Consider the following 230686-nt stretch of genomic DNA (forward strand, 5'->3'; position numbering starts at 1 on the left):
GGATTTCGCCGAGCCGGGTGTTTCGCTGCTGATTTACATGAATAATATACCTCTGCCGGAACTGGTCGCTCAACTCCGGAAGGGCTATGGTACAGATACCCCGATAGCTCTGGCTCACCGGGTCGGTCTACCTGATGAAGAAGTCGTTGTTGCCACTCTGGATACAATCGTTGCAACTGTTGGCAGCAGGGATTACTTTAACCTGGACAGTCCCAACCCACGCCCGGCCCTGACCTTGATTCTGGTTGGGGAAAGTTTGACGGCTGAAGCTGATCCCGCCTGGTGGGATTATCGCCGTGATAATATCTGGAAGTATCAGGACAACAGTTAATATGCGTATTATCTCGCCTGTCGACAATCTGCAAGAAGCTGCCATGCTTCTGGAAGCCGGGGCCGACGAGCTTTACGGCGGTTATCTTCCTGCTGAATGGGAAGATTACAGTCTTGCTGCATCGCTTAACCAGAGAACCTTTTCCGCCGCGCAGATCGATACGGAAGAGGAGTTGAAGGCGATTGTCGATCTCACCCATGCTCACGGTGGAACTTTTGCCTTAACCCTGAACGCGCCTTTTTATACAGATGCACAATTGCCCATGCTGATTGATTACATCGATCGCATGGTAAGGCTGGGTATAGATAGCCTGATTCTGGCTGATGTCGGTGTATTGCGTCTTCTGAAACAACGCCACCCTGTTATTGAATATCATGCCAGCACCCTGGCGCACCTGACCAACGCCGGTTCTGTCAGGCTTATGGCCGAGCAGGGTATGCAGCGTGTGGTCCTGCCCAGGCATTTGACCGTGGCTGATATGGCAGCTGTTATTCAACAGGCCCCGGATGTTCTTTTTGATGCTTTCCTGCTGGTCGGTAAATGCCCGAATACCGAAGGTCTCTGTACTTTTCATCATTCCAGTCCGGAAAAGATCTGGCCGTGTGAAATACCCTACGAGATTGCACCCCTTGGCAACGGAGCTTCTGAAGGCTTGCAGCAGGCAATGAAGAGACAGGAGAGTTGGTCTGAAACGAATCGTCGCCACGGCTGTGGCCTTTGCGCTATTCCGCATTTGCAGAAGGCCGGTGTCCATGGTTTGAAGCTGGTTGGTCGGGGTGCTCCGGCTGTACAGAAAGTCAGAAATGTCACTTTGGCCAAGGAGTTCCTGATGCTGGCGTCAGAGGCTGTTAACCCTGAAGAGTACCGCCGTCAGGCGATGGCTGCACATAAGGAAAGATTCGGTGCTGCTTGTCACCAGAATGTTTGTTACTATCCAGAGTTATTTTATGGGGGAGAGGTATGACACGTCTACTGGGTAGCGCGCATATAGAAGTACTGGCTCGCGAAGAGAGTGTTCGAGGCGTTCTCGTTCGCACGGTGATCCAACAGTCTGAGTTTGCTGATGAGCAAGAGCTTGAGCTTCTGGAAAATGCCTTGCAGCTCCTGTTGAAGAGATTTCAAGCCATGGATGGTGAGGCCTCATGATACTGCGTAGCATTGAATTGGAGAGCTTCGGCAGATTTCGTGGCCAGACGGTTGAATTCCGTCGTGGACTGAACCTTGTCATAGGCCCCAACGAGGCGGGTAAGTCGACGATCGCCGAGGCTGTCCCCGCGGTTCTTTTTGGTACCGATCGTCTGGAGAGGTTCAAGCCCTGGGGTCGCAATGTTTGTTCTGCATCACTCTTTTTTGAGGGCCGGGGACACACCGTTGAAGTTAAACGCAACCTGCTGACTGATGAGGTTGAGCTGGTCGAAAAAGATGACCTTTATCATGTCAGGTCACAGTTTTCCGGAAAAGCTCCGTTCCGGGGGCGCAGTGCCTCCTGTCGCGAGTACCGGCAACTGCTTGAAAAGTTGATTGGCGTTGCTGATGAGAGGCTCTTTCGCGCGACTTACTTCTTTGGGCATCACCCGCAAAGTTGGAGCGGCGACGAGCTTGCTCTTAAGCTGAGAACTCTGGTCAGTGGTACCGCTGAGGCCGATTATGCTGAAATTCTTGACACTTTGCTGGATGAGCATTTTCAACTGACCCGTAGCAATCCCTGGGGGAGGGACAAGCAACGTGACCGTGAGTATGAAACCGTTTGTCAGCAGCTGTCCGAGCAGGGTGATGAAGGGGCTGTGCCGATCTTTGTGGAGATCGATAACCCTACCCGCGACGATAGTCAGGTTGCTCTTGAAGAAGAGATCAGTGCCTTGACAGGCGAACTTGAATTTGAACGCCAGGAGTATGAGAAGGGCCAGCGATACATCGCGCGTTTTCGTCAGCAGGCTGACTTCAACGAAGAAAAAGCCGCGCCGCCCGCAAAGGTTGAACCGGTAAAGGAAGAGAGCTCAGGCACAAAAAAGACGCTTTCTGAAAAATTGACCGCTGCCGGGCTACCGCCCTCTTTGCCGCCGCAATTGCCAGAAGTGTTAAGTGCCGCCGCTGAAATCAGGCAGGAGCTAGCCGCTTTGCAACAACCATTCTCGATCCTTCATGGTCGAGAGAAAAAGATTCCACAAATTCCCTGGGTGGTGATTGGCTGCCTCCTGGTGCTTTTCGTCGCACTTGCGGCCGTAGCCTTTTGGCAACCCTTTTTCAAAACGCCCCTCTTGACGGCTGTTGGCGTTTGCTCTGTGGCTCTGCTTGCCTGGGCCTCCTGGCGGCAGATTAATCGTAATAAAATTCTGGAACAGTGCCGTAAGGAGCGTGGCTTGCTTGAGCAGAAGAAGGGCGTCGCGCAGCAACGACAGGCGGAATTAAGTGAGCGTTGTGAGGCTCTTGGCTTGCCGTCTTCTGCGGTCGACCTGGTTCGTTTGCAAAAACTTGTTATGACTCATCGTGCATTACTTGACCAATACTGGTCTGCAACGGAATCTGATGATCCCGGGGTCGTTAAAGGTTCTGAGCTTGTTGATCGTGAACCCTCATCCCCGGATCCCACGGTGTCAGTCGTTGAAAAAGACTTCTTGAAAGACGATGAGGCCGCTGAGGAGTTGCGCCAGTTGGAAGCACGGTTGGCCGATTTTGCTGTCAATATGCAGGCAAAAGAGACTCGCCTGGAGGAGCTGCAGGCGCAGTTGAAGTCTGCCAGGCATACACCAGGGGCTGCTGCTGAAGCAGCTTCACAGCAAGGCCCCCTGGTGCAGGAAATCTCTGTCAAGAGCGCCATGTCACCACTCCAAAGGCGTAAAAATGATCTTGAGGATCGTATTGTTGTTCTACGCAAATCAATTAACCTGCTTGCAGACGCTGTTGACGAGTTCAGCCGTTCTCACCTGGTGACGTTGAATGCTGAAGCAGGCAAAATGTTTGGCAAGATTACCGGGGGCCGCTACACGGAGATCAAACTTGATGAGAATATGGCTCCATCTATCCAGGTTGACGGGCGTCGTTGGACTCCCGTGGATCATTTCAGCCGTGGTACCGTTGATGCCATTTATCTGGCTCTGCGGATGGCTTTGGCAAAGGTCCGCGATGATGGTCGGTCTTTACCTCTGATGCTCGATGATCCCTTTGTTCACCTGGACCAGAAACGCCTTGCGAAAACGCTCAACCTGGTTGACCTGGCTTCTGCCGATGGACAATTGATACTCTTCAGTCATAATCTTGATTTAGGCAAACGCGCTGCCCGTGAAAGGTGGCATGTCGTTCCTCTTGATGGGGACGCCGTTAACACGACCACTGATGAAGGAGGAGAGCATGCCGGACAGCTGCATCTTCTGTAAAATTATCTCCGGTGAAATTCCGGGCAAGTTTGTTTATCAAGACGAACAGGTCGTTGTCCTGGAGGATATCAACCCTCAGGCTCCAGATCATCTCCTGATCGTGCCGCGTAAACATGTTCGCACAACACTGGACTTGACTACGGCAGACAATGAGCTGATTGGACATGTCTTCCAAATTGCCGGCAAGATCGCACATGACCGGGGCTTCTCCGAAGACGGCTTCCGCGTGGTGAACAATTGCAACGAAGCGGGCGGACAGACGGTCTGGCATATCCACTTCCACTTGCTCGGTGGCAGAGACCTGACCTGGCCTCCAGGCTGATTGTCAAATTTGTTTGGCTTCGACCCTGAACAGGGTTGCTAGGCGTTTGATTCTGCATTAATATCAGCCGAAGAGTTGAGCCCGATTATGTTCTGTCGTGTTCTCTGTCTCATGAATATTTGCCTATTTTACAGCTCTTGAACGGGTCTATGTTTCATGGAAAAAATTCATCAACCGATAGCTCAGCCGGAAGCGGCGGAGAATTATGATGAAAAACGGCAGCTGCGCCTGATCAACGAGATCATGGAATTGCTGGTGACTCATCATGGCGGCAGCCTGAGCGAACAGGTTCTCGATGACTCGATTGATGCTTTACAAAAAGCTATTCAATTGGCACAGGACGCGCATTGTAAACAGGTCCGTAAATCGGGAGAACCGTATTTCTTCCATCCCTTGCGGGTTGCGCACCTGGCCGCCAGGCACTGGATGGATTTTGCCTCGGTCATTGCTGCTCTTTTGCATGATGTTGTGGAAGATACGCCCACAACGCTTGAAAATGTCAGTGAAATGTTTGGCATGGAGATAGGGCTACTGGTCGATGGCCTGACCAAGGTAGACGACGATCTTCTCAGTCGCAGTGCTTTAAAAGCTCAGACTTACCGCAAGCAGGTCCTGCTTGCCGTCAGGGATGTTCGGGTCCTCTGTCTGAAGTTCTGGGACCGCATTGACAACCTGCAGACCATTCAGGCCTTAAATCCGGAAAAGCAACGCTTGATCGCAGAAGAGAGCCGGATGATCTACGTTCCTTTGGCCAGGCACCTTGGTATGGGACGTGTTGCTACAGAGCTTGATGCCCTGTCGCTGAGAATTCTCTATCCAACCCGAGCCGAACGTTATGATTCCCACGTTCACGAAATGCGTAAACTTCATGAGCCCAATTTTGGCCGTATTCGTTCCGAAATTCACAATGTCCTGGAGCATCACAAAATCGATGCCCTGCTTAAGGATCGTTGGAGACATTTCTCCATCGCCGCAGCCAGAACGACCGGACGAGGCTTGCCGGCTCTCTATACTCTGGATATCCTTGTGGATCGATTCCTGGATGCCTACCACACTCTCGGTTTGCTGCACCGTCTCTATCCCCCGATTCCCGGCAAACTGCGTGATCACCTGAATATGCCGTCACAGTATGGATACCAGGCCTTAAAGACCAGTGTCCAGGCTGGTGAACTCCGTCTTCGGGTGGAAATCACCACGCGCAAACTTGCGCGTTTTAATGATTCGGGTGTTTTAGCTCCCGGCTTTGAATTCCGTAGCTCAAGCTTTGAAGACCTGATGCAATCTCTGATCGAGGGCGAGTCCGCTTTTGATATGGATAGCCTGCGTCTGGCATCTGCGTCAATACAGGTTTATACTCCTTTGGGTGAGGTCCGTTCGCTCCCTGAGGGTAGCAGTGCTCTGGACTTTGCCTTCGATATTCATGAGCAACTTGGTTTGCACGCTGTACGCGTGCGAATTAATGGTAAGACCCGCCAGCTCAAGGCCCGTTTGATGGATGGAGACCAGATAGATGTCGAAACCTCTGATCGACCGACTGTGTTGCCGAAGTGGTTGGAGTGGGCAGTTACGCCGCGTGCTCGCAACAGTATTCGTCGTTATCTGCGTTCAAAGGTTAAGCAGCCGCTTAGTGGCAAGGATAAGTCGTAAGCCCTTTCTCAACGGCCTCTCTTTTGTGCTTGTTGCGCTGCTTCTGATGCCAGCCGAGGTGGTGTTTGCCAGCGAAGCAAATGTTTTTGTCTATCATCGTTTCAACGATTCCCGCTATCCCTCTACCAATATCACGACAGAAGCTTTTAAAGACCATCTTGAGACTCTCAAGGTCGAACACTTTACTGTTCTGACCCTTGGTGAGGTTGTCGATCGCATGAGGGCAGGTGAGAGCCTGCCACAGCGGTGTGCTGTGATTTCAGTGGATGATGGCTATCTTTCCTTTCTGACGGATGGTTGGCCTCTGCTGAAGCAATATGGTTATCCTGCAACTCTATTTGTCAGTACCGATACTGTCGGTGGCTCTGATTTCATGGATTGGCAGGACCTTCTTATGCTACAGAAAGAAGGTGTTGAAATGGGTAATCACTCCGCCAGTCATGCTTACCTGCTGGACCGTATCCCTTCAGAAAAAGAAAGTGAATGGCGAAACAGGGTCGCTGAGGACCTGAGGCGCTCCCAGGGATTGTTTAAAAAGCATCTCAGTACATCTCCACGACTCTTTGCTTATCCCTATGGTGAATTCTCTCTAGAGCTGACAAACTTGATCCGTGAGGCTGGTTTCGTCGCGGCCTTTGGCCAGCAATCCGGTGTCATTACTGACGGACAAGATTTGCATACTTTGCCAAGATTCCCGGTTGGTGGTGCCTATTCTGCTGTAAGTGAGTTTCGTAGTCGTCTTTTTATGAAGAGCTTGCCTGTTCAGTTGGAAGCCCATCAAGACACTGTAATCAATAAAGAAAATCCGCCCACTTTAAAGTTTTACCTGAACAATAAAATTGTCGATGAAAGAACATTGAAGTGCTTTGTTCAAGGGGGGGCAGGGTGTTTGTTGGAGAAGGAGATGGGAGAGGACAGAGCTTACTCAGTAAAGGCGCTGCAACCCTTGGTTGGGCGCCGTAGCAAGTACACGGTTACGGCTTCTGATACATCTGGTCAGGTGTGGTACTGGTACAGTCAATTATGGGTTTTACCGAGAAGCCGGGGCGTGACCGATCAACCTGTTCCTCGTTGAAAAAAGTCCGCTGCCGGTTGTGCCGATATTCGTACTAAGCTCTTTTCCCGGTTGACGCAATTTGGCCAGGTTGACCTGCTCCAGGTTGTTCTGACGGATCATGGCCGTAATCTCTTCAATGTACTCTTCCCCACGCTGAGAATAATTGATCAGCCCTTTGGATAGCGCTGCGCCAGTTACCGGCTTCTTCTTCTGCCGTAATTCAGCTCTGATCCTACGGAGCTTTCGGTAGGCGCCGTTACGATTGAGATTGTTCATGTAGCTGCGAATCGATTGGTAAATGCTGGCAAATACTCGTACTTCGTAAGTTTCACCCTCAGGGCGTCCGGCGGGAACGAGCCCTGTGCCTGGTTTGAAAGTCCATTCTCCAAAGAGGTTGTTTCCCATCTGTGCAAATCTGGACGTTCCCCAGGCCGATTCGTTGGCGGCCTGAGCCAGAACCAGGGCAGGGGGGATCGTGTCCACCCTCTCTAGGAGTTGCCTGCGGGCACGATGGTCAGTCAGAGGCCGCCCACGAAGCCCGTAACGTTTGGCTATAGTTTGAATACGTTCACGGTCGCCGACCTCTTTGGCCCTGGCTTTGTGCCTGTCAAGTATTTGCTGAATTTCCTGGCGTTCATGCCTGATCTCCTGGTTTGCAAGAAGAACCATCGGCAAGAGGGCCATGAAAAAGGTTTTTTTCTTGGCCCTTGTATTGACCGAGCTGTTGATGTCGTCCGGGATTTGCTCGAGGATAAGGGGTGGGATGTCATTGTCAAGGGACATCCATGCGTAGTCCAGAGTCTGAAAAAACGCACGTAACCCTGCGGTTGTCTCTGGCTTTATGACTGGGGCTGTCTTGGCGGTAATCCGTTGTGCCGCAAGGGCCTCTCCGTGAGGGCTGCCGGTGAGTGAGAGCAGCAGACATGTGGCGAGCAGCCAGGAGAAGCGTGGTATGATTGTCGGTACGGTAGGCATCTGCTATCCAGGGTTACAGTTTCTGTTGCCAGCCTTAAGCCAAGCTGGCGCGGATTATATCACGCTTTTTTTCAGACCGACAAGTTCTCTTCAGGAGGTGGCACAATGAAATCATATCGGAAAGAGCTCTGGTTTGAGGTTGAGACCCGCAGAGGATTTGTCAATATCACCCCACAGGTCAACGCTTGCCTCCTTGAGAGTGGTATACAGGAGGGTCTTGTCCTTTGCAACGCCATGCACATTACGGCTTCGGTTTTTATTAATGACGATGAAAGAGGACTTCATCATGATTTTGAGCGCTGGCTTGAACAGCTTGCGCCTCACGAACCGCTGAGTCTTTATGAACATAACAGAACGGGTGAGGATAACGGCGATGGACATTTAAAGCGTACAATCATGGGTCGTGAGGTGGTTGTTGCTGTTACGGCAGGTCAGTTAGACTTCGGACCCTGGGAGCAAATCTTTTACGGGGAGTTTGATGGTCTCAGGCGAAAGCGTGTCCTGGTGAAAATTATTGGTGAATAGAGCATGACTCATGAATATTTTACAAACTCTCCAGAACGCCGTTTTATCTGCTTGTATTTATTCTGGCCTTGCCTATAATTAAAGGTACTTAGTACCTACTGAACAATGGAGGGCAGGGCCATGAATGCATCCATAGTTTTCGGATTATTCGCGCTTTATGTCGCATCCATCTCTCTTTACCTGGTTCTCGCTGGCCGGCAAGATTCTTTGCTGGAAATGCTCCGGCGTTTCTGGGGCCGCACGCTTGGACATGCCTTTTATTTTATTGCCAATGTCGGCCTGCCCCTCGTTCTTTGCGTTGTTTGCCTTGGGTGGGGTGTGCGGCAGTACGATCCTACTCTTGTCTCTTATGATGTTCACAGCTCCCTGCAGTTGAACGTTGAGTCATACCGCGATTTGAGGTCGCTTCAGCAGTCTGAACAAATTCCAGAAGCGATTGATATCGTCTACGGCGCCTGATCTTTCTTCTCCTTAGTCTTAACAATCTCCAGTAGTGTTACTATCTTCCTTCCGGACTTTAAAATTGTCATGGAGGTTATTTTATGACAGAGCAGGGCACCTAAAAGGGTTCCTGTTTTATTTTTGGATGATTATGTTGGTGAAGGCTTGACTAAGAGCGATGGATGGTAACGGATCCCCGCTTGATTTGACTCTGTAGCCAGAGGCTCAATCCCTTTCTCCAAAGATCACGTGTTGATGGAACCAGAAAGCTGAAGCCAAGTGCATCGGTGAAAAAGCCGGGCGTCAGCAAGAGCAATCCGCCTACCAGTATTAAGGCTCCGTCAATAAGGGTTGTCGCTGGCATCTGTCCACGCGAGGTCTCTTCCTGTATTTTCCTCAGGATTTCGACACCCTGGCTTCGTGCCAACCAGGCCCCGGCTACACCTGTCATCATGATGAGCCCTATCGTGGGTGCCAGCCCCATAACCCGTCCGGCTTCAATCAGGATGTAGAGTTCCATAACTGGTACAAAAACAAAGAATATCAATAGCTTTATAAACACGCTTCCTCGCTTAATAGGTATTTTTTAATGAGAGCGGTTCCGATAATCACCATATCTCTCTCTTTAAATAAACATTTGGTAAGTTGCTGTTTTTAAAGGACAAATAAACTGCTCAAAAATTAGGCAGAAGGTATAAGTTGTTATTATGTCGTTTGGGGGTTTGCTTATTCACATGGTTATCAACGACTTGTCCACATGATTTGTGGACAAGATTGATAGGTGCCCGAAACACAGTGATTTTTTCATTTTTTACCATTTTTTTTAAGAAAGTTCTTGACAGTCGTTATGGTTTTGAATGCTGTTTTGTGCGATCAGTTGTTGTCGACCTTGTCGATGATTTTTTTGGTTGTTTTGCGAAGCGCGGACTCGGCGTCAAGTCCCGCACTTTGCGCCAGTCTGACAAGCTCGAATAAAGTTTGCCCCAAGGTCTCTTCACTTAATAGTAAATCCTCTTGTGCGCTTTCTGCGTAATCTGGCTGGACCAGGCTTTTCAGCATTTTGGGTATCTCTTCTGCTCTCTTGTTACGCTTCATTCTGCTTACAAGTTTTTGAGCTTTTTGCAGTGCGGGCAGCTTGCTTGGCAGGTGATCGGCCAGGCAGCTCTTGTTGTTGGTTTTCTCAGAGTTTTTTATCTTGTCCCATTGCTGGTCAAGTTCGTTCTCTGGGGTAGAGGTGCCTTCGCGGTCAAAAACATGCGGGTGGCGTCGAACCAGCTTGTCTCCGATGCCGGCTGCAACGTCATAGAAGTTAAACAGCTCCTGTTCTTCATAGATCTGAGTCAGAAATACGACCTGCAGGAGCAAATCGCCCAACTCATCAAGAATAATCTCCGGGTTCCCTCCTTCGATTGCGTCGATGAGCTCGCAGGCCTCTTCAAGAATGTAAGGTGTGAGGCTGTCAGAGGTCTGTTCGATATCCCAGGGGCAGCCATTTGGGGCTCTTAGTGCCCTCATGATCTGCAATAAAGATTCGAGCTTTTGTGGTGTGTTTTTATGTGTCATCTTTGATCTTTTCCCATACAGTGGTGACCCGTTCTACCGCAGCCTTGTCAGGATTGCAAGAGCCCCTTAATGTCGGGTACTAAAGTCTTGCAAATTTATCTTTAATACGTTAATAGAAGGGACTTAATTTCGGCTACAGGTGAAAACTTCTTGACTGTTTCATGGAGGTTCCTATACTGGCGACTTGCTCAAAATCCCATGAGGTAGATTGTCGTGCTGATACAGATCGACAAACTTAAAAGAAGACCGCGCCAGATAGCGCTTGAGAAACAGGCTTCAAGCTTTCCGGTCCTCGCTGAAATGGTCGTTGCGCAAAGCGTGACTTTCGATGAGCCAATATCAGGTTCTCTTGAGGCGTTATGGGTCGATGACTTTATTAAAGTCAGTGGGCGTTTGGCGACTCTGGTGAGTACTCCCTGTTGCCGTTGCCTGGCACCAGTCAGCACACGACTTGATGTGCCGATCTTGCTTACATACGTGTGTGAAGAAGAAGGTGAGACGACGCATGATGAAGAGCTGGAACTACATGCCGATGAGATGGGCTTGATTCATTTTTCTGGCCCTGAGCTTGATTTATTGCCGGATGTAGAGCAGGAGATCGTAATGTCTTTGCCACAGCATCCGTTATGTAAGGCCTCTTGCCTTGGACTTTGTCACTCCTGTGGATGCAACCTGAACCAAGGCAGTTGTAACTGTGAAGCGCCGATACTTCATCCAGGCCTTGCGGCCCTGAAGAACTTTAAAATTTAAATCTAGTCAGCAACACAGGGTGAAACCCTGAAATACATATAAAGGCCGGCTTTGCCGGTACTCTTAAGGAGACACACAGACAATGGCAGTACCAAAGAAAAAAACCTCGAAATCCAAGCGCGATATGCGCCGCTCCCATGATGCTTTGAAAACCCCCGGTATTTCCCTTTGCCCACAATGTCAGGAGCCAAAGCAGTCTCATCGTGCTTGCCCTTCATGCGGCAGTTATAAGGGTAAGGATGTCCTTGGCGTAGAAGAATAAGGGGCCTTTCTTTTGAATAATCGCCCCGTAGTCGCTGTCGACGCCATGGGAGGGGATAATTCTCCCTGTCATGAGGTTGAGGGTGCCGTCAAGGCTGCCAGGAGATGGCAGATTCCTGTTGTTCTTGTTGGTCAATCCGAGATTGTTGCAGAGGAGCTGGCCAAGCACGACACTCAGGGTCTGGACATCCGTATTGAACATGCGAGCGAAGTTGTTGGCATGCAAGATTCGGCATCTGATGCTGTCCGCAAAAAAAAGGACTCGTCGATTCGGGTCTCTTTCAACATGGTTAAAGAAGGTCGTGCCAACGCTGTTGTCAGTACCGGCAATTCCGGTGCGACCATGGCCGCCGGCATGTTTGTTCTCAAGCGTATTCCCGGTATTGATCGACCTGCGATTGCAACGCTTGTCCCTAATCTTGAGGACCAGACACTGGTTCTGGATGTTGGCGGCAATGTTGACTGTAAACCGCCGCATCTCGTACAGTTTGCCTTGATGGGTAGTGTTTACGTTGCTCAGATGCTGGACAAGGCCACGCCTCGTATCGGTCTTTTGTCGAATGGTTCAGAAGAGTCAAAAGGCAACGAGTTGACACGTGAGGCCAACCAGATCCTCAAGAGAACTTCGCTTAACTATGTTGGCTACAGCGAAGGCCGTGACATTTACAATGCTAATGTTGATGTTGTCGTTTGTGACGGTTTTGTAGGCAATGTTGTTTTGAAGGTTTCGGAAGGTCTTGCGGAGGCGATTGGTGCCATTCTGAGAGAAGAATTCAGCTCCAGGTTTTTGTCCAAACTGGGCTATCTTCTCGCGCGTCCGGCACTCAAGGCTTTTAAGAAAAAAGTCGATTATGCTGAATATGGTGGAGCTCCGTTACTGGGAGTACAGGGAACGGCAATGATTTGTCACGGCAGTTCCAATCCCCAGGCCATCATGAATGCCATTAAAATGGCCCATGACAGCGAGACACATCAGGTGATCAGCAAGATGAGTGAGCGTCTCGAAGAACTCCAGATCGAGAATTGATACTCTCATTGTTTGTGATTTACAGCTGATTCATTACTTTAAGGAGTAAAATTGTGATCAGAGCACGCATTACCGGTACCGGATCTTATGTCCCTGAAAAAGTTCTGACCAACCAGGACATCGAGAAATTCCTCGACACGAACGATGAATGGATCAGGGCGCGTACGGGGATTAGCGAGCGTCACATTGCTGCCGATGGAGAACAAACTTCAGATTTAGCGACACGTGCCGCAGAGCGTGCCATGGAGATGGCCGGGGTCTCAGCAGAAGATCTCGACCTGATTGTTGTCGGTACTATTACCGGTGATTACCCATGGCCTGCAACGGCATGTATTGTTCAGGGCAATCTAGGGGCCAAGAATGCCGGAGCTTTTGATGTCTCTGCTGCTTGTAGCGGTTTTCTCTATGCTTTGTCCTGTGCCATAGATCGTGTCGAAGCGGGACGCAGTAAGAAGGCGTTGGTTATTGGTGCCGAAGTACTGAGCCGCATTGTTAACTGGGAAGACCGGAACACCTGTATTCTTTTCGGTGATGCTGCAGGAGCAGTGATTGTTGAAGCTGGTGAAGGTGATCGCGGGATTCTTTCAACTCATCTGCACGCCGATGGAACCCAGCTTGAGCTTCTTTATCAACCCGGCTTCGGCACCAAGTTTTTGCCGAGCGTGGAAGCTCTCAAGGAGAAAAACTACTTTTTACAAATGCAGGGCAACGAAGTTTTCAAGGTTGCCGTGCGTTCGATGTCAGAAGTTGCCAATATTGCTTTGCAAGCTAATGGCATGACAGCAGAGGATGTTGATCTTTTTATTCCCCACCAGGCGAATATCCGTATCCTTAATGCGACAGCAAAGAAAATCGGCTTGAAGGATGAGCAGGTTTATATCAACGTGGACCGTTTCGGCAACACTTCCGGGGCAACGATCCCCCTGGCTTTGGATGAAGCGAACCGGGCCGGTCGTCTCAAAGAGGGCGATGTTGTTTTGCTTGATGCTTTTGGCGGCGGTTTTACCTGGGCGGCAACCTTGTTGCGCTGGTAAATGAACATTACGAGAACTTAAGGTTTTTGACGACATGATTGCATATCTTTTCCCCGGACAGGGTTCGCAACACGCAGGTATGGGCAAGGAGCTTGCCGATAACTTTACTGTTGCTCGCCAAGTCTTCGAAGAAGCAAACGATGCCCTTGGCTTCGATCTCGGCGCCCTTTGTTTTAATGGCCCTGAGGACGATCTGAAGCTGACCGCCAATACCCAGCCGGCAATCCTCACAACAAGCGTCGCTGCTTTGAGGGTGCTCTCGGCTGAAACCGACCTGGTCCCATCTTTTGCTGCAGGACATTCACTCGGTGAATACAGTGCTCTTGTCTGTGCTGGTGGTCTGGCCTTTGCTGATGCTGTTCGTGTTGTGCGTCAGCGCGGCATCTTTATGCAGGAAGCTGTTCCTGTGGGTACCGGTTCAATGGCAGCTATTCTCGGCCTGGGGCTCGATGATCTGGCTGTTGTCTGTCGTGATGCAGCTCAAGGACAGGTCGTTGCTCCTGCCAACTTCAACAGTGACGGACAGGTTGTTATTGCCGGCCATACTGAAGCTGTCGACAGAGCTATAGTGCTTGCCAAAGAAAAGGGTGCAAAAAGAGCCATGCCCTTGCCGGTTAGTGCTCCTTTCCATTGCAGCTTGATGATTCCAGCCGGTGAGCGTCTTGCCACCGTGTTGAACGGTATTGACGTCGGAGAAATGAGCCTGCCGGTCATTGCCAATGTTGAAGCCGCCCCTAATCAGGATTCTGCACGGGTTCGTGAATTGCTGGTTAAGCAGGTCAGTGCACCGGTTCGTTGGCAGGAAACGATCGCCAGTATGGTTGAACTCGGTGTGGACCGTTATGTCGAAATCGGTCCGGGCAAAGTTCTCTCCGGGTTGGCCAAGCGAATGGCCAAAGGTAGCACGATCCAGAATGTACAGAACGTTGCAGATCTTAGTGCTCTTGCTGGATAATTCAGGAGATATTGACTATGTTGTCTGACAAAGTTGCTATTGTTACCGGCGCCTCACGAGGCATTGGTCGTGCGATTGCTCTTGCACTTGCGTCGCAAGGCGCTAAAGTTGTTGCCTCTGCGCGCAATGCCGAAGCTCTCGCCAAATTGGCCGAGGAGATCAAAAATCAGGGCGGAGACGCCTTGGCCGTCGTTGGTGATGTTGCCCTGGAAGATGATGCAAACAACCTGGTGAAGCAAGCGGTTGAAGCCTACGGTCAGGTTGATGTTTTTATTAATAATGCCGGGATTACCCGTGATGGCCTTTTGTTGCGCATGAAGAATGACGACTGGGATGCGGTTCTCGACACGAACCTCAAAGGTGCTTTTCTCTGTACCCGTGCCGTGGCAAAGGTTATGAGTAAGCAGAGATCAGGTCGCATCATTAATATCTCTTCGGTCGTTGGTGAGATGGGCAATGCAGGGCAGGCGAATTATTGTGCCAGTAAAGCGGGTCTGCTTGGGTTGACCAAGTCTGTTGCACGAGAATTGGCACGTCGCAACGTAACGGTCAATGCGATTACCCCTGGATTTATAACGACTGAAATGACTGAAGATATGACTGAAAAAGCTCAGGAAGCAATGACGGAACAGATTCCGTTGGGTCGCCCTGGGTCAGCTGAAGATGTTGCTAACGCAGTAATTTTTCTCGCCTCCGACCAGTCAGCATATATTACTGGCCAGGTCCTCGGCGTTAATGGCGGCATGTATATGTAACCCACAAAGGGTTTTCGTATAATAATAATGAGACGATCTCGGATCGGATCTAAACCAAGAAGGAGGAACATAAAATGGCAAGTAATGCAGAGCGTATTAAGCAAATTGTTGCAGAGCAGTTGGGTGTAGATGAGGATCAGGTGACCAAGGAAGCTTCTTTCATGGACGACTTGGGTGCTGACTCTCTGGATACTGTTGAGCTGGTTATGGCTCTCGAAGAAGAGTTCGACATCGAAATCTCCGACGAAGATGCTGAGAAAATCCAAACTGTTCAGAACGCCATCGACTACGTCGAAGCAAATTCCTAAACCTTTGATTATCGCAGCTTAAGCTGCGGTTGTCGCTTATAACAAAGCTGGCCCGGTAGCGCTTTGCTGCCGGGGCAGAATTTGTTTTAGGAGGACAATAGTCTCATGCGCAGAGTTGTTGTTACTGGCCTGGGAATCACTTCCCCTCTGGGTACAGGCATAGAAAAGAACTGGGACGCGTTGATGCATGGGCGTTCCGGTATCGGCCCGATTACCCGTTTTGACTCAACTGATCTGCCTGTAAAAATCGCCGGTGAGATCACCGATTTTCCTGCAGAGGAGTTTTTTGACAGGAAAGAGGCCCGTAAGATGGACCTCTTCATTCATTATGCTCTTGGTGCGGCAGCTATGGCCCTTGCAGATTCCGGCCTGGAAATCAATGATGATAATGCCGAGCGTGTTGGCGTTGTTGTGGGTTCCGGTATGGGCGGATTGCCTGCTATCGAAAAATACCAGGAAGCAATGTCAAAAGGTGGCTACCGTAAAGTCAGCCCCTTTTTCATCCCGATGACAATTATTAATCTGGCCGGTGGCCAGATTTCAATAAAATGCGGAGCCAAGGGGCCTAACATAGCTCCGGTTTCTGCCTGTGCAACCGGCACACATTCAATCGGTGATGCCTATCGAATGATCCAGCGTGGTGATGCTGATGCTGTTATAGCGGGTGGTACCGAAGCAACAATTTGCCCCCTTGCTATGGGTGGCTTTGCAGTTATGAAAGCCCTCTCAACCCGAAACGATGATCCGCAAGCAGCGAGTCGCCCCTTCGAGAAGAACCGTGACGGTTTTGTTATGGGTGAGGGTGCTGGTATTGTGATCTTGGAAGAATATGAGTCTGCCAAAAAACGTGGCGCCAAGATCTATGGAGAAGTTGCAGGTTACGGTTTGACTGGCGACGCTTATCATCTCACCGCTCCGGCTCCTGGTGGTGAGGGGGCCGCACGCTGTATGAAGATGGCTCTGGACGGTGCAGGCGTGAACCCGGAAGAGGTTGATTACATCAATGCCCACGGTACCTCAACGCCCTTCAACGATCTCTATGAAACACTGGCGATCAAGTCGGTTTTTGGAGCTTCTGCCAAGGACCTTATGGTCAGCTCAACCAAAGGCATGACAGGCCATCTCCTTGGTGCCGCCGGAGGAGTAGAAGCTATCTACTCGCTGTTGGCCATTACTAATGGTGTCGTCCCACCAACCATTAATTATACCGAGCCCGACCCCGAATGTGATCTTGATTATGTTCCGAACGAGGCCCGCAAGGCTGACGTAAATATTGTTCTTTCCAACTCGCTCGGGTTTGGTGGAACCAACGCTACTTTGCTTTTCCGGAAAGTGTGATCAATATGATTTTTATCGGTAGTGATCATGGCGGCCTGGAAATGAAGGAAGCGCTTGTAAAGGTTCTCGCTTCTCGCAATCAGCCTGTCAAGGATTGCGGGACAACCAACGGCGAATCGGTTGATTACCCTGATTTCGCGGAAAAGGTCGCCGGTGCTGTGTCTCGTGGAGAGGCAGAGCTCGGTATCCTGGTTTGCGGCACGGGAATTGGAATGTCGATTGTGGCCAACAAGTTCCCTGGTGTTCGTGCAGCTTTGGCAACTGATGAGTTTATGGCTCAGATGGCCAAGGAACATAATAATGCCAATATCCTGGTTCTTGGAGGGCGTGTCCTTTCTGTGGAGTTAGCAACCAAGATGGTGAATGTCTGGCTGGATACAGCCTATGAAGGCGGTCGCCATCAGCTCCGTCTGGATAAAATCTCCCAGGTGGAAGCAGCAGTTCGTTCCGGTGAGTTATAGACCAACTTAGTTCGGGCAGGCCAATCGCCTGCCCGTTTTATTTTTTTCAACAGTTATCCTTTTGGAGGTTCCCATCGCCATGTTTGACAAGCTTGCCCAATTTGACCCTGAAATTACCGCTGCTATTCTTCAGGAAACTGAGCGTCAGGAGTACAGCCTGGAGTTTATTGCCTCGGAAAACTTTGTCAGTGAGGAAGTTCTTGCGGCTCAAGGTTCTGTTCTTACCAATAAGTACGCCGAGGGTTATCCTTCAAAGAGATATTATGGTGGCTGTGAGTTTGTCGATGTCGCCGAAGAGTTAGCCATTCATCGCGCTAAAGAACTTTTCGGTGCTGAACACGCAAATGTGCAGGCGCACTCCGGATCCCAGGCCAATATGGCTGTTTATTTCGCCACTTGTCAGCCTGGCGACACTGTCCTGGGTATGAACCTCGCCCACGGTGGTCACCTCACTCACGGATCTCCGGTTAATTTTTCCGGAAAGCTCTTCAATATCGTACCTTACGGGCTGGACAAGGAAACGGGGCGAATTGATTACGACGAAGTGGAGAAGCTGGCCAAGGAGCACAAGCCAAAGCTGATTGTCGTGGGTGCCAGTGCTTATCCGCGCACCCTCGATTTTGAAGCTTTCAGACGCATTGCCGATCAGGTGGGCGCTCCGATCATGGTTGATATGGCTCACATCGCCGGTCTGGTTGCTGCCGGTGTTCACCCGACACCGGTTCCTCATGCTGAGTACGTGACCACCACAACGCATAAAACCTTGCGTGGACCACGCGGTGGCATGATCCTCTGTCGCGAAGAGTTCGCCAAAAAACTGAACAGCAACATCTTTCCCGGTATTCAGGGCGGCCCGCTGATGCATGTGATCGCAGCTAAAGCCGTTGCTTTCAAAGAGGCTTTGGCCCCCGAATTCAAAACTTACGCTCAGCAGGTTGTTAAAAATGCCCAGGTCTTAGCTGAAGAACTGGTCTCCCGTGGTTACAACCTGGTTTCCGGTGGCACAGACAATCATCTCATGCTGATGGATTTCACCGGCTCTGAATTGACCGGCAAGGTTGCCGAGGCAACTCTTGAGCAGGCCGGCATCACGGTTAACAAGAACGCGGTGCCTTTTGATACCCGTTCACCGTTTGTCACCAGCGGTATCCGCATCGGCACTCCGGCCAGCACGACTCGCGGTTTGAAGGAGAACGAGATGCGCCAGATCGGTGCCTGGATTGACGAGGCCTTGCAGAACATTGAGAATGAGGCCGCCCTGGCCAGGATTCGTGGTGAGATTCGTGAACTCTGCCAGCAGTTCCCTCTTTACGCCCACCGGCTTGTTTAAGTGGAAAGGCCTTCCTGGGACGAATACTTCATGGACATCACCCGCCTGGTGGCGCGACGCTCAACGTGCATGCGTCGCCAGGTCGGTGCCGTGATGGTCAAAGATAAGAATATCCTCGCGACCGGATACAATGGTACCCCCTCAGGAATCACGCATTGCGATGTAACGGGCTGTCTGCGGGAACAACTCAAGGTCCCTTCCGGTGAACGACATGAACTTTGTCGTGGCCTGCATGCTGAGCAGAATGCAATTATTCAGGCTGCGCGTCACGGTGTAAATATCGAGAACTCGGTTTTGTACTGTACTGATTCACCCTGTATCATTTGTACTAAAATGTTGATCAATGCAGGCATCCGGAAAGTCGTTTATCTGCAAGGTTATGCAGATAACCTCTCCATGGAAATGTTGGTTGAAGCAGGCGTAAAAACCTATCTCTTTAATGACCTCATTGATAAAGACTCCGGAGGCAGTTGATGAAATGTCCATTCTGTACCCACGATGATACGCGGGTCGTTGACTCACGTCTTGGCAAAGAGGGGAACAATATTCGCAGGAGAAGAGAGTGCATCGAATGTGAGAGACGCTTTACCACCTACGAGCGTGTCGAAGAGAGTTTGCCCCTTGTGATTAAGAAAGACGGACGTCGGGAAGTTTTTGATCGTCAAAAGATAATTTCCGGTATCCAGCGTGCTTGTGAAAAACGCCCTGTCTCGATTGCAACGATTGAAAAGGTTGTTGATCAGATGGAAGTCAAATTACAGGAAAGTGGAGAGAAGGAAATTGCAGCCAGTCGTATTGGCGAAGCAATTATGGAGGCTCTGCAGTCTCTTGATGAAGTGGCTTACGTACGTTTTGCCTCGGTCTACCGCCAATTCCGTGATATCAATGAGTTTATGTCCGAACTGACGGATATCCTGGCCAAAGGGCCGGCTAAGTAACTTTTATAGCGAATATCAATATGACGCTCTTTCCTGTTGGGAAGGAGGTGTCTCAGCCTCCCGTCTACCGGTGACGCGTTGCGAGCCGACATGACAATCCAAACTGAAAAAATGATGCAGAAAGCGATCGAACTGGCTCAACAGGGGCTCGGTCGTACGGCACCCAACCCTCCCGTAGGTGCAGTCCTGGTCCGTGACGGCAATATTGTCGGTGAAGGATTTCACCCCGCTGCAGGTCAACCCCACGCCGAAATCTTTGCGCTGCGTGCTGCCGGCGATCTGGCCCGGGGTGCGGATCTCTATGTCACTCTGGAGCCGTGCTGTCACCAGGGGCGTACAGGTCCCTGTACGGAAGCGATTGTTGAGGCTGGCGTCTCGCGGGTTTTTGTCGGAGCTCAGGATCCGAACCCCATGGTTGCGGGCAAGGGTATTGAGCGATTGCGTGGTGCCGCAATAGAGGTTGTGACTGATATCCTCAACAATGAATGTCGCCGGTTGATTGCTCCTTTTGCCAAACATGTAACCAGCGGATTGCCCTATGTTGTCCTCAAATCTGCAATGACTCTGGATGGCCAGACGGCAACCCTTACCGGTGATTCAAAGTGGATTTCGTGTGAAGCCAGCCGTAATCTGGTTCATCAACTGAGAGATCAGGTTGATGCTATTATGGTTGGTTCCGGAACTGTTGTCGCAGATAACCCGAAATTGACGGTACGACTTGCAGAGGGAGGTCGGGATCCGCTGCGGATTGTTATGGACGGCAGCCTTAGAACCTCACCAGACGCTCTGGTTTATACGCAGTCGTCAAAAGCTCAAACACTTCTTGTGACTTCAGAAACCCACACAGAAGCTGATTTACGTCCTTATCGTGATGCTGGTGCCAATATTATGCTCGTCAGCCTGGCTGCAGGAAGCCTCGATTTACTCACTACTCTCAAGGAACTTGCCAGTCGCAATCTGCATTATGTTCTTCTTGAAGGGGGCAGCCTTCTGGGAGGAGCCATGCTGCGTGCAGGGTTGATCGATCGCCTCATGCTCTTTGTTGCCCCGAAACTGCTTGGTGGTCAAGGTCGAGGGTTGCTGGCCGGTGCAGGTGTCGACGCTATGGCCGACGCTTACGCGCTCAAACATTTGAATGCCCGCAAAGTTGATACGGATATCTTGTTGGAAGGGGAGGTGCTCAATGTTCACCGGCCTGATTGAAGACATTGGAACACTCCGTGAGCTTCGCATCGGTGGCGCCCAGGCGCAATTAACCGTTAACACAGGTTTACCGATGACCGAGTTGACTCTCGGCGAAAGCATCGCTGTCAATGGCGTTTGCCTGACAGTTACTTCTTTCGGCGATGGTTCATTCACTGCAGATGTTTCTCCGGAAACCCTTGACTGTACGTCTTTGGGCCGATTATCGCGAGGTGCGCGCGTCAATCTTGAACGTGCACTTCGATTTTCGGATCGTCTTGGTGGGCATCTTGTCAGCGGTCACGTTGACGGCATGGCCAAGATTACCGGACGCCATCTGGATGGCAATTCCTGGCGTTTTACTTTTCAGGCTGAAGCTGCTGTGATGGATTTTCTCGTAACAAAAGGAAGTGTCGCTATCGATGGTATCAGCCTGACTGTTAATGATGTCGCCGAGCAGACCTTCTCCCTGGCAATTATCCCTCATACGTTGACTCTGACGACATTGCAGGATCGCAAGGTTGGTGATGAAGTCAATGTTGAAACCGACCTGATCGGTAAGTATGTCGCTCGCTTCCTGCGTAATGGTACCTCTGAAAAACCTCAGGGTGTTACGATGGATGTCCTTGCCAAGCATGGTTTTTTGTGAGATATTTTCAAGTCTTGCTGAACTATTAGACTCTTAGGAAATTATATGCCTTTAGCTCGTGTTGCAGAAGCGCTTGAAGATATTCGCCAGGGGAAAATGGTCATTCTGGTCGATGATGAAGATCGTGAAAATGAAGGTGATCTTTGCATGGCCGCTGAAATGGTCACCCCTGAAGCCGTCAATTTTATGGCCAAAGAAGGCCGTGGCCTGATCTGCCTGACTCTGACCGAGGAACGCGCTGATCATCTGGAATTGCCGTTGATGGTGCATGACAACTCCTCCTCTTTTGGCACGGCGTTCACCATTTCCATCGAGGCCAGGCGAGGTGTCACAACCGGGATCTCGGCTGCCGATCGTTCTCATACGATTCAGGTTGCGCTTGCTGATGATACCACTGCCCATGATCTGGCAAGGCCGGGTCATGTCTTTCCCTTAAGGGCAAAGAAGGGTGGTGTTATGGTTCGTGCCGGGCAAACAGAGGGTTCTGTCGATCTGGCGCGTATGGCCGGTCTGAAACCATCAGGTGTGATCTGCGAGATCATGAATGACGATGGCACCATGGCTCGTATGCCTGAGTTGCGCAAGTTCGCTGAAAAGCATGGTCTGCGCATTGTGACGATTGCCGACATGGTCGCGTACAGGATGCGTAAAGAGCTCCTGATTACAAGAGCTGCTGAAACCATGATCCCCACGCGCTTCGGCGGAGACTTTAAGGCGATTGTCTATGACAATGAAGTTGACGATTGTCAGCATCTGGCTCTTTACAAAGGTGATATCAGCCCGGACGAGCCGGTTCTAGTCAGGGTTCACTCCGAATGTTTGACCGGTGATGTCTTCAGCTCCGAGCGTTGTGATTGCGGTGATCAATTGCATGCATCTATGGGTATGATTGATGAAATCGGCACAGGTGTCGTTCTCTATATGCGTCAGGAAGGTCGTGGTATCGGTTTAGTCAACAAACTCAAAGCTTATAACCTTCAGGATCAGGGACACGATACTGTTGAGGCGAATGAAGCTCTTGGTTTTCAGGCCGACCTCCGTGATTATGGCCTTGGCGCGCAAATATTGAGCGAACTCGGTGTTCGCAAGATTCGTTTGTTGACTAACAACCCACGCAAGATCATCGGCCTCGAAGGTTATGGTCTGGAGATCGTTGAGAGGGTTCCGATTGAAATGCCGGCTAACAAATCTAATCTGAAATATCTCAAGACCAAGCAGGAAAAACTTGGCCACTTGCTTGAGAATCTATAACTCCGGCGTGATAAACTCCGGACCAGGTCTTACGGGAGATCAGTGATGCCCAAAATTATTGAAGGAAAACTTGATGCCAAAGGGTTGCGCGTGGGCCTTCTGGTAAGCCGCTTTAACAGCTTTATCAGCGACCGTCTCGTAGAGGGTGCTATAGATGGTCTGCTTCGTCACAACGCTGAAAAAGAGGATATCAACATCGTACGTGTCCCCGGAGCCTACGAAATTCCACCGGCGGCCAAACAGATGGCTGAATCCGGTCGTTATGATGCCATTGTTTGTCTTGGTGCCGTAATTCGTGGTGCAACACCCCATTTTGACTATGTCAGTGCTGAAGTCTCCAAAGGTGTTGCCAGCGTCTCGCTTGATTCAGGCATTCCTGTCGCCTTTGGTGTCCTCACCACCGACACCATTGAACAAGCTATTGAAAGGGCTGGCAGCAAGGCTGGTAACAAGGGCTTTGATGCTGCAATGGCTGCTGTTGAGATGGCCAACCTCTATAAGGCTTTGTAACCAAATATGTCGCGTGGGATCAGACGTCAGGGCCGCGAAATGGCCGTTAAAGTGCTTTTCAGCCTTGCAGATCATGAAGGCGGATCTCTCGAGTATGTTCTGGGAGAATTCTGGAAGAATTTTCAGTTCCGAAATGACGTGCTTGGTGATGCCGTTGAGGATGATTCATCCCGGCAACGACCGGAGGTCCGTCATTTTGCCGAACTTCTAGTCAGCGGTGTCGCTGAAAACCTGGAGAGCCTGGATCGAGAGATTAAATCTTATTCAACCAACTGGGCGCTGGATCGTATGCCTCGGGTTGATCTCGCTATCCTCAGGCTTGCTGCTTATGAGTTGATTTATTGTCTCGATGTTCCTCATAACGTCGTGATTAACGAGGCGATTGAGCTGAGCAAACGTTTCGGAACCGAAGAATCTCCGTCTTTCATTAATGGCGTTCTGGATCATCTCGCGAAACAGCACCGTACCGCATCATCATGACCACATTTGAACGTGTTGAATTCCCTGCGGATCGCCTGGAGGCAGAATCCGTTGTGGCCTTCTACTTCTCCGATAAAAAGCTCCTTGAGGGGCCGGCAGCGCTTCTTGATTGGCGCCTTGATGGGCAGTTGACCCGAATGTTGCTGAGTGGCGATGTTCTCGGCAAGGCCGGTGAACACGTGATGTTGCAGAACAATGGCAAACTTAAATCTGACTGGGTGCTTTTTGTTGGTGGAGGTCAGTGGGCCGGCCTCAGTGAAGAGACACATGCATCACTGATTCGTCATATGCTTAATGTTGCCAGTCAGGCCGGTTTTACAAAGATTTCCTTGGCATTCATGCCTCATGAAGACGTCTCTGATGATTCTCTACATCAGCAGATTATTGATGCAATGGCTGTTGAGGGGCACAATATTTCGGAATGTCGCTATTCTTGTCTGGCGACCGTTACGGTATAGATGAGGCTTTGTTAAGGCCTCATTCGCTCGAGAATATAAGGACTTAATCTTATGAAGAACGTCAAGGTTGGACTCCTCGGATTCGGTACCATTGGCACAGGTGTTGTAAAGGTGATTCAGCAGAATTGTGAAGTTCTGGCCAGTCGTCTCGGTGCGACAATTGAACTGACTCGTATTGCCGACCTTGATACCACCACCGATCGAGGCGTGGATCTTCCTCCGGGTGTATTGACTGATGATGCCCAGGGCCTCCTGAATGATCCGGAGATCCAGGTCGTTGTTGAACTGATTGGCGGCTATGAACCAGCCCGCACTTTTGTTTTACAGGCCATTCGTAACGGCAAGCATGTTGTTACAGCGAACAAGGCTCTTTTGGCCAAACACGGTGATGAAATCTTTGCTGCAGCAGAAGAGGCCGGTGTTGACGTCATGTTTGAAGCTGCCGTCGGTGGTGGCATCCCGATTATCTCAGCGATTAAGGAAAGCCTTGGCGCAAACAATTTTTACGCTTTTTACGGCATTCTGAACGGCACCTGCAACTATATCCTGACCGCGATGGACGAGGAAGGCAAAGACTTCTCTGATGTCCTTGAAGTTGCACAGAAGAAGGGTTACGCAGAGGCCGACCCGACCTTTGACGTTGAAGGTGTAGACACTGCGCATAAATTGGCATTGTTGCTAAGCCTTTGTTTTGGTACCAAGGTTAATTACGATCAGATTTACACTGAGGGAATCAGTAATATTAGCGCGCTCGATATCGAGTATGCCCGCGACTTCGGCTACAAACTCAAACTGCTTGCCATCGGTAAGCGTGACGGTGACAAGATCGAGGCTCGCGTACACCCAACCATGATCCCTGAGGATTATCCTCTGGCTGCAATCAACGGTGTCTTTAACACTGTTCGTCTGGTTGGTGATTTCTCCGGTCCGGTTATGCTCTCCGGTTATGGCGCTGGCATGAACGCTACTGCCAGCGCTGTCATGGGAGATGTCCTGGCCGTTGCACGAGACCTACAGACAGATTGCGGCTCTCGCATGCCTGCTTTGGGGTGCCCCCAGTCGGAACTGACATCGCTCTCTATAAAGCCTATGGAGCAGATCGTTACGCACTATTACTTAAGGTTTAACGTTAAGGATCAACCCGGGGTTCTTGCTAAGATTGCCGGCGTTCTTGGCGATCACGAGATCAGCATTGAATCGATGGTGCAACCTCATCGACATGAAGCTGAAGCCGTACCGATCGTCTTTATGACCCATGCTGCAGAAGAACGGAATGTAAATGCGGCTCTAGCCGAAATCAATAAGATGGATGTCATTCATGATGAAACACTTTTGATTCGTGTCGAAGATCATCTCGAATAGGGGCCCAGTTCCCGTAAGGGTGTAGACATATTTGCAATCAAAAAGGGGCCGTCTTCAGCAGACGGCCCCTTTTTGTATTGATTCAAGCGTTAATGCAAATGTCAATTTACATCGGACGATGTTAGTCCAAATGACCCACTTGCCTTAAAGCTTCATAAAGAACGATTCCGGCAGACGTGGAAAGGTTTAAACTGCGGACGACGGGATTGTGAATCGAAATGCGAATTGAGTGTTCGGTATTGTTTTGTAGCAGTTCTTCTGAAAGCCCCAGTGTCTCCTTGCCGAAAACCAGGAAATCTCCCGGCTGAAAATTTGCCTGGACATGGCTCTTGGCGGCCTTCTTTGAGGTATACCAGAATCGTCCATCCGGAAAATTCTCCTGCAATTCCTGCAGAGACTCCCATCTTCGCACATCGACAGCTTCCCAGTAATCCAGCCCAGCGCGCTTGAGGTGCTTGTCGTCGATAGAAAAACCGAGTTTGCCGACGAGATGCAATATAGTCCCCGTTGCACCGCAAAGTCTGGCAATGTTGCCGGTGTTCGGCGGGATTTCTGGTTCTACCAGTACGATATGGAAGGGAGGGGCGTTATTTTTCATCTTGTTTCATATGCTTCCAGCGACGATGGACCCAGAACCACTGGCTGATATCGTGTCTGATGCCATCTTCGATCTTTTTTGTTAAGAGTGCTGTGTTGGTGACAATGTTCTCTTCAGAAATCTCAGGGTCAAGGAAGAAGTAGGGAGACATCTTAACCTGGTATGTGTTGTCTTCATTGCGATAGGAGAACGCCGCTATGATCGGCACCTGATATTTCATGGCAAGCTGTGAAATGATCGGCGTGGTGTAAGCCGGTCGACCAAAAAAAGGGACACGTACCGCCGATTGACTACGAGGCATATGTTGATCCATCAGGATTCCGACCAGGTGGTTCTGCTGTAAGGCTTTGAAAATTCGACGAGCTCCTTTGAAGCTATCGATGACATAGCCACCATAGTGTTCGCGCATACGTCTGAAGTATCTATCGACGAGAGGGTTTCTCATCGGCTTGGCAACAATTCCTATTGGATATCCGAGTGTAGGGTAAACGAAGTTCCCCGCTTCCCAGAAACCGATATGCCCGGCGAGGAGGATGCAGCCTTTGCCAAGCTTCAGGGCCTCTTTGATATGCTCCTCTCCTTCAATTGTAAAGAGCTTTTCCAGGTCTTGTTTGCCGTCAAACATGTCGAGGCGCACCATCTCGATAAGGCCAACACCCATGTCACCAAAGACTTTCTTGACAAGAACCTCTCGTTCGTCGCTGGTTTTGTCAGGGAAGGCATGACGTAGGTTCTTATCTGCGATCATAACGCGGTTAGGTTGCAGGAGCATGCCAAGTTTGCCAAGCTTGCGACCAAGAGCAAGTGCTGTACTGCGCGGTAACAGGCGGACAATTGTTGCTGTCATTATGAAGGGGATGTATTCGAGCCAGTAGCGTATCATTCTTGATCTTTCTTGGGCGTTTTGCGCGCAACAATAGCATGGCACTGTTGAACTGGCAAAAAAATATCGCCTGATTTTATGTGCGATAATTTACGTTAAAGAACTGAAGTGAAAATACTTCTTTATTCTTAATGACAGACTGAGCAAATAGCAAAGGGACCGCTATTGTGAGCCGTCCCTTTGTTCCGAACCTTTTCACCGAGCCCTTTCCTTTGCGGGGATCGGCACTATAACGGTGCGCTTATTCCTGACTTGCTTTAAGTGCCTGGTTAAGATCTTCGATGATGTCTTCAACGTCTTCTATGCCTACAGAGACCCGGATGTAATCGGGGCTGACTCCCGAGGCCATCTGCTCTTGGTCCGAAAGCTGCTGGTGTGTTGTACTGGCCGGATGTATGACCAGGGTTTTGGCATCGCCGATATTGGCCAGATGGCTACAGAGCTTGACGGAGTCAATAAACTTGGCGCCAGCGTCTCTACCACCTTTGATACCGAAGCCGAGGATTGCGCCTTGGCCTTTCGGCATATAACGTTTCGCTCTCTCGTAATCGAGGTGACTCTCGAGTCCGGGATAATTTACCCATTCAACCGAAGGATGGCTTTCGAGGAACTGGGCGACTTTTATTGCATTTTCACAGTGTCTCGGCATGCGAACGTGCAAGGTTTCCAGCCCCTGCAAGATCTGGAATGAATTGAAAGGAGAGATGCAGGGGCCCATGTCGCGGAGTAGAGTGAGGCGCATTTTGAGGATATAGGCCAGCGGTCCGAGTGCTTCATGATAGACGAGGCCATGGTAGCTGGGATCGGGAGTCGTGTATTCATCGAAACGTCCGCTCGACCAGTCGAAGTTGCCGCTGTCGACAACCGCTCCGCCGATGCTGGTCCCATGCCCACCGATAAACTTGGTTAATGAATAACAGGTGATATCCGCGCCATGTTCAAAAGGCTTGAACAAGATAGGCGTTGCTACGGTATTGTCGACAATAAAAGGAAGGCCGTTGTCATGCGCAATCCGCGCAATTGTTTCAAAATCGTCAACATTGTTCTTTGGGTTACCGATTGATTCAGTGAAAACGGCCTTGGTTTTTTCATCGATTGCTTTGGCAACATTCTCCGGATCGCTGCTGTCGACAAACTTGACGGTAATTCCCATTCGTTTCAGGGTGTAGTTGAACATGTTATACGACCCACCATAGAGATACTGGGTCGAGACGATATTGTCGCCAGCTTTGGCCAGATTGAGGATTGCCAGGTTGATCGCTGCTGTTCCCGATGCCATGGCCAGTGCGCCTACGCCCCCATCAAGCTCGGCCAGTCGCTTCTCCAGCACGTCGGTCGTCGGGTTCATGATGCGAGTATAAATATTACCCATCTCGGCGAGAGAGAAGAGCTTGGCAGCGTGCTCGCTTGAGTCGAACAAGTAGGAGCTTGTCTGGTAGATAGGAACGGCTCTTGAGTTGGTTGTTGGGTCCGCTTCCTGGCCTGCATGAAGGGCCTTGGTTCCGAGGCCGTATTGTGTTTCCTCTGACATTTGATTGTCTCCTTATTCCGCAATGATTTCGGCATTTAATCATGACAAATCTATCTGTTAAGTCAAGAAGAAAATGTCTGTTTTTTACGGTGTTTTACCGTTGAATATAGGCCTTGTATCTTGCCTTGTCCTTCATATTAACATCAATATGCACATGCCAATGTGTGCGAAAGAATCAAAGCGCAACTATTCTTTCTGGGACACAAAAAAGAGATCGCTTGCAGATGCATAGCGATATGCCCTAATCTCAGCAGATGGACAGTGTTCTCTTTCAGGCAATGGCTATTGAACTCAATCGCAAGCTCTCCAGGAGCAGGCTCGACAAGGTCGTCCAGACCGGTGCCGGCACCCTGGTTCTCAAGTTCTGGACCGGTCAGGAGAAGCTTCAGCTGCTCTTCAAGGTTGAGGGACAAAGCTGCTTTTATTTGACTCGAGAAAGCTATTCTGCGCCGGCCAAACCGCCACGCATCTGTCAGCTGTTAAGGGCCAGGTTGCGCAATCTGCTTGAGGTTCGAGCCGAGCCGTTTGATCGTATTGCCCACTTCGGTTTCCTGGGACCTGAAGGCGCTCGCTATGACCTGATCTTTGAAGCCTTCGGGCCACAGGGCAACCTGATCCTGGTCGATGAAGACGGTCGTATCGTTGATCTTCTTTATCGGCAGGAGAACAAGCGCAAATTGATGCCCGGGGAGATCTATGAACTGCCACCACAAAAGTCGCGCATCTCTCTTTTTCATAACCTTGAGGAAGCCGCCGGCGCTTTACTGAAAGCAGAGCAGGGTGGAGACCTTCGCCTTGCCGAAGTCTCACCTCTGTCGCCCGCCCTGGCTCAGGCTATTTCTCAGGCACGTCAGACGGGCCAATCATTCGAGGCCATCCTGACGCGCATCAGAGATGTCTTTCATTCCGGCTCATTCTCACCACAGCGGTTTTCATGGGATGACCAGATCGGTCTGCTGCCCCTGTATCTTGGTAAACAAGATTGTGCAGAAGATGAGTTTGCCGACCTCTCAATCCTGTTTGAAACAGACCTTGCACAAGCAGCCGGTGAATCAGTCAAAGACCTCAGGTCACGTCTGAGTACGGTCATCAGCAAACAACGCAAGCGCCTCAAAAAGAGGCTGGAACATATAGAAGTAGAAAGCCAACGCCAGGCCGATCCGGAACGTTTTCGCATTATGGGTGATCTGCTGCTGGCGAACCTGCATCTGTTCAAGAGGGGCGCAAATTCTGTCGAAGTGGAAGACTATTACCAAGCTCCTCCTGTAAAGGTGAACATAGAACTGGATAACAAGGCAACGCCACAGGAGAATGCTGAGCGCTACTTCAAGCTCTTTCGCAAGGCCAAACGTTCCGGAGATCATCACGCCCGCAGGCTGCTGGATACCCAAGAAGAGCAGGAGTGGCTGGACCAGGTTGAACTCTCACTTGATGAAGCTGTCAGCGGCGTCGACCTTTATCAGGTGCAGCTGGAACTGGAGGCGGCTGGCATGTTGAAGCAAACCAAGGGTCAACTTGGCCGGCGCCAGTCCACTCGTCCCGAAGATCAACTCTACAAGACCGTGTCCCCCGGCGGCTGGCAGTTGTTCTGGGGAAAGAACAGCCGCACCAATGATCATGTCAGTCGTCACATGACCGGCCCTCAGGATATGTGGTTTCACGCCAAGGGAATGCCCGGCGCTCACCTGGTTCTGAAGTGTGGTGACAGTGCCGACAAGGTGAGTGAAGAGGACCTGCATTACGCCGCGTCTTTTGCCGCCGGTTACTCCAAGGGTAAGGATGACGGCAAGGTAGAGGTGATCGTTGCACAGGGCAGGAATGTCAAGAAGCCGAAAGGGGCCAGGCCAGGCTTGGTTACGGTCGATTCCTACCATACGGTGATGGTTGCTCCTGCAAGACTTCCTGAATAAAGCCTTCCCTGATTTTGTCTGGTTTTACCAGTCCCCGGCCACCACCAACCAGACCCCGATTTTTTTATTGCATTGGCTTACCCCTTTTGCTATAAATTGCCCTCGCTTCACGCCGAAGTGGTGGAATTGGTAGACACGCTAGGTTCAGGGTCTAGTGCTCGTTTGGGCGTGGGAGTTCGAGTCTCCCCTTCGGCACCATATAAAGATAGAGAGCAGCTGACAAAACATCAGCTGCTCTTTTTTATTCTATCAACATCAATTCATGGGCACTAGAGCATATCCTTTAGTCTGATACCCCACCACCGAGTTCAGGCTGTTGCCAACAGCGTGGATCCCTGCATAAAGATCCTCCGGTTCTACACCAAACAGGTTGAGCGCATAACCACACGCTTCCAGGCGAATGTCTCGCTCGGCAAGCTCGTTGATCAGTCCTACCGTCTCTTGCTGCAAATCTTTATCTCCCTGACGTCCCCGAACAAGCAATCTCACAGTTGGTCCACGCATACTGACAACAGTCCTTTGTTTGACTCCTTGCTGAGTGGCCCCGTCGTAAGTATCTCGAATCACCTTGAAGATGAACTGCAGCTTCTTCTCATCATTACTCCTGACATCGTAAATTGATCGAGTTGATGTAAGGCCAGAAAAAGCAAGCTTGTCATCCAGGGCGAATGAAGAGATCGGCTGGCTCAAAAGTGTAAACAATGCAAAGGCTGTCATTAAGGTGAAGCTCATATTTTCCTCCTGGATAATTTTGCTGTTCCTTCATATGATATCATTTTTGTCATATTTTACCTGCTGCACTCTTTAACTGTTGGCTGAATTGATTAATGCAGTTAAAATGACTGGTGAAAAACTAATTCTTCCACTTAACAGGGGCCTTCGATGAACTACTCCCAAATACTTAAAACCTGTCCTTTCTTTGCTGGCCTTTCCGACGAGGATATAGAAGCCTTGATGGGGATTGCCCGCATCCGTGAATCTTCTCGAGGTGAATTGCTTTTCTCCGATGGTGAAAAGGCCATTGGGTTTTTTGTGGTTCTGGACGGTAAAGTCAAAGTTTACAAACTTTCTCCGGATGGCAAGGAGCGTATCCTTCATATTATCCACCCTGGCGGCACCTTTGCCGAGGCCGCTATCTTCGCTGATGGCTTGTATCCGGCCTACGCTGAGCCACTTCAATCTTCAAAATTACTGTTCCTCCCTAAAGAAGGCTTTCTTAACCTGTTGATGGATAATGGCAGAATCTCCATCAACATGATCGCTGGCCTTTCAAAGTTTCTCAGGCAGTTCGCCAACCAGATAGAAGACCTGACCTTCAAGGACGTCCCGTCACGTCTTGCACGTTACCTTATGGCTCTCTCAGAAGGTGTGAAAGCTTCAGTAGAACTACCCATCTCGAAGAGCCAACTGGCTTCCAACCTTGGAACGGTTAGTGAAACGCTTTCACGGACCTTGCGAAAGCTCTCTGAAGATGACCTGATCAGTGTCTCCGGCAAGAGGGTTGAAATTCTTGATTTTGAGCGCCTGGAAGAACTTGCTGAAAAATGTAAGGAAGGTTAGGGGCGGTTGACGGGTTTTTGGGGCGGTTGATGGGGGGCAGGGGCTGGGGACTGGTAAAATCTTTGCCCCCCCCAGTCCCAGGTTTTTGACCTTAGTCAACGCTTCCTCTTTCATATCTGTTATCCTGTTCGCATGAAACGACTTCTCTTCAGTTCTATATTCTTTCTCGTCTTTGCGGCGGCTTGTTCCACGGGCACACCACCAGGATCAATCCCTGATTATCCCTTGCGTCCTCTGACAGATATTTCTGTTTCGGGTCTCTTCTCCGCAAATCAAAGCGGCACAAAGGTAGCCTACACCGACAACGGTTTATTCCTGCTTGATCCAGGCTCAGGCGACAAGAAAAAGCTTTCGTCTGAGAAACCGATTGCTTTGGCCTGGAGTCCTGATGGACTGTCGCTGGCGGCGGCTTTTGAGCGTGCCGACTTCGAGACCGAACTGCTTGTGTATTCCGCAGGCGGTATGGTTATGAATGAAGCTGTAATCCCTGTTTCTTTGAGCCAGCTATACTGGAGCAGTCGTGGTGACCTGCTTGGGGTCGGTTTTGTGCTGAAGGTTTTTTCTTTCGGTGGCAACCTGCGTCAGCTTCTCTACCGGGTAGATGATGATACCTTGGAGGAAACACTTCTCACCGACAGTACTTTTAGACCATCCTTGGCCAAACAGCTTAAGCCTCTTCTAAAGAGCATGCTGCCAGTCTCTTTCTCGCCTCAGGGTGATGAGCTTGTCTTTCTTTACCTTCTCGACCCGCCTTTGTTTTCGCCCTACTTTCAGCTCTTATACCAGAACTGGCAAGTCGACAAGCCGCGTGAAATTCACAAAGTTCCTTTGCAGGCCATGTCTCTTAGTTGGGATCTGTCTGGTCAGACAGTGAATGTCCTGTCAGAAGAGGGGGTGCAGACTTTCGTCCTCTGGCCTTCTGAAGGGGAAGCTGTGGCGCCGTCGAAAGCTGAGACCTATCGATTCATCGATGGCCGTCTTTATTATGGACCGGAGTTCCTTTACGATTGGGGCGAAAATTCGCAAATACAGATACTTGAAGATGGAAAGTTCCTGCTTTCAGTAAACCGTTTTCTTTATCTCGGTGACGGGCTGAAGAGCCCCTCTGCCTCAACTTATAATGAAAGAGAATGGAATTTACGCCGTTGGCGTTATGAAGAATTGGTGACCCCGTCTGAATACCAGAAGCTTCTGGAGGAGATAGATCAATGAGTCGTTTTTTTCGTTTGCTCTGCCTGACTGGCCTGGCCCTCAGCATAGCCTGTACGGTTTTTGCTGAAGATTGCATTGAGTGCCACAAAAGGGAGACACCTGCTGCGGTAACGCAATGGCAGGGCAGCGTTCATGCAGCAGCTGTTGGCTGTAGCGCTTGCCATGGTGAGGATCATGAGGCGATCATCAATGGCAAGGCATTCGTTGATGCCAAGGTTTGCGGTCGTTGTCACGAAAAGGCCTTTCACGAACACGTCGATAGTAAACATGGTATGGGACTGCACGCTGGGTGGGGGTGCACACGTAATCTTGAAAGTCGGGATCCGCGTGAATGTTCTTTCTGTCATGAGGAGGGCAGCACAAAACCAAAAACGACTGTGCAGTGTGCCCGCTTTTTAACTCAGTCTTCAGAGATGGGAGCGCTCGGGTGCAATCGTTGCCACCAGGTTGAGAACTCCTGTGCGTCTTGCCATACCAATCATATAACGGACCTTGCTTCCGTGCGCGCTCCGGAATCGTGTGCCACCTGCCATATGGGCCCTGATCATCCCCAGTGGGAGATGTGGCAGACCTCACGACATGGTGTGCTCTTTGAGGCCCTTGGTGAAGAGTTTGGGCCAACCTGCCAACGTTGCCATATGCCAGAAGGGTCCCACAACGTCTCCTTCGGAATCACAATGTCACCGGCCATGATACAGCCGCCACCAGAAGAACGGGCTGTGCAACGCCAGGAAATGCTAAGTGTCTGCATCCAATGTCATTCCCGTTCATTCTCTGAGCGTGAACTGACAAGCGGCGATGCCATTCTTGAACAGAGCAAGGCTTTGATCAAGGAAGCCGCTGATATCATCAGAGATCTTGCTGATCACAACCTCCTTGTCCCATCGCTGCAAGAACGGCCGGAACATCCTTTGCGTGGTCGGGAACTGGTTCTCGATGCCCAGATGCTCTATGAGGATATCTCGCACGTTGAGAGGCTCTTCTTTAAAATGAAGAAATATGATCTCGCCAAAACGGTTAAAGGGGCCTTTCATCAAAACCCGGCTTATACCCATTGGTATGGTAATGCTGAGCTGAAGATGACTTTGGTGGATATCAAGGCTGAGGCGGCACGGTTGCACGCGAGTGTTTCAACCCGTGAGGTGAAGGCTCAGAAACATGTAGAGCAAGACCTTTATCTGTCTCTGGAGGAGGAGCTGCAGATTCTTAAACGTAAGCATGAACGTGGTGCAATCACTGCTGATCAATATCGCGAAAGCAAGCAAGAGTTGTTTGAAAAGCTGCCAGAAGTGGAATCTGAGTAACTTGAAAGAGAATAAAGCTAAATCAGTTCTGCCACTCACACGAAAAGAGCTCAAAGATCTCAAGGTTCTGTTGCAGTTTACAGCGGTGTATTGCTCGCAGAAGCATGATGCTGATCGTGCTGACGTTACGACTGATGAGCCTGAGTTGCAATCTCTTCCACTCCACAAGTATCCTGTATGTGGAGAGTGTCGTGATTTCGTTCTCTATGCGTTTGAACGGCGTCTTCGTTGCCCTCTGGAAGAGAAACCGATTTGTAAACACTGCACTGTGCACTGCTACAAACCGGGCCACCGGGAGAAAGTTCGTGAAATTATGCGCTTTTCAGGTCAGTACCTGATCAAGCGCGGCAGGCTCGATCTCCTCTGGCATTATTTTTTCTAGCCTCTTGACCTCGGTCAAAGCCAGCTTGCCAGCAAACCGGTACTCTCATATCCAACACTAATCAAACCCACGACTAACCATACTTGAGCAGGAGATAAACCGATGATTCGTAAAATGGTCAAGATTGACGAAGAAAAATGCAACGGTTGCGGTGATTGCGTACCCGCTTGTGCCGAAGGTGCTATCCAGATTATTGACGGCAAGGCCAAGCTGCTTGCTGATAACCTCTGTGATGGACTCGGTGCCTGCCTCGGTGACTGTCCGATGGATGCCATTACCATCGAAGAGCGTGAAGCCGATGAGTATGATGAAGTCGCAGTCAATGATCATTTGAAGGATATTGGCCGTGAACCGCTTTCTCATAATGAAGAGCCGGCAGCGCCTGCGAGTGGCTGCCCTTCAGCGACCGTCAAAAGCTTTTCACCACCCGCTGGCGGTGGTTGCCCCTCGGCGCGCGCGATGAACTTTGATAAAGCTCCCGCGGAAGAGAGTGCCGATGTCGGATCGCGACCTTCACGTCTGGCGCAATGGCCTGTTCAACTGCATCTGGTGCCCCCGACGGCTCCTTTTTTTTAGGGTGCTGATGTTGTTCTTGCTGCCGACTGTGCACCTTTTGCCTACGCTGACTTCCAGGAAGACCTTCTCAAGGGTAAGGCCCTGGCGATTGCCTGCCCGAAGCTCGATGACACGTCTCCTTATGTTGACAAGCTCACAGCGATGATTACAGAGAGCAACATCAAGAGTCTGACTGTGGTTCATATGGAAGTTCCATGTTGTAACGGTTTGGTCATGATGGCCAAGCAGGCTCTTGCGAACAGTGGTCGCGATATTCCTTTCGAAACGGTTTGCATCAGTATCCGTGGTGATAAAAAATAATTCAGTGACTGTCCCCCACAGGAGTGTGTTTGCTTTCGCAGTGAAGATTCGTTCCCGTGCCACTGCAGACTGAAATTATGAGCTTTTTGAAAGAACCGCCGATGTCAACCGGCGGTTCTTTTCGTCTGGACATTCTCATGTCCGGTCGATACTCTTTTGGCGATTCCATTGCTCCGATGAAAGGGGGCCTGAGTGTTTAACCTTATTGTTAAAGTCAGCACGGAAGAGGACACCTTCCTGGAGAGCGTTCGTGCTGCTATGGAAGAGTACTTCGGTGATGACCAACGACGCATTGATCATGCCTTGCAGGTCTCTCTCTATGCGCGAGAACTCTTGTCTTATATCGATGCGGATCCGGTGCAAACGCTGGCCGCCGCCTACTTGCATGATATCGGTATCCCTGAAGCTGAACGTGTCCACGGCTCCAGTGCCGGCAATTTTCAAGAGATAGAAGGCCCACCAATCGCAGCAGAAATCCTTGCGAAGTTAAACACTGAAGATGTTCTTGCAAGCTCAATTGTAAAGATCGTTGGAAATCATCATACCTCTGGTGCGATCGACTCCACGGAGTTCCGTATTATCTGGGATGCCGATGCCCTGGTTAACTTCGCCTCTGTTCTGCCAGGCAAAAGTGAAGCTCAGATAGAATCCGTATTGCAAGGACACATGGTCACCGAGGCCGGATACCGCATGGCCCGTAATATCTTTTTGAAAGACACGGAGAGTCATAAACAATGCCTGACCGGACACCGACCCACGATTTTACCCTGACCGTACGTTATGCCGAAACGGATGCACAGGGCGTTGTTCACCACGCCAATTATCTGACCTGGTTCGAAGAAGGTCGCTCGGAATTTCTGCGTCAGCAAGGTTGTTTTTATAGCGACATGGAGCGGGACGGCTTTTTCGTTGTCGTTGCCAAGGCGACAGTCGAATACCGTTCACCATCTTTCTATGAAGACCGCATCACTATTGCCACGACATTGCAGAGAGGGAGAGGGAGGCTGCTCGAATTCTCATATAAGGCGACGAATCAGGACGGTGTCCTTGTCGCCGAAGGGCAAACCCGGCATCTGGTCCTCGATGCTGAGCGTCGCATGGTGTCCATTCCTGACAAATATCAGAAACTCATAAACAGGATTGAGAAATAGTGCCGTTCGGGTGGTGAGGGCAGAATCGTAAAGTGAGCTGTAAGCTTTTTCGCGGCTTGTGTTCTCCATTGACTCTCTGTGCTGATCCTGCTATAAAAATTCTCCGTTTCAGGCGGTGTTAATAGACAAATAATGCAGGTATAGCTCAGTGGGAGAGCATCCGCCTCACACGCGGAGGGCCGTTGGTTCAATCCCAACTACCTGCACCATTTAAATGGCTTGCGCATTTTTTAGCGCAAGCCATTTTTTTGAAGTTTCTGCCCTGCGCATGACCGGCCATAAACGGAGAATTATATAATATTGTCCAGGCAGGATTGCGGACCTCTGTTATATTTAACAAACACTGGAAATTACGCTGAAAAGTGCTTGACAGGGCGTGTCTCCTTTGTTAAATGTATGCAGCATTTTGAGTGAAGACGCGTAGCTCAGTGGGAGAGCACTACACTGACACTGTAGGGGTCCGCGGTTCAATCCCGCGCGCGTCTACCAAAATCGCTCAAGGCAGGCAGAGGCATCCATGGATGCCTCTTTTCGTTAGTGCAAAGCGACCAGAAGGAAATCAAGATGTCGATGCTGAACGTAACATTGCCAGACGGAGCTGTTAAGGAAGTCGCTGCCGGAACAACGCCGCTTGACGTCGCCCGTTCCATTGGTGAGGGCCTTGCGCGCCAGACCGTTGCTGCTTTTCTTGGTGACACTCTGGTCGACGTGACAACTTCTATCGATACCGACGTTGATTTACGTCTGGTGACCCTAAATACCCCCGAGGGTCTTGAGATCTATCGTCATTCGACTGCCCACTTGATGGCCCATGCGGTTAAGGAGCTTTACGGTCATGATGTTCAGGTGACCATCGGTCCCGCGATTGAGTCGGGCTTCTATTACGATTTCTTCAGTGATAAGCATACCTTCAGTCCCGAAGAATTTGATGCGATCGAGCAGAAGATGAAGGATTTGGCCAAAGCCAACCTGCCTATCGAACGCCAGGTCGTTAAAAGCTCCGAGGCGATCTCACTGTTCCGTGAGATGGGCGAGGACTACAAGGTTGAGCTGATTGAAGACCTCGACGTGGAGGAAGTCACCCTTTATCGTCAAGGCACCTTTGTTGACCTGTGTCGTGGCCCCCATATCCCTACAACGGGCATGCTTAAGGTCTTTAAGCTAACCAGCGTTGCTGGTGCTTACTGGCGTGGCGATGAAAAGAACGCTATGCTACAGCGCATTTACGCGACAGCGTTTACCGATAAAAAAGAACTCAAGCAGTACCTGCATCGTATCGAAGAGGCCAAGAAACGTGATCATCGCAAACTTGGTCGTGATCTCGATCTCTTCTCTTTCAGCGAAGAAGCTGGCGCGGGTCTGGTGATCTGGCACCCCAAGGGTGCTATGTTGAGAACCTTGATTGAAGACTTTGAAAAGCGTGAGCATGTAAAACGTGGCTACGATATCGTCATGGGTCCGCAGATCCTGCGTACCGAGCTCTGGCAAACCTCGGGGCATTTCGATAACTACCGCGAGAATATGTATTTCACAGAGATTGATGAGCAGAGTTATGGCATCAAGCCGATGAACTGTCTCGCTCATATGTTGATCTACAAGTCCAAGAGACGCTCTTATCGTGATCTTCCCTTGCGTTACTTCGAGTTGGGAACAGTTCATCGCCACGAGAAGAGTGGTGTCCTGCACGGTCTGCTGCGTGTCCGCGGATTCACCCAGGACGATGCTCATATCCTCTGCATGCCCGAGCAGCTCGATGCTGAGATAAAAGACGTCTTGAGCTTTGTCCAGTATGTCATGGGAATCTTCGGTTTCGAATATGAGTTGGAAATCTCAACGCGCCCTGAAAAAGCCATCGGCTCCGACGAAGATTGGGAGCGCGCAACCAAGGCTTTGCAGAGTGCTCTTGATGACACCGGCCTGCCTTATGAGATCAACGAAGGCGACGGCGCTTTCTATGGTCCGAAGATCGATATCAAGCTGAAGGACGCTCTTGACAGGAAGTGGCAGTGTGCTACAATCCAGTGCGATTTCACCCTCCCTGAGAGGTTTGACCTCAACTATGTCGGGAGTGACGGCGAGAAACATCGGCCGGTCATGGTCCACCGGGTTATCCTGGGGGCCATTGAACGTTTTATTGGCGTGTTGATTGAGCACTACGCGGGCAACTTCCCTCTCTGGATTTCTCCGGTTCAGGTAAAAGTTCTCAACGTGACCGATAGTCAGGCCGATTATGTCAATAAGGTCTGTGAAGAACTGCGTGAGCAGGGTGTTCGCGTACAGGCTGATTTACGTAATGAAAAGCTGGGATTCAAGATTCGCGAAGCCCAGATGGAAAAAGTTCCATATATGTTGGTCATCGGCGATCAGGAAGTAGCCGCCGGTACCGTTACCGCTCGTCACCGTTCCGGCGAAAACCTGGAACCTATGACGCCAGCGGACTTTGTGCAATTCATTCAAGAAGAATGTCGACAGTTTCACTAGGAGGTGCGTCATAAGTAAGGACACAACAAATATCAACCAGGCAATTCGTGCCAGCGAAGTTCGCGTTATTGATGACGAGAACAACCAGCTGGGGGTTATGGACCTAAACTCTGCTTTACAAGCTGCAGAAGAACAAGGCCTTGACCTGGTTGAAGTCTCGCCGACCGCAAAGCCCCCTGTTTGCCGGATTATGGATTATGGCAAATATAAGTATCAGCAGAGCAAACGTGCTGCTGAGGCAAAGAAAAAGCAGGTCAGGGTTGAGCTCAAGGAAGTCAAGCTGCGTCCCAAAACTGATGATCATGATTACCAGTTTAAGGTGAGAAACGCTATGCGCTTCCTTGGCGAAGGTAATAAAGTCAAGGTTACGATCATGTTCCGTGGCCGGGAAGTGACACATCCTGAGTTCGGTCGTCGCATCCTCGAAAGAGTCGCTATAGATTGTAAGGAGCTTGGGCAGGTTGAAAGCAGACCGAATATGTCCGGACGCTTCATGAGCATGGTGATCAGCCCGATTAAGAAATAAAGATAACGGCTTAAGGTCGTTACAGAATCAAAATATATAAGGAGAAACGTAATGCCTAAGATTAAGACCAATCGCGGAGCAGCCAAACGCTTCCGTAAGACTGGAACCGGCAAGATCCGGCGCAACAAGGCGTTTACCAGTCACATTCTGACCAAGAAATCGACTAAGCGTAAGCGTGATCTGCGTCAGTCGACCCTGGTTGACAAGTGCGACGCCAAGAACATCCGCTGCCTGATCCCTTACCTGTAAGGGACTTGCAGTATCCACACAACTCGTGAACTGTGGGGCTTAATATCTCCCCCTGCAGATCCGGGTGGCGGCAATGACCGCTTTACTGACTTACAAGGAGAAAAGCAATGGCAAGAGTAAAAAGAGGCTTTAAAGCCAGACGTAGACGTAACAAGGTATTAAAGCTTGCAAAAGGCTATCGTGGCGCCCGCAGCAAATTGTTCCGGAGTGCAACCGAAGCCGTCGATCGCGCACTTAATTATGCATATCGTGACCGCCGTGTTCGCAAGCGTGATTTCAGGGCCCTCTGGATTGCCCGGATCAACGCTGCATCACGTGACAATGGCCTTTCTTACAGCCGCTTGATTCACGGCTTGAAGCAGGCGCAGATCGATATCGATCGCAAAATCCTTGCCCAGCTCGCCGTCACTGACCCAACCGGTTTTGGCTCTATCGTAGAGAAAGCCAAGGCCCAGCTTCAGTAACTGCCGAACGCTAAAGAGATGGGGCTTACCCCATCTCTTTTTTTTTAGTTACGACCTGGCTTTCAGTCAGGTCGTAGTATTCTCTGGTCTGGAATATTATGAAAGATAAACTGAATAAGATCGAAGAGGCCGCTTTGCTGGCAGCGAATGAAGCTGTTGGTGAAGTTGAATTGCAGCAGGTTCGCGCTCGTTACCTGGGTAAGAAAGGTGAGATCACTGCTGTCATGAAGGGTATGGGGCAACTTTCTCCTGAGGAGCGTCCGCTGATTGGTGGTCTTGCCAACGAAGTGAAGAGCCGTCTTGAGGAAGCTTTTGCTCTGAGACAAGAGTCTCTGCGTCAGGAATTGATGCAACAGAAACTTGCCAACGAACGTCTCGATGTGACACTCCCTGGTCGCGTTCAGAGAACTGGCTTCAAGCATCCGATCACTCAAGTGACAGAAGAAGTTGTTGGAATTTTTACAGCCCTGGGTTTCGGTGTTGCCGAGGGCCCGGAAATCGAAAAAGACTTCTATAACTTCGAAGCTCTGAATATTCCAAAGGATCACCCGGCTCGTGATATGCAAGACACCTTCTACATCTCGGAAGATGTTGTTTTGCGTACGCATACATCTCCTGTTCAGATTCGCACTATGCTGGATCACGAGCCGCCTGTACGCGTGGTTGCTCCGGGCACTGTCTATCGACGTGACTCAGATATCACTCATAGTCCGATGTTCCACCAGATTGAAGGGTTCCTGGTTGATCGCAAAGTGACCTTTGGTGACCTGAAGGGGGTTCTGACGACCTTTATCACTGAGTTTTTTGGTGAGAATGTTGCCGTTCGTTTTCGTCCCTCTTTTTTTCCTTTCACAGAACCTAGCGCCGAAGTCGATATCCAGTGTGTGATCTGCGGCGGCAGTGGTTGTCGTGTCTGTAGCAACTCCGGCTGGCTTGAAATTCTGGGCAGCGGGATGATTGATCCTGAGGTCTTCAAATCAGTTAACTATGATCCTGAGTTGTATAGTGGCTTTGCCTTCGGTATGGGCATAGAGCGTCTCGCCATGCTTAAGTACGGCGTCAATGATTTGCGTCTCTTCTTTGAAAACGATATGAGGTTTTTGAGGCAATTCTAAGGATGGGCACTGGTTGTCGGGGACTAGTTCTTGGCAGCTTAACCATAACTTTTTTAGTTTACGTTTAGCTTGTTACCGATTTTGTTTAATAAAGGACTTTAGGTATGAAGGTCACCTTGAACTGGCTCAAGGAATACGTTGATTTCGATTTTAGTGCTGACGATCTTTCCCATCGGTTGACCATGACTGGTCTCGAGGTTGACGCCATGGAGCGTTTGGGAGAAGGGTTGGACACAGTCATTGTCGCCCGCCTTGCAGATGTGCAGCAACACCCTGACGCTGATCGACTGACCGTCTGCAAAGTTGATACAGGCAGCGCTACACAACAGGTAGTTTGTGGAGCCAAAAATCACAAAACCGGTGATCTGATTGCCCTGGCGCAGGTCGGTACGGTCCTGCCGGGAAACTTCAAGATCAAAAAGTCAAAGATCCGCGGCCAAGAGTCCTTCGGCATGCTCTGCTCAATGAGCGAACTGGGTCTGTCGGAAGAATCCGATGGCATCATGATCTTGCCTTCAGACCTTGATTTGGGTCGTCCGGTATTCGAACAGTTGGGTCTCAAGGATGTCATGTATGAGATCGGTTTGACTCCGAATCGATCAGACTGTTTGAGCGTTGTTGGTGTCGCACGTGAGGTTGCCGCTATGGCGGACGCTTCGTTGCGTCTTCCTGAGCCTGTCATTCTCGAGAATGACACCTTGGCTGCCGAGAAAACTTCAGTCTCTCTTGAAGACCCCAACCTGTGCCCACGTTACGCCGCGCGCCTGATCGAAAATGTAAAGATCGGCCCGTCACCGGAGTGGCTCGTAGGTCGTCTCGAGGCTGTTGGCTTGAGATCAATTAACAACGTCGTTGATGTGACCAACTTTGTCATGATGGAATTGGGCCAGCCATTGCACGCATTCGATTTCAACCTCCTGCGTGAACAGCGGATCGTGGTGCGTCGAGCAGAGCAGGGGGCTGAATTCACAACCCTCGATGGTCAGGTTCGCACTCTGTTGGCATCAGACCTGGTGATCTGTGACGGTGAAGGCCCTATTGCCCTTGCAGGCGTTATGGGTGGTGGCAATTCTGAAGTTAGTTCCGAGACAACAGACATTCTGCTGGAAAGCGCATACTTCAATCCGGTGACCATCCGTCGTACCAGTAAGCGGCTGGGCCTGCATACTGATGCTTCTCATCGTTTTGAACGTGGTACTGATGTCGACATGGTGCCTCTGGCTCTAGATCGTGCTACTGCATTGATTGCAGAGCTGGCGTCAGGGCAGGTCGCCAAAGGTGTTGTTGATGAGTACCCTTCCGCTTTGCCACGCCGTACCGTGACGGTCAGTGCATCAAAAGCCAGCCAGATCCTCGGTCTCGAGGTCGATGCTGACGATATGTGTCATAAGCTTACTTCAATAGGCCTCAATTGTGATCTTCATGACGGAGCCGTTAAGGTAGAAATTCCTAACTTCCGTCCCGACCTCGAGCGGGAGATTGACCTTGTTGAAGAGGTCGCACGCCTGATTGGTTATGACCAGATTCCTGTAACCATGCCAGTCAGCACCCTGACTTGCCAGCAACTCCCCGAACATCTGAGCAGTGAAAGACAAGTTAGAGAATTACTGATTGAATTAGGATACTCAGAGATTATCAACTATTCATTCTATAACGCTAGCTGTCTTGACAAGCTGAGAATTGACGAAAACGATTCGCGCCGACAGAACGTTAATATCCTCAATCCTCTCACGGAAGAGCAGGGGGTGATGAGAACCAGTCTGGTGCCGAGCCTTCTGGAAACTGCATCACGTAACCTGGCCTATCGTAGCGAAGATCTGGCACTTTTTGAGTTGCGGCCGGTATTTCAACCGGTTAAAGACTCCGAGATGGCTCGTGAAAGCCTTCGCCTCTCAGCTTTCCTCTGTGGCCGCCGTGAACCCCAGGGGTGGGCGCAGTCTTCAGATGAAGCCGATTTCTTCGATATGAAGGGCGTTGTCGAGCAGCTGTTAAGCAATCTCGGCGTCAGGGACGTATGCTGGCAGGTTGAACATGATGAAGCTTTTTACCATCCTGGCAAGTCCTGTGCGATTTATCAGGGTGAGCGTTTGCTCGGAACTCTGGGTGAGTTGCACCCTGAAGTGATTCGTAATTTTGATCTTGCTCCGTCATCAATCCTCTGTGATATCGATATCGAAGCGCTCTTTAAAATTGGTGACAAGACGATTAAGTTCCAGCCTCTCTCACGCTTCCCGGATGTCCAGCGAGACTCGGCTTTCCTGGTAGATATTGATGTGGCTGCACAGCAGGTTTTCTCGATTCTTAACCGTGTCAAAATCAAGGATCTGGAGAGTATTGAACTTTTTGATGTCTACTGTGGCGAGGGGCTTCCTGAAGGCAAGAAGAGTCTGGCGATCCGCGCCTGCTATCGCGCAATGGACCGAACTCTTACCGATGAATTAATACAGAATCTTCATGGAAAGCTGATTAAGGCCATGGAAAAGGAGCTCGGAGCCGAGCTTCGTTAAAAAATCAGTTGCTTAGAGTTCTCTTGCTGTGATATAAAAACCTGAAAATTCGGGTAGATATCAAATTGGGAGGTTGATATATATGACTAAGGCGGATCTTGTCGAAAATGTGTATCTCAAGACCGGTTTCTCTAAAAAAGAATCCGCAGAGATCGTCGAAATGGTTTTTGATATTATGAAAACCACTCTCGAAGACGGTGATAAAATCAAAATTGCCGGTTTCGGGAATTTCGTTGTAAAAGACAAAGCGACACGCCGTGGTCGTAACCCCCAGACTGGCGACGAGATTGAAATTTCCTCGCGTCGGATTCTGACCTTTAAGCCGAGCCAGGTTCTTAAAGCAGCTATCAACGACTCGGAGTAGTAAAGCTGGCCCGCTCCGCCATCTCCAGGAGTTCGGCGCATGGATTTTCAGATTCCTGAAAAGCTCTATTATAAAATCGGTGAAGTTGCCAAGTTCACCGGTATTAAAACTCATGTCCTGCGCTATTGGGAGACAGAGTTTAAAGCCATCCGTCCTAACAAGAGCCGCAGTAACCAGCGACTCTATCGCAAGCAGGATGTTGAACTGATCCTGCGCCTTAAAGACCTTCTCTACAATCAGGGCTTCACTATTGCTGGCGCTCGCAAGAAATTACGCGAGAAGCCAGCGGCAAAAGTTGCCGAAACTGCAGTTGAGGCTCCTGCTGCGCCTGTTCAAGTTGAAACCAAACAGCAAGTCCCTGCTGAAGCCTCTGATCAGCTTGCATTGCCTTTGTCAGGGTCTTACGATCCAATGCTTCTTAAGGAGATCCGCCAGGATCTTCTGCGCCTCAAGAAAAGCCTGGAAGCAAATCCTTGAGTCGTTACAGCCCTTTATTAACTCTCTTCTTGTCATAACTCGTGCTGATTTTACTAACAAATGATGATGGCATCCATTCAGCCGGTTTGCAGGCTCTCGCCGATGAAATGCAATCTCTGGGCAGGGTTGTCGTTGTTGCCCCTGACCGGGAGAGAAGCGCCGTTGGTCACGCCTTAACACTTCATTCTCCCTTGCGCGCCGAAGAAATTCAAACTGATCGCTGGGCCGTCAGTGGCACACCAACAGATGCCGTCAATCTTGGCATTCATGGTTTGCTCAAGGAAAAGCCTGCGCTGGTGGTTTCGGGCATTAATAAAGGGGCCAACATGGGTGACGATCTGACCTATTCAGGAACAGTTGCGGCCGCAATGGAGGCTACCCTGATGGGGGTTCCTGCGATTGCTATCTCATTGGCTTCGAAAGAGTTTTCCTACGACAATTTCAGATCTGCAGCCGCTGTCGCCAGACAGATGGCGGAGACTGTCCTGGAGCATGGCCTGCCTGCAGACACCTTCATTAATGTCAATGTTCCCGATTCGGCTCCTCAGGGAATTCGCTTAACGCGTCAAGGTAAGCGGGTTTATGGAGATGCCGTTGTACAGAATCGCGACCCGAGAGGGCGGACCTACTACTGGATCGGTGCTGGAGAACTTAGTTTTCAGGATCTGGAGGGGACTGATTTTCATGCTGTTCAGAACGGCTATGTTTCTGTGACACCTCTGCACCTCGATTTGACCAACTATGCTGCTATGGAAAGGCTCCGTCAGTGGCGTTTGGAAGAGACTCTGTCGACGGCCGATAAGCCGGGAGATAATTCGTGAAGGATTATACGATCTCTCGCCGCAGAATGGTTGAGGAGCAGGTTATCGCCCGCGGCGTCACAGACCCGCGCGTTATTGATGCCATGCTCAAGGTCCCCCGCCATAAATTTGTCGAAGAAGCTCTTGCCGGCAAGGCATACCAGGACGCACCCCTGCCAATCGGAGAGAAGCAAACGATCTCACAGCCTTACATGGTTGCGGTCATGAGTGAAGCTTTGATGCTTGATGGTTCTGAAAGGGTCCTGGAGGTTGGCACCGGGTCTGGTTATCAGGCAGCGGTTCTGGCCCTGCTCGCTGACCGTGTCTTCTCCCTCGAACGCATCCCCTTACTGGCTCGACGCGCCCGTAAGGTATTGGATGAAAACGGCTTCAGTAAGGTGAATATCCGCCTTGCCGATGGCACCGTTGGATGGCAGGGTATGGGCCCATTTGATGGCATTATCGTCACGGCGGGCGCCCCAAAAGTCCCACAGGAGTACCTGGACCAGTTGTCGCTTGGCGGTCGCTTGATCATACCGGTCGGTGATCGTGAAAGTCAGATTTTAATGCGAATTACCCGCGTCGGGGAAGCTGAGTACAAAGAAGAAAAGATGCTTGGCTGCCGGTTTGTCCCCCTGATCGGAAATCAGGGCTGGAAGCAGGAGAAGTAATTAGAATGCGCATGATACGTAAGCTCTACGATTGGGTGTTGCATTGGGCCGATACCCCCTATGGCGGTCCGGCTCTTTTTTTGCTGGCGCTGATCGAGTCCTCAGTGTTTCCGGTCCCTCCAGATGTCTTGCTGATCGCCCTTTGTATTGCCTTGCCTTCCCGTGCCTGGCGTTTTGCGCTTCTGGCTTCGGCTGGGTCAGTGCTCGGTGGCCTGATAGGTTATGGCATAGGGTGGGGCGCCTGGCCACTGGTTAACAGCTTCTTTTTTGACTACATCCCCGGCTTCACGCCTCACGTCTTTGCCAAGGTGCAGTCCCTGTTTGAGGCCTATGGTTTCTGGGTTGTCTTTACCGCCGGTTTCACACCGATCCCCTATAAGGTGATTACGATTGGTTCCGGTGTCTTCCAGATCAACCTGGTCATCTTCCTGATCGCTTCGCTGATCAGTCGCAGCTTACGCTTTTTCCTGGTCGCATGGTTGCTGCATCGCTACGGCCCGGGAATGCGTGATTTTATCGATCGCTACTTCAACCTGCTCAGCATCATTTTCCTGATTCTGCTGTTTGGCGGATTCCTGCTATTGAAATATGTTCTCTGATGTAAGAAACTGACTCTTGTGAACTGCTTTATATAAAGCATGCTGTTGGCAAGAACCCTGGGGACCAATGCTCTGATGTCACGAACGGCCCTAAATAGTCTGATCCTGATACTTTGCTGCGCAGTGCTTTTTGCCTGTGCTCCGACTGGTATCTATCACACTGTTCAACCAGGGCAGACGCTTTACCGGATTGCTCGAACTTACAAGGTTGAAGAGAGTAAACTGGCCAGTATTAATAACATCAAGGACCCCAAGCAACTTAAAGCCAGCCAGAGAATCTTTATTCCCGGAGCCACCCGGAAGTTACATGTTCCGAGCACATCGGTCACGAGCAAAAAATCAACGTCGGGTCCGTCCCGCGAGTCGACTACAACAGCCAAGGCTCAGGCGAAACCTTCTACGGTTAAAACAGCGCCGCGCAAAACGACAACCACCGCAAAAAAATCTGTTACCACAAGCAAACCTGCCAAGGGGATCTTTGTCTGGCCAGCTAAAGGCAAGGTCCTGAACAAGTTCGGCAAGCAGGGCCAGAAAGTTTACAAAGGTATAGAAATAAATCTGAAGAAAGGCTCTACTGTCACAGCCGCAGCCTCGGGCAAGGTCATCTATAGCGGCAATGCGATTCCTGGTTATGGCAACCTTGTCATCCTTGAGCATTCTGACAGTTTTTTCAGTATTTATGGTTACAACCATAAGAATTTGGTTGAGATGGATGATTTTGTCGGCCAGGGCGAAAAGATCGCCCTGAGTGGTTTGCCTCCAAGCGGGCAAAGTGCCCGTCTTCATTTCGAAATCCGCAAGGGGAAGTCGGCTGTAAATCCAATTTTATACTTGCCTTAGGCGGAGTGCTCACTTAGACTCATTAACCGAAAGTAACTTCAGTGACCGCTGTTACCATGCCCAAATCAAGAGCCACATAACCCCTGTGCAGAAAGAGTTCGTGTTATGAATGATGCCATGCAGGACAGTGAAAAAGTAGAGATCGAGGACGAAGCCCAGAAAACGTCTCTTCTGGTAGAAGTTGAGCCCGATTCTGCCGCTCTTGCCGCTGTAGAGCGCGAAGAGAAAGAGAAAGAGACAACGGAAGACTACGAAGACTTTGCGATGGATGCGATCAAGCTCTATCTCAAAGATATTCAGAAAACCAACTTGTTGACCGCTGAAGAGGAGAGGGCACTGGCACGTCGAATTGACGATGGAGACATGGCTGCTCGTGATCGTATGATCGAGTCGAACCTCCGTCTGGTCGTCAAGATTGCCAAACGCTACATGAATCGTGGCTTGCCTTTCCTTGATTTGATCGAAGAGGGCAACCTTGGCCTGATCAAAGCCGTTGAGCGGTTCAAGCTCAGTAAAGAGTGCCGTTTCTCGACTTATGCAACCTGGTGGATTCGTCAATCAATCGAGCGTGCTCTGGTTAATCAGAGTCGAACGATTCGCTTGCCTGTGCATGTATCGGACGATATCAACAAGCTGATCAAGATTACCCGCGAGTTAGTTCGTGTCTATAATCGCGAGCCGCAAATTAAAGAAGTTGCCGAAGCTATGGGTGTTGAGCCTGCCTATGTCCGCCGGCTCATGGTGCTGCTCAAGAAGACCTTTTCTATAGAACACCCTATGGGTGAAAACAGCGACTACAGCCTGATCGATACGATCGAGGATACCACCGTCGTCAATCCGCTCGAACTAGCAGAGTGGCTCAACAAGTACAAGATCATCGCCGACCTCCTGGCGACCCTCAATGATAATGAAAAAGAGATCATTGCTCTGCGTTTCGGTCTGGATGACCGTGATCCGCAAACGCTGGATACCATTGGTCGCCAGTTTGGTGTGACCCGGGAACGTATCCGACAGATTGAAGCAAAGAGCCTTGAAAAGCTAAGGACTCTCCTGGCAGAGCGCGACCCATCTGCAAACGAGGATAAATAATGGAAGAACTGAAAAGTATTATTCGCGACATCCCCGACTTCCCCAAGAAAGGGATTATCTTTAAAGACATCACGACCCTGCTTTCTGATGCGCGCAGTTTTCATCGCATGATCGATCTCATTGCTCATCGGTATGTCGGTAAGAAAGTCGATCAAATCGTCGGTGTCGAGGCCCGTGGTTTTGTTTTGGGCTCCGCTCTGGCTTACAAGCTTGGGGTCGGTGTTACACTGGTTAGAAAGCCTGGAAAGTTGCCTTCCAAGGTACGACAAATCACCTATGACCTTGAGTATGGAACCGATACTCTCGAGATCCATGAAGATGCATTTAACAAAGGGGATAAGGTTATTATTGCCGACGATCTGTTGGCGACTGGTGGTACGGTTTCAGCCGTTGTGAAGCTCGTAGAAGAGCTCGGTGCCGAAGTTGTCGAGTGTGCCTTTATGGCAGAGTTGGACTTCCTTGAAGGGCGCAAGCGTCTACCGGAAGGGAAGGTTTACAGCCTCCTCAATTTCTGAAAACAGGTATGTGGCCCCGTAGCTCAGCTGGATAGAGCAACCGCCTCCTAAGCGGTAGGCCAGGCGTTCGAATCGCCTCGGGGCCGCCAATAATAACAGCCACTTAGTGTTTATTCGCTGGGTGGCTGTTTTTTTTATTGTTTAAGCTACCTTTGTGCTGCTCGCTACTCTATAACTCTTGTCGCCTATAATGACATAACAAGCGTGACAAGAAACGCCTGACAGCGCGACAACAGGGCAAGGGCCTGTCATATGATTGGAACCTACCGTAAAAACTTAACACACAAGAATTCGTAAGCTGTCAGAAAAGACCCACCCCGGCTTCCGTTTTGAAACGAAGACAAGTGTATGAGTACTTACCCACTCACATACAGTTTTGTGCTTTTTCACTATGGCGGAGCAAAGCAGAAGCTCTCTGGGATGTCTGATAAATCTTAAGGTCATGTAGGAATCAGTTTTAAAAGAAAGCCCTGCCCCAGAGAAGCGGAGAAAGACTAAATTTTACTGGGAATAGTGATTTACAAGAAAGATTACTACTATGATTCCAGCTCGTTGTCTGTTAACCACTTGTTGACAGTCTCCTCAAGAGCGGCGCCCCGAAAAGGCTTGGAAAGACAATCATTCATACCCACCTCTAAGCAATCGTTTAAAATCCGACTGTCTACATGTGCCGTTAATGCAACGATGGGCACTGTGTTACCCCTTTCCCTTAATTGGCGAGTAGCCTCAATTCCATCCATTTCCGGCATGTTGCAATCCATCAAAACAAGACCATAGCTTTTGCTCATGGCCATTTCAAGAGCCTCTTGACCTGATGTTGCTTCGTCAATTTCAAAACCCAGGGGGGTAAGGTTACAGCGAACCAATTCGCGGGTGACAGCATAGTCATCTGCAATCAAGATTCGTCCACGCTGAATAGTCGTGTGTTCTGGTGAAGCGATCGGAGCTTTCCACTGTGAACGGTCTATCTGCCCATCTGAGTCTGGCCGGTCTTTCTGATCATCTGCCAGCAGAAATGAAAACAGCACACGAAAAACGCTTCCCTTCCCAAGATGACTCTCAACTTCAATTCTGCCATCCATAAGTTCTAAAAGTTGCCGAACAATTGCCAACCCCAAACCGGCTCCGCCGGATTTGCGGTCTATCGAACTGTCTACTTGAGTAAAAGGTTCAAATATCTCTTCTAGATCCTCGGTATTGATACCAATGCCAGTATCTTTTACCTCCAAGGTGCAAAGCCTCGCAAAATCGCCAATCGGTGACATTTCAAGGACAACATTGACTTCTCCCTGTGAGGTGAACTTGATAGCGTTATTGATCAAGTTCAATAAAATCTGTCGCATCCTCAGCGGGTCGGCCATGACAGTACAATGCGCTGCTGGAGAAATCTGACATGTCAAAGACAGCCCTTTTTGCTTAGCTGATTCGGTAAGCAAAGTTGTGATTTCTTGGGTAATTTTAGAGAGGTTTACGGGGGCTTGCCGCAAAGTCAGATTGTTCGACTCTATTTTTGAAAAATCAAGAATATCGCTGATAAGATTCAGTAAAATTTCACCTGAATTTTGCACCGTGTCCGCCAGGTGTCTTTGTTCCTCGGTCAGAGGCGTGTTTAGCAGAAGCTCATTCATTCCGAGCACCCCGACCAGCGGGGTTCTCAATTCATGAGTCATATTGGCAAGAAAAACTGATTTAGCCTGATTTGCGGCTTCAGCCTTCTTTTTGGCTAACTCAAGTAAAATTATGGATTCATTTAATTCTGCCGTCCTTTCGGAAACTGTATGTTCGAGATATTTCTTATGGTCTCCAAGTTTATGCTCACGCACTTCAATTTGCGTAAGCATGTTATTAAAGCCATCAACCAGCTGACCAATTTCATCGTTGGAGGTCAGTTGACTGCGCAAGGAATAGTTGCCTGTCGTGGAAACATCACGCATTGTTGCAGCCAGTTGCAATACCGGGTTTGAAATTTTACGGATAAAAAAGAAGGTCGCTGCGAACCCGATCAAAAAAATCACGACCACCAGTATGCCCAACCTCCACTGTAAGAGAGTAACGGGTTCAGTGAGAGCGGCTTTTGGGATTGCGACAACAGTATAAAAGTCAAAAAGTTTTGAATAAGAGGCATATACGAGTAACGTATTAGGACCAGGAGATTTTTCTTCAATCAGGACAAATGAGGTGTCTCCGTCAACGGTTGGAGCCCGCGTGGCTTGCTCTACAATCCGCTGCTCCAGGTCTTCCAGTTGCGGCAGATAGGTGTCTAAAAAGCTTTGTTTGGGGAGAACCAGGCTCTGGAGTTGACGGTTAAATATAAAGGCGCTGCCATTTCCTGGCAGACGAATTTGGTTAAAACTGTTCTGAAGTCCCATCAGGACCTGTCTCTTCTTTTGTTCGGTGGCAATTGCTACAGCACCTAAATCGACCACCTGAACAAGGACCCAGTCCCAGGCAGAAAAATAATAAAACAAACCGAGTTGCTTGCTTTGTCCCTTTAAAGAGTCATTGAAAACAGTAAATTCTGCGTTTTTCCCGAAACGATCGGAGGAAACTTTTTCAACCACAGGACGTCCGAAGAGGTCCTTAATGTTCAATGCTGAAGTTCCTATGTGTTCTGGCTCGGAATGGCTGATGTACTGGCCTGAACGTTGAATAACCCACCAATCAACCTGCGAATCTTTCCGCGCTCGAGAGACCCAGTCAAGCGCAAGTTTTTTAGCGGCATCGTGATCCGATAAAGATTTTTTGAGTTGGTCAAAAGAGGCAATGGCCAATTTTGAGTTGCTGAGCAATATCTGCTTGCGCTGATCAACAGCCGCAATCTTGTCATTCAGTAACTGATTGTGTGTCTCGGCAACATTCAGGTCGACAAGTTGAAAAATATTACTAACAGACTTTTCTTCTGCATGGGTCAAAGCCGTACTGATCTCACGGCCGCCAAAATAAACAACCATAGTTGCACTCAGGCAGAAGATCACAAGTAAGCCTAGATAGGCTTTTGTTGTTAGACTTTTAATCCTAGACAAGCGGATTCTCCAAACACTCAAAGTTGCTATTTTATTATTGTTCATCAACCCAAGTAAAGGGTCTAAAACCGTCTCGATACAAACAAGCATTTTACGATCACGAATTCACTAATGTCTCCATCAACAAGGCTTGAACATAAAAAGTACACATAGTACTCTTTAATTCAGGATTTCTGCTCTAACTAGCCAGGGGATTATATTCAAAATTCATCCTCGCGCCATTTGCATCATGATTTTGCGATTGGTTTATTCAGGAGTGATACATGCAGTTTCACATCATTAAATCCGGGATAAAGACATTATTGATTTGCGCCATCATCCTGCTCGGCGTTTTTGATGCTGGTGCGAGAGAGTTCTCTGAGTTTCCCCAGCTTGAAGAGGGGAAGAAAATCCGTATCGGCTATCTCGAGGGAGGTCCTTTTCTTAACTATCACCAAAGCCTTGTCGCCTTCGTCAATGGTTTGGTTAAGTTCGGGTGGCTTAATGATCCTCATTTTCCTGAGTTCTCGAAGACACCAAACACAAGAGAGGTCTGGGAATGGCTTGTGACTCACACCAAAAGTGATTATCTGGTCTTCGTTAAAGATGGGTTCTACTCGAACAACTGGGACAAAAAGTTGCGCTCAGAAACAAGGCGAAAGGTCTTGAATCGACTTGATAAAAACCCGGACTTTGATTTTATGATCGCTATGGGGACCTGGGCCGGTCAAGATCTTGCGAACGAGAAGAACCAGGTACAAACCATGGTTTTTTCCTCAAGTGAGCCGGTCAAAGCGAAAATCGTTAAAGGTCCACAATATTCAGGCATCGATAATCTCCATGCGCGAACGGATCCCGCTCGATATGAACGTCAAATTCGCCTGTTCCAAGATCTCATTGGATTTCAAAAGCTCGGTGTTGCCTACGAAGACAGCCCCGACGGGAGAATCATTGCGGCAATCGACGACATCAGGAAAGTGAGTCAGGAGAGAGGCTTTGAGGTGTTCGAATGCTTTACCCTCAACACGACTCCTGACATTAAGAAAGCAAACGCCAGTGTCAGCAGATGTTACCGGGAACTGGCAGAAAAAGTAGACGCGCTTTATATCACCAACCAAACAGGGGTTAATGAAAAGAATATGCCAGAGTTGATAGCACCTTTGCTGGCCAAGGCAATACCAACATTTTCCCAGCCCGGGCCCAATATGGTCAAACGCGGCGCACTTATCGGTATTTCGCAACCCAATTTCAAACATGTTGGAGAGTTCCATGCTCAGACGGCCGGGAAGATCTTCAACGGCGCAAAGGCTGGCGATCTGCCGATGATTTTTGAAGATCCATCTAAGCTTTCAATTAATCTCGAGACTGCTAAAAGGGTGGGATATACTCCCTCAGTGGAAGTTCTGGTTGCCGCCGCCGAAGTCTTCAAAACCATCGCGCCAGCAAAGGGCTCAGAAGATTTCCCCCTTTCTCCAAGAACCAATAACGGCAAGAAATGGCGCATAGGCTATCTCCAGGGAGGGAGCTATAATTCCTACCAGAGGTCTCTTATCGCCCTCGTCGAAGGTTTAATGGATATGGGGTGGATAGAAAGGCAATCCATCCCGACGCAAGAAAACGACAAAGATACCGACAAGCTCTGGGCATGGATGGCTTCGGAGATAAAAAGCCATTACCTGGAATTCAGCGCCGACGCTTATTACGATTCCAAATGGGACAAGGAACAACGACCTCGAACAAAAGCCGAACTGATTGACCGCCTCAATACGAAAAAAGACCTTGACCTGATTCTTGCCCTGGGAACCTGGGCCGGGCAGGACCTGGCCAACAACCAGCACCACACGGCAACGTTAGTTGCTTCCACAACAGACCCCCTTGAGGGCAAGATCATCAAGAGCGTTGAGGATTCAGGTTATGACCACATCCACGCCAAGATAGATCCGACCCGGCACGAACGCCAGGTCAGGCTTTTTTATGATTTCTTTAAATTCAAGAAGCTCGGGGTCGCATTTGAAAACTCAGAAGCCGGTAGAGCAATCGGCGCCATTGGCAACATCGAGAAGATGAGCACTGAACTGGATTTTGACTTTGTCCCATGTTATGCAAACTTCAGTGATCTCTCTCAAGAGCAGGCAGAAGCAAATATTGCACAATGTTATACGGAGCTCGCTCCCAAAGTTGATGCCGTCTTTATCGCTCGTCATCCTGGGGTGTCACTGAAAAACCTGCCGAATATTATTGCCCCGCTGAACAAATATAAAACTCCTTCTTTTTCGCAAGGGTTATCTAATGAAGTTCAGCATGGCACACTATTAAGTATCTCTGTCGCCAATTTCTCCGGTATCGGGCACTTTTATGCAACAACCATAGCCAAGATATTCAATGGTGCCAAGCCAAGACAGTTAAATCAGATCTTTAAAAATCCACCCAAATTTGCCATCAACATGAAGACAGCAAAGACAATTGGTTACAATCCATCGGTTGAAATATTAAGTGCTGCCGATGAAATCTATCATGAAATTTCTGTAGCAGAGTAATACAGTGACATGAGTCAGTTTAAAGTGTCGACTGACTCTAAAGAAGCATTGACAACCTGAGCATCGAGCAGTTCAGTGGCGCCTCCACCTGCAGTCGCAATGACCAGGGTCGCTGGTTCAGGTCCTTTTGTCGTTTTCATAGACTTTCTCCTATGGCTTTTAGCCCTTCAGATGACTTGAAAAACACAAATGTTAGAAATCCTGATATTTAAAAATGGATTTTCTGGAAGTATAACTATCAGCAGAAAAGATGAGGTTTTTACTAAAAGTTCTCTCGCATTGATTTAAAGACTCCAGATTGGCCAATTTGCAAGATTCCTACTGACACTGACATTGAATAAAAAAGCCCCGAACTTGAGATTGGGGGCTTTTGTGTTTTACCCGGGCCGAGAAAAGCTAAACTGTCAGCCTTTTAGTTTGTCGCGTCCCTCGTTCCACATCCCGGATTTAACTCCACAATTGGAAAACCAATAAAATAAGGCATACTTAAAGAGTCTCGCCGAGCAGTCCCCCCTATTTGTGGAGGAGCAGGTGAATATCCCTAACGCGCTGAGTCTTTTACGGGTCTTTATGGTTGCGCCGTTTCTCGTCGCTGTCATCTATCGCCAATTTCCCCTTGCCCTGACAATCTTTGCCGTCGCCGGTTTCACTGATTTCCTCGATGGCTATCTCGCTCGTCACCTGAAGCAGAAGACCGTGCTGGGCACCTTTCTTGATCCGCTGGGAGACCGCCTGCTGAGTACTGTGGCCTTTATCTCTCTCAGCGTTCAAGGGCTTTTGCCGCCCTGGTTGGCAGTTACAGTGGTTGCTAAAGACCTTTACGTTGCTCTCGGCGCCGGCGCCCTGCATTTTTCTGGCAATCTTGCCATTGCCGTACCAAGTTTTTGGGGCAAGTTGTCAACCCTGCTTCAAATCGTCACCATCGGTTTCGCTTTGCTCGCCGCGTTCACTGCCATCAATACCCCTCTGCTTGATACACTCTTCATAGTAACCGGCCTGGTGACAGCCATTGCCTGCTTTCATTATGTTTGGTGCGGGGTTAAAGTTTTTTCGGAAAAGACTGAAATGGATGGGGAATGAAATTCGGAACTGCCGGAACGCGGGGCAGGAAGGGACAAAACATTATGCACATACGTCTTAAATATGGTGAGGAAGGTCTTGACCTAGAGTTTCCTGAAACGTCTAACTTTGTTGGTGTCCTTTATCCGCAGGACGCAGAGGTTATCCCTGTGCCAGAGGATGCTGTCCAGCAGTCTCTTTTAAGGCCGATTGAGTCCATACCTCTCAAAGCATTGGGCCGAGACAAAACTGATGCTGTCATTGTCATTAGTGATATAACACGGCCGGTACCGAATGCCCTGTTGCTTCCGATTATCATTCAGCAGCTGGAAGCGGCTGGCATTCCCTCCGCAAAGATCACAATCTTGATTGCCACCGGAATCCATCGGCCCAACGAGGGTAAAGAACTGGAGCGCCTTGTAGGCAAAGAGATCGCATCCTCCTACCGGATCATCAACCACTTCTCCAAAAACCAAGACGACATGGTTCTGGTTGGACATATCGGCAATGGGGTGCCGGCCCTGGTCAACAAGCATTACCTGGCGGCTGACCTGAAGATTTTGACCGGCTTCATCGAGCCGCATATGTGGGCTGGTTTCTCCGGCGGGCGCAAATCGATTCTGCCTGGAATCTCATCGGTGAAAACCTTGGAGTTCATGCATGGTCCCGAGATGGTGGCTCACCCACAGACTCGTTACGGTATCCTCAAAGGGAACCCCTTCCACGAAGCCGGTCTGGACATCATGGAACAAGCCGGGGCCGATTTCATCGTCAACGTCACTCTCGACACCAGCAAAAAAATCACCGGAGTTTTTTCCGGTCACCCGGTCAAGGCCCACCTTGAAGGGGTTGAATTTCTCTCTCGCCATTGTGTTCAGACTCTGGATGAACCTCTCGATTTTGTTGTGACCACAAATGCAGGGGCTCCACTTGATTGCAACCTGTATCAGACAGCAAAAGGGATTTCAGGCGTGGCAGGTGCGACACGCGAAGGTGGGGTAATCCTGATCGCCACTGAGTGTCTGGAAGGGTTTGGCAGCGAAGAGTACAGGGCGGTTTTTGAGCATGCCACCACACCACAGGCCTTTATTGAGAAGCTGATGAAGAAGGAATTCTTTCTCCCTGACCAATGGTGTGCCCAGGAAACTTACCAAGTGATGTTAAAGAAAGAAATCTGGGTACACACTCAGGGAATCGACTCCGACACGCTGAAGCGATTTCATTTTAAACCTGTCAAAAAAATAAATGAGGCTATTGCGGAATTACTAGACAGGTTCGGTCCGGATGCGCGCTGGGCGATTGTGCCGGATGGCCCTTTGCTGATTCTTAAGGTCGATTAAAGGGAGGGCTGAACCCAAATCTATCCCAAATATAGCGTTCAAAAAGACGGCTAATTTCGTTTCCTATGTCGTGACTTTTAAGAAACTTGTCTTGGCCTTGGAGCCTCTCATCAGGATCCCGATTATCCCGATTAAAACGACAGAAGAATAGTAGCCATGGCAATCAACCTTTTTTTGTCTGCTTTGGAAAAATAGGCTGCGCACCCGTGTTTTCGTGCTTCTTCCTTGCTGATTTTCTCTGTAGTCAGCAAAATTACTGGTGTGAATTTATTAGCCTTGTTCCTCTTTCGCACATAGTCAGCCAAATCAAAACCACTCATGCCTGGCATCAGTAAATCTGTGATGATCAAATCAAATTGATTACTAAAGCAGATACCTCCACGGATGGGGTCTTCCAGTATTTCAACAGCTTCTTCTCCTGATTCAGCAGTAATGACGTCATAGTCTTCAGCAAAATCATCAGATAACTGCGCAAGGACAACAGGGCTGTCATCAACAATTAAGATTCTTTTTTTCATAACTTTAATTTATCACCAAAAAGCTGAAAGTTTCTGTGACTCAGACTGAAAAGATTTTTCTAAACACCCCCATCATGGCTTTCGTCTTAGAGATCGTGACTTGAGAGAAATGGAGGCCTCACACTACAGGGAAACAAGCAAGGATTGATGGCCTTTGACATCATCGTTAATTCTTGTAAAGGTGTTAGTGTGTGATTTATAGTTAATAAGGCTTGGAAAATATCGACACTAATTAGCACGCAGGATATAGGCTCAATACAATAAAGCCCACTTTGATTATTCTACTGAAAGATCAATCAGTTGCCTGAAGACGATACGAAATACAGAATTTTTTTTGAAAACTCTGCCGATGCAATGCTCATCATAGAAAACGATGAGTTTGTAGATTGTAATTTTGCCGCCGTTTCGATGCTTGGCTACAACCAAAAAGAAGAACTGATCAATACGTCCCCATTTGAACTCTCTCCTAAGTTTCAACCGGACGGGCAATCGTCTTTCGACAAGGCAAATGAAATGATGCGATTAGCCCGAGAGAATGGGCGTCACCGTTTTGAGTGGGATCATCTTAGAAAGGATGGTTCGATCATTCCGGTGGAGGTTTCTCTTACAGTCATTGAGTCAGCTAGAGGAATTCAGTTACACACAGTATGGCGAGATAACACAGAAATAATTCAGAGAACAAATGCTTTAGCGAACAGCGAAAAAAATTACAGAGAGCTTTTTGAACAATCGCCAATAGGGCTCGCCTTATGCGCAATGGATGGGTCGCTTGTTTCAATTAATACTGCATATGCAAAAATCATTGGATACGATATTGATGAAGCTTTGGAGCTCACTTACTGGGAGATTACACCAGAAAAATATGCGGTTGAAGAGAAGTCGCAACTTGAAAAGCTCGAAAAAGAGGGACGCTATGGACCCTACGAAAAGGAATATCGACACAAAGATGGTCATTTAGTTGCCGTGCGCCTCAACGGAATGATAGTTGTTCGAAATAACCAAAAGTACATTTGGTCAAGTGTAGAAGATATTTCATCTTTAAAAGAAGCCGAGGAAAAAGCCCAACAGGTTCTAGTACGGACGGATCAAATGAAAACAGAATTCATTTCAACTGCAGCCCATGAGTTGCGAACACCTCTTAGTGCCATCATGGGTTTCGCAGAAATATTGATCGACGAGAACAATCAATGGGGGTTTTCTGAAGAACAAAAAATGGATTTCATTAAGGACATCTACGACAGAGGCGATTCTTTGAAAGGGATTATAGATGATCTGCTAGACATCAGTCGCATTGAAAGTGGACAGAGCATTGATCTGAAGCTTGAAGATACAAGAATCCACAACGTGGTCACAAAATCTGTAGACTTATTTAAAGCGCAAAACATGAAACACACCATTAAACTCAGCGTTGCTGAAGAAGTCGTTACGGAGTCTATGAATATAGACAGGCATCGGATCACCCAGGTCCTAGAAAATCTACTCAGCAATGCTGTCAAATATTCTCCTGAAGGGTCCACTGTCTCGGTAACATGCAAAAAAATCAATCATCACGTTGAGGTCAGCATTAATGACAATGGAATCGGAATGGCTGAGGGGGAGACCCTGAGAGTTTTTGATAAGTTTTACCGTGCAGATTCCAGTGCCACTGCTGTTGGTGGTTTAGGTTTAGGCATGAGCATAGCCAAGCAGATTATTGAGGCTCATAGTGGAAAGATTTGGGTGGATAGTATCAAAGGCAAAGGTTCAACATTTACATTCTCTCTGCCAGTGAAGACTGTAGATTCGTGACCAGGAGAAGTTCAGGTGAAAACAGCTCTTAGAATAATTATATTTGAGGACGACCCATCACTCACTAAGCTTCTCTTCCTAACCCTCACAAAGGAAGGTCATTCTGTTCAAACTTTTAACGATCCAACAGCTTGCCCCGTCTATAAAGACCATGAAAAAGAATGCCCGAAAGATAAAGCTTGCGCGGACGTGATTATTACTGACCTCATGATGCCAAATATGACAGGAATAGACTTCTTGTTACTGCAAAGAGAACGGGGATGTAAAGCGCAAGACCTTAATAAGGCTCTTATTTCAGGGGCTGCTCTGACAGAAGAAACAAAGAGAACAATCAATGAACTTGGGTGCAAATTCTTCAAGAAACCATTCAAAATTTCTGAGCTTATAGCTTGGGTCAATGAATGCGCGAAGAGAGTCCAACCTTTTTGATAACTACAGGTAAAGATTTCTTTCTCATACATGCTAAGAAAACGCCCCAGGAAACTCTGGGGCGTTTTACGTTCATCTATTTCTGCGCCTGTTCCCTTCGTTGGAACCGCAGGAATAAGAATCATTCAATTTATCCGACAGAACTCGTTGAATTTGCTATTCTTTAAGAGCTTGGTAAAGAGCTCGGAATTGCGGTTCGTTCAATCAGCAGGCTGCTCAGCCAGAATTGCTATGACGCGATTAACCGGTCTTTTTTCTGAAGCGAACGTACTGACAGGTATTTTGTGACTTCCTGTCTGCTTAATAAAGACTAAATCACTTGGGAGATGAACTATGAAAATTCTTGTCTGTGTGAAGCAAGTCCCGGATATGGAATCAAAATTCAAACTGAATACCGAGGGTAAATGGTACGACAACACAGACCTGGCCTGGCGAATGAATGAATACGACGAATACGCCGTCGAGCAGGCCGTGCAGTTGAAAGAGCAGGTCGGTGAGGCTGATGTCACTGTTCTCAGCATAGGTTCTGACCGCGTCAAGGAGCCAATGAAGAAAGCTCTGGCTATGGGCTGTGATCGCGGCGTTCATGTCGTTGATGAGGCCTCTTTCGCCAAAGACCCCTTTGAAATAGCCTCGATCATCGCCACCTTTGCCAAAGACAAGGGCTTTGACATGATCTTTACCGGCATGCAGTCTCAGGACCGCGGTAGCGCCCAGGTCGGCGTGCTGGTTGCCGAAATGCTTGGCCTGGCCAGTATCAGCACGATCGTCGAGTTTGCCTATGATAATGGTCAGGTCACTGTCCGCCGTGAACTCGAGGGTGGCCTCAAGGCGATTGTTAAAGCCAAGACACCGGCCCTGATGACCTGCCAACTTGGCTTGAACAAGCCGCGCTACCCAACCCTGCCGAACATCATGAAGGCCAAGAAGAAAGAGATGCTTACTCTGGAGGTTGCAACTCTATTGCAGGTCGACGCCGTGCAGGAGACGACCAGAATGTACTTCCCCGAGAAGAAGGGTGGCGGAATCGTCCTCGAAGGGGATGTCGGCAACATGGTCAACGAAATCATCACTATTCTTAAAGACAAAACCGGCGTGTTGGCCTAGGAGACATAAATATGAAAGCTTTACTGGTAGGTGAATATAGAGACGGAAAGCTGCTCGGTTCGACTTATGAGCTGGTGGCTTTTGCTGAAAAACTGGGTGCCGACAGCGCGATGTTTCTGGTCGGTAGTGAGAGCGACCTGCCTCAATATAATGGCACCCTTTATTTCGCTGACATATCCAAATACAGCGAATTCAATCCAACTGCTCACAAGCAACTTCTCCTTGACGTGATTGCTAAAGAACAGCCCGAGATGATTGTTTTCAGTCATTCCTCTTATGGTTGGGACCTGGCTCCGCGCGTTGCCCTGGCTTTGCAAGCCGCACAGGTATCGGAAGTCATTGATGTTGTCGATGGCAACCTGGTGGTTCCCACCTGCAACTCCAAACTGCGCCGTGATGTGAAGTCGAAGACGACTCAAACCGTGGTGACACTGCAGGGTGGTGCTTTCGGCCTGAGTGGTGAACCGAGTGGCTCTCCCACTCTTGTCAAGGTTGAGACTGATGCTGCCGCACAGGTTGAGTTCGCCGGTTACGAGGCGGTTGAAAAGGGTGGTGTCGATCTGAGTAAAGCTGAAATTATCGTCAGCGCCGGGCGCGGTATTGGCAAGCCCGACAACATCGAAATGATCGCGAACCTGGCCCAGGCGCTGGGTGGCGAATATGGGGCCAGTCGCCCGGTCGTCGATGCGGAATGGACCGAGCACAATCGTCAGGTGGGTACGACCGGTCAAACCGTCTCACCCAAGCTGTACATCGCCTGCGGAATCTCCGGTGCGATCCAGCACCTGGTCGGCATGAAAAAGTCCGAATTCGTGGTTGCGATCAACACCGACAAGGATGCGCCCATAGGTGAGGTTGCTGATATCCTGGCTGTTGCGGATCTGAAAGAATTGGTGCCGGCTCTCACAGAGAAGATCAATAGCCTTTAGTGTCTTGATAGGTTCATCCTTAGACGAGCAAAACGGGGTCAGGGTCGGTTATGGAATTTACGCGTGAAATTTATTGGAATGTTGGTTATGGAGCGGGGACATTAGTCCCTATGTACGCCTTGACTCTGCTTGCGATAGCGGTCTTTGTCTGGGGTTTTCTCCAGAGAATTAAGGTCTATCGTCTCGGCAAACCGTTAAATCGCTCTGATAACAGTGGGGCCCGGATTGTCGGCTTGTTAAAAGATGTCTTGCTGCAGACCAAGGTTATGACCGTTCGCGGCCCAGGCATTGCCCATGGTCTTTTCTTCTGGGGTTTCTTCCTGCTGTTCATAGGGACTTGTCTGATTTTCCTGCAAGCGGATTTCACAGATTTGTTCTTTGATATTAAGTTCCTGAAAGGCACTTTCTATCTCTATTTTTCTCTGGTCCTCGACCTGGCCGGCCTGGTGGCTGTTGTAATGCTGGCCGGTTTGTTTGTGCGCCGTTACCTGGTGCGTCCTGAGGGGCTTGAAACCACAAAAAACGATGCCATTATGCATGGCCTGCTTTTCGCCATTTTGCTCACTGGCTTCTTTATTGAAGGGGCCAGGATGGCCGTAACAGAATTGGGCTCTCCCCTGGCGAGTTGGTCTCCGGTCGGTCTGGTTTTTGCCCGGGGCATGGTGTTTTTGGGTGAGGAGTCTTTAAAGAGCCTGCATGTCGGTTTATGGTGGTTTCATATGGTCCTGGTGGCCGGCTTCATCTTGCTGGTGCCGTTTACCAAGTTCCGCCATATCCTGACCACAAGTGCCAACTATTTCTTTGTTGATCAGGGCCCTAAAGGTAAGCTGACGACGCTCGACTTGGAAGATGAAGCCGTTGAGACCTTTGGTGTGACTCAAGTCTCTGAAATGACCTGGAAGGACATCTTCGATACCGACGCCTGTACACAGTGCAAACGTTGCCAGGACCGGTGCCCGGCACATATGACAGATAAACCGCTCTCACCGATGAAAGTCGTCAACCAGATTGGTGAGGTCTCTTTCAATAGCCCTGGGGACAATCTTGTCGAAACGGTGTCCAGGGATGCTCTGTGGTCCTGTACAACATGTCTGGCCTGTCAGGAGATCTGTCCTGCGTCGATTGAGCACGTCAACAAGATTGTCGATATGCGACGCAATATGGTTCTGATGGAAGGCGAGTTCCCGGGCGAAGAAGTTATGGCTGCTGCCGAGCATGTTGAAGTCAATGGCAACCCGCTTGGCCTCGGTTATGCGTCACGTGGTGATTGGGCGGAGGCGGTAGGCGTTAAGGAACTGGCCAATGACCCTGATGTCGACATCCTCTATTTTGTTGGCTGTTACGCCTCCTTTGACAAGCGCAACATCAAGATTGCCACCAGCTTTGTTAAACTTTGCCAGGCTGCTGGCCTCAAGGTCGGTATCCTCGGTAAAGAGGAGAAATGCTGCGGCGAACCGGTCAGAAAGATAGGTAACGAATACCTCTACCAGTCCCTGGCTGCCGAGAATATTGAGCTGATCAAAAGTTACAACGTGAAGAAGATCGTAACCACCTGCCCACACTGTTTCAATACCCTGAATAAAGATTACCGTGACCTCGGCTTCTCTTTGCCGGTCGAACACTACACGGTCTTCCTGGAAAAGCTGGTGTCCAAAGGACGCCTGAAGCTCCGTAAAGACAGTTTTGACTGTACTTATCACGACTCCTGTTACCTGGGGCGCCATAACGATATCTACGAGCAACCGCGCGTTCTGCTTGATGTTGCCGGAGCCAGGGTTGTCGAAATGGACCAGAGTCAGAGCGAAGGTTTCTGCTGCGGTGCGGGCGGCGGTCGCATCCTGGCCGAAGAGAACCTTGGTGAACGGATCAATAACAAACGTGTCGGCATGGCGGCTGAGACAGGTGCCAACATGTTGGTTTCAAATTGCCCCTTCTGCCTGACCATGTTTGAGGATGGGATTAAAGGCCTGGGGATGGAAGAAAGCATAGTTTCTAAAGATATCGCTGAGGTTCTGGTAGAAAGATTGTCTTAGCCCCTTCTTGTTCATTTTGAATAGATAGATTGGGCTTGTTCCTCACTTGGATTGCAAAGTTTTATAATGAGGCCGTAAACGATGAAGACGAGAATTACCGAGCTCCTTGGAATCGAATATCCTATTGTACAGGGTGGCATGATGTGGGTTGGTACCGCCGACCTTGCTGCAGCAGTCTCTAATGCCGGAGGCCTTGGTATTGTCACCGCATTAACGTTTCCAACCCCTGAAGCACTGGTCAAAGAGATAGCTCGCTGTTGTGACATGACCGATAAGCCATTCGGCGTCAATGTGACAATCTTGCCCTCTATTACTCCACCTCCTTACGAAGAGTATGTGCAGGCAATTATTGAGAGCGGGGTAGGGGTTGTCGAAACCGCCGGCCGGAATCCTGAACCCTTTATGCCCGCTTTTAAAGCTGCCGGAATCAAGGTTATCCATAAATGCACATCGGTACGTCACTCATTGAAAGCCGAAGCGATCGGTTGTGATGCCGTCAGCGTAGATGGTTTCGAGTGTGCCGGCCACCCAGGCGAAGACGATGTCACGAACCTGGTTCTGATCCCTGCGGTTGCCGCCAAACTTTCTGTGCCGATACTGGCCTCTGGTGGTATCGCCAACGGCTACCAGATGGCTGCAGCCTTTGCCCTTGGTGCTGATGGCATCAATATGGGAACCCGCTTTGTCGCAACCCAGGAAGCTCCAGTTCACGACAATATCAAACAGGCTATGGTCGATGCCGATGAACGGCAAACCACTCTGATGTTGAGAACCTTAAAAAACACGGTTCGTGTCTTTAAGAACAAGATCTCTGAAGAGGTCCTTGCCATCGAAGCCAGGGACGGTGCGACTGACTTTGCAGACATTCAACCTCTGGTCGCAGGAACGACTAGCCGAACCAAGGTGCTACAAGAGGGGGATGTCAACGGTGGAATTTGGACGGCCGGCATGGTGATCGGCTTGATTAACGATATTCCGACCTGCGATGTTTTACTGAAACGCATTGTAGCAGAAGCCAAAGAGGCGGCTGAAGTACGTGTCGGCGCCTTACTTCGTTAAGCTGCTTGCCTCGAGAGAGAACTGGACCGTTGCCGCGAGAAGGTCAATCCCATTGGCTGGAAAAGGTGGAGCCTGAACTGTTTTCAGGAGAGGGGAGGCGTATTTTTTCAATGCAGCTGTAAATTAACAGGGAGTTGATTTCAATAAGAAGGGGATTGCGTATGTTGATGTGAGTTCCCGAAGTCGATCCCAAGAAAACCCGCAAAAGCTATCGCTTTGTGGGTTTTTTTGTGCCTGCTTTATGCCGCTTGTCCCACAGCCGGCACGAGGGGTTTGCATGAATCCAACAGAGAAAACTAAAGGTTTCAATTTCTGGGGTCTTCTTTTCAAAGCAGCACTTTCTCTCTAATCCTTATTTGACAATCAGGATACGTAAAGCATAGTTAGTAAATGCCAATCTCTCCTGTGGCCACATCATAAACTTTGATAAGATTCACTAACCACTCGCTACATGGATACCCGCATTGTAATGAGACAGGGAAATTCGGCATATACCAAGTCGATTAAAATAGCACTGAAGGTCTTTGCGGCCCTTGCCACGATCCTTGTCATCATCCTGGTTGCCGGGGCGGTTTATCTGTCGAGCAATCTCGATCATTTCATACAAAGTCTCACCACTAAAGTTGAAGAAAACACCGGCCGAGCTTTCGTGGTTAACGAGGCTGCTTTAGAGCTGTCCTTAAATCCTGAAATCGAGCTCAAGGATGTGTCTCTATCTAATGCAGAGTGGGGCAGCCATAAGCAAATGGTGATGGCCGAAAGCCTTGTGGTTAAGCTCAACCTTCTGGCTTTATTCTTTGGCGAGATATTGTTTGATCAAATACGTTTTGTTGCACCTGTCTTTCACCTCGAGACAAACGCTCAAGGTCGCGGCAACTGGGATTTCCTAGATGTGAGGCTTCCGATCATGAGCGTTAACCATATCGAGGTCAACAAAGGACAGCTCTCTTACCAGGATGGAATGAATGGACGCAAAACAGACCTAAATATTGATCATTTGAACCTACAAAAACTTTTAGAGAGTGACCTTCAAGAAGTTGAAATCAAAGCAAAATACCTGGATAACTCCGTAAAAATTAATGGCAAAACAGGAAGTCTGAAAAACTGGTTTAAAAATGTCCCCTTCATCCTGGATATCAACATTAATTCGGCTGATGCTCAAGCTAGTGTCAAAGGGGAAATCAATCAACCCATTGACTTCAAAGGGCTGAATATCAACATAAATATAGAGGCTGACACCTTGTCGAGCTTCTCTTGGGTGACCGATATAAACTTTCCTCCAGTCGGCCCCGTTGCTTTAGGTGCTCGGCTGTCAGACCAAAAGAATGGCTATAAACTGGATGATTTTTCGGTAGATATTGGCGATTCGAACGTTTCCGGCCCGGTTGAAATCATTACGACGAAAACCCAGCCTATGGTTTCTGCCAAGCTAACTGCCTCGGGCTTCGACACGGCAGACTTTAAAGATAATGTAAATGGTGACATGAAACAGAATTCAGAAGAAGGTTCTCAAGATCAGGCCAAACAGGATGATCCTCTTCCCACCGTTTCCAGCAAGGCTCTACCACTTGGTGCCCTGAAACACCTTGATGCCGACATATCACTCAGCGCAAAGAACAGCACCTTGTTTGCGATTCCAGTACACAACCTGAACCTGAAATTGCTTCTTGAAAACGGCTTACTAAAGATCAGACCCATAACTGCTGAGGTTGCCAATGGGTCGATCAGAGCCGACCTGGTGATCAATGCGTCATCGCAGACAGCAAAGGTTACGGCCAATTTTCTTGCCGACCAGGTTGAATTGGGTGAACTACTCAAGGCACTGTCGGGCAAGGCTCATCTAGATGGTGGTAAAACTGATGTTGAAATAGCGATAAACGGGCAGGGCAGCACCATGAAAGAGTTGGTATCGACTCTGAGTGGGCAAGTGTCTTCTGTGACTGGCAAAGGTCAGATTAACTATGACCTCAGTTTGGCAGGCGAGAACTTAATTTTTAACATTTTTAAAAAGATGAACCCTCTCAAAGAAAAACAGGAAACGACGAACTTGGATTGTATGGTGGCTCGCTTCGACATTGAGGACGGTATAGCCACCATAGACAAGGGGCTGGCATATGAATCGGAATCGTTGAAAATCTTAGGAAATGGGACCATTGATTTGAATTCCGAAAAAATAAATATCTTACTCAGTTCCAAATCGACAGTTGCCAGCTTTTTGCAGGTCAAGGGATCTCTGGGCAAGCCTGAGGTTAAGGTGAATCCTGTTACGGCGCTTCAAAAAGGCACCTCATTGTGGGCGGCAATAATGACCGGAGGAATTTCAATGGCAGCCGAGATAGTCTTTGATTATGTGACTTCGGACGGAAGCCCTTGCGAAATTGCTCAACGAGAAATTAACCCTATAGAGTAGACGCCAAGAACTGGATGCTTTGTGCTCAAAAAAGCCAATAGTCATGAATAACTGCAAAGACGACGTAAAGAGGAACCATTTATGATGGTATCAACGGTGCGTGGGACAGTTGCGGTATTTTTACTGGTCGGGTTCTTCGGATTCCAGACTGTTTGTGGTAGCGAAGACATGGCAACAGCAGAAGCTCCAGTCGTTGCTACAGATCGCCCGTTAAAGCGATTTGATTATGACTCTGTTGTGCAGGTCGAGCAACTCATCAAAGATCTCAACTATACGCCGGAGGCGTGGCAAGCTGGTATCCGCGAAGTGCCCAGACTGTACATTACCAATATCCCCCTGCATTGGCGCGAAAAGACCTCTAAGGAACTCGACGTACAAACAAAGAAGAGGGTCTTTTTCCAGTTCCTGGGGCCCCTGGTCCTGCACTCAAATGAGCTTATTCAAGCTGACCGTGACCGAATTAAATTGATTGTCAAGGCGCTTCGTTCAGGGGCTGCTGTCAACTCCGAAGATCAGGCCTTCTTGCGTGAGATGGCGACTACTTACAAAGTTATCGAAGGTGAAGCCGACCTGACTGATCGTACGCTACAGGACACGCTACTCCGTCGGGTAGACACACTTCCTCCGTCCCTGGTTTTGGCCCAAGCCGCCGAGGAGAGTGGCTGGGGAACCTCCAGATTCGCCGCCGAAGGCAATGCTCTGTTCGGCATGTGGACTTGGAGTGAAAAGGGCGTGGTTCCGTTGCAGCAGCGATCCGAACTCGGTAACTATAAAATCGCCTCCTATGAAACGCCGTTGCAGTCGGTTGTTGCCTACATGAACAACCTGAACACTCATAACGCGTACAGGGAACTGCGGGCTCGGCGGGCAGAGTTACGCAAGGCTGGTGTCAAGGTGAGCGGGCGGGAACTCGCGAATACATTGACATGTTATTCCGAACGAGGTCAGGCCTATGTCAATTCGCTACAATCACTTATAAAAATGAACAAGCTCCAGCTAGCTGACGACGCCTACCTTGGCGACGGACCAACGATACTGCTTATCGCGGTTGGTGAAGGCGCCAACTGAAGCACATGCACTATCGTTCTCCTGATAAACCCTAAAAACCCTTCTGCTTGATAATATTCTCGGTCCTGAAAATGGAAGAAATCCAATCCCGGCTTTCAGATAAAGGGTAGGCCGTTGATGCTATCATTAAAGTGTTGTTGTTTTTGATAGTTGAACATATAGGAATTACCCTAATGATAGCCAATCGGATAATATCTCATATGTTTGGTTACTTAAAGCCACCCCAAAACGAACATGGCTGATCAAACAAAAGAATACTGGAAAACTGAAAACCGGTCGAAACAGAGAAGAGGCTAGAGCTTAAACCCGCCCAAGACGCTGACCCTGAGGAGCTGTCATTATCTTAGCAGATAGCCGCTATCAGATGAAAAATTGGTTCGGCGATTAACGTTAACAAAAAAGTTAACTCTGGCTCTGGAGAGGGTGTGAATTTAAATAGCGAGCCTATTCTTTCTGTTTGACCAGGCATTGGGTTGACATCCATCGCATTGATACTTACTTTAAGCTGCATAACAAAGCCAAAGATCAATTTATTCTTTAGGAGGTAGCACCACCATGTCAGTAAGTAAACGTAAGTTCAAAGCTGAGGTTAACAAGATTCTCGACCTTATGATTCACTCCCTCTACTCGCACAAGGAGATTTTCCTCCGCGAGTTGATCTCCAATGCGTCCGACGCCATCGACAAAGCCCGCTATCTGTCGCTGACCGATAAGGCCATCAACCCGACAGGCGACGACTGGCAGATCGAGTTAATCCCCGATGTCGAGGCTGGCACATTGACAGTGCGCGATAACGGCATTGGCCTGACCCGCGACGAAGCCGCCGAGGCACTTGGTACCATTGCCCACTCAGGCACCAAGGAGTTTCTCAAACTACTCGAAAGCAACAAGGCCAAGGACAACCCCGAGTTGATCGGCCAATTCGGGGTCGGCTTCTACTCCGCTTTCATGGTCGCCGACCAGGTCACTGTCCTGACACGCCGCGCCGACGCAGCGCCCGATGAAGCCATCCGCTGGAAGTCTGAGGCCGACGGCAACTACACCCTTGAAGACATCACCAAGGATACGCGCGGTACCGATGTCATCCTCCATCTCAAGGAGGAAGAAAAAGCGTACTTAAAGGAGTGGGAGATTCGCAAGGTCGTCAAGCAATACTCCGATTTCATCGAGTACCCGGTGGTGATGGAAGTGATCCGCAATCAGCCCGATCCCGATGATAAAGAAAAGACGGTTGAGAAAACCGAGCTTGAAACCCTCAACTCGCGCAAGGCGATCTGGATCAAGGACAAGAGTGAGGTCAGCGAAGAGGAATACAACGAATTCTATAAGCACATTTCCCATGACTTCAACGATCCGGCCAAAACGATTCATTACCGGGCAGAAGGTACCACTGAATTCTCGGTTCTCCTCTACCTGCCGAAGGAACGACCCTTCGATATCCACTATCAGGACTACAAAATCGGTCCGACCCTCTACGTGCGTCGGGTACAAATCATGGATCATTGCGAAGCGATGCTCCCTACCTATCTGCGCTTCGTCAAAGGGGTGGTCGAATCAGCCGATCTGCCGCTCAACGTTAGTCGTGAGATATTGCAGGACAACAAGGTCGTCAGCGTTATCAAGAAGAACATCACCAAGAAGGTTCTCGACACACTGACGGCGATGAAGAACGAGGACCTGGAGGCCTACACCGCGTTCTACGATCAGTTCGGCCGCATCCTCAAAGAAGGGATTCACCACGATTTCGAGCGCAAGGACGCCATCGCCGAGCTGCTGCTCTTCGAGTCGACCAAGACCGAGCCGGGCAAGAAAATCACCCTTGCCGAGTATGTTGAGCGCATGGCAGAGGAGCAAAAAGAGATTTACTACATGACCGGCCCCGATCGGGCTACTGCCGAGTCGTCCCCTTATCTGGAAGTTTTCAAGGAGAAGGGTTTAGAGGTGTTGTTGATGACCGACGACATCGACGATCTCATTATCAGCAGCCTGGGGAAATACAAGGAGAAAGAGCTTCAGTCAGCCGTCAAGGGAGACCTTGATCTGGGTGACGGCGACAAGAAGGAAGAGAAACAAAAGGAGTACAGCGACCTGCTGGTGTTGATGAAGGAGCAGCTCAAGGACGTGGTCGCCGAGGTGCGTGTCTCAGGACGGCTCAAGGACTCAGCGGTCTGCCTGGTTGCTGGCGAGCATGATCTTGACCCGCAGATGGAAAAGATGTTCCGCGCCATGGGCCAGAACGTCCCCCAGGGGCAACGTTCCCTCGAAGTTAATCCTGACCACCCTCTGATTACAAAAATGCAGGCGCTCTTTGTCGCCGACGCCAAGGACGACCGGCTCAGTGAGTATGTCGACCTTCTCTATGATCAGGCTTTGTTGCTTGAAGGCGACCGCCCGCGTGATCCGGTGGCCTTTGCCAAGGCAATGTCCCAGTTGATGGCTGAGGTGGCATAAAGTACCACGATTTTTCGAGAAACATTGAACCGCCCGGCAGAATGAATGTCGGGCGGTTTTTTAATGCGTAAAAGTTAGCTTAGATAATTAAACACCAGCAAGCTGAGGTTGCCGTGATTTAACTTGTACCGATCGATAGACATGCCCTCAATTTTTAACGTTCTACCTATCCTTAGGTAGTATAAGGAACAGCTGCTGGTATAATTTCAGAAAACTTCAAAGTTGTGGGTCAAGAACGAGGTTTTTGGATTTTTGCAGAAGGGCTTGTCGCGAAGTGGATAAGCTGCAGCAAAGCGTGTGTCAAAGGTGTACCACTAACGCATCCTCTTGTTTTGACAGGTTTTGGTGTTAGCCTGAAGAGGCAGACGAAAGAGCGCTGAGATCCTAAATATCAGAACATACGTGTAGTGCGGTTTTTGATCTTTAAATACAAAGGTATTGAACGGGTCGCGGGATTAGGGGCTAAAAAGTATGGACTCTCAAAGTCAGACATACACATTGCCAGTCTTGCCTTTGAAAAATGCCGTGTGCTTTCCTGGCTTAGCTATGCCTGTCACAATTCAAGACCCTGCCGCAGTCCATGCCGTTGAAGCGGCTTTGGCTGTTGAGCTAAAGAGAGTTGCTCTCTTTGTCCAGAAAAATATCAACCAAACAAACCCCAGGGGCAATGACCTCTACTCAATTGGCACCACGGCAAACCTCACCGTCGTGGCAAGGTTTGGCTCAACCCTGCAAGTTATCATCCAGAGTCTTGAGCGCGTCGAAGTTGTTCATTTTACCCAGCAGCAACCTTTCCTGAAAGCCCAAGTAAGACCAGAACCGGTGACAACAAGGCAAAGTGTCGAGAGTGAGGCATTGCAGCGAGAGGTCCTTGACCTATCCGGTCAATATCTAGCTCTCAGCAACCCCGATGTTGACCACAAACTCCCGCTTGTGGTCGCGTCGGGCGTAGGCTTTATGGTGACCGTTTACACTTTGGCCAAACTGCTGCAGCTTGATCTGGCTAAGGAACAAGCCCTGCTGGAAGCGCCGGATGACAACCAGGCCATGTCGACACTCCGGGGGTTTCTGCGTCACGAAATTCAGATTCTTGAGGTTCGCAAGAAAATCTCCGATCGTGCAAATGACACAATGAGCAAGGAACAGCACGATTATATCCTGCGCGAGCAAATCAGAGCCATGCAGCAGGAGTTAGGAGAGGGGACCCCGGAGACAGAGACCTCTGGCTTAAGAGAAAAACTCGCGCAGAGCTCTTTGCCGGAGAGTATTCAAGCCGAGGTTGAAAAAGAGATGTCTCGTCTTGAACAGCTTCCCTCCTCGTCACCGGAACACCAGGTCCTGCTCTCCCATTTGAGCTTAACCCTTGATCTGCCGTGGGACAGGGTGACAACCGATAACCTCGACTTACAGAATGCTCGCCAGGTCCTTGATGAAGACCACTACAATTTGAAAGAAATAAAAGAGCGCATTGTCGAACAGCTTGCCGTCATGAAACTCAACCCGCAAGCCAAGTCTCCCATTCTCTGCCTGGTGGGGCCGCCGGGAGTCGGCAAAACCTCACTGGGGCATTCAATCGCCAGGGCATTGGATCGTAAGTTTGACCGGTTCAGCCTTGGTGGCATGCATGACGAAGCGGAACTTCGTGGCCACAGGCGTACATATATAGGGGCTATGCCGGGCAGAGTCATTCAGTCCATTCGCCGGGCAGGGACCAAAAACCCGCTGATCATGCTCGATGAAATCGACAAACTCGGCCATGACTTTAGAGGTGATCCAGCTTCTGCATTGATGGAAATTCTGGATCCGGAGCAGAACAACACGTTCCACGATAACTACCTTGACCTTCCTTTCGATCTCTCCAAGGTGTTTTTTATTACCACGGCCAATACGGTCGATGCCATTCCCAAACCCTTGCTCGACCGGATGGAAACGCTACATTTAAGCGGCTACAGCGATGAGGAGAAAATCGAGATTGCGAATCGGTATCTCTTCCCCCGTCAGAGAAGCGAAGCGGGCCTGCAAGACGATCAACTCTTTCTCCCGGAAGAAACCCTGGCAACGATCATTCGACGCTATACACGTGAAGCTGGAGTCCGCGAACTCGAGCGCATGCTGGGTCGTCTGGCACGAAAGGTTGCGGTTCCCTTTGCCCAGGGAGAAACGTCTCCGTCCACCATTGGGATCTCCGATTTGCCGGAGATGCTTGGCCCTGAGCGTTTTTTTGCAGAGCAGCTTCGCCAGAACCTTCTACCCGGAGTCGCCACCGGGCTGGCCTGGACAGAGGCTGGTGGCGATGTCCTTTACATCGAAGCCATCGAACTTCCAGAAGGTGAAAAGTTGACGATGACCGGCCACCTCGGTGAAGTGATGAAAGAATCGGCCATTGCCGCGAACAGCTACGTACTTTCTCACTGCCAGGAATTCGATATCAAAAAAACCGCAGAAGCCGTGCATATTCACGTCCCGGCGGGCGCCATCCCCAAGGATGGCCCCTCTGCCGGGGTCACTATAGCGACAGCTTTAGCCTCTCTCTACACGGGACGGGTTGTACGCAACGACACAGCGATGACCGGAGAAATTACTTTAAGTGGGCTGGTGCTGCCTGTCGGTGGCGTCAAGGAAAAGATCCTCGCCGCCAGGCGGGCCGGCATCAAGCGCGTGATCCTTCCGCGTGAGAATCAAAAGGACTTGACCTCGCTACCGGACGAGGTCAAGGCCGAGATGGACTTGATCTTCGTTGAACGGATTGAAGACGTTTTGTTCGCTGCCTTTCCTTCGGAACACATTGAAGAAACAAGACAGCAATAAATAATAAAATCTGTCTGACAACACGGTGCAAAGCCCAGCACCTGACGCACTCTGCTCCTTACTGGAAGAGGGTGCGAAAATATCGATTGAAGCTTTGTAGACGAGGGAGAGATTGAAATGGCGACCCAGTTCTCAGAATGCGGGCCAACACCTGTTGATCAGGGTTGGTACAAAGCACTTGCAGACATTTCGCCGGTCGGAATCTTTTTCACTGACGTCGAGGGGCATTGTCTCCATGTCAACCGCCGTTGGTGCGAAATTTCAGGACTTTCTCCCGCACAGGCAGAAGGTAACGGGTGGCTTCTGGCTATTCATGAAGAAGACCAGGAAAATGTTTCAGCACGCTGGCAGACCTCTATCAGGAACAACCAACCCTTTTGGGCCGAGTATCGTTTTTCGTCACCTCAGGGCAAGGTAACTTGGGTTGTTGGCAATGCCCGTGCGGTCCTCTCGGAAGACGGAATTGTCACCGGACACGTCGGAACGATAACGGATATTGACAAGAGCAAAACACAGCTTGTTGCCCTGGAGCAGCTCAGTACTCGGTTCAAAACGATCATCGAACAAATGCCGGTGCTCTTGTTTGCCTTTGATTCTCAAGCTCGATTATGTGCATGGAACAACGAAGCCGCGCGGATTACAGGCTATACCGCCAGTGAAATGATTGGTAATCCGGAGGCAATGGAACTGCTTTGTCCAGATCCTGATTATCGGAAGAAAATGTTAGACCTCTACAAAAACAAAGGAGATTGCTACCGTAATTGGGAATGGCAGTTGGTCGCAAAAGACGGCGAGGTGAAAGACATCGCTTTTTCAAATATTTCAAGGAGTCATCCCGTTGATGGGTGGGCAAATTGGGGCGTCGGCATCGACATAACATCCCTTAAAGGAGCAGAAAGAAAATTACACGAGCGCGTCAAGGAGTTAACCTGTCTTTACAAACTCTCTGTTAGGTCAAACCGTCCCAATCTTGATCTGGACGAATTCCTTCAGGATGTCGTTGAAATCATTCCCCCGGCCTGTCACTACCCGGAAACAACCTGTGCCCGGATTGTTTTTAAAGAAAAGATCTTCCAGAGCGAGGCTTTTGCTGTATCAGCATGGAGGCTTTCAAGCGACCTGAATGTCCGCGGCCAAAAAGTAGGACTCATAGAAATCTATGATAAGGAGCAACACCCACCCATGGCAGATGGCCCTTTCCTTTTAGAGGAACGCCTGCTGATCGATGAAATATCATTACAGGTATCAAGGACCATCAGCCATGTTTTGGCTAAACAGGATCTAAGGTTGCTCGATGAGCTTACGGCCAAAACGGAAGAACTCGAGCAGTTTGCTCACACCATTTCGCACGACTTAAATACTCCCCTGGCAGCAATTGCAGGCTTTGCCGAGCTACTCAATGATCGACTCGCTAAAGGTGACCTTGGTCAGGCCCATATTTGCGCTGAGCGCATCTCAGAGATCACAGGCCGCATGGAACATCGCATCAATGAACTGCTCAACCTTGCCAAAATAGGTAAAATTATTGAGCCGACTGATGAAGTCGATTTTGGCGAAATCATCGACGAAGCGATCAATATTCTGGCACAAAGATTAAGCGATAGTTGCATAAAGGTGACAAAGGATAAGACCTTCCCGAAGGTCCTGGGTGATCGGGAACGCCTGCTTGAAGTCATTGAAAACCTGCTGGACAACGCCATCAAATATATTGGTCAACAACCAAACCAGGTTGAAATCGGCTGTCGGTTCGAACCTGGCCAAACCGTATTTTTCGTCAAAGATAACGGTATTGGTGTTCAAGAGAAACATTTTGACACTATTTTTGAACTTTTTAAGCGACTTGATAAAGACAGCAATGGAAACGGAACCGGGTTGGCCATTATCAAAAGAATCATTGAAGCGCATGGAGGACGTGTCTGGGTAGAGTCTGAAGGATTAGGCAAAGGATCCTGTTTCTGTTTCACCTTGGGCCACGTTTTTTCTGACTGATGCATTGATGTTTCATATGCAACGTCAGAAAGAAAAACAGGCCCTTGAGGAGGCCTGATTCTCCGGACATCTTTGGCTTGGGTTTGTTTGACATGAACTTTCCGCCTGATATAAGGATTAGTATGGGCTAACCACATTCAGGGCCCGAATATTAGGATTGAAGATGTAGAGCATTACTGCAAAATCAACACGGCTTTGTGAAACCAGAACCCTAAGAAGACGGTCGTATAAGGGGGCACCATGAGCTACAAAACCATACTTGTTCATATCAATTCAGACAAACGTTGTGCAGCGCGCCTTGAAGTTGCTATTCAGTTGGCTAAGAAATACGAGGCCTGTCTGGTTGGGCTACACGCATTTTTTCCATACACCCCACCCGGATACATAATGGCTCATATGGGGGCTGAGGTAATCGCGGCCCAGCAGAAGCTTGCTACCGAGGCCATGTCACAAACGGGAGAGGCTTTTCATAAACAAACTTCAGCTGCTGGCTTAGAGAATAAGGAATGGCATACTGCTCACGATGACCCAGTCTCTGCCATGTCATGGCAAGCACGCTATGCTGATCTTCTTGTCATTGGTCAGACTACAGACGACTCGGGAATCGATAAGGATTTCCCAGAACGTTTAATCCTTGCTGCCGGGCGACCAGTCCTGGTTGTGCCGGAAGTTGGTGATTTTCCCTGCGTAGGAAAGCGTATTATTATTGCGTGGAATGCAAGTTGGGAGGCAGCACGCGCCGTTACTAATGCGATCCCTTTTCTCAAGCTGGCAGACAAGGTCTATGTTATAACGGTCCAATCAAAAGCGAGCGAGAACGAAAGCATCTCCACGGAACAGATAGTTCAGTATCTCTCTCGTCATGGTGTCGGCGTCGAGGTGGAAGAGAGCCATGGTGTCGAAATCGGGGTTGCCAATGAACTGCTGTCACGAGCATCAGATTTATCTGTCGACCTGCTTGTCATGGGTTGTTATGGGCATTCTCGAGTCAGGGAGTGGATTCTCGGTGGTGCGACCCGCACCACATTGGAATCAATGACCATTCCGGTACTCATGTCCCACTAGTGTAACGTGAAGAGTTCGTTTGAATTTTTAAAGGTGTGCCTGGCCAAATCCTCGCAGGCACTGTTTTTTTTTGATTTCCCATTGTCTAGACCTTCATGTCGTCTCTCGTTTTTCTCCCGGTTCGCAGCCCTTGACAACTTCAGCTCTTAACGGGTGAGAAGTCTTGCTGCCTTGCTGTTCTCCTCAAGCGTTTTCCCTCGACCTCTGTTTTGGTTGGTGAGTTCATCACAATTAGGATGGAGTTCCATCTCCAAGCAACCCTTCTGAAATAAGTAACAATATCGATCATTTGTTTTGCTGATTTAAGAGCATATCGTGCATTAAAAGAAACCCTATTTTGTAAATGAGAAGTTGTTGAAAATTTACTCAACTTACTGTTTTTGTGTTTATTTTGTTTGTCTGTTGACATCTTAAAGTCTGGTGATAAGAGTACTGATAGAGGGGGCAATTTTTGTTAAACAGGCAAAGCCAATAGAGGAGGAGCTAGCCATGGAAATGGACATTTTAAAAGAAATGGAAAGTTTGCGTCGAGAAATTGATGGTGCTTTCAAAGGGTTTGGAATGGGGTCTTTTTTAGAACCTTCATTTCTCCCGGGTATGGGTTTGAAACGATTTCCCCAGATCAATGTTGCGCAAGACAATGACAACGTCTTCGTTGAGGCTCTTGTCCCTGGCGTCGAGGCCAAGGACCTTGATCTGACAGTAATGCGCGGTGTTTTAACCCTCACCGGAGAGCGCAAAGAAGAAACCGGTCCTCAACGAACCTGGCATCGTCGCGAGCGCGGCCATGGCAAGTTTATGCGGACCGTAGACCTGCCTTGCGATGTTGACGCGGACAAGATTGTCGCCAAGTTCAGCAACGGCGTCCTTTTGGTTACGATGCCGATTCAGGAACAGGCCAAGCCAAAGAAAATTTCAGTCAAAGCCCACTAAGACATGGATGCCAAGAAAAGAGTAGCGGAGGTGACGTCATGGGACAAAAAGATATTTCAGTAAGAGGCGGTCGCGAACTGGAAGGCCGTGAACAGACTCACGATCTTTTCATCCGGCCCGCTGTTGACATTTTTGAAACCGACGAGGGCTTAACCCTGATGGCTGATTTGCCTGGGGTTGGCAAGGAGGACTTGAACGTCGATATAGAGCAGGGGCTTTTGACTGTTCAGGCCAAGGCCAAAACAAATCTTCACGCTGAGTCTAGGCAGCGTGAATTCTTGCCAGGCAACTTCTACCGGCAATTTCAACTGGCAGAGATTTTTGATGCCGAAAGGATTTCGGCGGAAATGAAGAACGGGGTTCTGACCCTTCACGTGCCCAAATCCGAAGCCGCCAAACCTCGACATATAGAAATCACCGTATCATAACCGCCGTCAGAGGAGGTGATAAGCAATGACACTTCGAGATATAATTCCATGGAAACACAATAAGGATATCAGCACAGAGAGGCGAACGGGCCATCCTCTGCAACGGCTTCACTGGGGGATTGATCGCTTGTTTGATGATTTCATGCAAGACTGGGATTGGCCTGCAACGTTGGAAGAGGGGGTGCTTGCGCCTCGCACCGATGTTTCTGAAACCGATAAAGAGGTGACCGTAACGGCGGAGATGCCTGGTTTGGATGAAAAAGATATTGATGTCTCTCTGGAACGGGATTCTATTGTTATTCGAGGCAACAAAGAGTCCAAAAAGGAGGATGAAGGGAAGTCCTATTATCGTGTAGAGAGGGCCTACAGCTCTTTTTACCGTGCGATTCCATTGCCTTGCGAAATTGACGACAAAAAGATAAAAGCAGTTTATAAAAAGGGCCTTTTGACAGTGCATTTGCCCAAAGCTCATGATGTAGCTCGAAAGCGTAAACAGATTGAAATTCATTAGGATCAGCGAGTCGGTTCTGGTTTCCAAGGTGTGGTGCTTGTCCTTCAGGTGTCACACCTTGTTGTTTGTCTTTTAGGGATTGGGCCCTCAGGCATTGTTGTCAGTGTATTCAGGGGCGCAACAGGGGAAACTTCATGAGAGCAAGGCTGTGAAATGGGCCTGGACTTTCACAGTTTTTCCGCCCCTTGATTGTGGCGTAGGGTGACCCCGTGGAATTCAAAGATTATTACAAAATTCTGGGCGTGAGTCGCAAAGACGGTACGAAGGAGATAAAAAAAGCCTATCGTAAGCTGGCACGGAAATATCATCCTGACATCAACCCCGGTGACAGCGCGGCCGCACAAAAATTTCAGGACATCAACGAAGCCCACGAGGTACTCTCCGACCCTGAAAAACGTCAGCAATACGATCGCTTTGGTTCACAGTGGCAACAATATCAGAGAAGCGGAGGTAAGCCTGAAGACTTTAACTGGGGGGAAAGACCTTTTTCACAAAGCAGGAGTTACACCTACAAAACGGTCAACCCTGAGGATTTTGAAGAACTGTTTGGCACCAGAGGCGGCTTTTCGGATTTTTTCAACAACCTGTTCGGTGGAGCAAACCAGCAGCGAACCAAAAGTGGTGTTGCAGAGAAACGTTTCTACCGTGAAATGCAATCAAGGCAGGGTGGAGATCAAGAACATTCCCTCCAGGTGACACTTGATGAAGCCTTTCACGGTTCAAAGCGCGTACTGGAATGGTCTGGTGGCCGAAAAATTGATGTCAAAATTCCTCGTGGGGTCAAGACCGGATCGCGGGTTCGACTTAAGGGACAAGGTGGAGCCGGTGTCGGGGGAGGCAAAGCAGGGGACCTTTATCTTCTCATCGAAGTTTTACCCGACAAACGTTTTCTGCGCGACAATGATGATCTAAAAACCACTGTTCAAGTTAATTTATTCACAATGTTGTTGGGCGGCAAAAGCGCGGTCCCGGGCATTGATCGAACGGTCACTCTGGAGATCCCCCCCGAGACTCGAAATGGCCGGGTATTCCGCCTGCGAGGCATGGGAATGCCAAAGTCCAGTCACCCGAACCAGAGGGGTGATCTTTACGTGACAGTGGAGACTCTTCTGCCGCAGAATCTGACAGACGAAGAGAAAAAACTAATTGAAAAGTGGAAGAAGATCCATTGATTGAAGTGCGTAATTCTGAAAAATTCATTCTGTTTCTGTCAGCAGGGAGAAGAGCCATGAAACAGTACCCTCTTACAATTTCCCGTAATCCTACTGCAACTCATTTTGAATATAGCCTTGTCGCTCAGCTAGTTAGGGTTTCTAAAGAATTCATTCTTCAGTGCGAGCGTGAAGAGTTGATCAAGGGGCGGGTTATGCTTCACGGTGTGAAAGGCCTTTGTTATGACGACGTCAACAGGCTTAAAATGATTCGCTTCCTGCACGAAGATATGGGCCTGGATCTTGGCGCTGTAGATTTTGTGTTGCGATATCGTGAGCGGCTCAAGATGATGAAACGGCAGATTGATGAAATGGAGTGTCGTCTTCAGCAAAAGGAGATGGAGCATCAAGCTGAAATCCTCGCTCTCTGTCGTCATTTGCAGCAAAGTGACAAATGAGTCGAACGTTTGCGGGGGGAGGGGGGCTGTTTCAGACCAGGAGCAACAAGACCTTTTCTGCAGCACCATAAAGTTCCACAAGTTACTGTGGCAGCCCCAAAAGCCTCCCCAAGGCAAAAGCCTTTGGCCTGCTCGCCTTTTTGAGCGCGCTCTGCAACGCACCAATCTGCCGCTCCACTTCTACTTCACCACGTTCAATTGCTCGGGCAGTCGTGGAAAAGTCGGCCCAGTGGGTAACCCCGTTTTTTGGTGAAAGAACGATGTCGGCGTCCTGGAGCTGTTCTCTGTTGAGTGCTGCGCGGGCCAAGGCATCGGCGCGGGCAATGACATCAAGCGCATTGCGCGGTTCTTTGAACACACCGGGTGCGTCTCCCACGTCTACCGCGATGACAAAGTCAGCACCAAGTTGGCGGGCGGCCGTTATCGGAACCGTTGAAGACCAGCCGCCATCGACCAGCAATCGACCCTCAAGTTTGACAGGGTTAAGTGCCCCTGGCATGGCACAGGAGGCGGCAATCACCTCACGCAACCGACCTTGCTTGAGGACAACAGATTCGCCACTCCGCAGGTCGAGGGCGACAGCCGCAAAGGGAATAATTGTCTCTTCGACGCGTAAATCTTCAAGGAGATAAGCATAACTGTTTGCAGCAATGTCCCCATTGACCAGAGAGGTTTTGGTCACCATCATAGTATTAAACAGGCCGCGTCTCGCCAATCGGCCCATCTCAGCGAGAAGCCCTTCGTCGTGAGAATCAAGCTCCTTGAAAAAGTTGAAGCCGGACTTGGCAAAGACTTCGCTTTCAAAGTAAGCCGCAAAGCGTGCCTTGATCGCAGCTACGTCAGGCCTTGTCGCGAACATGGCACCGATAATCGCTCCCATGCTGGTGCCTGTTACAATATCGATGGGGATGCCATGCTTGGTCAGCCCGGCAAGGACTCCGATGTGGGAAAAAGCCCGCGCTGCACCTCCCCCAAGGGCCAGTCCAATTTTAAGTTGTTTTGCCATAATCGTCCTCAATACCGCCCAGACAACCACGCAGAAGCGTTCCTACCTCTGTTAAGTTTGCAAAATCAAGGGTTTGCAAGCCTTCAAACTTCCGCTTTGTCATTCTCTCTCCATCATCTGAAAATCTACGTATTACCGATTTTTTAAACATCCCTAGGGACGCCGCATGAAATAATAATATCTTCTGCCTTTAACTGAGAAGCTGGTCATTGACTTCGACATTCTTTGTGCTTTTATTTGAGTATACTCACAAAATCCCCGCATGTTGAAAGGAGTGCAAATTATGAAGGCAAATAGGATCCTTTTGGCGTTACTGGCAATAGTGGGAGTGCTTTTAGGTGGTTGTATGGCGCATTTGAGCCAGGATGATCAGGCCAAACTTGATGCCGCTCTCAAGGCTGCAGATGCGGCGGCGGCTTCGGCTCAAAACGCTGCGACCTCCGCTCAAAGTGCTGAGACTGCAGCAAAGAGTGCGGCGACTTCGGCAAAAAACTCAGCTTCATCAGCTGATCGTGCTGAAACTGCTGCCAAGCGTGCCGAACTCGCTGCAGCCTCCGCTCAGGACAGTGCGGACAAAGCCGCCAAAGCTTTTGAAATGGGCTTGCGCAAGTAGCTCCTAAAAAAGCAGAGACCTATGTGTGGCGCCGACGTAAGCTAGCTCAGCCGCTTAGGCAGTGTGGCGGCTTGCGCGAATCAAACCTGGAGCAGTCATGCTTCGGCCGTGCTATGCGCACTTTATCTGTTCAACCTTTGCCAGAAAGAACTTCTGCCAGAGGCACCCAGATCCTACTCGTCTAATATCTGACCTACGACTTCTGGCATGCTGCTTTGTGCTCTGACAACGATTCTTACCCGGGAGTAGTCGATCGCGCCAGCCCATCTCGTTTTCGAAATCACAGTTAATGCTTGCTGAAACAGATCACCAAATCGTCCCAAGTAGTCTGGATGAACCTCGAGCAAAAGGCGGTCATCACGGATTGCCGCCTTGACCGGTTGGTAACTTATCCTCACGGGTGTGTCTATTTCAACCTGTTCATAAAGAACGGCAACATCCTCCGGGTACATACGCATGCAGCCGTTGCTCACTCGCCTGCCCACTCCAAAAGGGCGGTTGGTGCCGTGAAGGCCATAGCCGGGCTTCGACAAGCCAATCCAGTAATCACCCAGAGGGTTTTGCGGTCCAGGAGACATAACCTGTGGCAGAGCCGGGTCCTGCTTGCGCAACTCCTCCGGAACACGCCATTGAGGGGCTTGCTTTTTTATTGTGACGTAAGAAGTCCCTTCAGGGGTCTCTTTCCCCGCTCGGCCAATGCCGAGAGGGTATACACTCACTTTGTAGCGTCCGTCATTCAAGGTAAGGATGTGAAACAACCGCAGCTCAGCCAGATTGATGTTTAGGCCCGCGATTGATCCGCGCGGTACAATAACCTGGCCTGGCAGGATAATCGTTGTGCCCCTTTTGAGAATCCACGGGTCAACCGATCGGTTGCTGTTTGCCACGATCTCGTAGCCGAAACCTTCACGGCGAGCAAGCTCCATCAAGGTTTCACCGCCGGTTGTTATCGTTGTTCTTGTTTCGCCAGAGACAATAGGAAACGCTTCCGACAATTCAGCCACACTTGAAGCATGGGCGAGGGTCGCAAGAGTACAAAAAAATAAGATAAAATGAACTGGAACGATATTCATAGCTCACATTATGGCCCCGAACGATTTACTCATTTAACATCAGTAGGTTGAACCGGGGAAAAGCCACATAACCACCATCAAAACAAGCATCGCAATTAAAGCTATCTGCAGGATAAACTGCCAATGCTTCTTCTGGTTCCCTGTTGTTCTCCAGTGATGATCATGAAACCAAAGATTTCCGTGTCTCATAACTCCTCACTTATCTCCCCTTACACCTCTAATTCTATCATGCTTGTAAAGTGTTAACAGGAAACAACCTAATTTTAAGGGGCAAAAAATCAACCAGGATATTCCGTTAAGTAGCTGGATTATAGTCTTTTATCTTAGCTTGAAGTCGCGGCAAAGACTGATAACATTGAAACGAAACAGGAGCTAACCTCAGAACCAATAATTGGCCCAAAAAGAAAGGGTAGGGAGGGTTTATTATGCGCTGGAAAACACCACTTTTTGTACTCTTTGTGTTGTTGATAACAGGAGCTCTTGCCATAGCAACCCCATCAACCGTGTTGAGTCATGACCAAGGCCTTGAAAGTTTAAAGCAGACCGGGATGGCCTTTCGCAGTGTCGTAAAAAAAGTTTCACCAGCTGTCGTTTTTATTAAGGTCGAAAAGGAAGTAAGCACGCAAAACGCCCCACAGTTTTTTTCACCATACGGCAGTCCCTTTGATGATGAATTTTTTCGGTATTTTTTCGGCGAGCCTCCTGAGGATCGCAGTCCCCAGCCGCCTCCAAGAAAAAGACAGGAAGTCGGTCAAGGCTCGGGCTTTTTGACAACTCCAGATGGTTATATCCTGACCAACAACCATGTTGTCGGTGATTCGGATCGCGTCTATGTACAAATGCTTGATGGTCGAGAGTATCAGGCCGAGATCATCGGTAGTGATCCCGGCAGTGATCTCGCTGTCATTAAAATTAATGAGTCAGATTTGCCGTTTTTACAGCTGGGCAATTCTGAAGACTTGGAAGTTGGCGACTGGGTTCTTGCCGTAGGCAATCCCTTTGGGTTGTCCCACACCCTGACGGCAGGCATTGTCAGCGCCAAGGGCCGCAGCGGTATCGGGTTGAGTGATTATGAGGATTTTATTCAAACGGATGCGGCCATCAACCCGGGGAACTCAGGCGGCCCGTTAGTTAACCTCGAAGGGGAGGTCATTGGGATTAATACGGCCATATTCAGTCGCAGCGGTGGCTATATGGGAATTGGCTTCGCGATACCGATAAACATGGCAAAAGACATCAGGGATCAACTGATTGAACACGGGGAGGTAAGACGTGGACGTCTAGGTATTTATATTCAGGATATAACGCAGGACTTGGCTGAGTCTTTTGAGCTGGATAACGTGGAAGGAATCTTGATCACACAGGTTGTGGAAAAATCTCCGGCAGAAGACGCTGGTCTTCAGCGAGGTGATATTGTCTTAGAAATTGACGGTGACAAGGTTGTCAACGTTGCCAATTTACGCAACCGCATTTCATTAACCACTCCGGGCAGCAATGTCAACTTAACCATTTTGCGTGATGGCGACAAAAAAGATGTAAGAGTCATAATCGGTAAATTGGACTCTAGCAGTCTGAGTCAAAACCAGCAGGAGAATGAGGTTTCAAAGCTGGGACTCAGGTTACACCAACTAACCCCTGAACTTGCAGACCGCTATGGCTATGAGAATGAAAAAGGTGTCTTAATCTCTAATGTTGAGGGCGGCTCTGCTGCTTACAGGGCCGGGTTAAAAAACGGGGACTTGATCCTTCAGATAAACAGGCAGGCGGTATCGACTGTTGAAGATGCAATAAAACACCTACGGAATGGGGTCGGAAATGTAATTTTGTTGTTGGTCAGGAGGGGAGACAGCGCATTGTACGTTGCCTTGAAAGCGGAGTAGTAACGGTCAAGTCGAGGGACTCACGACTAAGAGTCCCCCGTTAATTATTTCTTTTGGTTTTATAGCGTATTAGTGCCATAAACCACTAACATGCCACCGCGGCTTACGAATCCGTTGGCCGCTTGCTAAGTCCCACTCAGCAAATAAATTTTCATATGGTGGTGTTAAAACATTCGGGCGAAGGCCCTCTTCCAGTTCGAGGAGTCGATTTACGCGCTCTTCTGTTGGTGGATGCGTTCTCAATAGCGATGGTTCTGGTGTTCGATAGCCTGGCATGATTACGCGTCGCCAAAGAGGGTTCTGCCTTCTCTCCAGTTTAACCAGCGCCCGCGCCAGCCCTTCTGGGTCACCAGTTAGCATGGCCGCATTAAGATCAGCGTCATATTCGCGGACCCGCGAGAGGCCTAACTGTGCCAGCGCGCTGATTTGGGGGGCAAACAACAGAATGAGCACGGCCCACCAGTTGATATGGTGCTCAGAAAATAAGATAAGTGGCAAATTCAGCAGCAAGAGAATCTGTCCGATGGTCGAGAGCGTACTGGTGAATCGACTGGCCATGTCAGCAAGACCCATAACACAGATATCGTTGTTGCGAATATGACTCACCTCATGTGCCAACACTCCGACCAGTTCTCTCCAGTCTAACGTTCTGATTAGTCCATCAGTGATTGCAATCGCTGATTTCTCTCGTGTGCCAACAGCAAAAGCATTGATAACATTAGTTGGCAAATAATGAGGGACAGGAAGGTCATTTAACCCCGCTCTTCGAGACAGCTCATTTAACGCCTGATAAATCTGCGGAGCCTCGCTCTTTGTGATAGGGCGCGCTCGGTACAGACGCATGACCAGTTGCGGGGAAGCTGTTGGGCTAAATAATACCAGCATCACGCCGAGCACCATGAGCATGAAAATCCCGTCGGAGCCCCAGAGAATCCACCCCAGCAACGCTAAGTACCCAGCCAGAAAGATAAGTAACGCCAAAGTCTGCATCCGATTGATTGCCGAATGGCGTATCCAGTTTTGCGTGTTAATCCTCAATTCAAAGCAACCCTTCAAAAGCCTGTGAGTCATTTAGTTTCAGCACAAACAAAGGTGCGATATGAGAATCATAACATACCTTGTACAGCATGTTGAACGAGGCTTGGCACGAAATTATATCGCTAAATGATGCGCTCCGTCTCTCACTTGATAACCCCAGTCAGTAAACGCTAATGGTGCTTATCAAAAAGGAATCTGTAGCCATTTATTTAATATTATGTTGTCTTGGATTTTACAGACTTAACATATTCAAATGGCCACCTGGATCATCTCCTGGTGGCCATAGTTTTGTTGTCTTACGTGGTTACATCAATAATAAGTGCTAATCAGGTTTTTCACCGTCGGTCTTAACATAGCGGGCCACTGTTTCGTAGATTTTCTCCAGGCGTAGCGGCTTGACCAAATAATCGTCCATGCCTGCCCTCAGTGCAATTTCCTGACTCTCCTCGCTGGCATGAGCACTGAGTGCTATAATGGGGATGTGCCCACCGGCTTCCTCCTCCTGTGTCCTGATCAGTCGTGTTACTTCATAGCCATCGAGATATGGCATTTGAATATCCATCAGGATCAGGTCGAAGCTTGAGTTTCGCCAAGCCTCGATCGCGTCACGGCCATTTTCGACGATAACCAGATCGAGGTTGCTTTCCGCCGTCTGCATTGTCAGTAAAGATCTTAACATCGGGTCGTCTTCTGCCACGAGAATGCGCAGCGGCCTAAAAGACACGCAGAGCTCCCCGGCCGATTTCGTTTGAGCTGAGGGTTGTTCGTCCTCGTCGGAGGCACTCTGGAGCGGAATGGTGAAAGACAGGGTTGAGCCTTCGCCAACGCGACTTTTGGCTCTGATCTTCCCTCCCATCCGCTCTACCAGCCCCTTGCAGATCGACAGCCCTAAACCAACTCCGCCATGTTCCCTGGTATTGGAGCTGTCCAGCTGGGTGAACCCATTGAACATACCCTTAATATTTTCCTGTGGGATGCCGATGCCGGTATCTCGAACCGAGAAAATAAGCATCGGCGAGTTCTGTTCGGTCTGCTCGGCTGGCAAGAGATTGACGCTGATTTTAACCTCGCCCTGTTCCGTGAACTTAATGGCATTACTGACCAGGTTGACCAGAACCTGGCGCAGGCGCATCTGGTCGCCAATAAAGTCTTTTGGAACATCACTGCCGATGTCCAGCCTCATGGCCAGACCTTTCTTTTCTGCCTGCAACTGCATGATGTCTGTGACCTCGCTGATGCCGTGGCGCAAGTCAAATTTTTCCCTTTTCAGAGTCAGCCTGTCTGCCTCAATTCGCGAAAAATCAAGGATGTCTCCAAGCAGTTCCATTAAGGATTCCGCCGCGGTGTCAGCCAGAGCAAGGCAACGTAAGAGTTCTGGCTTGAGGTTGCCCTGTTGCAGGAGTTCAATAACGCCGATGATTGTCGTCATCGGTGTGCGAATCTCGTGGCTCATAGTAGCGAGAAACTCACTTTTCGCCTGACTTGCTTTTTCCGCCTCGCGTTTAGCCTGCCGTAGAGAAGCCTCCATGTTTAAGCGTTCTGTAGCGTCCTGTATTCCTAACAGGATGGAATCCTGAGCGGTCTCCCTAACACGCATTTTGCGGGCGGAGAGAAGCATTGACCGGGGCCCCAAGTGGGGGAAGTCAACCGTCAGCTGAAAATTGTCCATCTGTGTGCTTTTGGGGAGAATTTTTTCAAGCAGCAAGCGCAGGTCGGGATTATCCCACTGCCCGGAGCCCAATTCAAAAATACTTTTCCCCTCGGTCTGGTGTGGTGCTGCCTGGAACTTTTCATAAAAAGCGGGGTTGGCGGATTTGACCCGAAGCTCGGAATCGAGAACCAGCAGAGGATCTTTTATCGTATCGACGATGCGCAAGGCATACTTGTGGGCCGTTTCGATGTCCTGCATACTCTTTTTCAGTCGGTCGATGTCAAAAAGGGTGATGACCGCACCTTCGATTTTTTCTTCCATGGTTTTATAAGGGCGGATACGCAGCAGGTTCCAGAGGTTTCTTCGATCCAGAATCTCCTTTTCAAAGGGCTCTCCGGTGCGAATAGTGTTTCGCAGGATTTCTTCCAGACCCGGCAATAATAGATGTAAATTGAGGACGCTGATCGGTTGTCCGACGTCGTTCTGGCTGATGTTGAAGGTGCCTTCTGCATTTGGGCTGACAAGGCGGATGCGCAAATCTGCTTCAACAATCACGAAAGGAATCTGGGCGCTAAGCAGTAAGTTGCGGAGGTCCCCATGAGACTGGGTCAGCTCAGCATTTCTGGCCTGTAGCTCGGCATTGACAGTCGAAAGCTCTTCGTTGCTCGATTCCAGCTCTTCCTTGGCGGTCTCCAGCTCTTCATTGATGCTCTGCAATTCCTCGTTGCTGGAAAGGATTTCTTCGTTCGCTATCTTGGTGTCTTCCAGCGACTTGTCGCGGTCTTCGATCAGGGTCTGCATATATTCCCTGGTCGAATACAGGTCCTGTCGCAGTCGCAATAATTCCTCTTCGGAAGCAGAAGCGGCCATTCCTTGCCTGGCCTTTGGACCCTGTGTGGTGTCTTTTTGCAACTCCAGCGGCTCGAACAGCACCAGGTACAGGGCCGTATTGTCCGGCCCGCTAAAGGGAATAACCTCCAGATTGAGGCCATGGAGAGCGTCTTTGAGAGTAATGCGCAAATTCTCTTTACGCTGGGGTGTCTGTTTTTTTTTAGTGCTGTAGATCAAGGTGCGCAATTCCATGCGCAAGTCATCATGCACCATCTTCATTAGCTTTAGACTTGCCTTGCCAGGCATAGGCCGCAGGTAAAAGCTGGTGTCACCACGAAAATGCAAAAGATTCATTTCCTGGTCAATCACAACTGCTGCCGGATGGTACTTGCACAACAGAATCCGGTCGGTCAGTGTCTGTAAATCAGGCGAGGTTGCAGAGTCCGCCTGCGGAGCGAAAAACGGCGAGTGGGGCAATTTAATGACATTCGCTTTCGGTTGCTGACTGAATTCGTGCTCTGCTAGTTGCGGACCATTCTTTTTGTAAAAAAGCCGCTGCCTCTTATTCGCAGGAACAAAAAGTTCATCGAAAGAGCCGATACTTTCTGAAGCGCCAAGCAAGAGGAAGGCACCGGGGTTAAGAGCGTAATGGAATAGGGGCATGACCTTCTTCTGTAAGTTTGAATCGAAGTAAATCAGGACATTGCGGCAGCTTATCAAGTCTAAACGAGAGAATGGTGGATCGTGGGTGAAGTCCTGACGAGCGAAGACACATAGTTCACGAACCGATTTCTTAACCTGGTAGCCATCACGGGTTTCGTCAAAGAATGTCTGTAGCCTCATCTGACTGAGGTCTGCAACCTCAGCTTTTGTAAATAAACCACGCCGAGCCTTGTTGATTGCCGGTTCGCTGATATCGGTGCCAAAGACTTGAATTGGCACAGAATATCCTTGGGCTTCCATAAATTCCAGCAGGCTGAGAGCTATGGAGTAGACTTCTTGTCCGGTCGCGCAGCCGGGAACCCAGATGCGCAACGGGTTGTCCTCTCCTTTGCCGTCAACAATCGCAGGGTAGACTGTTTGGCTGAGGGCTTCGAAGGCTGCCGGGTCGCGGAAGAAACTGGTGACCTTGATCAGCATATCCTCATTCAGTGCGGCGGCCTCCTCAGAGTGCTCTCGCAGGTAGTCGGCATACTCAGTCAGCTTATTCAACTTATTGATCGCCATGCGGCGCAGGATGCGTCGACTGACAGTGGTGCGCTTGTAACCGACATAATCAAACCCCAGAGCTTTCAAGTTATCGAGGATCTGTTCAATCACATCCTTGTCCAGTTCCTCAAAGATTTCAGCTGAGGTGGCAGTCTTGGGCGGCAACTGAAAGACAGGATGCCGTGCCAGCCTGGCGATTTCGCGGCCAATTCCTTCAGGGGGCAGGACCAGGTCCACGCAGCCTGCGGCGATTGCATGGCATGGCATCTCTGGAAACTCGGCGCTCTTTCCGTCTTGGGCGAAGGTTATTCCGCCTTCTGCCTTGATCGCCTTCAGGCCTTTGCTGCCGTCGGAACCTGTGCCGGAGAGAACCACGCCGATACAGGATTCATGTAAATTTGAAGCCAAGGATAGAAAAAAATGATCGATAGAGAGAGTTGGGACAGTGCCCCTGTCACGCGGCATCAGTTTCAGGGTTCGCCCTTCAAGCGACAGTGACTGCGCCGGAGGAATGACATAAACCTTGTTCGGCTGGATCGGCATGTCGTTCTCAATGGTGAGAACCGGCATGCTGGTTGCTTTGGAAAGCAACTCGGCAAGGTTGCTGTGGTAGGTGGGGTTCAGGTGTTGGACCAGGACAAAGGCCATGCCCGTATCGTCGGGGATCGTTGCGAGCAGCTGCCTGACAGCAGTGAAGCCACCGGCCGAGGCACCTATACCGACCACCGCAAAGCAGGGGTCGTATTGATGATTATCTAATGTTTGCTGATCAGAAGGAATCGGGGGTTTCTTTTTCGTCATCTGCTCTCCAAAAAACAACAACGTCAACCCATCCCCTGGAACCAGGAGAAAAGTTGACCCCAAGTCATGAGGATTAAAAAACGACACAGGCTTTATCAATGCCGGGACGTTTGCCATCAGCATTTATAATTTTTAACAGATTACCATCCGAAATCCGGTTCTTCAATAGAGTTAATGCTAAGAGATGGTATCTGCAAACAGGAGAACCTCAGCAGCAATTTTTTTATACGCCGCCACTCATCTGGTCGACTTCAACGTCTCTGCATGCCCGGAAGCGCTCAGCCTGAAGAAGCTACCACGGAATGAAGAACAGTCGGTTCTGTTCTGCCCTTGACAGCCCGAGTCATGGGCCATCCTGGAGTCAACTGTCGAACCTCCCCTGGTTTCGGTCGTAGTCCCGCTCAGAAAGGCGGTCAGCCACCTCGTCTGGCATTGTATCGGGCCAGACGGTCTGAGCCAGTTCACGCTCCTCGTCGGTTAACGGTTGCTGCTCAGCCAACTGATAACCCAGTACCGTCATGTTCGCTTCCGAGATATCAACCCCTTGAGTAGCACGCTGTTGAATACGGCGGCGCAATTCTGCCTCGGCAACCTGGAAGTCGAGAATGACGAGAGGGGCCGATAACTCTGCGGCGAGACAGCGCAGCCTGTCTCTCTGCAGCTTTTTCAGGAAGGTGGCATCGACAATCACCGAATAGCCGGCGGTAAGCACTGCTTTGGCGAGCAGCTGCAGCCTCTCGTAGGTTGCCTGATTGGCCTTGTCGTCATAAATACCGCCACCGGGAGGCGAGTGGCTGTTTGTTGTTGCACTCAGCCCGTGCAGACGCTTGCGCTCCCTGTCGGACTGCAGGTGGATAAAGCCGCCGCTATCCGAAAGTTTACGAACGAAAGTAGTCTTGCCAGAGCCGGAGAGCCCATGGGTAATGATCAGTCGCTTGGGTGGCTTTGCCGTGAAGCTGCCGGCCAGATCCAGGTAACTGTGGTAGCGTTCAATGTCCAGTTTTCTTTCTGTATCACTCAAGCCGGGTTGGCCCAGCCGCATGCACAGCACCTTGGTGCGAACCATGGCCCGGTAGAGCTTGTAGAAACGCAACAGCTCCAGCCCTTGATAATCCCCGGACTCCTGCAGGTAACGATTCAGAAAGTGCCAACCAAGCTTTGCTTCTCCCCGATCATCCAGATCCATAACCAGAAAAGCGATGTCATTAATAACATCAATCCAGCGTAGGTTGTCGTTGAACTCGATGCAGTCAAAAAGGACGGGCTCATTATCAATCCAGGCCATGTTGGCCAGATGCAAATCACCGTGGCATTCACGAATAAAACCTTCTGCCTTTCGTTGCCAAAGAATTTCATGCTGATCATCGCAGCTCTTGCGAGTCCATTCTTCAAGCCCTTTCACCTTGCGATATTCTTTTACGGAGAGCAGCGCTTTGATCTGGGTGAAGTTTTCGAGCACAGGATCAATAACTGCTTGCGGGGTTCCATATGGCTGTTCTGGCCCGGCAACGTCTGCGGCTTGATGAACGTTGGCGATCATGATAGCGAAGCAGTCGAGCTGCCGGGCGCCCAGGAGGCCAGCCGCCAGCACCCGATCAAGCTGATCCTGTTGCGCAAAACGCCTCATCTTCACCGCATAATCAAGGGCCGGCCTGCCGTGCATTTCCGGGCAAGCCGGATCCCCCCCGATTTGGTTAACACCAAGGTAGAGCTGTGGTGCAAAACGTCGATTGAGTCGTAACTCTTCAAGACAGAAATGGTGGCGTTTGGCAAGAGTGGAAAAATCAAGAAAACCAAAATTAACTGGCTTTTTCACCTTGTATGCAAAATCTCCGGCGAGAAAGACCCAGGAGATGTGGGTTTCGATCAGCGTGACTTGCTCGACCGGATGGTCGTAGAAGCCTGGTTGCAGCATGGCCTTGATAAGGGTTCTCTCTGTTGCTGCTTCCATCTATTCATCTCCAGCCTGACAGAATATATCAATAGCTTAATTGATAAGAAACACCGAGCAAGGGGGTAAGCGACCTGAAAGGTTCAACAAACATGTTAGAGCGCTGGACGAATTTGTCAGAGTAAATTGTGGATAGATATAGCGTTAATCAGGTCAAGAGATTTTCACAAAATACCTCATAGAAAATGTCTACCCTCGCTATTAGACTCAGAAGCCGATATTCAAGAGAGAAGTCTCTGAATAGCTTCAATGACCATCGATGTCTTGTATGGTTTTGTTATGTACATGTCGGCTCCAGCTTGCTCGCCCATGACAAGGTCTTCTTTGCTCTTTTTCGCCGTAAGTATGATGATCGGTATATGACAGGTTGCCTCGTTAGACTTTAACTGCCGACAAACCTGGAAGCCATCAACCTCGGGAAGCATAATATCGAGAAGAATCAGATCAGGCTTCATCGTTTCTACGACATCTAATGCTGTCTGACCATCCATCACCCCTTCAACTGTGTAACCCTCTATACTCAACAGCATGCTTTGCAGCGTCAATAGGTCTTGTTCATCTTCAACAACCAAAATCTTCTTTTTGGTCACAGCAGCCTCCGCCATTGACTAAAGTTCATCCTTACCTGCCTCATCATTCCAAAGGGGATTCTCACGATCTTCCGGGTGTAGTTTTTGCTTTTCTTCTTGATGGATATGCCAGAAGGATTGATCAATCGCCCCCTCAAGGTATTCGTGTTTTTGATCATGATGAAACGGACACCACCAGTTTTCGACGATTTTTACTAGATAGGTAATGTAACGGAAAAGCGCCACACTCATCGGGCAATAGACCTTGCAATTAAAAATCCAGTACCAGCGATAGCCTTGGAACTGAAGCCAAGTATTCTTTGAATCAAATGTGATTTGGTTGTCGTATTGATAACGATGTGAAACCCAAGACGGCACAAACGACCAGTAGGGTCGAACATCCATTCCGCCGACATACTTCAAATGAAATTTGACGAGTAAAATGCCAGCAATTACGAACGGAATTGTCGTGAGCAACGGTGCGTAAATCAAAGGAATGCCGAGATATCTCTTCCAGGCGGGTTGATCAATGTAATTCCTGCCAATAATAACTCTATCCATATCGGTGCCTCGCTGTAGTGGATATCAAAAGAACTTGGCGGACTATACTTGATCATTTGCAAGGGGTTAGAGCACATGTGCTCTTAGCGTTAACTTAGAAGTTCGTCAACTTGAGCTCATTGATACGTTTTCCCAATAATTTGTTGAGATCCTTTAGAGAGAAATGGCTCCGATGATGCGAATGGCCTGCAGTCTTCTTTTGTCATGTCGCCCAATCCCAGGCACCTAAGTAAACAAAGCCCTTTTAATTATACTCAGGCTTAGGTCGATGGCAAAGCAGATGGCTTTTTATTTATTCACTCGTATCGATTGGATTCGCTCAGAGTAGTTTTTTAGGATGGCTCAAAAGCCCTGACAAATAAAAAAGCCCCGCTCACCGGAGGGGGGGGGGGGAGCAGGGCAAGGCTCTCTGCATTATGAGGGGATCATAAGGCAGAGGAATATATAAACTTGTAACAGCTTTTTCTGTGCTGTCCATTGACTCCTGCATGCCTCTATCCACAATAAGCTGTTTTTTCACCTCAGAAGTCGTGACCAATGAAAAGTTGTGAGTGTGACTTTAGCAAACCGCAGCATTAACCAACCAAGCCACGTGCTCTTGCGGGTTTATCTTGTCGTTGTTGAAAACAACTTTTCATTAAGGTCTCACTCCCAGTCAGAAGTGGATTCGTGTTCCTTTAATAATTTAATTTCTTCAGAAATAATAGTTTCAAGCCGAGCAATTATGTCTTTCACCTCTTTTTCATTGACGGATTCAGAAAAGCCCATGCTAATCAAGATTTCACAAAGATCCTTCAATCGCACAATGCTGTTAATCATGATTTCCTCACCTTAACTTAAAGATTATTCGATCTCATAAAGTCAACGTCCATTACTTAATTTCCCCCCAAAGGTGACTCTTTTGTGCCAGACGCTTGTAGCTCTATAGCGTTTGATTCTTGGTGTTTCGTGTATGATCATGGTCAAATCTAAAAAATCTAATCGGTTAAATTCTATAAGCAATTAGAATCCTGTCAATTTACATTTATCTGCCCCAACAATATGACCACCAAGGACCGAACCCTGATGGTCATAATTTCGTGGATTAAGGAGCTTGCAGAACACCTTTTTCAAAAAGAAGTTAGTTCTCATCTCAACAGTCATGAAGTTTTGCAAATAACCCTCAAACTATAAATTACGATTTTTTCGATTAGACAAAACTGAAGCCTTGCTTAGAAATAGTTTTACGCTAATGTTCTAACATGCATTGAAAGAAAATCCAGAAGAGCAAATCTCAGAGATTTTTTAAAGACTGAGTCACTATAATAAGGTGAACTGTGAATGGTTGATTTTGCGGAATTTTTCCTCACCTTAGGCCTACTTTTCCTGGTTGGATTGATTACTGACCTTCTAGGACGAAAGACCTTCCTGCCACGAGTATCTCTACTCATGGTTTTTGGATTCATTATTGGTCCATCAGCTCTAGACTTTATTCCTGAGATAGGCCACCGCTGGTTCCCTGCTGTAGCTGATATGGCGCTGGTGATGATTGGTTTTCTCTTAGGGGGTCAATTAACAATCCCCTTCTTAAAAAAGTCAGGTCGTCATGTCCTCGGCATATCTCTTCTTGAAGTGGTGATCACGGCCTCCGTTGTTACCGTTGGTATGTTGATAATCGGTAAATCTCTGCCCGTTGCCTTGTTGTTGGGAGCTATAGCTCCGGCAACAGCTCCCGCTGCAACAATTGCTGTGGTGCGTGAGACCAAATCTCATGGTCCGTTCACAGATGTTTTGATTGGTGTTGTCGGAATAGACGATATCTGGGGTGTTATCTTTTTTACCGTCATTCTTTCCTTTGCCATGGCGATAGCGGGATCCCACGGCTCTGCTGGGGTTTTGTTTGCAGGTTTGTGGGATGTATTTGGAGCAATATTGCTTGGTGTAATTATGGGGCTTCCGATGGCATTTTTAAGTGGTCGGGTTAAAGCTGGAGAGCCCACTTTGGTAGAAGCTTTAGGTTTTGTATTTTTATGCGCTGGGGTCGCGTTTTGGTTGGAGGTTTCATTTATCCTTTCATCGATGGTTATGGGGTGTGTCGTAGTGAATTTGGCGAAACATCATTCAAGACCTTTTCATGCAATAGAGGCTGTCGAGTGGCCTTTCCTGACACTTTTTTTCGTTCTTTCCGGTGCCTCTTTGCATTTTCAGACAATAATGGCAGCTGGGTATGTTTTTGTTTTTTATGTAATTCTGAGAGTCCTGGGTAAATTCTTTGGTTCTAGACTTGGGGCCATGGTTAGCGGAGCAGATGATAAAATTCGCAAAAACATATGGATGGGCCTTATGCCCCAAGCAGGTGTCGCTTTAGGAATGGCTCTTTATGCCTCACAGCGTTTCCAGGATTTAAGCAATACAATCATGCCTGTAATCATTGGGGGAACAGTCATCTTTGAGTTGTTTGGCCCAATGATGACCAAACGAGCTCTTTTAGAAAGTGGGGAAGTTCAAATAAGAAGTTAGGCAACGGTAAATACAGAAATACCCTATTTATCAACTATCTAAAGCTTTAATAAAAAGCGCCTCTCAGACATCCGGGGATTAAGAACGAATTGCAAATAGGCGTTAAGCTTTTTTCTAGCGTAAGGATTACTGTCTTATTTTATCACATTTTTTTTTGGGGGGGGGAGGGGGGCTGGCAGTTTTGGAAAATTCTTACGGGCCCTGACAAATAATAAAGGTCACTCGATTTTGTAGTTGAAGTGGTCTCTGAGACAAGCCATAAAGACAACATGATCATCGAAAAGCTTTACACCCAGTAACCTTACAAGAACACATTGTGTCGGCGCCGTTCCACTCCATTGTATGGAACTTTCAGGGCACGCATTTTATCCCTGCCAACAACAACCCATCCACCAAAACGTTTAAAAAACACAACCTGATTTTCAGCCAGCAAAAATTGCAGCTCATCCTTGCTGACAAACTCTTCATGTCCACCTTTAAGTACCACAGGAACAAACATAGAAAGCCTCCTATCCAAACAACTTTAATTCTAAGCTAACGTGAAGAAAGCTTCTGTCAAGGCCGCTGACACATAATTTTAGGATCTTCTCGGAAACACACTGGAGGGTTGAAGCAAATCGCTACTAACGGCAAATAATCTTATTTGTCCTACTATATTGATTCGAGGTGCTCAGATTGGCTGGAACGTGAAATTCGTACAGCCCCTGACTTTTACTTAGCCTTGTAGCGTTTCTACTCCAGAAATCTTTGTGCTATATGGCTGGCCTAGTCTTATTGCAAATTGGCTCATAAATTATTGGCAATCGCAGTTGTTCATCCTTTATGAATTTATTCAATACGTATTTCGAGTAGCGCCAAATCATCATCTATTCGGATTTCATTTGAAGCAGTCAGTAATGCTTGATGCAATGATTCAATTTTGATGGGGATTCTGGGATAACCCAAAGACTCTAGTATATTGATTAACCCTGCGGTTCCCAACTGTTGTCCATCAGCATCCTGTATCTCGACGGCACCATCGGAGCAGAGCAGAAGACAGTCTCCAGGGTCGCATTGAAAAGAAATTTCGTCATACTCGGCGTCATCGGTCATCCCGAAAGGCAAACCTGGAACTTTGATCGCTTCGTTTCGGCCTGAGGGTTTGAAGATAATGAGCGGAGGGCCTCCGGCTGAAGTGACTCGAAGTATCCGGTCAGTGGCATTGAGGACGCCGCAGACTGCAGTTGAAAAGGATTCGTCTTTGACAATTTTACACAATTCCTGATTCAATAAATGTGCAAAATCAGGAGGATGAACCAACGTCTGGTGGTGTCTCTCCCAAAGGGAGCTTAGATGCATGGTATAGAGTGCTGCTGCAACACCATGGCCCATAATATCCGCAAGCATAAAGGCATAACGATCAGCGTCTAGTTGTCGAAAAGCAATATAGTCGCCCCCGATTATATCGTGAGGAATATAAATCGAGCAAAAGCTGACTCGCTTGTTTGGTGGCAGTTCATGATCCATGGAAAGTTCTTGTATCTGTTTTGCACGTAGCAGGTCAGCATAGGCGTGAGAATAGTCACGAAAAGTTTCAACACCACCAATGACCTCGTTCTGTGCATTATGGACCGGAGCGACTGAAATGGTCATCGCCACACGACCACCAGTACTTGTTTGACAAAAAGCGAGTAAGGGCTCAGCACTAGGCTTATTCGTTTGCATACTTCTATGAAGAGGGCAAAATTCTTTGCCACATAATTGTCGGCCATCCTTGTCTATATGAACAAGAATGTCGTCTCTGCACTTGTGCCCCACAACCTCTTGTGCGGTCCAACCTGTGATGCGCTCAGCTGCTTTATTCCAGTAGAGAATGGTGCGCTGGAGATCGCACACATATAGACCGTCATTTAAGGAGTCAAGAATAACACCTACAAGAGCCGGGTTTATTTTGGTTCCCATTGGAAACTCCATGAAAAGCACGGTAGAGAAGCTTTAAACTGCACTGCGAAGCAGATAGTATGAGTGTCGCTTCGTTATTTTTTCGTCGGTTGTACTCTGGAGGAAAAAACAAGTGAATTGGCAATTCTATCACTGAAACTTCTTTGAACAACCACCTTCAAGTGTGAAATCTAACAATACTGATAATCAATAAATGTCCACCCGTTATAAGGTGCCCACCAATGGTCAGCAGTTTGTTGTAAAACAGTTGGGACGTTACCTAAGGTGGCATGCACGACACAATGAGTGGGACGCCTAAAGCGGCCGTCAGGAATGATCGTTTAAACCAAGATGAGGAGTTATGGGCCACGTAGATTTAGTTGGTCAGGAGGACGTTGTCTGGCCCAACGCCCGATGCCGTGCATCCCATCCGCGAGGGGCAAGTGCCCCTGAAAGAGCTCAGATAGGGGGGCTGCATTTCAGGTCACCAAAGGCCTGAGCCCGCATCATCCCCTAAAAACCAGTTGCCGACGGATAGGTGGAAAACCGGTCGGATAACGTGGATCATTCATCCCGCTCAAAATGAGTGGGGTTTTCTATTGTTGGGGGGAAGATATTCTTGAGGAATAGTGAATAAAGGGTTCCGGCGCAGATGATACTTCTCAACTTTAAATTTGCTTGCAATTCCTGATAAATGATAAAAGGCCTCCCGTTTCCAGGTGGCCTTGATTTCCAAGCTTTTGGATCTATCAAGTTGACCACGTCAAATTGACAAATAATCACAATATTTACACCCATGCCCATGCTGTATCGGGTGATGCCTTTCAAGAAGTTCCCTGATTTCTGGTTCAATGGCCTTCGGCGTAGTCACCTTGAGCTTTAAATTGCTTTTAGTCACTCTAAATTGCTCTTGATGAATGCCGGCTCCAATGAGGTCATCAACAGCTTTTTTTAAAGATTCTGCTGAACTATAGGCCACGGTAAGAGTTGTATTCAAAATCAACCTCCTTTTCTCAATAGAGCCCACTTTAATATCTCCCTTAAAATATTAGGGTTCCCTTTTATTCCTGCATTGACGCTATATTGACAGGCTACCATGAACAAAAACCAATTCAACTGAAGAGAGAAAAAAGTCTGCGTTTACGAAATTTTTTATGGTAGAAGAATTTGGATGGCTCAATAAGTTTCTGAAATATCTAGAGGGTTACGAATGGGTTTGTCTGAGCAAGGAATCACGGCAGGGGAGGAGTTTTTGTTATTGTAAATTCAACTGTATCGTCCGTATGGATTTAAGTAGATACGAATACGAAGTTCATACCAACCCTGCAAGATAAGAATGGCCCATGCAAAACGGACGGGCCATGAAAATCTTACAGTTGTTATTGTTTGACAAAGTCAACGGCGTCTAAAATACTAGGAGCAACTCAGAATCAGGGAGGCCTCAAATGTTGTACAGAAAGGTTCCAAAAAACGGAGATGAGTTGTCCATTCTCGGATTCGGATGCATGCGCTTTCCTACGAAAGATGGACAGATCGATGAACCCAGGGCGATTCGTCAAATCCGCTCAGCTATTGACAAAGGGTTGAATTATATCGATACCGCCTGGCCGTACCACGGCGGGGAGAGTGAGCCCCTGGTGGGAAGAGCCTTGAAAGACGGCTACCGTGAACGTGTGAAGTTGGCCACCAAGCTACCATCCTTCCTGATTAATACCCGGGAGGACATGGATCGCTACCTGAATGCCCAATTGAAAAAGCTCGACACCGATCACATCGATTATTACTTGGTCCACACCCTTACCGGACCAGTGTGGGAGGCCATGGTGACGTTGGGTATTCACGATTTTCTCGACAAAGCCAAGGCTGACGGACTCATTGTCAATGCGGGCTTTTCCTTTCACGGCCTGCCCGGAGATTTTAAGCAAATTGTGGACGACTACCCCTGGGATTTCTGTCAAATTCAGTACAATTATCTGGACGAGGATTACCAGGCAGGAACCGCGGGGTTGGAATATGCGGCGTCCAAAGATCTGGCAGTCATCATCATGGAACCACTACGTGGAGGCAACCTGGGGCAGCCCACACCACCACCGGCAATTGAGAAGATTTGGGCCAAGGCTGAAACATCGAGGTCACCCGTGGCCTGGGCGTTGCTCTGGATCTGGAACCACCCTGAGGTCACAGTGATCCTTTCCGGGATGAATGAGGAAGCCCATATCAATGAAAATATTGCCTTGGCTGAGCAGGGCTTTCCCGCCGTTTTGGCCTCCGCAGAACTGGAGTTGGTGGTCCAGGCAGCCAACACCTACCGGGAGCTGATGAAGGTGGGTTGTACCGGCTGTGGATACTGTATGCCGTGCCCTGCCAATGTGGCGATCCCCATCTGTTTCGAGATGTTTAACAAGTTGCACATGTTCAATCAGCCTGATGCCGCCAGATTCGGCTACGCCATCCGCATGAGCGGAGATCTGACCAACGGGCTTTCCGGTTATGCGTCCCAGTGCGTTCAATGCGGTCTCTGTGTTGATAAATGTCCGCAGCAGATCCCGATCCCCGACATTCTCGCTCAAGTTGTTGCCGATATGGAAGACGAAGGTCTTTCCGAGCGCTTGGCAATGGCCCGCAAGATCATGCTGAAAAAGGTCAATTAGATAACGGCTTATCCTCTCGCAATACCAAAAGGCAGGGAGGTTGTCGTAAAAGCGAGGTTCTTGAATCCCCTGATTACCAAGTATTAGCCGCCAGTTGCGTACCCGTCCTCGGCAACAGAGTGATCGCTTTTTCAGGGCAGGACGCCCGGCAGACTCCGCATCCATAACATCTTCTGTAATCTATAGAGCACCTGTGTTGTTCCCGTGAGTAATCAATCGCCTCAAACATGCATTGCTTCCGGCATGACTTGCATCCTTTGCAAAGTTCTTTATCGATTGCGGAAACGTACTCCGCCTTCCACATAATTTTGGCCAGTCGTGATCGATATTCAATTCGGTAAGCCATACAGTCCTGGTCGCAATTACAGACAGCGCCAATGAAGGGCGTCTGAAAGGTCCAGACGCTATGAGTCATGCCGTTAGCATCGAGATCCCTGATTTCGCTTATGGCAACCTCTGGGGTGGTTTGATCGAAATTGCGAAAATCCGGCAGATCCTTCAATATGCCGGTGGCATCCATGCCGACTGCGTAACAGTATCGTTTCTCTTCTCCGGTAGCAACTTTACGGCAGATACAGGGTAGTCTCCAGACCGTTCCTACTTTATTGAGAACTTTTTCAATATCTTCGATAGGCACCATCTGTCCGAAATGGTTTTTTTTGAAGCGGCGGGTGAGCCAGGGGTAGGCTATAAAATTGTAGATGACCGGCAGCCGTCTTTTCCACTTTTCGGCCGTGGGGATGTTCTCCTGCATAGACGGACCGAAGTCGGCGAGGTATTCTTTCAGTGCCTCATCGGAACTGATCTGCAGGAAAAGTTCCCGAGAGTAGTTGGTGATATTTTCATACCATTTTTTGCCTTCTCCGTGGCTGATGCAGAATTCGCACATAGTAGATCTCTCCGTCAGGATGAGAGCATGCCTTTGGGGCTTGGTGGGGGAGGGGGAAGAATAATTTGGCCCCATGCTACTGACTCTGCTAACTACAACTCTATAGCGATCCTACATCAAATCAAATTATTTCTTAAACCGCCGTTATTATTCCCAAGCCGAGCGGCCTAAACCTGAGATGCTAACATTGCTGATGCAAGTATATTCACACCCCTATTCGAATGTTAAGGGCTCCAATACTTTATAGGCTGACAAATAGAATGAGGCCATTCGTTGCCAATCGCTCTAATTTTGGCTTTAATAGTGAGACAAATAGACCTAGAGGTTATGATGCCTCGGGTTGATACGGATAAATTTTGATAGATATTTAACACTTTAAGGAGTGTGTATGACGCCAGAGAATGTTTCTGCAAGAGCCCTTGAGCTTGGGGCAGATGATGCTCTTATCTTCCGGATGGATCAAATCGTTTTTGACTCACGCACGCTACTTAAATGCATGTACGGGTGCGAAGACTGGGGGAAGGGCCATACTTGTCCTTCGGCCCCGGGCTCTCTAAAGCCATGGGAGTATGAACGTGTCCTGCAAGGTTACGAATGGGGTTGTATTGTCCATTCGACCAGTAAAAAGATCTCACAGGACATTTCCTTTACCCTGGAAAGGGAGGCCTTTCTTGCCGGTCATTATTTTGCTTTCTCAATGAGCGATTGTGCAATTTGTCAAGAATGTGCCGGATTCAAGGGAAAGCCTTGTGTTGACCCTGGTCGAGCCCGGCCGGCTTTTCATAGTGTTGGCATTGATGTCTTCGCAACGGTGAAGCAATTTGACCTGCCTCTGAGTACACTTAAATCTGAAGATGAGGTGCAAAATTGGTATTCTGCTGTTTTCGTAGCCTAAGGTCACTATGTGCCCCATCATATTAATAGACCACCAAGGATCAAACTCTGGTGGCCATAGTTTTGTTGATTAAACTGCTTCCTCAGATACCGTTATCCACAAGAAACCTTTTTCGTCTCGGCAGTCGTGACAAAATACAGACACCAATCAGCTAGCTAAGGTTGGAAACTGATATATAATGATATAGTTCTAATGGCATTCAACCTCTAGAAGGGTGATCATAATGGAAATCCTAGTCACGTTATGTCAAATCATTATTGCGCTTGGAATTTTCAATGTCTGGATCTTGCGCTATGGCAAAGAAACCAATTGGCGAGGTGGTGAAGCAAAAAACATGAAAGAGGAATTTGCCGCCTATGGCCTACCTGGTGGGGTTATGGTGTTTATCGGAGCGGCCAAGATCATTCTGGCCCTATGCCTGATTGTTGGCATATGGATTCCCTTCTTAGTAAAGCCAGCGGCAACGATAATGGCCATACTAATGTTTGGGGCTGTTTCGATGCACGTTAAAGTGAAAGATCCACTACAGAAGTCATTGCCAGCATTCACTATGTTGGTTTTGTCTCTAATAGTGGCAATCAACTAAAAAATCAGTAAAAGGGCGGATTTTTAATCGGCTTGTTGAATTGTTTTGATGTGCCGAGCTTCTGGAAAATGTGAAGTCTTTATTGGCCATGCAGTCCAGGTAAGCCCGAAACTCAATAATCTTCATTTTTGACTCTTCATCTGTCCGGTCCCAATCGAAGCACTTTAGCCCCACGAATTTCACCTTCTTTCAATTCCTGTAAAGCGCGGTTCGCTTCTGCTAGCGGGAACTCTTCAATTGTTGGTCGAAGAGGAATTTCTGCTGCCAGTGAGAGAAACTCACGTACATCGGTGCGGCTGACATTGGCGACACTCTGGATGCTTTTCTCCAGCCAGAGATCGAGCGGGTAATCGATCTCGGCCAGCACTTCACGATCACTGTCCTCTTTGCGGATCGCGTTGATGATCAGCCGGCCCCCCGGCTCAAGCATTCGCATGGCTTTGACGACCGGCTTCCAGACAGGGGTGGTGTCGATGATCGCTTGTAACAATTGAGGTGGCTGCTCGTCAATTTCTCCTGACCAGGCTGCCCCAAGTTCGCGTGCGAAGTGACGCTCCTTTTCGTTACGGGCAAAAACATAAATAGGCAGTTTTGGGTAAAGATGTTGAACGACACTCAACACCAGATGCGCCGAAGCACCGAAGCCAGTCAATCCGAGAGGTGCCCCTGGCTGCAGACAAGCAAGCCTGATCGAGCGGTAACCTACGGCGCCAGCACAGAGCAGGGGCGCCGCTTCTGCATCTGTGAAGACCTCCGGGATGGGGTGGACAAAAGCCGAGGGAGCCAACATGTATTCGGCATAACCACCATCGACATCGCGGCCCGTTGCACAAAAATCAGGGCAAAGGTTCTCTCGCTGCGTACGACACCATTTGCAATGACCGCATGCAGAATACAGCCAGGCAACACCGACCCGCTTCCCCAGAAGCCCGTCGTCGACATGCGGACCGACTTTGTCGATTCGACCGACGACCTGGTGCCCGGGAATGACTGGCAACTGCCGGGGTGGAGTACGCCCCTCGATTTCATCGAGCTCCGTGTGGCAGACCCCACAAACCGAGACCTTGATCCGCAACTCTCCAGGACCTGGTTCAGGGACAGGGCAATCTACAAGGGCCAAGGGGTTTGGCTCCTGTTTCATGTCGACTAATTTTTTCAGAGTCATGGCTTTCATCTACAAACTCTGGCCTCCTCAATATCGTTCAATTGTTTCTCTTTTAGACGTTCCATGTGTGAAGGGTGAGCGCAACATTTGTTTCTTCGGGCAAAACGAGTTTTTCAATAGATAGATTATCAAATTGTTCGAGATTATATCTGCTGATTTCTATTTTTCTGGCAGTGCTCTGTAAAGGACACATAAAGCAGGTCTTTTAAAGAACTTGTTATTTATGCGGACGGGGAGATTGATCGTCTTTTTGAAGAAGCAGATCGCAGAGCAGAGATTGGGAGACAGGAGTGGGAGAGAAAGAAAGAGCGATGGCGAATAGAGGAAGCGAAGCGCCGTGCTGATCAAGCGGAAAAGGAGAGCTTGGAGGAACTCAAACAGGCAATTGATGCCTGGGGAGAGGTTAATCGCATTGAACACTTTTCCCGTGATGCTGAAGCGCATCCAAGCAACCTCAATCCTAAGGAACATTCACGCGTTATTGCACGTCTAAACCTTGCCCGTGAGATGTTCAGCAGTATCGACGCCCTAGATTATTTCCGGCACTGGCGAACACCGAGTGAGCGTTTAGAAGAGTAGGGTGATCCCAGCTTTCTGACTAAAGCTGGGATTGGCTGTTTTTGAAAGTCACTGCCATTTAGATTTAAATCTCTATATGCACGTAAAATCAGTAACTTACTGCTTTATCTGACCTCTAAAATCTTTATTCCAGTTTTCATCAATTTCAATAAGCATGTTTTCGCCGCATAGAGTGTTTATGTTGCTGAAATCTTTACCTGAATATCTTTCTGAGTTAGAGTGGCAACCCTTGGTTCGGTGTGGTTCATGGGGAGGGACGATAATGACAACTCTTTTTTTGAGTAGATTATGACATACGAAGACCTCGTTGATTTTTTAGATCATAAACGGCTTCTTATTGATAAAGGTATTCAGTAAGCTGTTTAATACACAAAACTATGGCCACCAAAGGACGATCCTTGGTGGCCGTTTTCATTTATCAGGGACAGCAAGAATTTCAAATCTCAGCCAAATCAAACGTCTTGTAACAATGTGAGAGGATAAATGATAGTCTAGGGGCCGGGATACCGACCTATTGTCCAGGAGCAGAAAATGGTCAAAGAAACAAAACCTATAGTTACGTTTGATGAGTCATTTGAAAAACTCGATATTCGAGTTGGCAAGGTAATAGATGTTGCACTTGAAAGCCAAACACATAAACCTACTTACAAAATGATCGTAGATTTTGGGAAGTACGGCCAACGTATTAGTTATGGACGCTTTACTCAACACTCTATTGAAGAAGTAAAAAACAGACTCGTACTTGGAGTTCTTAATTTTGAACCGAGACAAATGGGGCCGGTCACTTCGGAAGTATTGATTTTAGGGGTTCAATTTCCAAAGGCCGAGAGTGGTGAGGCAACATTTGTCTCCCCTGCTGTGGATGCGAAAGTCGGAAGTAAGCTTTTCTAGTGTCCCAGAAGTCAGGACCAACAAGAAATTCTATTTTTACTAGTGGGGTGTTCATGATCAATAGAGCCGCAATCATACTCAGATACAAGCAACCTGCCGTTAATTGGGTCAATGACGCCAACCCATATCATGAAATCGATATGCCTGAAGTATCACTAGAAGAAATCAATCGGGAACGTGCCGTATATCTGGTCAGTGATGAGGATGCAGATAATGATGATTCTTTGTCTGCATGGATCGAAATGAACTTTGAAGTACTCTTTACCAATGAACTAGAAGGATGGTATGCGGATGACACCCTCTGGCCGGAGCATCGAACCCTTGCAATGTTCCATGAATGGTTTGATGTTGAATGTCATACCATGATTCTGGACACAGTTGATGAACCGATAGAAGATGAGGATATTGAAGATACCCTTCATTGACCTAGCTCTGGAGATGATCCAAGTGGCCTTTCCTATTTATCAGGGTATGTGAAAATTATTCCATTGAGCCTGTTTTTTTAAAAAAGGAGATTTTTAAATGGAAGATGTAATCGGCGTCATAGTTGTCCTGGTTGCAGTGTTTGTGCTGTTTCTTTTCCTTTTCCGAGGGAGGTGATCTTTTGGGAGTTGCAGGTTTTGTTCTTGCTGTATTTGTTCTTTTAATCATTTGTGTTTCGGCTTTTGGGTATTTACATCGAGATCTCCGCTGCCCAGAGTGTGGCGAAAAAATGACCCGCAATAAGAACAAAACATGGACATGCGAATCCTGCCAAACAAGGCATCCATGTTATCCATGAAGATCAGACACTTTTTTTACAATTCACTACTTTCAAGAAACTCCTCGCTGATCCGTGGACAGTTTTTAAAAATCCTCCCGCAACCAATTCTCATATTATCTAAGGATATATAGAACAGTATAAATGGCCAAAGTCCTGGCCAAAGGGTTATGCGCAGTATTAGGTAGAAATTAGCATGGCTAGACTCATGTTCTTGCATGCCACAAACCATCCCGGCCCAACTTTCGCAGGAGAGGTGGGCTTTGTTATGCCAAGGAATGCTCCAATGCTGGCTTGGGCAAGGATCAAATATTCAGAGCATGATAAAATGAGCATTACACATATCGTTGGCAGGTCTTCTCTTGAAGTTTTGAATATGTCAGGAAGGAATTTCGAATAAATGTGTACTCCCGATTTATGTTTTTTGTCTTTGCGATATGGGCTTAAACTAGCGCCATTCTGTTATGTCCCCGGATTTTAATTTATGAATAAAGGAAAGATCTCTATGCGTATCCTGATGACTCTGCTTTTGGCTATCACTCTCACAGCCTGTGCGGCCACGACAGCAGTGCCAACCTCTGAAGCGGGGAAAGCCCTCGAAGCAGAGCAGTTGGTCCGTTACAGCCTCACCGGGCGAATCATGGAAAGTGTCGAGAACAACTACTCCGTTCAACTTGCTTCCCTGTTGACATCAATGGAAGTTCCGGCAGGGAAGAAAGAACAGATCATCACCGAAGAGATCAAGACTGTCGCGGAGGGCGAACACCAACGCCTTCTTAATGCCCTGGTGCCGATTTACCGACGTTATTACACAGCCGATGAAATTCATCAACTTTTGTCCTTTTACAAAACCGATGTGGCGCGCAAGTCGTTAAAAGTCAGTTCGCAGATTGCGGCTGAAAGCCAGCAATATGTGCGGTTGTGGAATGATCACTTTGAGGAAGAGTTGATGAAGCGGGTGGATGAGAGATTGAGTGAGATGGGGATTTCGATTGATCGATAACTCTTTATGGAAGCTGTTCGTAACGATAGTACAGGTGGCGAGGTTCTCTAGAGTTTAACCTTGTTATGGCGAGGGGAGAGTTGAGCTGACCGGCTCGCGGATGTCAAAATGATCAGGGGATTTATTAATGTGCCTGTCCACAGAACCTGTCGATAAGCCGAAGATAGGATAGCGCAAGCCAAAAAGCGAAACTGATACAGAGCAGTTGTCATTCTTCTAGTGGAAGCGACAACTGAATCTCAAGCCCAACCTCCTATAGAGGTTGGGCTTTGCTATGCTAGGGAAAACATTGAAACAGGGATTAGACAAGTAGGATTGAATCACAGCTTTTGGAGCAAAGCTAATATTTGTGCATAAGCTGGGATCGGGCTGATCTGGGGCACTCCCGGAAGTGTCCCTCTCGTGCCACAGTTGCCCTTCGGACTTCGTCACCTTTCTATTCACTTATCCTGGCAGCCTGTCGAACACTCAATGTACTGGCGGCAAACAAGGCAACTAACTATTTCATGACAACTTCCTTCAAATACCGGTGTTAGAGACGATATCCCTATTCAAAACTCAAACAAACTAAGTATACTGTCTTGGTTGACATCTCATAGTGCAGTTCAGAGCAACACGAACCGCCAAAAAGGATAACTTTATGAAGATCGCAATATTGGGCCTGGCCCAGACGGGCAAGAAAACCCTCTTCACGCTGCTGACCGGACGATCCATACCCCCGACTGTCAAACCCGGTGAGGCCATCGAAGGTAGTGCTGCGATCAAAGACAGCCGTGTCGATGCTTTAAGCGATTTTTACAAGCCTGAAAAGACCACTTATGCCGAGAACCAGTTTGTACTCTGCCCTGACATTACCGCTAGCGGCACCTCGCGCCTCTGGATGGACCCGGCCCAGCGCTGTGATCTTCTCTGCCTGCTGATCAGATCCTTCGACTCGCCGGATGTTTTTCACCCCGCCGGATCGGTGGATCCAGAGCGTGATCGGGCCACGATCGAAACAGAGCTATTGCTGGCCGACATGCAGTTGGTCGAGACGCGCCTGCAGCGCCTCGCCAAAGACAAGAAGAAAGGTCAGACGACAGAGCAAGCTCTGGAAGAAGAAGTCCTTCAACGCTTCAACACGGCCCTGGAGGAGGAACGCTTCTTGAGCACCGTAGAACTTGATCCTGACGAAGAACATGCGATTAAAAGCCTCGAACTGATCACCCGTATGCCGCTCCTTTTTGCCTACAACGTCTCCGAGGATGACATCGGCAAAGATTTCGGACCTGGCGTCTTTACTATCTCCTGTGCGATCGAGAGCGAAATAGCGGCTATCGATGACGAAGGGGAGCGTACTGAATTCATGGAGGCAATGGGCATCACCGAACCGAGCCTCGACCGGATTAACGCCGCCCTTTACGACGCACTTGGCCTCATGAGCTTCTACACCTCTGGTGAAGACGAGTGCCGCGCCTGGACCATCCGCAAAGGCTCCAGCGCGCCAATGGCCGGTGGCAAGATCCACAGTGACATCGAACGAGGCTTTATCCGAGTCGAGGTTATGAAATTCGACGACCTGATGGCCGCAGGTTCTGAACAGGCTGTCAAGAAGGCGGGTAAGATGCAGCTAAATGGTAAAGACTACACGATTGAGGACGGTGATATCTGCCACTTCCTCTTTAACGTTTGAGGTCAACTGCATGGACTTGCAGATCATCCTTTTAGCTCTCCATTCAACCAAAACCAAAAACAACGAAAAGGATTTAACCAATGAAAAGATTAACCACTCTCTGCCTCGCAGCTTCTCTAGGCCTGCTCGCCACCACTGCCATAGCTGATGAAACCTACACTTGCACCAACAGTTCACAAGAACGAGTGGTCAGCGTTGTGTATCAAGATCAGGAAGCGAAAGTCCCTTGCGAAGTCCGATACCAGAAAGATAGTGTTACAGAGACACTCTGGAGAGCACAAGACGAAGTCGGCTACTGTGAAGAGAAGGCCAGGGCTTTTGTCGAGAAACAGCGCGGCTGGGGCTGGAACTGCAACGAAACGGCGGCAGGATCGTAACCCGCCAGCACTCACCATATAGGAAGAAACAATGACAAATCCCGAAACAAACTGTTTACCCAACACACTTTACAGGGGATACAGCTACGCAACCGATTTATCCGTTCCGCGACTCTGGAAGCGATGTGTGACCTTGATGGTCACCCCACAATGCCTTTGATCGATTGTTATCGACAATTAGCTGCGGTGGTTGTGGTTTGCTGATTAGCGGTTTTACCTATGTTACACAAAGTGGCAAGCTGTTACCGACCGGCCTCGATAATTGGAAAGGAAACACCATGAAAAAACACTTCTTGATCCTGTTGTTCATTTTTTTCACGGCCTTGACTGCTTGTACCGGCGACCTGGGAGAACAACAACTCGAAATTGCGCAGCTCGAGGAGAAACAGAACAACATAGAGCATGCTTTAAAACTGTACGAAGAGGTGGTCAGAAAGTATCCGGACTCGCCTAATGCAAAGATTGCTCAGGAACGTTTGAATGTGCTTAGGAAGGGCAAGTAGGGTTAGGGGAGCGCCTACAAAGTTGCGAATGTTAGCTTACTCTACAACAGAAACGTTTGTATTACAGCAACTTAAAACACCACACTTAAACTTATCTATCAAGTCGATTGTGTGCCTATCAGAAACTTTCCTCCTGTTTTGATATGGCGCTTTATAGCTGTATGTACCGGAGGACTTTCGGGAAGGGCCAAAGGTTCTGTCGTCGACAAAGGTCTTAGACCGGGACTGGCTATCCCATATTTCCCACCAGACTGATTACGTTCTTTTGTTCCAAATCCAGTCCAACCTGCAAAATAGTTGTTTTAAATCAAGTTGATTTACCAATATACTCTATTTCAACACTATCAAAAGAGTCCTTATTTCTTAAATGACAGCATTATCAAATAGCTATCAATAGCGTATTAGATGCAGTTCTGATAGTCCTTAAAATAGGGTATACCTAAATGATAAAAACGTATCCTAAGACAATTATTTCCGGTTACTTAAGACCAGTGGCATTGACACATCAAGACCACACGGAGAAATTATACTGGTGCCGCTCTTTGAGATCTTTGACTTCGAGAGACAGATTATCCGAGAGAGTCAGTCCGTGGGGATAGCTAGGGCTAAACAGGAAGGGCGCCTGTCCAGGGTCTAACCAGGCAAAAAATCGCCTACGAGTTGGGATCGGCGTTGCGAGTGCCTACCAAACCTTTAGGAACCAATCAGAGCATCAGAGAAAAACACAAAACCCTGCGAAAATGGCCGTAGAAAAGAAGAAGCGAGCGGAACGCAAACCTGAGTCCGCACAAGAAACCAGACAGTTATCGATGTTCTAGTCAAAAGCATATTTAAAGATACTTTTTTCCATGCCCGGGCAGTAAGGGTTTTCAAATTTGCCCTGTAAGCCACTTTCTTTTTTCAGATTACTCAAAAGCACTGACCTGATAACACCGAATTCGAAGAACATTTCTTCTCCATAAATCCTTTCTTTTTTTATCAGCACCCGGAAGGGTATATCAGTTTTACACTCGGCGTTCATATTGCCGCCTACGCATAACGTCGCATAATATATATTATGTAAACTTTTGTAATGTTGAAACATGGTGGAGGATGCAGGGGGATCTAGTTGCTCTCAAAGTGGAAAAAGCGAATATGGATGGATTGATGTTATGTAGGCTAAAAAGCAGTCAAAAAGTCCATGCTTCGGCATGCGTCTAAAAAAGAAAGTGGCTTACAGGGCAAATGTGAAAGCCGCACCTTCAAGAAGATGAAAGTGCGGTGGCAAAACTACCAGTATGAAGCTATGACCTGCCAGTTGAGACAAAAGGCAGGGATACAAACCGTCATTTTATTTTGCCCTTTGCATGTTTGTTCCTTCCTTGTGGGTGAGCTATAACTGAAAGCTCTGGAGGTTCTTGTTGAATTCCCGCCTTGTCAATTGGTTGCTTTTGACCCTGTGCGCGGCTAGCCTTCTTCGGAATAGACTGAACCTGTTTTGCTTTTTTAGAAACAGACGCCCTTCCTTCTATGCTTTGGCCTTGATTGGCTTTATTGACATCAGGTGCCGCGTTCACTGATTTATTCTGAGGTTTGACCTGTTGACGTTTTGTTTCGTTTGCTGGGCGGATTCCTTGGGCAGCAACAGAACGTTTACTGGCAGGCTTATTTGCCAACCCAGGGTCATTTCTTCGCACAGTGACCGCAGTCTTGCCTGCCTTGTCATGCCTGGATACTTCTCGAATGATATTCGGCTCGACTAACTTTTTCAATTCGCCAGCACCGATGACCCTGGTTTTATCTTTAGAATCTAAACGCTTATCGCTGCTCGATTGATTTGGCTGTTTAGACGTTTTTGTTGCCGCAACGACTTTCCTTTTAACGTTTTTGAGTTGCTTATGGACCGCAATCTTTTTGTTGTTCGAATTTTTGTTGTTGTATTTAACTGCCTGATATTTTTCGGCATTTAAGGTTTTATTGTGAATTTTGGGTGATTTTGCAGTCAAGAACTGTCCTGGTCGATTATCAGCCTTTGGAACATTGCGTATTACTAGACGAAGTCCGGTAAAATCGTAATCATGACCTGCATTTACGTGCGTATACTTGTATCCCTTGTCCCAGCGTCTATCATATTGATAGCCGGTCGAACCCTGTAATTTCTGACACTTTCGATTGTTATCAAAGTGCAGATTGCCGTGATGGTAATGGGCAAAAATTCGTGAAGACCGCCCTCTTCTGTTTTTAACCGGAATTTCTACGTATTCACCATTTGAAATAACAATCTGAATCGGTACGAACTTGACGCCTGAGTAAGTAGAGTCTGTATATAGGGTGACCTGGATCGGCCTTACGTAGGTCTGTGATGACCTGTAGATAGAATCATGCCCTGAGAGTGGACGGTAAGTCGCTTCGTAATTGATGGGTGCGCATGCTGCGATGGTGAATAAGATTACAAGAAAACTCAAACATTGTGATTTCATCATGACATCCTCCCGTTTAGTCGACGATCATTATTGTTGAATAAGATCGTATGCCCTAAGGTATGGATTGTCAGCGGACATCGGCTAAGATGTCGGGAGATGTCTACAATGTAGGGTTACATTTGTAGGTATAAGTACTTATTATTACAGTAGGTGAGTCATCTTGAGGTTTAAAAGAACAGGAGGCACTGCTAATGCCAGCAGAACAAGCAGAGGTTTGCAGGGTTCTCAAAACTTATTACTTACAGCAAAGTCTCACCCAATACTGGCCAACTCAAGACGGTTGCCCCATCGTTCTTTGAGCACCTCCTGAACCTGCTTTGAGTCTCTGAACTCCTTGCTGTCGGCATAAGCAAAGGCGTCTTTTCGAGCTTCTTCAAGAATCCGTCCATCGCGCAGAATGTTGGCAACGCGAAAGTCTGGTAAACCGCTCTGTCGAGTGCCGAGGAATTCCCCTGGGCCACGAATCTCCAGATCTGCTTCAGCGATCTTAAAGCCGTCATTGGTTGCCCTCATAACTTCAAGTCGTTTCTCACCTTCTTCGCTACAACGATATGATTTCAATAATATACAGATGCTGCTCGCTTTTCCTCGACCGACCCTGCCACGCAGTTGGTGAAGCTGCGCAAGGCCAAATCGCTCGGCATGTTCAACCAGCATGACTGTTGCATTGGGAACATCAATACCGACCTCAATAACCGTGGTGGCCACCAGGATGTCAATTTCATGAGCCTTGAAGCGAACCATGACTTCTTCTTTTTCTGCCGGCTTCATCCGGCCGTGCAGCAAACCGAGTCGCGCTTGAGGGAAGACCTCGTTTTTGAGCTGTTCTGCGCCTTCTGTCGCTGCCAAAAGGTCACTCTTTTCGGACTCTTCAACAAGAGGATAAACGATGTAGGCCTGGTTGCCCTGCTCGATCTCCTGCCTTAAACGACTGTAGACACGCCCTCTTTGAGCTTCTGAAGCAACAACTGTTTCAACAGGCGTACGCCCCGGAGGCATTTCGTCGATCACTGATAATGCCAGGTCGCCATAAACAGTGAGCGATAAAGTCCTCGGGATAGGAGTCGCAGTCATGACCAGAATGTGAGGATTGCTACCCTTCCCTCTCAGCACCGCACGCTGTCGAACTCCAAAGCGGTGTTGTTCGTCAATAATACCAAGACCGAGCTTTTTGAATTCAACACCTTCCTGAAGAACCGCATGGGTGCCGACCACCAGATGGACATTCCCCGCTCTTAATGATTCGACAAGCTCACGCTTTTCAGCGGCGGGCATCTTGCCACGCAGAAGTGCGGTCTTTAGGCCCAACTGCTCAAACCAAACATGAAATTGCAGATAGTGCTGCTCAGCAAGGATCTCTGTCGGTGCAACAACTGCCACCTGGGTATTATTCTCGATTGCCACCAGTGCTGCCATTAAAGCGACGATCGTCTTCCCGCAACCAACGTCGCCCTGGATCAATCGATTCATTGGGTGTGGAGACATCAGGTCTTGTTTTATTTCACCAAGAACGCGGCGTTGAGCACCTGTTAGTCGATATGGCAAGGTTGCCGCGAGAGGCTTAGTGTATTTATGGGTGACATTGAAAGGAATTCCTTCCTCAAGGATAACGCCACGTCGCTTAAGAGCTAATCCCAACTCCAAAAAGAAAAACTCGTCGTAAACCAGCGATCGGAGTGACGGATTGCTGGTCTTCTCAAGATCGTCGATGTTGGTGTCGTTTGAAGGCCAATGAATCTGTTGCAAGGCCTCAGAAAGTGGCTGTAGTTTGTGCTTACGGATCATATCAGCAGGCAGATGGGACTGGACACAGGCTGCGTAGCTGTCAACTGCCTGCTTCCATATTTTTCGAGCCGTATACTGAGTCAACCCCTCGGTGAGTGGATATACGGGCAATATCCTGCCAAAAGCCAGGGGGTCTGAGCTTTGATAATCAGCAAGGGATTGGCCTTGAGCGAGGAACTCGGTGTCGGGGTGATGGATTTCTCGTGTTGCCCCATAGCGCTTCACCTCTCCCGTAAAGACAGCTCGCTTGCCGACAGCGAAACGCTTCTCCATGCTGCCTTTGCGGTAATGAAACCACTTAAGGACTATTTGCCCGGTTCCATCACTGACGACAGCTTCAAAGAGCTTGCGACGCGCGCGCGAAGTTGTGGCTTCTCCACAGGCCAGGATCTCCCCGGAAAAGACTTCATGTACCCCATCACGCAAGTGAGCTATCTTCCTGAATTGTCGACGATCTTCGTAACGGTGAGGCAGGACGTAAAGGAGGTCTTCTATAGTGTGGATATCGAGTTTGGCGAGTTTTTCTGCGACACGAGGGCCAACCCCTTTAAGATGAACAACGGGGGTGGATAGGTTTTGGTGAGATTGGTCTGTGGACGCTTTGGTCATCTCCGCCACCCCACAAGGTTGTTATTACCGGAACTCTAAGAGCGTAACGCAAAGGCGCAAAGGGGAAAACTTAACAACATAACTGGGGCCAAGGGTAAGGACAACAAAACTCAAATCTTGAAGCATAAAAAGGTTTCTTTGCGTCCAAGGCTAAACTTTGCGTCTTTGCGTTAAAAGATTGCGTTCAGTGCTGTCAGCAGCTCTTCAACATCAAGACCGTGAGCCATAGCGCCCTGCTCGAGGGTTTCGTTGATGGCGCCCATACAGCCAACGCAGCCAAGGTTAAAGGACCCTAGAACTTTCACAACATCAGGGCTTTTTTGCATAACTTCGTGAAAGGTCATATCTTTAGTGATTACAGACATTTGTGTGGCTCCCTCTAAACGTAATTGATATCAATGATTTCGTAAGTTCTGATACCTGATGGTACCTTGATGTTCACCTCATCATCAACACGATGACCGATCAAGGCCTTGGCGACCGGGCTGTTGATGGAAATCAGTCCAGCCTTGATGTCCGCCTCATCCTGCCCGACGATGCGGTAAGTCACTTCACTCTCTGACTCGACATCAAACAGTTTGACGGTTGCACCGAAAACGATTTTATCGGTATCCATCTCTGAAGGATCGATAACCTGGCAGCGAGCCATCTTACCGTTGATCTCAGAAATCCGACCCTCAACAAAGCCTTGGCGCTCTTTAGCCGCATCATACTCGGCGTTCTCTGAAAGATCGCCATGAGCGCGGGCTTCAGCAATATCCTGAATAACCTTGGGACGTTCAACGCGGATCAGGTGTTTTAGTTCTTCCTGAAGTCTCTGGTGTCCCTCAGGTGTCATCGGTACGGTTTCTGACATAACAGTTTCTTCCTTGCTTATTAATAAAATTGTTCGGGCAGGATAACCCGCCCGAACAGTAGAATCTTAAATAATGAAAAACGGGTAGACCTCTACCCGTTTTGGGGATAGTACTCCTGAATCGGCGTAACGTCAAGACTTTCACGCTTCATGGCCAGAATCCCGTCTGCCGCAGCCTGTATTCCAGCGACAGTTGTGAAGTAGGCAACGTTGTGCATAAGCGCTGAACGACGGATAGAAAATGAGTCAATGATCGACTGGGTTCCGAAGGTCGTATTGAATACCAGGTTGATCTGGTTGTTCTTGATGGCGTCTACGCAGTGTGGTCGCCCTTCCTTAACCTTGTTGATTGGAGTCGCCTGAACTCCGTAGGCACGCAGGAAAGCCGCTGTGCCGCTGGTTGCGACGATCTCGAAACCTGCATCACGCAGTTTAAGCACCGGTTCAACGATCGCTGTTTTATCCTCTTCCTTGACGCTGACAAAAACCTGGCCCGAAGTCGGCAGGCGGACATTCGCACCCAATTGGGCCTTGGCAAAGGCTTTGCCGAATTCAAAATCAATACCCATGACTTCGCCGGTAGACTTCATCTCAGGGCCAAGCAGACTATCGACACCGGGGAACTTGGTAAAGGGGAAGACCGACTCTTTGATAGAGATGTGTTCAGGGATAATCTCTTCTACGACTCCAAGCTCTGCCAGAGTCTTCCCTGCCATAATGCGTGCGGCGATTTTGGCCAAGGGCCTTCCTGTCGCCTTGGAGACAAAGGGCGATGTCCGGCTGGCACGGGGATTGACCTCAAGCAGGAAGATCTCATCATCTTTGACCGCAAACTGGATATTCATCAGGCCGCAAACACCCAGTTCAAGGGCCAGGGCGACTGTTTGACGACGGATCTCATCAACGATCGACTTGTCCAGGGAATAGGGAGGAAGCACACAGGCTGAATCTCCCGAGTGGATACCCGCCTCCTCAATGTGCTGCATGATGCCGCCGATAACAACCTGCTTGCGGTCACAAAGTGCGTCCACATCGACCTCGATCGCCTGGCTCAGGAATTTATCGACCAGGATCGGATGATCGGGAGAGGCTTCTACCGCATGTTGCATGTAGTCACGCAGTTGCTGCAGGTCGTGGACGATTTCCATGGCCCTTCCGCCCAACACATAACTTGGTCTGACAACAACAGGGTAACCAACGCGCTCGGCGATCTTCTCCGACTCGGGAACCGAGCGAGCAATGCCGTTTGCAGGCTGCTTCAAACCCAGCTTGTACAGGAGCTCCTGGAAACGTTCACGATCCTCAGCACGGTCGATCGCGTCCGGAGTAGTGCCAATGATCGGCACGCCAGCCTTTTCCAGTGCAACAGCAAGCTTAAGCGGCGTCTGCCCGCCAAACTGTACGATGACGCCCTCAGGCTTCTCGACATGAACGATCTCAAGCACGTCCTCAAAGGTTAAAGGCTCAAAGTAAAGGCGATCCGAGGTGTCATAGTCGGTTGAAACCGTCTCCGGGTTACAGTTAACCATGATGGTCTCGTAGCCATCTTCACCGAGGGCAAAGACGCCGTGGACGCAGCAGTAATCAAACTCGATGCCCTGGCCGATACGGTTTGGCCCACCGCCGAGGATCATGATCTTCTTGCGATCCGTCGGCTCCGCTTCGCATTCTTCTTCGTATGAAGAGTAAAGATAAGGGGTAAAGGCTTCGAATTCCGCTCCGCAGGTGTCAACCCGTTTGTAGACGGGCCTGATGTTGAGCTTGTGACGAAGAGCACGGACTTTGTCTTCGTGGCTCTTCCAGAGTTTGGCCAGGCGCATATCCGAGAAGCCCATCTGCTTGGCTTCGCGTAGCAACGTCTGGAAGACTTCCCCCTCAGGTTGCTCCAGCAGTTCTTTTGCCTTGAGTAACCGTTCCTCCATCGCCACGAGTTGCTCAATTTTGTGCAGAAACCAGCGATCAATATACGTTAAAGCGAAGATCTCGTTGATCGTCAAGCCTGCACGCATGGCGTCAGCGACATACCAGAGGCGCTCACAATTGGGGACCCGTAACTTTTCCTCAAGAGCATGGAGCTCCGAGTCGTCAAGGGTGCGACGATTCAGCTCAGCGTCATCAAAAAAACGGCTCTCGAAGCCACAGGAACCAATCTCCAGCGAACGCATTGCTTTCTGCAGGCTCTCCTTGAAAGTCCGGCCAATCGACATGGCCTCACCGACAGACTTCATCTGGGTCGTCAAGGTCGCGTCGGCTTGGGGAAACTTTTCGAAGGTGAAGCGCGGCATCTTGGTGACCACATAGTCGATAGTCGGCTCAAAAGACGCGTAAGTCTCGCGGGTGATGTCGTTGGGGATTTCGTCAAGAGTGTAGCCGATCGAAAGCTTGGCAGCGATCTTGGCGATCGGAAAGCCGGTCGCTTTAGAGGCCAACGCTGAAGAACGCGATACACGAGGATTCATTTCGATAACAACCATGCGGCCATCATCAGGATTGATGCCGAACTGGATGTTAGAGCCGCCCGTTTCAACCCCGATCTCACGAATAATCCTGATCGAGGCATCACGCAGCAGTTGATACTCTTTGTCAGTCAGTGTCTGTGCAGGCGCGACAGTAATGGAGTCTCCCGTGTGGACACCCATGGGGTCGAGGTTCTCGATAGAACAGATAATGACCACGTTATCGGCTGTGTCACGCATAACCTCAAGCTCGAACTCTTTCCAGCCGATGACTGATTCTTCAACCAGGACCTCATCGGTTGGCGAAGCATCGATCCCGGACATGGCGATCTGCAGGTACTCTTCCATGTTGTAGGCAATGCCGCCGCCGGTGCCGCCGAGAGTAAAGGAAGGACGGATAATAACAGGGAAGCCAATGCTTTCGATAACTTCGATCGCCTCTTCACGACTGTGAGCCAGCCCGGATTTCGGTACAGCTATGCCGATGTTCTCCATAGCCGCCTTAAACAGGGTACGATCCTCGGCCTTTTCGATGGCCGGGAGTTTCGCGCCGATCAGCTCAACATTATATTTATCGAGAGTGCCGTCTTTAGCGACTGCAACAGCACAGTTAAGAGCTGTCTGCCCACCGAGGGTTGGCAGCAGGGCTTGCGGTCTTTCCTTGGCGATGATACGTGCCAGCGTCTCAGGATTGACCGGCTCGATGTAGGTGCGATCAGCAAAGTCGGGATCGGTCATGATCGTTGCAGGGTTGGAGTTGAGAAGAACGACTTCGTAGCCCTCCTCTTTCAACGCCTTGCAGGCCTGGGTCCCGGAATAGTCAAACTCGCAGGCCTGGCCGATAACAATCGGCCCGGCACCAACGATGAGAATCTTCTTGATATCAGTTCTTTTGGGCATCTTGCTTCCTTGGTAGCGCGTAGCGGGTAACGCGTGGCGCGAAAAGTCTTATGGTCTTGTCTCTACTCACGACGCGCTACGCGCCACGGTTCTTCCAGCTTTCCATCAGCTTAATGAATTCACCAAACAGGTAATTGGCGTCGTGAGGCCCCGGTGAAGCCTCGGGATGATACTGTACAGAGAACGCCGGCATAGTCTTATGCTTTAAGCCTTCAACGGTGTTGTCGTTGAGATTGATGTGCGTGACAACCGCATCATCCTGCAGGGTGCTGGCATCGACCGCAAAGCCATGGTTCTGCGATGTGATCTCGACATTGTGACCCTCTCCACGTCGTACAGGCTGGTTGCCGCCGCGATGACCGAATTTCAGTTTGTAGGTGCTGCCGCCCAGCGCAATCGAGAGAAGCTGGTGGCCGAGACAGATGCCGAAGAGTGGAACCTTGCCGAGCAGTTGGCGGATATTCTCCTGGGCATAAGTGATCGGCTCAGGGTCCCCGGGGCCGTTGCTGAGGAAAACGCCATCAGGCTGCATCGCCAGAACTTCTTCTGCGGGTGTATCGGCAGGCACAACAGTGACGGCACAGCCTTTACTGACCAGGTTGCGCAAGATGTTGTATTTGATGCCGAAGTCGTAGGCGACCACCTTGTACTTAGCCGGACCTTGCTGTTTTTTATAGCCGTCGGCCAGATCCCAGGTCCCCTCATTCCAGTCGTAAATCTCCTTACAGGTCACTTCCTGCACGAGATCCTGGCCGACGATTGAAGGCGCCGCCTTGGCTTTTGCCACCAGGCTGTCAGCATCCAGGTCAATTGTCGAAATAATACCGGTCTGGGCGCCTTTGTCGCGGATATGACGTACCAGCGCGCGGGTATCGATCCCGGAGAGACCGATGATGTTGTTTTCCTTTAGATAAGCATCAAGGGTCATCTCCGAACGCCAGTTGCTCGGCATATCACAGGCTTCCTTGACGATAAAGCCGGCAAGGTGAGGTCTTGATGATTCAATGTCTTCACGGTTGATCCCGTAGTTGCCGATCAATGGGTAGGTCATGGTTACGATTTCACCACGATAGGACGGATCGGTCAGGATCTCCTGGTAACCGGACATACTGGTGTTAAAAACAACCTCTCCGGAGATTTCACCGGAGGCTCCTAAGGCTTGACCGAAGAAAACTCTTCCATCGGCCAGGGCCAATGCTGCTTTCATAAACAACTCCTTGATTTGAACATGGTGAACCTCAGGTCAGAAGACGTCCCGGCCTGAGGCACAAATACTTCCGTTGACTTATCTCTGGTATGCGATCTTGCCGGCGACGATCGTGCAGACTGCAGCACCCTTCATCTTCCAGCCATCAAACGGGGTGTTTTTACTCTTGCTCGCCAGCTTCTGGGCATCAACTGTCCACTCCAACTCAGTGTCTATGATTGCGATGTCAGCGTCCCCTCCTTCTTGCAATTGACCGACAGGGAGATTCAGGGCTCCTGCGGGGCCGCTGGTCAAGAGAGCAATAGCCCTGGGCAGATCGATAACACCGTCTTTAACCAACTGCAAAGAAAGAGGCAGTGCGGTCTCGAGGCCAACGATGCCGTTCATGGCAATATTGAATTCGACGTTTTTCTCATCAATATGGTGGGGAGCGTGATCTGTAGCGATCGCATCAACGGTTCCATCAGCCAGACCCTGGCGCACGGCTTCCTTGTCTTCTGCGCCGCGCAAAGGTGGGTTCATCTTGGCGTTGGTGTTGTAGCCGCGAACGGCCTCATCGGTCAAGGTGAAATGATGCGGGGCGACTTCACAGGTGACTGAGACACCGCGTTTTTTCGCCTGACGCACGATGTCGATCGAGCCCCTCGTGGAAACATGTGCAACGTGAAGGTTCGCACCGGTACATTCAGCAAGCATCACTTCTCTTGCGGTCGCGGAGTCTTCCGAGACCCAGGTGATCCCTTTAAGCCCGAGCTCTGTTGAGACAGGTCCTTCGTTCATCACTCCGGAGCCAACCAGGTCGAGGTCTTCCGCGTGGGACACGATCGTCAGACCGAAAGGTTTGGCATATTCCATGGCGCGGCGCATCAACTGAGGATTGCTAACCGGCTTGCCATCATCGGAGACCGCCGTGACGCCCAGCTCTTTCAGCTCGCCCATGCCCGTCAGTGATTCGCCGTTTAGGCCTTTGCTGATGCTGGCGATCGGGAACACACGACAATGGCCTTCCTGGGCCGCTTTATTCAGAATGTAACTGGTGACGGTCTGGTTGTCGTTAACCGGTTGCGTGTTCGGCATGCAAGCCACGGAAGTAAAGCCGCCGGTGACCGCTGAGAGAGTGCCGGAGGCGATGTCTTCTTTGTATTCAAGGCCCGGATCGCGCAAGTGGACATGAATATCGACCAGGCCGGGAGTGATAATTTTGCCAGCGGCGTCGATAACCTTGGCGCCTTTGTCATCAAGACCTTTGCCGATCGCGACGATCTTGCCCTTTTCGATCAGGATATCGCAGGTCTTATCAAGCTTTTGCGCCGGGCTGATCACCCGTCCGCCTTTAATCAGTATTTTAGCCATAGCTCTCACCAATTCCTTATATCTAGACTTAATCGTTGGTTTGCATTGATTCGACGCCACTGACGAGATAGAGGAGCGCCATTCTTGTGGCGACACCGTTCTCTACCTGGTCGAGGATGACGTTCTGCCCGCCGTCGGCAACCGCTGAGGAGATTTCCACGCCGCGGTTCATCGGGCCCGGGTGCATGACTATCGCATCCGGCTTGGCCAGCTTCAGGTTGGTTGGGTTGAGACCGTAGAATCGGGCATATTCGCGCAGGCTGGGCAGCAGGATATTGCTCTGCCGCTCCATCTGGATGCGCAGCATCATGACGACGTCAGCGCCTTCTATGGCCTCACGTATGTCGGTAAAGACTTCCACGTTGCCAAGTCGTTCAATACCGATCGGCATCATGGTTCCCGGTCCGCACAAACGAACCTTGGCGCCCATTCTGGACAGAGCGTAAATATCGGAGCGTGCGACCCGGCTATGAGTGATGTCGCCAACAATGGCAACTTCAAGACCTTCTATGCTGCCTTTATGCTCACGCATGGTCATCAGGTCCAGCAAGGCTTGGCTTGGGTGCTCATGAGCTCCGTCGCCAGCGTTGACAACCGAACAGCCTACCCGCTCAGACAGGTAGTGCGGTGCACCGGAATGACCGTGGCGGATAACGATGATATCAGGAGCCATCGCTTCGATGTTTTTAGCGGTATCTTCAAGCGTCTCACCTTTGACGACTGATGACGTCGATCCGGAGATATTAACCGTGTCTGCAGAGAGCCGTTTGCCGGCGATCTCGAAAGAAAGCCGGGTCCGCGTGCTGGCTTCAAAAAAGGCGTTGATAATCGTCTTGCCGCGCAAGGTCGGAACCTTCTTGATTTCGCGGGAATTGATCTCTTTAAAAGAATCAGCCGTATCGAGGATCATCTGAATGTCCTCTTTGGTCATCTGCTCAATGCCAAGAATATGTTTGTGCTGGAATGACATAAACTCTCTCCTAAGGCTTAACCAGTCGGACTTCGACCGGATTCAATTCATCATCAAAGATAACCGCGATATCTTCTTCGCGAGCTGTCGGTACGTTCCGGCCAACGTAATCGGCACGTATCGGCAGCTCACGGTGACCTCGATCGATCAAAACGGCGAGCTGGATAGTGCTTGGGCGACCAAAGTCCATCAAAGCATCCATTGCTGAACGAATGGTGCGACCGGTATAGAGAACATCATCAACCAGGATGACCTGTTTGCCATCAAGGTGGAATGGAATGTCTGTTTTGCCGATCGGCAAACTGCCTCGAGAGGCCAGGTCGTCACGATACATGGTGATGTCGACCGCTCCGAGCGGGACTTCAAGGCCTTCAATCTCGTTGATGCGTGTTTGCAGCAGGGTTGCCAGGTGATCACCACCGGTACGGATACCGACCAGAGCGAGCTTCTCGCCGCCCTTGTTATGTTCCAGAATCTCGTGGGCAATCCTGGTGATAGCGCGTGCTACGCCGGCTTTGTCTAAAATTGCAGTTTCCGCCTTGGCCATCTTTTCCTCCCGAATTTAGGACAAAAAAATACCTTCCCGTCGATTACGGAAAGGCACAGCTCTTGTTTTATTATCTATGTGAGGCATTTTGGGCCACCCTTGCCGATCTCTCTGGATCCGCTTAAAAGGAGACGAGTTGCAGTCTAATTTCTTGCAATATAGCAAGGGCAAAATAGGGAGTCAATAAGACTTTTACGAAACGTCGAATGTTTTTACAACGGGAGCTTTTTTAATCTTAAGAAGACAAAATGGACGCCAGGTTTTGGCTGAAAACGGTCTAAGCTTTTGTCACGATATTCGCAGTTTGCGACGTCAGGTCAAATGCGACAAAGATTTTTCCGGCCTTGAGTTGACGGAGTACCTGCTCGATCTTGGCCTCCATCGAACCGCCAGCGTCTCCCCAGTCTGAGCCATCACGGGACACGAACTCTTCGATCATGTTGCGCAGTGTCTCAGGGTTGATGTCTTGATATGGAACCTCTACGCCCTCTTCATGGTGGTCGGTCTGGTGATTGGTTGTTTTATTCCTGGTCATGGCTGTCCTTTGCACATCAGTAGGGAATACGTTTTACACCAAAACAGTAAAGGCTGAAACCAAAAGACCAACGCAAAGACGCTAAGAAAAGCCAGGAGAGGCGCAAAGGGTGACTCTTCTTGCTTTTTGAAGTGGTTTTCTTTGCGGGCTTTCTCTACCCCTTTGCGCCTTTGCGTTAATAAATGGGCTAGGTTTGTCTTGCTTGTTGCTCATGGCTCAAGCGGCTCTTCACGGCCCTTCAAAAGCTCTCAAGCCGAACACCGGGTAGATACTCAGTGAATGGCCAAGGAACGTTTCGGCATATTCAACATCTACATCGTCAAGCAGTGGAAGTTCAGGGCGTTCTTGATTGTCGAGGGTCGCTTTACCGGCCTCTTGGGCCAATTTTATCAAGCGTGACTTGATGTACTCAATATGAGCCTGAGTAAGGCTGTCGTGTTTACACGAACAAACGATCGTCCAGGTCCAGAAACTTTTATTGCTTAGATGTTTTTCCAGGTCTGCAGAGATCGGGTCCGCTGCGCCTATATAGAGGGTTTCCCGACCCTGCTGATCGGAAGGGCCAATCAGGACATAGACGCCCGGGGCATTAAGCTCGTCACGATTTATCTCTTCAGGCATAGAACTGCGAGGGATCACGAGGGCGCGGCCGGACCATTTCGACCTGGCGACAACCTTCACACCGTCAACGTGACCGTCCTGAAGGTAAATTCTCACTGAGAATGATTCTGATGGCATTAATCGTTCTCCTTTGCTCGAATTTCGACCTGTTTCGATTCTATCACAGCAATCGATTTTGTAACCCTTGCAGTATGAAGCTTGAATAGTTTCGTCTCTTGTAAACAGACTATTGACAACCAGGCGTCCTAAAAGGACAATCGGTTCAAGAATGATCAACAGACAGGAAAGGTCGACAATCAGTGGTAAAAAAACAAGACGAAATTTATGCTTCGCCATTGAACGAAATCATCGACTTTGATTTTGATGAGAAGGTGGCAGATGTCTTCCCCGACATGATCCAGCGCTCGGTCCCTGGCTACGGCACCATGATTTCAACGATAGGAATCCTGGCGGCAAAGTATGCCCAGCCTAATAGCCGCTGCTACGATCTCGGCTGCTCTCTGGGAGCCGTCAGCCTGTCGATGCGCCTGCGCATCAATCAGCCGGACTGTAAAATTATTGCCGTGGACAATTCCGAGGCAATGGTCGAGCGAGGCGTGGAGCTTTTGGCCTCAGACAATTCGTCAAAGGTTCCTGTCGAGATGGTTTGTGCTGATATCAAGGACATCGCCATAGAAGATGCGTCAGTTGTCGTTCTCAACTTCACGTTGCAGTTTATCCCTCTTGATCAACGCTTGGCGCTAATCACACGCATTTACCAAGGCCTGAAACCGGGCGGCGTGTTGATATTGTCCGAAAAAATGGCCTTTGATGACCAGGTCAAGCAGGACTTTCATACCGAAGCCCATCACGATTTCAAGCGAGCCAACGGCTATAGCGATCTGGAGATCAGTCAAAAGCGCACAGCTCTTGAGCGTGTGATGATCCCGGAGAGCTTCACCTGCCATAAACAGCGCTTACAGGAAGCCGGGTTTCCCATGAGTGAAGTCTGGTTTCAGTGCTTCAACTTTGCGTCCATGATCGCCATCAAATGACCCTCTACAAATCTTTATATCCACAACTCGAAGCCATTGGGCTAGAACAATGGGCTCATGAGCTACAGCAGTTGATCCCTGAGCGTATGGCTGTGGAGAGTCACGGTACAATGCCCCTCTGGCAAAAAGCCCTGCAGAGACTGCCTCAACTGAAACCATCAAAGATGGAACTAAAAACAAAGGTTGAGATAGGGTGTCCCGAAGACCTTGTTGGGCTCACCCCTGAAGAGTTTTCTGAACAACTTCAGGCCTTCCACCCCTGGAGGAAAGGCCCTTACGACATTTTCGGTGTCAATATTGATACTGAATGGCGCTCAGACTGGAAGTGGGATCGCGTCCTGCCTCATATTCAGTCGCTCAAGGGGCTTAAGATCCTGGATATCGGTTGCGGGAATGGTTATCACGGCTGGCGCATGCTTGGCGAAGGTGCAGATCTTGTTCTGGGGATCGACCCGACCCTGCTTTCCGTTATGCAGTTCCATGTCGTGCAGCGCTACCTGGGGGGCAAAAACCACTACGTGCTGCCGCTGGGGATTGAGGATATTCCGGCCGGTCTGGCTTGTTTTGACACGGTTTTTTCTATGGGCGTACTCTATCATCGCCGGTCGCCTCTGGACCATCTGTTTGAGCTGCGAGGGTGTCTGCGGTCAGGAGGAGAACTGGTACTGGAGACTCTTGTTGTCGAGGGAGAGGAAGGAACGGCGTTCATGCCTGAAGGGCGATACGCCAAGATGCGTAACGTCTGGTTTCTGCCATCCATCCAGACCATGCTCTTGTGGCTGCGTCGTTGCGGTTTTAAAGATGTCGCTTGTGTTGACATCAACCGGACAAGCGTAAAAGAACAGCGCAGAACAGAGTGGATGAAGTTTGAGTCTCTCGCAGATTTTTTAGATCCGATGGACCACACGAAGACAATCGAAGGGCACCCTGCCCCGCTTCGGGCAATTTTTACTGCGACAAAATCGTGAACGTCTCGTCGCTGTCTCAGTGTTCGTAACGACGCAAAGGCAGAGTGCTTGAGCCGCTGTTTACTCGGCCCATGAAATCCACCACATCCCACTCAGCACGCAAAACATCACCTTCTTTATAAAGAGTTTTGTCGCCTGGCAAGACAACAACAGCCATCTGGAAAATGGAGGTGAAGTATTCACCCTCAATAGATTTTCCAGAGCTGTCGTATAACTTGAAGCTATTGACTTTAACAGGTCGATCAAACTCAACAAGTAGCTCATCCAGGTTATCAGTCCCCTGCTCCCACATCCCCGCCATCAGGACCAGCGAAGGTGGCTCAACATCGGCCAAAGTTCCAGGGTCCAGAATATAGCCGTCTGCAGGCATTTGTGGAAGAGGTTGACCATTCAGCATGATAAAAACCTTGTTGGTCTGCTTAAACTGGAGAACAGTCGCCGCCATGGCCAGTCCGGCTGAGGCGATATCATATTCAGACCAGGATTGCTGAGTCATTAAAGACAAGGTTTGTGTGCCCTTTTCAGTTGACGCAGAGGTTACCTGCAAATCATTTGGGAAAGGATTGTACAGCCCAGAGTCCTCTGAGAAAACAAGGTCACCACCGGTCAGGCGACTGAGAATTTGTTGTAATTCCCCATCCTTGCTGAACAGGAAAAGCGGAAAAGCTCGCACTTTCCCAGGTGCGTTGCGGACGGGAAGATAGCCGACGCGGGCAAAAGCTTCACCTGCCTTCCCTTGCGGCGGCTCACCAAAGTTGTCCAGGTAAGCCTGGCTGGCAATGACAAGCCCCGAAGTTTGGGATGACGGCGCAGGTTCTTCTTGCTTGCAGGCGAAGAGAGATAAGAAGCAAAAGGCTAAAAACAGAGGGGGGAATGGGGACATCAGTAGCCTCCTTAAAGCCTAGGATAAAGGCCTTATCCATTCTATCACAGATATTAGAGGCAGGAGCTGTTGTGCACACCAAGTCGCGTTCAGCAGCCTGTTGTGCGGAAAGCTGCGGCAGGGCGAACCAACGCACCCTTCCCTGCCATGCTCGACAGAAGCAACGTTGGCGTAGAAACGTTGTAATGGGTGGTCAAGTCAAGCAGCAAATCGATGCGGCCGTCCCGATCAAGGTCGCCAGCCCACAGTACCCGGGGGGAGACGTCTGAGGCGATAGTGGCTTTGCTCGTGGACGGATGATAAATCGGGTAATTCTGAAGGGCTTGGATCTTATTGCCTTCACTGAGTTGCAGAGGGCAGTCTGCAAACTCCTGCCCCAGGAACTCAGTGGCACATTTAAACTCCAGGAGGTAAGAGCTCCCGTTAAGCAGAAATTTTTTTGGAGGCGTTATATTCAAGCTTTCATCATGAGACGCTATGGTCAAAACAGGCCCCGGTCTTAACTGTGAAAGGTCGCGCAATAAGACCAACGGCTCAAAACCTTCAGGCACAGAAACCTTCTTGCCGGTTTTAGACGGCGGAATGTCAATGACGTCATCTACGACAATTTCCACAGAAAGTGTTACTTCCTGCAGCTCAAAGCCTGAAGATGTCTCAAGGAGAGCGAGCCAGCTTTCGCCATGCTTCGCGCTGACTTCCTCTCCGTGCCATACTCCAACCATCGCCATTTGTCCGGGCAGATCAATGTTCGCCGCGAACGCAGTGTCAACAGATGACGCAAACAAGATGGTTATAAGCAGGAGAATGAAGAAACTGTTTTTCACAAGAGCCAATCGTCCGTCGTTAAGACATCAAGGAACAAGTCGATCTGTTACTGGCTGGTCTGGTTTTCTTCTACTTTGCAACGCTCAACAACGTCCTTGAGCCAGGCGATTTCGTCCGGCGCAAACTGCTTATTGTAATCTGTCCCTATATTCATTGCCCAGTGAAGTTCATCTGTGGTCATTTCTGCGAGAACATGGCCAGGCAGTTGCAGAAAAGGAACCTCCTTCTCAGCCCAATCAAAAAGTCTTTCTGTAGTGTCAAAAAAGACAAGGTAATCAGTCTCATCAGAAACAATAATTAAAGGAACTTCGACCTTTTCCTTGCCGCTTTTGTCCTCCTTGTCGATCATCTCATCGACGGTCGGGACGATGAAGAGGGAGTTGAGAAACAGGTCGTAAAAGCCTGATTGTGCCTTTGGGTCTTCATAGTCGGCACGCAAGGTTTCAAGGGCTTGATCGAGATCAGTCATGATTGGGGCCTTTTGGTGGAGAGATAAAGATTTTAATCGGGATTATCGAGGGCTCAAGATACTGGCATTTATTGATTCATGTCCAGTTGAAAACTTGTCACCTTGTTGAGATTTGTGTGTCTGAATGAATTTAACGGCCTAAATATAACCACGGCACTCCTGTTTTTCGCTCAATTGTGGTGTATGATTTAAAAAAAGTCTAAATCTATTCGGGAGTACTCACGAATGACATTGGTCGCAATCCCCAACGAAACAAGACCGACAGACAGACGAGCCGCAATGTCACCAGCCAACATCGCCAAACTGGTACAATTGGAGGTTGATGTCCTGGTAGAGGAAGGCCTTGGTGTCGGCAGTGGCTTCAGCGACGATCAATACCGACAAGCCGGGGCGGTGGTGACCAAGAACCCCGAGGAAATTTTCTCCAGAGGCGATGTCGTGCTGCGCCTACACAAGCCGACGATAGAGGAGGCAAAGCTTCTCAAAAGTGGTTCGGTTCACGTCAGCTATCTCGATCCCTTCAAAGAACAGGAATTGATCGAAACCCTAAAAAATTGTCTGGTCAGCACAATCAGTATGGAGATGGTCCCCCGCACCACACGAGCGCAAAAAATGGATGCCTTGAGTTCCCAAGCCAGCCTTGCCGGATACGTTATGGTACTCCAGGCGGCGAATCGCTTGAACCGTATTCTGCCGATGATGATGACCCCCTCCGGCACCATAAAGCCCGCCAAAGTTTTCGTGATCGGCGCCGGAGTGGCCGGATTGCAGTCAATCGCTACGGCAAAACGCCTGGGCGCCAGGGTTACGGCATTTGACACCCGGGCGGTTGTCGCGGAGCAGGTCGAATCCCTGGGCGCGACTTTCCTCAATATCGATCTGGGTGAAACCGGTCAGACTGAAGACGGCTATGCGAGGCAGTTGACTGCGGAGCAGTTGAGCATACAGCAGCAAGCCCAGAGTGATGAGATCGCCAAATCGGACATCGTTATTACAACGGCTCAGGTGTTTGGAAGAAAACCTCCGCGTTTGGTGACTCTGGAGACCGTAAAGCGCATGCAGCCGGGCAGCATTATTGTTGACATGGCGGCAGCAAGCGGCGGCAACGTCGAGGGTTCAATCGCAGGCAAAGAGGTAGAGATCGACGGAGTCGTCATAATCGGCAGCGGTAACTGGTCGGGACAGGTGTGTCGGGACGCCAGCAATATGTACTCAAACAACCTAATAAACCTCTTTACTGAATACTGGAACCCAGATCAGAAACTGTTCGAGATCGACTTGCAAGACGACATCCTCTCCAGTTGCGTGATCACCCACGGCGGAGAGATCACCAACGAAACGATCCGCAAGCATTACAGCTAGCAGCCTGTCGGACTATCTGGGCTAAAGCGACAATTTGACTGTTTGAGAAAAGATTTTGGCTCGTTTGAGAGACGTTTCTGGAGCCTTACAAACCAGGGAGATCCCTATGGACATGGTTTACCTGACATTCATCCTGATTTTATCCATATTTCTCGGCTTTGAGTTGATCAAGAAGGTCCCCGCCACCCTGCACACACCTCTGATGTCTGGCGCCAATGCCATCTCCGGCATCACACTGGTTGGCGCGCTGATCGGTGCAGGAGGCGAAGGTTCAGCCTTAACGATCTTCCTCGGTACGGCAGCGGTCACTTTTGCAACGATCAATGTCGTGGGCGGCTACCTTGTTACCGATCGAATGCTGGCTATGTTCAAGAAGAAAGGGGCCAAGGACTGATGTCGGGTGTCATGCTGATCAACCTGAGTTACACGGTCGCTGCCGTGCTCTTCATCCTTGGCCTGAAGTTTCTCGGCAGCCCGGAGACTGCACGTCGTGGCAACGCCCTCTCCTCACTGGGGATGCTGCTGGCAGTGGTTGTGACTCTCCTGGACCATTCCATTATCGATTACCGCTGGATTCTTCTCGGTATCGTTTCGGGCGCATTGATTGGCGCCCTTGCCGCTCGGCTGGTGGCAATGACTGCCATGCCCGAGATGGTTGCCCTTTTTAACGGCTTTGGAGGCATCGCCAGCCTCTTGGTTGGCTGCATCGCTCTCTCTCAACCCCTGTTAGATCGCTTCATCCTGCTGACTATCTTCATGTCGATTATGATTGGCGGGGTAACCTTCTCAGGAAGCCTGGTCGCTTGGGGTAAGCTTAGCGAAAAGATAACCGGCCGACCGTTGGTGTTCAACGGCCAACGCTTTGTCAACGGCGGATTACTGCTGGCAAATATTGTCTGCGGCGTCATGTTTGTACAACACCCGGATCAAGCCCTTTGGCTCGTTTTGGCAGTTCTGCTTTCCACATCACTGGGTGTAATGACCCTGTTGCCGATCGGCGGCGCTGATATGCCTGTCGTCATCTCTCTGCTGAACAGTTATTCGGGCTTAGCCGCCTGTGCCGCAGGCTTCGCCATTAGCAACAACATCCTGATCGTGGCAGGCTCTCTGGTCGGTGCAAGCGGCATCATCCTGACTAACATCATGTGCAAAGCGATGAACCGGTCTCTTGCGAACGTTCTTTTTTCCGGATTTGGAGCCGCCTCCGGAGCCAGCAAAAAAATTGAAGGCGATGTTAAGGCCATCACCACCGAGGATGCTTTCTATATTCTGGAAGCCGCCCAGAGCGTGGTCGTGATACCGGGGTACGGCATGGCGGTTGCGCAGGCGCAACATGGGGTTAAGGAGCTTCAGGGCCTTCTGGAGAAAAACGGCTGTGAAGTTGTGTATGCCATTCACCCGGTTGCCGGTCGGATGCCCGGCCACATGAATGTCCTGCTGGCTGAGGCGGACGTTTCCTATGACCTGTTGCTGGAGATGGATGACATCAATCCACGCATGGAGACCTTTGACGTGGCGATCGTTATCGGTGCTAACGATGTTGTTAACACGGCCGCCAGAGATAGTGAGAGCAGCCAGATCTACGGGATGCCAATCATCAACGCAGATTATGCCCGCACGGTCTTCGTCCTGAAAAGATCAATGGCCTCTGGATTTGCAGGTCTCGACAACCCACTTTTCTACAAGGACAACACCCGGATGATTTTTGGCGATGCCAAAGAAACCGTCAACAAGCTGATCCGGGAGCTCTCAAGTTGATCTGTTTGCTCCGACCATTGAGCGATCAAGTGACCTGTCTGCCCCCGACCACAACTAACTGTTTCGTGGTGATTTGTTGCGTTCCCCTGATTTGCTGGTAATATTTTCCATGTTGTGAACATTTGTGCGTTCCAACGCTCTCAGTTTGACATGGTGTCAGCATTAAAAAGAACAAGCAGAGCATACAGGCAATGTATTGTTTCTATTTCGGGCGAACGGAAATTGCACAACAGAAGAATTCCCATAGGGAAACATGGAGGATCAGATGCCAGAAGGTACCGTGAAGTGGTTCAACGACGCGAAGGGTTTTGGGTTTATCGAGCAGGACAATGGACCGGATGTGTTCGTTCACTTCTCTGAGATTCAAGGTGATGGGTTCAAATCTCTCGCCGAGGGAGACCGGGTAAGTTTCGATGTTACTGAAGGCCAGAAAGGCCCCCAGTCGTCTAACGTGCGCAAAATCTAAACAAAGTCAGTTTCTTTTATCACGAAAGCCCTGTGGATTATCACAGGGCTTTCGTGTGTAGACAGACGCAAATTTATCAAGGACGTGGGCGCGCCTAAAACCAGTAATTTTTCATGAAGAAATTAACCTATATTATAATTTTTTAGTTGCATTGACAGACTGCTTTCAACCGATAAAGTGTATATCAAACAGTGACGAAATAAGTCAGATGGAGCACGTAAAAAACCTGCAGGTTGTTCTTGGCGAAACTGAAGAGTGATGCCTGACAACTAGGACAGGACCTGAATTTAGCAGCAGAACTACTTTAAAAAGTAGCAGATGCAGCAACTGTTGAACAGAGCAGTGATTCAGGGTGATCCCCGGCAGTTTCGTCACTGTTGTTTTATGCTATATGAGATGAGATTTAAGAGAGAGTCTTACCACGGCAGGGCACGGAGACATTGAGTGCCCTGTTTTGTGCTTTTAATTGACCTCCCCAACTTGATCTGGTTTGATGGATGGGGAATCCCGATAAAATAGTCCTCTTCCTATTCCGTGATCGCCATGCAGGCCAGCTTGACAACCTCTTCCAAAGGAAGACGCTTATGCGTCTTTGCCAGGAAACCACTGCCATGAACAAAGAGGATCTCCTGATTGCTTTCTATGACACGAAAATCAACGATGGTGTTATCGCCTAAACGCAGCAACTCCCAGCCTTCACCGCGATTGGACGGGGTGATGCTCATCACGATATTCTCATCGTCCAGGAAGCGCAGATAGAGCTCCATTGCCAGCTTAGGGGAATTGTCGATATCACTGGCAACTGCCTTAAGATGCTTAACCTGAAAAACCTTCGCCTCGGATTTGAGCCGCTCAAGGCGTTCCATTTTACGTCCGATCAAGGCGATCATGTTTTCACCGAGTGATTTCATAAGGTCGAAGAGTGGATTCTGGGCATTTAAAGACTCGAGACTGGCAAAGGTCGAAAGGATGTAGCCGTCTATCGGTGACGAGGAGGCAAAGAGTACGCTCGAATCGACACCAAGGTGTTCGGCCGTGCGGTAAGGACCACTAACGTCCATCATGCTCATATGCGGATACCATGCGAACATCAGCATGGCGGCGTCATGATGGCCAAGATGCTGCATAACCAGGTGAAAAGCACAGGGCAGTGAACGATCCTGGTGGTGATCGAAATTGTGGCGCTCTGGAGTAAGCTCCAGGCCGACATCTACGACGTAAGTGTCGGGATCGTTCAAGTCTTCTTCGGTCGGCTCGCGACGGAAAACTTCCGCCTGTTTCAAGGTTGCAAGCAAGACACTCACAGAGAGGAAATCGTCTTTGTGGGCGCTGCCTGGGTGGGAAACGATTTTATACATTTATCTAGCCTCTTCAAGGACAGTTTCTTCTTTGATTTTACCAGATCCTGTGGCGCGCAAGATAGGTCGATATAGGTTGACGCCTCTCTCGTTCGTTGATACAGGGGTGTTTTCTACTTGCGCCTTTCATGGCCTTTCTTAGCGTCTTTGCGATGGTCTTTTGATTTCATCTGGGAGCATTTACCGTGTCCTGAACTGATAGCTGTCGTGCTCTTCCTGAGCGATATCTGCTCGAACCTGCTCAACGCTGCGTTCATAGATAAGTTCACGGCCCAGCACGCTCCCTGCATAGGCCAGGCTGTTGCGCGTAGGGGTGAGCTTGCACTTGGCATTGTGGACACCTTCGCCCAGGATGATCCAGATGGCCTCTGGTTTTTTGCTGGAGACGCCTACCTCCAGGATCTGGCCGCTTTCCGCCTTCACTTTGATCTTTTGATCGTCCATTAAGACACCCTTTATTGAATTGGTGACAGTCCCCTCGTTTAACAACGAGTCAGCTTAATGAGGCAGCTGCCACCGCATTATGGAAAGTTCCAGCCGTGAGCGTTTAGATCGATCCGGTTTGCCTCATCAAAACAAACCCCTTCGATTTCCAGCAAATCGCGCTGCAGTTGATGACTGCCACCATTTGCGCGAGGGCTGATCATACCCCTACTGTTGACGATGCGTTGCCAGGGGACATCATTTCTTCCAGGCAGTGCCGACAAAGCAAAACCGACCGTGCGTGCCGTGCAGCCTGCTTTCTGGGCAAGACAGCCATAACTGCACACATAACCGGGCGGGATCTGTTTAACCAGCGTATAGATGCATTGGTATAGCAAGCCGGTTTTTTCCTCAGCCATCAGTGCCTCTTGTGTTTAAGCGGCTCAAAGATCTCAGGGCCAACTTTAAATCACGCAGAACTCTCACATTGCACACTTTAATCAATCGCCGTGTATTCTACCTTGACGATTTCCAATTCACTAACACCACCAGGCGTCACAAAGGATACCGAGTCTCCCTCAGAGCGGCCAAGAAGCGCTTTCCCGATCGGTGAAACCCAACTTACTTTGCCTTTTGCTCCATCGTATTCATCGATCCCGACAATAGAGTAAACCTTTTCTGCACCCTCTTCGTCTTCGACGGTTACAGTCGCTCCAAAAAGGACACGGCCGTTGGCAATGTCTCCTTGTTTAACAGGGTCTACCACTTCCAAGTTCTCAATTCTTTTTGTCAGGAAGTGGATTCGTCCGTCCATTTTTCGCATCGCTCTCTTGGTTGCCTGGTATTCATAATTTTCCGAGCGATCCCCCTCCTCCGCAGCAATCCTGGCTGCCTTTGCGAGTGTTGGCCTGTCGGTGTAGAGCAGTTTCTTTAGCTCAGCGCGCAATCGTTTTGCGCAACCGGGGGTCATGTAAATTTTTTTTTGTAGCGACATAGATTATCAGGGAGCCCTTCTGCGGTGTTACTTTCCTCAGGTTTTGGGCGATGATTCCAGAAGAGGTTTTATGAATCTTTCGAAGGTAACCTGTTGTTTGGCAGTCAACAACTCGACTTCACCCTGGCTGTCGAGCAGTACTGTGCCGACACCTATCACGGTCTTGGGCAAGTAGCCGGTTCCAGCAACAATCAATTCAATTTCATCGAGACGCTTTTTCAGAAGGTGCTCAAGAGCGTAGAGGTCGATCTCCATACATTTTCTCCAGACGTGATCGTTTTCGAGGTCAAGACCCGCAACAGCAGGAAGACTTTTTGCTGCCGCAGCAACCACCACCTTGCGGTCGACCATTGACCATCTCTTCGACATTCTCTTCCATCGCTTTTTCGAGATCAGAGATAACAGAGGCAAACTGGTTGGCCGAAAGACCTTTGTCGCAAATGGGGCAAGTGGAATAGGTTTTCTTGAACCAACTCAAAGACTCGTAGATCGATTCGCCGCAACAGGGGCAGTCTAAGGCTATATTTGTTTCTGTGTCCACGCTTTGATCTTCTCCTGGTGTTGATTTTGTGAGCTGTCCGATAAATGGACATGCTACTTACCATAGCAGAATTTGAACGTTCAAGGCCACCTTTCAGCAGAAAATTGACCTTGCTGCGAATGGCAAGACTTTGCTGTCCGTTCGATTCAGGCTATCCATGTGTTGATCGGCAAACATGGTGTGTTTTCCAACGACAATAAAGCCAGAAACTGTAGTACAATGCAGCGATAAAATTTATCTTTGTATGAAGAGGATTATCCCTTGAAAACATTTATCTTTTTCACCTTGTTTCTGATCCTCCCGGCAAGCTCCCTCGCAACAGATTACCAGGGCCATTGTACGGTTGCCTTTGAGGGAAGTTCAACACTCCATGATTTTAATGGCAAAGGACGCTGTGAGCCTTTTATTGCCAGTGAAATTGCCGGAATCATAAATGTCCCTGAGCTGACTGTAGCCGTGGCTGACATGGATACTGACAATTCCAGCCGTGACAACAAAATGCGCAAAATGTTTGAGGCTGAAAAGTATCCGCTGATTACAGGCATGAGTGGGCCAGTATCTCTAAGCACTATCAGGAAAGCCTTGGAAGAAAACATCGTTAGCACGCAACCTCTCCTGTTCCAGCTAAAAATTCGTGACATCGAAAAGCCTGTCAATGCGATTCTGCGGAATATTGTGGAAACCGAGGATAAGCTCACGGCAGACCTGGCCTTCACACTCTCCCTTGCCGACTACAAACTCAAAGCCCCCTCAGTTCTCGGCATCATCAGAGTCGGAGACACTATCAAGGTCACAACCTCCTTTCTTCTTGAAGCTCATTAAAGACGCCCCAGGCCACTCAAACCAGTCAAGGATAGATTATGTCCGTTTGGATTCATCATATAGAGACGGCAGTCCCCGAGAGGTACTACAGCCAGGAAGACGTCGGCAAGCACATGCTTGAGTGGACCATTGACGAGCGTGACAAGCGCCTGGTTCGGATGCTTTACCGAAACTCTGGCATCGAAACACGTCACAGTGTTATTCCCGACTGGGGCGAGGGCTTTTTTATCCCTAAGGAGGACGGCTCTTATAGACAGCCAAGCACATCTGAACGCAATAGCACCTACACTCGTGAAGGTCACAAGCTGGCTGTTGATCTTGGCCACAAATTGCTTGCGGCGGCCCCCGAGTTTTCCCCGGCAGAGATTACTCATGTGATCACAGCCTCCTGCACGGGTTTCTTTAACCCCGGAATCGATTATTTTTTATGCCAGGAACTGGGCCTTCCCATCAACACGAAACGTTACCATCTCGGCTTTATGGGCTGTTATGCTGCCTTTCCGGCGCTGAGCATGGCGGCTCAATTCTGCCAGGCTGACCCGGAAGCCGTTGTGCTGGTCATGTGCCTGGAGCTCTGCAGTCTTCACCTGCAGATCAATGGCAGTGAAGATACGATTCTGGCCAATTCACTCTTTGCCGATGGCGCCGGAGCGGTCCTGGTCAGTGGCCGCTCACCGCAACCAGGAATCGACACATATCGGATAGACGACTTCGACTCCGCACTTATCCCGAGCGGAAAAGAAGCCATGGCCTGGAGTATCGGCGACCTGGGCTTCGATATCTCACTCTCGAGTTATGTCCCGAAAATCATCGGTGCCGGCATCAATGACCTCCTGGTGCCCCTTCTCACTAAGAATAAACTAACAACGCAAGACATTGATCGCTGGGCCGTGCACCCGGGAGGCAAGACAATTATTGACAAGGTCGCCAAAAGTCTCAGTCTCTCCGCGGGTCAAGTTCAACCCTCGAGAACAGTTTTGCAAAAGTTCGGCAACATGAGCAGCGCAACAATTCTTTTTGTCCTTAAAGAGACCCTCTCCCAGGCGTCAATATCAGGTCAGGAGAAAGTCTTCGCCATGGCTTTCGGCCCGGGGCTAACTGTCGAAATGGCGCTACTTCAGGCAAACAGGACCACCAATGGCAAGCGCTCCTGATTATGATGTAATCATCGTCGGCGGCGGGCCGGTGGGCCTGATGCTGGGGAACCTGCTCGGAAAGAAAAATCTCAACACACTACTGATAGAAAAAACTGCCGCACCGCCTGCCGAATCTATGGCCATCGGCGTCACCCCGCCCTCTCTTGACCTCTTTCATACACTTGGTCTTGATGACGTTCTTGTCAATCTTGGTGTTCGCGTTGAGCTTGCCAAGGTTCACGAAGGAAGAAAACTCGCTGGAGAACTCAGCTTTCAATCTCTGAACAATCCCCACCGCTATATCCTCGCCATCCCTCAGGCCACCACGATAAATGTTTTAGAGGAAAACTTATTACGTTACGGAAGCGTCATGCTTTGTCGAGAAACCAACTTGATAGCCATTGAACAGGCTGAAAAGATGGTCACGGCGAGAGTGAAAAAACCGGGTACTACTGAAGTCAGGCAAGTAACTGCTTCCTTTCTAATCGGTTGCGACGGCCACCGCAGTATCGTCAGGGACATGGCAGGAATAAAACTCACCGGAGAGAAGGAATACCCGGCTTGTTTCCTGATGGCTGACTTTGCCGACCATTCTGGCCTTGGAGATGAAGCCCATCTATTTTTCAGTCGTCATGGCTCAGTCGAATCATTCCCGCTGCCAAAAGGACGACGACGTTGGATTCTACAAACTGACCATCTGATAAATCCTCCGGATAAAACGGTACTGATCAGGGACGTGCAAAAACGGACCGGTTACGACTTGAAGGGTTCAAAGTGCTTCTCAGAAAGCATGTTCAGGACAAGGCGTTTTGTTTGCCAGAGCTATCATAGTGATCGAGTTGTTTTGTGTGGTGATGCTGCGCATGTCATGAGCCCGGTTGGCGGTCAAGGCATGAACACAGGTTTTGCCGATGCGGAATTCCTCGCAGAGGCCCTGTTTAAAAATTTTTCCAAGAGCAAGGATTTCCAGGCCCTTTTTGAAGAGTATGATCATTTTCGCCGTCTTGCATTTACCGTGGCGGCCACACGTGCAGAAAGGGGCATGTGGATGGGAACACGTCGTGGGACGCTTGCTTCAGTACTGCGTTTCTTCCTTGTCAAAGTCCTGCTTGGTCCAATTTTCAACAAATCACTCCCTGCATATTTTGCTATGCTGACAATCCCTTACCGTTCATTGAGTTCACTTGACAACGACCAGCATTGATTTTGGATAACGCCTGTGACTGAATCTCCAAAAAAATCATCCAAGACCATTGAGCTACTGCTGTTATGGTTGACCGGCAAAGGGCGTAAATGGTCACTTTTTGGAGTCTTGGCAGCAACCCTGTTCTTCGCTTATTTTGCTCTCCAGGTTCCCATTGAGAGCAGTAATGTCTCAATGGTGTCACATACCAGGGAGTTAAAGGGGAATTATGACAGCTTTCGAAAGATTTTCGGCAATGATGAAGTGTTACTTCTCGCAATAACCCACCCCGACTTGCTAGAGCCTGAAAGTCTACAAACAATAAAACGGCTTACACAGGAGCTCACCCGAATTGGAGGTGTCACAAGAGTTTTAAGCCTGACAAATGCCGAGCAACTTGTCGCTGGAGATTTCGGAATTGAGCTTGTTCCACTTATTCCGGAACAAGACGCCGGGAAGACATATCAAAACGCAATCACCAAGGCTCTTGAGCAGAATCCTGTCCTTGCGCAACTGCTGGTATCACAAGATCTAAAAACAAGCATAATCATCATTGACCTGACCGGTGATATTGATCAGCAAGGACGCGGTCTTACAGCCATAGAGGCGTTGCTTTCATCGGGCTACAGCGATAAGAACTGGCACCTGACCGGCATCCCTTTGCAAAAGCTGACCGTCTCCCGTCTGATCCAACGTGATCAACAGGTTGTTATTCCTTTTTCGACCCTGGTTCTCGGCTCACTTCTGCTGCTGGTCTTCAGACGTTTTTCAGGCCTGTTGCTACCACTTGCAGTCATGGCAATCAGTCTCTGCTGGACCGTCGGAATTTACACACTATGCGGGTTATCACTCAACACCATCACGGCCTTGCTGCCACCCGTCATTATGGTTCTGTCTGTCTCGACCACGGTGCATCTTTACAATGGCTGGTTGCAACTCGCAGGCAAATCAGGAAATCCGAAACCTTTGATCGTCGAAGAATTTCGCGAACTGTTTCACCCCTGCCTGTTTACCGCAATTACTACGGCACTTGGTCTTGTCTCCTTGACGGTCAGTTCTATTCCTGCCGTTAAACTTTTTGGTGCTTTTTCCGCCATGGGAGTGATGCTCTCTTTCTCAGTAAACATGCTCATGGTGCCGGCATTGCTCAGCTATATGCCTTTGCCAAAGATAAGTCGCCGCTACGACACGGGAAGGCTGAGTGCGGTTCTACAAACGACGGCAAGGTTGACGGTTAAACACCCTCGCTTGGTCCTAACCTTGGCACTCTTGCTTGCCCTGGCTGGCTTAAGCGGACTAACCCATATCAATAACAACACTGACCTGATTCGCTTCGTCAAACCGACGGAGAGAATCTATCAAGATACGATGTTTATCGAGCGCGCTGTTGGAGGTGTGAACAGCCTCGAATTTATGCTGACGCGCAGAGACAGCAGTGCGCTGACCCGTCTTGAGGACCTGACTTGCATTGATAACCTGCAGGACGCCATTAATGATTTGCAAAAGGTCGCTGGCAGTTACAGTCTATTGAGCGTTATCAAACAGCTCAATCGTGCCGAAACCAATCAGGAGCAACTTAGTCTTCCCGACAACAACGAAAGTCTTCTCTATCTTTTTGATCTCCTCGAAACAAGCCCGAACCAGAAGCAGTTGCGTAAGTTGGTCAGCCCGGAGTTCACCACTCTGCGTATCAATGTGAGAATCAAGACTATCGGCAGCGCCGACACCGCCGGCCTGGTTTCGCAAATCGAACAGTTGGCGAAAAGAGAACTGGGAAACGATTACGAACTGCGGCCCACAGGAGACTTCTACCAGGTGGTTGTTGACTCAAATCGACTGGTCTCTAACGTTGTACGAAGCTTTTGCCTCTCTCTCAGTATGGTTTTGATGGCTATTTATATTCTATTTCGGTCCTTTAAACTGCTGGCCATGGCCCTCATCCCCAACCTGGTGCCGCTGGCGTGGACGGGAGGTCTGATGGGGTATTTGCATATTGATCTCAGCACTGGAACCGCCATGATAGCGGCCGTGGTTATCGGCTTAACGGTGGATAGCACAATCCATTACCTGGCTCGTTTTCAAAGAGAGTATCAAGGTAATAGTAAAGAAGCGGTGACAATAACGACCACTGCAACGGGTCGAGCCCTTTCGATCTCTGCCCTGGTGTTGTTCCTGGGTTTTTCGGTGGGTGGTTTGAGCAGCTTTCTGCCAACCATCTATTTCTCCTTGTTGACGGGCGTTACGATGCTGGGCGCACTTATTTGTGATCTGCTCGTACTCCCAGCCAGCCTGATCTTGTTCGGCACAAAAGAAGGGAGCACCTCAGAGTGATAAGAACCATTGCCGTCTGTTTGTTTTGTCTTCTTGTTCCTACATTTCCTTCTTTTGTTCAGGCAAGCGCAGACTCCGTAATCTGGCGGGCGTCGATTCCTGCGGAGCCACCCCACCAGGGGGAAGTTCGCTTGATCCGTCGCGATGCTGCGCTGGTTATGCAAACCATTCTCAACAGTAAAGTACTCAAACACGTGATCGCTGCGATTCAGAAAAAAGAATTCAGGGCCTGGCCGGAAGACCGGGAGGGTTGGGTCGATTCACGCCGTTACTCGGATGAGCTTTATCGGGCCTATGAAGCTGTTCGGAGAGACGCTAAGGACAGAGAAGACAAGGGTGACAGGCATCTCAGACTCATGATTGAATTCGTTCTTGAGGAACGACACAACTTTGTCACATTTTATGCGCCGACTCTCACTAAAAGGGGTGAACAATATTCTGTTCAGGAGAAGAAATTGCTTAAAAAGCTGAACACATCAAGGAACTACCTCTACAACAATCTAGAGGAAATAGCCCGGGACAGTTTTCAGATCGATGAAAAGGAAGCTTTGAAATTGATGCAGCCAATACCGGGAGGACTTTGATGCGAAACTGGCGAGGTGTCCTTGGTATCGAAAAACAGATAGACAGTCCGGACAAAAAAAGATCCTTTAATGAGCTCCATTTCAGTGCAGCATCCAGTCGCTATGACATTGCGACCAGGGCCATGTCTCTTGGCCGTGATCAGGCGTGGAAAAGACATTTGGTAGCGGCCCTTCCCGCGGTTGTCGCTCCGGTCTGTGTTGACCTTGCCTCAGGAACCGGAGATGTTGCCTTTCTTCTGGCCGACCGATTCCCTGATAGCAAAATCACAGGCATCGACCTGACAGAAGAGATGGTGACCCGGGCTCAAAAGCACAACCCTTTCGATAACGTATCTTTTACCTGCCGGGATATGGCAGAAACCGGCCTCGACAATGCCAGCATTGATATCGTCACTGGCAGTTACGCGCTACGCAATGCGCCGGACCTTGGAGAAGGTTTGCAGGAGGTCAATCGGATTTTGAAAACAGGAGGGTGTGCTGCATTTCTCGATTTCTCTAAATCGGCTCACCCCGTAAGTCAAGTCAGCCAATACTGGCTACTCAAGTGCTGGTGCGGACTATGGGGCACTTTACTGCACGCGAACCCGACAATACACGCCTATATCGCCGATAGTCTTAAGCAGTTTCCAACCCGCGACGATTACTGTCTGCTCGTCAAAAAATCAGGCTTTGAGATTATCTCATCCAGACTGTTTTACTTCGGAATGCTCGAACTTCTTGTGATTCGGAAGGTGTCTTAAGACCCTGTGTCGTCTCAGTCAAGCGACTCCTGCAATCAGCCGTCAGTCTCTCGACCAAACTGCCTGAACTCACCCAGGTTACTGAATTCACCCCACTCCAGACTTTGATTTGGAGCATTGACAAAGCTATAGACATTTTCGAGGATGTTGAAATGCGCATGCTCCTCTTCAGCGATCTGTAGCAACAAGGCCTTCACCTCCGGGTTGGTCTCTTTTTCGGCGATCTCCTCATAGAAACGGAAACTGTTGGCTTCGAGCTTCATTGCGTGTTGATAAGCCTTGAGAGAATCAGCAATGTTTTTTAACCCTTCAGAGCCTCCGGGAAGCTGCTTGAACAGGTTCTTTGACGTTTCAAGGGTTTCGGATGCAGGCATTTTGCCGACTGTCTCCCCGGCAACAAGGTCCTTGAAGACCTTGGCGTGCTTGAGTTCATCAGCAGCCAGGGAAGTGAAAATAGTTTTCAGGCCAGGTAGCGTCGAAGAGTCAGCGAGGTCTTTGTAATATTCAAAGCCATCATTTTCCATCTCGATTGCAAAATCTAATACGTTCATGAAGCCTCCCGAAAGATTTGTTTTACCGTTTTAACTTTAGTTGAGGCAGAACAGCTGTCAAGTGAGGACAGACACCCAGATTTTTTAACCCGGTTATGCATATAAATATTACGAAGACGCGGGGATAATCAATAAATAACCAGATAAAGTTCCCAGGAATTATCTAAACGAACTAAAACCGTTGACGGCGTGGTGTCATGCTTCTTTTTGAGGCGTGACTTTCTTCATCAGGAGAAGAAAATTATCAACCAGGAGAGGATGCAACTGTGTCCCCTTCAATTGTTCAATATTGTAAAGAACAACCTCCAACTCGAGGGGGGCCCGGTACGGCCTTTTGGTTCTTAACGAATCATAGACGTCAGAAATACTGGTGAGTTGGCTGCAAAGGTTCTGCTGCCATTCATTCTTGACGAGGGGGTAGCCACTAAGGTCAAAACGTAAATGATGTTCGTAAGCATTAAGGACTGCCATACGAGGAACACCCGGACTATCAAGCAAGTACTCAGCACCACGTACAGGGTGAGTCTGCATCAAGGCCCATTCTTTGTCATCGAGTTTGCCAGGCTTGTTGAGGACCTCTTCAGGGATAAAAAGCTTGCCAACATCGTGCAGCATGGCCGACAAACCGATATCATGGAGTAATTGTCCTTCGATGCCAAGAGCTGTTGCCTGGGCCAGGTTCAGCAGGCAAACATTAAGGGAATGTGTAAAGGTGTATTCATCCATATTGCGGAGAGGCACAAGGGTCAGCAAAGGATCGGCGAAGCCTGCAAACACGTCGATGAATCCGGAGACGATTTCAGAGAGGCCTACCACCTGAAGACGGCGATTGTTCTTCACCGCCTCGTAAACCTCCATAACGCGAGACAGCTCCTCGCTGCTGATGTTCTCCAGGATCTGCGCAGATTCAATCAGGACGTTATTGTCAACGCCCCTCTTAAATAGTTCGGGTTCAGCTTGCTCCCCCTCGGGTACAGTTGTCAGGGCCTCCTGACCGGCCCCGGCAACACCACGAGCAGAACGATGACGAACTTCAATCTGGCCAAGACGGATATTTTCGCTGCTGTGAGTGACCTTTCCTGAACCGCCCAAACTACTCAGGAGTGCGTGCAGTTCATCAAACGTCACATTTCGTGAAAACTTTATGTGCCCGATACCGCTCATTTTGATCAAACGAGCAAAACGTTCGATATACATCGACCTCTCAAGAGGATGTTCATCGACAGCAAGATGTTCGTCGACCCGGATCAGGGAAAGGTTCTCCTGTCCGTCAATTGCATCCAGAAGAGAGGAATGAGCCATCCGACAAAGTTTTTTGACCTGCTTATGCTCTGCGGAATAGAGTTTTGAAGTGGAAATCGCCGTGGTCAAATGCCGCAGGCAATGGTCGACAGCGTTCAAGCGGTTCAGGTCCATGGCAACTTCCTTCTTTTTTGCAGACAAACCTGTCCGGCGGCACGGGCAAGTTCACCGGAAGCCTTACGATAAACCTCTTCGGCCAGGTCGACCGCATCTGGAGAATCGTAGCGGCCCAGGGTTTTAACAGCCTCAATCTTAAGGCTGTTGCTCTGAAAACTCTGCAACAGACTGCGGCTGTGAAGAAACTGCCTTAACCCGGGCAAAGCTTCAGGGAGAGCCATTTCGGCAAGAGCTTTGAGGGCGGTACTTTTAACATTCTCATCGGTTTCATTAAGCAGCTTACGATTTAAAACTCCGGACAGCTTAGCGGCCACTTCAGGGCTTCTGCTATTGGCGGCCAGTCTTGCGGCTTGAAGAAGGACACCGGGATCTTTACTGTCAAGTTCTTTGACCAGATATCGGTCGGCACGCGGGTCGTTGAAATGAATAAACGTGCGCATAACCTCAAACTGGACCGTTGGATTTGCATAACCGACCAATCTTCCCAAGGCTTTCAGTACGCTTGGGTCTCCCATCCCCCGTAGCAAGACAACCAGGTTGCGGACAAAGAACCAACGACGATCATGCAGTCTGGCCTCAATCTGCTCACGCGCATCAATACCAACAGCATGCAGGCACTCCATAAAAAGGCGCCTTTTTGACATGCTGCCCTCCTGAACAAGGAGCTCTAGCAGCGGGTCGACAAAGGGCTTTTTGACTCTCTTAATGAGACTTTTTATTGAGCCGTATTTTGCTTTTCCCCAGGTATCGAAGCTGTCAAGAACATGCTCGACAAACTCTTCTCTGGAGAAGATATGCAACGCTGACTTTTCAGGTGTTTCCAGCCATTTCTCAACCTGACGAGCATGACGTGACAAATGGTCATGAACACTGATGAGAGCAACAAAGTCACCGGTTTCCAGGAAATAGAAGATCAACTCTTCCATGTTGCGACTGATCGCGTTAACGGTCACTTTATTAACACCGCGATCAAGGAGATCGAACATAACATTGCAAAGGTGTCTCTCAACGGCATGTCCATCCAGCGTTTCAACCAACGCATCAACCTGTTTACGGTCCAGCCCTGGCAAAGTCTCTGCCGCGGCTAGAACGGCCAGGGCATCCTGATAGTCATCAGGCACAAATTTATCAGCTTGATCAGCACTGAATAACTGACCAAGGAGGACTGTCGTCTCCTCGGAAGAACGCTCCCTTTTTCCTGCGACACGTCCCCCGCCCCTTTCGCCTCCACCATGTTGGCCCAGCTTGCCAAGGACATCCATAAGTGCCTGGGGGATTTCGAGCTGTTCATTATCGACCTGCTCCATGGCTTCAAGAATCTGAGCCTGAGGTAAATGGCTAAGAACCTCTCCGGCCATCTCTTGTCGCCCTGAGCATGATTTCAGGGTGCTGTTCAGAAAGCGGCGGCGCAGGTCAGGCTTAAGGTTTCCGACCAAATCACCAAGACGACGAAGAGTCTCCTGACTCGCCTGACTTTGAAGTTTGTCGCGGTCTGTCTCTTTAAGAAAAGAGGTAATGGCTTCTTCATAATTCCGAATCAGACCTTGCCCCTCTACGCCATCTTCCCGATTCATGATTTCAGCGAGTAACTCAGGGTCAAGTTGTGCGTCTGGAGCCAGTTTTTCTCCATTAGGGTCAAGTGTGCCGGCAACCAGACCACCAACGAAAGATTTCCATAGGACGGCGCTTTCGTCTTCAATTAATTTTGATTTCGGGGCATGCACCTGGCTGACTTCAGTCGCGTAAAAAGCTCCAAAATCAACACCTTGCGCTGAAAGCCCTTTAATGTCGGAGAGGGTCAGGACGCGATGCAGGCCGCCACGATCGGCCAGGTCTTCTGGTTTGTAACGCAGGAGTTCAAAGAACTTGCAGATTTCAGCGGCAGTAACATCTTTATTGATCGTCAATGAAGCTACTTTTGCATCAAAAAGGTTTTTGGCAAAATCACGATAAATAGGGTTCGTGTTGTCCAGCGCCTGGTTGCCGACAAGGAGAGTGTCGCGGGCAACCCCGATCGTAATGTGCTGGCGGAACTCAAACATCTTAGGCAACAAATCGAGCAATTTCTCCGCGGCCGCATTGATCACCGGATGACCTGGAGGATATGAGAGAATCTGACGACGTGCGATGTTGAGTGCATAAATAAACTCAGACAACACCCTGGTATCCAGATTCAAATCGTTTTTTTCTTTATGACCAGCCAAGAGCGACCCTTTAGATGCGAAGAAAAACCTGTGTCATTGCTAAACGAGTGCCTTGTACAAAAAGCCAACCGCCGCCGAGAAAACGTCTTTCACAACTAAAAAACGCCGACCGATATCACACCGGTTCAGGCGATTAGAATACTAATAGAAACTGTGTGTTCACTTATAGGGATCCTCAAAAAAACAAAAAGGAGCATCGCGCATAAAGCGCAATCCCTCCTTTTGTTTCAGCACCAATAGCGAACAATTGTCCGCAACATTAAATCACAGATTTTCAAAATACCTTTAAGGGCCGAGCTAGTCAAGAAAGGTAGAGACTACGTGCGTAGTTAGGGGGTGTCTATTTTTAGATTTTATTGACATGCGGCAAGCCACATTGTAATAACTTCTCAACCGTCATTGACCCAAATCACAAGCAACCAGAAGGTATTAACCATGAATGAGTACAAGCTCTACAAATGCCAGATCTGCGGCGACCCTTACCTGGGTGACGACGCGCCCATCAACTGTCCTTACTGTGGCGCAAAAAAACATTATTTTGTCGATGCACATGACTATGTCAACAAGTTCGAGCAGGAGAACAACTTCAGCCGTGAGGAACAAGACAACTTCAACGCTGCCCTGGACATTGAGATTGGTAATGCCAGCTTTTATAAGGCCGCGGCTGAAAGCTCAACGGAAGATATCCACAAGTGGCTCTTTAAGGCACTTATGAAGGTTGAATCAGAACACGCCAGCATTTTCTCCAAGCACCTCAAAACCACCAAACCTGCACTCTTTGACGTTGAAGCAAGCACTGACGGCGAGGTCAATCTTCAGGAGAGCCATCGTCGGGAACAGATCGCGATTGAATCGTACCGAAAGTTTGCTGAAGCTGCGACTTCACCACGCGCCAGAGAAGTGTTTTCAGCCCTGGTGGAGATTGAGAACGATCACCTGGGCCTGGAAGACTGATTTACGATTGGTGATATGGTTAAGATGAAGACAGAACGAGTCGTAATCTTAGATGGTTAAGGCTCTCTTTTAAAGTGCATTCCGAGGTTTAAGGTCGTCGTTTTGTTAACGGTTGTTCGCTGTTCTCCAGGAGCTATAGATGCAAATTTGGGTCGACGCTGACGCCTGCCCCAGGGTCATTAAAGATATTCTCTACAGGGCTGCTGACAGGAAAAAAGTACAGCTGACCCTGGTCGCCAATCAGCCCTTGCAAACCCCGGCCTCAGCCTTTATCGGGTCAATGGTTGTGGGCTCCGGGTTTGATGTGGCAGATGACAAGATTGTGGAGCTGATGCAGGCCGGGGACCTGGTGATTACTGCCGACATTCCACTGGCCGCGGCAGCAATTGAGAAAAACGGCCATGCACTGAATCCACGCGGAGAGTTCTACACGGAAGACAATATCAAAGAAAGGCTTGCGGTACGTAACATGCTTGACGAGCTCCGTGGCTGCGGCGTTGAAACCGCCGGCCCGGCGACCTTCAATGCATGTGACAAGCAGGCGTTTGCTAACCAACTTGACCGGTTTTTGGCGAAACATTGACGGAAGGTGACTGATGTCGCTTTTTGAGGTGGTTTTCTTTGCGGGCTTTCTCTACCCCTTCGCGCCTTTGCGTTAAATAATTACAACCTTTGTTTTAGCTATAAGCCATTAGTTTAACGACAGAATTCCCGCCAGGAAGGATGCTCCGAATCAGGGTCAATCAACGCGGAACAGTTATCAAAAGCACAAACAGTTAACAAACCGGCAATCTCCTGTTGCAGATTGACAAGGCTGCCGTTGATCATCTCTTGATCAAACCCCTTTTCTCCCAACCTCAAGACCAGATCCATAGAGACAATACGACTTACAATCTTGCCTAACTCGGTCATTTTGCGTTGAGGTAGGGACGCCTCAAGATCAAACTCGATCAATTCCTTAATCAGTCCGCTGGCGCGATGAGTTAGGTCAAAACTGTTGAGGTAGCGGAACAGGTTTTTCTCCTTGGCGATTTTCATTTGCTTGAGGAGCGCTTCAGCAATCTGCACATAAAGAATATCGTTGGATCCTTCGAAGATCTGAAATGGGCGACTGTCGACAATGGCGCGGCCGGCGAAGTGGTCAAGGCGATAGCCTGCTGCTCCAACTAGCTGCAGCAATGATTGGGCGGCATCCTGCATGAGATCAGTGACGCAGGTTTTGATAGAGTTCGCTTCCAATCCATGAGAGGCTAAATCACGATCGATACTGGCGTGCTCGCTCGCGTTGACACACATTGCTGAACAGATGGTGAACGCCGACTGAATCTTCGCCAGGCGGGCTTGGACCTGATCGTAGTGATACAAAGCTTTGCCACCGACCAGGCGCTCGCGAGTGTGGTTGGTCGCTTCATCAAGGATGCGCGTCAGGAACCCCATCGCCATCGCTGGAAACTGCATGCGGCTGCGATGCAGCAAGTCGAGCATCATCTTGATCCCTGTGCTGTGCGGGATCAGTCGATGTGTTTTGGGAATCGTGACATTGATGCGATTGCGGCCGTAGGGAATCATGTAAAGGCCAAGGTTGTTGAATTTTTCCTCGACAACAACTTGCTGACCGGGTGCATTGGCGTCACAGATAAAAAAGTCGATATCGCGTGCCAGACCCTTCTTTTCTGTGACCTGCCGTGCCGTAAGCAGCCAGTAGTCGGCCCAACCGGTCAAACCTGCCCAATGTTTGGTTCCTTGCAGGTGACAAAAATCACCTTCGCCACTCCACGAGGTCTGCATATGTAAAGCATCGCTGCCATAGTCAGGCTCGGTGATCATCAACCCGCCCATCTTCTTGTGTTGCACGAAGTCCTTTAAAACCGCTTCTCGTGCAGCCTCCTGACCATACTTTGTGACCGGTTGGATAAAGAGCGCCCAATTGATTCCGAAAACCAGCGCCAAAGCCAGGGATTCGTACGAGGCGGCCTCAATGAGAGCAATGCCTTCACTGATTTGCCCGCCCCGCCCACCCTGCTCGGTTTGAATAAAGGTAGACAGTGGGCTGGAAGCCAGGATGTCTCGCAGGACATAAGGCGGCAGCCCACGATTAATGCTGAGTTTGTCGAAATCTTCGCGATTATGAAAGACGTTATGTAAATTCGATTTGAAGGCTTCAAGGAATTCAGGAAAAGGTGTTGCGTTATTGGTTTGCTCAGGTCTGAGTGTAAGCCCTTGGCTTTGTTCTGGTTTCATTTTTTACCCCAACGAGGATGGTGGACGACGATGATGTCGTCCCATTGTATCGTTTTTCCTTCCTTCTACAAGTTTGGCGACAGCAAATACAACCAGCAGTCTTGAACGTCTCAGGAAGCATTTTTCCAGGCGGCAAGAATCAACAACAACCAACCTACAAGAAATGCAACACCGCCCAAGGGGGTAATAATACCCAGCGCCCTGGCCCCGGAAAGGACCATGACATACAACGAGCCTGAGAAGAGGAGAATCCCGATCAGGATGGCCCATCCAGCGTTGCGAGCCAAAGCAGGATCGGGCATCAAGTGACAGAGGATGCCGATGAGCAGAAGAGCGAGAGCATGAACCAGGTGATACTGAACACCTGTCTGCCAGACCACAAGCATCTCAGGGGAGACCTTGCTTTTCAGACCATGAGCGCCAAATGCGCCTAAAGCGACGCCGAGGAAAGCATTGATGCTGCCGAGAAGAACGAAAACTTTCATTGATAAACCCCCGTCAATAGTGATTCGTGAACAGCCATCAGTAAATCCTTAAAAAGGTGGTTAGTGACTCCCCAGTCTCCAGGCCCCAGCCCCTAGCCCCCGCTCCTCTTAACCGTCCAACCCCTGGCTTTAAGCATTTCAATCAAGGAATCGCGATGATCGCCCTGTATCTCAATCACGCCATCCTTGAGAGTGCCGCCAGTCCCGCATTTCTGTTTCAACTCTTTCGCAAGTTTTTTGAGTTCGCTGGTTGGCAGCGGAACACCTGTGACCAGAGTCACTCCTTTGCCTTTACGTCCCTTGGTTTCACGACCGACACGAACAACACCATCCCCGTGAGGAGGGAGTGTTGCCGATTTACGACACACACACCCAGCAATCGGTTTCTTGCACTTTGGGCAAGTACGGCCAGATTCGCAGGAATAGACGAGGCGAGAGTTGCTGTTTTTCATCTGAGGTCCAGTTGTTAGTTGTCGTTATCAGTGATTAGTGATCTCTACGATCAGGGGACAACCTTTTTTAGTCGGGGGTAATCCCTGTGGTTTGCCAGTTACAATTCACAGCCGTAAAAACAGATATCGCAAAGAGTACCAAAGCATCATAACCAGAGCAATAACCGGAAGCGCCGGGATAAAGAGTCCCGTTGTCTGCGCAAGTGTCATCGCCAGGAAAAGCGCAACAACCGAAACCGGCAGATACCCCCCTATTCGCCCCTGCCGCGCCTGTTTTTCTCCGCAGGCGCCAACCAGGTTGTCATTCACCTCATGACGAGCAGCAACTATGGCAAAGAACACAACCATAATCCAATCAGAGATACCGAAAGCAGGCAGCAAGCCAGAGGCACCTGGAAAAGCGAGTTTCACCAGGATCATGTCAACCAGTGGTGGTGGCCCAGAAGGAGCCTCATAGTATTGCTGGATGGCTTGAGAAAAGCCGGCGGTTGGACCGTAGAGCCAACTGGCAAAATCAGCCAAGGTCATCACCAGGCAGACAGGGACAATCTCCCATAGTTTATCAATATAACGCGCCATTGCGGCACCAGTCACAGTTGCGACCAGGAGCAACAGCGCAGACTGGAAAGCGTCTAGCAGGGGCTGCCATGCAGCTGTCAGGCTAAGCTGTTGAAGCAGCCACACGGACAAAAGCAGCACGATCCCCCAGAACAGATAGAACCCTCTGTTGCGATCCTCCGGATGAATCAGGAGCACTGGCAAAAGAAGTTGTGCTGCGGCGTAAAGCTGGAAAGCAAGGTAGAGACCTGACCATAAAAGGGAAGCTGTTTCAAACAGACGGCCGGTTGACCAGAAACCGATGAGAGCGCACCCCCATACCAGGTGACTGGCTATCAAGAGGAAGATCATCCTCTGGTTGGATTTGCTGAAGGTGGTGAAGGAGTGGAGCAGCATGAGCCTATTATGCCTTGGCATCGGGAAAGTGGGTACTCAAAAAAAACATAAAGCCAAAACATATTCAACGCGGAGGCACTGAGGCGCTGAGAGAAGATACAGACAGAAGAAAGAATTACAGTCATAGCCATTTATCTCTGCGTCTTTGCGCGTCTGCGTTGATAGACGCCTTAGGTCTTGCATTACTTTTGTTTTGGTTGCAACCCAAAGAAAAGGAGCGCCTCATTATTGGAGACGCTCCTTAGCTACAAAATATCAACAATCACGGTTACTTGATAGGACGACCGATGCGACCCCAGCGCGGCATGAACTTCTCCTTGTCCCAGGACCAATACTTGATAAATGCCAACCCCTTGATCGCCGAGCGGTCGACAAAACGCCAGAAGCGGCTATCGTAGGAACGATCGCGATTGTCTCCCATGACGAAATAGTTGTCTGGCGGCACAGTGACCAGTGGCATGTTGTCACGTGGGCCGGCAGTGACGTTGCCATCCTTGTAGACAGCTTCGGGTGTCAGATGCCGCTCGCCATTCACGTAAACGCTTTTGTTGCGGATCTCAACAGTGTCTCCGGGCAGGCCAACAACACGCTTGATGAAATCACGACGCTTGAAATAAGACTTGTCTTTATCTTCGGGAAACTCGAAGACAATGATGTCACCACGTTCCGGGTCGCGAATCGTAAAGATGCGGTCTTCAATAAAGGGCACCTGTAAACCGTAAGTGAACTTGCTTACCAGCAGATGGTCACCAATCAGCAACGTGTCTTCCATGGACCCAGAAGGGATTTTGAAGGCCTGAACGACGAAAGTACGAATAATCAGCGCAAGGATGGCAGCGACAATCAGTGCTTCTGTCCAATCGCGCAACTGGGACTTCTTGGGCGGCTCCTGTTCATTAACAGCCTGCTTTTTTGCAAAAAGCTTCATTACTTGTTTTCCTTGACTTTCAATATGGCCAGAAAGGCTTCCTGAGGCAGCTCAACGTTGCCGACCTGTTTCATCCTCTTCTTGCCCTCTTTCTGTTTTTCCAGGAGTTTGCGCTTACGGCTGATGTCGCCACCGTAACACTTCGCCGTAACATCCTTGCGGAGAGCCTTGACAGTTTCGCGGGCGATAACCTTGTTGCCGATAGCCGCTTGAATCGCCACTTCAAACTGCTGGCGCGGGATAAATTCTTTCATCTTCGCGACCAGGTCACGACCGCGGTATTGGGCTTTGTCGCGATGTACGATCAGTGAGAGTGCGTCGACCAGGTCACCATTGATCAGGATGTTAAGCCGAACCAGCTCACTCGGACGATAATCAAGGTGCTCATAGTCGAGGGAAGCATAACCACGTGAGAGGCTCTTGAGACGATCGAAAAAGTCCATAACGATCTCGTTGAGCGGCAGCTCGTAGATAACCATGACACGGTTCGCGGTCAGGTACTTGATTTCACGCTGCACACCACGTTTCTCCTCGCACAAAGCGAGTACGGCACCAACAAACTCGTTGGGAACATGTACGGAGGCCAGGATGAAAGGCTCTTCGATCAGGTCGATGTTCTGCACATCAGGCAGCTTGTTGGCGCTGTCGACGTTGATCGTTTCACCTTTTACCGTGGTGACCCGATAAACAACCGTCGGTGCCGTGGTGATCAAATCAACGCCAAACTCACGCTCAAGGCGCTCCTGAATGATCTCCATATGCAGGAGGCCGAGGAAACCGCAGCGAAAGCCGAAACCAAGGGCGACTGAATTCTCCGGTTCGAAGGAGAAAGAGCTGTCATTAAGGCGTAATTTCTCCATGGCGTCGCGAAGATCTTCGTAATCGCCGGAATCAATCGGGTAAAGACCGGAAAAGACCATTGGCTTGACGTCTTTAAAGCCTGGCAGAGCTTTGGCTGTCGGATTGCGTACATGAGTAATCGTGTCACCGACCTTGGCATCCGCTACGACCTTGATGCTGGCGGTAATAAAGCCGACCTCACCTGCCGTCAGTTCATCCACGGCTACCGTATGCGGAGCGAAGACACCGACTTTAAGAATCTCATGTTCAGTACGGCTCTCCATGAGACGAATCTTGTCACCCTTTTTCATGGCACCGTCAATAACACGCACCAGAACGATGACACCCTGGTAAGGGTCGTACCAAGAATCAAAGATCAGGGCTTTTAATGGTGCGTCCGGGTCGCCCTCAGGAGGCGGAATCTTTTTTACAATGGCTTCCAGAATATCCGCGACGCCAAGGCCTGTCTTGGCGCTGGCAACAACCGCATCGCTGGCATCCAGGCCAATGATCTCCTCTATCTCAGCGCGAACTTTTTCAGGTTCGGCGCTGGGAAGGTCGATTTTGTTTAGAACGGGAAAGACTTCCAAATTTTCATCGATGGCCAGGTAAACGTTTGCCAGGGTCTGCGCTTCAACTCCCTGTGATGCATCAACAACGAGCAGAGCACCTTCACAGGCAGAGAGAGAACGACTGACCTCATAGGTAAAGTCAACGTGGCCCGGGGTGTCGATCAGGTTAAGGATGTAATCCTGGCCGTCGGCGGCACGATAGCTCAGGCGAACCGCCTGGGCCTTTATCGTGATACCGCGCTCTCTCTCCAGGTCCATCTTGTCAAGAAACTGGTCTGTCTTCTCCCTGTCTGTCAGGGTTCCGGTCATTTCCAGCAAGCGATCAGCGAGAGTTGATTTACCGTGATCAATATGAGCAATGATAGAGAAATTTCGAATCTGTGATTGTTTCATAAATATAAGAACTTATCCCTTGCGACAGCAATCTATACATATTTTTGGAGAACAATGAAAAATATCGAAATACTGGTAATTTGTAAAGAAGCAAAAAGGGAATGAAGCTTATTTACAACTGAGGCCAAGAAGAGCCCGTCGGCTTTATTCTTGCCAAGTGCGCCTGAGCGTGATTAAGATGCTGATATTATTGTAAGGATTCCATTACAGAGAGGCTTTATGGCTTTGATTACAGAAATGCTGCAGAAAAGCTGCCGTACACAATCCAGAAAGACTGCCCTAAGACACAAAGTTGCCGGCCGCTGGGTTGAGTACAGCTACGCAACGATCTGGAGCACCTCTGACCAGATCGCCGCCGGCCTGGTCGAGTGGGGCCTAGAGTCCGGCGATCGCGTTGCTTTGCTGGCACCATCATCCCCTGCCTGGGTCATGGCCTACTTCGGCATACTCAAAAGCAACGCCATCGCTGTGCCGATCGACAAAGACCTCAAGCAGGGAGAGCTGCGTCATATTATTGCTGACTGCGGCGCGCGGGTTTTATTTACAGAACATTCCTACCTTGATTTGATCCTTGATGTCGCGGAGAACTTGCCCCAGCTCGAGAAGATCGTCCTGCTGAACCAGGAACCAACACAAAAGGGACAGATTTCCCCAAAGGTGGAACACGCCCTTGCGTTGCTTATCAGCGAATGGCATCGACTCAGCCAGCGCTACAAGATCAAGGACGACGATATCCAGTCCTTTGAAGGCCTGGCAGAAGATTTTCAACAACTTGTCATGCCCACGGGGGTCAAACAGGGAGACAAGAAGAAAAACTTCTTTACCCGCTTGCTGCGCGACCCCGACGAAAAAACCCCTGTTTTCTCGGTAGAAAACCTTGAAGACTTCCAGAAAGCGTCACCGCCACCGTTGACGAGTTGTCAGCCAAACGACCTCGCGGTCATCCTTTACACCTCTGGCACAACGGGGCGTTCCAAGGGCGCCATGCTGAGCCACCGCAACATTACCAGCAACGTGCGCACAGCGATAGAGCTCTTTGACCTTGATCCAAGCATGCACACACTGTCCTTTCTGCCGATCAACCACGTCTTTGAGCAAGTCGCAGGGATAATCCTGCCGCTCGCGGTCGGCGGCACAGTCTCCTTCGCTGAGAGCCTGCGCAAGTTGGGAGATAATCTGGGCGAGGTAAAACCCAATTTTTTACTTGGCGTCCCGGCTGTTTTCAGACTGCTCGCAGATCGCATGTCGCGCAAAATCGAAAGCCGGCCTCTTTCCAAGGCACTCTTTAAGTTCACTCCGACCCGCGGCCTGGTGACGAAGAAAGTCCGCGAGGCCTTCGGTGGCAGCCCTGTCTTTATCAGTGGTGGTGCGGCTCTTGATCCGGAGGTTGCAGCGACCCTGATGGATTTGGGGTTAAACGTCTACCAAGGCTATGGCATTACCGAAACCTCGCCGGTTATCGCTGCAGAATCTCCCACCGTGAAGCGGCTGGGAACCGTCGGCAAGCCGATACCGGGCGTCGAAGTCAAGATTCACGACGCAAACTCAGAAGGCGTCGGTGAGATCTGGGCCAAAGGGCCCAATATTATGCTCGGTTACTACAATAACCCGCAGGCGACCAAAGAAGCGATTACGGATGGTTGGTACCACACCGGGGACCTGGGTTGTCTCGAAGACGATGGGTACCTGAGAATTTGTGGCAGGCTGAAAAATCTCATCGTTACGGCAAACGGCAAGAATGTCTATCCCGAAGAGATAGAAAATGAAATACTTAACAGTCCTTTTGTTGCAGAAATAATGGTTTACGGCCACAAGGTCAATGAAACCTCTGAAGAAGTATATGCCATGATTTACCCTGACCAGGACGCATTGGACGCTCATGCTGCCGAAGCAGGAGTGACTCATTATAAGCCAGAAGAGATCGAGAAGATAATCCGCCAGGAGGTTCTCGAACGCGGCAAGAACCTGGCCGACTACAAGAGAGTAAAACGCTTCACCCTGCGTGAAGACGAGTTCCCGAAGACGACGACGCGCAAGATCAAGCGTTTCGTGGTTGAGGCCGACATTGACACAGAAGAATAAGCAAAAGCCCGCTTAAAAAATACCGTTAATGACGAAGACGATTCCCTAACACAAAAAGGCCCCACTGAGGGGGCCTTTTTGTTTAGCAAACGACCAGGGATTGACTATTTCACGCCACTCTTCATTATCCTTCGGATACCCAGGGTGTGCATCTCATCATCTGGGGCAGCCTTAATCGCTTTCTCTTCTTTCATTTTAGCCCAGAAGTCCATGTCCATACCATGACAGGCCTCACAGGTTCCGGCCCTCATGATCCTTTGTTGTTCTTCCTTGTTTAAAGGTCGAGCGCCTACGTGATTGGTTGCCTGGATTTGCTTGCCGTCTTCATCGACAATCCGCTCAAGTTCAAAATCGATCGGCGAACCTTCCGGGAAATTCTTTTCGATCATATACATGCCATTACCAAGGCCAAGGGCCTTACGCGACATGTGGCAATCTGCGCAAGTTCGGGCTTTCTTGGTGACGGTATGGGGTTGAATCGGGTTGGTCGCTATACCACTGGTGCCATCTACAGTCGTATAGGTCTTATTGAGCACGAGATTCTTTTCGCCGTCCATCTGCGTGAAGAACACCTGGCAGCCAGGAATAAAGGTGCTAATCTTGCCCTCCGGGTTCCAACCGATAATCGGTGTCTCCCAACGCAGGTAAGAACGGGATTCGTTCCAGGAATAAGCCGTTTTTTCTCGGTTATCCTTGTGGCTTGCCATACTGTCATCACCACCCTCTTTAGAATTCAACCAATCGCCATTGGGCTTGGCGATATCCTGTTTGGCGTGACAACCATAGCACTGTGGAGCCCAGGTTGCGTGGCAAGTATAACATTCGAGTTTCTCCATGTGGACAGGGAGGTTAACCATGGCAGTATGACCCTCGGATGAGTACTTGGCCTCGGAGACCTGGGGGACTATATGCTCCTTACCCGTCATCTTGCTGGTAAGGACAATCTTACCGTCCTTTACTTTCAAATTCGTCAAAGGGTTGCCCCAAGAGCTCTTCAGCTCGGATTTCTTCTGCATGGTGCCATGGCAGTCTTCGCACTCAACCTCAACCGCTTGCCATTTCTTGGCGTAAATATTGCCGTCACCATGCAGATCCTGCTTGGTGTGGCAATCGATGCAAGTCAAACCCTTATCGTAGTGGACATCGGCTTGAAGGTGATTGTAGTTCTTGCCGTGGAGTTTCCCCTGTTTGCCGCCAGAGCCGGTCCATGGAGTGCCGTAAGCATCACTTTCCATCGTACCGATAAAGCTGACGCCAGTTCGTCCGCCGCGGTTATGGCAGTGAATACATTGGTTCTCAGGAATCTTTGAGGTTATACGATGGAACATCGGCCGATCTTTCTGGCTCTTGTCGATCGCCTTGTCCCCTCCTTCATAGAGGCCGGCATCAGAATAAACGACATGACAAGCGGCACAACCGCTAGCACGATAGTCGCCATCGCGCTGGTGTCCGTCGCTCCACAGGTGACAACGAAGACACTGATTACGCAGGTAATCGTCGCCTGTAGAGTTGGTTGAACTTTCCGGCTTGCTCGGGTCATAATAAGGGACTTCTGCCAACTCAGCCAAGGCATACTCACCTTCCGGGTTGTCATCCTTAACAGCGTAATTGGCATAGATAGAAGCCCGGTCCTGAGCACCAAAATCATAACGGGTGCCGCTGATAATCCCGGCACTGGTTGAGTGCAGAGACTTCATGTTGTTTTCGACTTCCTCGGGATGACATGTGCCGCAGGTTTCTTCAATTACACGAAAGTCACTGGGATTGCCATACATGCCCGTGTGGGCCTTCTCTGCTTCGACAGCAGAAGCATCTCCCTTGTGACAGTCCGTGCAGCTCAAATGACTCATTCCGTCGACTTCTGATATCTTCTCGATGCCATCGTGGCAGGTAATACACTTGCCATCATCAGCAAACGTATAAAAAGGAACAACCAAGAAGCTCACCAGGCAAGCCCAAAAAACCCACTTATTCATCTCGATCTCCTCTCAAAAGTTGGAATAAAAAAAACCAGTCTAAACTTTACCAAACAACCGTGCTTTAGCAATTCTGGGGGTGAAAGTTTCCAGGACAAACAAAAACAATGGCGTCAGAAGGGCCTGACGCCATTGTTGAAAAAACCACTAAAATGTGAAGCACTAGACTCTTGCCGGGACGTTCGCTAAGCCTCTTCTGCTATACAAATTGCATCATGGGGGCAAGCAGGCAGACAAAGTCCGTCCAGATCACAGATGGCATGATCAACAACAGCCTTGCCGTCGATAACCTGTAAAGCACCATGGGGACAAGCTTTGAGGCACTCTCCCGAGCCATGGCACTTATTCTTGTCAATATATATCTTCATCACCACTCCTGTTTGTTACATGTTTGGACTGATCTTTTAGCAGAAATCCGGGCGTTTGTCAGCTGGAAGCTTTCTTGTCAGAGATTCGCAGGATTGCCTTACGAACGGCCTCGGGTAGCTTGGCAAACATGATACCGAGACCGTGTGGGTAATGTGGCTTCAAGGGGTTGGGCTTGCGGTTCAACCATGAGACTACAGCCCTGCAGCTGAGTTGGGTCCCAGGCCCATCAGGGAGCTTAAAGCTTAATTCGATTTCTGTGCCAGGGGCAAGATCAGCTTGGCTTTCAACGAACATCCCACCGCCTGACAGGTCCAAACACTTGCCGGCAAACTCTTCACCTTCAGAAAGGATGGTAACACGGAAGAAAGTGGGTTGCCGGTGCTCCCGGACTCCCGGAAGAAACTGTCTACCGAGCTGTAGGAAGCTATGCTTGTCCAAAGGTTTACTCAGCCATGCGTCACAGCCCTTCTTTCGAGCGAGTTCGGGTTGCTCAGGGGAGTCCGGATCACAGACGATAACCACAGGGATGGTACGCAATTCGGGATCTCTTTTGATCCTCTGACAGCAATCAAGGCCTCCGGTAGGCGGCAACGAAAAGGAAAGATAGACCAGGTCCGGTCTTTCGTTGCGCACCATCGCCAAGGCTGTATCGCAATCGTCGGCCTCAAGGATTTCAGCTGGAGTTTTTTGCAGGAACTGGCTTTCTATGGCCCGGAAAAACCGAGAATCATCCGCCAGAAGGATACTTAACTTAGTCATTATGGCCCCCCACAATCAGACAAAAAAACACTTAACAAGCAATCTATGTTCCAAAACAACGGCGCAAGGCCGTACCCACTGAGACGGCAATATCAACGAACTCAACACCATAGCCGAGAGGAAAACCCTCTTTAATAATGGAGCCATTGGCATTCGCCCAGGCAATTCTGCCATGCACCTCGACCGGGGTTTTCTTCTCATCGGGCAAACAGAATTTAAGCAGTAGCAACTCGCCAGTCTGAGCCGTAGGTTGACACTCCAGAAACATACCACCACTGCTGATATCAATGCAACGACCCATCATACGCCGGCCACGACAGGTATAGTCAACGATAATCTGACAGTTCCTGCGTGGTTCACGTCGATCGATACTGACCAGGAAGCGATGCCCGGAAGCTAAGAAGAGACGACGATCGAGCGGTTTGGGCAAATAATCCTCCGCACCGGAAGCGCGCGCTTTTGCCTCATCGGTAGCAGGATCATCCCCTCCTATCAGGACAACAGGTATCTCACGCAAATCAGGGTCAGACTTAAAGGCACGGCAGCAATCGTAGCCATTCATCTCCGGCATATCAACATCCATATAGACGAGGTTGGGTTGATGTTCCCTGGCCAACAACAGGGCTTCTCTGGCAGAATCAGCGGGCAAGACCGTTGCAGGCGTATTGCGAAGGAATTGCCTCTCCAGTTCGATGAAAAACTTGGAGTCATCAACAATCAGGATGCAAAGCGGTGTGCCCATGGTGTTAAAACCTACATGTATCAGTAACCAGTAATCAGTAATCAGTAATCAGTGACTTATTGACCTGGAAAGGGGATTGTCCTGTGGTTTGCCAGCCCCCAGCCTCCAGCCTCTAGATTCTAAAGGTTGAACCAACATTTGCGAAGAAAACTTTATTGGGGAGATGCACGAACAACTGGGCAGAACGGACCTGCCCGGTGCAGTGAGAAACGCCCAGTCGATCAAAATCAAGACGCTTCAAATAGTCGACGGTTGCGGCAAACTGCTCATCACTGGCCGGGCCGAGGTGCGTACCACCAATAATCGCGTGAATACGGGGGCCGCCTAATTCGCGGCGAAAGTGCTCGACGGTATTGATCAAGCCTGAATGTGCACAACCAAGCAGAATGACGAGACCCTTTTCTGTCTCAATGGCAAGAGCAGCGTCATCGAAAAATTCATCATCGAGCCACCCTTCACCTTTTGCAGGTCGTTGAACCAGATGCGGATCGCCTTTTTCAAGCGGCTCAAGACGTGGGATCGAGCCACTGAAATAGAGCCCTGGAGCAACCCCTGCAAAAGAATCCAGATGATGGAAGGTCGCCCCGGCAGATTCAAGCTCTGACCGGGTGTATGGAAGGCTGATATCACGTTCTTCATGCTGCCCTTGCCAGAACCGTTCGCTAAAGATCTGAGAGTGTGAATAGACAGGACGTGGCCCGATCTTCTGCAGTAACGGCAGCAACCCACCGCAGTGATCATAGTGACCATGGCTCAGTATCACGGCATCAATCTGGCTGGCATCGATCTCCAGTACGTCAAGATTACCCAGCAGGGTTTGGCCACTGCCGGTATCAAAGAGCCAGGTCCCGGTATCCGTACGTACCAGGCAGGAAAAACCGTGCTCACCACACGCGTAAATCGGGCGTCCAACGGTATTTTCACAGACTATGGCAAGGTGTAGGGTCATAACAGAAAAATAATGTCAGGCTCTCTCCAGAAACAGGCTTCCACGTAATCACAACTCGATGTTATAGTGCCCGCCTCAAGCAGTCAATTTTCTTGTTTCGCCCTTATCACTGCACGGGCTGAAGCCAATATAAGGAATAAACAGATGTCAGAAGCAACGAAACAACTCACCGGCAAGCAAAACCGCTTTTTGCGCGGTCTCGGTCACGGCCTGAAGCCCTTTGTCATGGTCGGCAAGCACCACCTCAGCGAAGATGTCGTTAAGGCGACCAACGAAGCTCTTGAGGCTCACGAACTGATCAAAGTAAAGATCCAGGAGGGCTGCCTGGAGGATCGCAAGGTTGTTGCTGCAGAACTCGCCGCAGAAACAGGCGCAGAGGTTGTGCAGGTGATCGGTAAGAACTTCCTTCTTTATCGTCAGAACGAAGACAAAACCATCAACCTACCAAAAGCCTGATCGTCGGCTCAGACCCTTTCGTAAGGGTCAAAGAGGCGTTTGTATTCGTCCAGAGCATAACGATCGGTCATTCCGGCAATATAGTCACAGACAACTCGCTCCCGTCCATACCGCTCATACTTGTCCTGGTAGCTCGACGGCAAGAGTGTCGGGTTCTGCAAGTAGTTCTCAAAAAGCATGGTCAGGAAGCGCTCCGCCTTGATGCGCATCCGTTCCACCTTGTAATGTCTGTAGAGGTTTTTATAGAGAAACCTTTTCAATTCACGGTTACGCGCCGCTGTCTCGCTGCTGAACATCACCAGATTTCCAGAATGTGTACGCACCGCTTCCTGAGTGGTTATCCCCGCCTCTGAAATATTCTTCCTGGTCTGATCTACGAGGTCCATGATCAGATGGCCGATCAAATGACTGATCGTTTGCAGGATCTGACGATCTTCAGGTAGAGAAGGATATTTCTCTTTCACTCTGGCATATATGTCAGCCCAGAGATCAACCTTCATCAAGGCCTCAGGCGTCAGGTAACGAGCCTTGAGGCCATCATCAATGTCATGATTATTGTAAGCAATTTCGTCGGCCAGATCGATGATCTGGGCTTCCAGTGTGGGTCTTAAGTCCGGTCGATACTCCTCGTAGCCCGAGCCATCAGGGAGATCGTAGTCAGAGGAGTGTTTGATGATCCCTTCGCGGGCCTCCCAGCTCAGGTTTAAACCGTTAAAATCAGGGTAGCGCTCTTCAAGGTTCTCAACGACCCGTAACGACTGACGATTGTGTTCGAAGCCACCGTAGGGAGACATCAGGCGATTCAATACATCTTCGCCGGTATGGCCGAAAGGTGTATGACCAAGGTCATGAGCCAGGGCCAGGGTCTCCACCAGGTCTTCGTTGAGTTTCAAGCGCCGGGCAATACCTCGGCCGATCTGGGCGACTTCCAACGAATGAGTCAGGCGAGTTCGGTAATAATCCCCTTCATGGTTAACAAAAACCTGAGTTTTATATTCCAGACGCCTGAAGGCGGCACAATGGATGATGCGATCACGATCGCGTTCATAAGCCGGCCGATCATCCTTATAGACCTCAGGGTATCTTCGTCCAAGTGAGGTTTCACTTTGCGCGGCATAACCTGCCAGGTCCGGTCTTTCCATTCAAGCCTCCAGTTGTTGATCCATCACTGAATCAGAGTTTATTTAAGCCATGCAACCGTCCATCTGTCAAGACCGATTCCGCCTGACTTAGCTTGACCGTGTGACATGATTGTGCTAGTCCTTTTCATAGTTTACGCTATCTTAGTGGCTTTCGCAGAGGTGTTTCCATGAGGGTTATTGCCGGAACTTCACGCGGCAGACGATTAACAATGTTCGAAGGCCGTGATGTGCGCCCTACACCAGACCGGGTACGTGAAGCCCTTTTCAGCATTCTGCAGAGTAAATTAGGAAGTTTTTCCGGCATTAAAGTCCTGGACCTCTTCGCAGGCTCGGGGGCATTGGCAATAGAAGCTCTCAGTCGCGGCGCTGCCTCGGCATGTCTGGTCGAAAAGGATCGTGCCGCAGAACTGGTTCTTCGAAAGAATCTAAATCTCTGCAAACTGGAAAAAAAGACAACTCTGTACATCAAGGACGCGCTACGCAGTCTGCATGAATTCACTGCAGCTTCATTTGACTTGATTTTTCTCGACCCCCCCTACTTTCAAGGGTTGGCAGAGCAGGCATTGTTAGAGATTGAGAAGCAGGGTATCCTCAGCAATGACGGCATTATTTGCGCTGAGACGGGTTCCAGAGAAATCTTGCCGGAGAGCGTCGGCAACCTCCAACGAATCGATCAACGCCGTTACGGCACAATTATGATAAACTTTTATGCTCATAGACTGATGAGGGAATGTGATGAATGAGAAAATAGCCGTATATCCAGGCTCTTTTGACCCAATTACTTACGGCCACCTCGATATCATAGAACGAGGACTGGACGTTTTCGATAAGATAATTATTGCCGTAGCCCGCAATTCAGGCAAAAAGGGACTCTTCTCCACCGAAGAACGCATCAGACACATCAGGGAGGCGCTTGGTGATAATCCACGCGTCAAAGTCGATACCTTTGAAGGACTGTTGGTTGATTATGTGGTTTCCAAAGGGGCTAAAGTGATTCTGCGAGGTTTGCGAGCCGTGTCTGACTTCGAATACGAATTCCAGATAGCCCAGATGAATCACAACCTGAAAAGTGAAGTGGAAACAGTTTTTATGATGACATCTGTACCATACGGATACCTTAGTTCATCGATTGTCAAAGAAGTCGCCAGTCTGAAAGGTCCTGTTGAGAGCCTGGTCCCGCCCGTTGTCAGGAAAGCTTTGGCAGAGAAGTTTAGTTGAAGGCTGAGGCTGGGGGCTAGGGGTTGGAAGAAACTGAAAAGTTGAGGAGGTTGCATGATTACACGTGAAATGATTATTTCCGACATTATCTCAAGTTATCCTCAGACAATTGAGGTCTTTCGTTCTTTTGGTTTGGATTGCATGGAATGCCAGATCGCTGATTACGAGGAGGTTGAGCATGGTGCGGGGGTCCACAATGTGGACATTGTTAAGCTTCTCAAGGCACTGAACGATGTGATTAAACGTAAGTAAATTCAGGGTCAAAATGGCACTCATCTTGTGTCCCCTAAATCAACAACCGGCAGGCTCAACAAATTCTTCCAATTCAACGACCAACCGTTCCAAGGCATCCACAACGACTTCTTCAATCTTCCGGCCCTTCTCCGCGCTCGCCTTACTCGGGTCTCCCCAAACAGCGCTTGGCCAATAAGCCCGCTTGTTGCGCACCAAAATATGCTTTGGAAAGGCAGGATAGGCCTCAACGGCTCCTTCTTTAACCAGGTGAGGTCTTGTGGCGAGGATTCTTGAAGCCTCAATCTCACCAGCATGTGAATCTCCGACCGTTTCGATCAACCCCTTCCCCTCCTCTGCAGCCAGATCATACTCGGTGACCACGGCAATTTTCGCTTCGGGAAGTCGTGACAGCAAACATTCCCCGGCATCAATAAGGACGGCATTGTGGGTCCCGCCGGCATGCCCTGAAAGAACAACAAAATTACGCAAGTTCTGTCGATAGAGAGCTTCTACGACATCCATCAGTAAACTCTTCAGGGTTTCAGTGCGGATGCTCAAGGTTCCCGGGTGCTGGGATGTAGAGCGACAGACTCCATAAGGGATTGGCGGAGCAACAAAAAGAGAGCGCCGCTCAGCCAGGCGTCGACAGACATCAAGCGCCTGGAAACTATCTGTACCCAGCGGAAGATGCGCTCCATGCCCTTCTGTAGCACCAACCGGGACCAAGACCGTCTCGGTTTTTGTCAGGCCCTCCAGAAAGGCCTGAGAGGTTAGCTCTTCAATAATCATCCTGACCTCAAAAGAAAAGAGCGGCTTTCGCCGCTCTTAATGGGTTAGAAATTGCATTTAGTTAGTGGCTACAATGTCTCTTTCAGCAGGGCTTAGACCCGTTATCTCATTGCGTTGAACGGCATCCGTGTCTTTTGCTAACTCCTGCTGGTTTGTTGTGTTAACTGGTTCGGTGATCAAAGAAACTTCAACGCGGCGATTAAGCGCTCTACCGGCTTCAGTAGAATTGTCAGCCATTGGCATGCTATCGCCAAGGCCACGCAAGTTGATGACTTCAGGCGGCACTCCAAGCTGATTTTGCAAGTACTCGACGACATTGCGGGCTCGAGCCTCGGACAAGGCGAGATTGTCGGCAAAGATATGTCGACTTCGTTCGACGATCGGCAGATTGTCGGAATGCCCGACTACGTCAACTCTGGCCAATTTCTGTGATTTAAGTTGCTCGGCGAGTTGTTCAAGCATCGCCAGATCAGACGCCTGTAGTGTCGCGTCGAATGAGGGGAAGCGCGGGGACAGACGAATCTCTTGTTTGCCCTCTTCTTCCGCAGCATGTTGAATTTGAGCCGCAACCTTTTCAGCTTCGGCTTGCTCAGCAGCCAGCTTAGCGGCAGCAACCTTATCAGCTTCGGCTTTCTCAGCAGCCAGTTTAGCAGCAGCAACCTTATCAGCTTCGGCTTTCTCAGCAGCCAGTTTAGCAGCAGCAACCTTGTCAGCTTTTGCTTTCTCAGCAGCCAGTTTAGCAGCAGCAACCTTGTCAGCTTCGGCTTGCTCAGCAGCCAGTTTAGCAGCAGCAACCTTGTCAGCTTCGGCTTGCTCAGCAGCCATTTTAGCAGCCGCAACCTTGTCAGCTTCGGCTTGCTCAGCAGCCAGTTTAGCAGCAGCAACCTTGTCAGCTTCGGCTTTCTCAGCCGCCAGTTTAGCAGCAGCAACCTTATCAGCTTCGGCTTGCTCAGCAGCCAGCTTAGCGGCAGCAACCTTGTCAGCTTCGGCTTTCTCAGCCGCCAGTTTAGCAGCCGCAACCTTGTCAGCTTCGGCTTGCTCAGCAGCCAGCTTAGCGGCAGCAACCTTGTCAGCTTCGGCTTGCTCTTCAGCCAGGTTAACAGCCGCAACCTTGTCAGCTTCGGCTTGCTCTGGTTCTGAATTATCAATGACAACAGCCTGTGCTTCGGCAATTAAAGTCGATTCTGGTTCATCCCAAGAGACAACGATGCCCTCTGGACGATTTTCAACTTTATATTCCGGTAATGTTGATTCACTTGCATCAAACACCACCCGAACCTTATTGGCGTGTGTTCCAAGGCGTATTTGATTGAAGCCATTAATGGCATAAAATGTGCGCTCATCAAAGGAAGGTTCCAGGTTGTAAATATCAACAACCAATCGCGGTGGATCTGTAAGGGTAAAATACTGAAACGTCTCAATTAAGCCATCAGATTCGATTACAACCCTACCGGGCGTCGTTTCAACTTGTTGTACGACAGAAGCTTTCTGCAAAGTCTCAGCAGCAAGTTTCTCAGCAGCAAGTTTCTCAGCAGCAAGTTTCTCAGCAGCAAGTTTCTCAGCAGCAAGTTTCTCAGCAGCAAGTTTCTCAGCAGCAAGTTTCTCAGCAGCAAGTTTCTCAGCAGCAAGTTGCTCAGCTGCAAGTTGCTCAGCTGCAAGTTTCTCAGCTGCAAGCTTCTCAGCTGCAAGCTTCTCAGCTGCAAGCTTCTCAGCTGCAAGCTTCTCAGCTGCAAGCTTCTCAGCTGCAAGTTTCTCAGCAGCAAGTTGCTCAGCAGCAAGTTGCTCAGCAGCAAGTTGCTCAGCTGCAAGTTGCTCAGCTGCAAGTTGCTCAGCTGCAAGTTGCTCGGCGGCAAGTTGCTCGGCGGCAAGTTGCTCGGCTGCAAGTTGCTCAGCTGCAAGTTGCTCAGCTGCAAGTTGCTCAGCTGCAAGTTGCTCAGCTGCAAGTTGCTCAGCTGCAAGGTTCTCAGATGCAAGTTTCTCAAATGCAAGTTTCTCGGCTGCAAGTTTCTCGGCTGCAAGTTTCTCGGCTGCAAGTTTCTCGGCTGCAAGTTTCTCGGCTGCAAGTTTCTCGGCTGCAAGTTGCTCAGCTGCAAGTTGCTCGGCTGCAAGTTGCTCAGCTGCAAGTTGCTCAGCTGCAAGTTGCTCAGCTGCAAGTTGCTCAGCTGCAAGTTGCTCAGCTGCAAGTTGCTCAGCTGCAAGTTGCTCAGCTGCAAGTTGCTCAGCTGCATCATCCTTCTTCACGTCAGGTTGTGCGATATATGAAGGAGCCATACGAGGATTTATGCAGGTCGGCGTTTCAAGATAGGCAGGATAATCTCGATAAACTTTTTTTGCACGCCTCTTGGCTGTGGATTCTTCTGCCGCAGCCACTTCAGGAGAATGGTTCCTCGCGGCAGGTTGATTAACAACGTCAGGAGCTTTTTCGGGCTTTCTACAGGTTGGGGATTCGATATAACCGGGATAATCACGGTAAACTTTTGCGAGCAGGGTTTCCTCGGCAACAATAAACGGTGCGAGGAATATACAGAGAACCGAAAGGGAAGCGATCCGCCATTTAGAAAATTTCATTGAGGGCCTCCTGAAGCAATAATCAAGGTAAACATTTAATATCCGTCACAACACTGACAGTGAGAAAAGCCAGAGCCTTCGAAAACGCTAACGACTCGCGCTACATTGGCAATCAGACTATTCTATGCAAGCTGAAAGTAATAAATCTTTAGTATCGGTAGTTTACTTATTTATTAATAATATACGATTAAAGCAGGAGGTCAAGAGAGAGGAAGTTTTAATCGACACCCAACCAAGGGTGGATTTGAGGGATAATACGAACGTCCCGATGCTCTGCAGATGCAAGGACCTGTAATTTCATCAGGGCTGTACCATCCAGGACAGGATTTGAAGCGATTGTGCGTGGCTGCAGGACAAAGGGTGTTGTCGGAGCATGGCGATTAACGAGCCTTGCAGCTTCCAGCAGTTCGTCCTCTGTCGTGCTTTGGTCGATGACAAACTTCACATGACACAATCGATCGCCAGAGATTGACAAAAAATCTGCATGGTCAGCCCAAGGGGTCGGCACTCCTGTCACAGCAGACCCTTTGATGTCCATTGAGATCCAATCTAACAGCGGCAGAATCTTCTCAAGCTCCGCAGGCAGAGTCCCATTGGTTTCAAGAAAGACAGGAAGGATAGAGATAACAACAGGAAGCCAGTGTTTTAGAAGGTCAGCATGAAGAAGTGGCTCGCCGCCGGTGAGCGCAAGGGAGTGGTGCACATTGTTGGTGACATGCTGCCAATGTGAGATCAACCGGGTGATTTCGGCCATACAGACCGGGTTGTCATGGCTATTGAATTGACCTGAACCCGGCACCGCCTCGATCTGGCAGGTCGGGCCGCCATGAAAAGGCGTGTCGCAGTACTCGCAGGCCAGGTTGCATTCAGCAAAGCGTACGAAAATCTGGCGACAACCGATCATTACGCCCTCCCCTTGCATAGAAGAGAAGACTTCGATTAATGGGGCATTAATCGAGGGAGTAACTGGCACAGGCGTTCTCCGATTCCCAGACATTAATCTTCTCAACGGCGATGTTTTCGTTATTTAAGGTCTCGCTTAGACGCTCAAAAAGATAGCGACTAATATTCTCCGATGAAGGGCTGTCGTTTTGGAAGGGGGTCAGGTCGTTCAGGTATTTGTGGTCCAACTCGTCGAGCAGGCTATTGGTTTGCTTCTTGAGAATTTTGAAGTCGATGCCGAGGCCGGCCTTATCAAGCTCTTTTGCAGCAACAACAACTTCGACGCGCCAGTTGTGGCCATGCAGATTCTCGCAATCACCTTGGTAGTTGATGAGATTGTGAGCGGCGGCGAAAGAAGTTTTTATCATCAAGCGATACATTGATTATGACCTTTCAATCGATTGTTTTTCTTTATAAAAGTCGATGACATTGTCCTCGGACAAAGTCTCCTGTGATGGCCCTTTAATACGGTAGGATTCATCAGCCCACTGCCCGAGATCAATCAACCGACAGCGCTCGGAACAGAACGGCCGGTCAGGATTGTCTTGCCAGGCCACTGGTTGGCGACACTGCGGGCATTTAATTTCTGGACACATAGAAAAACTCCGTATAGTCAAATTACCACGGCGCCGCAAAAGCAGGCAACCGCAGGTGGATAATAAAGCAGATAAAGAGACAGGATTCCAGTTAAAACTGGAATCCTGTTCTACACTCTCCCCCTGGTAAGGTTTTAATACGTACGCCCAGAAAGATAACAGTAGAGGTTCTCTCCTACCGCCCCTTAAGCAGGTCGTTAATCTCTCCTGCGACCTTATTGCTTAATTCAGCGACCAAGAGACTCTCCGCCTTAACCAGGGCAGCATAGTCAGATCCCTGCAGAGGTAGACGATAATCGCTTTTACCACCGGCAAGAAACTCTTTACCGTCGGAATCAGCCACCGCCCAGCGTGCACTTAAAACGGCTTCGCCATCAAGAGCACCATCCAACCGCACCACATCAACAACAACCCGATAAGTCGGTTTGAAATAATGCATCCAAGGGAAATGACCGACCTTCTCGACCCCAAGCAAGTCACCGAGGTTGTCACCCAGCACTGAAGTCAAATCCTTCTCCAGCACTCCGGCCCAACGGTTGAACTCATCAAAGGCATGCTGATTACCATGCTGACGGGTTGCGATCTGTGAACGCTTCAGACTCTCCGGGATTGTAACAGGGCCAACTCCCAGCCTTAGCTCTGGATGAGAGGCTATCGCCTGCACTTCGCCCAACTGCTCCATGGTCAAAAGGCTATAGTAGGTGACCTCTGGAGACTTGCGCCCGATACAACCGGCCAGCAAGAGCAAGCAACAAACCAAAAGCGTCCATTTATTCATAGTCTTACCGATCATTTCTTGTCTCCCTCTTTGCCAAGGAGCAATGCTTGTGGGTCACGCTCCAGATACTCCAGCAACGATCGAATGGATCGGATCGCCATCGATAGTTCATTGGTGACCTGCCGAGCGTTGTAGCTCAACGCAGAGTCCGGCCCCAGGGTTGATTCCACGCCCTCCATTGCTTCCTGCATTTGGTCAAGCGCAGTGTTGATTTTGGGAATCGTCTCCTGGTTGATGTTCCCCGACATATCCTTGATCTCATCGAGGGTTTTGGTCAACGAGTTGACAGCGACCTGCAAATCCATGCCAATCTTGTCAAAGGGTACCTTCTCAACCTTTTTAAGGATATTATCAACCCGGTTGACAATCTGCTCAAACGGCGCGGGGATTGTCGGGAAAACCGTATAGCCTTCTTCAGTCCTTAACTCTTTCGGCGGCGCATCAGGATAACTCGCGAGGTCGACATAAAGCTGACCGGTCAAAAGGTTCCCTGTTTTTAGTTGGGCACGGAAGCCTCTTGCGACCAACTCCTTTACCACCTTGTTCTCCCCCTGCTTGTCCTTTTTATTCGCTTCAATTTCATCAGCTTTGGCTGTACCCCGGACAACTTTACCCTCTTCTGTTATCAGAAGGTTCAAACGCTCAGGCTCAAGATACACCAGAACAGGAATCAGGAATTCGAGAGTGGTCTGATCAAACTGCAGTTCAACCTTGACCACTTCGCCAACCTTGATCCCAAGGATTTCGACCGGGGCTCCTGGCGACAGGCCACGGACGCTCTGCTCAAAATACATCAGGTAATATTGCCTGATGTTGTAGGTCACTTCGTTACTGGCTACCCGGTCCTCGTAAAGCAAAAAATCCTTGTCCTCTTCGGCCGGTTCCCCCTGTTTCGCATGTTCAGGCAGGTCGAAGGCGACCCCTCCCAACATGATCGAAACCAGGGATTGCGTATCCATCTTAATGCCGGTAGCGTCCATAGTAAAATCGACGCCACTGGCGTTCCAGAAGCGTGTATTGTTCGTTACCTTCTTGTCAAAAGGGTCGCTAATGAAAATTTTAAAGAGAACAGCCTCGGCCGTTTCATCAAAATCGTAGTCAACCACTTGGCCAACCTTGATGCCACGGTAGTAAATTGGCGAGCCTAGATCAAGTGATCCGAGTTCTTTTGATTTAAGGACAAAATGACGACCAGGAAGATCTGCGGTCAAAATCGGTGGTTTTTCCAGCCCCTTGTAATGAGTTTGCTTCTTTCCTTCGGTTGACGGGTTGCAACCGATATAAGCTCCAGACAAGAGAGTCCCCAGCCCAGAGATTTCACCAGCAGCCACCTTGGCGCGGACCACCCAGAATTGGGTTTTGTCGGTCAGATAAGAACTGGCATTATTGGCCATCTCAACGGTAGCGACAACCCCGCTTGCATCGTCATTCAGTTCGAGGTTGGTCACTTTGCCAACGTCGACATCCTTGAATTTAACCGTGGTCTTTCCCGCCACAAGGCCATCGGCAGTTTCAAAGGTGATTGTAATCTCGGGACCTTTTTCAGACATTGCCTTGAAGGTCAGCCAACCGCCAATCAGCAGGGCGATAATCGGCACCACCCAGATGATCGAAAAACTGCGCTTGGTCTGCACCTGTGCTTCAGGCGCTCGTTCTACATGGTTCACCCCAGAATCCCCTTCACTCATGATTTGTCCTCCACAACATCCCAGATCAGCCGCGGGTCAAAACTCTCTGCAGCGATCATGGTGGTTACAACAACAGCGGCAAAATAGATGGCAGCCGGGCCGGCTTCGATATCTGCCAGAAAGCCGAGTTTAACCAAGGCAACCAGAATGGTTACAACATAGATATCAAGCATCGACCAACGGCCTATTGCTTCCGTAAATCGGTAAAGTCGGGTGCGATCTTTAGGCCGCTTTATCGACTTGAACTGCACCGAAAGCAACAGGTAGATAAGGATACCAAACTTCAAAAATGGTACAAAAACACTCGCAGTGAAAATCACCAGGGCGATTTCCCAGGAGCCGTGCTGCATGAAATAGATTACACCGCTCATAATAGTATCAGCCGACACGCTGCCTAAAGCTGAAGTAATCGTCATCGGCAAGACGTTAGCCGGGACGTAGAAAACCATGGCAGCAATCACAAGGGCCCAGGTCCGCAGGAGGCTGTTCGGCTTGCGTGGGTGCAATTCCTCGCCACAGCGTGGGCAATAAGCGGCTTCATGAGAACGTGTTTTTGGTGTACGACTGAGCAGGTGGCAGGCCTGGCAACTGACCAGCCCTAGTTTACGGGCCGAGGAGTGAGTTATATTCATGATTCCCCTCCCAGTTTCTCCCAGACCATATGCTCATCCACAGCAGAAAGCGCAAAATTCAGAACAAAGATCAGTATGCCGAAAGCGATAACGGCCAACCCCGGCACGATCGTTGCCATCTTGCCCAACTTGACAATGGAGACCAGAATCCCAAGCATGTAAATCTCCATCATGCTCCATGGCTTGATATGTTTAAATAAACGAAAGACGGGGATCGCGTACTTGACTCGAAAGTTGAGTTTCAGGGGGATAAAAATATAGAGAAGACCGAGCATCTGGATCAGTGGTATCAGAATGCAAGTCAGCAGGACCAGAGCGGCGAGAGGGATCATTCCCTGGCGATAGAGAAACTCAATCCCGGTAAGAAGCCCTGTTTCATTACCAATCGGGCCATTTTTCATAGCAAGGAACGGAAAACTGACGGCGACGGAATAAAGGACCAATCCAGCGAATGTCCAGGCAAGGGTACGGTCGATGCTGTCATTTTTAGCTCGGAACAATACACAACCACAACGGACACAGACCGCTGCCGCGCGGCTTGGCATGGGGGGAATTTCGTGAATCAGGTCACATTCATGGCAGGCGATTTGATGCATCACAACCTATGTGTCTGGAAAACAAAAAAGATTACAAAAGTGAACGAAGAAAAACGTCAAATGCCCTGCGAGACGGCTCAACTCCAAGCATATTAAGTATTTGTGACATTTTCATATTAACAAAATACAGCAAAGATACAATCAAGGATCATAAGTTCCGGGACACAATTTCATGCTGATGCGCCCTTTAATTTCTATAATCAAGAAGGTCTACAGCTTAGACAAAATGAAGTTATGATTGATTAGTAATTTAAAAGGCTTGAATCCTGCAAATGCGCTATCACAGACCCAGACGGAAGAAGGATGTATGTCAGGCTCATGGTTCTTTCTGCTTTCGCTGCGGTAGTATCGTAGGGGATGTCCAGTACGTCACTTCTGTTCTGACCTTGGCCATCAACCCAGCGAATCATTGCTCTATCTGCTAGCAGCGGTTGTTTGGGGAAGCCTATATCCAGAGATTCCTGTGGCAGGATGGCTCTCACTGCTCCGATTCTATTGGTCGGAATATGTTGAACTTTAACCTCTGTAACCTTCCAATCAGAATCATTTTTAACAAGCACACGATCTGCCATCACAGGGGTTTTCGAGCACCCGGACAAAGCGACAAACAAAATGAACAGGACACTAACGAAAAGGTTTTTCTTCATTGAAGACAACTCCTGGTGGAGGATTAATCAGGCGCATAAAAGGTAACAGGACGAGACCGCTTGTCAATCCTGAAAGACGAACAAAAAGGGTTAGGTCAACAGACCTAACCCTTCGTTTTTACTGGAGCGGGAAACGGGATTCGAACCCGCGACCATCAGCTTGGGAAGCTGACACTCTACCACTGAGTTATTCCCGCGAATCAAGCACGATTATTTATAGAAGACAAAACAATCAAAGAACAGCTTTAACGGCTTCACAGAGACGATCCATATTGTCATGCGTCAGCCCAGCGACATTGATACGTCCAGAGTCTACAATATAGATAGAGTATTTCTCGCGCAGCTCTTTAACCTGCTCCTTGGTCAGACGTGTAACACTGAACATGCCACACTGCTCTATGATCGGCGAGAAATCCTCTTTAAGACCCTTTTCCTTAAGGGTCTTGACCAACAGATGGCGCATCTCGTTGATCCGATTGCGAATATCGGCGACTTCCTCGATCCACCTGGCTTTGAGTTCTTTGTCGCTCAATACGGTGGCCACAATCTGCCCGCCATGAGAGGGTGGATTCGAATAGTTGTAGCGGATGCGAAGCTTAACCTGGCTCATGACCGTAGCAGCCTGATCAGCGCTATCGGCAACCACTGTCAGGGCCCCGGTTCTTTCGCGGTAGAGGCCAAAGTTTTTCGAGAAGCTCGAACAGATGAGCATCTGTTTGACTTTCTTGGTCAGTTCGAGCAACCCGGCGCGGTCTTGCTCTATGCCAGCGCCTAAACCCTGATAAGCGAAATCGACCAGAGGCAACACACCCTGCTCCGCCAGCAGATCACCCAACAGAGCCCACTGCTCAACGGTGGGATCGATGCCGGTCGGGTTGTGGCAGCAACCGTGCAGAAGAATAATATCCCCTTTCGGGATGGTCTTGATCGACTCACACATAGCGTCGAAATCGAGCCCATTGGTTACGGGATCACGATAGTCGTATTTTTCGCAGGTAAGACCAGCCGCCGCGAAGATGGTGTTGTGGTTAGCCCAGGTCGGATTACTCAGCCATATTTTGGCCCCGGGATGCAGTGTGTGCAGGTAGTCGCCGGCCACTCGCAAAGCACCCGTGCCGCCGGGGCATTGTGCCGTCGCGGCACGTTTGGTGGCGATGATTTCGTGCCCTTCACCAAACAGCAGTTCCTGAACCTGCGCGCAGTATGCCGGCTCACCGGTCATTGGCAGATAGCCCTTAGATTTTTCCTGTTCAAGGATTCTTTTTTCAGCCTCTTTCACCGTAGCCAGAACCGGAGTCTCGCCATTAGCATCTTGATAAACGCCGACGGTAAGATTGATCTTGTCAGGATTGGGGTCGGCCTTGAACATTTCGGTCAAACCGAGAATCGGATCGGGGGGAGCAATTTGTACCTTCTCGAACATTCCGGATAACCTCTCTTGATGGAGTCTAAAGAGCCAGGAGTCAACCTAACCCTTTGTTATTAGTGGAGCGGGAAACGGGATTCGAACCCGCGACCATCAGCTTGGGAAGCTGACACTCTACCACTGAGTTATTCCCGCAAACAGGGCGTGATTATAGGGCGTTAAAAATCGGGTTGTCAATCCATATTCTTATAATGACGAAGGAGCAGATTATGGGCTTCCCCCTCACTCTTGACCTCGCCTGAAATCTCAGCCTCTCTAACCAGAGAAAGAGCCCTCGTCATTTCAGGGCCATCCTGTATGCCTAATTCTGCACGCAACCAATGACCATTTACATAGTCATCCGGTGACTTTCCTTCTAAAGAATCAACGAAAGGAACCCACGAAGCGATTAAATCCATAGGATGATCAGATCCCAGAACAGCAAGGGTCAACAATAATAATTTGGGGTCAACACGAGTTTTGCAAGCCCACCGGGCAAAAGCGCGTCCACTATGATAGACACTAGCAAGACCATCCAAACTTCTGGCGTCAATTACGGCAAGCCCCCTGATATTTGTCTGGGCTCTTCGGCTCAACATCCACTCATCGGCAAGCCTGGCAGGCAAACTTTGATCGATTTTGGCAAGCATCAATGTCCACAAAATAAGGGTTTCACAACTCAGCCCCTGCTCAACTTCACTGGCAAGCCAGCCGTCAACAATGGGGCATTCTCGTTTTAAAGCCTGCCACCGAACACGACAGGACTCAAAGCGATCTACCACATCCTCAGTTACGGTTGAATAGTTTTTGCTAAACAGGTAGTTGCCAACCAGACTTGAAGAAAGAAGTCGAAGGCCCCGAGAAACATTTTTGCTGGCAAGAATGCCCCAAATCTCCTGCCTGATACGCTCATCGGCAATCCGATAGAGACCAGTCACCTCGCGCTGCATACTGCATAGAGTCTCTTGCTCCGGCTCGACACCAAGAACGGTTGCATGACGAATGCCTTTGATAATGCGCAAAGGATCACTTGTAAACGTCCTGCTGCCAACCATGCGCAGCACGTTATTTCGCAAATCATCCACTCCACATAAGGGGTCTACGAGTTCATTTTCTATGCAATCTGCTGTTAAAGAAATGGCCATCGCGTTGATAGTGAAGTCACGATCAAGCAGGTCCCGGCCAAGGGTTGGAGCTCGAAAAGGAGCAAAATCGAAATCAGGGCTGTTCACATCAGCATTGAAGACAACTCTACTTTGCCTACGGTCTTTATCCAGCCAAAACCAGCTGCCACTCAACTGCCTGGCAAAGCTCTTCGCAAGCTCGGTCGGGTCTTCAGGAAAGATAATGTCCACATCTTTAATCGGGTGTTCAAGCAGAGCGTCACGAATAGCTCCGCCAACAATATATGCGCCACGGTTCCGGCATAATGAAGCGAGCCTTTTGACGTGAGGCAAACCCAGCAGGGCGGCATGGACGTGATCGGCATCAACAAGCATATCGGCTCTCTGGCAGGCGTTGCTTTTGTGTGTTAGGGTCAATCACTATCAATGGTAAATTCGCAGAAGTTGACGAACCCACGTTTACCCTTTTCAGGTCATTATATATGCTTTTTGTACAAGTCATACTACCTGTTTTCCTGATCACAGCAGCAGGTTTTGTCTTTGCGCGAAAATCCGGCGCCGACCTGCAGTCGTTAGCCAACAGCGTACTCTACCTTTTTGCCCCGTCATTGGTTTTTTCTGCATTGATGAAAAGCCACGTCGAGAGTGGCCTGTTGGGTCGCCTGGCGCTCTTTATGGCTCTCTATACGGCACTTCTCTGCCTGCTGGCGTTTTTCACATCCCGATGGTGTAAATTCGACAGCGACACAACCCGCGCCTTCACCTTGACCACATCGATGGTGAACATCGGAAACTTTGGTTTGCCACTCGTCTTCTTTGCCTACGGAGAAGCCTCTCTCGATGTTTCCATAGTCTTGTTTGTTCTCTTCAATATCCCGCTGGGCACCCTGGCGATCCTGATTGCCCAGGGTCAAGGGGTCAAATGGCAGACAGCTCTCAACAACACCCTGAAAATACCAATTTTTTACGGTGTTGCTCTTGCGATCCTATGCAAGGTATTCCACTTGCAGCCACCGGAATTCATCCTGCGCACCACAGGGCTGCTAGGGCAGGCCGCCATACCTCTTATGCTGGTACTGCTCGGCATGCAACTTTCACGCGTAAAAATCCATGAGAACTGGGGCTTCTTCGGCCTTTCAACAGCCATTCGCCTGCTGATTGGCCCCCTGCTGGCTGTTGCTCTCGTCGGCCTTCTCGGACTCGACGGACTGACGCGCAAAATCGTAATCTTGCAGACCAGCACCCCCTCTGCGGTTTTACCGCTTCTCTACACCATCCGCTTCGGTACCCGTCCGGATTTGGTTTCGGGCACAATCCTTTTCAGCACACTCTGTAGCGCGTTCACCTTAACCGCTTTGCTTTACTGGTTGGCTTGAGGCTCTGCAACGAAATTAACGGACAACACTGGAGGCAACAGAGAGGGTCTGGAATGGGACATTGATGTTGTAACGATTGGCGGCTTTGAGATTGACAATAAACTCGACCTTGCGCGGTTTGTACATTTGTATCTCTTCAGCTTTTTTCCCTGCAAGGATAGCTTTCGCCATTTCAGCGACCTTCTCTCCTTGTTCAGCGGCACTGGTTTGCAGAACCATGAATGCACCAATTTTTGCAGCTCCTGCGCGTTGCGTAAACACCGGGATCTGAAGTTCATCTGCAAGACCTATGACGCGCTCAAAATAGGATTCACTATGTTCACTATCTGCGAGAAAAAGACCATCAACGCCTTCAGGCAAATTTTGTAATGTCGCGTCGTGGTCTTTAAAGTCAACCACTGGAAAAAACTTCACATTAACCCCTCTTTTCGCACCATAATCTTGCAGAATAATCTTCTGCCGATTGGCTTCGGGACTGGCATCATCGTAAAGGACAGCAAGGTTGTTCGCCTTGGTCGCTTCGAGAAAATATTTTAAAAGCGCCTGCAGAGGAGCGTCGCCCCGAACGCCAGTCATATTAAGGCCGGTCATCTTGTCAGCAGAAACGATTTCAAGGGCGACAGGATCGTAAACATCGGCGAAGAGTGTTGTAGTTGAGAGTGATTCAGCCTGCGCAGCAAGAGTTGCAGAAGGACCATAAGTGACAATCAGTTTGGCACCTAAGGCAACAGCCTTACGCACACTGTTACGCAAAGACATGGTGTCAGCATTGGGAGTTTGTACATAGATACGGCAATCAGAACCGCAGGCAGGCTGGAGAGATTCAGCAAAGGCGGAATGAACATCCTGATAACGTGGATGCGAATCCGTCATTATAACGGCGATCAGTCGTTCCTCTAGTGCAAGGGCTTCTGGAGCACTCAAAAGCCAACAACAAAGAACGATTATCCCAAGAGCAACAAAACGCTTCACGAAGTCCCCCCAGACTCGAAGTAGTGGAGCGAATGACATCATAGCAACTGATGCTGTTATAACCATTGCCAAGGTCCGCGATAAGACGAGAAACAGCGAAAAAGCAACGGTTAATATAAGCCCATGCAATAACCGTGTGAAAGCTACAATGGTTCCTGTGTTTTTCTAAAAAAGAGTTCCGAGCACAACACCAAGCGCAGAGAGAGGCCCCGTATCACTGAGGCCGTCAACCGACTTTTCAACCTTGTGCAAGGTCGTCTTGGCATCACGGTAGAGGTCGTCTTCGTTCACCAGGCGCCCCAGGGTGCCCTTCCCGTCGTCAATTTTAGCTGCAATGCTGTTGATCCGAGCCATACTATCACTGACATTGACATAGAGATCGTCATCATGAACAAGCTTGCCAAGCGTACCCTTCCCTTGATTAATTTTGCCTGAGATATTGTTAAGGTTACTCATGGTTTCGGTAACCTCTTCATACAGGCGATCATCAGCCAACAACTTCCCCAAAGTCCCCTGTCCTGAGTTGATCTGATCTGACAGTTCGACAAGGTTAATCATGGTGTGGTTGAGGTTATCGTACAAAGAGGGGTCGTTCATAAGCTTACCCAGGGTTCCCTCGCCATCATCGAGCCGCGACAAAAGCAGGTTCAGCTTAGCAGACACACCTGTTATTTCATCATAAAGAGCAGGATTGTTGACCAATCGCCCCAAAGTCCCCTCGCCTTCGTCAATCTTGGCCATGATACGTTCGAGGCGGTTGATCGCATCAGTCAATGGTTGCCGACTGTCCTCAACGATATCGCCTAATGGGCTTAAAATACGATCCTGGTTACGGTCTATATTCGTAATCAACTGGTCGATATTAGAATTCTCATCCGTAAGAACTTCACTGCCGGGTTCGAGAACTTTACTCTGAGCAGAACCAAAGTCCAGACCAAGAAAAGTTCCTCCCAGCATGTTCGTCTGTCTGATCTGCGCCCTGGAGTCTTCGCGGACGCTGTCAACACGATTGACATAGAAGTCAACGCGGACCTTTTGGCTGTCGATAACGATCAACTTGACCTTGCCGACATTAACCCCGGCAACCCGGACAGGATCTCCCGCCTTTAAGCCAACAACTGAGTCGAATCGCGCAACATAAGAGTATTGATCCTCAAAGGGACGCCAGTCCTCGACCAGCTCTATCATTACGGCCAGCAAGATCAGCGCTGCCAGAAAAAACAGCCCGACTTTCTGTTCGGTTGACATGCCCATACTAATCCCCTTCTCCCTGAATACCTTTGGTCGTTGTATAAATAAAATTTCGTACAATCGGATTCTGGCTCTTCTTGATCTCTTCAGGCGTGCCAAGAGCGATGACTTTACCATCGTGCATCATGGCAACGCGGTCGGAGAGATAGAGTGCAAAGTTAAGGTCATGACTGACTATGATAGTCGTCAGCTTGACCTTGTCCTTAAGTGACATGATAACCCGAGCCAATTCGTCCGAAGTCACCGGGTCGAGCTCAGCAGTGGGCTCATCATAAAGGATCAAGTCAGGGTTCATGGCCAGCGACCTCGCAATGGCCACCCTTTTCTTCATGCCACCGGAAAGTTCTGAGGTGCGCAGCTCTTCTTTCCCCTCCAGCCCAACCAGGCGCAACTTTTCCTGGATAATGCGCCGGATTCGAACTTCGGCACAGATACGCTTCTCACGCAACCAGAGGCCGACGTTCTCACCAACGGTCAATGAGTTAAAAAGCGCCGAGGACTGAAAGACCATACTATATCGAAAATCACTGGAACCATTTCTCGCCTCAGGATCTTCAATGTCGTGACCGTTGATGATAATCCGACCAGAGTCAGCCTCAATCAGTTTAACGATATGCTTGAGCAACAGACTTTTGCCGGTGCCGGAAGGACCGATAATCGAGAAAGTCTCCCCTGGTTTAATCGACAGGTCGATATCCTTAAGGACATGATGGTCACCGAAGGATTTGTTGAGCTTTTCGATTTCTATACTGACCCCATTTGAACCCTCATGGTAAATTTGGCAGGTTTCGCCTTCTATAATGGCGGGAGAGAACCCGTGGGCTACCTTCGTCCAGAAGTTTCCCAAAAAACTACCGTCACTTGATTTATCGTCAGAGAACATAGAATCTGGGTCCTTAAATCATGAATCGTGTCAGAAGGTAGTTGGCGATCATGATTAACAGAAAGGAGAGGACAACAGATCGAGTCGTCGACTCGCCGATGCCCCTGGCGCCACCACTCGTTTTGAATCCAACATAACACCCGACGTGAGCGATAATGCCACCGAAGACCATTGATTTAAAGAGACCTTTGACAATATCTTTATAGTTAATCGCGCGCGTCATGTTGTCGTAATAAACATTAAAGGGGACATCAATTTTCGGGTTAACCTCAGCGACAACACCACCCCCGATGATACCGACAACCATGGCGAAAGCAACCAGGGCAGGGACAGCGAAAAGGCAGGCAATCAGCCGCGGCATGGCCAGATAACGCACCGGGTTGATTTCCAGGGTCTTGAGGGCGTCAATCTCTTCGTAAACCTGCATTGCGCCGATCTCAGCTGCCATCGACGAGCCAACGCGTCCGGCAACCAGGAGGCTGGTCATCACCGGACCAAGCTCCTTAACCATGGAGAGGCCGACAATGGCGCCGATAGCCTCTTGCGTGCCGTAAAGCGCGAGCTCAGAGCCTGTTTGCACCGACAGAACCATACCGACAAAGAGAGCGACCAGCATCGCAATCGGCAAAGTCTCAATACCGACAATACTCATCTGACGGAAGATGCTGGTCAGGTTGCGGGGCGCTTCCTTGAAGAAGTAGAGCATCTCGCACAAAAGAGCGATCATCTCACCGACTGTCTGCCCTACATAAAGAACACTATTTCCTATGGGCTTTAGAATTTGCATTAAATGCGTCTCTTTGCTCGATATTTACAAACAGGCCAAAAGACTTAAGAGTCTCATCCTGCATCACGGCCCCATTGGATGCCCCATGGCAGATAAAAGAGGTTGAGCTTCTTGCCGTCAAGGTCTTTACGGTAGCGAACTAAGCCCTTAAGGAAGCTGATATCACTTTCAGCTTGCGAGTCCTTGCGGTACTGGATAACAGGGAAGAGCTCCCAGGCTAAACGATCACCCTGTTTCTCGCTCCAATAGAGATTCCAGAGCAAGCTGACAACACGATTTCCCTGCTGATCCCATTTCTGCTGATAAACACGCCACAATGGCGACCATAATCTTTCGATCGACTGGTTGTTGGGGAAAAACGGTTCAACCAGCGACAATACATGCAGATGGCTCACACCGTTGACGTTTTTATAACCGAAAAAAGGCCAGAAGTCGATTCGGCGCAATGAATCGCCCGTTTCATACTTAACTTCCCTCAGATCGGAGTAGAGGAAAAAAAGGACGCGATCCCGTCGTCGCATTATCAGTTCTGAATTCATCTCTTCGATTTTATATACCGGCCAAAGATACCATCTCTCTCTTTTAACATCCATGGTTTCATCGGAAAAGAAGGGCAGTATTTTAAGACCGTGATATTTGTCGCCCTTGGTCACGCGCACCAGTGGCCAGGGAGCGTTCCAGGTCACGTATTCTTTTTCACGGTTTTCTACTTTTGAAAAGAAAGGCCACAGAACTGTCCGGGAAGATTTCTTGGGAGAGTCTTTCCTGATATAGAATGGCCACGCCGCACGCACCTCTTGTGGATTATCAGTATTCAGTCTGAGCGACTCTGAAAAGAAGACCGGCCAGAGGAAAAACTTTTTGCGATAAACACCCTCTTTCTGACTTTGCCCATAAATTGGCCAGGCTTTGAAGCCAGATTCATTCTCACCGGAGATGCGCGCAAAAAAGGGCCAAAGGACATTGTCAATACGAGTCCCTTTGCGCTCGGTGCGACCATAGAGAGGAAAAAGGGTAAAGGATATGCGGTCGCGGCCAAACCAGTTATAGAGTGTCCCGTGAATGGGAAAGAAAGCCTTGTATTTGCCCTGCTCTTCTTCACCATAAAAGAAGAAAGGGAAAAGGTAAGAACGGTTGCGGCTACCCGATGCCGGGCTACCATGGTCAAAACTCAAAAGGCGCAGGACATGAAAACTGCTCGAGTCCTGTTCTTTTTTGAGGCCAAAGAGTGGATAAAGGACGTCCGTCTCAGAGACACCCTCATCGTCAACCGCTCGATAAAAGAGTGGTCGTAGTGCATATTCCGTTTCGAAACCCTTGGTTTCATACTTCAGTAACGGACCAAGCAGGTGGGTACTTTTATAGTCGGCAGCGTCAGAAGCACGATAATCCCATAGCGGCCACAGTGTGGACAGGGTGGCATCGTATGCCAACGCGGACGATGCACACCATAAAATGGTGAGCATTAAAAGAAATGAGAAGCCTTGTTTCATTTATAAAACCAGGTAGTTGGTTGCAAGCTGAAATAAGTTGCCAATCATAGCACGAGGAATGAAGAGGAACAACAACTAGAGAGCGTCATCAAAGACAGGAGGATAACATTTACGAATGCTCAGAATCATCCTCAGATGAAGAATTCCGCTTCCGGCTTGAGGAGACAAGATGCATGATGCCATGAACAACACCAAGGATCAGGATGATAAAAATGACATCGCCTAAACCAATATTTTGCATAAAAACTCCACGCCTTACGCGTTAAATATTCATTGCCTGCCTTAACAACGGTCAAGAGATTTGACCTTTAGACTGACTCAAGCACAACTCTGGCCTGGTCGTGTTCCGAGTCCATTTCCAGGGCCTGGCTCAAGGCATCAAAGGCTCCGGAGCTATCTTCCATCTTGAGACGACACATGCCCAGCAGACAGAGAAAATCTGCCGATTTAAGTTCAGACATGAAATAAGCGTCTTCTTCCAGACGCTCCAGCAACTCTGTCGCTAAAGCATAGTCCTCAGCCGAGTAAAGCTGCATCGCATGCCCGATACACTCCAGGTCATCCATCAATGGGTGATCCGGAAAGCCGATTTCGACGCATCTCTCGAGGCGAGCCTTTACCTTTGTGATTGTTGCTTCATCAGTAAGCAGATCCAAAAGCTTTCGCAGGCGGTTCATTGCGGTCGGATAATCACCGAACAGGATATCAATGTCTGCCAGCAAGCTGAGCGCCGCGGGATCCTCAGGGTTAAGTTTTAACAGATTCTGACCGAAGCGCATGGCATCAAGCAAATTGCGGCGAACTTGGGGGAGCTCAATAAAGGTTAATGCCAGAGCGTAAAACCCTTGCGCCAGTTGCCACACGAGTCCGGCATTGTCAGGCTCGAGCAGACGTAGAATCTTGAGATAGGTGAGCTTGCGAAAAACATAGGCAGGATCAACTTCTTTTTTATCAAGCATGACAACGTGAGCAGCCAGGTCGGCCAGAAAGTGCGAATAGCCGTCGCGCAGAAGCTCAGCATATTCCTGATTGTTGAGACACTCCGGAAATTGGCGGAGATAATCATAAACGCCCTCCCCTATGGCGTTGTCACCGGGCAGATTCTCTGCAGCGCCTAACGCCTCCATGTCTGCAATCTTGATCGGCAACGGAATCTGCGGCAAGGCAACAGGCTGCTGCTCGGGCCCGACATGAATCATGTGTCCTTCAGGCGGCAGCCAAAAAACAAATTGCTGCGGGTTGAGATTGTTTCTATCAAGTTCAGTCAAAATGTAGCTCCTGCAGGAAGGGCTGATGACTCTTAAATATCGATACGCCAAGTAAGTTTTACTAGAGAGGCTGGTGCAGGTCAATCAGGATTTAAGGAACTGTGAATAAGGGCAGAGGCAAGGAGCCAGCGGGCTTAAAAACAAAAACCCCGCAACTCTAAAGAGCTACGGGGTTCCTGAATGGTACGCCCTAGGGGATTCGAACCCCTGTCGCCGCCGTGAAAGGGCGGTGTCCTAGGCCAGGCTAGACGAAGAGCGCATATAAACTATGCTCTCACGGGGAAAATGTTCCCCTGTTGAATCTGTGGCTGGGGTGGGAGGATTTGAACCCCCGAATGACGGGATCAGAACCCGTTGCCTTACCACTTGGCGACACCCCACTGTAATGTAACCTTAATGCTATGTGGTCAAATGTGCCACCATGTGCAGCTCTCTCAATTTCAAGATCGCATCAGGTTGTACGTTATGATAAATCTCCGTCAATTGAGAGGCGTAACATACTAAAAGGAGTCCTGCCTTGGCAAGAGAAAAAATCAAATACTGACACTTTTTTTGCAACTCAAGCCATGAAGCCTAAAGCTCAGTCTTTCTGAGTGGTTGAAGTCAGAGAATGAGCAAGGGGATCAGGACTCTTTCGAACGACGAACGGTTACGGACTCCCCACCAATTCCCCAGCTGTCGGTATCGACTTCTTCGATAACAACCACCGTTGTCGCCGGGTTCTTGTCAAGGGTTTCGACCAGTAAATCAGTGACGCCCTTGATGAGCCGAGCCTTTTGTTCAGAAGTTGCTCCGTCTTTAGTAATCTTGATGTTTACAAAGGGCATCTTTTATTCCCTCCTCAGTCAGCATAGCAGTCTTGCCCTGCTGTTGATGAGTGTGCGTAACGAATCCCCCCCACCGACACGGCGGGGAGGAAGAAATTAAAATCCGCATGGGCTTAATCGAGGAACAGAAGGGCCTTATTCAGTCGTGCCATGACAGCGTCCTGACCCAGCACACTGACAACGTCATAGATACTTGGGCTGACAGTACCACCCGTAAGCGCGACACGTACGACCGGGCCAATCTTGCCCAGCTTCAATCCACTCTCTTCCATCAACGCTTTGAAAGCGGTCTCAACATCGGCCAACGCGAAAGACGACAGCGAACCCAGATGCTTGATCAGTAACTCCAAAACCGGTCGTTGCTCGAGGTTAAGGAACTTCTCTGCCGCGGCTTCTTCATAAGTCTCCGGAGCAACAAAATAGAAGTGAGCGCCCTCCGCCATCTCTACCAGCGTCTTGGCACGGTCCTGGAGGGTTTTAACAACAGCTGTCAAATCAGGGCCGTTTTCAATATCAACGCCCTGTTTCTCAATCAGTTCTGCGACCAAACCTGCAAGGCGCTGCGGATCACCGGTCTTGATATAATGCTCATTCAGCCACAACAGCTTGTCCGGGTTAAAAACTCCCGCTGATCGGCCAACGTTATCGAGGCTGAACTTTTCGATCAAGTCATCCATTGAGAAGATCTCTTCATCACCGAACGACCAGCCAAGGCGCACCAGGTAGTTAACCATAGCCTCGGGAAGAAAGCCCATCTCCCTGTAAACCATAACGGAGGTTGCACCATGTCGCTTGGAGAGACGTTTCTTGTCGGCCCCCAGGATCATCGGCACATGGGCAAACTCCGGGACTTCGTAGCCAAGAGCTTTATACATGGGAATCTGGCGTACTGTGTTGTTGACATGATCATCACCACGAATAACGAGGTTGATGCCCATCTCGGCATCATCGATCACCACAACGAAGTTATAGGTCGGGTTGCCATCGGTGCGCTGGATAATCAGATCATCAAGCTCATCGTTTTCAACCGAGATCGTGCCCTTGATACGATCGACAAAAGCAGTATTGCCATCACGAGGCGTTTTGAAACGAACAACAAAGGGGGCCTCAGGCTGATCAGTACGCTCGCGGCAGGTGCCGTCGTAACGCGGCTTGCCACCGGACTTCATTGCGGCTTCACGTTTGGCGTTCAATTCGTCGGAGCTGCAGTAACAACGATAAGCGAGCCCCTTGTTGAGCAGGTCAGAGACTTTACTCTTGTAGAGATCGTAACGTTCCGACTGGTAAAAAGGGCCCTCATCGTAACTGAGACCCAGCCAGTCCATAGCCTGCAAGATCGCATCGACAGATTCCTGGGTAGATCTTTCCACATCCGTGTCCTCGATCCTCAGCACGAAGGTGCCCTGCTCTTTCTTGGCCAGCAGGTAATTAAACAGGGCCGTCCGGGCGCCACCAATGTGCAGGTAACCGGTTGGACTCGGGGCAAAACGAACTCGCAAATCAGACATCAAAAACTCCTGAGACTATGAATTCAACGCGGAGACGCAGAGGCGCTGAAAAAAATTCCCGCAACTCCATGCCTCCGCGTTGATAATTTTCAAAATAAAGAGGCCACTTCTTAAGTGACCCGCTTTATACCGGAATTCATGGTGAGTGGCAAGCCTGTCACGACATTCAAAAGACACGCACGCCGGCATAGCCGACGACGGAAGACTGGTCTCCGGTCACATCACCGGAATTACTGTATGCAACCAACTCTGCTTGCGTGGCACCAAGAGCAAGCGCAGCCCTGAGCATAACGACTGTCGGCAAGACGCCGCACATGGAGATCTTGTTCTCGTATACGACCTCGTAAAGCCCTACAGGATCGAGAGCCAAAGCCCTTTCCAAAGCAAGGGAATCCTTCTTACGGGCAACCTCCCCTGCTTCGTAATGAGTCATATCAGTACTGGCCACAATCAGCGGGGGCTCCTCACAGGAGGAGATGACGCGTGCCAGACCATCGCCAAGGGCCAGAAGCGTATCCAGGGGCAGACGATCGATGCAAAGCGGAACAATTTGCAGACCGGGAGACGCGTATTGCAGGAAAGGAACTTGCACCTCGAGAGAATGTTCATCCATGTGAGCCGTAACATCATCAGCGGCCATAGAACATTCTGCCAACAAACGCCCGGCCAGAGGTGAAGCGATCTCCACTCGCCCGAGGGGAGTCTCCCAAGCGCCATTTGCGTAGACCGCAGCGGCATGTCCGCGACCGTGATGGTTGGGCCCGAGGAGGATGACTTGTTTAGGGACTTTCACATGTGAGAAGGTTTTGCCGGCCACGGCTCCAGAGTACACATAGCCAGCATGGGGTGACATCACCGCAATAGAGGGCTCGGGCGTCGCGGAGACCATCAAGGCTTCGACATCACTCAGAAGTCGTTCTTTATTTCCGGAGTAAAATTGCCCTGCAACAACAGCTGAACGTAACATGCGCTCTCCCGTCTTGGAGTTATGCAAACCATGCACGATAGATCATGCGCAAACCAACCATGACCAATAGACCCGCGAAGGCCTTAAGAAGTTTATCATGGGTTGTACGACTGGCAACACGGACACCGATACGCGCCATTCCAATCGTAAAAGGTGCAACCAGGGCCAGAACCAGGCAATTGACATAGCCAAGAGAGAATGGTGGTAAGAGGTTGGATTCCCAGCCATGGAACATGTACGACAGGGCTCCGAACAGAGAAGACACAACGATCAGAGCGCTCGAGTTGCCGACAGCAAGGTGAATCGGAAAGCACAAAGCTATAACCATGAGTGGCACGGCAATGACACCTCCGCCGACACCGAAAAAAGAGCTGAAGACGCCGCCGGCAAAACCGACCAGAGCCAAGGCCCAGCGTGAGACATGGTTACTTCGTTCCGGCGGGAGGCGTGGATTAAAAATCAGAAGTTGGACGGCAACCAGAATCTGCATCGTACCAAACAACCCTTTAAGCCATTCGCCACTGAGCAGTGAAGCCAGCCAGGCGCCACTGAGCGCACCAAGAGCCCCACCCAAGCAAAGAAAAGCGACCTGGTACCATTCGACATTGCCTCGTTTACGATGACCAAAGGTGCTGCTGAGGGCCGTTGGGATAATAATTGCGAGACTGGTACCAAAAGCGGTATGAACCATGATCTCCGGAGCGAAGCCCGAGGCGTCAAAGGCCCACAGAAAAAGAGGCACGAGAATGATGCCACCACCAATACCAAGAAGCCCGGCCAAAAAGCCTGCCAGACAACCCAGAACAACGAAGAGGACGATGGTCGCAATACTGAAGGTGCCCATAAACTAGCCGAAAACAAAACAGGCCAGCCGCAAAGCGACTGACCTGTTGATTTTGGAGGCTCCGACCAGATTCGAACTGGTGATGGAGATTTTGCAGACCTCTGCCTTACCACTTGGCGACGGAGCCATCAAAAAAAGAGTGTCTTGAATACCAAAGGGCACGTAATGTGTCAAGCTCAAATTCCTTATTGCAGAAGATCAGGAGTCGCTTTTCAGCTTATCCAGAACGGAATCAATCTTACCTTGCAAGCCATGACTCCCCTGGTCACGACGATCGTCAATTTTGATCAGCGTCGAAACCCGTTCGGCGCCTTGGTCAAAAGGGACTTCATGCATTTTGCGCAAGAGCGGGAAGAGCTCATCCATATCACCTTCAATGACCGTTCCCATGGGGGTCAGCTGGTAAACCAGACCCGAGGCAGTCACAAGCTCAACACAAGCTGCCACATAGCGGGAAACGCCAGGGGTCGCGGTACCAAGAGGTGCGACACTGATCTCAACAACAGCCATACACTGCTCCTTCTACAGGTTGGACAAAAGACCTAACGGGTCTTGTCTGACAGTTACTCTGTCTCGACTTTTATACGGACCGAAGAGCCGTTCTGTGCACTCCCCCTGCCCGCACCTAAAATCTCACGGCTCAGGCCATCCTGAGTCTGTACATGACCACCGAGCTCGTACCACGCACCCACAGGGGCATTGACCTTTGTTGCCAGTTCATGAAAAACAATTTGCTGTGGGTTGTCTCGATCAAAGAAAGCCATAAAAGGCCTGACTTCCATCTCTACCATGCCATTATACAAGGTCGGCAGGATTTCAAACCCTGTATCCACTTTCTCGTAGGAGGTCGTCGCAATAAAGCCTGGATGCTGCCTGCAGTAAGTCAGCATCTGGATTGTAAAGGGTACCGCGCGACCGACGCTGACAAGTGCAGGTTCGCCTTCCAGCACTGAGACAAATTGGCTGACCTGCCGGCTCTCACGGTAACGACTGTCAGTGCCACGAACCTTGAGTCGATTCTGACCGGAATCGACAATGATTGTCGAGCTGCCTGCAGGAGATTTATTTCCCGAAGGATCAAAAACAATACGACTATCGTCATTTTGAAGACGCCCGGAGGTGCTGACACCACGTTCATGACCTGAAAAGGTTTTGCCCTGTTCAATAGTGACACGAAGCATCTGTTTGGAACGATCATAAGAATCAACCAGACGAGCAACCTCATCAAGCGCCGAAGGTGACGCATTGACAACCAAAGTGTTTCGGTATGCAGCGACTCTGGCCTCCTCACCTAGCAAGTTGCGAACCATCTCTGCAAGTTCACCAACCGGACGGTGCTGAAGTTCAAAGAGGCGCATCTCAGCCGAGGCTGGATCAGGGAAGGCACCACAGGCGAACAAAGCAAAAAACAGGACAAGTAAGAGTTGCAACCGATATCGAACGATCATAACGGGAGTTAATGTCTCCATAAAAGTATGAACAAGCAGATTTTTCCCAAAGCACTGATAATAGAATACCAGAGAACTACCTGCAACGCCGAAGAGTTAAATCAGCAGTCCAACCACCGCTCCAGTCATGCAGGTTGCCATGGTGCCACTGAGAATCGACTTAAAGCCCAGCGAAACGATCTCTTCGCGCCGCTCCGGGGCCATCGACCCCAACCCTCCCAGCATGATCCCCAGGCTGCCAAGGTTCGCAAAGCCACAGAGTGCGTAGGTCATGATGAGCCGACTTCGTTCACTCAAATCTTCAATCCCGAGAGCTGACAAGTCCAGGTATGCGACCAGCTCATTGAGAATGGTTTTGGTACCAAGCAGACTGCCGGCAACCGCTGATTCGTGCCAGGGGATGCCAATAGCCCAGGCTAAAGGGGCAAAGATCCAGCCAAGAAGGCGCTGCAATGTAAGCGCTGCACCATCAACAAAAGGCAAGATGCCGAGACAGCTATTGACGATACTAACCATTGCAATAAAGACAATTAACAAAGAGATAATATTAAGTAAAAGCTTCAGACCTTCAAGTGTTCCATGAACAATTGCGTCCATGGAACTTTTCGCCTGAAGTGAGGGTTTCAGAGTGCCTGCGGTCAGCTCTCCGGAGTGAGGAACCATCAGCAAAGCGACGGACAGGGCAGCAGGTGCGCTGATCAGGGACGCCGTCAGAATATGTCCCAACGCATCCGGTATCACAGGCTGCAGGATTGAAGCATAAAGAACAAGTACGGTACCGGCGATTGTGCTCATACCACAGGTCATGACCGCAAACAGCTCTCCACGAGTCATCTGCAGAAGATAGGGCCTGACCAGCAATGGAGCCTCGACCATGCCGACAAAAACATTCGCTGCAGCGCTGACGCCAAGAGCCCCACCTATCCCTAGAGTCCTCTGTAACAGGGCGCTACAACCCTTAACAACCAACGGCAGAACCCGCCAGTAAAAAAGCAGAGAAGAGAGTGCGCTGATCACAAGAACCAGGGGCAAGGCCCGAAACGCAAGAACGAAAGAACTCCCCGGGAAGGGCTCCTCAAAAGGCAATGGTGCGCCGCCAAGGTAGCCAAAAACAACAGAGGTGCCGGCCATGGTTGCCTGTTCAATCGCCAACACACCATTGTTCAGCCATACAAAAAGCAACCGGCTGACCGGTAGCTCAACAAGGATCAAAGCCAGAACAAGCTGCAGGAGAAGGCCTGTGACCACCGTTCTCCAATTGATGTCCTTGCGGCTTTCAGAAAGACCCCATGCCAGGGCGACCAGAAAGAAGAGGCCGACAAGGCCTTGTAACTGCTGCATAGAAACGACTCCTCTACGACACTAGAACAAGTAAAAAGGGGTTGGCCCGTTCAGGCCAACCCCTCAGGGTGCGTATTACAAATCAACGGTGATCACGACTTAACCGGCAGACAGGTCTAACAATGCGGAAATATTTTCAACGGTTTCTTGTTATGGGTCTCACCATGGCACTAGCCACACTCTACCGGTTGCTGCGGAGTCGGGGTCACATCAAAAGGGTTGAATCAACCTGTGGCAAATGACGCTTGGCAGCAGAAACAAACCCTGGCTGGAAAAATCCAGCCAGGGCGATAAAAAAACAACTTTAAATTACAAGGCCTTAGCTCTTCTTGCTTACTTGGCAGGCCAGTTGTTGAGATCGTGAGCAACGTTATGGCACTCACCACATGTCGGGAAACGCTTGTGCATGCTGTCAGCGTGGGGCAGACCGTGGCAATCAGTACACTCAGGAACCGTCATGTGCTTGTCAGCGTGACAGGTAGCGCAAGAGATCTGGCTGTGCTTGGCCTGGCTCGCGGTAAGAGTTGCAAAAGCCGTGTCATGACAAGAGGCACAGAGCTGCGAATCAGTCGTTGCAGGATAAGTCAGACCAAGCGGTTTGTGGGCCTGGTGACAAGTGGCGCAATCAGCCTGAGTCATCAACTCGCTGTGAGGCTCGTGACAATCAACACAGTTCGGGATATTGCCGTGGGTGTCTGCATGGCAGAAGTTACAAGCGAAAGTTGCGTGCTTGCTCGGGCTTGCAACCATCTCCTGGTTAGGACCAGAGTGACAGGAAACGCAAACGACTTTGTGCTCGCCTTCCAAGGTCACGTTGAGAGGCTGATGCGGGTTGTGGCAGCTCAAGCAAGGAGTCACTATCTCATAGTGGTCACTTCCTTCATGGCAGTTACTACAAGCAGGGATGTTTTCAGGTGAGCTGGGACGATGTTCTTCATGACAGGCCTGGCAATCAATTTCCGTTTTATGCGACGCGCCATCTGCGGCGATTTGAGCTGGCTGCTCACTGTGGCACTTGACACAGTCAGACACGGAAAGAACAGCTTCTTGAGCAATGGCAACAGAGCCAAGACAGGCAACTATGGCCAAGGCAAAAGTTGCAACCAACAGTTTCTTCATCATCATTCTCCTCCTCAAAAGAAAAACCCTAAAGATATGTTTGAATACACAAACGGCATATAAATAAAATCAGATAAACAGAACTGCTTTTTTAACTTTTCGGGCCGTCGAGTGTCAATAACAAAATGGGACAAGCCAATCATTTTAAAAGCTGAATACCTTAATCAATTAGCGGGTTTCCAGAGGGATTGAAGCGTACCGATTCATTTTCAGAAGTGGGTTTTTTTCTGTTTGGATTGCAGACAAAATAAAAGCCCCATGGCTATGAAGCCATGGGGCATTATTTTATGGAGCGGGACACGAGATTCGAACTCGCGACTTCGACCTTGGCAAGGTCGCACTCTACCACTGAGTTAGTCCCGCAAAATTGTCGGCGGTCAGTGCCAACGGATGCACTTTATAGCAAAAGCCCTCCGAACAAGTCAACCGAAATTTTCAACCTTCTGAAAAAGATTAGCGAGCAAAGACACGGAAAAACTTCTGCAGGTAATCAATTCCGGACCAGAGGGTTAAGACAAAGGCAATCGCAAAGAAGAAAATACCGAAGTTATGCATATTTACGTGGAAGACCCCCCACTCCAGACCGAAGAACCAGTAGTAGTCGTAATGTAGCATCAGGCCGGGAATGGCGATCATCTGGTAAATCGTCTTGTACTTGCCGAGATCGCTGGCATCGATAACGATACCTTCTGACGAAGCGATTGAACGCAAGCCAGTAACAATCATTTCACGCGCAAGAATCACAAACACCGCCCATGCTGGAACCCGGTCAAGGGGAATCAGCATGATCAGGGCCGCCATAACAATCAGCTTGTCTGCGAGGGGGTCGAGAAATTTCCCGAGGACGGTAACAACTCCCCACTTGCGCGCCAGCCAGCCATCGATAAAATCGGTCACGGCAGCCAGCCCAAAGATTGCCGCCGCCCACATGCTGGAGAAACGACTATCTGAGAGTAACAGGATAACCAGAACCGGCACAGCGGCAACGCGTGCGAGGGTTAACAGGTTAGGCAGGTTAAGTAGGCCGGTGCGCAGATTCATAAGAGGGGGTCACCGGCTTGACGATAATAGTCAAGATAGCGCTTAACTTTTTTGACATATTTCTGGGTTTCATCGTAAGGAGGGATACCGCCGTAGCGCTTGACCGTGCTCGGTCCCGAGTTATAGGCAGCCAGGGCCAATTCAACATCATTATTAAACAGGTCAAGCATCATGCGCAGGTACTCACTTCCACCGCGGATGTTTTCATAAGGGTCGAAAGGGTTTGAGACCTTGAGATCCTTCGCTGTTTCCGGAATCAACTGCATCAGGCCCTGAGCACCCTTGCGGGAGACAACCCTCGGTTGGTAATCACTTTCGACCTTGATCACGGCCTTAACCAGGGCTTCTTCAAGTTGATACGACGTGGCGTGGCGACGAATAATATCAAGATAGGAACGATTGGAAGCTTTAACCGGGGCCTCTTCTTTCATGTACATATCATAGCGACCGTGAGTCGGCGTATCGGTAAAATGCACGCGACCACTGGCGTCCACATAACGATAAATGTCAGCATCAGCAGGTGGAATCACCACAAATAGCGACATGAGGAGCACCACAACTAAAGCTATGTTACGCACGAGAATCATCAAAAGGGACCTTTCATCACTCCTGTATATATGAAAAACCTCTGTATTTCAACAAGTTTAGGTCTTGACAGGGACCTGTTGCGCTCGGATAATGAGTTTCCCTGAAAAGAGCCGTGATTTAACATTATTGATTCACATTGCAAACCACAGGCCATCTCCCATATGAAGATAACATCTGATTTCCTCGTAGTCGGCAGCGGCATCGCCGGCCTCTGCTACGCCCTGACAGTAGCAGAACATGGCCAGGTTGCGTTGATTACAAAGAGGGATATCTCGACAACCGCAACCAGACTCGCTCAAGGCGGCATCGCAGCTGTATCCAATGCTGACGACTCTTTTGAGCAACATATTAAGGATACCATGGAAGCCGGAGCATGGCTCCCCGACGATGAAATCGTCCGCATGGTGGTCGAAAATGGTCCGAAAGCGATAGAAGACCTGATCAAATGGGGCGTCAACTTCTCCCGTAAAGAAGACCAGTCCTACGATTTGACCAGAGAAGGTGGTCACAGCCAACGACGCATCTACCACTCCAAGGACGAAACCGGCAAAGAGATCGAACGGGCCCTGGTAGAAGCGGTCCAGGCTCATCCGAACATCACGATCTACGAAAATCATGTCGCCGTAGATCTGATCACGGAAGCCAAGGTTACCAGGCGTCGCCTCAAGCCCGATCGCTGCCTGGGCGTTTATGCCCTCAACCGTGAATTGGGCCAGGTCGGAACCTTCGAGGCCCCCATAACAGTGCTTGCAACCGGAGGTGCTGGCAAAGTCTACCTCTACACCTGCAATCCTGACATTGCGACCGGTGATGGCATCGCCATGGCTTACCGGGCCGGTGCAACCATCGCCAACATGGAATTCATGCAGTTCCATCCCACGACCCTCTATCATCCTCACGCCAAGAGTTTTCTGATCTCAGAGGCGGTCAGGGGTGAAGGTGCCATCTTAAGGCGCAGCGACGGCACCGCCTTTATGGAGAACTACCACCCGCTGAAAGACCTGGCTCCGCGAGACATCGTCGCCCGGGCCATCGACCATGAGATGAAGGTCCACGGAGATGACTGCGCCTTCCTCGATATTACGCACATGGACCCGGAGTTCATCAAGGATCGTTTCCCGCATATCTACGAAACCTGTCTCTCCTATGGGATAGACATGACAAAAGAGGCGATCCCGGTGGTCCCTGCCGCTCATTATCTCTGCGGCGGTATCAAGGTGGATTCCTGGGGAGAAACCGATATCGACAATCTCTTTGCCATTGGCGAAGTTTCCTGCAGCGGCCTGCATGGAGCCAATCGGTTGGCCAGCAACAGCCTGCTGGAAGGGATTGTATTTGCCCAGCGTGCGGCAGAGAAGTCACTGGAGCTTGCCAGCAAGCCCATCCCCCCCTGCCCCACTATCGACCCATGGGACTCAGGGAGTGCAAAAGACAGCGATGAAGAGGTGGTAGTTGCCCACAACTGGGATGAAATTCGACTCTGTATGTGGAACTATGTCGGCATAGTACGCTCCGACAAGCGATTGATCAGGGCCCTGCGTCGCGTCCAGATGATTCAGGAAGAGATTACAGATTATTACTGGGACTTCCTGATTACTCCAGACCTTATCGAGTTGCGCAACATCGCCACAGTGGCCGAGCTGATCATCCGCTGTGCCTTGCGTCGCAAAGAAAGCCGCGGTCTGCACTACAATATCGACTACCTGGAAAAGGATGATATCCACTGGAAGCAGTACACCCTGATCCGTAAAACATTCTAGCCACTAATATTACCAATGGTTGAGAGTGCATAGAACGGGAGAAGATTGTGACAATTGACGATTACCGTAAGGAGATTAACCGGCTTGACGGCGAACTGCTGCGCATATTCAACGAGCGCGCGGCGCTGGCTTTAAAGATCGGTGAGATCAAAAAAGAGATGAGTATTCCGGTTTACGATCCGGCGAGAGAAAAGCGGATCTTTGATGCCATGTCCAAGGACAACCCCGGACCACTGGAAAACGAGGCCATCATCCGCCTTTTTGAACGTGTTATTGACGAGTCACGCCGCCTCGAGCGGATTCGCACGAAAGGTCTGTAAAATATGCTGATTGTCATGAGAAAAAATGCCCACGAGAGTGAACTTGAAGACGTGAAACAATACCTGGTCGATCACGACTTCGACTTCCATCAGTCGACCGGAGCTAACCGTACCATCATCGGAGTTATCGGCAACCCCGACACGGCCAACCGGGCAGAACTGGAAAGCAAGAGCGGTGTTCACGTGATTTTTAAAATTCCCGATGAAACGTAAAGGATGATTGCTGAACAGCTTCGCTGTCGCCGAAAGGCCGCCTCAAGTTGCTGGCAGAGTTTGGTTTTGTTTAGAGACAAAAAGCAAAACCGTCGGGGTTGCCCGACAGCAACGTCATTTTCTTTGTAGCGACAAAGACAACGGAGCAAAAGAAAGCTTGGCGCTGCGCTAGGCGTGTCTGGCTCGCTATCTCAGCAACCGCAATTCAGAGAAGTGGATCCGACAACCATGCAACAGATTCCCCCTTCTTGACGAGGCCCTTGAGAACCGCTACCTCGGCAATAGAACCGAAGCCTCTGCTGTTACGTTTTTTGCTACTGGAAAGCAACACAGACAGGCCCCCTGAAACGGGCCTGAATGCAATATCTTCTCCCTGTAAACAACTCAGAAAGATGGCAAAGGAATATGCCCTCCGCTTGGAGCTAGGCTTTTTTGCTTACTTTTGTCACCGTCTGGACAAAAGTAAGACGTTTGGCGGGACGCGACCCGCCGGTTTTGCCTTTAGCCTTTCAAAACACAAAAGGGCAGAGGTCAATCAGCCCACACTCTTAAAACCCTCTCAACAACATCCCTGCCCTGCTCCATAACTCGCTCTTTCCAAGCATCGTCATCGGGGTAGAACGCTCTCAAAAGGGCTTCTTTTATCTCATCGGCATGACGGGACCCTAAGTCACCATGATGATGCAGCCAGTTCTCCGCTCTAAGGGCTTTAAACACAGTCATCGTTGGCAAAGTTCCGAATTCAAGACCGACAGCAGTGACTTCAGAAGTTGGCAGCATATCGACAAAGGCCTGGTTGATCGTACCAACCAGACGGCTTGACACTGAGGCCCCTGCAATCGTTGATTTGACTCGCTCAACGCCCCAGATTGAGACCGAGCGCCCAAACACAGGGTCATCCTCCGCAGCATCCACAACCACCTCGCCCTTGCCATACGACCCAAGGCCGGTATGCAGGTCAACGACCGTAACACGGGAGCAGTTTGTCAGATGCTTTTTTGTGAGACTACGCAGGAGCTGGTTCGACCAGACCTCAAAATGACCGCCGTAAAAAAGTCCCTGAGGGTGCGAGTACTGGCCATGCGTCACAGCGTGTTGCAACCTGGAGCGACCATGGCAGAGACGGTACCAGAGGATTTTCAGTTGAGCTGACAGTTCAGTGACACGGGAGATAGAGCGGGGAGCAATTGCCGTTGCCAGCTGGTCATAATCATAATTATTCGGTCCGGAGCTGGTATGATCGATAAAGTTTCGGTTTAAATCAACATTGTCTTCGTTAAACCTTCTCTTCTCGGCAAAGCCGTAAGGATTCAGGGCGTGGATTATGATGACTTTAACATCAGGACACAGTTGACGAAAAACTCCTTCAAGCAACAAACCTGTTTGAATACCGGAGCCGGCAAACCCTTCGACACCATGAGTGCCGGAGATCATGACCAAAGCGTTTACAGAATCGGCCTGGCCAAGGGCTGCGACGTCTGTAAAGAGTTCCTCACCTTTTTCTGAAAGTGCCGGAGCCATAAAACTCTCTATTTCAGCACCGCAAGCGTGAGCCGCAGCGAGAAAAGATTGTCGTGCAGAGCTATAATCAGGAGGGAAATATTGTGCTGCTTGCATAGCACTCTCATTTGCCAGGCATAAGATTGAACAAAAAAAACCGGGAGAAACATAGCGACCAAACTGTTTCAATCCCGGCCTTCAGCCCCGTGCTTTCAGATTTTCAGTGACTCATACTTCCGAATATATCTCTAACTTCCTGGTCAAGTTGTGAGCAGGGAGTTACCACAACCTCTTTCCCTGCCACATTGGTCTTGAAACGCTGTGCATCCATATTGTGCATGTACGCATCGCGAAGTTGATCATTCAACTTTTGAATCTGAGCTTGATCAAGGCCCTTCTCTTTGGCTGCAGCTATAAAACTCTTTACAGCACCATCCTGAATCATAGCGACACCAAACTTCTTCGGTGGTTTACCAATAAATACGTAGGCATGATCTTGCGCCGGGACAACTTCAAGTGGGTCTTTGACCTGCCCCATGAGGTCCTGCAACTGATCTTCAAATTCGTGAACTTGTTCAGCAGCAGGATTGCCCGAATCAAGCTTAGGGTACTCCAACTTCTTACTGAAAAATCCCATCATTAACTCCTTCCTTGAATTAACGGGGCTAACTACATGTTTTTAGACTAGCAGGGAATTGAGACAATTCAAGTTGCTGATAAATATAGCCTTTATCCTAAAAAAACGGGCTTGCAGCCGAAACAAAAGTTTAACGCAAAGGCGCAAACAGGTCGTGCTCCCTATTGTTCAGCTTATAGAGGCTCGGTTATTTCTTCAAAGGAAGCAGCCAGAAACTCATCTGGCCGTCCTGTTCCGTGACCTGCCCGGAGTAGCCAAAGGAGAGTGCTTTGGTCCCATCTGGAATTTCATAAGAACGCCTAAAAGTCACGGCCTCTTGCGTACTACCCCGAGATGATCGATCCAGAGGTTGCGTCAACAGGACCCGGGAATCATGATCCAGAAAAAAGATGTAGATATCCAATGAACGAACACGGTTATAAACCATTTTCTGGTGATCGCCCAGTTCTGTTTGACCTGAGATGTCTAGATTTTGACCGTTAACAACAAATTCGTAGGCAATCTTGAGATCGAAAGTTTCCCAGGTGCCCACCTGGGGGGCGTCTTTCCTCAATTCAACCTTTTCAGCCGTCACCTTGTTGCCGATATAAAGTTCCTGCGTCTGCAAACACCCGGAAACAAGCAAGACCAGAAGACATGAAAAAATCAATAGAGAAGTTCTCATAAATTTATTCATCGACAGGCTCCTTATCTTTTTGAGTCATTATAACGCAAAACGGGGATGCAGCACGCATCCCCGTTCAAGTAATCAAGATTATTTTTGATTTCAACCAACAACCTCAGTCCTCGTAAAAACAGACTTCAGGATCTGCCCCTGCGCTTCAATATTCTCACGAGCACCCTCCTCGCGATCAACCAGGGTAATAATACCCAACACCTCGAGACCTTCCTGCTGAGCGCGATCCACAGCTTTCAAGGACGAATCGCCTGTAGTCGTAACATCTTCAACAATCACAACTCGGGAGCCTGGCGGCAGGCTCTTGCGTCCTTCCAGCCATTGACCGGTGCCGTGCCCTTTGGGCTCTTTACGAATTATGAAGGCATGGACAGGCTGGCCATCGAGAGTCGCGGCGATAGACGTTGCCGTTGCGATCGGATCGGCACCCATGGTCAAGCCCCCGACGCCATGAATCGGCCCGTCAAAGGTTTTAACAATCTCCCAGAAAGCCTTACCCGTCAACAAACCACCTTTGCAATGAAGAGCCGTCTGCTTACCATCAAAATAAAAATTGCTCTTACGTCCGGAAGCCAGAGTCACTTCACGTTCCTCGTAAGACAGCTCACGTACAATCTGCATCAATTCATTACGTTCCTGCTCTGTCATCATTCTCTCCTTAAAACTTGTTTAACAGGTTCAAGGAAAAGGGTTATGGGCTCAAGGTTAACCCTTAACCCTGAACCTTTCTCCCTTAACCGTATATTTTTATCAAAAAAGTCCAAGCTGACTATCAGACTTTAACCTGGGGAACTTGACCGGATATTCGCCGCTGAAACAGGCGTCGCAAAAACGCTTGCCTTCACAGCCTTGCGGGACTCCCGCCGCAGACAACATGCCTTCTCGGCTCAGGTAGCCAATGGAATCAGCGGTAATGTATCGGGCAATCTCTTCAATGGTATGCGACGAGGAGATCAATTCCTTACGGGACGGCGTATCTATCCCGTAGTAGCAGGGAAAACTGGTCGGTGGACTGGAAAGGCGCACATGAACTTCTCGAGCACCTGCGTTGCGAATCATTTTGACGATCTTGCGCGCCGTGGTGCCGCGCACCAGAGAGTCGTCAACAACGACAACACGCTTACCCTCAATCACAGCACGGACAGGATTGAGCTTGAGCTTGACGCCGAAGTGGCGAATCGACTGCTGCGGCTCAATAAAGGTTCGACCGACGTAATGATTGCGAATCAACCCCAACTCGAAGGGGATTCCCGATTCTTCGGCATAACCCATTGTCGCCGGTACGCCGGAGTCCGGCACTGCAAGCACGACATCAGCGTCGACATGATGTTCGCGGGCCAGTTGGCGACCGAGCTCTTTACGGACCGTGTAGACCTGTTCACCAAAGATCGTGCTGTCCGGACGTGCAAAGTAGACAAATTCGAAGATACAGGGGGATGGCGCGGTTTCTTTAAAGGGCCGGTAAGACGTCATGCCGTCCTTATCAATAACAACCATCTCGCCCGGATCGATTTCACGGATAAACTCCGCCTCGATCAGGTCAAAGGCACAAGTCTCGGAGGCGACAACATAAGCACCGTTGAGTCGGCCGAGAGCAAGAGGACGGAAACCGTTCGGGTCACGAACTGCGACCATGCGCGTTTCAGTGAGAAAGACGATGCTGTAGGCTCCCTTAACCGACATTAAAGCTTCAGCAACACGTTCCGCTAATGAATCGCTCTGCGATTTTGCCAGCAAGTGAATCAGAACTTCCGTGTCAGAGGTCGTGGAGAAGATCGAGCCTGTATGCTCCAGACCATTCCTCACTTCCTGAGCGTCAACCAGGTTGCCGTTATGAGCAACGGCGATGCTACCGCGGGCATAATCAACCATGATCGGCTGAACATTTTTGAAGTCGCTGCTGCCTGCGGTTGAATAGCGCACATGGCCGATCGCGTTGCGGCCGGGCAATTCGTCAAAAATCGAGTCCCGTTTGAAGCGGTCGGACACCAGCCCCATACCTTTATAGGAGTGCAACCTCTTCCCATCGCCGGAGACAATGCCACAACTCTCCTGACCGCGATGCTGCAAAGCATAAAGACCGAGGTAGGTCAGGTTGGAGGCCTCCGGATGGCCGAAGATACCGAAGACACCGCATTCATCATGGAACTTGTCAGGCATGATTTAAAAATCTCCGCCGCTGGAGACCAGCGTTGTTTATTGCTTTTGGTTTTACCAGGTACCGCGTCCCACGAACTGCGCCCCTGGTCTTAAAGTAATTTCTCACGAATGTACTTGACTGCATTGATATAAAACCACAAACCCATACCCTCTTCCGGCAACTCTGGCTCCCGGGTCCAGCGGGGATGATGAGTTCTGTGAATATAAGCTTCCGGGTGCGGCATCAAGCCAAAGAGCCTGCCGGATTCGTCGCAGACACCGGCAATTGCGGCCACAGAACCGTTCGGATTCAACGGATACTCCATAACCGGTGCCCGGTAATCTGCGTTGCAGTATTTGACAACAGACAAGTGCTTTTCCTCAATCTGCTGCAACAGCTCGTCGTTCTCGACAACAAACTTGCCTTCACCGTGGCGCACCGGCAGATAAACGCCGTCGAGGCCGCGGGTAAAAACACAGGGCGACTCCTGGTCAACCTTGAGGTAGCACCAGCGATCTTCGAAGCGGCCGCCATCATTGAAGGTTAAGGTCGCCGACTGTCTCTGGTAATCTCCACCAATAGCCGGGAGCAAGCCCATCTTGGTCATCAACTGGAAACCGTTGCAGACGCCCATAACCAGCTTGCCGTCAGCAATAAAGCGCTGCAACTGATCGCTCAGGGTCTCCTCACTGCCTTTAACCGCGGCATGAGTCAACCGATTCGCTCCGGCCTTGGCGCTACCCAGGTCGTCGCCATCCAGAAAGCCGCCAGCCAGGTTGAGAAAATGATAATCATCCAGCCGGGCCCGGCCGGAGATCAGTTCGGCAACATGGACAATATCAACAACTTCAGCTCCAGCCACGCGGCAAGCGTTAGCGACTTCACGTTCACAGTTGGTGCCATTACCGGAGATGACAACAGCCCGTACTTGTTTAGACATCATTACATCTCCCGCAGCGGGCTCTGCCACGCTTCCTTGAGATCATCAATAGTGCTTCGAATCAGAACTTCACCCTGCAGACCTGTAATCGTCAGGTCCTCATCAGCAGTCACTTCGCCGATGCATGCGAAAATCTGGCCGGCGAAAAGCTTCTCGAACGGCTCACTGTTCTCTTCTTTAACCGTCACCAAGAGTCGACTGGCCGATTCACTGTAGAGCACCCGATCGTCTCTCATGGCGGCATCAACGGGGACATCGTGCAGATCAACGGAGATGCCGAAGCCACCGGCAAATGCGGTTTCCGCAAGAGCGACCGCGAGGCCACCGTCAGAGAGGTCGTGACAGGAAGCGACCAACCCCTCTTCCTGAGCAGCATTAAGTGTACGATAACGCTGCATGGCGCTCTCTGCGTCAACCTTCGGGACGTTGGCCCCGATCTGGTCATGCAGAGCATAATACTCGGAGCCACCGAGCTCGTTCCGGGTTTCACCAAGCAGGTAAACCAGGTCACCGGGTGCCTTGGCATCCATAGTGACCGCCTTGCGCAAGTCCTCGATTTTGCCAATCACGGAAAAAAGCACGGTCGGCGGAATCGAGATCTTGGTATCGCCGATCATGTAGTCGTTCTTCATGGAGTCTTTACCGGAGATCAGGGGAACGCCAAAAGCCAGGCAGTAATCGTAGAGAGCCTGGTTGGCGCGAACGAGCTGGGCTGCCTTGTATTCCCCGTCCGGCGTTTTGGCGCTGATCACAGGGTCGCACCAGCAGAAGTTGTCCAGGCCTGCCACATGCTCGATATTCCCCCCAACGGCCACGTAATTACGCAAGCCCTCATCCACCGCGTTGGCCATCATATGATAGGTATCGATATCGCTGTAACTCGGGCAGATTCCGTGGGCGACCACCACACCTTCGAAGGAGTCAAAGAGAGGCTTAACGACTGCAGCATCGGAAGGCCCGTCATTGGCTACACCAACCAGCGGCTTAATAACCGTTCCAGCCTGAACTTCGTGGTCGTAACGACGCACAACCGATTCCTTTGAGCAGATATCGAGACGGCCCAGCATCTGACGCAGGGTCGCATCCATATCAAGAGGCTGAGAAAAGTCAGGCTCCTGCAACAAAGGCGGTGTCCAGCGCGCCGGCAGGACCATCTGCGGCACTCCGTCGTGGATAAACTCCATCGGCAGATATGAGGCGGTTTCACCTTCGTAGAGACAGTGGAAATAACCGGAATCGGTAAACTGACCAAGATCGGTGATTTCAACACCCATTTCATCAGCCAGGGTTGAAAACTCTTCCAGCTTCTCAGGTGGCACAGCCATGGTCATGCGCTCCTGGGCTTCAGAGATCAGAATCTCCCAGGGTTGCAGGCCACTGTACTTGAGAGGCGCACGGTCGAGGTGCATCTCGAAGCCATTGGTGAATTCAGCCATCTCACCAACCGACGAAGAGAGACCGCCGGCGCCGTTGTCGGTAATCGCGTTATAAAGACCGCGATCACGGGCAATGATCAAGAAATCAAACATGCGGCGCTGGGTGATCGGATCACCGATCTGCACTGCGGTTACCGGTGAACCTTCGTGAAGCTCTTCCGAGGAGAAAGTGGCACCGTGAATGCCATCCTTGCCAACGCGGCCGCCAGCCATAACGATGCGGTCGCCAACTTTGGCTTCTTTCTCATGACCGGGCTGGCCATTGAGAACACGCGGCATAATCGCGCCCGTACCGCAGTAGACCAATGGCTTGCCGGCAAAGCGCTCATCAAAGACGAGCGAACCATTGACTGTGGGGATGCCGCTCTTGTTGCCGCCGTGCTCAACACCCTCAACAACACCTTCGAAAATCCGGCGAGGGTGAAGCAGGCGCGGAGGCAGAGGCTTGTCGTAAAAAGGAGAGGCAAAACAAAAAACATCGGTGTTAAACATCAGGCGAGCGCCCATGCCGGTGCCAAAGGGGTCCCGGTTGCAACCGACGATACCTGTCAGCGCGCCACCGTAAGGATCAAGGGCGCTCGGCGAGTTGTGCGTTTCAACCTTGAAGACCAGGCTCCAGTCATCGTTAAACTTGATGACTCCGGCGTTATCCTTGAAAACAGAGAGGCAGATATCGTCCTTGCCCCGTGCTTTACGAACATCAGCCGTCACCTGCATGATGTAGCTCTTGAAGAGCGAGTTGATGACTTCCTGGTTGCCCTGATCATCCTCGTACTCAATGCGCGCGGAGAAGATCTTGTGTTTGCAGTGCTCGCTCCAGGTCTGGGCCAGTGCTTCAAGTTCGACATCAGTGGGCATAGCGCCAAGGCCGACAGCCTTGCGCGAAGCGATCACATCGTCCTGGCGGAAGTAGGACTGGATCGCCAGCATCTCCTCGAGGGTCAAGGCAAGCATGCCGCTGCGGCTGATCTCTATCAGAGCGTCGTCACTGACTTCGAGGCTGATCGGCCTGACTGCCGGTTTCGCTGTACTGGTCACCTTGGGGACAGTCACCGCGACGCCCCTGCTGCCATCGAAATCGGCACGTGAGACAATGTCCCAACGTTGGATCAAGCCATTACCGAGAAAATCCTTGGCGATTCTCTCAGCGTCCTCAACAGAGATAGCGCCGGAGAGGAGGTACTGGACCGAGGTATAGACGCCCTCCTCCGAGGTAAAAACTCTCCCTGTCTGGTATTGGATCGCTTCACGTGCAGTTCGCCCAACATTATCGGTTACGCCAGGGCGATAACCAACCTCGACCAAAACGTCGAAGTCGTGAGCCAGAGGCTGGTTGATTGCATAGTCCTGGATCACCGGATCACTGAACGGCCCAGCGGCAGCAGCGGCAACCTCATCTTCTGAAAGTTGCGCGTCGACGGTATAAACATCAATCGTTCGCACCGATTGCAATTCAATACCGAGATGCTCACGAATCTCGCGCCGCACACGCTCACCTCGAGCATCACGAACATTCTCTTTGAGACCGACTACTATTCGCCAGGCCATGTACAAACTCCTTAAGAACTAACTTTAAGTTTTTAACCACGAAGAACACGAAGAACACGAAGAACACGAAGAACACGAAGAACAATCAGCCACCACTTTTAAACATAACTCTTAATCATGATGGACTACTGGAGCTAAAGCTAAAAACTCTATTTAAGGCTTAAAAACACTGCTGAGAAGAAACACAGACGTCACAATATCCTCTTCGTGCTCTTCTTGCTCAAAGCCTTACCTGGTTAAACTACGGCAGCAACTTCTATGCAGCCCAAAGTACCGGCAGATGCTGTTTGCCGAGGAGAACCTGCGGTTCACAAATATTTTGTTTCTCCAGGACCTCGCGAACAACCTCTACAGCGAGATCCGGTCGATTGTTGGTTTCACTCAGATGACCCAGGAAAACTGTTTCAAGCCCGTTCCAGAGGAGACTCTGCAACAAATTGCCAGCGGCGTTATTGGAGAGATGGCCGTGATTACTGCGTACACGTTGCTTCAACTTCCAGGGGTAAGGCCCGTCGCGCAAAAGTTCTTCGTCGTGATTGGTTTCAAGCACCAGAGCGCGGCACTCTTGCAGGCACTCAGTCACCAGGCGCGTCACAATCCCAAGGTCCGTGGCCACACCCACTTTGCCCCGTTCGCCGTCCAGCGTAAAGCCAACCGGAGCCACACAATCGTGTGTGATCGCAAAAGGCCTGATCGTCAGGTCTTTGATCGTAAATTCCTCGCCATCAACAAACTCCTGAACACAGTCAGGCTTGCCAACGTCCGGCAATTTCCTGGCCAGATCTGCTTGCAGATAGACCGGCAGGTCAAGTTGGCGGACCAGGGGGCCGAGACCGCGAACATGGTCGCCATGCTCATGAGTAATCAGCAGAGCGTCGAGGCTCTCTGCTTCGACACCAATGGAATCAAGACGTTTGCGCAACTCTCGAGCAGAAAGTCCGGCGTCTATCAAGAGCCGTGTTTTACCGCTTTCAACAAGGATCGAGTTGCCTTTGCTGCCACTGGCGAGAAGGCAGATTTTCATAGTTCACCTTCTGCCATGAATCGATGAATCTGATGGTGACCAAAGAATGTTTTTGTGGGCGGATACATAACGCAAGAGAGCCAATGATGCAAGTGGGAATATTCTAAGCATTCGGGTCAATCACAGGAAGCAGGATGTAGAAAGTACTCCCGGGCATTCTATCCGGATCGTGACCCGGGCTCTCCACCCAAACGGTCCCGCCGTGAAGATCAACGATTCCTTTCACGATACTCAAGCCCAGACCTGCACCACGACTCTGGAATGCCACCTTACCCGAGGAGTGCTCTGACACTTCGCCAACTTCGTGAAATTTGTCGAAGACAGCCTCCTGCTCCGTTTCAGCAATGCCAATACCTTTATCGCAGATAGAAATCTCTACGTAAGGGATCTGTCCATTGCTTAGACTGCAGGCGCCGTCAATTCCCCCGGAAGCGAACTTCTCAGCTTTGCGCGGGGTATGGACAAGCTTGGTCTGGACAATAATCGTGCCCCTGTCCGGCGTAAACTTGATGGCATTACCCAAAACATTACCAAGAGCCTGGATCATGCGATCAACGTCACACCTGACAAGGGGTAAGTCACTCGACAGTTCCAGTTTAAGATTTTGCTGGCGTTGCTTGATATGGGGTTCAGCCTTATCAAAAGCACGTTGCACCAGAATATTGACGTCAACGTCCTGGCTGATGAGGTCGATCGTCTGGCCGTCGATCAGAGAGACATCGACCATATCCCTGACGATTTCGGAGAGCCTGTCACTTGCCTTGGAGATATGACGAATCAGCCCGAGGGTATCTTCATCAAAAGGCTCTTCACGTTCCGAGAGCAATAGCTCTACATAGCCCATAATAATCGTCAAAGGAGTCTTCAGTTCGTGGGAGGCCAAACCAAGGAAGGAGTTTTTCATCTGGTTGAGGCGTTCCATCTCAGTTGCTGTGCGCTCGAGATTTTGCCTGATTTCCTCCTCTTTCGTCGCATCACGGATAACGATCTGAATCAGACGCTTGGACTTGCTGACAACAACTGAGTTGGTTGCTTTCCCCAGAATGATGCTTTGATCCGAGGCCCTCCAGAAGCGGAGGTTCGATTCCGTGGATTTCTGGGGTTGAGCTAACTGATGCTTCTCGAACTGTTCTTCAAGATTATGGCATTTGATCGACTGAAGGAACGAAAAGTAGTTCTTGTTCTCCATTCGCGACTTGGGAAGGCCAAAGAAGGCCTCGGCCGCTTTATTGGCGATGATCAGAGTATCACCTTCATCGCAAACGAGAATGGCATCGCTGGCGTCATCAAGTAGCGAACGATACATCTCGCGGCTACGCCCCAACTCGGCGCTGATATTTTCCAGATGCTCATAAGATGTTTTCAACTCGAGGTTGGTCGATTCCAGCTCTTGATAGTTGCGGCTTAATTCTTCGTCACGTTCTTGAAGAGACTTGGCCAAACCGGTCATCGTACTGCCCAGCATGTCCAGCTCACGAGTGTTCAGTTGAGGGGCCTTGGTCTCGAACCTGCCGGCAGCCAGAGCTTCTGCCATTCCACAAAGGCGACGGATCGGCAGGACCAGATCGTAACGGGTAAAAATCACAATCAGGGCAAAAGCCGCCACAAAAGCAGCAATCAGGACAAGGACGGTGGAACCGAGATGATCCAGAACCAGCTGATTGAGAATCTGGTCCTGAAAGCCGATTCGGACGCGCCCAACGACCTTGTCGTTATAATCGTAGAGGGGAGAGGCATGATCATAGATCTTGCCCATAGTTTTCGACTCAAGGATTGAAACCTCGGGAGAGAGGTTGCCTACATATGTAACTTCGCTTGTCTGTGGGTGTTCCTGATTATTGTAGAGGATGATTCCGGAGGAGTCTTCAACGAGACAATAGCTGATCTGATGGTCGTTGTTAACGATCTCCTGGCAACGCTCAGAAATGCCATCGATCTCGTCGAGGGGAAGGCCCAGAAGAACGACGGCCTCTACCTGGCTTTTCAAGGCGGCAGCAAAGGTATGTGCACGGTGAAGAATGCCGTCACGATAACTGCGCCGGAAACTTTCGACATTGAAGCCGGTATTTACAGCGATAGAGAGGGTCAGCGCCAACAAGCTGAAGACCAGGATGCGTCTTTCCAGAGAATTTTTCATATCTTTGTGGGAAAGCCCCCGAGCATCCATAAAATGGTAGGAAAACAAGGCTTTGATGTGTTGATTAGATGACACATGAAAGCCAGTTGTTTTTTTAACACAAATCTGCGCATCAGAGCAACTGACATTGTTCCTAAAACGATTAAAAACGGTTGACCCTCAGCAGTCGATTCGTTATCATCCCTGCGTCTAAAATATTTCTGCCTGAACGGCTCTCCGTCAGGCATCTTTCTTTTTTTAACAACATTATCGGGAGGACGAGTACATGTCGGTAAAAGTAGCTATTAACGGTTTCGGCCGCATCGGTCGGAACGTATTTCGTGCGGCACAAAGCTCATCAGAATTTGAGATCGTTGCAATCAACGACCTCACCAATCCACAGACCCTTGCACATCTGCTTAAATACGACTCGATTCACGGCATCCTCTCTGCCGACGTATCCGCTACGGATGACAGCATCCAGTGTGGTGGCAAGTCAATCAAGGTTTTCAGTGAGCGTGACCCTTCAGCCCTGCCATGGAAAGAGCTTAACGTCGATATCGTTATCGAGTCGACCGGTTTCTTCACCAACGGCAAGGACGCCGGCAAGCACATTCAAGCTGGAGCACGCAAGGTTATCATCAGTGCGCCGGGCAAAGACGTTGATCTGACCGTCTGCATGGGCGTTAACGACAACCTGTACGACGCCGCTCAGCACAACATCGTCTCGAACGCCTCCTGCACCACCAACTGCCTGGCTCCTGTCGCCAAGGTCATCATGGATAGTTTCGGTATCGTTAAAGGTCTGATGACCACAGTTCACGCTTACACCAACGACCAGAGCATCCTCGACCTGCCCCATAGCGACATGCGTCGCGCCCGTGCTGCAGCCCTGTCGATGATCCCGACAACCACCGGCGCTGCCAAGGCCGTTGCTTTGGTTCTGCCGGAACTGAAAGGCAAGCTCGACGGCTTGGCGGTACGCGTACCAACCCCGAACGTCTCCCTCGTTGACCTGGTCGTGGAAACCGAGAAGTCAACCAGCGTCGAAGACGTTAACGCTGCCTTGCAAGCGGCCGCTAACGGCCCGCTGAAAGGCATCCTCGACTACTGCGCAGTGCCTCTGGTCTCCTGTGACTTCAACGGCAACCCCGCATCATCAACGGTAGACGCTGCAACCACCACCGTCATAGGCGGCACCATGGTCAAGGTCATGAGCTGGTATGACAACGAATGGGGCTACTCAAACCGTATCGTTGACCTGGTTAAACTGATGGCTAAAAACTAAACGGATACATCAAGGGCAGGTTTATAACCTGCCCTGTTTTTTTAACGCAACAGCGCCATGAGAATCTGACAAAGACGCAGAGGGTAAAACGTGCCCCTTAAACAGTTTATTTCTCTTTAGCGTTAACCCTTATGCGGCTTTTGATCAGGGTGCCCAGTTAAGAAACCTCAGCGATTTCAGTAAGGCGAACAGATGTTAAATAAGCTCTCTATTAAAGATATCGATTTCCAAGGCAAGCGGGTTTTCTGTCGCGTCGACTTTAACGTCCCGCTCGACGACAAAAACCAGATCACCGATGATACTCGCATCAATGCATCGATGCCGACGATCCGTCACATCATCAACAACGGCGGCCGCCTGATTCTCGCGTCACACCTTGGTCGGCCCAAGAATGGTCCCGAGGCCAAGTTCAGCCTCGCATCCGTTGCTCCCTGTCTCTCGCAACATCTCGGCACCTCTGTAAAAATGGCGCCGGATTGCGTTGGCCCGGATGTAAAACGGATGGTCGACCAGATGAAGGATGGCGATGTTCTGTTGCTGGAGAACGTTCGCTTCCATGCCGGCGAGACCAAAAACGACCCTGAGTTTGCCAAAGAATTGGCCGCCAACGCTGATATCTACGTCAACAATGCCTTCGGCACAGCTCACCGAGCCCACGCATCGACGGTAGGCGTCACCAAGTATCTGCAACCTTCGGCCGCCGGCTTCCTGCTCGAAAAAGAGATCAAGTACCTGGGCCTGGCCCTTGCCTACCCTGACCATCCGTTTGTTGCTGTTATCGGCGGCGCCAAGGTCAGCGACAAGATTGCTGTCATTGAGAACCTGCTGGACAAGGTCGACACACTGATCATCGGTGGCGGTATGGCTTATACGTTTCTGCAGGCCAAAGGTCGTCCTACCGGAAAATCACTCGTTGAAGCCGACAAAATCAGCCTTGCAAAAGAACTGATCAAAAAAGCTGCAGAGAAGGGTGTCAACCTGCTCCTGCCACAAGACCACATCGTCGCCGCCGAGTTCAGTCCAACGGCCGACCACAGGGTCTGCAGCGACGCCAACTTCCCGGCTGACTGGATGGCCCTCGATATCGGCCCGGCAACAATCGCGACTTATACCGGCGCCTTGCGCAATGCCCGCATGGTGGTCTGGAACGGCCCCATGGGCGTGTTTGAGTTTGACAACTTCGCCAAAGGCACCATGGCGGTTGCCGAAACTTTGGCTGACTCAAAGGCCCGCTCGATTGTCGGTGGCGGTGATTCTGTTGCCGCGGTCAAGAAAGCCGGCGTCGAATCGAAGATGACTCACATATCGACCGGCGGTGGCGCATCTCTTGAGTTTCTTGAAGGCAAAGAGTTGCCAGGCCTTGCGGCACTGACGGATGCATAATCTTTAAACTTTCAGTTTAAAGATTAAAGCTGTAGAGCTATAAGCTGTAAAGCTGTAATGTTTAGAAGCTTCAAGCTCGTTGCCCTACAAACTTACAACCCTATAGCCTTACAGCCTTATAGCTTAGGAGATTGAAATGCGTAAACCAATGATCGCTGGCAACTGGAAACTGCATAAAACCATCAGCGAAGCAACCAGCCTGGTCTCAGAACTCATACCGGCTGTTGCCTCAAACCGAAACGTCGAAATTGTTGTTGCGCCTGTTTACACAGCCCTAGCCAAAGTGGCTGAAGCTCTCGCCGGCAGCAACATCAAACTCGCTGCCCAGAACTGCTACCCGGAGCCTCAGGGTGCATTTACCGGCGAAGTCTCTCCGCCGTTACTCAAAGACGCCGGCTGCGAATATGTCATCATAGGTCACTCCGAGCGTCGTCAACTCTTTGCGGAAACCGATGAGTCGGTCAACAGCAAAGCGCTGGCACTCGCAGAATCCGGCCTTGGTACCATTTTCTGCATTGGTGAAACCCTAGAAGAGCGGGAAAGCGGCAAGATGTTCGATGTTCTCCGTCAACAGGTTACCGCTGGCCTGAAGGACCTCACAGCCAGACAGATGCAAACTGTCGTGGTCGCTTACGAGCCTGTGTGGGCGATCGGCACCGGGAAAGTCGCAACCGACGAGCAGGCCCAGGAAGTCCACGCCTTCATCCGCGGACTCTTGGCTGAACTCTACGATCCTCAAACCGCGGCAGCAACGCGCATCCTCTATGGCGGCAGCGTGAAGCCCGGCAATGTTGACGGTCTTATGACTCAACCTGATGTCGACGGAGCCCTGGTTGGTGGTGCCAGCCTTAACGCTGATGATTTTGCCCGCATCGCTAACTTCGAAGCCGTTGCCTGAATCTTTGAGAAACATGTAATTTCAGGCTTTTCTCGCAAAAATTATTATGATAGAGTGCCGTTCTTCAAAAACAGAGATCGACACCTTAAGGGGACAACATGAATTTCATACTCTTGACAATACACATTCTGGTCTGCCTCTCGCTGATCGGCATCGTTCTGATTCAGGGCGGCAAAGGCGCTGAAGTTGGCGCAGCCTTCGGAGCCGGCGGCAGCGGCACTGTTTTCGGTGCAACGGGCGGCCAGTCCTTCCTGAGCAAATTGACCACAGGCGCAGCCGTTATCTTCATGCTGACCAGCCTTGCCCTGGCAATTTTCTGGGGCCAGCAAGGTTCATCCAGTGTCATGCCAGACCAGGTTACCCCGACCTCTGCACCGGCTTCCATGCCGGTACAAGATGCGGCACCTGCAGCACCTGCAGCAGCACCGGCAGAAGAAGCAAAATAACGCGTCAATTTTATTGACAGCGACGCCTCATATCAGTATAAATACATCGCTTGCCGAAGTGGTGGAATTGGTAGACACGCACGCTTGAGGGGCGTGTGTTCGAAAGGACGTGCGAGTTCGAGTCTCGCCTTCGGCACCAATACTTAGAACACTTGGTTTAACAGCTAGTTACAGAGTCACACAATCAGTTGGTACACCAGGTGGTACACCGATATAGAGCTCTAAGGCTAGTCCTTAGGGCTCTTTTCTATTAGTGCTAACCATCCTATACCCTCGCACATCCCTGTTCAACAAAAAGAGGAGCAGCCTAAGTGGCAACTCCTCTGGTAATGGTTGAGTAATAATAGGTTTGAAGAACCTCTTTAAAGGCACCATTCGTCAGGATCAAAATCCTCCGCAAAACTCATGTATGTTATTGAAGCACGACCGTACTTCATCGTATGCCCGTGAAGCAGCAAGTATTTGTACTTTCCCGCAGCTAGCATAGACAAAATCGAAGGGTATACATCAGCAGGTACCGATCCGTAATATTCAGAGTTACTTCCTCTTGAGGTAATCCCACCTACGGCTATAGGATCCTTCTCATAAACATCATCACTCGTCATGGCTAAAGCCTTCTGGCGATCAGCAAAGATCATTACGTCTATCTAGCGACCAGCTAACTTTTTAGGGCCAAGGAGCTGACCGTCTATTTTGAGTGTATTGTGTTCTGAGTATGGACCGATACTGAAGCGCCTATTCGTGTCGAGACCAATTGAATAGTTTGGTGTCCAGTTGAGTATCTTGATGAGATATGAGGAGTATTCCTGAACAGCTTTTGTGGTCTTTTTTTGAGGCATACTCACCTCACAATGCTTGTGTTTATCTCTGCTTTATCTTTCGCAAATAAGTCTGGTAAAGAAACTCTTTCTCGCCAAGAGAAACCTCTGATGAAACTACGCCATCGTACAACTCTTTACAAACTTGTCTTGCACGGGACAACCCTGATTCATACAAAAACCGACTAGCTGTAATTTCTCGCTTTTGAGGTGAGCCAAAAAAGCCATTGTTAAGCCATGACATAAGATACTCATCTTCAGGGGCAATGAGATTCACTCTTTCTACAGCTCTTGTAATCGCGACATAAAACAATCTGCGTTCTTGCTCAACACTGTCCTCGTCAGGCTTTTCATCTAAATGAGGGAATCTACCCTCTTCCAGCTTAGGTACAATGACCATAGGCCATTCACAGCCCTTGGCTTTGTGTACAGATGTAATCAAGACCGCATCTCTTTGGCCGTGTTCTGCACTCTTTGTGCTACTTAACTCATCATATAGTTTCGCAAGAGTAAGACCACGGCTTCTTGCATGCTCCATTAAAATCTCAATGGTCCTGACAGCATCGTTAGCTGCCTGCTTATTAATATGTCCTTTACGAACGCGTTCTTTAAAATCAGCAATATGGTTAATTTGCACTAGAGCTGAACAGGCGTCCATATCATCACATAGAGTATCGGCAAGAGATGTCCATTGTTTTGAGACAGCAAGGAGTTGTCCTTTTACTTTAGCTGTCACGCCCCCACTGGAAGCCGCTTCTTCAAGTATCAACTTATAAGAAGTGGGGTTCTCTGTCAGTAAGGATATCAGCTCTTTTCGTTGTGCTCTCTTCAGATAGAGTTCCACATACCTGAGCATTGACTTAAATAGATCGTTACGTCTATTCAAGTTGTCGATTGATGCTAACCCTTCAGGCAAAGCTAAGGCCATGAAACCAACAAGGGCCTGAATTTCAGGACGTGATTTATATGATTTATTTTTATCGCCCACAATACACGGGATACCAGCAGCAAGAAGTTCCATCTCGGGCTCAAGTGCCATAGCCCAACTCCGCACAAGAATAACAGACTCTTTATGCTTCCTACCCTTTTGTACCCATTGTCTAACAAGCTTTGTTATGAGGCCGTTACTATCACCATCAGGCTGTTGATAAAACTTCACTTTCGTTTGAGGTGTAGTATTCCAAGACAAGCAGAGTTTCTTTGTCCTCTTCTTGTTTTGATACATAACTGAATTAGCAACACAGGAAAGTGTGTGACCGAATCGGTATGTATTCGACAAGGTATATCGCTTGGCCCCCACAAAGAACTGTTCAAAAAGACCTGTCATATAGTCGGGACGCGAACCACGCCATTCATATATGCATTGGTCTTCATCCCCAACGGCCATGACCTCTGCTTTTGTTCCAGCGACACTTTGAAGCAGCTCCTGCTGAGACATGTTGATGTCTTGATATTCATCAATAAGAACATGCTGATAACGATTACCAACCCAATTATCTATACGTGGTGTCTCTCTTATCGCCATAGCAGGGTCATATATCATGTCTGCAAATGTTCTGAACCCATCTGCTAGCCGTAGTTCCTCAAAATATCGGTAAGCATCCTTAAAGACTTGGCGGATCTCTTCATAATCTACAGAGTTAACGACTTCTTTCGGATGTAGCAAGTCACCTTTCCAGCGGTCGATCAATCCCAGGAATTCAGAGATAAACTCGTTGTCTTTATAGGCAACTTCCTTATCTTCACTATCCTCTGCAGCCTTTTCTAAGGCATGCATCAAATGATTACGGTAAAGAAGGTTGTCAGTCCTATAAACTGCGCGTTCAAGGTCCCCTCGCTCAACCAACCGATCACAGATACTTTTACCAAGCCCATGGTAGGTAAATACTTTAGGAGGGACAAACCCGTAAGGTTTACAAGCTTTTTCAAGTCGAGCAGAAAAGCTTTCCTTGATGTCTCGGTTGTACATAACAACCAGAATCTTGTCCTTGTTGACACCATCATTAAGAAGATACAGGACTCTTTGGATGAGTGTTTGAGTTTTACCAGAGCCCGCTACAGCAGAAACTAGTGCATGACCTTTTTTATGGGTGACAACAGCACGTTGTTCTTTGCTAAGCGGATCAAGAATCGAAATTAGGTTTTTTGTAGATGACATCAGGACCTATGTATGGAGAAATCGCGGCAACGAAAAGCTTCGCTTGAAGTTATTTTTTTGTGATGTTTATTACATCGGAGATGGCCTTGAGTGCTTAATGGCTGAGACTCAACACAGACAATACAATTCCGAAGTTGAACACCATCATTGATGGCTGCTATCAAAAAAGACTTAAATTCTAGATGAGTATTATCTCTTTCCCTACAGGGCGCTGAATAAACTACTGCCTCTCCAGTGACATCTCGCACCAAATTAGCAGGAGTTGAGCTTATAATTGATGCTCGGCCTTTACGGTCTACAACAAAGTAGTTAAAAGTGTGCTCGCAGCTTCCCTTACAAAGATCTCCAAGCTTAGGTTTTGGATTGAAATTTAATATTTCAACACCTGGAGTGCTGTCAGTAAGAGATGTCTTTTTAAGTATTGGAACATCGTCTTCTGTCTCAAGTAGATATTCAATAATCCTACGCCCACTTCCAATTTTCTCCTCAGATGATTTGTGGAACACAGCTATCTCTATATATAGAGCATCACCGGTCGTACTCGAGCTAAGCAGGACGTCCGGGCGGAAGCCATCGTGCCACATCTCTTCTTCGACCTTATCGAAATACCTAGTAAGGTCGTATTCCTCGACTTGACTATAGCGGCATGGATAACCTAAGAAGTCTTGATAATGTGTGCACTCAAAATTCGTTTCTAATGCGACAATAAAAGGTTTCTTTGCCTTGATGCAATTTGTATAAGTTTCTATGAACACACGCTTTCCAAGGCGATGTAGGTAGGTTTCGCCACCACAGCCCTCGCCCGATACGTGAGCAAAGTGTTTAATATTCTTTTGTCCAAGTCTGGAGACAAGAGATGCCCCACAACCCACACATAAAAAAGGACCAAGGTCTGAGACGTTGGCCTTTTCCATCAAGGTGACATCCTGAACATCACCGAATCTATTAAATGCGTATCTATATGTAGCTGGCATAGTAAGGACTTATAGCGTTTATTTGTATGATAAAAGTTTACTCGTGATAATCATCGAATCAAATGGGCAGGCTCTGTTACGGCACGGTGCCAAAGGATATTTACATTCTGTAGGTCTATCTCGTTATTGACACATTCATCTCTGAGCGTCATAACATTCTGCATTATTCGTCCAATATCACCATCACCATAAATCAGTAATATCGCGACTGCGTAGCCTGCATAATTTGTGAAAGCAGACAGAGTTTCTAGGTCCTTTTTGATACCCGCCCTTGTAGCTATAATCGGTTTCACTTCTATAACAGCAAAATTGCCTCCCATATCACCAGGGATATGAACTAAAAAGTCTGGTTTTGTATTATCTAAACCGTTGTCCCTAATTAATGGATGACCTGCCTTGTCGACTTCTCCACTCAATGTAAAGTGGCTCTGAGGAGGCCATAAAGACCTCATCTGATGATAGAGCTCATAACAATAAACACGCTCTCGATATAGAGGCTCCTCAGCACCATCAATAGGAAGCTGAAAATATTCTTCAGGTACATTTCTTGTGGCTTGAATCAATATCTCTTGAAACTCATCCATGAGCTATGCCTTCCCCAATTCCTGCATGAGTGACGAATGCCATCCATCTATCTTGTCATTGCGGATTTGGTCAAAGAAGCCAACATAGTCTTCTGGAGAGAGGAAATAAAAATGGTACTGCCAAGGCTTCCCTGCTTCAACCAATGCTGCATTGAGTGCTTTAAAGTGTGCCATTCCATCACGGAACTTAGCCTTATTGCGATTGCCATCATCACCCTCTTGCTTAATTTCAACGATGAGAATTATTTTCGAATCCTTTAATTGGATTGCAAAGTCAGGGTTGAACTGTTCATTCACGGTATGTGTCTTGCCAGTTTTTGCTGGTTTATACGAATAAGGAAATGAGTACACACCCCTATCAGGGATCTTAGTAAACCTCTCGACAAGCTCACTGTTCTCAAATAGAAGATCACTGAACTTACGTTCTGGTTCATGGCTGGCGTAGTGAATGTTGTTTGGTGACTTATACTTCGCAGCATCTATTTGATGGATGCGCTTAGCAATTTCACGTGCGCTATCGTTTAGACCGCTCTCATCTATCTGAGCTATTTGCACCCATTTACTGTATTGATCCCAAAGAAGTGATTCATCCTTATCAAAAGAGTTATCATCTCCAGTCACATGATAAACAGCACCGTGCTCCTTCATTCGGCTCTCAGAGAAAGACTGACGAGGTGCATTGCGGTAATCCACATCAACTAACTCTTTTGCGACTTGCGTCATCCTAGGATGCTCACGACCTACAGGACGGAACAAAGGGCCAAAGGCTTGCTGGACCAACGTTAGATTCTCTCGGCTCAAATAATCCGTGTCATAACCGCCTTTTTTAAGAGCATCTTCGATAAACTTCTTGATCTTACTTTTAGGCCATTTAGTAGCTAGAACCTCATCCTTGTCACGAATGAACAATCGCAACATGCGAACAGCATCATCAATCGCAACTAAATTATTATGTGTAATTTCGACGGCTAATTTACCGGTTTCTGAGAAGGTCGCATATTCAGTACTCTTCCGGCTCTGAGGCTTGAGAGTCAACGTAATCTTTGTCGCCTTCTCTTTCTTTGTCTCAACTGTTTGCTGAGCAGGCTCGTATTTCAGATTGTGCAATGGAATAACAAACTCTTCACGACGGCTGTCATAACCCCAAGAGAGCGTATTTTCAACTTCAAGGACCTCCTTAATGAGATTGGCTATCTCCTCTGACCATGCTTCGTGGTTAGTGATTTTAACAAGTGGCTGTACGTCCAGCTCAGAGGGAACTCGAAGTCCACGACCGAGCACTTGAGATATAAGTAGTTTTGACGCAAAGGCTCGAGATTCATGTGGGACAATTTGAAATACATTTTTTACGTCCCATCCTTCAGTTAGCATGCTTACTGAAACGATCCACTCCACAGAGCTAGAAGGTTCGTCGACTTTCTTTAACGCTGCCAGGTTTTCCTTTCTACGCTTATCAGGGGAGTCTTTGTCACCACGAGGTTCGTATGCTGATTCGACTCGCGCCTTGGCTGCTTTAGCTGAAGGGATTCCTGAAGTTACCCAAATTGCCTTTTCCTCTGCTTCTTCAGGGCTGATTTTTTCTTTCTTAACAAGATAATCAATTAGCTCTTTCCAGACTTCTACACAGCCAGCAATGTCTTGAGTGATGATAATAGAAATTGGGCGAAGCTTTGTACCGTAATCTTTCCAGTTTTGTTGATGGACAGCGTAGGTCTTATCCCAGCTCTGCGCCTTATGTGTATCTTCAGTAACATAGTCAGGCTTTTTAACAACTTTCAATTCAATAGCCTGTTTGATCCCAAAGCGATAGATCACATCAGGAAAGTATTCATCACCTGCATATGGAGTACCAGTTACATGGATCATGTAACGAAAATCATACTCAGTATTAACAAGAAACTTTAACCACTCCTTCATAGAGGATTCACCACTGTCACTTGGGCTAAACAAGTGATGTGCCTCGTCGTTCAAAACTAAGGTTCGACTTCCATTGCCTTTGAAACTATCAGCTATAGATGAGCCTGTTTTTGCGTAAACAGCATGGATGTTTTCGACACAGATATCTCCTGGCTGAATTGTTTCAGTCCCTCTCTTAATTGCTGGTATAGGAACTTGAGCATCGAGTTCTTTTAAAATCTCTGCAAGTTTTGAATCCCCTGCTAGTGATGTGAATTTTCCAAGTAGCCCTTCCTCTATAGTAAGAGATGGGCAAAGAACTAAAACCCTATCAACCAATCCTTCAGCTAGCGCAATGGCAGCAATGCCATACATAACAAAGCTTTTCCCCGCACCTGTTGCAAGGTCAAGTGATGCAGCCTTACAATCCTTCAGAGGCATCTTTTCAAGAAAAGAATCTATATTGTCATGCCGATGGGACAGTGCATTGTTGTTGCTCCAGTTTTCACGAGCAAGACGTTCTAGGTCAGAATATTTTGGAGAGATCAAAAACCTAAAAGACTCTCGAATAGCATCCCTTTGGAAAGAGTAAGTCCCGCTTGATAGCAAATTAAGAAACGCATCATATTTATGCACAAGAGCTTCAACATCATCACTATTGTCATCAACTTTTAGGAGCTGATCAGTAATACGAAATTGCAAACTCATTTAAAGTCCCCCTTCTCAAACACGAGCGTTTTCTCATTACCGTAGCGATCGCAGAGGATAATCATCATTTTATTACCTTTGAAGTCATCCTCTGGGATACGGATTTCAAGCGTTTCAGCTTTATCTAAGCCACCTGCTGTTTTAAGCATGTCTTCTCCCCAGAAGAAACTGTCAAGACGGAAGATATCTCCATCGTAATCGAGGTCAACCATCGCCATAGAAAACGTTTCAAAATTATCAAAGTCTTCGGGATCTGTAGTGAGTGTCTGTGATCTGAATTCTTGTACCTCGACGACTAGTTCTTTAAAAAGCTCACCTTCACGATTCTTGCGCCTCGCCTTGTACCTAACTATAGGTTGAGAGATAAAATCAAAACCCACCGCATCAATTACTTCATTCACATCAGCTTCGCGCACTGGCTGTTTAAGCGCTCCAGGTTCCCCTTGCTCCAGCAAACGAAGTAAGACTGATAGAGGCACCTTAAGAAAAGCATAGGTAGCGCCTCCACAAACAACTTCATCTTCCGCAAAATCCATGGCAACAACGGGTGCAATTATATAGAAACGATCACCCTTCTTGCCACGCAAAGTCTGGTGTAAGTCTTCCACATAACCATAATCAAGCGTGAGATTTGAATAGTCAGGGTAATTCCAAACCAATACAGAATTTGTCCCAAGATAACCATCGAGCTGTAGACCATAACGAAGGTGATATTCTTCTCTGACACCAAACAACCTAAGAACAAAAGGACAATATTCTTGCCATGGAAGTTGGCGCAAAGATTCCATGTCATAAAGACCGGCACGATATAGGGCAAATTCCTTAGGTTGTAGGGGTAGTACTTTTTCAGGTTTCTCTTTAGGTGCAATTAGAGATATTCGGAACTCCTGTCCATCGACGCTAACAGTCTTATAACCGGGGCCATTATCTTGAACCGTCTGTAAATGGTCAGAAGGGATAAGAAGCTTTTCTTTTGGGCACGCTATAGAAAAAGGAACACCTTTTTTCAGTAAGCTGAACTTAGACACAAGCCCTGCAAGGCCGGCCAGCAGGTCGAGTGAAACCTCGCATTCCCCCTTTCTTGCTTTTTCAGTAATAAGCAACAAGCCTGGGTGCTTTTGTAAATGTTCTTCCCAATCTGTAACTCGTTCACTTGCAAGACGATTATCTGTTTTAGGTGTACCAATGAATGTAGAAAGAGAATAAAGCCTTTTTTGAGTTGTATAAATTGCAAGCTTGCCGCAATCCATAGCAATCCAACGTCTCCCAAGTTTTTCAGCCACTGCCGCAGTTGTACCACCACCACAAAACGCGTCTAATACGATATCTCCTTCTTTCGAAGAGGCTTCTATTATTCGCTCAATCAACAATTCTGGCTTTTGTGTTGGATATCCGTGAGATTGTGCCGATCCACCAGCTATATAAGGTATATCAGTCCATACATCTGAGAGGGGAACGCCTGGCATTTCATCAAGAAACATTATTCGACATCGGCGGATAGGCTTACCATTCCTACCTAACTTTATACGGCCGTGGCTATTAGGGACCTCTGTTTGAGGTGCATTCCAAAGGTCAGCCATTCCATCTGGCCCAGTTCGCCATCGAGCAACTGTCCCATGGAAATCAAACTCTTTCATGGATTTTCGAGGATCCAACATATTCTCTGACTTCCACCATCTACCATTAGGAAGACGGTTCCACTCAGCAGAGATATATTCGGACGAATATGGAGTGTAGATTTTATTTAGAATGGTGTCTTCACTCTTACTGTAATATAGAATGGTATCCTTCACCCTTCCAAAACGTGTATGAGCGTCGTTGTGAGACGAAGCTCTTGCCCAAGAGATGTCATTTCTGAAATTTTCTTCGCCAAAGACTTCATCAAGAACAGCCTTAAGGTAGTGGACCTTTTTCCAATCAAGATGAACATATATACTGCCATCATCAGCAAGCAATTCACGAAGGATGATAAGTCGCCGTCGAAGGAATTCTATAAATTGAGAGCCAAAGACCTTATCCCTGTAAGCCTTTTCCTTATCCTTCATAAAGTCTTGTTTGGTGGCAAAAGGAGGATCGATATAGATTAGTTTTATCTTGTTACGTGTCCCGAATAAATTAGGACCCTTTTGATCTTCGAGAAGCTCGCGCAAGGCAAGAAGGTTATCTCCCCACACCAAAAGGTTACGCCAGCCATCACCATGAGGATGATCCTCTGCAAAATGACGGACAAGCTGCCATGGTGCTGCAGGTGTCTCAGCTAAAACCTGCTCACGCTTCATCTTCCCCGCATAGTTAAGCTGATATTCCTTACCAACCTGAACCGTTCGTGATTCTCTAGGAAAAATCCTGCCTCGCCAATGGGCTGGGATTGCCTCACCAGCTTTCAATAATTCAATCAGCTGGCTGCGTTCCTCTTTACTTAAGTCTTTCATGTTTACTCACTAACTAGGAGATAGTTGACATACAAAGTTACTTGTCTGAAGAACATGTAACTAGAATGCATCGTCCATGGTCTTCGCATTAATTAAAAGGTCTAGAGAGGTATAACGTGAAGCCTGTGGTGCCTTTACTCGCCCCTTTGCGACTAATTTGATAGGGCCAATAGTTTTTGCTGGTTCTTCAAAAATCAACTTGTACTTGTTGGTATCCTTGTACTGCTCTATAGATTTAACTTTGGCAATATGTGTAATCGCAGACACTGGCGCTACCTGATATGCAGCAATATTTTTAACCTTGTTAAGCATGCTGCTGTGTATTCGAATTTGGTACCAACAATTCTCCCCTATAAACACATCCTTAAAGCCATCTTCTCGAGCGGGAACAACAATGGTGTCAATCTCTGCTGGATCTAACTGAGTCTCCTTGGGCCCCTCAAAGGAAACACTAGATACATCACTAAGAAATGGCTCGAATTTATAGAGCCGAGCCCCCTGATCAGTCTTATACCTTCCAAGAGTCAGGATCTCTACTGGGAACTTAAATTTGCTTATTAAGACAGTTTCAAGTTCATCAGGAATCTCGTCAATGATTACCAAAGCATTGAAGGAATCATCTCGATAAATGATACGTTCTAGAAGATAGTCGACATTTTCGTAACCATTTTCCTGCGCGTATTGAGCACACATTGAAAATGCAGAAGTATCAGCGGAGATTGCATCCTTTAGAATGCGCTTAACTGTTTGAGGGGTTGTTTCATAGGAAAGTGAAAAACTCAGGATCTGTATTGCAATATGCTTTAGGGGATCATGCTTTGCGAGCTCATTTTCGACGACGTAAAGCTTAGGCTCTTTTTTACTCGTTAGGTCAATCAGGTATGCATCTGGGATGTTTTGCGTTTTACCTTTTTTCCCTATCTTCTTTTTTGTCTCAAGGTAAATACGCTCGTTCCCAAAGAGAGCTCCCTTAACCTCTTGAATTGCAGTTTCTAGATCAGCCTCAAGTTCAAATGGCTCATCTGAGTATTGATTACTTTTAGACCAGAGCATTCTGTCCTCCTGTACAATTTTGCAATGTACCTTTACTTTGAGGTTTGGTACTCACCCAATAAAACAAATCAATAACCGCCGACAATACTTAATGTCTGTCCTACGTAAGCGGATAATTCGTTCTCATCAATGGGCGTAGTATCTGGCTCGCCGGCTAAACCATGATGTGACTCTCTGGAATACTCATTCAGTGAGTTCAAGTCGGCAACTAATTCACTCACATGAGCAAGAGGACTATCAACATCTGCTGATTCGATCTTTCGAATCATTCCACCCAAAGTGTCTGTCTCTTGAAATTGTCCAGGGAAACGATACTTGAACCAACTCTCAAGAACTGTTCTTGTTTTTGACTTAATTTCTTTTGGATCACCACTTCTCATACGCGCATACTCAACCAAGGCTTCATGGTCTTTGAAATAACCTGCCTTTATTTCCTCATCAATATCCCACTGGTTTATCGTCGATGGCGCATCTTGCCCAGCACTCGTCAATTGAAGTTTAGAGCACCCACCCAGGCCAGCAATTCTCTGATTAACGTTATGCAAAAACAAAGGATCATGAGAAAAGACGATGACTTGTTTAGCTTTCTGTCCCATCTCCTTAATCAATGTACAAGTGTAGTTTCTGCGAAAACGATCCTGACTGGTGAAGGGGTCATCAAAAACTATGACTTTTTCTGTGAGTCTAGAGTCACTTTCAATCTGGGCAATAAAAAATGCAAAAGCTAATGCACTCTTGTCGCCAGAGCTGAGAGTATTTTTAAAAGATGGAGCTCCCCTATCACCTTCTAGGCTTATAACCGATCCATTAATTTCTATTTGATATGTTGAACGAGGCAAGCGACCAACATAATCCTTTTTTGTATCTCTTATTCTAAAACCTGTTCCGAACCACCCTAACAACTCATTTATACGTTTTTCATAGTTTGAAAGAATATCTTCATCATAATCATCAAGGGCTTGCTTGGCGGTAATTTTAGCTCTGTCGCAATCACGCTTCTCTTGTAACGCCTCAGTATATTCAGTGCAGGCAGTAGTCGCCCCTACTTCGTATCTGGCCTTTTGAAGTTTCAGCACCTTCAGTGCAACAACTTCATTGTCCAAATTCCCAGTTGAGACTGCTTGCTTTTTACCGTCAATCAATTGATTCAGTTCGTTGATCTTTAAATTGTAATTTGTAACGACATCTTGAGTAGCACTAACCGCTTTCTCTGCAGCAAGAAAGACTGAGTCCAGTTCGATCTTATCAAGTGGTTTTTGCTGTTTTGCTTTTGCTAGAGATATGGCCGCATCTCTAAGAGCAACTAATGGTGTATATATCGCTTTTTTGAAATCTACTTGAGGACATTCCTCCTCCTTCACAAAAGCAGACCAATATTCCCAAAGTTTTTCGTTTGACTGGATGACCTGCTGTACTTCAAAAATTAATTGATCTGCAAGATCTGTTGAGACATCTTGAGTCAATGAATTCACAATATCTTTATGATCTTGGTATGCTTGGTTGAAATAAGTTCGATAGGCAGACACCATGTCATTGACCTTTACGTCCTGCGCACAAAATGGGCAAGAGTCCTGAACGACATGGTCTAAACCTGTTTGTAGCCAGCCCTCTTCTTCAAGTCCGTGCTTTTCCAAATGCTGACGCACGATATTTTCAGCATCACCAATTACACCTTCAACGGTGTTACTTAGCGTGTCTGCAAAATCAGTTGGCAACTTTGGGAGATCTTTGAGCTCACGCATTTTCGAGGTGGTCTTAATTTTTTCAGAGTCATTAAGAATTCGGATTTCTTCTTCTTTATTTGTAATTTTCTCATCTACGTCATCATCCTTGGAGAGAGCCACAAAATTATCCAGAGTCAAGCCTTGCAGCTCTTTTGGGATATAACCTTTGGCGGTGGCCTGCTTGGTGTTTAATTGGGTTTGAGCAGTTGTAATAGCTGTATCTGCTTCCTCAACAGCATGGGCAAGCTGAACCCCATCGTGACCCACAATAACTCTGTATAAATTACGACGATGATCAGTTGTAACGGCATCACCTATGTAGACGTTGTTATGTACAAATGAAATGTCGAAAATAGCTAGATCAGGATAAGCAGCATCCCATGCTCCATCTTTGAATTTACAAGCGCCATCTACATGCTCAATTCGAGCACTAGGTGGTGCATCAGATCCAATAGTCTTTCTTTCTAACAAGATTTCAGGATTGTCTTCTTGAAGAGATCTCAGGATTGAGCAAATGGTTGTCTTTCCCAAACCGTTAGGTCCAAAAATCAAGTTGTATTTTTTAAGCTGAAGATCCCCCCTCGCCTCATATGCATGAAACTTCCCAACATTACGAATGAAATGGATTTTTTTCAGCATGATATTCCCTCTTCAACAACCTGTGAGGCATCTTGGATAATATGAAGTATCTAAATTTGTGTAGGGCAACATAAAAACTTTATGTTCAGAGAGGCTTTGGAACTTTTACGACAGTAAAAGCATGTCGCTTAATTGCGCAATTAAGCGGTGAGCGCAGCGAGCGAAACGTGCAAAGCCGAGCGACTACACAAAACATCTGTTCTTAAACTTGGTCTTGTGCCAAGTAAGCATCTCAATAAAGATTCTAAAAGAATGACGAATACGAACCATCATCAGATGGTGAGCATCTGGAAAGACAATGAACCGGCGTCATAATCCAGCCAAGAGCTGCCAAATACTGACTTATTGGTAGGGGATATTACTGAATTATCAGCCCCCTCCCCTGAAGCATCAAACTTTTATACCATATTAAAATTCTTAACTTTTTTCCATAACTAAATACCTAAATAAGACCTCGGTCAGCTAAGGAAACATATCCATCAGTTCCTACGATGACTGAATCCAAAAGTCTGATACCAATAAGCTCACAACATTCCTTTAGTCTGGATGACAGCTCTAGATCCTCACTGCTCGGTTCTGGATTTCCACTTGGATGGTTATGCAGTACCAGGATAGCTGCAGCAGAGCTTAAGAGTGTCGACTTCAAGACCTCACGTGGATGCACAACTGCAGCACTCAAAGATCCGGTACTTACCCTGTCAATACAGAGGATCTTGTTCTTGGAATCAAGGTGGATTGCAATGAAGTGCTCCTTCGTCTCTTTAGTCAGAAAACCGAACAGATGATATACGTCAGCAGATGACTTGATGGTTTTCTTCCTGAGGTACTCAGGTAGTGCTTCTTCTTTGATGACAAGGTTCTCGAATACTGGGCGTATCACCTTAAGCCGTATAGTCTTATTGGTCGTAATAGTATCTATTGTGAATGTCATAGTATTGCTCCTTTTCAGCAAAAGAAAAGAGGCCATGTCTTAATGACAAAGCCTCTTACGCATAGTGAATATATTGTTTAGGTATTATTGGTTAACTACTTGTTTCTCTGTTTCTTTCTTTTCAACCAACTCTGTCAGATAAGAGTAAGCTCGTTCAGCCGTAGAAGCTGCAGACCAAAGCACGGAGGGATTCTCCTTCAGCACTGATATCCACTCCCCCAGATACTCAGCGTGTTGTATTTTCTCCAGTGGAACATGAAGATGTGAACACAGGAAAGCAGAGCCTATCTCTGCGACCAGCTCAGCATAACAATACTGACGATCACCAAAACTCTCTCCTTGAGGCACGTTCAGCCTCTTCTCTCCCATAGCCCAATGATTCAGTTCATGCAGGATAGTTCCCGCCCATTCTTCACCACTGACAAACTCTTCAACTTTAGGCATCTGGATATAGTCGTGTTTGATGTGATATGCAGGTGTACATTTAGGACGGATAGAGATACGTGCACCAGTATTGCGAACGAATTCATCAACCATGGGATTCTTGTCTTTTGGATTGATTGCTTTCTTGTAGGAAGACTTGGGTGGTGCGTCTATGCCTTTGCACTGCTCGATATTGAAGACGGTATAGCATCTACGGATAAAAGTGGGCTTGATCTCCCCTGTCTCTGTGTCTACCTGTTCCTCATCACCATCCTTAGGCCCCCAGTAAATGACTGTAGTGCCTTTCTCTCCGGCTTTGACATGTGCTCCCTCGAACATCTGGCATTGCTTGTATGTGATGAAGTAAGGTTCTGACCATCCATTACGGTTCATAGCGTCCCAAAGGATCAGCGTATTCAGGCCTTTGTACCTGCGCCTGCTGTATCTGTTCTTTGGTAGCGACATGACATCACCACCCTCGTAAGGTTTGATCCAGGGAGCAGTTCCCTTCTCCAGTTCATCAATGAAGCCTTGAACGATACCGTTCAGCTTGTTCTGTACGAAGTTACTCATGGTGTTACTCCTTTCAACGTTATGGGTTTAAGTGCTGTACTTGGCCAAGTACGTTGAAATAAAAAAAATAGGGATACACAGCCGAGAGGAGGCCATATATCCCTAAATCGAAGGGGTGCGGTTGCATATACCCAGAGAACCCCATCCAACTATTCAAATAGTCTCTGGATATCTCTGTATGTAAACAGAAAGCTTGGTGTGTGCTTATCTGGCTAATAGGGGAAAGTTCTTACATTGATACGTACGTACTGATATCAGTGGTCAGCACAAATAGAACACTGAAGGCAATGCCGTCAGGCAATTGCCGACAGTACACGGTAGAGATGCGTACGTGATCACTTCATCACGTCAGTGGTGCGAGTGGTACGAGTGTAGTCTTTTCAGTAAAGTCTCTTACGTTTCTTTTTATATGGAAGTTTCTTGAAATACACACCACTCATGCCACAAGTCTCACTATTCTGTACGTAATTTTACCTTCTCGGTGCGCACATCGATGTCTAACCAATAGATTCCATCATTGAGAGTTTTCTCAATGAAGCCTCTCTGTAAAAGCTCAGAACGCAAAGCCTTTACCGCTAGTGGCTTTGCTCCGTACTCGTAACAGTGCACTTTGTACTTCTCATAAAACGGAGTCTTTTTGATACGTAAGCCTGGAGAGCTAACGCAACACGTATCGATGAAGTCCGTCAGTACATCCATCTCCGATCTGTACTGCTTAACAGCATCTTCCATTATCTGAGGTGAACACAGGCCTTCGCGTTGCCAGAGAAGACAACCTTCTACAGCCCAGTTCAATATACCGTCGATCTCTCCGAGCAGCTTTTTATCAAGCTCCATGTCCTTCCTATTTTCCGCTATTCTCACGCTAAACGGTATCAAGCGCAGTCTCCTCCAGATACCATGATCTGCACCACGTATCTCTGGCTTGTAATTCGTAGCCAGATACACTTTGAACTCAGGCATGAACTCGAAGTTTTCCTGACGTAGAAAACGAGCCGTTACTGGATCACCACCCGTTATCTGCTTAATCAATGCCTCATCCAGAACATGCCCTCGTTTCCCCTCAGAGGAGGTCACGAAGCGACGCCCTTTAAGGCGAGCAATATCATTTCTGATACCTTCGTACTTTTTAGCCATCAAAGAATCAGCCTGCATATTTGCACCATAATCACCCAGCAAGTAGAGCACGGTCTTCAAAAAAGTAGACTTGCCGTTCGCGCCCCCACCAAACAGAATAAACATGCATTGCTCTGACGTGCTCCCAGTCAGTGCATAACCAATGGCTTTCTGGAGGTACTTGATGAGTTCCTTGTTGCCTCCCATGATTTCATTTAGGAATTTTAGCCACTGAGGGCACTGAGATTGCGGTTGGTAGGATGCTGGGAGAATATTACTGAGCCACAAATCCTTATTATGCGGAAGCAACTCTCCAGTTCGCAGGTCTATGACTCCATTTTGGACATTAAGCAACCACTGGTGACTATCCAAGTCCGACATACAGATGGGCATTAACGGTTCTGCCATTGTCAGCAGGCTGCTAATACGATAGCTACTCAGACTTTTGCTCGCCCAGTCACTAAGCTCTTTGCATCTAACTAAATCCTTGTGATTTCGTGCCTCATCGTACAATCCCTTAATAGCCTCTACCGCGAGATTGTGTACCTGGTTAGTGGAATCAACTTTCCACTGTTTTCCGTTCCAGATCATCCACTGCTTGACCTCAGAACAGTAACGGACCTTATCGCTACATCGCTCTCGAAAGAGTTCTGCATTGCCTTGATCCGTTAGTTTGTATTCAGTTGTTTTTTCTTGTTTCATTTTTTCTCCTTATAAAATTCCAGCCCTTAAAACAGCCATTGGAATTTTAATTGTGGGCCGTTTAGACCCCCCAAATTCATTTAATGTTATTTATTTTCAAATAATGAAAGTGAATATCCCGCAAAACCTAGTTTTTATGGGCTTCTAAAGCCTTTTTTGCTTCATAGAAAACACTAGAGCAAATTGAATATTATGTTTTGCACGTAAGCCCCCTTCTTTGCCGGCTTTGCGAGACATTTCCTCTCAAAATGACGAAGCGCTCATAAGATTTACTTTTACAATGACTTTGAACGCTTCTTTGTTAAACGCTTATGCTCTTTTAAAGCCTCTCCATAGGTCTCACTGACAAAGACCGGCACACCATAATGATGTACACCAGGCAAAAAATTGGTTCGTGCGCAGTCACGATAATCAAGTTCCTGAATGACACGGTGCAACTTTTCATCAGGCCTCGAAACAATGATCAAGCTCATGGTCATACTCCTCCTTTGATAAAATTTAAGAGCCCCAGACGCATCTATAGCGGCCAGGGCTCTTTTGTCTTCTAGATATTCAATTGTGATGTTGGCTAGTCGAAGTAAACTGAAACGTCTTCTTTCGGTAGATAACGCTCAACATGATCCTGCCAACGCTTCTTGCATTCTGCAGCAATTTCCTCCTGAGTAGGAGCAACATAAACTCCTGTTGCCTTCTCACGTTTTGATGCAAGGCCCGAAAGAGACTTCTTAACGTTAGTAAGAATCTGACGTTTAATAGTCACCTCATCGCGTTTCTTGCCTTTAAGGTTAATGTTCTGGGCTTCAGCCTGTGTGTTTTGATCAACGTTCATTGTATTTACCTCCTCTGGGTGTGTTTTGAACGCAAAAAAGCGCAGACCTTTACGGCCTACGCTTTAGTTAAATTTCGCAGATAGCATCTCTGCGTTTTTATTTATGCCGCATACTATCAGGCGACAATCCTGTTTACTTCATCACTGAGTCAAGCACGTACCCTATCTTCTAAACTTCCACTTCATGGCGGGAAGAGCCAACTTTCGCAGATAGCAATTTATACTTGATGCTTCAGTGACGACAGCGTCCCAAGATAGCAATCACATATGCTATCAGTGAAACGATATCCCCCTCTCAGCAAGGTTTTATCCTTAACAGAATACTGTCAGGCCAGCAATGCTATCTACGCCCACTTCATGGCTGGGTAACCAGACTTCATAGATAGCATTTGCCTTAACCTTACGGGAATACTGTCAGGCATGTATCCAAACTTACAGACTGTGGTCATTTTACAGTCCGTAAATAGCAGTTCAGCATTTAGTTTTATCCGTGTTTCTTCTCAATCCTTTTGAAACGCTGTCATCTCGCATTTCATTGATAGCATACGAGTAGGATATCCCTAGAAAACGATTCTATTCATTTCACAGACAGAAGGAACGTGAGATAATCTATCCAGAAAAGCTTCTTATCATAGCTAGCAACTTTTAACAGGACATTTATCTTATAAATACCTGTTGTTTCGACTTATATTATCTTTTTAGGTAATGTTTTTTCTGGGGGAAAAGAGGTGTATTCAGGGGGAAACCAAGTCATTCAAAAGAACCTTACTCATACCTGCTTGCTTATGGCTATGCCATGCCTTGTTCGCTCCGACATCAATCCTTAAAGAGAAGACACCCTTTACATCAACGTTCTCACCCTTACGGCTGATAACCGGATAACGATCATTGAATCTATACGATTTACCATAAGGTTGAGCGACTTCATAACCTTTGGAGCGAAAGACATCTTCAATATATGACGCTATCGCACTGTCATTCTTACGATAGAAGCTACCGACCGTCTTGGCATTTAACACATACATGATAGTTCCAACCACATCACCTCGACGACATGTCACTACATCACAACACAAGAGCCCATTCTTAGCCAGTTGATCAACAATGTCCTTAAGGCTTACGTCTTTGGCTTTAGCAATACGAGCTAAGAGCTCAGGCGCGATAGAGAGTTTGGCATCTACCGTTTTCCAT

At 49.1% G+C, this 230686-nt stretch carries 220 protein-coding genes, 11 tRNA genes and 1 pseudogene (2 of these 232 only partly in view); 116 read left to right on the plus strand and 116 right to left on the minus strand.

Annotation, left to right across the window (positions count from 1 at the left end; translation table 11 throughout):
- The 7 genes from P9J64_01835 to P9J64_01865 all read left to right on the plus strand — a co-directional run.
- Positions 1-331, plus strand: the 3' end of a protein-coding gene (locus P9J64_01835; GenBank protein MDG5467060.1) for an SAM-dependent methyltransferase. The gene continues 440 nt to the left of window position 1, outside the view; the window shows 331 of its 771 coding nt (coding positions 441-771); its start codon lies beyond the left edge, outside the window; the stop codon is at positions 329-331.
- Position 332: 1 nt separating this feature from the next.
- Positions 333-1295: a U32 family peptidase gene (locus P9J64_01840; GenBank protein MDG5467061.1), complete on the plus strand. Its 963-nt coding sequence runs from the start codon at positions 333-335 to the stop codon at positions 1293-1295.
- Complete coding sequence (locus P9J64_01845) at positions 1292-1477, plus strand: hypothetical protein (GenBank protein MDG5467062.1); 186 nt, start codon at positions 1292-1294, stop codon at positions 1475-1477. The genes P9J64_01840 and P9J64_01845 overlap by 4 nt, the downstream gene beginning before the upstream one ends.
- Complete coding sequence (locus tag P9J64_01850) at positions 1474-3705, plus strand: AAA family ATPase (GenBank protein ID MDG5467063.1); 2232 nt, start codon at positions 1474-1476, stop codon at positions 3703-3705. The genes P9J64_01845 and P9J64_01850 overlap by 4 nt, the downstream gene beginning before the upstream one ends.
- A complete protein-coding gene (locus P9J64_01855) occupies positions 3680-4027 on the plus strand; it encodes a histidine triad nucleotide-binding protein (protein MDG5467064.1) in 348 nt (115 codons plus the stop codon). Before P9J64_01850 ends, P9J64_01855 begins: the two co-directional genes overlap by 26 nt.
- A 156-nt stretch (positions 4028-4183) precedes the next feature.
- Positions 4184-5674, plus strand: a complete 1491-nt coding sequence (locus P9J64_01860; GenBank protein MDG5467065.1) for an HD domain-containing protein — start codon at positions 4184-4186, stop codon at positions 5672-5674.
- Positions 5655-6749, plus strand: a complete 1095-nt coding sequence (locus tag P9J64_01865) for a polysaccharide deacetylase family protein (GenBank protein MDG5467066.1) — start codon at positions 5655-5657, stop codon at positions 6747-6749. Before P9J64_01860 ends, P9J64_01865 begins: the two co-directional genes overlap by 20 nt.
- On the opposite strand, the gene P9J64_01870 is transcribed toward P9J64_01865, so the two are convergent.
- The gene (locus P9J64_01870; protein MDG5467067.1) at positions 6705-7706 is read right to left on the minus strand and encodes a glucosaminidase domain-containing protein; all 1002 of its coding nucleotides are present in this window, start codon (positions 7704-7706) and stop codon (positions 6705-6707) included. The two genes, P9J64_01865 and P9J64_01870, sit on opposite strands and share 45 nt — an antisense overlap.
- A 105-nt stretch (positions 7707-7811) precedes the next feature.
- On the opposite strand from P9J64_01870, the gene P9J64_01875 reads away from it, so the two are divergent.
- Complete coding sequence (locus P9J64_01875) at positions 7812-8231, plus strand: secondary thiamine-phosphate synthase enzyme YjbQ (protein MDG5467068.1); 420 nt, start codon at positions 7812-7814, stop codon at positions 8229-8231.
- Positions 8232-8351: 120 nt separating this feature from the next.
- Positions 8352-8690 carry a hypothetical protein gene (locus tag P9J64_01880; GenBank protein ID MDG5467069.1) on the plus strand — a complete coding sequence of 113 codons (339 nt, stop codon included), beginning with the start codon at positions 8352-8354 and terminating at the stop codon, positions 8688-8690.
- A 151-nt stretch (positions 8691-8841) separates the two neighbouring features.
- On the opposite strand, the gene fxsA is transcribed toward P9J64_01880, so the two are convergent.
- Both fxsA and P9J64_01890 read right to left on the minus strand, forming a co-directional pair.
- Complete coding sequence (fxsA, locus tag P9J64_01885; protein MDG5467070.1) at positions 8842-9234, minus strand: membrane protein FxsA; 393 nt, start codon at positions 9232-9234, stop codon at positions 8842-8844.
- A gap of 311 nt (positions 9235-9545) precedes the next feature.
- A complete protein-coding gene (locus P9J64_01890; GenBank protein ID MDG5467071.1) occupies positions 9546-10235 on the minus strand; it encodes a MazG family protein in 690 nt (229 codons plus the stop codon).
- A 213-nt stretch (positions 10236-10448) separates the two neighbouring features.
- Between P9J64_01890 and P9J64_01895 the strand changes: the two genes are divergently transcribed.
- The 19 genes from P9J64_01895 to P9J64_01985 all read left to right on the plus strand — a co-directional run bounded on the left by P9J64_01895 (position 10449) and on the right by P9J64_01985 (position 25284).
- Complete coding sequence (locus P9J64_01895; GenBank protein MDG5467072.1) at positions 10449-10985, plus strand: DUF177 domain-containing protein; 537 nt, start codon at positions 10449-10451, stop codon at positions 10983-10985.
- 82 nt (positions 10986-11067) lie between these two features.
- Positions 11068-11247 (plus strand): 50S ribosomal protein L32, encoded by a 180-nt coding sequence (rpmF, locus tag P9J64_01900; GenBank protein ID MDG5467073.1) that lies wholly within the window; start codon positions 11068-11070, stop codon positions 11245-11247.
- Positions 11248-11259: 12 nt separating this feature from the next.
- A complete protein-coding gene (gene plsX / locus P9J64_01905; GenBank protein ID MDG5467074.1) occupies positions 11260-12273 on the plus strand; it encodes a phosphate acyltransferase PlsX in 1014 nt (337 codons plus the stop codon).
- A 53-nt stretch (positions 12274-12326) separates the two neighbouring features.
- Complete coding sequence (locus P9J64_01910; protein MDG5467075.1) at positions 12327-13307, plus strand: ketoacyl-ACP synthase III; 981 nt, start codon at positions 12327-12329, stop codon at positions 13305-13307.
- 34 nt (positions 13308-13341) lie between these two features.
- Positions 13342-14262: an ACP S-malonyltransferase gene (gene fabD, locus P9J64_01915; protein MDG5467076.1), complete on the plus strand. Its 921-nt coding sequence runs from the start codon at positions 13342-13344 to the stop codon at positions 14260-14262.
- Positions 14263-14279: 17 nt separating this feature from the next.
- On the plus strand, positions 14280-15017 hold the full coding sequence (fabG, locus tag P9J64_01920; protein ID MDG5467077.1) for a 3-oxoacyl-[acyl-carrier-protein] reductase: 738 nt from the start codon (positions 14280-14282) through the stop codon (positions 15015-15017).
- A gap of 74 nt (positions 15018-15091) precedes the next feature.
- Positions 15092-15325, plus strand: a complete 234-nt coding sequence (gene acpP, locus P9J64_01925; protein MDG5467078.1) for an acyl carrier protein — start codon at positions 15092-15094, stop codon at positions 15323-15325.
- 105 nt (positions 15326-15430) lie between these two features.
- Positions 15431-16663, plus strand: a complete 1233-nt coding sequence (gene fabF / locus P9J64_01930) for a beta-ketoacyl-ACP synthase II (protein MDG5467079.1) — start codon at positions 15431-15433, stop codon at positions 16661-16663.
- A gap of 5 nt (positions 16664-16668) precedes the next feature.
- Positions 16669-17124 carry a ribose 5-phosphate isomerase B gene (rpiB, locus tag P9J64_01935; protein ID MDG5467080.1) on the plus strand — a complete coding sequence of 152 codons (456 nt, stop codon included), beginning with the start codon at positions 16669-16671 and terminating at the stop codon, positions 17122-17124.
- Positions 17125-17203: 79 nt separating this feature from the next.
- Positions 17204-18454 (plus strand): serine hydroxymethyltransferase, encoded by a 1251-nt coding sequence (glyA, locus tag P9J64_01940; GenBank protein ID MDG5467081.1) that lies wholly within the window; start codon positions 17204-17206, stop codon positions 18452-18454.
- Complete coding sequence (locus P9J64_01945) at positions 18455-18928, plus strand: cytidine/deoxycytidylate deaminase family protein (GenBank protein MDG5467082.1); 474 nt, start codon at positions 18455-18457, stop codon at positions 18926-18928. It abuts the gene before it with no gap.
- Complete coding sequence (gene nrdR / locus P9J64_01950; protein ID MDG5467083.1) at positions 18928-19392, plus strand: transcriptional regulator NrdR; 465 nt, start codon at positions 18928-18930, stop codon at positions 19390-19392. The genes P9J64_01945 and nrdR overlap by 1 nt, the downstream gene beginning before the upstream one ends.
- Positions 19393-19503: 111 nt before the next feature.
- Positions 19504-20595: a bifunctional diaminohydroxyphosphoribosylaminopyrimidine deaminase/5-amino-6-(5-phosphoribosylamino)uracil reductase RibD gene (gene ribD, locus P9J64_01955; GenBank protein MDG5467084.1), complete on the plus strand. Its 1092-nt coding sequence runs from the start codon at positions 19504-19506 to the stop codon at positions 20593-20595.
- Entirely contained in the window at positions 20576-21223 is a 648-nt protein-coding gene (locus P9J64_01960) for a riboflavin synthase (GenBank protein MDG5467085.1), read from the plus strand. The genes ribD and P9J64_01960 overlap by 20 nt, the downstream gene beginning before the upstream one ends.
- A gap of 45 nt (positions 21224-21268) precedes the next feature.
- The gene (locus P9J64_01965) at positions 21269-22474 is read left to right on the plus strand and encodes a bifunctional 3,4-dihydroxy-2-butanone-4-phosphate synthase/GTP cyclohydrolase II (GenBank protein ID MDG5467086.1); all 1206 of its coding nucleotides are present in this window, start codon (positions 21269-21271) and stop codon (positions 22472-22474) included.
- A gap of 45 nt (positions 22475-22519) precedes the next feature.
- A complete protein-coding gene (ribE, locus tag P9J64_01970) occupies positions 22520-22984 on the plus strand; it encodes a 6,7-dimethyl-8-ribityllumazine synthase (protein ID MDG5467087.1) in 465 nt (154 codons plus the stop codon).
- Positions 22985-22990: 6 nt separating this feature from the next.
- Positions 22991-23464, plus strand: a complete 474-nt coding sequence (nusB, locus tag P9J64_01975; protein MDG5467088.1) for a transcription antitermination factor NusB — start codon at positions 22991-22993, stop codon at positions 23462-23464.
- On the plus strand, positions 23461-23922 hold the full coding sequence (locus P9J64_01980) for a M17 family peptidase N-terminal domain-containing protein (GenBank protein MDG5467089.1): 462 nt from the start codon (positions 23461-23463) through the stop codon (positions 23920-23922). Before nusB ends, P9J64_01980 begins: the two co-directional genes overlap by 4 nt.
- Before the next feature lie 51 nt (positions 23923-23973).
- Positions 23974-25284: a homoserine dehydrogenase gene (locus tag P9J64_01985; protein MDG5467090.1), complete on the plus strand. Its 1311-nt coding sequence runs from the start codon at positions 23974-23976 to the stop codon at positions 25282-25284.
- Positions 25285-25405: 121 nt separating this feature from the next.
- Here the strand turns inward: P9J64_01985 and P9J64_01990 are convergent, their stop codons facing one another.
- The 3 genes from P9J64_01990 to P9J64_02000 all read right to left on the minus strand — a co-directional run bounded on the left by P9J64_01990 (position 25406) and on the right by P9J64_02000 (position 28296).
- Complete coding sequence (locus P9J64_01990; GenBank protein ID MDG5467091.1) at positions 25406-25882, minus strand: tRNA (cytidine(34)-2'-O)-methyltransferase; 477 nt, start codon at positions 25880-25882, stop codon at positions 25406-25408.
- Complete coding sequence (locus tag P9J64_01995) at positions 25872-26810, minus strand: lysophospholipid acyltransferase family protein (protein MDG5467092.1); 939 nt, start codon at positions 26808-26810, stop codon at positions 25872-25874. Before P9J64_01995 ends, P9J64_01990 begins: the two co-directional genes overlap by 11 nt.
- 196 nt (positions 26811-27006) lie before the next feature.
- Positions 27007-28296 (minus strand): homocysteine synthase, encoded by a 1290-nt coding sequence (locus tag P9J64_02000; protein ID MDG5467093.1) that lies wholly within the window; start codon positions 28294-28296, stop codon positions 27007-27009.
- 254 nt (positions 28297-28550) lie between these two features.
- Here P9J64_02000 and P9J64_02005 point away from each other — a divergent pair, with 254 nt between their 5' ends.
- Positions 28551-30206: an NFACT family protein gene (locus P9J64_02005; protein ID MDG5467094.1), complete on the plus strand. Its 1656-nt coding sequence runs from the start codon at positions 28551-28553 to the stop codon at positions 30204-30206.
- A 111-nt stretch (positions 30207-30317) separates the two neighbouring features.
- A tRNA-Leu gene (locus P9J64_02010) sits at positions 30318-30404 on the plus strand.
- Positions 30405-30461: 57 nt separating this feature from the next.
- Here P9J64_02010 and P9J64_02015 read toward each other — a convergent pair.
- The gene (locus P9J64_02015; GenBank protein MDG5467095.1) at positions 30462-30938 is read right to left on the minus strand and encodes a DsrE family protein; all 477 of its coding nucleotides are present in this window, start codon (positions 30936-30938) and stop codon (positions 30462-30464) included.
- A 150-nt stretch (positions 30939-31088) separates the two neighbouring features.
- Between P9J64_02015 and P9J64_02020 the strand changes: the two genes are divergently transcribed.
- The 25 genes and pseudogenes from P9J64_02020 (at position 31089) to P9J64_02140 (ending at position 49477) form a co-directional block, all read left to right on the plus strand.
- A complete protein-coding gene (locus P9J64_02020; protein ID MDG5467096.1) occupies positions 31089-31766 on the plus strand; it encodes a Crp/Fnr family transcriptional regulator in 678 nt (225 codons plus the stop codon).
- Between the two features lie 132 nt (positions 31767-31898).
- A complete protein-coding gene (locus P9J64_02025; protein MDG5467097.1) occupies positions 31899-32978 on the plus strand; it encodes a hypothetical protein in 1080 nt (359 codons plus the stop codon).
- Complete coding sequence (locus P9J64_02030; GenBank protein MDG5467098.1) at positions 32975-34282, plus strand: multiheme c-type cytochrome; 1308 nt, start codon at positions 32975-32977, stop codon at positions 34280-34282. The genes P9J64_02025 and P9J64_02030 overlap by 4 nt, the downstream gene beginning before the upstream one ends.
- A gap of 1 nt (position 34283) precedes the next feature.
- Positions 34284-34664, plus strand: a complete 381-nt coding sequence (locus tag P9J64_02035) for a nitrous oxide-stimulated promoter family protein (protein ID MDG5467099.1) — start codon at positions 34284-34286, stop codon at positions 34662-34664.
- A 102-nt stretch (positions 34665-34766) separates the two neighbouring features.
- Positions 34767-35540: pseudogene (locus P9J64_02040) on the plus strand (4Fe-4S binding protein).
- Positions 35541-35617: 77 nt separating this feature from the next.
- On the plus strand, positions 35618-35740 hold the full coding sequence (locus P9J64_02045) for a hypothetical protein (GenBank protein MDG5467100.1): 123 nt from the start codon (positions 35618-35620) through the stop codon (positions 35738-35740).
- On the plus strand, positions 35733-36311 hold the full coding sequence (locus tag P9J64_02050; protein ID MDG5467101.1) for an HD domain-containing protein: 579 nt from the start codon (positions 35733-35735) through the stop codon (positions 36309-36311). The genes P9J64_02045 and P9J64_02050 overlap by 8 nt, the downstream gene beginning before the upstream one ends.
- A complete protein-coding gene (locus tag P9J64_02055) occupies positions 36275-36691 on the plus strand; it encodes a thioesterase family protein (GenBank protein ID MDG5467102.1) in 417 nt (138 codons plus the stop codon). Before P9J64_02050 ends, P9J64_02055 begins: the two co-directional genes overlap by 37 nt.
- 134 nt (positions 36692-36825) lie before the next feature.
- Positions 36826-36900, plus strand: a tRNA-Val gene (locus P9J64_02060).
- Positions 36901-37105: 205 nt separating this feature from the next.
- Positions 37106-37180 (plus strand) — tRNA-Val (locus tag P9J64_02065).
- A gap of 75 nt (positions 37181-37255) precedes the next feature.
- Entirely contained in the window at positions 37256-39172 is a 1917-nt protein-coding gene (gene thrS, locus P9J64_02070; GenBank protein MDG5467103.1) for a threonine--tRNA ligase, read from the plus strand.
- Positions 39173-39182: 10 nt separating this feature from the next.
- Complete coding sequence (infC, locus tag P9J64_02075; protein ID MDG5467104.1) at positions 39183-39698, plus strand: translation initiation factor IF-3; 516 nt, start codon at positions 39183-39185, stop codon at positions 39696-39698.
- Between the two features lie 51 nt (positions 39699-39749).
- Positions 39750-39947, plus strand: a complete 198-nt coding sequence (gene rpmI, locus P9J64_02080; protein ID MDG5467105.1) for a 50S ribosomal protein L35 — start codon at positions 39750-39752, stop codon at positions 39945-39947.
- A gap of 107 nt (positions 39948-40054) precedes the next feature.
- Complete coding sequence (gene rplT / locus P9J64_02085) at positions 40055-40411, plus strand: 50S ribosomal protein L20 (GenBank protein ID MDG5467106.1); 357 nt, start codon at positions 40055-40057, stop codon at positions 40409-40411.
- Positions 40412-40509: 98 nt separating this feature from the next.
- Positions 40510-41526, plus strand: coding sequence for a phenylalanine--tRNA ligase subunit alpha (pheS, locus tag P9J64_02090; protein MDG5467107.1), 1017 nt, complete (start codon positions 40510-40512; stop codon positions 41524-41526).
- 104 nt (positions 41527-41630) lie between these two features.
- On the plus strand, positions 41631-44033 hold the full coding sequence (pheT, locus tag P9J64_02095; GenBank protein MDG5467108.1) for a phenylalanine--tRNA ligase subunit beta: 2403 nt from the start codon (positions 41631-41633) through the stop codon (positions 44031-44033).
- 82 nt (positions 44034-44115) lie between these two features.
- A complete protein-coding gene (locus P9J64_02100) occupies positions 44116-44397 on the plus strand; it encodes an integration host factor subunit alpha (GenBank protein MDG5467109.1) in 282 nt (93 codons plus the stop codon).
- 39 nt (positions 44398-44436) lie between these two features.
- A complete protein-coding gene (locus P9J64_02105; GenBank protein ID MDG5467110.1) occupies positions 44437-44874 on the plus strand; it encodes a MerR family transcriptional regulator in 438 nt (145 codons plus the stop codon).
- Positions 44875-44915: 41 nt separating this feature from the next.
- A complete protein-coding gene (gene surE / locus P9J64_02110) occupies positions 44916-45695 on the plus strand; it encodes a 5'/3'-nucleotidase SurE (protein MDG5467111.1) in 780 nt (259 codons plus the stop codon).
- Positions 45696-45721: 26 nt separating this feature from the next.
- Positions 45722-46345 (plus strand): protein-L-isoaspartate(D-aspartate) O-methyltransferase, encoded by a 624-nt coding sequence (locus P9J64_02115; protein MDG5467112.1) that lies wholly within the window; start codon positions 45722-45724, stop codon positions 46343-46345.
- Between the two features lie 5 nt (positions 46346-46350).
- A complete protein-coding gene (locus tag P9J64_02120; GenBank protein MDG5467113.1) occupies positions 46351-46944 on the plus strand; it encodes a DedA family protein in 594 nt (197 codons plus the stop codon).
- Between the two features lie 39 nt (positions 46945-46983).
- Positions 46984-47784: a peptidoglycan DD-metalloendopeptidase family protein gene (locus tag P9J64_02125; protein MDG5467114.1), complete on the plus strand. Its 801-nt coding sequence runs from the start codon at positions 46984-46986 to the stop codon at positions 47782-47784.
- A gap of 105 nt (positions 47785-47889) precedes the next feature.
- A complete protein-coding gene (locus P9J64_02130; protein ID MDG5467115.1) occupies positions 47890-48873 on the plus strand; it encodes a sigma-70 family RNA polymerase sigma factor in 984 nt (327 codons plus the stop codon).
- Entirely contained in the window at positions 48873-49388 is a 516-nt protein-coding gene (locus tag P9J64_02135) for an adenine phosphoribosyltransferase (protein ID MDG5467116.1), read from the plus strand. Before P9J64_02130 ends, P9J64_02135 begins: the two co-directional genes overlap by 1 nt.
- Positions 49389-49400: 12 nt before the next feature.
- A tRNA-Arg gene (locus P9J64_02140) sits at positions 49401-49477 on the plus strand.
- A 447-nt stretch (positions 49478-49924) separates the two neighbouring features.
- On the opposite strand, the gene P9J64_02145 is transcribed toward P9J64_02140, so the two are convergent.
- On the minus strand, positions 49925-52411 hold the full coding sequence (locus P9J64_02145) for a response regulator (protein ID MDG5467117.1): 2487 nt from the start codon (positions 52409-52411) through the stop codon (positions 49925-49927).
- 263 nt (positions 52412-52674) lie between these two features.
- On the opposite strand from P9J64_02145, the gene P9J64_02150 reads away from it, so the two are divergent.
- A complete protein-coding gene (locus P9J64_02150) occupies positions 52675-54927 on the plus strand; it encodes an ABC transporter substrate binding protein (GenBank protein MDG5467118.1) in 2253 nt (750 codons plus the stop codon).
- A 14-nt stretch (positions 54928-54941) separates the two neighbouring features.
- On the opposite strand, the gene P9J64_02155 is transcribed toward P9J64_02150, so the two are convergent.
- A complete protein-coding gene (locus tag P9J64_02155) occupies positions 54942-55067 on the minus strand; it encodes a hypothetical protein (GenBank protein ID MDG5467119.1) in 126 nt (41 codons plus the stop codon).
- A gap of 391 nt (positions 55068-55458) precedes the next feature.
- Between P9J64_02155 and P9J64_02160 the strand changes: the two genes are divergently transcribed.
- Both P9J64_02160 and larA read left to right on the plus strand, forming a co-directional pair.
- Complete coding sequence (locus tag P9J64_02160; GenBank protein MDG5467120.1) at positions 55459-56007, plus strand: CDP-alcohol phosphatidyltransferase family protein; 549 nt, start codon at positions 55459-55461, stop codon at positions 56005-56007.
- Positions 56004-57326 carry a nickel-dependent lactate racemase gene (gene larA / locus P9J64_02165; GenBank protein ID MDG5467121.1) on the plus strand — a complete coding sequence of 441 codons (1323 nt, stop codon included), beginning with the start codon at positions 56004-56006 and terminating at the stop codon, positions 57324-57326. The genes P9J64_02160 and larA overlap by 4 nt, the downstream gene beginning before the upstream one ends.
- Positions 57327-57457: 131 nt before the next feature.
- On the opposite strand, the gene P9J64_02170 is transcribed toward larA, so the two are convergent.
- Positions 57458-57844 carry a response regulator gene (locus tag P9J64_02170; protein MDG5467122.1) on the minus strand — a complete coding sequence of 129 codons (387 nt, stop codon included), beginning with the start codon at positions 57842-57844 and terminating at the stop codon, positions 57458-57460.
- A 300-nt stretch (positions 57845-58144) separates the two neighbouring features.
- Here P9J64_02170 and P9J64_02175 point away from each other — a divergent pair, with 300 nt between their 5' ends.
- From P9J64_02175 to P9J64_02255, 17 genes are all read left to right on the plus strand, one after another.
- A complete protein-coding gene (locus tag P9J64_02175) occupies positions 58145-59632 on the plus strand; it encodes a PAS domain S-box protein (GenBank protein ID MDG5467123.1) in 1488 nt (495 codons plus the stop codon).
- A 15-nt stretch (positions 59633-59647) separates the two neighbouring features.
- Positions 59648-60061: a response regulator gene (locus P9J64_02180; protein MDG5467124.1), complete on the plus strand. Its 414-nt coding sequence runs from the start codon at positions 59648-59650 to the stop codon at positions 60059-60061.
- 333 nt (positions 60062-60394) lie between these two features.
- The gene (locus P9J64_02185) at positions 60395-61168 is read left to right on the plus strand and encodes an electron transfer flavoprotein subunit beta/FixA family protein (GenBank protein MDG5467125.1); all 774 of its coding nucleotides are present in this window, start codon (positions 60395-60397) and stop codon (positions 61166-61168) included.
- Positions 61169-61179: 11 nt separating this feature from the next.
- On the plus strand, positions 61180-62097 hold the full coding sequence (locus P9J64_02190) for an electron transfer flavoprotein subunit alpha/FixB family protein (protein ID MDG5467126.1): 918 nt from the start codon (positions 61180-61182) through the stop codon (positions 62095-62097).
- 50 nt (positions 62098-62147) lie between these two features.
- Positions 62148-64130, plus strand: coding sequence for a heterodisulfide reductase-related iron-sulfur binding cluster (locus P9J64_02195; GenBank protein MDG5467127.1), 1983 nt, complete (start codon positions 62148-62150; stop codon positions 64128-64130).
- Positions 64131-64211: 81 nt separating this feature from the next.
- Positions 64212-65189 (plus strand): nitronate monooxygenase family protein, encoded by a 978-nt coding sequence (locus P9J64_02200; GenBank protein MDG5467128.1) that lies wholly within the window; start codon positions 64212-64214, stop codon positions 65187-65189.
- Positions 65190-65640: 451 nt separating this feature from the next.
- A complete protein-coding gene (locus P9J64_02205; protein MDG5467129.1) occupies positions 65641-67599 on the plus strand; it encodes an AsmA family protein in 1959 nt (652 codons plus the stop codon).
- Between the two features lie 81 nt (positions 67600-67680).
- The gene (locus P9J64_02210) at positions 67681-68667 is read left to right on the plus strand and encodes a glucosaminidase domain-containing protein (protein ID MDG5467130.1); all 987 of its coding nucleotides are present in this window, start codon (positions 67681-67683) and stop codon (positions 68665-68667) included.
- A 555-nt stretch (positions 68668-69222) separates the two neighbouring features.
- Positions 69223-71118 (plus strand): molecular chaperone HtpG, encoded by a 1896-nt coding sequence (htpG, locus tag P9J64_02215; protein MDG5467131.1) that lies wholly within the window; start codon positions 69223-69225, stop codon positions 71116-71118.
- Between the two features lie 471 nt (positions 71119-71589).
- Positions 71590-73926, plus strand: coding sequence for an endopeptidase La (gene lon, locus P9J64_02220; GenBank protein MDG5467132.1), 2337 nt, complete (start codon positions 71590-71592; stop codon positions 73924-73926).
- 117 nt (positions 73927-74043) lie between these two features.
- Positions 74044-75915 carry a PAS domain-containing sensor histidine kinase gene (locus tag P9J64_02225; GenBank protein ID MDG5467133.1) on the plus strand — a complete coding sequence of 624 codons (1872 nt, stop codon included), beginning with the start codon at positions 74044-74046 and terminating at the stop codon, positions 75913-75915.
- A gap of 240 nt (positions 75916-76155) precedes the next feature.
- Positions 76156-76980, plus strand: coding sequence for a universal stress protein (locus P9J64_02230; GenBank protein MDG5467134.1), 825 nt, complete (start codon positions 76156-76158; stop codon positions 76978-76980).
- 489 nt (positions 76981-77469) lie between these two features.
- Positions 77470-77913, plus strand: a complete 444-nt coding sequence (locus P9J64_02235) for an Hsp20/alpha crystallin family protein (protein ID MDG5467135.1) — start codon at positions 77470-77472, stop codon at positions 77911-77913.
- A gap of 38 nt (positions 77914-77951) precedes the next feature.
- The gene (locus P9J64_02240) at positions 77952-78341 is read left to right on the plus strand and encodes an Hsp20/alpha crystallin family protein (GenBank protein MDG5467136.1); all 390 of its coding nucleotides are present in this window, start codon (positions 77952-77954) and stop codon (positions 78339-78341) included.
- 25 nt (positions 78342-78366) lie between these two features.
- The gene (locus P9J64_02245; GenBank protein ID MDG5467137.1) at positions 78367-78852 is read left to right on the plus strand and encodes an Hsp20/alpha crystallin family protein; all 486 of its coding nucleotides are present in this window, start codon (positions 78367-78369) and stop codon (positions 78850-78852) included.
- A 209-nt stretch (positions 78853-79061) separates the two neighbouring features.
- Positions 79062-80024, plus strand: a complete 963-nt coding sequence (locus P9J64_02250; protein MDG5467138.1) for a J domain-containing protein — start codon at positions 79062-79064, stop codon at positions 80022-80024.
- A 56-nt stretch (positions 80025-80080) separates the two neighbouring features.
- On the plus strand, positions 80081-80461 hold the full coding sequence (locus tag P9J64_02255) for a hypothetical protein (protein ID MDG5467139.1): 381 nt from the start codon (positions 80081-80083) through the stop codon (positions 80459-80461).
- A gap of 82 nt (positions 80462-80543) precedes the next feature.
- Here the strand turns inward: P9J64_02255 and P9J64_02260 are convergent, their stop codons facing one another.
- Positions 80544-81467 (minus strand): patatin-like phospholipase family protein, encoded by a 924-nt coding sequence (locus P9J64_02260; protein ID MDG5467140.1) that lies wholly within the window; start codon positions 81465-81467, stop codon positions 80544-80546.
- 283 nt (positions 81468-81750) lie between these two features.
- Between P9J64_02260 and P9J64_02265 the strand changes: the two genes are divergently transcribed.
- Positions 81751-82080: a hypothetical protein gene (locus P9J64_02265; protein ID MDG5467141.1), complete on the plus strand. Its 330-nt coding sequence runs from the start codon at positions 81751-81753 to the stop codon at positions 82078-82080.
- Positions 82081-82253: 173 nt separating this feature from the next.
- Here P9J64_02265 and P9J64_02270 read toward each other — a convergent pair whose 3' ends face one another.
- Both P9J64_02270 and P9J64_02275 read right to left on the minus strand, forming a co-directional pair.
- Positions 82254-83084, minus strand: coding sequence for a L,D-transpeptidase family protein (locus P9J64_02270; GenBank protein MDG5467142.1), 831 nt, complete (start codon positions 83082-83084; stop codon positions 82254-82256).
- A gap of 108 nt (positions 83085-83192) precedes the next feature.
- Positions 83193-83342, minus strand: a complete 150-nt coding sequence (locus tag P9J64_02275; GenBank protein ID MDG5467143.1) for a hypothetical protein — start codon at positions 83340-83342, stop codon at positions 83193-83195.
- A 236-nt stretch (positions 83343-83578) separates the two neighbouring features.
- Here P9J64_02275 and P9J64_02280 point away from each other — a divergent pair, with 236 nt between their 5' ends.
- Complete coding sequence (locus P9J64_02280; GenBank protein ID MDG5467144.1) at positions 83579-85033, plus strand: DegQ family serine endoprotease; 1455 nt, start codon at positions 83579-83581, stop codon at positions 85031-85033.
- A gap of 69 nt (positions 85034-85102) precedes the next feature.
- On the opposite strand, the gene P9J64_02285 is transcribed toward P9J64_02280, so the two are convergent.
- From P9J64_02285 to P9J64_02310, 6 genes are all read right to left on the minus strand, one after another.
- Positions 85103-86104 carry a M48 family metalloprotease gene (locus P9J64_02285; protein ID MDG5467145.1) on the minus strand — a complete coding sequence of 334 codons (1002 nt, stop codon included), beginning with the start codon at positions 86102-86104 and terminating at the stop codon, positions 85103-85105.
- A gap of 289 nt (positions 86105-86393) precedes the next feature.
- The gene (locus P9J64_02290) at positions 86394-90563 is read right to left on the minus strand and encodes a chemotaxis protein CheB (GenBank protein MDG5467146.1); all 4170 of its coding nucleotides are present in this window, start codon (positions 90561-90563) and stop codon (positions 86394-86396) included.
- A gap of 361 nt (positions 90564-90924) precedes the next feature.
- Complete coding sequence (locus P9J64_02295; GenBank protein MDG5467147.1) at positions 90925-92514, minus strand: AAA family ATPase; 1590 nt, start codon at positions 92512-92514, stop codon at positions 90925-90927.
- A 221-nt stretch (positions 92515-92735) separates the two neighbouring features.
- Positions 92736-93104, minus strand: coding sequence for a response regulator (locus P9J64_02300; protein MDG5467148.1), 369 nt, complete (start codon positions 93102-93104; stop codon positions 92736-92738).
- A gap of 18 nt (positions 93105-93122) precedes the next feature.
- Positions 93123-93644, minus strand: coding sequence for a hypothetical protein (locus P9J64_02305; GenBank protein MDG5467149.1), 522 nt, complete (start codon positions 93642-93644; stop codon positions 93123-93125).
- Positions 93645-94289: 645 nt separating this feature from the next.
- Positions 94290-94463, minus strand: a complete 174-nt coding sequence (locus P9J64_02310) for a hypothetical protein (protein ID MDG5467150.1) — start codon at positions 94461-94463, stop codon at positions 94290-94292.
- A 501-nt stretch (positions 94464-94964) separates the two neighbouring features.
- Here P9J64_02310 and P9J64_02315 point away from each other — a divergent pair.
- Complete coding sequence (locus P9J64_02315) at positions 94965-96143, plus strand: cation:proton antiporter (protein ID MDG5467151.1); 1179 nt, start codon at positions 94965-94967, stop codon at positions 96141-96143.
- Between the two features lie 301 nt (positions 96144-96444).
- On the opposite strand, the gene P9J64_02320 is transcribed toward P9J64_02315, so the two are convergent.
- The 3 genes from P9J64_02320 to P9J64_02330 all read right to left on the minus strand — a co-directional run bounded on the left by P9J64_02320 (position 96445) and on the right by P9J64_02330 (position 99060).
- Complete coding sequence (locus tag P9J64_02320) at positions 96445-96642, minus strand: hypothetical protein (GenBank protein MDG5467152.1); 198 nt, start codon at positions 96640-96642, stop codon at positions 96445-96447.
- 329 nt (positions 96643-96971) lie between these two features.
- A complete protein-coding gene (locus tag P9J64_02325; GenBank protein MDG5467153.1) occupies positions 96972-98084 on the minus strand; it encodes a SpoIIE family protein phosphatase in 1113 nt (370 codons plus the stop codon).
- A 742-nt stretch (positions 98085-98826) separates the two neighbouring features.
- Entirely contained in the window at positions 98827-99060 is a 234-nt protein-coding gene (locus P9J64_02330; protein MDG5467154.1) for a hypothetical protein, read from the minus strand.
- 448 nt (positions 99061-99508) lie between these two features.
- On the opposite strand from P9J64_02330, the gene P9J64_02335 reads away from it, so the two are divergent.
- Positions 99509-100714 carry an aldo/keto reductase gene (locus P9J64_02335; GenBank protein ID MDG5467155.1) on the plus strand — a complete coding sequence of 402 codons (1206 nt, stop codon included), beginning with the start codon at positions 99509-99511 and terminating at the stop codon, positions 100712-100714.
- A 73-nt stretch (positions 100715-100787) separates the two neighbouring features.
- Here the strand turns inward: P9J64_02335 and P9J64_02340 are convergent, their stop codons facing one another.
- Positions 100788-101603 (minus strand): 4Fe-4S binding protein, encoded by an 816-nt coding sequence (locus tag P9J64_02340; protein ID MDG5467156.1) that lies wholly within the window; start codon positions 101601-101603, stop codon positions 100788-100790.
- A gap of 388 nt (positions 101604-101991) precedes the next feature.
- Between P9J64_02340 and P9J64_02345 the strand changes: the two genes are divergently transcribed.
- Positions 101992-102498 (plus strand): DUF2284 domain-containing protein, encoded by a 507-nt coding sequence (locus tag P9J64_02345; protein MDG5467157.1) that lies wholly within the window; start codon positions 101992-101994, stop codon positions 102496-102498.
- Positions 102499-102721: 223 nt separating this feature from the next.
- Positions 102722-103084 carry a DoxX family protein gene (locus P9J64_02350; GenBank protein MDG5467158.1) on the plus strand — a complete coding sequence of 121 codons (363 nt, stop codon included), beginning with the start codon at positions 102722-102724 and terminating at the stop codon, positions 103082-103084.
- 136 nt (positions 103085-103220) lie between these two features.
- Here P9J64_02350 and P9J64_02355 read toward each other — a convergent pair whose 3' ends face one another.
- Positions 103221-104258, minus strand: a complete 1038-nt coding sequence (locus tag P9J64_02355) for a zinc-dependent alcohol dehydrogenase family protein (GenBank protein ID MDG5467159.1) — start codon at positions 104256-104258, stop codon at positions 103221-103223.
- A 354-nt stretch (positions 104259-104612) separates the two neighbouring features.
- On the opposite strand from P9J64_02355, the gene P9J64_02360 reads away from it, so the two are divergent.
- From P9J64_02360 to P9J64_02390, 7 genes are all read left to right on the plus strand, one after another.
- Positions 104613-104828 (plus strand): hypothetical protein, encoded by a 216-nt coding sequence (locus tag P9J64_02360; GenBank protein MDG5467160.1) that lies wholly within the window; start codon positions 104613-104615, stop codon positions 104826-104828.
- A 531-nt stretch (positions 104829-105359) separates the two neighbouring features.
- Positions 105360-105719 carry a tRNA-binding protein gene (locus tag P9J64_02365; GenBank protein MDG5467161.1) on the plus strand — a complete coding sequence of 120 codons (360 nt, stop codon included), beginning with the start codon at positions 105360-105362 and terminating at the stop codon, positions 105717-105719.
- Between the two features lie 53 nt (positions 105720-105772).
- Positions 105773-106144, plus strand: coding sequence for a hypothetical protein (locus P9J64_02370; GenBank protein MDG5467162.1), 372 nt, complete (start codon positions 105773-105775; stop codon positions 106142-106144).
- Between the two features lie 819 nt (positions 106145-106963).
- Complete coding sequence (locus P9J64_02375) at positions 106964-107482, plus strand: DUF2059 domain-containing protein (GenBank protein ID MDG5467163.1); 519 nt, start codon at positions 106964-106966, stop codon at positions 107480-107482.
- 640 nt (positions 107483-108122) lie between these two features.
- Positions 108123-109154 carry a DUF933 domain-containing protein gene (locus P9J64_02380; protein ID MDG5467164.1) on the plus strand — a complete coding sequence of 344 codons (1032 nt, stop codon included), beginning with the start codon at positions 108123-108125 and terminating at the stop codon, positions 109152-109154.
- Positions 109155-109234: 80 nt separating this feature from the next.
- Positions 109235-109531 (plus strand): hypothetical protein, encoded by a 297-nt coding sequence (locus P9J64_02385; protein ID MDG5467165.1) that lies wholly within the window; start codon positions 109235-109237, stop codon positions 109529-109531.
- Between the two features lie 278 nt (positions 109532-109809).
- Complete coding sequence (locus tag P9J64_02390) at positions 109810-110034, plus strand: hypothetical protein (protein MDG5467166.1); 225 nt, start codon at positions 109810-109812, stop codon at positions 110032-110034.
- Between the two features lie 1325 nt (positions 110035-111359).
- Here P9J64_02390 and P9J64_02395 read toward each other — a convergent pair.
- The 11 genes from P9J64_02395 to P9J64_02445 form a co-directional block, all read right to left on the minus strand.
- Positions 111360-112496: a hypothetical protein gene (locus tag P9J64_02395; protein ID MDG5467167.1), complete on the minus strand. Its 1137-nt coding sequence runs from the start codon at positions 112494-112496 to the stop codon at positions 111360-111362.
- Positions 112497-112748: 252 nt separating this feature from the next.
- Positions 112749-114890, minus strand: coding sequence for an ATP-dependent DNA helicase RecG (recG, locus tag P9J64_02400; protein MDG5467168.1), 2142 nt, complete (start codon positions 114888-114890; stop codon positions 112749-112751).
- Between the two features lie 170 nt (positions 114891-115060).
- Positions 115061-115255 carry a DUF1858 domain-containing protein gene (locus P9J64_02405; GenBank protein MDG5467169.1) on the minus strand — a complete coding sequence of 65 codons (195 nt, stop codon included), beginning with the start codon at positions 115253-115255 and terminating at the stop codon, positions 115061-115063.
- Positions 115256-115269: 14 nt separating this feature from the next.
- Positions 115270-115746 carry a transcription elongation factor GreA gene (gene greA, locus P9J64_02410; protein MDG5467170.1) on the minus strand — a complete coding sequence of 159 codons (477 nt, stop codon included), beginning with the start codon at positions 115744-115746 and terminating at the stop codon, positions 115270-115272.
- A 92-nt stretch (positions 115747-115838) separates the two neighbouring features.
- A complete protein-coding gene (gene carB, locus P9J64_02415; GenBank protein ID MDG5467171.1) occupies positions 115839-119102 on the minus strand; it encodes a carbamoyl-phosphate synthase large subunit in 3264 nt (1087 codons plus the stop codon).
- A gap of 76 nt (positions 119103-119178) precedes the next feature.
- The gene (gene carA, locus P9J64_02420) at positions 119179-120309 is read right to left on the minus strand and encodes a glutamine-hydrolyzing carbamoyl-phosphate synthase small subunit (GenBank protein MDG5467172.1); all 1131 of its coding nucleotides are present in this window, start codon (positions 120307-120309) and stop codon (positions 119179-119181) included.
- Positions 120310-120387: 78 nt separating this feature from the next.
- A complete protein-coding gene (locus P9J64_02425) occupies positions 120388-121662 on the minus strand; it encodes a dihydroorotase (GenBank protein ID MDG5467173.1) in 1275 nt (424 codons plus the stop codon).
- A gap of 28 nt (positions 121663-121690) precedes the next feature.
- Positions 121691-122632 (minus strand): aspartate carbamoyltransferase catalytic subunit, encoded by a 942-nt coding sequence (locus P9J64_02430; protein MDG5467174.1) that lies wholly within the window; start codon positions 122630-122632, stop codon positions 121691-121693.
- Positions 122633-122642: 10 nt separating this feature from the next.
- The gene (gene pyrR / locus P9J64_02435; GenBank protein MDG5467175.1) at positions 122643-123179 is read right to left on the minus strand and encodes a bifunctional pyr operon transcriptional regulator/uracil phosphoribosyltransferase PyrR; all 537 of its coding nucleotides are present in this window, start codon (positions 123177-123179) and stop codon (positions 122643-122645) included.
- A gap of 277 nt (positions 123180-123456) precedes the next feature.
- A complete protein-coding gene (locus P9J64_02440) occupies positions 123457-123714 on the minus strand; it encodes a YheU family protein (protein MDG5467176.1) in 258 nt (85 codons plus the stop codon).
- 228 nt (positions 123715-123942) lie between these two features.
- Entirely contained in the window at positions 123943-124452 is a 510-nt protein-coding gene (locus P9J64_02445) for a GIY-YIG nuclease family protein (GenBank protein ID MDG5467177.1), read from the minus strand.
- Positions 124453-124634: 182 nt separating this feature from the next.
- On the opposite strand from P9J64_02445, the gene cmoA reads away from it, so the two are divergent.
- Complete coding sequence (cmoA, locus tag P9J64_02450) at positions 124635-125369, plus strand: carboxy-S-adenosyl-L-methionine synthase CmoA (protein ID MDG5467178.1); 735 nt, start codon at positions 124635-124637, stop codon at positions 125367-125369.
- Complete coding sequence (gene cmoB / locus P9J64_02455; protein ID MDG5467179.1) at positions 125366-126337, plus strand: tRNA 5-methoxyuridine(34)/uridine 5-oxyacetic acid(34) synthase CmoB; 972 nt, start codon at positions 125366-125368, stop codon at positions 126335-126337. Before cmoA ends, cmoB begins: the two co-directional genes overlap by 4 nt.
- 16 nt (positions 126338-126353) lie before the next feature.
- Here the strand turns inward: cmoB and P9J64_02460 are convergent, their stop codons facing one another.
- The 3 genes from P9J64_02460 to P9J64_02470 form a co-directional block, all read right to left on the minus strand.
- Positions 126354-127220 carry a GerMN domain-containing protein gene (locus P9J64_02460; GenBank protein MDG5467180.1) on the minus strand — a complete coding sequence of 289 codons (867 nt, stop codon included), beginning with the start codon at positions 127218-127220 and terminating at the stop codon, positions 126354-126356.
- Positions 127221-127309: 89 nt separating this feature from the next.
- On the minus strand, positions 127310-128044 hold the full coding sequence (locus tag P9J64_02465; GenBank protein ID MDG5467181.1) for a hypothetical protein: 735 nt from the start codon (positions 128042-128044) through the stop codon (positions 127310-127312).
- Between the two features lie 47 nt (positions 128045-128091).
- Positions 128092-128514 carry an SseB family protein gene (locus tag P9J64_02470; protein ID MDG5467182.1) on the minus strand — a complete coding sequence of 141 codons (423 nt, stop codon included), beginning with the start codon at positions 128512-128514 and terminating at the stop codon, positions 128092-128094.
- Positions 128515-128739: 225 nt separating this feature from the next.
- On the opposite strand from P9J64_02470, the gene P9J64_02475 reads away from it, so the two are divergent.
- From P9J64_02475 to P9J64_02490, 4 genes are all read left to right on the plus strand, one after another.
- Positions 128740-129876 carry an NAD(P) transhydrogenase subunit alpha gene (locus tag P9J64_02475; GenBank protein MDG5467183.1) on the plus strand — a complete coding sequence of 379 codons (1137 nt, stop codon included), beginning with the start codon at positions 128740-128742 and terminating at the stop codon, positions 129874-129876.
- 106 nt (positions 129877-129982) lie between these two features.
- A complete protein-coding gene (locus P9J64_02480) occupies positions 129983-130270 on the plus strand; it encodes an NAD(P) transhydrogenase subunit alpha (protein MDG5467184.1) in 288 nt (95 codons plus the stop codon).
- Complete coding sequence (locus P9J64_02485) at positions 130270-131634, plus strand: NAD(P)(+) transhydrogenase (Re/Si-specific) subunit beta (GenBank protein MDG5467185.1); 1365 nt, start codon at positions 130270-130272, stop codon at positions 131632-131634. The genes P9J64_02480 and P9J64_02485 overlap by 1 nt, the downstream gene beginning before the upstream one ends.
- Before the next feature lie 265 nt (positions 131635-131899).
- Complete coding sequence (locus P9J64_02490) at positions 131900-132100, plus strand: cold-shock protein (GenBank protein ID MDG5467186.1); 201 nt, start codon at positions 131900-131902, stop codon at positions 132098-132100.
- Positions 132101-132627: 527 nt separating this feature from the next.
- Here the strand turns inward: P9J64_02490 and P9J64_02495 are convergent.
- The 6 genes from P9J64_02495 to P9J64_02520 all read right to left on the minus strand — a co-directional run bounded on the left by P9J64_02495 (position 132628) and on the right by P9J64_02520 (position 135416).
- A complete protein-coding gene (locus P9J64_02495) occupies positions 132628-133458 on the minus strand; it encodes an MYG1 family protein (protein ID MDG5467187.1) in 831 nt (276 codons plus the stop codon).
- Between the two features lie 180 nt (positions 133459-133638).
- Entirely contained in the window at positions 133639-133902 is a 264-nt protein-coding gene (locus tag P9J64_02500; protein MDG5467188.1) for a hypothetical protein, read from the minus strand.
- A gap of 77 nt (positions 133903-133979) precedes the next feature.
- Complete coding sequence (locus P9J64_02505; protein MDG5467189.1) at positions 133980-134300, minus strand: MGMT family protein; 321 nt, start codon at positions 134298-134300, stop codon at positions 133980-133982.
- A 77-nt stretch (positions 134301-134377) separates the two neighbouring features.
- Entirely contained in the window at positions 134378-134875 is a 498-nt protein-coding gene (locus tag P9J64_02510) for a GreA/GreB family elongation factor (GenBank protein ID MDG5467190.1), read from the minus strand.
- A gap of 36 nt (positions 134876-134911) precedes the next feature.
- Positions 134912-135226 (minus strand): hypothetical protein, encoded by a 315-nt coding sequence (locus tag P9J64_02515; protein MDG5467191.1) that lies wholly within the window; start codon positions 135224-135226, stop codon positions 134912-134914.
- Positions 135162-135416, minus strand: a complete 255-nt coding sequence (locus P9J64_02520; protein ID MDG5467192.1) for a hypothetical protein — start codon at positions 135414-135416, stop codon at positions 135162-135164. Before P9J64_02520 ends, P9J64_02515 begins: the two co-directional genes overlap by 65 nt.
- 261 nt (positions 135417-135677) lie before the next feature.
- On the opposite strand from P9J64_02520, the gene P9J64_02525 reads away from it, so the two are divergent.
- From P9J64_02525 to P9J64_02550, 6 genes are read left to right on the plus strand one after another with little or no spacing between them, the layout of a single operon-like run.
- Positions 135678-136238: a YceI family protein gene (locus P9J64_02525; GenBank protein ID MDG5467193.1), complete on the plus strand. Its 561-nt coding sequence runs from the start codon at positions 135678-135680 to the stop codon at positions 136236-136238.
- A gap of 38 nt (positions 136239-136276) precedes the next feature.
- Positions 136277-137392: a type III polyketide synthase gene (locus P9J64_02530; GenBank protein ID MDG5467194.1), complete on the plus strand. Its 1116-nt coding sequence runs from the start codon at positions 136277-136279 to the stop codon at positions 137390-137392.
- Positions 137376-138578 carry an NAD(P)/FAD-dependent oxidoreductase gene (locus tag P9J64_02535; GenBank protein ID MDG5467195.1) on the plus strand — a complete coding sequence of 401 codons (1203 nt, stop codon included), beginning with the start codon at positions 137376-137378 and terminating at the stop codon, positions 138576-138578. Before P9J64_02530 ends, P9J64_02535 begins: the two co-directional genes overlap by 17 nt.
- A 15-nt stretch (positions 138579-138593) precedes the next feature.
- Positions 138594-140888: an MMPL family transporter gene (locus P9J64_02540; GenBank protein MDG5467196.1), complete on the plus strand. Its 2295-nt coding sequence runs from the start codon at positions 138594-138596 to the stop codon at positions 140886-140888.
- Positions 140885-141472, plus strand: a complete 588-nt coding sequence (locus tag P9J64_02545; protein ID MDG5467197.1) for a hypothetical protein — start codon at positions 140885-140887, stop codon at positions 141470-141472. The genes P9J64_02540 and P9J64_02545 overlap by 4 nt, the downstream gene beginning before the upstream one ends.
- Positions 141472-142212, plus strand: a complete 741-nt coding sequence (locus P9J64_02550; protein ID MDG5467198.1) for a class I SAM-dependent methyltransferase — start codon at positions 141472-141474, stop codon at positions 142210-142212. The genes P9J64_02545 and P9J64_02550 overlap by 1 nt, the downstream gene beginning before the upstream one ends.
- 35 nt (positions 142213-142247) lie before the next feature.
- Here P9J64_02550 and P9J64_02555 read toward each other — a convergent pair whose 3' ends face one another.
- The 3 genes from P9J64_02555 to P9J64_02565 form a co-directional block, all read right to left on the minus strand.
- On the minus strand, positions 142248-142763 hold the full coding sequence (locus P9J64_02555) for a ferritin family protein (GenBank protein MDG5467199.1): 516 nt from the start codon (positions 142761-142763) through the stop codon (positions 142248-142250).
- Between the two features lie 195 nt (positions 142764-142958).
- Entirely contained in the window at positions 142959-144179 is a 1221-nt protein-coding gene (locus tag P9J64_02560) for an HD domain-containing protein (GenBank protein MDG5467200.1), read from the minus strand.
- Positions 144170-146338 (minus strand): HEAT repeat domain-containing protein, encoded by a 2169-nt coding sequence (locus tag P9J64_02565; protein MDG5467201.1) that lies wholly within the window; start codon positions 146336-146338, stop codon positions 144170-144172. The genes P9J64_02560 and P9J64_02565 overlap by 10 nt, the downstream gene beginning before the upstream one ends.
- A gap of 483 nt (positions 146339-146821) precedes the next feature.
- On the opposite strand from P9J64_02565, the gene P9J64_02570 reads away from it, so the two are divergent.
- Both P9J64_02570 and P9J64_02575 read left to right on the plus strand, forming a co-directional pair.
- Positions 146822-147340 carry a ferritin family protein gene (locus P9J64_02570; GenBank protein MDG5467202.1) on the plus strand — a complete coding sequence of 173 codons (519 nt, stop codon included), beginning with the start codon at positions 146822-146824 and terminating at the stop codon, positions 147338-147340.
- Between the two features lie 139 nt (positions 147341-147479).
- Positions 147480-147923: a YaiI/YqxD family protein gene (locus P9J64_02575; protein ID MDG5467203.1), complete on the plus strand. Its 444-nt coding sequence runs from the start codon at positions 147480-147482 to the stop codon at positions 147921-147923.
- 113 nt (positions 147924-148036) lie between these two features.
- Here P9J64_02575 and P9J64_02580 read toward each other — a convergent pair whose 3' ends face one another.
- The 6 genes from P9J64_02580 to lepA all read right to left on the minus strand — a co-directional run bounded on the left by P9J64_02580 (position 148037) and on the right by lepA (position 154205).
- Positions 148037-149581, minus strand: coding sequence for an acyl-CoA dehydrogenase (locus tag P9J64_02580; protein MDG5467204.1), 1545 nt, complete (start codon positions 149579-149581; stop codon positions 148037-148039).
- A 110-nt stretch (positions 149582-149691) separates the two neighbouring features.
- Positions 149692-150066 (minus strand): DUF423 domain-containing protein, encoded by a 375-nt coding sequence (locus tag P9J64_02585; GenBank protein ID MDG5467205.1) that lies wholly within the window; start codon positions 150064-150066, stop codon positions 149692-149694.
- Between the two features lie 92 nt (positions 150067-150158).
- Positions 150159-150518, minus strand: a complete 360-nt coding sequence (locus tag P9J64_02590) for a translation initiation factor Sui1 (protein MDG5467206.1) — start codon at positions 150516-150518, stop codon at positions 150159-150161.
- Positions 150519-150623: 105 nt separating this feature from the next.
- Entirely contained in the window at positions 150624-151472 is an 849-nt protein-coding gene (locus P9J64_02595) for a hypothetical protein (protein MDG5467207.1), read from the minus strand.
- 268 nt (positions 151473-151740) lie between these two features.
- Positions 151741-152400, minus strand: coding sequence for a signal peptidase I (gene lepB, locus P9J64_02600; protein MDG5467208.1), 660 nt, complete (start codon positions 152398-152400; stop codon positions 151741-151743).
- Positions 152400-154205, minus strand: coding sequence for a translation elongation factor 4 (lepA, locus tag P9J64_02605; GenBank protein ID MDG5467209.1), 1806 nt, complete (start codon positions 154203-154205; stop codon positions 152400-152402). Before lepA ends, lepB begins: the two co-directional genes overlap by 1 nt.
- A gap of 219 nt (positions 154206-154424) precedes the next feature.
- Here lepA and P9J64_02610 point away from each other — a divergent pair, with 219 nt between their 5' ends.
- Positions 154425-156287 (plus strand): AMP-binding protein, encoded by a 1863-nt coding sequence (locus P9J64_02610; GenBank protein ID MDG5467210.1) that lies wholly within the window; start codon positions 154425-154427, stop codon positions 156285-156287.
- Between the two features lie 104 nt (positions 156288-156391).
- On the opposite strand, the gene P9J64_02615 is transcribed toward P9J64_02610, so the two are convergent.
- The 5 genes from P9J64_02615 to P9J64_02635 all read right to left on the minus strand — a co-directional run bounded on the left by P9J64_02615 (position 156392) and on the right by P9J64_02635 (position 161082).
- Complete coding sequence (locus tag P9J64_02615; GenBank protein MDG5467211.1) at positions 156392-158263, minus strand: multiheme c-type cytochrome; 1872 nt, start codon at positions 158261-158263, stop codon at positions 156392-156394.
- 185 nt (positions 158264-158448) lie between these two features.
- On the minus strand, positions 158449-158631 hold the full coding sequence (locus P9J64_02620; protein MDG5467212.1) for a 4Fe-4S binding protein: 183 nt from the start codon (positions 158629-158631) through the stop codon (positions 158449-158451).
- Positions 158632-158689: 58 nt separating this feature from the next.
- Positions 158690-159391, minus strand: coding sequence for a response regulator (locus P9J64_02625; GenBank protein ID MDG5467213.1), 702 nt, complete (start codon positions 159389-159391; stop codon positions 158690-158692).
- A gap of 43 nt (positions 159392-159434) precedes the next feature.
- Entirely contained in the window at positions 159435-160133 is a 699-nt protein-coding gene (locus P9J64_02630; GenBank protein MDG5467214.1) for a response regulator, read from the minus strand.
- A gap of 112 nt (positions 160134-160245) precedes the next feature.
- On the minus strand, positions 160246-161082 hold the full coding sequence (locus tag P9J64_02635) for an MBL fold metallo-hydrolase (GenBank protein ID MDG5467215.1): 837 nt from the start codon (positions 161080-161082) through the stop codon (positions 160246-160248).
- A 144-nt stretch (positions 161083-161226) separates the two neighbouring features.
- On the opposite strand from P9J64_02635, the gene yhbY reads away from it, so the two are divergent.
- Positions 161227-161538, plus strand: a complete 312-nt coding sequence (gene yhbY, locus P9J64_02640) for a ribosome assembly RNA-binding protein YhbY (GenBank protein MDG5467216.1) — start codon at positions 161227-161229, stop codon at positions 161536-161538.
- 8 nt (positions 161539-161546) lie between these two features.
- Here yhbY and P9J64_02645 read toward each other — a convergent pair whose 3' ends face one another.
- Positions 161547-162680 carry a deoxyguanosinetriphosphate triphosphohydrolase gene (locus P9J64_02645; protein ID MDG5467217.1) on the minus strand — a complete coding sequence of 378 codons (1134 nt, stop codon included), beginning with the start codon at positions 162678-162680 and terminating at the stop codon, positions 161547-161549.
- Between the two features lie 167 nt (positions 162681-162847).
- Between P9J64_02645 and rsmD the strand changes: the two genes are divergently transcribed.
- From rsmD to P9J64_02660, 3 genes are read left to right on the plus strand one after another with little or no spacing between them, the layout of a single operon-like run.
- Positions 162848-163423 carry a 16S rRNA (guanine(966)-N(2))-methyltransferase RsmD gene (gene rsmD, locus P9J64_02650; protein MDG5467218.1) on the plus strand — a complete coding sequence of 192 codons (576 nt, stop codon included), beginning with the start codon at positions 162848-162850 and terminating at the stop codon, positions 163421-163423.
- Positions 163416-163898 (plus strand): pantetheine-phosphate adenylyltransferase, encoded by a 483-nt coding sequence (gene coaD, locus P9J64_02655; protein ID MDG5467219.1) that lies wholly within the window; start codon positions 163416-163418, stop codon positions 163896-163898. The genes rsmD and coaD overlap by 8 nt, the downstream gene beginning before the upstream one ends.
- Before the next feature lie 54 nt (positions 163899-163952).
- Positions 163953-164150 (plus strand): DUF1858 domain-containing protein, encoded by a 198-nt coding sequence (locus P9J64_02660; GenBank protein ID MDG5467220.1) that lies wholly within the window; start codon positions 163953-163955, stop codon positions 164148-164150.
- 39 nt (positions 164151-164189) lie between these two features.
- Here P9J64_02660 and P9J64_02665 read toward each other — a convergent pair whose 3' ends face one another.
- From P9J64_02665 to P9J64_02730, 14 genes are all read right to left on the minus strand, one after another.
- Positions 164190-164921, minus strand: coding sequence for a creatininase family protein (locus tag P9J64_02665; protein ID MDG5467221.1), 732 nt, complete (start codon positions 164919-164921; stop codon positions 164190-164192).
- A gap of 57 nt (positions 164922-164978) precedes the next feature.
- Positions 164979-167489, minus strand: coding sequence for an OmpA family protein (locus tag P9J64_02670; GenBank protein ID MDG5467222.1), 2511 nt, complete (start codon positions 167487-167489; stop codon positions 164979-164981).
- 217 nt (positions 167490-167706) lie between these two features.
- On the minus strand, positions 167707-168411 hold the full coding sequence (locus tag P9J64_02675) for a 7-carboxy-7-deazaguanine synthase QueE (GenBank protein MDG5467223.1): 705 nt from the start codon (positions 168409-168411) through the stop codon (positions 167707-167709).
- A 28-nt stretch (positions 168412-168439) separates the two neighbouring features.
- A complete protein-coding gene (gene queD, locus P9J64_02680; GenBank protein ID MDG5467224.1) occupies positions 168440-168811 on the minus strand; it encodes a 6-carboxytetrahydropterin synthase QueD in 372 nt (123 codons plus the stop codon).
- 3 nt (positions 168812-168814) lie between these two features.
- The gene (locus P9J64_02685) at positions 168815-169027 is read right to left on the minus strand and encodes a DNA gyrase inhibitor YacG (GenBank protein ID MDG5467225.1); all 213 of its coding nucleotides are present in this window, start codon (positions 169025-169027) and stop codon (positions 168815-168817) included.
- A gap of 175 nt (positions 169028-169202) precedes the next feature.
- Entirely contained in the window at positions 169203-169820 is a 618-nt protein-coding gene (locus P9J64_02690) for a PqiC family protein (protein MDG5467226.1), read from the minus strand.
- On the minus strand, positions 169817-171493 hold the full coding sequence (locus P9J64_02695) for an MlaD family protein (protein ID MDG5467227.1): 1677 nt from the start codon (positions 171491-171493) through the stop codon (positions 169817-169819). Before P9J64_02695 ends, P9J64_02690 begins: the two co-directional genes overlap by 4 nt.
- Positions 171490-172125, minus strand: coding sequence for a paraquat-inducible protein A (locus tag P9J64_02700; GenBank protein ID MDG5467228.1), 636 nt, complete (start codon positions 172123-172125; stop codon positions 171490-171492). The genes P9J64_02695 and P9J64_02700 overlap by 4 nt, the downstream gene beginning before the upstream one ends.
- The gene (locus P9J64_02705) at positions 172122-172721 is read right to left on the minus strand and encodes a paraquat-inducible protein A (GenBank protein ID MDG5467229.1); all 600 of its coding nucleotides are present in this window, start codon (positions 172719-172721) and stop codon (positions 172122-172124) included. Before P9J64_02705 ends, P9J64_02700 begins: the two co-directional genes overlap by 4 nt.
- A gap of 242 nt (positions 172722-172963) precedes the next feature.
- Complete coding sequence (locus P9J64_02710) at positions 172964-173368, minus strand: hypothetical protein (protein MDG5467230.1); 405 nt, start codon at positions 173366-173368, stop codon at positions 172964-172966.
- A gap of 122 nt (positions 173369-173490) precedes the next feature.
- Positions 173491-173565, minus strand: a tRNA-Gly gene (locus tag P9J64_02715).
- Between the two features lie 35 nt (positions 173566-173600).
- Complete coding sequence (locus P9J64_02720; protein MDG5467231.1) at positions 173601-174791, minus strand: aspartate/tyrosine/aromatic aminotransferase; 1191 nt, start codon at positions 174789-174791, stop codon at positions 173601-173603.
- A gap of 63 nt (positions 174792-174854) precedes the next feature.
- Positions 174855-174929 (minus strand) — tRNA-Gly (locus tag P9J64_02725).
- A gap of 38 nt (positions 174930-174967) precedes the next feature.
- A complete protein-coding gene (locus P9J64_02730) occupies positions 174968-176272 on the minus strand; it encodes a hypothetical protein (protein ID MDG5467232.1) in 1305 nt (434 codons plus the stop codon).
- Positions 176273-176379: 107 nt separating this feature from the next.
- Here P9J64_02730 and P9J64_02735 point away from each other — a divergent pair, with 107 nt between their 5' ends.
- Positions 176380-177273, plus strand: coding sequence for an AEC family transporter (locus P9J64_02735; GenBank protein MDG5467233.1), 894 nt, complete (start codon positions 176380-176382; stop codon positions 177271-177273).
- Between the two features lie 15 nt (positions 177274-177288).
- Here P9J64_02735 and P9J64_02740 read toward each other — a convergent pair whose 3' ends face one another.
- From P9J64_02740 to P9J64_02835, 20 genes are all read right to left on the minus strand, one after another.
- Complete coding sequence (locus P9J64_02740; protein ID MDG5467234.1) at positions 177289-178245, minus strand: ABC transporter substrate binding protein; 957 nt, start codon at positions 178243-178245, stop codon at positions 177289-177291.
- A gap of 165 nt (positions 178246-178410) precedes the next feature.
- Positions 178411-179499 carry an MlaD family protein gene (locus tag P9J64_02745; protein ID MDG5467235.1) on the minus strand — a complete coding sequence of 363 codons (1089 nt, stop codon included), beginning with the start codon at positions 179497-179499 and terminating at the stop codon, positions 178411-178413.
- A gap of 1 nt (position 179500) precedes the next feature.
- Positions 179501-180379, minus strand: coding sequence for an ABC transporter ATP-binding protein (locus P9J64_02750; protein MDG5467236.1), 879 nt, complete (start codon positions 180377-180379; stop codon positions 179501-179503).
- A gap of 13 nt (positions 180380-180392) precedes the next feature.
- Positions 180393-181166: an ABC transporter permease gene (locus P9J64_02755; protein MDG5467237.1), complete on the minus strand. Its 774-nt coding sequence runs from the start codon at positions 181164-181166 to the stop codon at positions 180393-180395.
- Positions 181167-181219: 53 nt separating this feature from the next.
- Positions 181220-182632, minus strand: coding sequence for a hypothetical protein (locus P9J64_02760; protein MDG5467238.1), 1413 nt, complete (start codon positions 182630-182632; stop codon positions 181220-181222).
- Positions 182633-182967: 335 nt separating this feature from the next.
- Positions 182968-183927, minus strand: coding sequence for a hypothetical protein (locus P9J64_02765; GenBank protein ID MDG5467239.1), 960 nt, complete (start codon positions 183925-183927; stop codon positions 182968-182970).
- A 181-nt stretch (positions 183928-184108) separates the two neighbouring features.
- A tRNA-Glu gene (locus P9J64_02770) sits at positions 184109-184186 on the minus strand.
- 46 nt (positions 184187-184232) lie between these two features.
- A tRNA-Gln gene (locus P9J64_02775) sits at positions 184233-184307 on the minus strand.
- Between the two features lie 243 nt (positions 184308-184550).
- Positions 184551-184754 (minus strand): 4-oxalocrotonate tautomerase family protein, encoded by a 204-nt coding sequence (locus tag P9J64_02780; protein ID MDG5467240.1) that lies wholly within the window; start codon positions 184752-184754, stop codon positions 184551-184553.
- 113 nt (positions 184755-184867) lie between these two features.
- Positions 184868-186262 carry a glutamate--tRNA ligase gene (gene gltX, locus P9J64_02785; GenBank protein ID MDG5467241.1) on the minus strand — a complete coding sequence of 465 codons (1395 nt, stop codon included), beginning with the start codon at positions 186260-186262 and terminating at the stop codon, positions 184868-184870.
- 166 nt (positions 186263-186428) lie between these two features.
- Positions 186429-187229: an AmmeMemoRadiSam system protein B gene (amrB, locus tag P9J64_02790; GenBank protein MDG5467242.1), complete on the minus strand. Its 801-nt coding sequence runs from the start codon at positions 187227-187229 to the stop codon at positions 186429-186431.
- 19 nt (positions 187230-187248) lie between these two features.
- Positions 187249-188073 carry a sulfite exporter TauE/SafE family protein gene (locus P9J64_02795; GenBank protein ID MDG5467243.1) on the minus strand — a complete coding sequence of 275 codons (825 nt, stop codon included), beginning with the start codon at positions 188071-188073 and terminating at the stop codon, positions 187249-187251.
- Between the two features lie 53 nt (positions 188074-188126).
- Positions 188127-188200: transfer RNA gene (locus P9J64_02800), tRNA-Cys, on the minus strand.
- 71 nt (positions 188201-188271) lie between these two features.
- Positions 188272-188583 carry an MTH1187 family thiamine-binding protein gene (locus tag P9J64_02805; GenBank protein ID MDG5467244.1) on the minus strand — a complete coding sequence of 104 codons (312 nt, stop codon included), beginning with the start codon at positions 188581-188583 and terminating at the stop codon, positions 188272-188274.
- A gap of 53 nt (positions 188584-188636) precedes the next feature.
- Positions 188637-189542, minus strand: coding sequence for a hypothetical protein (locus tag P9J64_02810; protein ID MDG5467245.1), 906 nt, complete (start codon positions 189540-189542; stop codon positions 188637-188639).
- 75 nt (positions 189543-189617) lie between these two features.
- Positions 189618-190862, minus strand: a complete 1245-nt coding sequence (locus tag P9J64_02815; protein MDG5467246.1) for a nucleoside transporter C-terminal domain-containing protein — start codon at positions 190860-190862, stop codon at positions 189618-189620.
- A 333-nt stretch (positions 190863-191195) separates the two neighbouring features.
- Positions 191196-191987, minus strand: a complete 792-nt coding sequence (locus P9J64_02820) for a cytochrome C (protein ID MDG5467247.1) — start codon at positions 191985-191987, stop codon at positions 191196-191198.
- A 282-nt stretch (positions 191988-192269) separates the two neighbouring features.
- Positions 192270-192344: transfer RNA gene (locus tag P9J64_02825), tRNA-Gly, on the minus strand.
- A 90-nt stretch (positions 192345-192434) separates the two neighbouring features.
- Entirely contained in the window at positions 192435-193022 is a 588-nt protein-coding gene (gene pgsA, locus P9J64_02830) for a CDP-diacylglycerol--glycerol-3-phosphate 3-phosphatidyltransferase (GenBank protein MDG5467248.1), read from the minus strand.
- Complete coding sequence (locus P9J64_02835; GenBank protein ID MDG5467249.1) at positions 193019-193567, minus strand: lytic transglycosylase domain-containing protein; 549 nt, start codon at positions 193565-193567, stop codon at positions 193019-193021. The genes pgsA and P9J64_02835 overlap by 4 nt, the downstream gene beginning before the upstream one ends.
- Before the next feature lie 204 nt (positions 193568-193771).
- Between P9J64_02835 and nadB the strand changes: the two genes are divergently transcribed.
- Genes nadB through P9J64_02850 form a run of 3 tightly spaced genes read left to right on the plus strand, consistent with a single transcriptional unit; the run spans position 193772 to position 195903 of the window.
- Positions 193772-195370, plus strand: coding sequence for an L-aspartate oxidase (nadB, locus tag P9J64_02840; protein MDG5467250.1), 1599 nt, complete (start codon positions 193772-193774; stop codon positions 195368-195370).
- 47 nt (positions 195371-195417) lie between these two features.
- Positions 195418-195690: a chorismate mutase gene (locus P9J64_02845; protein ID MDG5467251.1), complete on the plus strand. Its 273-nt coding sequence runs from the start codon at positions 195418-195420 to the stop codon at positions 195688-195690.
- Positions 195691-195693: 3 nt separating this feature from the next.
- Positions 195694-195903, plus strand: a complete 210-nt coding sequence (locus tag P9J64_02850) for a hypothetical protein (protein ID MDG5467252.1) — start codon at positions 195694-195696, stop codon at positions 195901-195903.
- A 531-nt stretch (positions 195904-196434) separates the two neighbouring features.
- On the opposite strand, the gene P9J64_02855 is transcribed toward P9J64_02850, so the two are convergent.
- The 9 genes from P9J64_02855 to P9J64_02895 form a co-directional block, all read right to left on the minus strand.
- Positions 196435-197520 carry a M14 family metallopeptidase gene (locus P9J64_02855; GenBank protein ID MDG5467253.1) on the minus strand — a complete coding sequence of 362 codons (1086 nt, stop codon included), beginning with the start codon at positions 197518-197520 and terminating at the stop codon, positions 196435-196437.
- 103 nt (positions 197521-197623) lie between these two features.
- The gene (locus P9J64_02860; protein ID MDG5467254.1) at positions 197624-198043 is read right to left on the minus strand and encodes a hypothetical protein; all 420 of its coding nucleotides are present in this window, start codon (positions 198041-198043) and stop codon (positions 197624-197626) included.
- Positions 198044-198227: 184 nt separating this feature from the next.
- The gene (locus P9J64_02865) at positions 198228-198716 is read right to left on the minus strand and encodes a hypothetical protein (GenBank protein ID MDG5467255.1); all 489 of its coding nucleotides are present in this window, start codon (positions 198714-198716) and stop codon (positions 198228-198230) included.
- A gap of 90 nt (positions 198717-198806) precedes the next feature.
- Positions 198807-199364 (minus strand): orotate phosphoribosyltransferase, encoded by a 558-nt coding sequence (pyrE, locus tag P9J64_02870; GenBank protein ID MDG5467256.1) that lies wholly within the window; start codon positions 199362-199364, stop codon positions 198807-198809.
- A 102-nt stretch (positions 199365-199466) separates the two neighbouring features.
- Entirely contained in the window at positions 199467-200876 is a 1410-nt protein-coding gene (gene purF, locus P9J64_02875) for an amidophosphoribosyltransferase (GenBank protein MDG5467257.1), read from the minus strand.
- An 89-nt stretch (positions 200877-200965) separates the two neighbouring features.
- A complete protein-coding gene (locus tag P9J64_02880; protein ID MDG5467258.1) occupies positions 200966-201796 on the minus strand; it encodes a phosphoribosylformylglycinamidine synthase subunit PurQ in 831 nt (276 codons plus the stop codon).
- A 2-nt stretch (positions 201797-201798) separates the two neighbouring features.
- Positions 201799-204780 (minus strand): phosphoribosylformylglycinamidine synthase subunit PurS, encoded by a 2982-nt coding sequence (locus tag P9J64_02885; protein MDG5467259.1) that lies wholly within the window; start codon positions 204778-204780, stop codon positions 201799-201801.
- A gap of 256 nt (positions 204781-205036) precedes the next feature.
- On the minus strand, positions 205037-205804 hold the full coding sequence (locus P9J64_02890) for an MBL fold metallo-hydrolase (GenBank protein MDG5467260.1): 768 nt from the start codon (positions 205802-205804) through the stop codon (positions 205037-205039).
- A gap of 103 nt (positions 205805-205907) precedes the next feature.
- Positions 205908-207941, minus strand: a complete 2034-nt coding sequence (locus P9J64_02895; GenBank protein MDG5467261.1) for an ATP-binding protein — start codon at positions 207939-207941, stop codon at positions 205908-205910.
- Between the two features lie 265 nt (positions 207942-208206).
- Between P9J64_02895 and gap the strand changes: the two genes are divergently transcribed.
- From gap to P9J64_02920, 5 genes are all read left to right on the plus strand, one after another.
- Entirely contained in the window at positions 208207-209208 is a 1002-nt protein-coding gene (gene gap, locus P9J64_02900; GenBank protein MDG5467262.1) for a type I glyceraldehyde-3-phosphate dehydrogenase, read from the plus strand.
- A gap of 192 nt (positions 209209-209400) precedes the next feature.
- Positions 209401-210591: a phosphoglycerate kinase gene (locus P9J64_02905; protein ID MDG5467263.1), complete on the plus strand. Its 1191-nt coding sequence runs from the start codon at positions 209401-209403 to the stop codon at positions 210589-210591.
- A 136-nt stretch (positions 210592-210727) separates the two neighbouring features.
- A complete protein-coding gene (tpiA, locus tag P9J64_02910; GenBank protein ID MDG5467264.1) occupies positions 210728-211489 on the plus strand; it encodes a triose-phosphate isomerase in 762 nt (253 codons plus the stop codon).
- A gap of 98 nt (positions 211490-211587) precedes the next feature.
- A complete protein-coding gene (gene secG / locus P9J64_02915) occupies positions 211588-211935 on the plus strand; it encodes a preprotein translocase subunit SecG (GenBank protein ID MDG5467265.1) in 348 nt (115 codons plus the stop codon).
- Between the two features lie 52 nt (positions 211936-211987).
- Positions 211988-212074 (plus strand) — tRNA-Leu (locus P9J64_02920).
- Between the two features lie 223 nt (positions 212075-212297).
- Here P9J64_02920 and P9J64_02925 read toward each other — a convergent pair.
- The 14 genes from P9J64_02925 to P9J64_02990 all read right to left on the minus strand — a co-directional run.
- On the minus strand, positions 212298-212573 hold the full coding sequence (locus P9J64_02925; GenBank protein MDG5467266.1) for a hypothetical protein: 276 nt from the start codon (positions 212571-212573) through the stop codon (positions 212298-212300).
- A gap of 223 nt (positions 212574-212796) precedes the next feature.
- Complete coding sequence (locus P9J64_02930; GenBank protein MDG5467267.1) at positions 212797-214911, minus strand: ATP-dependent helicase; 2115 nt, start codon at positions 214909-214911, stop codon at positions 212797-212799.
- Positions 214911-215825, minus strand: coding sequence for a competence protein CoiA family protein (locus P9J64_02935; protein ID MDG5467268.1), 915 nt, complete (start codon positions 215823-215825; stop codon positions 214911-214913). The genes P9J64_02930 and P9J64_02935 overlap by 1 nt, the downstream gene beginning before the upstream one ends.
- 110 nt (positions 215826-215935) lie before the next feature.
- Entirely contained in the window at positions 215936-216469 is a 534-nt protein-coding gene (locus P9J64_02940) for a hypothetical protein (GenBank protein ID MDG5467269.1), read from the minus strand.
- Between the two features lie 3 nt (positions 216470-216472).
- Positions 216473-219073 (minus strand): DEAD/DEAH box helicase family protein, encoded by a 2601-nt coding sequence (locus P9J64_02945; protein ID MDG5467270.1) that lies wholly within the window; start codon positions 219071-219073, stop codon positions 216473-216475.
- Positions 219070-221505, minus strand: coding sequence for a site-specific DNA-methyltransferase (locus tag P9J64_02950; protein ID MDG5467271.1), 2436 nt, complete (start codon positions 221503-221505; stop codon positions 219070-219072). Before P9J64_02950 ends, P9J64_02945 begins: the two co-directional genes overlap by 4 nt.
- A 60-nt stretch (positions 221506-221565) precedes the next feature.
- Positions 221566-222558: a hypothetical protein gene (locus tag P9J64_02955; protein MDG5467272.1), complete on the minus strand. Its 993-nt coding sequence runs from the start codon at positions 222556-222558 to the stop codon at positions 221566-221568.
- Between the two features lie 68 nt (positions 222559-222626).
- On the minus strand, positions 222627-224921 hold the full coding sequence (locus P9J64_02960; GenBank protein MDG5467273.1) for an AAA family ATPase: 2295 nt from the start codon (positions 224919-224921) through the stop codon (positions 222627-222629).
- A gap of 442 nt (positions 224922-225363) precedes the next feature.
- Complete coding sequence (locus P9J64_02965) at positions 225364-225852, minus strand: JAB domain-containing protein (protein MDG5467274.1); 489 nt, start codon at positions 225850-225852, stop codon at positions 225364-225366.
- An 84-nt stretch (positions 225853-225936) separates the two neighbouring features.
- On the minus strand, positions 225937-226848 hold the full coding sequence (locus P9J64_02970) for a zincin-like metallopeptidase domain-containing protein (protein MDG5467275.1): 912 nt from the start codon (positions 226846-226848) through the stop codon (positions 225937-225939).
- A 453-nt stretch (positions 226849-227301) separates the two neighbouring features.
- Positions 227302-228666: a phage/plasmid primase, P4 family gene (locus P9J64_02975; protein MDG5467276.1), complete on the minus strand. Its 1365-nt coding sequence runs from the start codon at positions 228664-228666 to the stop codon at positions 227302-227304.
- A 275-nt stretch (positions 228667-228941) separates the two neighbouring features.
- Positions 228942-229139, minus strand: a complete 198-nt coding sequence (locus tag P9J64_02980) for a hypothetical protein (GenBank protein ID MDG5467277.1) — start codon at positions 229137-229139, stop codon at positions 228942-228944.
- Positions 229140-229234: 95 nt separating this feature from the next.
- Positions 229235-229495, minus strand: a complete 261-nt coding sequence (locus P9J64_02985; protein ID MDG5467278.1) for a hypothetical protein — start codon at positions 229493-229495, stop codon at positions 229235-229237.
- A gap of 734 nt (positions 229496-230229) precedes the next feature.
- Positions 230230-230686 carry the 3' end of a hypothetical protein gene (locus P9J64_02990; GenBank protein ID MDG5467279.1) on the minus strand. It continues 833 nt past the right edge of the window, so the window shows 457 of its 1290 coding nt (coding positions 834-1290); its start codon lies off the right edge, out of view — the gene reads right to left on this strand; the stop codon is at positions 230230-230232.

The organism is Deltaproteobacteria bacterium IMCC39524 (assembly GCA_029667085.1).
Lineage (GTDB): Bacteria > Desulfobacterota > Desulfuromonadia > Desulfuromonadales > BM103 > M0040.

Coding starts and splice junctions, on each gene's coding strand:
- P9J64_02230 (MDG5467134.1), top strand. CDS start 76,156: ATGAGCTACAAAACCATACTTGTTCATATCAATTCAGACAAACGTTGT.
- P9J64_02025 (MDG5467097.1), top strand. CDS start 31,899: ATGAAACGACTTCTCTTCAGTTCTATATTCTTTCTCGTCTTTGCGGCG.
- pheT (MDG5467108.1), top strand. CDS start 41,631: ATGAAGGTCACCTTGAACTGGCTCAAGGAATACGTTGATTTCGATTTT.
- P9J64_02340 (MDG5467156.1), bottom strand. CDS start 101,603: ATGTGCGAATTCTGCATCAGCCACGGAGAAGGCAAAAAATGGTATGAA.
- P9J64_02750 (MDG5467236.1), bottom strand. CDS start 180,379: ATGTTCTCTGACGATAAATCAAGTGACGGTAGTTTTTTGGGAAACTTC.
- P9J64_02865 (MDG5467255.1), bottom strand. CDS start 198,716: ATGAATAAATTTATGAGAACTTCTCTATTGATTTTTTCATGTCTTCTG.
- rpmI (MDG5467105.1), top strand. CDS start 39,750: ATGCCTAAGATTAAGACCAATCGCGGAGCAGCCAAACGCTTCCGTAAG.
- P9J64_01855 (MDG5467064.1), top strand. CDS start 3,680: ATGCCGGACAGCTGCATCTTCTGTAAAATTATCTCCGGTGAAATTCCG.
- P9J64_02935 (MDG5467268.1), bottom strand. CDS start 215,825: ATGGAAAAGGCCAACGTCTCAGACCTTGGTCCTTTTTTATGTGTGGGT.
- coaD (MDG5467219.1), top strand. CDS start 163,416: ATGAATGAGAAAATAGCCGTATATCCAGGCTCTTTTGACCCAATTACT.
- P9J64_02690 (MDG5467226.1), bottom strand. CDS start 169,820: ATGATCGGTAAGACTATGAATAAATGGACGCTTTTGGTTTGTTGCTTG.
- P9J64_02940 (MDG5467269.1), bottom strand. CDS start 216,469: ATGGATGAGTTTCAAGAGATATTGATTCAAGCCACAAGAAATGTACCT.
- P9J64_02710 (MDG5467230.1), bottom strand. CDS start 173,368: ATGAAGAAAAACCTTTTCGTTAGTGTCCTGTTCATTTTGTTTGTCGCT.
- P9J64_02805 (MDG5467244.1), bottom strand. CDS start 188,583: ATGGCTGTTGTTGAGATCAGTGTCGCACCTCTTGGTACCGCGACCCCT.
- pyrE (MDG5467256.1), bottom strand. CDS start 199,364: ATGACAGAGCAGGAACGTAATGAATTGATGCAGATTGTACGTGAGCTG.
- secG (MDG5467265.1), top strand. CDS start 211,588: ATGAATTTCATACTCTTGACAATACACATTCTGGTCTGCCTCTCGCTG.
- P9J64_02185 (MDG5467125.1), top strand. CDS start 60,395: ATGAAAATTCTTGTCTGTGTGAAGCAAGTCCCGGATATGGAATCAAAA.
- P9J64_02170 (MDG5467122.1), bottom strand. CDS start 57,844: ATGAAAAAAAGAATCTTAATTGTTGATGACAGCCCTGTTGTCCTTGCG.
- P9J64_02930 (MDG5467267.1), bottom strand. CDS start 214,911: ATGTCATCTACAAAAAACCTAATTTCGATTCTTGATCCGCTTAGCAAA.
- P9J64_02150 (MDG5467118.1), top strand. CDS start 52,675: ATGCAGTTTCACATCATTAAATCCGGGATAAAGACATTATTGATTTGC.
- P9J64_02550 (MDG5467198.1), top strand. CDS start 141,472: ATGCGAAACTGGCGAGGTGTCCTTGGTATCGAAAAACAGATAGACAGT.
- P9J64_02395 (MDG5467167.1), bottom strand. CDS start 112,496: ATGATGAAATCACAATGTTTGAGTTTTCTTGTAATCTTATTCACCATC.
- P9J64_02155 (MDG5467119.1), bottom strand. CDS start 55,067: ATGAAAACGACAAAAGGACCTGAACCAGCGACCCTGGTCATTGCGACT.
- P9J64_02285 (MDG5467145.1), bottom strand. CDS start 86,104: ATGACTCACAGGCTTTTGAAGGGTTGCTTTGAATTGAGGATTAACACG.
- P9J64_02325 (MDG5467153.1), bottom strand. CDS start 98,084: ATGGGAACCAAAATAAACCCGGCTCTTGTAGGTGTTATTCTTGACTCC.
- P9J64_02850 (MDG5467252.1), top strand. CDS start 195,694: ATGCTGATTGTCATGAGAAAAAATGCCCACGAGAGTGAACTTGAAGAC.
- P9J64_02480 (MDG5467184.1), top strand. CDS start 129,983: ATGGACATGGTTTACCTGACATTCATCCTGATTTTATCCATATTTCTC.
- P9J64_02320 (MDG5467152.1), bottom strand. CDS start 96,642: ATGTTTGTTCCTGTGGTACTTAAAGGTGGACATGAAGAGTTTGTCAGC.
- purF (MDG5467257.1), bottom strand. CDS start 200,876: ATGCCTGACAAGTTCCATGATGAATGCGGTGTCTTCGGTATCTTCGGC.
- carB (MDG5467171.1), bottom strand. CDS start 119,102: ATGCCCAAAAGAACTGATATCAAGAAGATTCTCATCGTTGGTGCCGGG.
- P9J64_02115 (MDG5467112.1), top strand. CDS start 45,722: ATGGTTGAGGAGCAGGTTATCGCCCGCGGCGTCACAGACCCGCGCGTT.
- P9J64_02960 (MDG5467273.1), bottom strand. CDS start 224,921: ATGCTGAAAAAAATCCATTTCATTCGTAATGTTGGGAAGTTTCATGCA.
- nrdR (MDG5467083.1), top strand. CDS start 18,928: ATGAAATGTCCATTCTGTACCCACGATGATACGCGGGTCGTTGACTCA.
- P9J64_02705 (MDG5467229.1), bottom strand. CDS start 172,721: ATGCATCAAATCGCCTGCCATGAATGTGACCTGATTCACGAAATTCCC.
- P9J64_02280 (MDG5467144.1), top strand. CDS start 83,579: ATGCGCTGGAAAACACCACTTTTTGTACTCTTTGTGTTGTTGATAACA.
- P9J64_02015 (MDG5467095.1), bottom strand. CDS start 30,938: ATGAGCTTCACCTTAATGACAGCCTTTGCATTGTTTACACTTTTGAGC.
- lon (MDG5467132.1), top strand. CDS start 71,590: ATGGACTCTCAAAGTCAGACATACACATTGCCAGTCTTGCCTTTGAAA.
- greA (MDG5467170.1), bottom strand. CDS start 115,746: ATGTCAGAAACCGTACCGATGACACCTGAGGGACACCAGAGACTTCAG.
- P9J64_02305 (MDG5467149.1), bottom strand. CDS start 93,644: ATGGATAGAGTTATTATTGGCAGGAATTACATTGATCAACCCGCCTGG.
- P9J64_02255 (MDG5467139.1), top strand. CDS start 80,081: ATGAAACAGTACCCTCTTACAATTTCCCGTAATCCTACTGCAACTCAT.
- P9J64_02795 (MDG5467243.1), bottom strand. CDS start 188,073: ATGGGCACCTTCAGTATTGCGACCATCGTCCTCTTCGTTGTTCTGGGT.
- P9J64_02225 (MDG5467133.1), top strand. CDS start 74,044: ATGGCGACCCAGTTCTCAGAATGCGGGCCAACACCTGTTGATCAGGGT.
- P9J64_02475 (MDG5467183.1), top strand. CDS start 128,740: ATGACATTGGTCGCAATCCCCAACGAAACAAGACCGACAGACAGACGA.
- P9J64_02645 (MDG5467217.1), bottom strand. CDS start 162,680: ATGGAAAGACCGGACCTGGCAGGTTATGCCGCGCAAAGTGAAACCTCA.
- P9J64_02355 (MDG5467159.1), bottom strand. CDS start 104,258: ATGAAAGCCATGACTCTGAAAAAATTAGTCGACATGAAACAGGAGCCA.
- P9J64_02460 (MDG5467180.1), bottom strand. CDS start 127,220: ATGTCCCCATTCCCCCCTCTGTTTTTAGCCTTTTGCTTCTTATCTCTC.
- P9J64_02335 (MDG5467155.1), top strand. CDS start 99,509: ATGTTGTACAGAAAGGTTCCAAAAAACGGAGATGAGTTGTCCATTCTC.
- P9J64_02585 (MDG5467205.1), bottom strand. CDS start 150,066: ATGAAAGTTTTCGTTCTTCTCGGCAGCATCAATGCTTTCCTCGGCGTC.
- htpG (MDG5467131.1), top strand. CDS start 69,223: ATGTCAGTAAGTAAACGTAAGTTCAAAGCTGAGGTTAACAAGATTCTC.
- P9J64_02130 (MDG5467115.1), top strand. CDS start 47,890: ATGAATGATGCCATGCAGGACAGTGAAAAAGTAGAGATCGAGGACGAA.
- tpiA (MDG5467264.1), top strand. CDS start 210,728: ATGCGTAAACCAATGATCGCTGGCAACTGGAAACTGCATAAAACCATC.
- P9J64_02200 (MDG5467128.1), top strand. CDS start 64,212: ATGAAGACGAGAATTACCGAGCTCCTTGGAATCGAATATCCTATTGTA.
- queD (MDG5467224.1), bottom strand. CDS start 168,811: ATGTATCGCTTGATGATAAAAACTTCTTTCGCCGCCGCTCACAATCTC.
- P9J64_02730 (MDG5467232.1), bottom strand. CDS start 176,272: ATGCTTGTTGATGCCGATCACGTCCATGCCGCCCTGCTGGGTTTGCCT.
- nadB (MDG5467250.1), top strand. CDS start 193,772: ATGAAGATAACATCTGATTTCCTCGTAGTCGGCAGCGGCATCGCCGGC.
- P9J64_02835 (MDG5467249.1), bottom strand. CDS start 193,567: ATGTCGCTATTTGTGGTGATTCCACCTGCTGATGCTGACATTTATCGT.
- P9J64_02580 (MDG5467204.1), bottom strand. CDS start 149,581: ATGAAACCAGAACAAAGCCAAGGGCTTACACTCAGACCTGAGCAAACC.
- fabD (MDG5467076.1), top strand. CDS start 13,342: ATGATTGCATATCTTTTCCCCGGACAGGGTTCGCAACACGCAGGTATG.
- gltX (MDG5467241.1), bottom strand. CDS start 186,262: ATGTCTGATTTGCGAGTTCGTTTTGCCCCGAGTCCAACCGGTTACCTG.
- P9J64_02925 (MDG5467266.1), bottom strand. CDS start 212,573: ATGATCTTTGCTGATCGCCAGAAGGCTTTAGCCATGACGAGTGATGAT.
- P9J64_02430 (MDG5467174.1), bottom strand. CDS start 122,632: ATGTCATTCCAGCACAAACATATTCTTGGCATTGAGCAGATGACCAAA.
- P9J64_02620 (MDG5467212.1), bottom strand. CDS start 158,631: ATGAAGATATATATTGACAAGAATAAGTGCCATGGCTCGGGAGAGTGC.
- P9J64_01845 (MDG5467062.1), top strand. CDS start 1,292: ATGACACGTCTACTGGGTAGCGCGCATATAGAAGTACTGGCTCGCGAA.
- recG (MDG5467168.1), bottom strand. CDS start 114,890: ATGACCAAAGCGTCCACAGACCAATCTCACCAAAACCTATCCACCCCC.
- P9J64_02895 (MDG5467261.1), bottom strand. CDS start 207,941: ATGAAAAATTCTCTGGAAAGACGCATCCTGGTCTTCAGCTTGTTGGCG.
- P9J64_02675 (MDG5467223.1), bottom strand. CDS start 168,411: ATGCAAGGGGAGGGCGTAATGATCGGTTGTCGCCAGATTTTCGTACGC.
- P9J64_02970 (MDG5467275.1), bottom strand. CDS start 226,848: ATGAGTAACTTCGTACAGAACAAGCTGAACGGTATCGTTCAAGGCTTC.
- P9J64_02760 (MDG5467238.1), bottom strand. CDS start 182,632: ATGCTCACCATTTTATGGTGTGCATCGTCCGCGTTGGCATACGATGCC.
- P9J64_02630 (MDG5467214.1), bottom strand. CDS start 160,133: ATGGGCACACCGCTTTGCATCCTGATTGTTGATGACTCCAAGTTTTTC.
- P9J64_02860 (MDG5467254.1), bottom strand. CDS start 198,043: ATGATGGGATTTTTCAGTAAGAAGTTGGAGTACCCTAAGCTTGATTCG.
- P9J64_02685 (MDG5467225.1), bottom strand. CDS start 169,027: ATGTGTCCAGAAATTAAATGCCCGCAGTGTCGCCAACCAGTGGCCTGG.
- P9J64_01870 (MDG5467067.1), bottom strand. CDS start 7,706: ATGCCTACCGTACCGACAATCATACCACGCTTCTCCTGGCTGCTCGCC.
- P9J64_02425 (MDG5467173.1), bottom strand. CDS start 121,662: ATGGCTAAAATACTGATTAAAGGCGGACGGGTGATCAGCCCGGCGCAA.
- P9J64_01850 (MDG5467063.1), top strand. CDS start 1,474: ATGATACTGCGTAGCATTGAATTGGAGAGCTTCGGCAGATTTCGTGGC.
- P9J64_02515 (MDG5467191.1), bottom strand. CDS start 135,226: ATGGTCGACCGCAAGGTGGTGGTTGCTGCGGCAGCAAAAAGTCTTCCT.
- P9J64_02100 (MDG5467109.1), top strand. CDS start 44,116: ATGACTAAGGCGGATCTTGTCGAAAATGTGTATCTCAAGACCGGTTTC.
- P9J64_01990 (MDG5467091.1), bottom strand. CDS start 25,882: ATGAAAAATAACGCCCCTCCCTTCCATATCGTACTGGTAGAACCAGAA.
- lepA (MDG5467209.1), bottom strand. CDS start 154,205: ATGAAACAATCACAGATTCGAAATTTCTCTATCATTGCTCATATTGAT.
- P9J64_02210 (MDG5467130.1), top strand. CDS start 67,681: ATGATGGTATCAACGGTGCGTGGGACAGTTGCGGTATTTTTACTGGTC.
- P9J64_02000 (MDG5467093.1), bottom strand. CDS start 28,296: ATGTCAGAGGAAACACAATACGGCCTCGGAACCAAGGCCCTTCATGCA.
- P9J64_02470 (MDG5467182.1), bottom strand. CDS start 128,514: ATGACTGATCTCGATCAAGCCCTTGAAACCTTGCGTGCCGACTATGAA.
- P9J64_02535 (MDG5467195.1), top strand. CDS start 137,376: ATGGCAAGCGCTCCTGATTATGATGTAATCATCGTCGGCGGCGGGCCG.
- pgsA (MDG5467248.1), bottom strand. CDS start 193,022: ATGAATCTGCGCACCGGCCTACTTAACCTGCCTAACCTGTTAACCCTC.
- P9J64_02820 (MDG5467247.1), bottom strand. CDS start 191,987: ATGATGATGAAGAAACTGTTGGTTGCAACTTTTGCCTTGGCCATAGTT.
- P9J64_02205 (MDG5467129.1), top strand. CDS start 65,641: ATGGATACCCGCATTGTAATGAGACAGGGAAATTCGGCATATACCAAG.
- fabF (MDG5467079.1), top strand. CDS start 15,431: ATGCGCAGAGTTGTTGTTACTGGCCTGGGAATCACTTCCCCTCTGGGT.
- carA (MDG5467172.1), bottom strand. CDS start 120,309: ATGAAAGCAGCATTGGCCCTGGCCGATGGAAGAGTTTTCTTCGGTCAA.
- P9J64_02345 (MDG5467157.1), top strand. CDS start 101,992: ATGACGCCAGAGAATGTTTCTGCAAGAGCCCTTGAGCTTGGGGCAGAT.
- pyrR (MDG5467175.1), bottom strand. CDS start 123,179: ATGGCCAAGGCGGAAACTGCAATTTTAGACAAAGCCGGCGTAGCACGC.
- P9J64_02635 (MDG5467215.1), bottom strand. CDS start 161,082: ATGACCCTACACCTTGCCATAGTCTGTGAAAATACCGTTGGACGCCCG.
- P9J64_02105 (MDG5467110.1), top strand. CDS start 44,437: ATGGATTTTCAGATTCCTGAAAAGCTCTATTATAAAATCGGTGAAGTT.
- P9J64_01965 (MDG5467086.1), top strand. CDS start 21,269: ATGCCTTTAGCTCGTGTTGCAGAAGCGCTTGAAGATATTCGCCAGGGG.
- P9J64_02510 (MDG5467190.1), bottom strand. CDS start 134,875: ATGTCGCTACAAAAAAAAATTTACATGACCCCCGGTTGCGCAAAACGA.
- P9J64_02030 (MDG5467098.1), top strand. CDS start 32,975: ATGAGTCGTTTTTTTCGTTTGCTCTGCCTGACTGGCCTGGCCCTCAGC.
- cmoB (MDG5467179.1), top strand. CDS start 125,366: ATGACCCTCTACAAATCTTTATATCCACAACTCGAAGCCATTGGGCTA.
- P9J64_02945 (MDG5467270.1), bottom strand. CDS start 219,073: ATGAGTTTGCAATTTCGTATTACTGATCAGCTCCTAAAAGTTGATGAC.
- P9J64_02440 (MDG5467176.1), bottom strand. CDS start 123,714: ATGACCAGGAATAAAACAACCAATCACCAGACCGACCACCATGAAGAG.
- P9J64_02735 (MDG5467233.1), top strand. CDS start 176,380: ATGCTTTTTGTACAAGTCATACTACCTGTTTTCCTGATCACAGCAGCA.
- P9J64_02855 (MDG5467253.1), bottom strand. CDS start 197,520: ATGCAAGCAGCACAATATTTCCCTCCTGATTATAGCTCTGCACGACAA.
- P9J64_01840 (MDG5467061.1), top strand. CDS start 333: ATGCGTATTATCTCGCCTGTCGACAATCTGCAAGAAGCTGCCATGCTT.
- P9J64_02965 (MDG5467274.1), bottom strand. CDS start 225,852: ATGACATTCACAATAGATACTATTACGACCAATAAGACTATACGGCTT.
- fabG (MDG5467077.1), top strand. CDS start 14,280: ATGTTGTCTGACAAAGTTGCTATTGTTACCGGCGCCTCACGAGGCATT.
- rsmD (MDG5467218.1), top strand. CDS start 162,848: ATGAGGGTTATTGCCGGAACTTCACGCGGCAGACGATTAACAATGTTC.
- P9J64_02670 (MDG5467222.1), bottom strand. CDS start 167,489: ATGAAATTTTCTAAATGGCGGATCGCTTCCCTTTCGGTTCTCTGTATA.
- P9J64_02780 (MDG5467240.1), bottom strand. CDS start 184,754: ATGCCCTTTGTAAACATCAAGATTACTAAAGACGGAGCAACTTCTGAA.
- P9J64_02295 (MDG5467147.1), bottom strand. CDS start 92,514: ATGGAAGCAGCAACAGAGAGAACCCTTATCAAGGCCATGCTGCAACCA.
- thrS (MDG5467103.1), top strand. CDS start 37,256: ATGTCGATGCTGAACGTAACATTGCCAGACGGAGCTGTTAAGGAAGTC.
- amrB (MDG5467242.1), bottom strand. CDS start 187,229: ATGTTACGTTCAGCTGTTGTTGCAGGGCAATTTTACTCCGGAAATAAA.
- ribD (MDG5467084.1), top strand. CDS start 19,504: ATGATGCAGAAAGCGATCGAACTGGCTCAACAGGGGCTCGGTCGTACG.
- P9J64_02260 (MDG5467140.1), bottom strand. CDS start 81,467: ATGGCAAAACAACTTAAAATTGGACTGGCCCTTGGGGGAGGTGCAGCG.
- gap (MDG5467262.1), top strand. CDS start 208,207: ATGTCGGTAAAAGTAGCTATTAACGGTTTCGGCCGCATCGGTCGGAAC.
- P9J64_02955 (MDG5467272.1), bottom strand. CDS start 222,558: ATGCTCTGGTCTAAAAGTAATCAATACTCAGATGAGCCATTTGAACTT.
- P9J64_02745 (MDG5467235.1), bottom strand. CDS start 179,499: ATGGGCATGTCAACCGAACAGAAAGTCGGGCTGTTTTTTCTGGCAGCG.
- lepB (MDG5467208.1), bottom strand. CDS start 152,400: ATGAAGCTTTTTGCAAAAAAGCAGGCTGTTAATGAACAGGAGCCGCCC.
- P9J64_02615 (MDG5467211.1), bottom strand. CDS start 158,263: ATGAATAAGTGGGTTTTTTGGGCTTGCCTGGTGAGCTTCTTGGTTGTT.
- P9J64_01880 (MDG5467069.1), top strand. CDS start 8,352: ATGAATGCATCCATAGTTTTCGGATTATTCGCGCTTTATGTCGCATCC.
- P9J64_02390 (MDG5467166.1), top strand. CDS start 109,810: ATGAAAAAACACTTCTTGATCCTGTTGTTCATTTTTTTCACGGCCTTG.
- P9J64_02660 (MDG5467220.1), top strand. CDS start 163,953: ATGATTACACGTGAAATGATTATTTCCGACATTATCTCAAGTTATCCT.
- glyA (MDG5467081.1), top strand. CDS start 17,204: ATGTTTGACAAGCTTGCCCAATTTGACCCTGAAATTACCGCTGCTATT.
- P9J64_02490 (MDG5467186.1), top strand. CDS start 131,900: ATGCCAGAAGGTACCGTGAAGTGGTTCAACGACGCGAAGGGTTTTGGG.
- P9J64_01875 (MDG5467068.1), top strand. CDS start 7,812: ATGAAATCATATCGGAAAGAGCTCTGGTTTGAGGTTGAGACCCGCAGA.
- P9J64_02695 (MDG5467227.1), bottom strand. CDS start 171,493: ATGAGTGAAGGGGATTCTGGGGTGAACCATGTAGAACGAGCGCCTGAA.
- P9J64_02005 (MDG5467094.1), top strand. CDS start 28,551: ATGGACAGTGTTCTCTTTCAGGCAATGGCTATTGAACTCAATCGCAAG.
- P9J64_02570 (MDG5467202.1), top strand. CDS start 146,822: ATGAATGAGTACAAGCTCTACAAATGCCAGATCTGCGGCGACCCTTAC.
- P9J64_02385 (MDG5467165.1), top strand. CDS start 109,235: ATGAAAAGATTAACCACTCTCTGCCTCGCAGCTTCTCTAGGCCTGCTC.
- P9J64_02610 (MDG5467210.1), top strand. CDS start 154,425: ATGGCTTTGATTACAGAAATGCTGCAGAAAAGCTGCCGTACACAATCC.
- P9J64_02375 (MDG5467163.1), top strand. CDS start 106,964: ATGAATAAAGGAAAGATCTCTATGCGTATCCTGATGACTCTGCTTTTG.
- P9J64_02495 (MDG5467187.1), bottom strand. CDS start 133,458: ATGTATAAAATCGTTTCCCACCCAGGCAGCGCCCACAAAGACGATTTC.
- P9J64_02815 (MDG5467246.1), bottom strand. CDS start 190,862: ATGCAGCAGTTACAAGGCCTTGTCGGCCTCTTCTTTCTGGTCGCCCTG.
- P9J64_02980 (MDG5467277.1), bottom strand. CDS start 229,139: ATGAGCTTGATCATTGTTTCGAGGCCTGATGAAAAGTTGCACCGTGTC.
- P9J64_02665 (MDG5467221.1), bottom strand. CDS start 164,921: ATGATTATTGAAGAGCTAACCTCTCAGGCCTTTCTGGAGGGCCTGACA.
- P9J64_02350 (MDG5467158.1), top strand. CDS start 102,722: ATGGAAATCCTAGTCACGTTATGTCAAATCATTATTGCGCTTGGAATT.
- P9J64_02590 (MDG5467206.1), bottom strand. CDS start 150,518: ATGAAAAACAGCAACTCTCGCCTCGTCTATTCCTGCGAATCTGGCCGT.
- P9J64_02290 (MDG5467146.1), bottom strand. CDS start 90,563: ATGACGAAAAAGAAACCCCCGATTCCTTCTGATCAGCAAACATTAGAT.
- P9J64_02310 (MDG5467150.1), bottom strand. CDS start 94,463: ATGATTAACAGCATTGTGCGATTGAAGGATCTTTGTGAAATCTTGATT.
- P9J64_02500 (MDG5467188.1), bottom strand. CDS start 133,902: ATGGACGATCAAAAGATCAAAGTGAAGGCGGAAAGCGGCCAGATCCTG.
- P9J64_02880 (MDG5467258.1), bottom strand. CDS start 201,796: ATGTCTAAACAAGTACGGGCTGTTGTCATCTCCGGTAATGGCACCAAC.
- ribE (MDG5467087.1), top strand. CDS start 22,520: ATGCCCAAAATTATTGAAGGAAAACTTGATGCCAAAGGGTTGCGCGTG.
- P9J64_02445 (MDG5467177.1), bottom strand. CDS start 124,452: ATGCCATCAGAATCATTCTCAGTGAGAATTTACCTTCAGGACGGTCAC.
- P9J64_02950 (MDG5467271.1), bottom strand. CDS start 221,505: ATGAAAGACTTAAGTAAAGAGGAACGCAGCCAGCTGATTGAATTATTG.
- P9J64_02315 (MDG5467151.1), top strand. CDS start 94,965: ATGGTTGATTTTGCGGAATTTTTCCTCACCTTAGGCCTACTTTTCCTG.
- P9J64_02810 (MDG5467245.1), bottom strand. CDS start 189,542: ATGGAGACATTAACTCCCGTTATGATCGTTCGATATCGGTTGCAACTC.
- larA (MDG5467121.1), top strand. CDS start 56,004: ATGAAATTCGGAACTGCCGGAACGCGGGGCAGGAAGGGACAAAACATT.
- yhbY (MDG5467216.1), top strand. CDS start 161,227: ATGTCAGAAGCAACGAAACAACTCACCGGCAAGCAAAACCGCTTTTTG.
- P9J64_02485 (MDG5467185.1), top strand. CDS start 130,270: ATGTCGGGTGTCATGCTGATCAACCTGAGTTACACGGTCGCTGCCGTG.
- P9J64_02190 (MDG5467126.1), top strand. CDS start 61,180: ATGAAAGCTTTACTGGTAGGTGAATATAGAGACGGAAAGCTGCTCGGT.
- rplT (MDG5467106.1), top strand. CDS start 40,055: ATGGCAAGAGTAAAAAGAGGCTTTAAAGCCAGACGTAGACGTAACAAG.
- P9J64_01890 (MDG5467071.1), bottom strand. CDS start 10,235: ATGACACATAAAAACACACCACAAAAGCTCGAATCTTTATTGCAGATC.
- P9J64_02505 (MDG5467189.1), bottom strand. CDS start 134,300: ATGGCTGAGGAAAAAACCGGCTTGCTATACCAATGCATCTATACGCTG.
- P9J64_02195 (MDG5467127.1), top strand. CDS start 62,148: ATGGAATTTACGCGTGAAATTTATTGGAATGTTGGTTATGGAGCGGGG.
- rpmF (MDG5467073.1), top strand. CDS start 11,068: ATGGCAGTACCAAAGAAAAAAACCTCGAAATCCAAGCGCGATATGCGC.
- P9J64_01985 (MDG5467090.1), top strand. CDS start 23,974: ATGAAGAACGTCAAGGTTGGACTCCTCGGATTCGGTACCATTGGCACA.
- P9J64_02755 (MDG5467237.1), bottom strand. CDS start 181,166: ATGCAAATTCTAAAGCCCATAGGAAATAGTGTTCTTTATGTAGGGCAG.
- pheS (MDG5467107.1), top strand. CDS start 40,510: ATGAAAGATAAACTGAATAAGATCGAAGAGGCCGCTTTGCTGGCAGCG.
- P9J64_02125 (MDG5467114.1), top strand. CDS start 46,984: ATGCTGTTGGCAAGAACCCTGGGGACCAATGCTCTGATGTCACGAACG.
- P9J64_02020 (MDG5467096.1), top strand. CDS start 31,089: ATGAACTACTCCCAAATACTTAAAACCTGTCCTTTCTTTGCTGGCCTT.
- P9J64_02365 (MDG5467161.1), top strand. CDS start 105,360: ATGGTCAAAGAAACAAAACCTATAGTTACGTTTGATGAGTCATTTGAA.
- P9J64_02240 (MDG5467136.1), top strand. CDS start 77,952: ATGGGACAAAAAGATATTTCAGTAAGAGGCGGTCGCGAACTGGAAGGC.
- P9J64_02890 (MDG5467260.1), bottom strand. CDS start 205,804: ATGAAAATCTGCCTTCTCGCCAGTGGCAGCAAAGGCAACTCGATCCTT.
- P9J64_02055 (MDG5467102.1), top strand. CDS start 36,275: ATGCCTGACCGGACACCGACCCACGATTTTACCCTGACCGTACGTTAT.
- P9J64_02720 (MDG5467231.1), bottom strand. CDS start 174,791: ATGTTCGAGAAGGTACAAATTGCTCCCCCCGATCCGATTCTCGGTTTG.
- P9J64_02245 (MDG5467137.1), top strand. CDS start 78,367: ATGACACTTCGAGATATAATTCCATGGAAACACAATAAGGATATCAGC.
- P9J64_02595 (MDG5467207.1), bottom strand. CDS start 151,472: ATGCTGCTCCACTCCTTCACCACCTTCAGCAAATCCAACCAGAGGATG.
- nusB (MDG5467088.1), top strand. CDS start 22,991: ATGTCGCGTGGGATCAGACGTCAGGGCCGCGAAATGGCCGTTAAAGTG.
- P9J64_02265 (MDG5467141.1), top strand. CDS start 81,751: ATGAAGGCAAATAGGATCCTTTTGGCGTTACTGGCAATAGTGGGAGTG.
- P9J64_02560 (MDG5467200.1), bottom strand. CDS start 144,179: ATGGACCTGAACCGCTTGAACGCTGTCGACCATTGCCTGCGGCATTTG.
- P9J64_02985 (MDG5467278.1), bottom strand. CDS start 229,495: ATGAACGTTGATCAAAACACACAGGCTGAAGCCCAGAACATTAACCTT.
- P9J64_02405 (MDG5467169.1), bottom strand. CDS start 115,255: ATGTCTGTAATCACTAAAGATATGACCTTTCACGAAGTTATGCAAAAA.
- P9J64_02235 (MDG5467135.1), top strand. CDS start 77,470: ATGGAAATGGACATTTTAAAAGAAATGGAAAGTTTGCGTCGAGAAATT.
- P9J64_02885 (MDG5467259.1), bottom strand. CDS start 204,780: ATGGCCTGGCGAATAGTAGTCGGTCTCAAAGAGAATGTTCGTGATGCT.
- P9J64_02575 (MDG5467203.1), top strand. CDS start 147,480: ATGCAAATTTGGGTCGACGCTGACGCCTGCCCCAGGGTCATTAAAGAT.
- P9J64_02120 (MDG5467113.1), top strand. CDS start 46,351: ATGCGCATGATACGTAAGCTCTACGATTGGGTGTTGCATTGGGCCGAT.
- P9J64_02625 (MDG5467213.1), bottom strand. CDS start 159,391: ATGACTAAGTTAAGTATCCTTCTGGCGGATGATTCTCGGTTTTTCCGG.
- P9J64_02530 (MDG5467194.1), top strand. CDS start 136,277: ATGTCCGTTTGGATTCATCATATAGAGACGGCAGTCCCCGAGAGGTAC.
- P9J64_01960 (MDG5467085.1), top strand. CDS start 20,576: ATGTTCACCGGCCTGATTGAAGACATTGGAACACTCCGTGAGCTTCGC.
- P9J64_02380 (MDG5467164.1), top strand. CDS start 108,123: ATGAAGATCGCAATATTGGGCCTGGCCCAGACGGGCAAGAAAACCCTC.
- P9J64_02700 (MDG5467228.1), bottom strand. CDS start 172,125: ATGAATATAACTCACTCCTCGGCCCGTAAACTAGGGCTGGTCAGTTGC.
- P9J64_01860 (MDG5467065.1), top strand. CDS start 4,184: ATGGAAAAAATTCATCAACCGATAGCTCAGCCGGAAGCGGCGGAGAAT.
- P9J64_02135 (MDG5467116.1), top strand. CDS start 48,873: ATGGAAGAACTGAAAAGTATTATTCGCGACATCCCCGACTTCCCCAAG.
- rpiB (MDG5467080.1), top strand. CDS start 16,669: ATGATTTTTATCGGTAGTGATCATGGCGGCCTGGAAATGAAGGAAGCG.
- P9J64_02905 (MDG5467263.1), top strand. CDS start 209,401: ATGTTAAATAAGCTCTCTATTAAAGATATCGATTTCCAAGGCAAGCGG.
- acpP (MDG5467078.1), top strand. CDS start 15,092: ATGGCAAGTAATGCAGAGCGTATTAAGCAAATTGTTGCAGAGCAGTTG.
- P9J64_02275 (MDG5467143.1), bottom strand. CDS start 83,342: ATGAGACACGGAAATCTTTGGTTTCATGATCATCACTGGAGAACAACA.
- P9J64_02975 (MDG5467276.1), bottom strand. CDS start 228,666: ATGAAACAAGAAAAAACAACTGAATACAAACTAACGGATCAAGGCAAT.
- P9J64_02555 (MDG5467199.1), bottom strand. CDS start 142,763: ATGAACGTATTAGATTTTGCAATCGAGATGGAAAATGATGGCTTTGAA.
- P9J64_02045 (MDG5467100.1), top strand. CDS start 35,618: ATGAGCTTTTTGAAAGAACCGCCGATGTCAACCGGCGGTTCTTTTCGT.
- P9J64_01980 (MDG5467089.1), top strand. CDS start 23,461: ATGACCACATTTGAACGTGTTGAATTCCCTGCGGATCGCCTGGAGGCA.
- P9J64_02370 (MDG5467162.1), top strand. CDS start 105,773: ATGATCAATAGAGCCGCAATCATACTCAGATACAAGCAACCTGCCGTT.